This is a genomic window from Pseudovibrio sp. Ad46 (assembly GCF_001623065.1).
In the GTDB taxonomy this organism is placed as follows: domain Bacteria; phylum Pseudomonadota; class Alphaproteobacteria; order Rhizobiales; family Stappiaceae; genus Pseudovibrio.
In genome coordinates, this window is sequence record NZ_LMCG01000072.1 from 1 (window position 1) to 181,379 (window position 181,379).

Annotated in this window: 176 protein-coding genes and 1 tRNA gene; 65 read left to right on the forward strand and 112 right to left on the reverse strand. The window is 50.4% G+C overall.

What is annotated here, in order from left to right:
* Window positions 1–137 precede the first annotated feature (137 nt).
* Window positions 138–752, reverse strand: a complete 615-nt coding sequence (locus tag PsAD46_RS19630) for an NAD(P)H-dependent oxidoreductase (RefSeq protein WP_063289162.1) — start codon at window positions 750–752, stop codon at window positions 138–140.
* A gap of 101 nt (window positions 753–853) precedes the next feature.
* On the opposite strand from PsAD46_RS19630, the gene PsAD46_RS19635 reads away from it, so the two are divergent.
* Window positions 854–1,441: a TetR/AcrR family transcriptional regulator gene (locus PsAD46_RS19635; protein ID WP_057464415.1), complete on the forward strand. Its 588-nt coding sequence runs from the start codon at window positions 854–856 to the stop codon at window positions 1,439–1,441.
* Window positions 1,442–1,447: 6 nt separating this feature from the next.
* Here PsAD46_RS19635 and PsAD46_RS19640 read toward each other — a convergent pair whose 3' ends face one another.
* Window positions 1,448–2,251, reverse strand: a complete 804-nt coding sequence (locus tag PsAD46_RS19640) for an HD domain-containing protein (RefSeq protein ID WP_063307674.1) — start codon at window positions 2,249–2,251, stop codon at window positions 1,448–1,450.
* A gap of 87 nt (window positions 2,252–2,338) precedes the next feature.
* Here PsAD46_RS19640 and PsAD46_RS19645 point away from each other — a divergent pair, with 87 nt between their 5' ends.
* Window positions 2,339–2,953 carry a TetR/AcrR family transcriptional regulator gene (locus PsAD46_RS19645; RefSeq protein WP_084404485.1) on the forward strand — a complete coding sequence of 205 codons (615 nt, stop codon included), beginning with the start codon at window positions 2,339–2,341 and terminating at the stop codon, window positions 2,951–2,953.
* 100 nt (window positions 2,954–3,053) lie between these two features.
* Here PsAD46_RS19645 and PsAD46_RS19650 read toward each other — a convergent pair whose 3' ends face one another.
* On the reverse strand, window positions 3,054–4,082 hold the full coding sequence (locus PsAD46_RS19650; protein WP_063307675.1) for a hypothetical protein: 1,029 nt from the start codon (window positions 4,080–4,082) through the stop codon (window positions 3,054–3,056).
* 154 nt (window positions 4,083–4,236) lie between these two features.
* Here PsAD46_RS19650 and PsAD46_RS19655 point away from each other — a divergent pair, with 154 nt between their 5' ends.
* Window positions 4,237–5,295, forward strand: coding sequence for a serine protease (locus tag PsAD46_RS19655; protein ID WP_208981934.1), 1,059 nt, complete (start codon window positions 4,237–4,239; stop codon window positions 5,293–5,295).
* 30 nt (window positions 5,296–5,325) lie between these two features.
* Here the strand turns inward: PsAD46_RS19655 and PsAD46_RS19660 are convergent, their stop codons facing one another.
* The 9 genes from PsAD46_RS19660 to PsAD46_RS19700 form a co-directional block, all read right to left on the reverse strand.
* Complete coding sequence (locus PsAD46_RS19660; RefSeq protein ID WP_063307676.1) at window positions 5,326–6,129, reverse strand: hypothetical protein; 804 nt, start codon at window positions 6,127–6,129, stop codon at window positions 5,326–5,328.
* A gap of 134 nt (window positions 6,130–6,263) precedes the next feature.
* Complete coding sequence (locus tag PsAD46_RS19665) at window positions 6,264–7,061, reverse strand: amino acid ABC transporter ATP-binding protein (RefSeq protein ID WP_063297469.1); 798 nt, start codon at window positions 7,059–7,061, stop codon at window positions 6,264–6,266.
* Window positions 7,062–7,100: 39 nt separating this feature from the next.
* The gene (locus PsAD46_RS19670) at window positions 7,101–8,219 is read right to left on the reverse strand and encodes an amino acid ABC transporter permease (RefSeq protein ID WP_063289167.1); all 1,119 of its coding nucleotides are present in this window, start codon (window positions 8,217–8,219) and stop codon (window positions 7,101–7,103) included.
* 1 nt (window position 8,220) lies between these two features.
* Window positions 8,221–9,423, reverse strand: coding sequence for an ABC transporter permease subunit (locus tag PsAD46_RS19675; protein WP_063298988.1), 1,203 nt, complete (start codon window positions 9,421–9,423; stop codon window positions 8,221–8,223).
* An 84-nt stretch (window positions 9,424–9,507) separates the two neighbouring features.
* Window positions 9,508–10,530, reverse strand: coding sequence for an amino acid ABC transporter substrate-binding protein (locus PsAD46_RS19680; protein ID WP_063292369.1), 1,023 nt, complete (start codon window positions 10,528–10,530; stop codon window positions 9,508–9,510).
* A 579-nt stretch (window positions 10,531–11,109) separates the two neighbouring features.
* The gene (locus PsAD46_RS19685; protein ID WP_063292368.1) at window positions 11,110–11,427 is read right to left on the reverse strand and encodes a lipid-A-disaccharide synthase N-terminal domain-containing protein; all 318 of its coding nucleotides are present in this window, start codon (window positions 11,425–11,427) and stop codon (window positions 11,110–11,112) included.
* Window positions 11,427–12,203, reverse strand: a complete 777-nt coding sequence (locus PsAD46_RS19690; protein WP_084404487.1) for a glycosyltransferase family 2 protein — start codon at window positions 12,201–12,203, stop codon at window positions 11,427–11,429. The genes PsAD46_RS19685 and PsAD46_RS19690 overlap by 1 nt, the downstream gene beginning before the upstream one ends.
* Before the next feature lie 53 nt (window positions 12,204–12,256).
* Entirely contained in the window at window positions 12,257–13,321 is a 1,065-nt protein-coding gene (locus tag PsAD46_RS19695) for a phosphatase PAP2 family protein (protein WP_063292367.1), read from the reverse strand.
* A complete protein-coding gene (locus tag PsAD46_RS19700) occupies window positions 13,321–15,063 on the reverse strand; it encodes a glycosyltransferase family 39 protein (protein ID WP_208981935.1) in 1,743 nt (580 codons plus the stop codon). Before PsAD46_RS19700 ends, PsAD46_RS19695 begins: the two co-directional genes overlap by 1 nt.
* A 579-nt stretch (window positions 15,064–15,642) precedes the next feature.
* On the opposite strand from PsAD46_RS19700, the gene PsAD46_RS19705 reads away from it, so the two are divergent.
* A complete protein-coding gene (locus PsAD46_RS19705) occupies window positions 15,643–16,194 on the forward strand; it encodes a CAP domain-containing protein (RefSeq protein ID WP_208981936.1) in 552 nt (183 codons plus the stop codon).
* Window positions 16,195–16,413: 219 nt separating this feature from the next.
* A complete protein-coding gene (locus PsAD46_RS19710) occupies window positions 16,414–18,462 on the forward strand; it encodes a M3 family metallopeptidase (protein WP_063307677.1) in 2,049 nt (682 codons plus the stop codon).
* A gap of 80 nt (window positions 18,463–18,542) precedes the next feature.
* Here PsAD46_RS19710 and PsAD46_RS19715 read toward each other — a convergent pair whose 3' ends face one another.
* Both PsAD46_RS19715 and PsAD46_RS19720 read right to left on the reverse strand, forming a co-directional pair.
* Window positions 18,543–18,962, reverse strand: coding sequence for a DUF423 domain-containing protein (locus PsAD46_RS19715; RefSeq protein ID WP_057464405.1), 420 nt, complete (start codon window positions 18,960–18,962; stop codon window positions 18,543–18,545).
* Between the two features lie 241 nt (window positions 18,963–19,203).
* A complete protein-coding gene (locus PsAD46_RS19720; RefSeq protein ID WP_084404488.1) occupies window positions 19,204–20,355 on the reverse strand; it encodes a choloylglycine hydrolase family protein in 1,152 nt (383 codons plus the stop codon).
* Between the two features lie 149 nt (window positions 20,356–20,504).
* Between PsAD46_RS19720 and PsAD46_RS19725 the strand changes: the two genes are divergently transcribed.
* Entirely contained in the window at window positions 20,505–20,969 is a 465-nt protein-coding gene (locus PsAD46_RS19725) for a GNAT family N-acetyltransferase (RefSeq protein ID WP_063305387.1), read from the forward strand.
* On the opposite strand, the gene PsAD46_RS19730 is transcribed toward PsAD46_RS19725, so the two are convergent.
* The 7 genes from PsAD46_RS19730 to PsAD46_RS19760 all read right to left on the reverse strand — a co-directional run bounded on the left by PsAD46_RS19730 (window position 20,961) and on the right by PsAD46_RS19760 (window position 28,245).
* A complete protein-coding gene (locus tag PsAD46_RS19730; protein WP_063307679.1) occupies window positions 20,961–21,404 on the reverse strand; it encodes a GNAT family N-acetyltransferase in 444 nt (147 codons plus the stop codon). The genes PsAD46_RS19725 and PsAD46_RS19730 overlap by 9 nt on opposite strands.
* Before the next feature lie 153 nt (window positions 21,405–21,557).
* Complete coding sequence (locus PsAD46_RS19735; protein WP_063305389.1) at window positions 21,558–22,070, reverse strand: hypothetical protein; 513 nt, start codon at window positions 22,068–22,070, stop codon at window positions 21,558–21,560.
* On the reverse strand, window positions 22,060–23,892 hold the full coding sequence (gene recJ, locus PsAD46_RS19740; protein ID WP_063307680.1) for a single-stranded-DNA-specific exonuclease RecJ: 1,833 nt from the start codon (window positions 23,890–23,892) through the stop codon (window positions 22,060–22,062). Before recJ ends, PsAD46_RS19735 begins: the two co-directional genes overlap by 11 nt.
* A 96-nt stretch (window positions 23,893–23,988) precedes the next feature.
* Complete coding sequence (glpX, locus tag PsAD46_RS19745) at window positions 23,989–24,984, reverse strand: class II fructose-bisphosphatase (protein ID WP_063289178.1); 996 nt, start codon at window positions 24,982–24,984, stop codon at window positions 23,989–23,991.
* A 46-nt stretch (window positions 24,985–25,030) separates the two neighbouring features.
* Complete coding sequence (locus PsAD46_RS19750) at window positions 25,031–26,356, reverse strand: homoserine dehydrogenase (protein WP_057464399.1); 1,326 nt, start codon at window positions 26,354–26,356, stop codon at window positions 25,031–25,033.
* A gap of 31 nt (window positions 26,357–26,387) precedes the next feature.
* The gene (locus tag PsAD46_RS19755; protein ID WP_063307681.1) at window positions 26,388–27,599 is read right to left on the reverse strand and encodes an LL-diaminopimelate aminotransferase; all 1,212 of its coding nucleotides are present in this window, start codon (window positions 27,597–27,599) and stop codon (window positions 26,388–26,390) included.
* A 316-nt stretch (window positions 27,600–27,915) separates the two neighbouring features.
* Window positions 27,916–28,245, reverse strand: coding sequence for a hypothetical protein (locus PsAD46_RS19760; protein WP_208981937.1), 330 nt, complete (start codon window positions 28,243–28,245; stop codon window positions 27,916–27,918).
* Window positions 28,246–28,784: 539 nt separating this feature from the next.
* On the opposite strand from PsAD46_RS19760, the gene phaC reads away from it, so the two are divergent.
* Complete coding sequence (gene phaC, locus PsAD46_RS19765) at window positions 28,785–30,593, forward strand: class I poly(R)-hydroxyalkanoic acid synthase (protein WP_057464397.1); 1,809 nt, start codon at window positions 28,785–28,787, stop codon at window positions 30,591–30,593.
* A 63-nt stretch (window positions 30,594–30,656) separates the two neighbouring features.
* Complete coding sequence (locus PsAD46_RS19770) at window positions 30,657–31,250, forward strand: DUF6653 family protein (protein ID WP_208981938.1); 594 nt, start codon at window positions 30,657–30,659, stop codon at window positions 31,248–31,250.
* Window positions 31,251–31,253: 3 nt separating this feature from the next.
* Here the strand turns inward: PsAD46_RS19770 and PsAD46_RS19775 are convergent, their stop codons facing one another.
* The 4 genes from PsAD46_RS19775 to PsAD46_RS19790 form a co-directional block, all read right to left on the reverse strand.
* Window positions 31,254–32,132: an FkbM family methyltransferase gene (locus tag PsAD46_RS19775; protein ID WP_208981939.1), complete on the reverse strand. Its 879-nt coding sequence runs from the start codon at window positions 32,130–32,132 to the stop codon at window positions 31,254–31,256.
* Window positions 32,133–32,308: 176 nt separating this feature from the next.
* Window positions 32,309–32,785 carry a 30S ribosomal protein S9 gene (rpsI, locus tag PsAD46_RS19780; RefSeq protein WP_057464395.1) on the reverse strand — a complete coding sequence of 159 codons (477 nt, stop codon included), beginning with the start codon at window positions 32,783–32,785 and terminating at the stop codon, window positions 32,309–32,311.
* A gap of 2 nt (window positions 32,786–32,787) precedes the next feature.
* Window positions 32,788–33,252, reverse strand: a complete 465-nt coding sequence (rplM, locus tag PsAD46_RS19785) for a 50S ribosomal protein L13 (protein ID WP_057464394.1) — start codon at window positions 33,250–33,252, stop codon at window positions 32,788–32,790.
* Window positions 33,253–33,483: 231 nt separating this feature from the next.
* Complete coding sequence (locus tag PsAD46_RS19790) at window positions 33,484–33,960, reverse strand: hypothetical protein (protein WP_208981018.1); 477 nt, start codon at window positions 33,958–33,960, stop codon at window positions 33,484–33,486.
* Window positions 33,961–34,259: 299 nt separating this feature from the next.
* Here PsAD46_RS19790 and PsAD46_RS19795 point away from each other — a divergent pair, with 299 nt between their 5' ends.
* Window positions 34,260–35,486 carry a hypothetical protein gene (locus PsAD46_RS19795; RefSeq protein ID WP_063307683.1) on the forward strand — a complete coding sequence of 409 codons (1,227 nt, stop codon included), beginning with the start codon at window positions 34,260–34,262 and terminating at the stop codon, window positions 35,484–35,486.
* Between the two features lie 17 nt (window positions 35,487–35,503).
* Entirely contained in the window at window positions 35,504–36,379 is an 876-nt protein-coding gene (locus PsAD46_RS19800; RefSeq protein ID WP_153040793.1) for a leucine-rich repeat domain-containing protein, read from the forward strand.
* A gap of 85 nt (window positions 36,380–36,464) precedes the next feature.
* On the opposite strand, the gene PsAD46_RS28190 is transcribed toward PsAD46_RS19800, so the two are convergent.
* Complete coding sequence (locus PsAD46_RS28190) at window positions 36,465–36,719, reverse strand: hypothetical protein (RefSeq protein ID WP_063292357.1); 255 nt, start codon at window positions 36,717–36,719, stop codon at window positions 36,465–36,467.
* A gap of 5 nt (window positions 36,720–36,724) precedes the next feature.
* Window positions 36,725–37,183: a PaaI family thioesterase gene (locus PsAD46_RS19810; protein WP_063307684.1), complete on the reverse strand. Its 459-nt coding sequence runs from the start codon at window positions 37,181–37,183 to the stop codon at window positions 36,725–36,727.
* 187 nt (window positions 37,184–37,370) lie between these two features.
* Between PsAD46_RS19810 and PsAD46_RS19815 the strand changes: the two genes are divergently transcribed.
* The 4 genes from PsAD46_RS19815 to PsAD46_RS19830 all read left to right on the forward strand — a co-directional run bounded on the left by PsAD46_RS19815 (window position 37,371) and on the right by PsAD46_RS19830 (window position 40,730).
* On the forward strand, window positions 37,371–38,201 hold the full coding sequence (locus tag PsAD46_RS19815; protein WP_063307685.1) for an enoyl-CoA hydratase: 831 nt from the start codon (window positions 37,371–37,373) through the stop codon (window positions 38,199–38,201).
* 100 nt (window positions 38,202–38,301) lie between these two features.
* The gene (locus PsAD46_RS19820) at window positions 38,302–38,679 is read left to right on the forward strand and encodes a DUF3052 family protein (RefSeq protein WP_343229278.1); all 378 of its coding nucleotides are present in this window, start codon (window positions 38,302–38,304) and stop codon (window positions 38,677–38,679) included.
* A 7-nt stretch (window positions 38,680–38,686) separates the two neighbouring features.
* A complete protein-coding gene (locus tag PsAD46_RS19825) occupies window positions 38,687–39,127 on the forward strand; it encodes a CoA-binding protein (RefSeq protein WP_063292353.1) in 441 nt (146 codons plus the stop codon).
* 319 nt (window positions 39,128–39,446) lie between these two features.
* Entirely contained in the window at window positions 39,447–40,730 is a 1,284-nt protein-coding gene (locus tag PsAD46_RS19830) for an O-acetylhomoserine aminocarboxypropyltransferase (RefSeq protein ID WP_063292352.1), read from the forward strand.
* Window positions 40,731–40,863: 133 nt separating this feature from the next.
* On the opposite strand, the gene PsAD46_RS19835 is transcribed toward PsAD46_RS19830, so the two are convergent.
* Window positions 40,864–41,949, reverse strand: a complete 1,086-nt coding sequence (locus PsAD46_RS19835; RefSeq protein WP_063292351.1) for a COX15/CtaA family protein — start codon at window positions 41,947–41,949, stop codon at window positions 40,864–40,866.
* Window positions 41,950–42,239: 290 nt separating this feature from the next.
* Here PsAD46_RS19835 and PsAD46_RS19840 point away from each other — a divergent pair, with 290 nt between their 5' ends.
* Window positions 42,240–42,443, forward strand: a complete 204-nt coding sequence (locus tag PsAD46_RS19840; RefSeq protein WP_057464452.1) for a DUF2842 domain-containing protein — start codon at window positions 42,240–42,242, stop codon at window positions 42,441–42,443.
* Between the two features lie 29 nt (window positions 42,444–42,472).
* Here PsAD46_RS19840 and PsAD46_RS19845 read toward each other — a convergent pair whose 3' ends face one another.
* Window positions 42,473–43,552: a polysaccharide deacetylase family protein gene (locus PsAD46_RS19845; RefSeq protein ID WP_208981941.1), complete on the reverse strand. Its 1,080-nt coding sequence runs from the start codon at window positions 43,550–43,552 to the stop codon at window positions 42,473–42,475.
* Between the two features lie 155 nt (window positions 43,553–43,707).
* Between PsAD46_RS19845 and PsAD46_RS19850 the strand changes: the two genes are divergently transcribed.
* Window positions 43,708–44,925 carry a GNAT family N-acetyltransferase gene (locus tag PsAD46_RS19850; RefSeq protein ID WP_063292349.1) on the forward strand — a complete coding sequence of 406 codons (1,218 nt, stop codon included), beginning with the start codon at window positions 43,708–43,710 and terminating at the stop codon, window positions 44,923–44,925.
* Window positions 44,926–44,952: 27 nt separating this feature from the next.
* Here PsAD46_RS19850 and PsAD46_RS19855 read toward each other — a convergent pair whose 3' ends face one another.
* The gene (locus tag PsAD46_RS19855) at window positions 44,953–47,322 is read right to left on the reverse strand and encodes a GumC family protein (protein ID WP_063307686.1); all 2,370 of its coding nucleotides are present in this window, start codon (window positions 47,320–47,322) and stop codon (window positions 44,953–44,955) included.
* A 220-nt stretch (window positions 47,323–47,542) separates the two neighbouring features.
* On the opposite strand from PsAD46_RS19855, the gene PsAD46_RS19860 reads away from it, so the two are divergent.
* The 5 genes from PsAD46_RS19860 (at window position 47,543) to PsAD46_RS19880 (ending at window position 52,547) form a co-directional block, all read left to right on the forward strand.
* Entirely contained in the window at window positions 47,543–48,100 is a 558-nt protein-coding gene (locus tag PsAD46_RS19860; protein WP_063292347.1) for a polysaccharide biosynthesis/export family protein, read from the forward strand.
* Window positions 48,101–48,282: 182 nt separating this feature from the next.
* A complete protein-coding gene (locus PsAD46_RS19865) occupies window positions 48,283–49,497 on the forward strand; it encodes a glycosyltransferase (RefSeq protein WP_063307687.1) in 1,215 nt (404 codons plus the stop codon).
* Window positions 49,498–49,509: 12 nt separating this feature from the next.
* Window positions 49,510–51,069 carry an undecaprenyl-phosphate glucose phosphotransferase gene (locus tag PsAD46_RS19870; RefSeq protein WP_063292345.1) on the forward strand — a complete coding sequence of 520 codons (1,560 nt, stop codon included), beginning with the start codon at window positions 49,510–49,512 and terminating at the stop codon, window positions 51,067–51,069.
* Entirely contained in the window at window positions 51,066–52,334 is a 1,269-nt protein-coding gene (locus PsAD46_RS19875) for an O-antigen ligase family protein (protein ID WP_208981942.1), read from the forward strand. Before PsAD46_RS19870 ends, PsAD46_RS19875 begins: the two co-directional genes overlap by 4 nt.
* A 136-nt stretch (window positions 52,335–52,470) precedes the next feature.
* A tRNA-Pro gene (locus PsAD46_RS19880) sits at window positions 52,471–52,547 on the forward strand.
* A 574-nt stretch (window positions 52,548–53,121) separates the two neighbouring features.
* Here PsAD46_RS19880 and PsAD46_RS19885 read toward each other — a convergent pair.
* Window positions 53,122–53,922 carry a DNA adenine methylase gene (locus PsAD46_RS19885; protein WP_063307688.1) on the reverse strand — a complete coding sequence of 267 codons (801 nt, stop codon included), beginning with the start codon at window positions 53,920–53,922 and terminating at the stop codon, window positions 53,122–53,124.
* A gap of 563 nt (window positions 53,923–54,485) precedes the next feature.
* On the opposite strand from PsAD46_RS19885, the gene PsAD46_RS19890 reads away from it, so the two are divergent.
* Window positions 54,486–55,166: a hypothetical protein gene (locus PsAD46_RS19890; RefSeq protein ID WP_063307689.1), complete on the forward strand. Its 681-nt coding sequence runs from the start codon at window positions 54,486–54,488 to the stop codon at window positions 55,164–55,166.
* 242 nt (window positions 55,167–55,408) lie between these two features.
* Here PsAD46_RS19890 and PsAD46_RS19895 read toward each other — a convergent pair whose 3' ends face one another.
* The 3 genes from PsAD46_RS19895 to PsAD46_RS19905 are packed head-to-tail and all read right to left on the reverse strand — an operon-like array spanning window position 55,409 to window position 58,853.
* Window positions 55,409–57,253, reverse strand: a complete 1,845-nt coding sequence (locus tag PsAD46_RS19895) for an AAA family ATPase (protein WP_063307690.1) — start codon at window positions 57,251–57,253, stop codon at window positions 55,409–55,411.
* Entirely contained in the window at window positions 57,250–57,753 is a 504-nt protein-coding gene (locus PsAD46_RS19900) for an ABC-three component system middle component 2 (protein ID WP_063307691.1), read from the reverse strand. The genes PsAD46_RS19895 and PsAD46_RS19900 overlap by 4 nt, the downstream gene beginning before the upstream one ends.
* Window positions 57,750–58,853 carry an ABC-three component system protein gene (locus PsAD46_RS19905; RefSeq protein WP_063307745.1) on the reverse strand — a complete coding sequence of 368 codons (1,104 nt, stop codon included), beginning with the start codon at window positions 58,851–58,853 and terminating at the stop codon, window positions 57,750–57,752. Before PsAD46_RS19905 ends, PsAD46_RS19900 begins: the two co-directional genes overlap by 4 nt.
* Window positions 58,854–59,643: 790 nt before the next feature.
* On the opposite strand from PsAD46_RS19905, the gene PsAD46_RS19910 reads away from it, so the two are divergent.
* A complete protein-coding gene (locus tag PsAD46_RS19910) occupies window positions 59,644–60,510 on the forward strand; it encodes a hypothetical protein (RefSeq protein ID WP_063307692.1) in 867 nt (288 codons plus the stop codon).
* Between the two features lie 76 nt (window positions 60,511–60,586).
* Here the strand turns inward: PsAD46_RS19910 and PsAD46_RS19915 are convergent, their stop codons facing one another.
* The 26 genes from PsAD46_RS19915 to PsAD46_RS20030 all read right to left on the reverse strand — a co-directional run bounded on the left by PsAD46_RS19915 (window position 60,587) and on the right by PsAD46_RS20030 (window position 80,879).
* Entirely contained in the window at window positions 60,587–60,799 is a 213-nt protein-coding gene (locus PsAD46_RS19915) for a hypothetical protein (RefSeq protein ID WP_063307693.1), read from the reverse strand.
* Between the two features lie 69 nt (window positions 60,800–60,868).
* Window positions 60,869–61,501, reverse strand: coding sequence for a TIGR02594 family protein (locus tag PsAD46_RS19920; protein ID WP_063307694.1), 633 nt, complete (start codon window positions 61,499–61,501; stop codon window positions 60,869–60,871).
* A 76-nt stretch (window positions 61,502–61,577) separates the two neighbouring features.
* Window positions 61,578–62,936 carry a hypothetical protein gene (locus PsAD46_RS19925; RefSeq protein WP_063307695.1) on the reverse strand — a complete coding sequence of 453 codons (1,359 nt, stop codon included), beginning with the start codon at window positions 62,934–62,936 and terminating at the stop codon, window positions 61,578–61,580.
* A 26-nt stretch (window positions 62,937–62,962) separates the two neighbouring features.
* Window positions 62,963–64,771, reverse strand: coding sequence for a hypothetical protein (locus tag PsAD46_RS19930; protein ID WP_063307696.1), 1,809 nt, complete (start codon window positions 64,769–64,771; stop codon window positions 62,963–62,965).
* The gene (locus PsAD46_RS19935) at window positions 64,771–65,175 is read right to left on the reverse strand and encodes a hypothetical protein (RefSeq protein ID WP_063307697.1); all 405 of its coding nucleotides are present in this window, start codon (window positions 65,173–65,175) and stop codon (window positions 64,771–64,773) included. The genes PsAD46_RS19930 and PsAD46_RS19935 overlap by 1 nt, the downstream gene beginning before the upstream one ends.
* Window positions 65,160–65,744, reverse strand: a complete 585-nt coding sequence (locus PsAD46_RS19940) for a hypothetical protein (protein WP_063307698.1) — start codon at window positions 65,742–65,744, stop codon at window positions 65,160–65,162. The genes PsAD46_RS19935 and PsAD46_RS19940 overlap by 16 nt, the downstream gene beginning before the upstream one ends.
* Window positions 65,741–66,454, reverse strand: a complete 714-nt coding sequence (locus PsAD46_RS19945) for a hypothetical protein (protein ID WP_063307699.1) — start codon at window positions 66,452–66,454, stop codon at window positions 65,741–65,743. The genes PsAD46_RS19940 and PsAD46_RS19945 overlap by 4 nt, the downstream gene beginning before the upstream one ends.
* Window positions 66,447–68,708: a phage tail length tape measure family protein gene (locus tag PsAD46_RS19950; RefSeq protein WP_063307700.1), complete on the reverse strand. Its 2,262-nt coding sequence runs from the start codon at window positions 68,706–68,708 to the stop codon at window positions 66,447–66,449. The genes PsAD46_RS19945 and PsAD46_RS19950 overlap by 8 nt, the downstream gene beginning before the upstream one ends.
* The gene (locus PsAD46_RS28195; protein WP_193758354.1) at window positions 68,701–68,868 is read right to left on the reverse strand and encodes a hypothetical protein; all 168 of its coding nucleotides are present in this window, start codon (window positions 68,866–68,868) and stop codon (window positions 68,701–68,703) included. The genes PsAD46_RS19950 and PsAD46_RS28195 overlap by 8 nt, the downstream gene beginning before the upstream one ends.
* Before the next feature lie 32 nt (window positions 68,869–68,900).
* Window positions 68,901–69,239, reverse strand: a complete 339-nt coding sequence (locus PsAD46_RS19955) for a hypothetical protein (RefSeq protein ID WP_153040794.1) — start codon at window positions 69,237–69,239, stop codon at window positions 68,901–68,903.
* Window positions 69,236–69,673 carry a phage tail tube protein gene (locus tag PsAD46_RS19960; protein ID WP_063307702.1) on the reverse strand — a complete coding sequence of 146 codons (438 nt, stop codon included), beginning with the start codon at window positions 69,671–69,673 and terminating at the stop codon, window positions 69,236–69,238. The genes PsAD46_RS19955 and PsAD46_RS19960 overlap by 4 nt, the downstream gene beginning before the upstream one ends.
* A 2-nt stretch (window positions 69,674–69,675) precedes the next feature.
* Window positions 69,676–70,080: a DUF3168 domain-containing protein gene (locus PsAD46_RS19965; protein ID WP_084404491.1), complete on the reverse strand. Its 405-nt coding sequence runs from the start codon at window positions 70,078–70,080 to the stop codon at window positions 69,676–69,678.
* Entirely contained in the window at window positions 70,077–70,505 is a 429-nt protein-coding gene (locus PsAD46_RS19970) for an HK97 gp10 family phage protein (protein WP_063307704.1), read from the reverse strand. The genes PsAD46_RS19965 and PsAD46_RS19970 overlap by 4 nt, the downstream gene beginning before the upstream one ends.
* Entirely contained in the window at window positions 70,505–70,837 is a 333-nt protein-coding gene (locus PsAD46_RS19975; protein ID WP_063307705.1) for a phage head closure protein, read from the reverse strand. Before PsAD46_RS19975 ends, PsAD46_RS19970 begins: the two co-directional genes overlap by 1 nt.
* Window positions 70,838–70,858: 21 nt before the next feature.
* Window positions 70,859–71,476, reverse strand: a complete 618-nt coding sequence (locus PsAD46_RS19980) for a hypothetical protein (protein WP_063307706.1) — start codon at window positions 71,474–71,476, stop codon at window positions 70,859–70,861.
* 11 nt (window positions 71,477–71,487) lie between these two features.
* Window positions 71,488–71,688, reverse strand: coding sequence for a hypothetical protein (locus PsAD46_RS19985; RefSeq protein ID WP_153040795.1), 201 nt, complete (start codon window positions 71,686–71,688; stop codon window positions 71,488–71,490).
* Window positions 71,689–71,752: 64 nt separating this feature from the next.
* Window positions 71,753–73,015 (reverse strand): phage major capsid protein, encoded by a 1,263-nt coding sequence (locus PsAD46_RS19990; RefSeq protein WP_063307708.1) that lies wholly within the window; start codon window positions 73,013–73,015, stop codon window positions 71,753–71,755.
* A 64-nt stretch (window positions 73,016–73,079) separates the two neighbouring features.
* Window positions 73,080–73,679 (reverse strand): HK97 family phage prohead protease, encoded by a 600-nt coding sequence (locus tag PsAD46_RS19995; protein WP_063307709.1) that lies wholly within the window; start codon window positions 73,677–73,679, stop codon window positions 73,080–73,082.
* Entirely contained in the window at window positions 73,669–74,931 is a 1,263-nt protein-coding gene (locus PsAD46_RS20000; protein ID WP_063307710.1) for a phage portal protein, read from the reverse strand. The genes PsAD46_RS19995 and PsAD46_RS20000 overlap by 11 nt, the downstream gene beginning before the upstream one ends.
* Window positions 74,928–76,733, reverse strand: a complete 1,806-nt coding sequence (locus tag PsAD46_RS20005; protein ID WP_063307711.1) for a terminase large subunit — start codon at window positions 76,731–76,733, stop codon at window positions 74,928–74,930. The genes PsAD46_RS20000 and PsAD46_RS20005 overlap by 4 nt, the downstream gene beginning before the upstream one ends.
* The gene (locus PsAD46_RS20010) at window positions 76,733–77,206 is read right to left on the reverse strand and encodes a P27 family phage terminase small subunit (protein WP_063307712.1); all 474 of its coding nucleotides are present in this window, start codon (window positions 77,204–77,206) and stop codon (window positions 76,733–76,735) included. Before PsAD46_RS20010 ends, PsAD46_RS20005 begins: the two co-directional genes overlap by 1 nt.
* Window positions 77,207–77,326: 120 nt before the next feature.
* Window positions 77,327–77,701, reverse strand: coding sequence for a hypothetical protein (locus tag PsAD46_RS27745; protein WP_084404494.1), 375 nt, complete (start codon window positions 77,699–77,701; stop codon window positions 77,327–77,329).
* Window positions 77,702–77,913: 212 nt separating this feature from the next.
* Window positions 77,914–78,516 carry a transcription termination/antitermination NusG family protein gene (locus PsAD46_RS20015; RefSeq protein ID WP_063307713.1) on the reverse strand — a complete coding sequence of 201 codons (603 nt, stop codon included), beginning with the start codon at window positions 78,514–78,516 and terminating at the stop codon, window positions 77,914–77,916.
* Window positions 78,513–79,838: a helix-turn-helix domain-containing protein gene (locus PsAD46_RS20020; protein ID WP_084404495.1), complete on the reverse strand. Its 1,326-nt coding sequence runs from the start codon at window positions 79,836–79,838 to the stop codon at window positions 78,513–78,515. Before PsAD46_RS20020 ends, PsAD46_RS20015 begins: the two co-directional genes overlap by 4 nt.
* A complete protein-coding gene (locus tag PsAD46_RS20025; protein WP_063307715.1) occupies window positions 79,835–80,137 on the reverse strand; it encodes a helix-turn-helix domain-containing protein in 303 nt (100 codons plus the stop codon). The genes PsAD46_RS20020 and PsAD46_RS20025 overlap by 4 nt, the downstream gene beginning before the upstream one ends.
* On the reverse strand, window positions 80,130–80,879 hold the full coding sequence (locus tag PsAD46_RS20030) for a class I SAM-dependent methyltransferase (RefSeq protein WP_063307716.1): 750 nt from the start codon (window positions 80,877–80,879) through the stop codon (window positions 80,130–80,132). Before PsAD46_RS20030 ends, PsAD46_RS20025 begins: the two co-directional genes overlap by 8 nt.
* A 153-nt stretch (window positions 80,880–81,032) precedes the next feature.
* Between PsAD46_RS20030 and PsAD46_RS20035 the strand changes: the two genes are divergently transcribed.
* The 3 genes from PsAD46_RS20035 to PsAD46_RS20050 all read left to right on the forward strand — a co-directional run bounded on the left by PsAD46_RS20035 (window position 81,033) and on the right by PsAD46_RS20050 (window position 82,574).
* Complete coding sequence (locus PsAD46_RS20035) at window positions 81,033–81,290, forward strand: hypothetical protein (RefSeq protein ID WP_063307717.1); 258 nt, start codon at window positions 81,033–81,035, stop codon at window positions 81,288–81,290.
* Between the two features lie 511 nt (window positions 81,291–81,801).
* Window positions 81,802–82,245: a helix-turn-helix transcriptional regulator gene (locus PsAD46_RS20045; RefSeq protein ID WP_153040930.1), complete on the forward strand. Its 444-nt coding sequence runs from the start codon at window positions 81,802–81,804 to the stop codon at window positions 82,243–82,245.
* 74 nt (window positions 82,246–82,319) lie between these two features.
* Window positions 82,320–82,574: a hypothetical protein gene (locus PsAD46_RS20050; RefSeq protein WP_057464815.1), complete on the forward strand. Its 255-nt coding sequence runs from the start codon at window positions 82,320–82,322 to the stop codon at window positions 82,572–82,574.
* 450 nt (window positions 82,575–83,024) lie between these two features.
* Here the strand turns inward: PsAD46_RS20050 and PsAD46_RS20060 are convergent, their stop codons facing one another.
* On the reverse strand, window positions 83,025–83,705 hold the full coding sequence (locus PsAD46_RS20060; RefSeq protein ID WP_063307719.1) for a GNAT family N-acetyltransferase: 681 nt from the start codon (window positions 83,703–83,705) through the stop codon (window positions 83,025–83,027).
* Window positions 83,706–84,160: 455 nt separating this feature from the next.
* On the opposite strand from PsAD46_RS20060, the gene PsAD46_RS28440 reads away from it, so the two are divergent.
* The 7 genes from PsAD46_RS28440 to PsAD46_RS20095 all read left to right on the forward strand — a co-directional run bounded on the left by PsAD46_RS28440 (window position 84,161) and on the right by PsAD46_RS20095 (window position 87,491).
* Window positions 84,161–84,388 (forward strand): hypothetical protein, encoded by a 228-nt coding sequence (locus PsAD46_RS28440; protein WP_208981011.1) that lies wholly within the window; start codon window positions 84,161–84,163, stop codon window positions 84,386–84,388.
* 58 nt (window positions 84,389–84,446) lie between these two features.
* Complete coding sequence (locus tag PsAD46_RS20070; protein ID WP_063302068.1) at window positions 84,447–84,740, forward strand: hypothetical protein; 294 nt, start codon at window positions 84,447–84,449, stop codon at window positions 84,738–84,740.
* Between the two features lie 51 nt (window positions 84,741–84,791).
* Window positions 84,792–85,013, forward strand: coding sequence for a hypothetical protein (locus PsAD46_RS20075; RefSeq protein ID WP_063307720.1), 222 nt, complete (start codon window positions 84,792–84,794; stop codon window positions 85,011–85,013).
* Between the two features lie 119 nt (window positions 85,014–85,132).
* Window positions 85,133–85,453 (forward strand): hypothetical protein, encoded by a 321-nt coding sequence (locus PsAD46_RS20080; RefSeq protein WP_063307721.1) that lies wholly within the window; start codon window positions 85,133–85,135, stop codon window positions 85,451–85,453.
* A 109-nt stretch (window positions 85,454–85,562) separates the two neighbouring features.
* On the forward strand, window positions 85,563–85,988 hold the full coding sequence (locus tag PsAD46_RS20085; RefSeq protein ID WP_063307722.1) for a hypothetical protein: 426 nt from the start codon (window positions 85,563–85,565) through the stop codon (window positions 85,986–85,988).
* Window positions 85,988–86,191: a hypothetical protein gene (locus PsAD46_RS20090; protein ID WP_063291625.1), complete on the forward strand. Its 204-nt coding sequence runs from the start codon at window positions 85,988–85,990 to the stop codon at window positions 86,189–86,191. Before PsAD46_RS20085 ends, PsAD46_RS20090 begins: the two co-directional genes overlap by 1 nt.
* 271 nt (window positions 86,192–86,462) lie before the next feature.
* Complete coding sequence (locus tag PsAD46_RS20095) at window positions 86,463–87,491, forward strand: site-specific integrase (protein ID WP_063307723.1); 1,029 nt, start codon at window positions 86,463–86,465, stop codon at window positions 87,489–87,491.
* Between the two features lie 252 nt (window positions 87,492–87,743).
* Here the strand turns inward: PsAD46_RS20095 and PsAD46_RS20100 are convergent, their stop codons facing one another.
* The 5 genes from PsAD46_RS20100 to PsAD46_RS20120 form a co-directional block, all read right to left on the reverse strand.
* On the reverse strand, window positions 87,744–89,150 hold the full coding sequence (locus PsAD46_RS20100; RefSeq protein ID WP_063291632.1) for an amidohydrolase: 1,407 nt from the start codon (window positions 89,148–89,150) through the stop codon (window positions 87,744–87,746).
* 196 nt (window positions 89,151–89,346) lie between these two features.
* Window positions 89,347–90,123: a glycoside hydrolase family 108 protein gene (locus PsAD46_RS20105; RefSeq protein ID WP_063291623.1), complete on the reverse strand. Its 777-nt coding sequence runs from the start codon at window positions 90,121–90,123 to the stop codon at window positions 89,347–89,349.
* Window positions 90,124–90,215: 92 nt separating this feature from the next.
* Window positions 90,216–90,986, reverse strand: coding sequence for a DUF2793 domain-containing protein (locus tag PsAD46_RS20110; RefSeq protein WP_063291622.1), 771 nt, complete (start codon window positions 90,984–90,986; stop codon window positions 90,216–90,218).
* A gap of 113 nt (window positions 90,987–91,099) precedes the next feature.
* Window positions 91,100–91,405 (reverse strand): hypothetical protein, encoded by a 306-nt coding sequence (locus PsAD46_RS20115; RefSeq protein WP_063289197.1) that lies wholly within the window; start codon window positions 91,403–91,405, stop codon window positions 91,100–91,102.
* 258 nt (window positions 91,406–91,663) lie between these two features.
* Window positions 91,664–94,726: an aminotransferase class III-fold pyridoxal phosphate-dependent enzyme gene (locus tag PsAD46_RS20120; RefSeq protein WP_063307724.1), complete on the reverse strand. Its 3,063-nt coding sequence runs from the start codon at window positions 94,724–94,726 to the stop codon at window positions 91,664–91,666.
* 139 nt (window positions 94,727–94,865) lie between these two features.
* Between PsAD46_RS20120 and PsAD46_RS20125 the strand changes: the two genes are divergently transcribed.
* Window positions 94,866–95,294, forward strand: a complete 429-nt coding sequence (locus tag PsAD46_RS20125) for an Lrp/AsnC family transcriptional regulator (RefSeq protein WP_063305406.1) — start codon at window positions 94,866–94,868, stop codon at window positions 95,292–95,294.
* A gap of 102 nt (window positions 95,295–95,396) precedes the next feature.
* Here PsAD46_RS20125 and PsAD46_RS20130 read toward each other — a convergent pair whose 3' ends face one another.
* From PsAD46_RS20130 to PsAD46_RS20155, 6 genes are all read right to left on the reverse strand, one after another.
* On the reverse strand, window positions 95,397–96,110 hold the full coding sequence (locus PsAD46_RS20130; RefSeq protein WP_063305407.1) for a MerR family transcriptional regulator: 714 nt from the start codon (window positions 96,108–96,110) through the stop codon (window positions 95,397–95,399).
* A gap of 41 nt (window positions 96,111–96,151) precedes the next feature.
* Window positions 96,152–96,463: an integration host factor subunit alpha gene (locus PsAD46_RS20135; RefSeq protein ID WP_057464306.1), complete on the reverse strand. Its 312-nt coding sequence runs from the start codon at window positions 96,461–96,463 to the stop codon at window positions 96,152–96,154.
* A gap of 135 nt (window positions 96,464–96,598) precedes the next feature.
* Window positions 96,599–97,576 carry a beta-ketoacyl-ACP synthase III gene (locus PsAD46_RS20140; RefSeq protein ID WP_063305408.1) on the reverse strand — a complete coding sequence of 326 codons (978 nt, stop codon included), beginning with the start codon at window positions 97,574–97,576 and terminating at the stop codon, window positions 96,599–96,601.
* Window positions 97,577–97,586: 10 nt separating this feature from the next.
* The gene (gene plsX / locus PsAD46_RS20145) at window positions 97,587–98,636 is read right to left on the reverse strand and encodes a phosphate acyltransferase PlsX (protein WP_063307725.1); all 1,050 of its coding nucleotides are present in this window, start codon (window positions 98,634–98,636) and stop codon (window positions 97,587–97,589) included.
* Window positions 98,637–98,802: 166 nt separating this feature from the next.
* On the reverse strand, window positions 98,803–99,375 hold the full coding sequence (locus PsAD46_RS20150) for a DUF177 domain-containing protein (protein WP_063307726.1): 573 nt from the start codon (window positions 99,373–99,375) through the stop codon (window positions 98,803–98,805).
* The gene (locus tag PsAD46_RS20155) at window positions 99,368–99,928 is read right to left on the reverse strand and encodes a ubiquinol-cytochrome C chaperone family protein (RefSeq protein WP_208860422.1); all 561 of its coding nucleotides are present in this window, start codon (window positions 99,926–99,928) and stop codon (window positions 99,368–99,370) included. The genes PsAD46_RS20150 and PsAD46_RS20155 overlap by 8 nt, the downstream gene beginning before the upstream one ends.
* 127 nt (window positions 99,929–100,055) lie before the next feature.
* On the opposite strand from PsAD46_RS20155, the gene PsAD46_RS20160 reads away from it, so the two are divergent.
* The 4 genes from PsAD46_RS20160 to PsAD46_RS20175 all read left to right on the forward strand — a co-directional run bounded on the left by PsAD46_RS20160 (window position 100,056) and on the right by PsAD46_RS20175 (window position 103,876).
* Window positions 100,056–100,493 (forward strand): outer membrane protein assembly factor BamE, encoded by a 438-nt coding sequence (locus PsAD46_RS20160; protein ID WP_057464446.1) that lies wholly within the window; start codon window positions 100,056–100,058, stop codon window positions 100,491–100,493.
* 359 nt (window positions 100,494–100,852) lie between these two features.
* The gene (locus PsAD46_RS20165) at window positions 100,853–101,761 is read left to right on the forward strand and encodes a DUF417 family protein (RefSeq protein WP_063289202.1); all 909 of its coding nucleotides are present in this window, start codon (window positions 100,853–100,855) and stop codon (window positions 101,759–101,761) included.
* A 150-nt stretch (window positions 101,762–101,911) separates the two neighbouring features.
* Window positions 101,912–102,331, forward strand: a complete 420-nt coding sequence (locus PsAD46_RS20170; protein WP_063291617.1) for a thioesterase family protein — start codon at window positions 101,912–101,914, stop codon at window positions 102,329–102,331.
* Between the two features lie 267 nt (window positions 102,332–102,598).
* Window positions 102,599–103,876 carry a carbohydrate porin gene (locus PsAD46_RS20175; protein WP_208981943.1) on the forward strand — a complete coding sequence of 426 codons (1,278 nt, stop codon included), beginning with the start codon at window positions 102,599–102,601 and terminating at the stop codon, window positions 103,874–103,876.
* Window positions 103,877–103,958: 82 nt separating this feature from the next.
* Here PsAD46_RS20175 and PsAD46_RS20180 read toward each other — a convergent pair whose 3' ends face one another.
* The 16 genes from PsAD46_RS20180 to PsAD46_RS20255 form a co-directional block, all read right to left on the reverse strand.
* Window positions 103,959–106,088 carry a sodium-translocating pyrophosphatase gene (locus PsAD46_RS20180; RefSeq protein WP_063291616.1) on the reverse strand — a complete coding sequence of 710 codons (2,130 nt, stop codon included), beginning with the start codon at window positions 106,086–106,088 and terminating at the stop codon, window positions 103,959–103,961.
* Between the two features lie 180 nt (window positions 106,089–106,268).
* The gene (locus PsAD46_RS20185) at window positions 106,269–107,486 is read right to left on the reverse strand and encodes an MFS transporter (protein WP_063307727.1); all 1,218 of its coding nucleotides are present in this window, start codon (window positions 107,484–107,486) and stop codon (window positions 106,269–106,271) included.
* Between the two features lie 409 nt (window positions 107,487–107,895).
* A complete protein-coding gene (gene thiL, locus PsAD46_RS20190; protein ID WP_063307728.1) occupies window positions 107,896–108,915 on the reverse strand; it encodes a thiamine-phosphate kinase in 1,020 nt (339 codons plus the stop codon).
* A gap of 3 nt (window positions 108,916–108,918) precedes the next feature.
* On the reverse strand, window positions 108,919–109,410 hold the full coding sequence (gene nusB, locus PsAD46_RS20195) for a transcription antitermination factor NusB (protein WP_057464298.1): 492 nt from the start codon (window positions 109,408–109,410) through the stop codon (window positions 108,919–108,921).
* A gap of 8 nt (window positions 109,411–109,418) precedes the next feature.
* Window positions 109,419–109,868: a 6,7-dimethyl-8-ribityllumazine synthase gene (gene ribH / locus PsAD46_RS20200; protein ID WP_057464297.1), complete on the reverse strand. Its 450-nt coding sequence runs from the start codon at window positions 109,866–109,868 to the stop codon at window positions 109,419–109,421.
* Window positions 109,869–110,024: 156 nt separating this feature from the next.
* Window positions 110,025–110,648, reverse strand: coding sequence for a riboflavin synthase (locus PsAD46_RS20205; RefSeq protein WP_063289206.1), 624 nt, complete (start codon window positions 110,646–110,648; stop codon window positions 110,025–110,027).
* The gene (ribD, locus tag PsAD46_RS20210; protein ID WP_063289381.1) at window positions 110,649–111,794 is read right to left on the reverse strand and encodes a bifunctional diaminohydroxyphosphoribosylaminopyrimidine deaminase/5-amino-6-(5-phosphoribosylamino)uracil reductase RibD; all 1,146 of its coding nucleotides are present in this window, start codon (window positions 111,792–111,794) and stop codon (window positions 110,649–110,651) included.
* Between the two features lie 94 nt (window positions 111,795–111,888).
* A complete protein-coding gene (gene nrdR / locus PsAD46_RS20215; protein WP_057464295.1) occupies window positions 111,889–112,374 on the reverse strand; it encodes a transcriptional regulator NrdR in 486 nt (161 codons plus the stop codon).
* 68 nt (window positions 112,375–112,442) lie between these two features.
* Window positions 112,443–113,756 carry a serine hydroxymethyltransferase gene (glyA, locus tag PsAD46_RS20220; protein WP_057464294.1) on the reverse strand — a complete coding sequence of 438 codons (1,314 nt, stop codon included), beginning with the start codon at window positions 113,754–113,756 and terminating at the stop codon, window positions 112,443–112,445.
* Between the two features lie 183 nt (window positions 113,757–113,939).
* Window positions 113,940–114,125: a serine hydroxymethyltransferase gene (locus PsAD46_RS20225; protein ID WP_063307729.1), complete on the reverse strand. Its 186-nt coding sequence runs from the start codon at window positions 114,123–114,125 to the stop codon at window positions 113,940–113,942.
* Window positions 114,126–114,284: 159 nt separating this feature from the next.
* Window positions 114,285–115,631, reverse strand: a complete 1,347-nt coding sequence (locus PsAD46_RS20230; protein ID WP_063307730.1) for a L,D-transpeptidase family protein — start codon at window positions 115,629–115,631, stop codon at window positions 114,285–114,287.
* 504 nt (window positions 115,632–116,135) lie between these two features.
* Complete coding sequence (locus PsAD46_RS20235) at window positions 116,136–116,648, reverse strand: winged helix DNA-binding protein (RefSeq protein WP_057464291.1); 513 nt, start codon at window positions 116,646–116,648, stop codon at window positions 116,136–116,138.
* Between the two features lie 155 nt (window positions 116,649–116,803).
* On the reverse strand, window positions 116,804–117,706 hold the full coding sequence (mmsB, locus tag PsAD46_RS20240; protein WP_063307747.1) for a 3-hydroxyisobutyrate dehydrogenase: 903 nt from the start codon (window positions 117,704–117,706) through the stop codon (window positions 116,804–116,806).
* A gap of 157 nt (window positions 117,707–117,863) precedes the next feature.
* Window positions 117,864–118,274, reverse strand: a complete 411-nt coding sequence (locus tag PsAD46_RS20245) for a DUF6163 family protein (protein ID WP_063307731.1) — start codon at window positions 118,272–118,274, stop codon at window positions 117,864–117,866.
* A gap of 58 nt (window positions 118,275–118,332) precedes the next feature.
* Window positions 118,333–119,382 carry an enoyl-CoA hydratase/isomerase family protein gene (locus tag PsAD46_RS20250; RefSeq protein WP_244273231.1) on the reverse strand — a complete coding sequence of 350 codons (1,050 nt, stop codon included), beginning with the start codon at window positions 119,380–119,382 and terminating at the stop codon, window positions 118,333–118,335.
* Window positions 119,383–119,543: 161 nt separating this feature from the next.
* Window positions 119,544–120,683, reverse strand: coding sequence for an isobutyryl-CoA dehydrogenase (locus PsAD46_RS20255; RefSeq protein WP_063307732.1), 1,140 nt, complete (start codon window positions 120,681–120,683; stop codon window positions 119,544–119,546).
* 467 nt (window positions 120,684–121,150) lie between these two features.
* Between PsAD46_RS20255 and hemB the strand changes: the two genes are divergently transcribed.
* The 5 genes from hemB to PsAD46_RS20280 all read left to right on the forward strand — a co-directional run bounded on the left by hemB (window position 121,151) and on the right by PsAD46_RS20280 (window position 126,866).
* The gene (gene hemB, locus PsAD46_RS20260) at window positions 121,151–122,179 is read left to right on the forward strand and encodes a porphobilinogen synthase (protein WP_063307733.1); all 1,029 of its coding nucleotides are present in this window, start codon (window positions 121,151–121,153) and stop codon (window positions 122,177–122,179) included.
* A 34-nt stretch (window positions 122,180–122,213) separates the two neighbouring features.
* Window positions 122,214–123,455 carry a threonine ammonia-lyase gene (locus PsAD46_RS20265; RefSeq protein WP_063307734.1) on the forward strand — a complete coding sequence of 414 codons (1,242 nt, stop codon included), beginning with the start codon at window positions 122,214–122,216 and terminating at the stop codon, window positions 123,453–123,455.
* Between the two features lie 200 nt (window positions 123,456–123,655).
* A complete protein-coding gene (locus PsAD46_RS20270; protein WP_057464442.1) occupies window positions 123,656–124,165 on the forward strand; it encodes an RDD family protein in 510 nt (169 codons plus the stop codon).
* A gap of 83 nt (window positions 124,166–124,248) precedes the next feature.
* Window positions 124,249–126,081: an SLC13 family permease gene (locus PsAD46_RS20275; protein ID WP_057464287.1), complete on the forward strand. Its 1,833-nt coding sequence runs from the start codon at window positions 124,249–124,251 to the stop codon at window positions 126,079–126,081.
* Between the two features lie 38 nt (window positions 126,082–126,119).
* Window positions 126,120–126,866 carry an arginyltransferase gene (locus tag PsAD46_RS20280; RefSeq protein WP_063289211.1) on the forward strand — a complete coding sequence of 249 codons (747 nt, stop codon included), beginning with the start codon at window positions 126,120–126,122 and terminating at the stop codon, window positions 126,864–126,866.
* A 10-nt stretch (window positions 126,867–126,876) separates the two neighbouring features.
* Here PsAD46_RS20280 and PsAD46_RS20285 read toward each other — a convergent pair whose 3' ends face one another.
* Both PsAD46_RS20285 and PsAD46_RS20290 read right to left on the reverse strand, forming a co-directional pair.
* The gene (locus PsAD46_RS20285) at window positions 126,877–127,554 is read right to left on the reverse strand and encodes a uracil-DNA glycosylase (protein WP_208981946.1); all 678 of its coding nucleotides are present in this window, start codon (window positions 127,552–127,554) and stop codon (window positions 126,877–126,879) included.
* On the reverse strand, window positions 127,541–128,125 hold the full coding sequence (locus PsAD46_RS20290; RefSeq protein ID WP_057464284.1) for an NYN domain-containing protein: 585 nt from the start codon (window positions 128,123–128,125) through the stop codon (window positions 127,541–127,543). The genes PsAD46_RS20285 and PsAD46_RS20290 overlap by 14 nt, the downstream gene beginning before the upstream one ends.
* An 823-nt stretch (window positions 128,126–128,948) precedes the next feature.
* Between PsAD46_RS20290 and rpoZ the strand changes: the two genes are divergently transcribed.
* The 9 genes from rpoZ to recO all read left to right on the forward strand — a co-directional run bounded on the left by rpoZ (window position 128,949) and on the right by recO (window position 137,006).
* On the forward strand, window positions 128,949–129,344 hold the full coding sequence (rpoZ, locus tag PsAD46_RS20295; protein WP_057464283.1) for a DNA-directed RNA polymerase subunit omega: 396 nt from the start codon (window positions 128,949–128,951) through the stop codon (window positions 129,342–129,344).
* A gap of 95 nt (window positions 129,345–129,439) precedes the next feature.
* Window positions 129,440–131,677 carry a bifunctional (p)ppGpp synthetase/guanosine-3',5'-bis(diphosphate) 3'-pyrophosphohydrolase gene (locus PsAD46_RS20300; RefSeq protein ID WP_063291607.1) on the forward strand — a complete coding sequence of 746 codons (2,238 nt, stop codon included), beginning with the start codon at window positions 129,440–129,442 and terminating at the stop codon, window positions 131,675–131,677.
* 24 nt (window positions 131,678–131,701) lie between these two features.
* Window positions 131,702–132,295 carry a hypothetical protein gene (locus PsAD46_RS20305; RefSeq protein WP_057464282.1) on the forward strand — a complete coding sequence of 198 codons (594 nt, stop codon included), beginning with the start codon at window positions 131,702–131,704 and terminating at the stop codon, window positions 132,293–132,295.
* A 25-nt stretch (window positions 132,296–132,320) separates the two neighbouring features.
* Window positions 132,321–132,905 carry a DUF2062 domain-containing protein gene (locus PsAD46_RS20310; protein ID WP_057464281.1) on the forward strand — a complete coding sequence of 195 codons (585 nt, stop codon included), beginning with the start codon at window positions 132,321–132,323 and terminating at the stop codon, window positions 132,903–132,905.
* Between the two features lie 152 nt (window positions 132,906–133,057).
* Window positions 133,058–133,477 (forward strand): holo-ACP synthase, encoded by a 420-nt coding sequence (acpS, locus tag PsAD46_RS20315; RefSeq protein ID WP_063307735.1) that lies wholly within the window; start codon window positions 133,058–133,060, stop codon window positions 133,475–133,477.
* 139 nt (window positions 133,478–133,616) lie between these two features.
* Window positions 133,617–134,372 carry a signal peptidase I gene (gene lepB, locus PsAD46_RS20320; protein ID WP_063291606.1) on the forward strand — a complete coding sequence of 252 codons (756 nt, stop codon included), beginning with the start codon at window positions 133,617–133,619 and terminating at the stop codon, window positions 134,370–134,372.
* 140 nt (window positions 134,373–134,512) lie between these two features.
* On the forward strand, window positions 134,513–135,220 hold the full coding sequence (rnc, locus tag PsAD46_RS20325; RefSeq protein WP_057464278.1) for a ribonuclease III: 708 nt from the start codon (window positions 134,513–134,515) through the stop codon (window positions 135,218–135,220).
* A 46-nt stretch (window positions 135,221–135,266) separates the two neighbouring features.
* Complete coding sequence (gene era, locus PsAD46_RS20330) at window positions 135,267–136,187, forward strand: GTPase Era (RefSeq protein WP_063289384.1); 921 nt, start codon at window positions 135,267–135,269, stop codon at window positions 136,185–136,187.
* Between the two features lie 63 nt (window positions 136,188–136,250).
* Complete coding sequence (gene recO, locus PsAD46_RS20335; RefSeq protein ID WP_063291605.1) at window positions 136,251–137,006, forward strand: DNA repair protein RecO; 756 nt, start codon at window positions 136,251–136,253, stop codon at window positions 137,004–137,006.
* A 21-nt stretch (window positions 137,007–137,027) separates the two neighbouring features.
* Here the strand turns inward: recO and PsAD46_RS20340 are convergent, their stop codons facing one another.
* On the reverse strand, window positions 137,028–137,342 hold the full coding sequence (locus tag PsAD46_RS20340) for a hypothetical protein (protein ID WP_208981947.1): 315 nt from the start codon (window positions 137,340–137,342) through the stop codon (window positions 137,028–137,030).
* 372 nt (window positions 137,343–137,714) lie between these two features.
* On the opposite strand from PsAD46_RS20340, the gene parC reads away from it, so the two are divergent.
* Entirely contained in the window at window positions 137,715–139,964 is a 2,250-nt protein-coding gene (gene parC / locus PsAD46_RS20345; RefSeq protein WP_057464275.1) for a DNA topoisomerase IV subunit A, read from the forward strand.
* A 49-nt stretch (window positions 139,965–140,013) separates the two neighbouring features.
* Window positions 140,014–140,658, forward strand: a complete 645-nt coding sequence (locus PsAD46_RS20350) for a hypothetical protein (RefSeq protein WP_153040797.1) — start codon at window positions 140,014–140,016, stop codon at window positions 140,656–140,658.
* 80 nt (window positions 140,659–140,738) lie between these two features.
* On the opposite strand, the gene yjjX is transcribed toward PsAD46_RS20350, so the two are convergent.
* The 3 genes from yjjX to dapA all read right to left on the reverse strand — a co-directional run bounded on the left by yjjX (window position 140,739) and on the right by dapA (window position 142,812).
* Window positions 140,739–141,272, reverse strand: coding sequence for an inosine/xanthosine triphosphatase (gene yjjX / locus PsAD46_RS20355; RefSeq protein WP_063291603.1), 534 nt, complete (start codon window positions 141,270–141,272; stop codon window positions 140,739–140,741).
* Between the two features lie 117 nt (window positions 141,273–141,389).
* Window positions 141,390–141,866, reverse strand: a complete 477-nt coding sequence (gene smpB, locus PsAD46_RS20360; protein ID WP_057464271.1) for an SsrA-binding protein SmpB — start codon at window positions 141,864–141,866, stop codon at window positions 141,390–141,392.
* Window positions 141,867–141,933: 67 nt separating this feature from the next.
* On the reverse strand, window positions 141,934–142,812 hold the full coding sequence (dapA, locus tag PsAD46_RS20365; RefSeq protein ID WP_057464270.1) for a 4-hydroxy-tetrahydrodipicolinate synthase: 879 nt from the start codon (window positions 142,810–142,812) through the stop codon (window positions 141,934–141,936).
* Between the two features lie 312 nt (window positions 142,813–143,124).
* Between dapA and PsAD46_RS20370 the strand changes: the two genes are divergently transcribed.
* Both PsAD46_RS20370 and PsAD46_RS20375 read left to right on the forward strand, forming a co-directional pair.
* A complete protein-coding gene (locus PsAD46_RS20370; RefSeq protein ID WP_063291602.1) occupies window positions 143,125–145,422 on the forward strand; it encodes a transglycosylase SLT domain-containing protein in 2,298 nt (765 codons plus the stop codon).
* A 298-nt stretch (window positions 145,423–145,720) separates the two neighbouring features.
* A complete protein-coding gene (locus PsAD46_RS20375; RefSeq protein ID WP_063291601.1) occupies window positions 145,721–146,626 on the forward strand; it encodes an alpha/beta hydrolase in 906 nt (301 codons plus the stop codon).
* Window positions 146,627–146,693: 67 nt separating this feature from the next.
* On the opposite strand, the gene PsAD46_RS20380 is transcribed toward PsAD46_RS20375, so the two are convergent.
* The 14 genes from PsAD46_RS20380 to PsAD46_RS20445 form a co-directional block, all read right to left on the reverse strand.
* Complete coding sequence (locus tag PsAD46_RS20380; protein WP_063307736.1) at window positions 146,694–147,926, reverse strand: porin; 1,233 nt, start codon at window positions 147,924–147,926, stop codon at window positions 146,694–146,696.
* A gap of 486 nt (window positions 147,927–148,412) precedes the next feature.
* Entirely contained in the window at window positions 148,413–149,486 is a 1,074-nt protein-coding gene (locus PsAD46_RS20385; RefSeq protein ID WP_063291599.1) for a porin, read from the reverse strand.
* Window positions 149,487–150,255: 769 nt separating this feature from the next.
* Entirely contained in the window at window positions 150,256–151,308 is a 1,053-nt protein-coding gene (locus tag PsAD46_RS20390) for a porin (RefSeq protein WP_063291598.1), read from the reverse strand.
* Between the two features lie 610 nt (window positions 151,309–151,918).
* Window positions 151,919–153,082, reverse strand: a complete 1,164-nt coding sequence (locus PsAD46_RS20395) for a porin (RefSeq protein ID WP_063291597.1) — start codon at window positions 153,080–153,082, stop codon at window positions 151,919–151,921.
* 762 nt (window positions 153,083–153,844) lie between these two features.
* Window positions 153,845–155,209 carry a phosphonate ABC transporter, permease protein PhnE gene (gene phnE, locus PsAD46_RS20400; protein ID WP_063291628.1) on the reverse strand — a complete coding sequence of 455 codons (1,365 nt, stop codon included), beginning with the start codon at window positions 155,207–155,209 and terminating at the stop codon, window positions 153,845–153,847.
* A gap of 11 nt (window positions 155,210–155,220) precedes the next feature.
* Window positions 155,221–156,096 carry a phosphonate ABC transporter, permease protein PhnE gene (phnE, locus tag PsAD46_RS20405; RefSeq protein ID WP_063291627.1) on the reverse strand — a complete coding sequence of 292 codons (876 nt, stop codon included), beginning with the start codon at window positions 156,094–156,096 and terminating at the stop codon, window positions 155,221–155,223.
* 95 nt (window positions 156,097–156,191) lie between these two features.
* Window positions 156,192–157,118, reverse strand: a complete 927-nt coding sequence (phnD, locus tag PsAD46_RS20410) for a phosphonate ABC transporter substrate-binding protein (RefSeq protein ID WP_063289228.1) — start codon at window positions 157,116–157,118, stop codon at window positions 156,192–156,194.
* A 40-nt stretch (window positions 157,119–157,158) separates the two neighbouring features.
* Complete coding sequence (gene phnC, locus PsAD46_RS20415; RefSeq protein WP_063291596.1) at window positions 157,159–158,004, reverse strand: phosphonate ABC transporter ATP-binding protein; 846 nt, start codon at window positions 158,002–158,004, stop codon at window positions 157,159–157,161.
* 398 nt (window positions 158,005–158,402) lie between these two features.
* On the reverse strand, window positions 158,403–161,189 hold the full coding sequence (locus PsAD46_RS20420; RefSeq protein ID WP_063291595.1) for a bifunctional aconitate hydratase 2/2-methylisocitrate dehydratase: 2,787 nt from the start codon (window positions 161,187–161,189) through the stop codon (window positions 158,403–158,405).
* A gap of 475 nt (window positions 161,190–161,664) precedes the next feature.
* Window positions 161,665–162,057, reverse strand: a complete 393-nt coding sequence (locus PsAD46_RS20425) for a DUF302 domain-containing protein (RefSeq protein WP_063291594.1) — start codon at window positions 162,055–162,057, stop codon at window positions 161,665–161,667.
* A gap of 434 nt (window positions 162,058–162,491) precedes the next feature.
* Window positions 162,492–163,382 (reverse strand): maltose ABC transporter permease MalG, encoded by an 891-nt coding sequence (gene malG / locus PsAD46_RS20430; protein ID WP_063291593.1) that lies wholly within the window; start codon window positions 163,380–163,382, stop codon window positions 162,492–162,494.
* The gene (gene malF, locus PsAD46_RS20435) at window positions 163,379–164,935 is read right to left on the reverse strand and encodes a maltose ABC transporter permease MalF (protein ID WP_063307737.1); all 1,557 of its coding nucleotides are present in this window, start codon (window positions 164,933–164,935) and stop codon (window positions 163,379–163,381) included. The genes malG and malF overlap by 4 nt, the downstream gene beginning before the upstream one ends.
* Before the next feature lie 69 nt (window positions 164,936–165,004).
* A complete protein-coding gene (gene malE / locus PsAD46_RS20440; protein ID WP_063307738.1) occupies window positions 165,005–166,174 on the reverse strand; it encodes a maltose/maltodextrin ABC transporter substrate-binding protein MalE in 1,170 nt (389 codons plus the stop codon).
* A gap of 34 nt (window positions 166,175–166,208) precedes the next feature.
* Entirely contained in the window at window positions 166,209–167,837 is a 1,629-nt protein-coding gene (locus PsAD46_RS20445) for an alpha-glucosidase (protein ID WP_063291590.1), read from the reverse strand.
* 193 nt (window positions 167,838–168,030) lie between these two features.
* Between PsAD46_RS20445 and PsAD46_RS20450 the strand changes: the two genes are divergently transcribed.
* The 9 genes from PsAD46_RS20450 to dmpI all read left to right on the forward strand — a co-directional run bounded on the left by PsAD46_RS20450 (window position 168,031) and on the right by dmpI (window position 176,558).
* Complete coding sequence (locus PsAD46_RS20450; RefSeq protein WP_063291589.1) at window positions 168,031–169,086, forward strand: substrate-binding domain-containing protein; 1,056 nt, start codon at window positions 168,031–168,033, stop codon at window positions 169,084–169,086.
* On the forward strand, window positions 169,068–170,123 hold the full coding sequence (locus tag PsAD46_RS20455) for an ABC transporter ATP-binding protein (protein WP_063291588.1): 1,056 nt from the start codon (window positions 169,068–169,070) through the stop codon (window positions 170,121–170,123). The genes PsAD46_RS20450 and PsAD46_RS20455 overlap by 19 nt, the downstream gene beginning before the upstream one ends.
* 114 nt (window positions 170,124–170,237) lie before the next feature.
* Window positions 170,238–171,419 (forward strand): carbohydrate porin, encoded by a 1,182-nt coding sequence (locus PsAD46_RS20460; protein WP_063291587.1) that lies wholly within the window; start codon window positions 170,238–170,240, stop codon window positions 171,417–171,419.
* A 463-nt stretch (window positions 171,420–171,882) separates the two neighbouring features.
* Entirely contained in the window at window positions 171,883–172,410 is a 528-nt protein-coding gene (locus PsAD46_RS20465; RefSeq protein ID WP_063291586.1) for a nuclear transport factor 2 family protein, read from the forward strand.
* Between the two features lie 79 nt (window positions 172,411–172,489).
* The gene (locus PsAD46_RS20470) at window positions 172,490–173,539 is read left to right on the forward strand and encodes a radical SAM protein (RefSeq protein ID WP_063291585.1); all 1,050 of its coding nucleotides are present in this window, start codon (window positions 172,490–172,492) and stop codon (window positions 173,537–173,539) included.
* Window positions 173,536–173,823 (forward strand): PqqD family protein, encoded by a 288-nt coding sequence (locus PsAD46_RS20475; RefSeq protein ID WP_063291584.1) that lies wholly within the window; start codon window positions 173,536–173,538, stop codon window positions 173,821–173,823. Before PsAD46_RS20470 ends, PsAD46_RS20475 begins: the two co-directional genes overlap by 4 nt.
* 4 nt (window positions 173,824–173,827) lie before the next feature.
* Window positions 173,828–175,279, forward strand: a complete 1,452-nt coding sequence (locus PsAD46_RS20480; RefSeq protein WP_063291583.1) for a radical SAM protein — start codon at window positions 173,828–173,830, stop codon at window positions 175,277–175,279.
* A 9-nt stretch (window positions 175,280–175,288) separates the two neighbouring features.
* Window positions 175,289–176,284, forward strand: coding sequence for a radical SAM protein (locus PsAD46_RS20485; RefSeq protein ID WP_063307739.1), 996 nt, complete (start codon window positions 175,289–175,291; stop codon window positions 176,282–176,284).
* Between the two features lie 43 nt (window positions 176,285–176,327).
* Complete coding sequence (gene dmpI, locus PsAD46_RS20490; RefSeq protein WP_063307740.1) at window positions 176,328–176,558, forward strand: 4-oxalocrotonate tautomerase DmpI; 231 nt, start codon at window positions 176,328–176,330, stop codon at window positions 176,556–176,558.
* 360 nt (window positions 176,559–176,918) lie between these two features.
* Here the strand turns inward: dmpI and PsAD46_RS20495 are convergent, their stop codons facing one another.
* The 4 genes from PsAD46_RS20495 to PsAD46_RS27755 all read right to left on the reverse strand — a co-directional run bounded on the left by PsAD46_RS20495 (window position 176,919) and on the right by PsAD46_RS27755 (window position 181,265).
* On the reverse strand, window positions 176,919–177,722 hold the full coding sequence (locus PsAD46_RS20495; protein ID WP_063307741.1) for an SDR family NAD(P)-dependent oxidoreductase: 804 nt from the start codon (window positions 177,720–177,722) through the stop codon (window positions 176,919–176,921).
* A 21-nt stretch (window positions 177,723–177,743) separates the two neighbouring features.
* Complete coding sequence (locus PsAD46_RS20500) at window positions 177,744–178,568, reverse strand: SDR family oxidoreductase (RefSeq protein WP_063291579.1); 825 nt, start codon at window positions 178,566–178,568, stop codon at window positions 177,744–177,746.
* 108 nt (window positions 178,569–178,676) lie between these two features.
* Window positions 178,677–180,857 (reverse strand): molybdopterin cofactor-binding domain-containing protein, encoded by a 2,181-nt coding sequence (locus tag PsAD46_RS20505; RefSeq protein ID WP_063307742.1) that lies wholly within the window; start codon window positions 180,855–180,857, stop codon window positions 178,677–178,679.
* A gap of 3 nt (window positions 180,858–180,860) precedes the next feature.
* Complete coding sequence (locus PsAD46_RS27755; protein WP_084404498.1) at window positions 180,861–181,265, reverse strand: (2Fe-2S)-binding protein; 405 nt, start codon at window positions 181,263–181,265, stop codon at window positions 180,861–180,863.
* Window positions 181,266–181,379 lie beyond the last annotated feature (114 nt).

Below are 181,379 nucleotides of genomic sequence, written 5' to 3' on the forward strand. Positions count from 1 at the left end.
AGTGTGTATAAGAGACGGCTCATGGACTGAATGGGGCTCAAGCTCAAAGACCGAAGTCATCAGCGAACCGGCCTGAGTTAAACCAGATTCACATTCGCAACAAAGCCCTGCAAGTCATTGACCTGCAGGGCTTTTCTTTAGGCTACAGCCAACACGTCCTGCACTGCAAGCGCATCTTGTTTGCCAAGTTCAGCGGTTTCCGCAATCCATGCAGCGCGCTCGTCCTCACCCGCCAGATAAGTTGGCGAGAACATCTTGAAGCTGTGCTCCTCAAACCCAATGAAGTCCAGAATCTGACGTCCCATCACCTTGTCATGCGCACACTCATAAAGCTCTTCATAGTAATGCGCGGCTGTATCACTGGTGATGATCACACGGGCGCTGCGACCTTTTAACAGTTTGGCAGGCAGCTCTTCCCCTTCCACAATCTGGAAGGCAACACCCGGCAGAAGGGCCCGGTCCAGCAGCCCCTTCATAGGCCCCGGCATACCGCCCCACCACAGCGGATAAATTGGCGTCCAATGACTGCACCATTTCAGGTTCTCCTGAAAAGCAGCCACATCCGGTTCCAACGCCTGATCTCCTTTGAAATCACCTGAGAACAGCGCACTCTCAAAGCTCATAGTGCTCAGGTTCATCACACGAACCTCCGCCCCCGATTGACGTGCAGCTTCGGCATATGTTTCAGCCAGCGCATGCCCAAGACGGTCCTCTCCGAGATGACCGCTAAACACAAAAATTCTGTTTGTCATGGAAACTCCATTTATTTGACTGCGGTCAATTTATTTTCAAAATATGACTGGAGTCAATTTATTTTTTTGACCATAGTCATATTATTCAGATTGAGGGAACCATGCTTCAGGGCAAACAAAAACGAGCACAGGAAACCCGCCAGCGCATTTTGGTGGCGGCAACGAGCCTGTTCAATGAAGGCAATTTCAATGCGGTCAGCACAGAGAGCATTGCCGAGCAAGCCAACGTTTCCAAAGGCACGCTCTTCGCTCACTTCGGCGACAAGCTGGGACTGTTTGCTGAGATCGGCCTGAAGGAGCTGAAAGCCTGCGTGGATAGTCTTCACAAGGCAGCAGAAAGCAGCCCCCTCAACGGGCGGGATGTATTGAATCAATCTCTCATGGGAATCCTGGAATACTTTGAAAAACAACCAGAATTCCTGCGCATCTTCATCGACGTTGCTGGTTGGGAAAAAGGCACCAGAGCAGAAAACTTCATAAATGTCGCGATCAGCATTGATGCGCTCTTTCAAGCAAGTGTTGAGAAGGGGCAGCAGGACAAATCTATTCGAGCAATTGATCCAAAACTCGGTGCAGTCTCCGTCCGCGCTTTCATGATCCACGTCGCAATTGGCCGTGTCTGCGGCGAATACAAAGACACGCAACAGCAGCACACCGAAGTTCAAAAGCTGCTCTCACTGGTGCTTTAGGCGGCGCTATACTCCATAGATATCAAACGCAGTCTTCGGCGCTTTGCCACCTGTCAGCTTGGTCAACACATAAGGCCGCGTGCCTTTCAGGTGGCGTGCCGTTTCAAACTCCAACGCTTCAATCACACCCTCTCGCGGGTGCTTGTGCATGATTTCATCCACGCTGGACTTGGCAAGACGGCGATGCCCTGCCCCAAACAGATCACACATTGCCCCTCGGTTCACCAGATACGCCTCACCCCCATGCGCCCGCGCTGACACATAGGCATTCAGATGCAGCGCAATCGCGTCGCCCACCCTATGCACCGTATCAGCATCATGCCCACAACTGGAGAGATGATTGCACGCCACCTCCGCCCCGGAGATAGCAAAGCAGCACTCATGCACATGGGTCTCACGATTGTTGATCAGCCCACTGTCGTGCAAAATGGCCGCTGAGAACAAGAGCTCCCGATCAAACGGCACACCTGCATACTCCCCCAGCAGCACGCCAAACAGATAGGTCCGCCAGCTGTGATGCAGCAATCTCGCATCATGCGTCTCAACAGCAAAATCAAGGCTATCGCGCACCAATCCCGTCTCAACAGGCAGCAGTGCTTCCAGCTCAGAAGAAACCGGCGCTAACAAGCCCAACCGGTCTTTCACGCTGTCACCCAGCTCAACCAACTGCGTGCGCACCAGATTGCCAACCAGTGTAAGATGTTCCAGAGGCGTCAACCGCCCCTTGCTGTACGCCCCGTCGTGATGCCCCCAATTCAGGCTACCCATCACGCGCTCAGAGGCTCTGCAATCCTTTGCTGTCACAGACATAACTCGCTCTTCCAAAAACAAAAATAATTATGTACCGTATCGCATCAATATTTAGAGCTCAATATTTTTATGCGAAGCAGTACACAAATGAGTCCATCACGCCCACGCGGACGCCCGCGCCTTTTTGACAAAGACGAAGCGCTGACCACAATTCAGCGGATTTTCTGGAAAAACGGCTACTCAGCAACCAGTCTGGATCAGATCTCCGCAGAGACCAAAATCAACCGCCCAAGCCTTTACGCCACCTTCGGCTCAAAGAAGGACATCTACATCAAGTGCCTGGAGCACTTTGCCGAAATGATGGGCAAACGCACCGAAGCGGCCATCCTGTCCGAGACAGAGATCTCACGCGGGCTGGAAAAAGTTTTCATGCAGGCCATGGAGATCTACCGGCCCAAAGCAAAGAGTGACGGTGGCCCGATGGGCTGCTTCGTCACCTGCACAGCCCCATCCGAAGCAGGTGCAGATGAAGAGATCAAAGAAGTCCTGAAAATGGTCCTCGACCGGATCGACCAGACCATGTGCGAAACCGTTGAGGCGGCGATCAAAGACCGGAAAGTCCAGCCAAAACAAACCGCTGAAATCACCGGCCACCTACTGGGCTGCCTGCTGAACGGCCTCTCCCTTCGCGCCCGATCCGGCACCTCGCGAGACGAACTGGAACTCACGGCAAAGGCAGGCATCGAGCAAATTCTTGCATGACATCTGCATGCAATCAAAGCAAATCACGCCGCACATCAGCAAACAAAGAGAGCACCGGTCTTCTATACCGATGCTCTCACTTCAACTCACCCAAACCAATTCAGGTCATGGCACCTTGCGCCACAAGGGCCTGATCAATAGCAGCCTTGAACCGGCTCGCCACCTTCGCAAATCCATCAGACGTGCCATGGATCTCATCCACCCAGTCCGTCAGGTTTGGCATGGCCCCTCGGCAGTCAACCACGATAACATTGGCATCGCTCGCCGCCAGACCATCAAGCATAGCATAGAGCTCATCCAACATTGCGCTGATGATCTTACGGCCAAGCACACTTGGAATATTGCGATCAGACAGTGGTTCACCCAGCCACTCATCATTAGCGGCGTGCAGCGGATTGCGTGTATCCCCCTCCCATTTGTATGGGAACACATAATCGTAGCCATGCACGAAGACGGGCATTTCCTGCAGTTCGGCAACACCACGAATGTCGCTGATCACCCGCTCATAAGCCCCCTTGAGGAAAGCAAGCTTCTCATCAAACACCACACGATCGATGTGCCCCTCCACATCAGTGATATCGCCGTTAAAGTCCTTCAGAACGTCAAAGAGCACTGCAACGCCCGTATCCGGATCTTCGCCAATGACATCATTTCCGGCAGCAGAGAACAGGAACCCGGACACCTGATCTTTGTAATCACGCAGCGCAGAGAGATACTCACGCCGCCGTGCCCGGTTCGCGCCATACACCATGTTCTGCGCCGTATCCCCGGCAGCGTCTAGCGAGTAAATGTTGAAGTGTGCGCTGAGATGATCAATGACGTCATCAATCAGGATTGGAAACTGGAACCAGCTGTCTCCCTCAGAAATCAGCATTGGCCGCTCCGGATGATCCCTGAGCGCATCCTTGAACCGCCAGTACCGGCGGATGCGAGAGGCCCAGTTGCCGATCTGAAGAGCATTCTCAAACTCCTGATCAGCCTCAGTCATCTGCACCATCTCAGACTTTATCCTGAACTGTATGTCAAACGCACCGGAGTGCTCAACCACATCACAGTATTTCAGAAGTTGTTCCTCCGGGACACTTGGATCTCGAGCAATTTTCAAAAACTCATCATATGTAATTTTCATAGTATTCCCCCTCCTAGATTTACAGATAAACTTTACACAAGAGGTGATATTATGGTTAAGCTTGCCATATGCAAATAACAATTTAAAGGTACTTTTTATGGCCCTCAAATTACATAACTTAAACAATGTATTACTTGAAAAAGCGAATCATAGATTGCAAAGCCGTCTGGGGGATTTAAACAAGACACGCAGTGCAATTCTTGCAGGCACACAAGCGGAGATAGATAGCCGGGAACGCTTGAATCTCTATCAGAAACGGCAGGCCACGCTCGCCTTGTCAGAAGGCTGTGCCATCTCTGCACAGCCCTCAATCTTTGAGGATGACGTGCAGGATCTCTCAAGACTGGGCAAGGAAGCTTTGATCGGCACGCGCAACGACCTCCTCCCAATCGAGTTCTTTGAATACGGCCTATATGCCGCGCGCTCAGTTGGCAGAATTGAGCATGTTGAAGGACTTAGGTTCGGCACCGGCTTTCTCGTCGGGCACGGTCTCATCATGACGAACCATCATGTTTTGCCCAATGAGCACGAAGCACGCCAGCACTTCTTTGAGCTGGGAGCAGAAGCAAACCGCATTGGCAAGCAAACGCCTTCAAAAATCTGCTCCATTGAACCAGACCGTTTTTTCTGGGCCAACGAAGAACTGGACATCGCCATCGCGGCCGTCGTGGACGAAGATCCAAACTTCATTCCACTGGACCATTATGGCTGGCACGCCCTCATCCGCCAGCAAGGCAAAATCAAGAAGGGAGATCCGATTAATATCATTCAGCATCCCCTTGGACGCAACAAAGCCGTGGTCGTCCATAACAACCACCTTCTGCATATTGAAAATGGAACTGATGCACACATGTTTTGCTGGTACTCCGGCGATACGCAAAAGGGAAGCTCAGGCTCCCCCGTCTTTAACAGCCGTTGGGAGGTTGTCGCCGTACACCATATGGCAATCCCGCAAACCAACACAGAAGGTGACATTCTGGGCAAGAACGGCCAGCCCATCAGCCGGGCAACCGCACGCAGACACCCGGACCAGATCGCCTACGCCGCAAACGAGGGCATCCGCACCTCTCGTATCGTAGATGCACTGGAAACCGCTCAGTTCACCAAAGCCCACCACGCCGACATCCGCGACTTCCTCTTAAAATCATGGAGCAGCCCCGGCGCCCAACGCAGAGGCCTGCGCGCCGCCGTAAGAAGCGCACAGGCCTTGTAACTCTGCAATATCATCTTGCAGCACACCACGTTAAGCTCCCAACCGTATCCAGATGCCTGGAAACTCGTAGGAGTTCGGACCGATCTGTGTCGCTGGCTTTGCGGAAGGGCTGGTCTGCGGTTTGAAGTTACCGGTGGTCGCAATTTCAAGAACATCACCTGTCGCCGGATCATAAATCATGGCCTTATCCGTATCCGTCAGATGACGCGTACCAGCAACCCAATGCATCGTATTGGTGCCCGCATACTGCACCAGAATAAGGTTTACTTGATTGGTCTGGAACGGAATATTGGTCACGGTGGACAGGCTCACAGTCTTGCCGAGCTTGTTCTGAATCAAGTCTTCCTCACGATTGAAGAGATAACCACCAGCCGCATTCAGAACTTTGAAGTTATTGAACAAGCCTTTGCCGAATGCAGTGTAATAAATAATATTCTTTGCCAGACCCGGGGCAAGAGTTTTCGCAACAGCAACCATACCCGAAGGGCTGTTCTCCAAATCAACCGTCCCATCATTTTCTTTATAAAGTGCAGTTGGATTTGGTGAGGCTGTAAGATCAAGTTCCAGATTTCCTGAAACTTTATAAGTCTGTGTCGTCACCACCTCAGCAATCTGCAAGCGATGATAAATCAAGTGACTCAGCCGCCATAAATTGATGCGCCCAGGATCGGTTGTGACATCATAGCCTTTGGTAAGATCAGCCGCATTGAGCGTATTTACGTCCGTCGCCTTAGGCATAAAGCCAAGTTGCGCAAGAGCCGCATTCACACAGTAAGCACCACAGGATTTCGGGGAGTGCTGGACGATACCAGCATAAAGATCAAAGTCTGCCATTTTGTTTTCCTTGTTGAGAGCAATGCTCTGCAAGGAAAGACGTGGCGAGGGGCAAACTGTGAAAACGGCAGACAGTAGACAAGAAAAAAGCCCCGCTGAAACAGCGAGGCTTTGAATTGAGAACTCTATCCAGATCAGTGATTGAGGATCTGGGAGAGGAACAGCTGAGTACGTTCATGCTGCGGATTGGTGAAGAATGGCTCTGGCTCATTCTGCTCAACAATCTGCCCCTGATCCATAAAGATCACGCGGTTTGCCACTTTACGGGCAAAGCCCATTTCGTGGGTCACACAAAGCATGGTCATACCCTCTTCCGCCAGACCGATCATCACGTCCAGAACTTCCTTGATCATCTCAGGGTCAAGTGCGGATGTCGGCTCATCAAACAGCATAACCTTCGGGTTCATGCACAGCGAACGGGCAATTGCCACACGCTGCTGCTGACCACCGGAAAGCTGACCTGGGTACTTGTTGGCCTGCTCAGGGATCTTCACGCGCTCAAGGTAATGCATCGCAACTTCTTCAGCCTGCTTCTTAGGCATCTTGCGAACCCAGATTGGAGCCAGCGTACAGTTCTCCAAAATGGTCAGATGCGGAAAAAGGTTGAAGTGCTGGAAGCACATACCGACTTCACGGCGGATCTCATCAATCTTCTTGAGATCAGAAGTCAGCTCAATACCGTCGACAACGATACGGCCCTTCTGATGCTCTTCAAGACGGTTGATACAGCGGATCATAGTGGACTTTCCAGAACCCGATGGACCACAGATCACGATACGCTCGCCGCGCATAACCTTCAGGTTAATGTCGCGCAGAACATGAAAGTCACCATACCATTTATTCATGCCGTTGATTTCGATAGCCACATCGGTATCCGAAATCTGCATTTTTGAGCGGTCCGCCTGAACATCAGCGAGATTTGCGTCACTCATTTTTATTTCTCCGAGTTTCTCTTGGCTTGCGCCAGGCGACTAGCGATGGCCGGTATGCAGTTTGCGTTCCAAATACATCGAATATCGGGACATTGCAAAGCAGAAGATAAAGAACATGAACGCGATAAACGCATAAAGTTCCACAAAAATACCATTCCAACGTTGGTCAGCGAGCGTTGGCGCAACCAATCCGAGAGGATCCATAAGGCCAATAATCAAAACCAGTGTGGTGTCTTTGAACAAGCCAATGAAGGTGTTCACGATACCTGGGATGGAAATTTTGAGCGCTTGCGGCAGAATAATCAGACGCATGCTCTGCCAATAACTCAGCCCCAATGCATCCGCTGCTTCATACTGCCCTTTTGGCAATGCAGCCAAACCACCGCGAATGACCTCTGCCATATAAGCACTGGCAAAGAAGGTCACCATGATGACAACACGCAGCACGATGTCGAAGTTCACGCCCTTTGGCAGGAAGTAGTTGAGCAGAACGTGCGCAACAAACAGCAAGGTGATCAACGGCACACCGCGAATGAACTCGATGAAGATAATCGCCAGAGACTTCACAATAGGCAGATTGGAACTGCGAGACAGCGCAAGAACGATACCGATCGGAAGCGAGAACGAAATACCGGAGACACCGATAATCATGGTCAGCAGCAAACCGCCCAGCTTGGTGGAGGAAACCGGCTCAAGACCAAAACCACCCCAAATCAGCCAGAACGCCACAAATGGGTATGCCATAGAAGCCATCAACGCTGTACTACGCTTTGGCATACCATCCCAAAGGGCGGGTACAAGAGCTAGGAACAGCAGCACGAAAGCCAAAATCGGACGCCAGTACAGCTCAGTTGGGTAAAAACCAAACAGGAACTGATGATAACGCTCACGAATAACGGCCCAACAAGCACCATTTTCTGTCAGTGCCCGGCATTCATCCAGAGAGTTCGCATTCCAGACTGAATCCACAAACGCCCAATTGACCACACCCGGCACGGTTGAATACACCACAAAAATTGAGAGCAGCGTCAAAATAGTGTTGAGCGGCGACGAGAACAGGTTTTCACGGATCCAGCCGACAGCACCAGTTGTACCCTGGGGAGGTGGCAGCTGAGGCTTTTCAGAGGTCGAGACAAAGGCGAAATTATTTTCACTCATGTTAGCGCCCCTTCAGCTTTACGGATTCATTGTAAAAATTCATGACTGCTGAAATAGATAGTGAAATCAGCAGATATGTTGCCATCAGAAGCAACATGCACTCCATCTCACGGCCTGTCTGGTTCAGTGTAATACCGCCCAGTGTGCCGGCCAGATCCGAATACCCTACTGCAATCGCCAGAGATGAATTTTTGGTGATGTTCAGGTAATTGGAGATCATTGGCGGAATAATGATGCGCAAAGACTGCGGCAGAACCACAAGGTTCATGGTCCGTTTTGGACGAAGGCCAAGAGCATAAGCAGCTTCTGTCTGTCCCTTACTGATCGCCATGATACCAGCACGAACAATCTCCGCAACAAACGCAGCAGAGTAGATGGAAAGCGCAAACCACAGAGCAACTAGCGGAGCACCAACTTTGACACCACCGTTCAGGTTAAAGCGTCCGGCAACAGGGTAATCAAGGCCAATCGGCATACCAGAAGCGAAGTAAGCCAAAACGGCTGGTACAATCAAAATACCAAGCGTGATGTAGCCTACAGGCAGGATCTGACCAGTCGCTTCCTGACGCTGACGCGCCCAACGACGGAATACAAAAATGCCACCGATGGAAGCGAGCAAAACTGCAACAACAATCTGGTAGCCACCATCGAAGGTCAGTCCAGGAACATAGAAACCACGGTTTGTTGCATAAACCGCCCCTTCAATAACTGGTGCTTTAACAGCCTGCTTGGGAGTTGGAAACACATGAATGAAGACAGCGTACCATGCCAGAATCTGCAGCAGCAGCGGTACGTTACGAACACCTTCAATGTATACCGCCATCAAGCGGGAGACGACCCAGTTATTGGAGAGACGCAGAACACCGACGAAAACGCCAATGATTGTCGCAGTCAAACACGCTAGAAAGGAAACTAGCAGCGTGTTGAGCACACCCACAAGGGCTGCTTTCCAGTGCGCCGAAGCAGCACTATATTCCACTAGAGCTGGGATAATAGGATATCCCGATGGCTCAGATAGGAATCCAAAATTGAAATCTTTGCCAAGTGCTTCGAGGTTCTCGACAGCATTGCTGATGAGCATCATCACAACTGACAGGGTAACAACAAGCGCGATAATCTGGATCGAATAAGATCTGTATCGGGCATCTCGCCACAGTTGCGACAACTGGAAGCTATTATCGGCTGGTACGGTTGAAGCGCTCATAAGTAGCCCGCCTTATTTATTATGCTTAGAAAAAAGGGCGCTGTTATCCTGCAACAGCGCCCCTTTTGTCAGATCAAGGTCAGATCAACGGAACGGAGGTGCGTACTGCAGACCACCTTCGGTCCATGTCGCATTCAAACCACGAGCCAGATTAACTTTGGTCTGTGTGCCCAGGTGACGCTCGAACATTTCGCCGTAGTTACCAACGGATTTGATAGCTACGAGAGCGAAGTCGTTACCCAGACCAAGGGATGCACCCATTTCACCGGAAGCACCAAGCAGACGCTTAACTTCTGGATCTTTGGTGTTAGCGGCCATGTCGTCTGCATTTGCAGCGGTGATGCCTTTTTCTTCCGCAATCTTCATTGCATTCAGAACCCAACGGCCAATGTCTGCCCACTGATCGTCGCCATGACGGACGAGCGGACCCAGAGGCTCTTTGGAGATGATTTCAGGAAGAACGATATGATCGTCTGCGTTCTCGAATGTTGCACGGGAAGCAGCCAGACCGGAAGCATCAGTCGTGTACACGTCACAAGCGTCTGCAAGGTAGTTTGCACGACCTTCAGTGTTTGTCTCAATGGACAGCGGCTCGTAAGACATGCCTTCAGCTGAGAAGTAGTCAGACAGGTTCAGCTCTGTTGTTGTACCAGTCTGGATACAAACAGTTGCACCGTCCAGCTCTTTAGCAGAAGCAACACCAAGAGACTTCTTCACCATGAAGCCCTGACCATCGTAGTAGCTCACACCAAGGAAGGTGAACTTCAGGTCTGCATCACGGGAGAACGTCCAGGTGGTGTTACGGGACAGGATGTCCACTTCACCGGAAGCCAGCGCAGTAAAGCGGGTCTTACCAGTGGTTGGTGAGAAATCAACTGCATCCGGATCACCAAGAACAGCAGCAGCTACTGCACGGCAATAGTCAACGTCAAAGCCCTGCCATTTGCCGTTTTCGTCGGTGTAAGAAAAGCCTGCAAGACCAGTGGAAACCGCGCAGCGCAGCTTACCGCGCTCTTTCACGTCTTCGAGAGTGCCGGCAGATGCTGCAGACAGAGCAGTCGCTGCGAACGCTGCACCCAGCGCAACTGGAAGGATCATTTTTTTCATAGAATTGGAGCCTCTTTTTCTTGTCCAATTTTAAAATTCATCACCGGAAGTAGCAGGCTGTTCTCCTCCTCTAAGAAAAACACCCAGGACAGACATGTCAGCGCATGTCCTTAAAGCCCCCCTATTGGCTTCAACCACTCCTCGCTAAGCATTCGATGATATTTCTCTAAAAACGTCAAGAGGTTTTTATTAATAAGTTAGTCTACGAGGTGCTATTCATCAACGATTGCAAAGTTTCTATGCAATTTATATCTCAGCTGCACGCGCTTTAACCATTAATCAAAATTGCAAAATATAGTTCTTTATACACCAGCAAACAAATTAATCCAAACAATACTGAAATAGAGAGGAAATATTACTTAGACTACAAGCGCAATGAAAAAACTAACCTTAAAAACTGACCGCAAAATCTGAGCAATTTTCTTCAAAAGTACGTATTTCACACTAACCTTTACAATCCCACTGCACAAATAATACGCAATTTTACGAAAATCCCACAAGGAAGTCTATCTTCCCTATGGGCAAATAGCGTTCAGCTATACTCGTGTATTCAGATTGCATTTATTGCGGATAAATCGCCTAGAAATTCGGGTCCTTGCGTTTTTCCTTGTAGATAAGCCATAGATTTCGGAAATAAATGATCAATCCGAGGCCCTGTCCCGCAATAAAAACCGGATCCTTCTTGACGATAGCGTAAGTCAAAAGGAGCGATCCACCCCCTATTGAGAAGAACCAAAAAGCCACCGGGACAATCGATCGCCCCACCCGCTCAGAGGCAATCCATTGGATCATAAAGCGCATCATGAACATGAATTGCGCGACAAATCCCCAAAGAACCCAAAAATCCCATTGAGCGACGAAAACATCATAAAACCAGTCATACAAACCCGAGAACATCAATGGTCCTCCTTAGCAGGAGACACATCCGAATCTGTCACCATCACCACTTCAGGAATGACTTTTCGGCGTCGGCGCAACCACCACACACCAAACAGATCAAGAACTCCGACAAGCGCCCGGTCAAAGATCCCATATTTCGAGACACCGTGCTCACGCTCACGGTCAACCACATCCACGTGGACCACCTCATATCCTTCGCGGATCACAAGCGCCGGCAAAAACCGATGCCAGCTGTCAAAATACGGCAGCTTTAAAAACACATCACGCCGTAACAATTTGAGCCCGCATCCACTATCCCGCGTATTGTCTTTCAGGATTGCACCACGCAACTTGTTAGCCGCTTTGGAAGCGTAACGTTTGAAGAGGCTGGCTTTTCGCCCCAGTCTTTGCCCGGCAGCAAGACCAACACGCACACCACCCTTCTCCATCGCCTCAAGCATTTCACGATAATAGATCGGATTATTCTGCCCATCGCCATCGATCGTGGCAACATACGTGCCCCGCGCATGCAACAACCCTGTACGCACAGAACAACTCTGCCCTCCAGACCGTTTATGATGGATCAGCCGCAAAAAACCGTGCTCCAACGCATAGCGGCGCAAAACCTCAAGACTATCATCAGTAGAGCCATCATCAACCACAATGGCTTCAAACCTGTAGTCCTTCAAAGCTTCCGCAATTTCATCCAGCAATGGAGGAAGATTATCTCTCTCATTCTTGGCGGGGATAACGACGCTAACGTCAATCTCATTCACACCAGCATTCTTGGTCATTCCAGTTACCCCTACCCTGAGACGGAACTCCGCTCAGGCTAAGGACAACGACCTCAATCAGCCCGGAGTGTCTCCGATTGTTTTTGTACGGGAGAAAAACTGTCAGATCGCGCTGCTCGCCAGGACCTCAAACATAAAGCCGCAGAGATACTGCTCATGATCGGTTGCACACCGCCTTTATCATCAAATGAAAACCCGATCCGCCGACGAGCCATCCAACGAGCACAGCAATAAGAAAATGCTCCACCTATGATAATGCCAGCGACAACATCACTGGGATAATGAGCTCCCACAATCACTCTGCTGGCAGCAATCCAAAGCCCCACAACCGCAAGCAGCCACCGAAGTCTGGGAGCAATCAATGCCAAAGCAACGATCAGAGCACCAGCCGTTGTCGAATGCCCGCTTGGAAGGCTCGAAAGCTTTGCCTCCCACGCGAAGAAGTCGAAATACATTGGCCCCATTTCATCAAAAAGGGTTGGTCGGGCACGCCCGATATTCCATTTCAGAGCAATGGCCAGCAGCCCACTAACAGCGACAACAAAGAACAGATAACTCCCGTATATCGTCAGATACGACACTGCCATCTTTCTACGAAACGGGAGGCGCTGCCAGCCGCCAAAAATCATTGCTAGAATCCATAGTCCCGTTGGGAACAGGATCCAGTCAGACTTGCCGACATCTGTAATGACCTCGAAAATATCATGATAGGCAACGGGCAGTTTCCGAGCCCAAATCGGGCTACTGTGGTCCAGAAAGACCATCGCCAGACCGCACAGCCCAATCAATAAGGCCGCAATATTTTGTGGCTTCAAAAGTGGAGGAAGAGCAGCAGCCGCAACAGAGCTCCGTGCTTTCCGGTTTTTCAAAATTGCAGAGGTTTGCCCAACATGCCGTCTCGCATTATTGCCAGCAACACGTAAGGTCTCAATCAGACGCTCACCAATTGATGGAGTGGAACTTTCTTCCCGCGGAGCATCTTCCTTGTAGCTTTGCTTATAAGACGCAGCACTGTCGGCATCTCGTTTGAAGGGTTGCGCTTCGCGTGATTTATCTTTTGTTTGATCCACGTCCTGAACTGGACGCTCTAAGGTATCGATGGAGCCGTCATCAATCATCACGTCGCCCCACCCGCAGAAAAAATGTGTATCAGCAATGCTTTACCGCCATTGATATTCAGGCCAGATACAGTTGATACGTCCGAAGTCTTCATCCCCAACCGAAGAGCTTCCGCATCAAACCGATCCAGCTGCCGTCCTTCCACCAGCACGACTCTGCAGGTCCCCTTAGGCACTCCGACTTTCTGGCTTCCATCCGCCAAAAAACGCGCCGCAGCTTCTGCGCCAAGTAATTTTGTTTGCGTGCCCTGCAAAAATACGAAGCTGGGCTCATAAAAACCTACTGTTGCAACGTCTTTCCGCTCACATCCCGGGAGCTGCTCAACAACTTCCACGAGACGGCTGGAAATCCAGATGATCGACAATGCCGGACCAGAAAATGCCCAGAAACCGACAAACATCAGCAAAGCGGAAGACCCCACCGTCGGCAATGCTCCAACAAGCTCCCCGCCAATCAGTTTACGAGTGGCTGATAACGCGGCAATGACAGCCAACCCACACAGCACAACACCGGGAGGAGACGGCCACAGATCAAGCAGCAAAGGCCCAACAAAAACAGCAATCAAAATGCCCAGCGGCACCAGCAAGAATAAAAACGCCGAGGCATATCGCCAATAAACGCCGGCCTGTTTTGCTCTGCCAGTCGTCAACACACCTGCCGCCAACAGCGCCAATACTGGCATCATCGGCAGTGTGTAGTGAGGCAGCTTCGTTGAAACCAATTCAAATATGACCCACGACGGGATCAGCCAACACAACAAGAATCTATAACAATATTTATTCAATTCTTGCCCAATTCCCTTAAAAACTACAAGGAGAAAAGAGGGGATTGGCCAGAAAATAACGAAACTGATTAACAGGTGCGTGAGTGGTGGAGCACCGTGAGCCTCTCGCCCGGTTCCCACTTTCCCCCAAAGGTCACTGCCCAGCGCATCCCGGAAGAACACACCCTTTGTTTCAATGTAAATGGCAATAAGCCATGGGGAGACCAATGCAAGAAACAGCAGAAAACCGGCGATTGGAGCGAGTCCTCTCAACCACGAGATTCGTCTTTCCCAAAGAACCAACGACAGGATGGTTAGGCCGCATACCATAAGAATGATCGGCCCCTTGATAAGGGTGCCCAGCGCCAACCCAACCCAAAAGAGCACGGCAGAAGCCCAAAGCGCTTTGCTTTGTTGCGCTATCCATACTCGAGCCAAAGCCCCTTGAGACAACATCACACATGCCAGAAGCGCTGCATCCGTTTTAGCCAAATGTGCTTCAACATTTAAAATGAGAGCTAATGTAACAAGCAGCGCACTTAAAAAGGCCTCCTGCTCCCGGAAAAATGCTCGCCCAGTCCAGTACGTCAGCAACACAGCTGCAATTGCGCCAATCACAGAAGGGAGACGATAAACCCAAATGGGCGCATGCTCTCCATATCCTAACAGTTTGGCAGCACCCACTTGTGCCCAGTAAATTCCGATAGGTTTTTTGTTTCGTGCCAGCTCTTGATAGTGAATGGAAACGTAGTTGCCTGTCTCCATCATCTGTTTGGAAGCCTGAGCAAATCTCGGTTCATCACGATCAAGCGGGGGAACGGACATCAACCCCGGCAGGTACAAGCACAGACACAAAAGCAAAAGAATGATCGGGGCCAGCCAGTCGCGCGCCACCAGACGAAGCCAAATAGCCTGCTGATCAGACCTCTCAACCTCATCCTCACTCAGAGACATTGCAAGATTCATTTGCGCAGACATAACCGCCTTGAGGCCCTCCACACTCCCAAAAAAAACATGGTCTGAGAGACTGCCGCTCCCTGAGAACAATACGCAGCCGATCATCTGGAACACATTCCCCAAAACTCCCCACTCAAATGCACGGTGGGCCTAAATCCATAAGCAACACCCTCCCCTGGAAAGCTGAAGAGCACCTGAGTTGCCCCTTCCAATTGTGTCTTCAGCATTTGACAGTCTGTGAGGTTTCTAAAACTCATGGCTTGTCTTCACTCTTCTTTGAGATCACCTGAAAATCCGAAGGACAGAAGTATGAGGGAAATGTATTTTTGTCAACTTTATTGACAATAATTACTTTTAAAATATATAATTCAATACGTTATAATAAAGCAACCAACTCTATATCGATCTATACTGGTATTCACATGACTGCTCGCTGCTCCGCACGACCAGCAATCGAAGCGCCAAAGCCGCTCCTTTTAAGGACAATCAAAATAAAGAAACAGCTTGGGAATTACGTGGATTACTCGCGAGCAGTACAGTTTCGGCCAAATTTCATGCCTAAGATGAAATGAACTAATCGGGCATTTCGGGATTACACACGTGCGTTTGAAATTAAGGGCAACTGCTGCCTTGCTGCTGGCAGGAACACTTGCTGGCTGCGCTGGCTTGGGGATGGAGACTTCAAAAGTTGAGTTGTCTCAGATTGCGATCAACAAAAACGAAGCATTGCGCCAGACCAATGCATGGCGGGCGAAGCATTCCCTGCCGCCGATCAAACTGGACCCGCACCTCAGCGAAGTCTCGCAAGATATGGCCGATCACATCGCCCGCCTGGATTCGCTCAAAACCAGACGCCATTCTTCTTCCAGTCTCATCAGTCGCACCCAGACCGACGATTATAAATCCTTTGCAGGCGCAGAAAACCTGGGCGCAGGTTACGCGAACATTTCAGCTGCAATGACAGGTTGGAAAACCTCTCCCGATCACAACAAAAACCTGCTCAACAAAAACGTCACCCATATGGGCATAGCGCGCACAAACCGAGCAGACGGCACCTACCGGAATTTCTGGGTCATGACACTTGCTGCCCCTCAAAAACCAGTGACAGCAACAGGTTTCACAACTGTCTCGCTGCCCTTCCCAGTCCAGTAACTTCCCTTGCGTCGAGAATTGATTAGGGGAATTTTCAACCCGCTTCCTTTACGCAGTTGCAATTAACACCCATATTCACATCTCCAGCGCGCATTCCCATGAAGAGGCATTGCCTCCTTGAGGGAATACGCGTCCACAATTTCATTTAAAGCAGTCTGGCTCTCCTCCTAAATGACCCGAGTCCAGCCTATGTTTTGAATTTCATCGGAGATATTTAATATGAGCGAGACCACAAAGGTTCTTCTGCAAGACTGGAAAACCCCGTTTGGACTTCCCCCGTTCGCACAGATCAAGCCGGAAGACTTTGAGGGCGCATTTGAAGAGGCCTTTAAGGCAGGCGAAGACAACATCAATCGCATTGCTCAAAATTCTGAAGAACCAACTTTTAAAAACACCATCGCAGCATTGGAGCTGGCCGAAGACGCTCTGGAGCAGGTCGCAAGCGTATTCTTCAACCTTTCCTCTGCAGATACCAATGAAACCCTCCAGCAAGTTGAGCGCAATGTTTCGCCAAAACTGGCGGCCTACAGCACCAAAAAATACCTGAACCCTGCCCTCTTCAAGCGTATTGAAACGCTGATGGCAAAGAAGGACACTTTGAACCTGACATCTGAACAGGACCGTGTGTTGGAACGCTATTACGCCATTTTCCATCGCGCTGGTGCTGGTCTGGACTCCAGTGGCAAAACCCGTATCGCGGAAATCAACGAGCGTCTTGCAACTCTGGGCACCAGCTTTGCGCAGAACGTTCTGGCTGATGAGGCCTCCTACAAACTCGTTTTGGAAAACGAAAGCGATCTGGAAGGCTTGCCGGAGTTCCTTGTAAAAGCCGCAAGTGCAGCAGCTGAGGAACGTGGTGAACCGGGCAAATACGCCATTACCCTCTCCCGCTCCTCCATTGAACCGTTCCTGCAGTTCTCCAAACGTCGCGACCTGCGCGAAGAAGCCTTCAATGCCTGGGCAAGCCGTGGTGACAATCCGGGAGAAACCAACAACTCAGTAATCGTGCGCGAGACAGTGCAGCTCCGCAATGAGAAAGCCAAACTCCTCGGCTTCGAAAACTTTGCGGCATTCAAGCTGGATGATGTCATGGCAAAAAACACGAGTGCCGTGGATGATCTGCTCTCCAATGTCTGGGGACCAGCCAAGGCACGTGCACTGGAAGAAGCCGCTGACCTGCAAGACATGGCCCAATCTGAGGGCGACAATATTGAGATCGCTCCGTGGGATTGGCGTTATTATTCAGAGAAGGTCCGCAGCGCTAAGCATGATCTGGATGAAGCTGAGATCAAGCCGTATTTCCAGCTGGATCAGATGATCGAAGCGGCCTTTTACACCGCAACCCGTTTGTTTGGCCTCACCTTCAAAGAGCTCAAGGGTCAAGACGTCTACCATCCGGATGTGCGTGTCTTTGAGGTCTTTGACAAAAACGGTGACCATCTCGGCATCTTCATCGGCGACTACTTCGCCCGCGCTTCAAAGCGCTCCGGTGCATGGATGAGCGCCTTCCGCTCACAGCAGAAGCTGAAGGGTGATGTTCGCCCAATCATCGTCAATGTGATGAACTTCTCAAAAGCACCAGAGGGTGAGCCAACCCTGTTGACCTTTGATGATGCCCGCACCCTGTTCCACGAATTTGGTCACGGCCTCCATGGCCTCATGTCCAACGTGACACACCCACTTGTTTCCGGCACCAGCGTGGCACGGGACTTTGTGGAGCTACCATCCCAGCTCTTTGAACATTGGCTGGATCAACCGGAAATCTTGAAAAAGTATGCCCGCCACTACCAGAACGGTGAAGTCATTCCGGAAGAGCTTCTGGAACGTCTGCTAGCAGCCGCCAACTTTAACCAAGGCTTTGCAACGGTTGAGTATCTCGCAACTGCTCTGGTCGATATGGCAATCCATAAAGAAGATAAGCTCGACGATCTCGATCCGGCTCAGATGGAAAAGAAGATCCTCAACGGTATCGGAATGCCGAAAGAGATCATCATGCGTCACCGCATTCCGCACCTCCTGCACGCCTTTGCAGGAGACGGATATTCTGCGGGTTACTACAGCTATCTCTGGTCAGAAGTGATGGATGCTGACGCATTTGAAGCTTTTGAAGAAACTGACGATGCATTTGACGCTGACACAGCAGCCAAACTGGAAAAGTTCATTTACGCAGCGGGCGGATCTCAGGATCCGGCAAAAGCCTATATGGATTTCCGCGGTAAACTGCCATCCATTGAGCCGCTTCTTAAAGGTCGCGGGCTGGTCAACTAAACATCAGACACCCAAGACAGATAGCAAAAAGGGCGGACCATGCAGTTCGCCCTTTATCATGAGAACTTAAAGGAAGAAGGCTAGCCTCTCATCATCCGGTTGAGACCACTTAAGAATACAAACAGCCAGCCCAGGATCATCAGCATGCCACCCGTCGGGGCAGCAAAGTCAAAGAGCTTCTCACCAACGAACAATCGTTGAGCCAGATCACCACAGAACAAACCAACACCGGCAAACAGCAACAGCATGGCAAATGCAATGCCTTTGGAGCCCGTAATCCCGTGTGCAACGCCCAGTCCGACAAAAGCGGCGGCATGCATCATCGTGATTTGAGAGATAATACCCAGATACTGGTTATCGACCGCGTGCGAACTGGCCGCCGAAGTCAAAATGGCAATAACACCGCAAAACCCGCCAAGCGCCAATCCAAGACCAAGGCCCTGACCAAGTCTGATCCGTGGCTGGTCAACAGGCACCGCTTCACTTGCACTATCCGGCATGGCTGCTCCTTAAATCCCTATTCCAAATAACATACTGCGTGAAACACAGACACGCATCAACTGCATATAGGATAGCCAGCAAAAATTACAAAACCCTCAGCAACACACCACCATGATTGATAGCTGATAAGAACATGCACTCCGCTGCAGTCCCTCAACACCTGGACCTGCGACAAACAATAGGCTCTCTCCTCGACCAGAGAGAAGGCTGCAAAGATTGACTCTTTACAGCCTGCATCACTTATTTCGCAGCATCCGCTAGATTGCTAAACGGGTCAGCCACCAGCGGCTTCAAGATTGTTAGCGTAGACCCATCCGGGTCAAAGTCCTTGAAGCTCACAGAGTTGAAGTTCATCGCATTGAGCTTCCGTACATAATAAACAGCACCATTCAGATCTGCCATAACAGACCATTGCGTGTAGTCTGGGTTGTCATCTTGCTGAGAGCTCGCAGACTGGGCCGCATCCGGCGCTTCCGGTTGGGCAAAGCCTTTCGGAATGTCGAAGTTGTTCAGAATATGCCCAGCGACATTGAGGTTCTCTTTTGCAGTTTCATGTTCCTCAGCTGTCGTCACAAACGCCGTCACGCGCACAAAACGCGATGGCGGCGTTACATCTCCCGGCACGCCCAGCATACCTGATCCTTGCCCCAGTGGTTGCAACTCACCTTCTGGAAACTTCTTTCCAGCCGAGTTTATAGGCGTCAGGTTCACGTAATTGCGCAGATTGGTTAAGTGCCAATCAAACTGTGGCGAGTTGGTCATCACACCAAGCTCATTATCGTAGATCTTCAAGCCATCATCGACGGGCTCGATCACAATGGATTTTCCGGAACGATCATGAATAGTGAAATGCAGCGGAGGCACTTCGCCAAGCGGAGCAAAATCAACATCGACCAGCTTGATCGACTTAACGGCTTCTTTCACCTCTTCAACTGTCTCAAACTGCGATAGGACCCAAACGAGAAAATCAATCGGTGCAACTTCATCATCTGCGCCACTCGCCTTCACGTCAGAATACTCTGCAAAGCCAGGGAAGTAGAGAGCACCAGCTGCAAGACCAGCTTCATTTACACCATCAACAATCGCGGTCTCATGCTTCATTGCATTCATACCGATCACAGCAAACTTACTTTTCCACTTTGCCCCTTCCCATTGTGTATCCCCGTTAAGCTCTCCAGAACTCGTGAGCTCATAATTGCGCGGGATAAGAGAAACAGTGGACTCTGTTTCAAAGCCAAACTCCATAGTCCTCCCATACACACGTCCGTCATCTTTGGCCGTGACAACAAAGCTCGTGCAAGCAGATGCACCAGCAATTGGTGATATCAAGAGGGTGGTCGAGCATAATCCAGTCAGCACAACGCGCTGCATTTTTGAAAATAGTGATGGCATGCTAAGCTCCTTTTAGCTTTTTGCATGCGTATCGTTTCTGGAGATCTCCAAGAAATGCATAACGTTTGCATTCGATTACTCCGAAGCTTAGTAAGTGCTTTATGCTGTTGTTTTAATTAGAAATATTTAGAGTTCAGTTGGAGAAATCGATGCACAAAGCTCTGAGCATTTCAAACTTGGTTGATGTCCCTCACTTCCTTGAGCCAGCTGCAAAAGGCATGTGGCTGGAGTGGTGGGAAGAAGAAGGTCATCCGATTGAAGATGTTTATGTGGAACTGCGCACGAGCCTCAGCGAGGAAACCATTCCAACAACATTGATCGCCCACGACCAGACCGGGTTCCTTGGTATGGTCATGCTGGTGCGCTCAGATATGAGCAAACGCCCGCAATACACGCCATGGCTGGCGTCCCTATGGGTCGCTCCCGAGCATCAGGGAAAAGGTATCGGCTCCCGGCTGACGAAGGAGTTGGAGACACTCGCCTCGAACGAGGGCACACCGCACCTCTATCTCTTCGCAAAACTCAGCCTGCGCGGGTTTTATGAAGGTTTGGGCTGGCTGTGCATTGAAGACGATGTGAATGGAGTAGATATTTTCCGCAAGCAATTAAGCTGAAACAGCAGGCCGCTTCATCAGCACCTTATGCAGTCCAGGCCCATAGCCATCCGTCTCAACAGACTCAGCGACAAACCCCATTCTCTCATAGAAGGGACGTGTATGCTGCGAGGTATCTATGTAAACTGCCTGATCCGGATAGTCTTCGGCAATACACGCAAGCCGGAATTGCACGAGCGTTCTGCCAATTCCCTGACTGTGTAGTTCACGGCGCACCATTCCCCAAGTCAGCCCAACCCCTTTAGCGTTCAGGCAATACCCGCCAGCAGCAACAATCAGCCCATCTCGCTCAACGACAAAGTACGGATCATCAAGCCTTTCCAGGTCCTGGCTGTATTCTTCCAGCTCAGTCTCCATGAAATACTTGGGAACGTTTCCCTTAAAGATCTCAAGGCATGCATCGTAATCACCTGTTTGATACCTGCGAAAGTTCATCACACAGTCCTTGGTGGTCTTGGTTCTAAAACATATCGCATGACAGGCAGTTTTCGCCCTTCAGGAAGAAGTGGACGTGATCCAGTCTCTCTTCACTCAGAAAACTCTTTGGCATCAGGTCTCAAGCAAATCATTGCAGGTTTCGCCTGCAAACTAACAGCAGTAATCTACGATTAGGTAGTAGTTCGGATTGATCCATTTTAGCTCGGTGCGCACATCGTCGCTTTTTAATCTCGCTGTATGATACGCAGACTGAATAGCTGCCTCATCTCCATTTTCAGAGAAAAGCAGCTGTAGGTCCGTGCTGCTGGAGTAAAGTCCGGTATTACCCCAACTCACAGTTTCAACTGTCCCATATCCCTTAGTCCCAGAAAAGTCAGGAGGGTCAAGAGCAAGCCTTACATTGCTCATTAAAACAAACATGACGGGCGAAAATACTGGCTGCAGCATGAATGCAGCAACTATCAAAGGACCAACCCAAAACCGGCATGTCTTAAAGCCGAAGTATAAAACGGTGGGGATCGCAACCGCGAGCAGACCCGGCAACGAGTATCCGTAATTAACTCTGTACCCTATCAGCGAAACCACGAATGCAAGTGCAAACAAGCATCCGCTATACCTCAAAAGCCATGGTTTCCAACTTTGAACTCCAAGCTTAAGCTCCATATTGTCCTCTGGTTGGGTCTGCCACATCAATAATGCGTAAGGACGGTTTCGCCTGCCCCTGCCACGTATCAACACTCAAACTACCAGCAATATGGAGGGGTTTGCCACGTGCTTGTAAGAGCGCCTTTCCATGAGGTTGGTCTTCCGCTTTAAAAGCAATCGCCTTCAGGTTTGTTCCCTCATTACCGCCAAGTGTCACACTCACATGCCCTTGCCCAACCACCTTTGAAAACTTGATCGGCACAGATGGCAAGGCAAAAACAGGTTCTGCGTGCGAGGCCCCATAAGGCCCTGCCTGTTCCAGTATATCCAGCAGGCTCAGATTCGCGCCGGCAGGTGTCAGCACACCATCAATGGTGAGTTCATGATCAGCAGAGGCCTGCTCCACATCTTCACTCAGTTGCTCTGTCAGGAAAGCCTCAAACTCAGGCACTTTTTCTTTTTCAATGGTAAGCCCTGCCGCCATTGCATGCCCTCCGCCTTTGACCAGCAAACCCGCCTCAACAGCTGCACGAACCGCAGAGCCCAGATCAACACCAATGATCGAACGACCTGAGCCAGTACCCAAACCCTTTTCATTAAACGCCATAGCAAAAGCAGGCCGGCGGTAACGCTCCTTCAACCGCGAGGCGATCAATCCAACGACACCCGGATGCCAGCCGTCTGCTCCTGTCAAAAGCACGGCAGGAGGAACAGTGACCTCCATTTTCTGGAACGCCTGCCCCTCGCCTTCTTCCAGCATCACAGCTTCCATGGCCTGACGTTCCTGGTTGAGCCGTTCCAGCGTCGCTGCAATACGCTCCCCCTCCGCCCGATCATCAGAGGAAAGCAGTTTCATGCCAAGAGCTGAATCGCCAATTCGCCCGCCCGCATTGATGCGCGGCCCAAGCATGTAGCCCAGATGGTACGGGGTCGGCTTCCCGCTTAAGCGCGAGATGTCTGCAAGGCACGACAGCCCGACATTCTCACGCCGCGCCATCACTTTAAGCCCCTGCACCACATAGGCGCGATTCAACCCCTTAAGCGGTACCACATCACAAATCGTTCCAAGTGCAACAAGATCTAGTAAATCCATAAGGCGCGGCTCTGCACGCTGAGCAAACGCTCCCCGGCGACGCAACTCACGGTTCAGCCCCACAAGAAACAGGAAGGTGACGCCCACAGCGGCCAGATGACCTTGTCCAGACAAGTCATCCTGCCGGTTGGCATTCACCAGCGCATGAACCTCCGGAAAGCTCTCATCCACCTGATGGTGATCCAGAACCACCACTTCCAGTCCGATCCGCTTGGCTTCCTCAAAGGCTTCAAACGACGTGGAACCACAGTCTACTGTGACTAGCAACCGTGCCCCACCTGCATGAAGCTGGTTGATCGCCGTTGGATTTGGCCCATAACCATCAATGATGCGATCCGGGATATAAACATCCGGCTCCGCTCCAAGCTGCATCAGGTAGCGTTTGAGCAAAGCAGAGGACGTCGCCCCGTCAACATCGTAGTCACCAAAGATCGCAATCTTAACGCCCGCTTGCAACGCATCTGCAACGCGCGCACAGGCTTTATCCATATCCACCAGTTTGGAAGGATCCGGCATCAGATCTTTAAGGGAAGGATTTAAGAACCCGGAAGCCTCTTCCAACGCCACATTGCGCCCGGCAAGCACACGGCCAACCACTTCAGGCAGGTCGGTTCTCTGAGCAATGGCCAGTGCTTGTGAGAGCCCCTGATCATCAAGCCGTTCACGCCACATACGTGCGCTCAAAGACTTTTTGACACCAAGAACGACACGCCGCTCGGCACTGGATGCATCCAACGTCATAACCATAGAAAGAAACTGCCCGGATTCTCGTATAAAAGCAAAAGGGGCGAGTGCTCAACACACCCGCCCACTCTATTTATCTAGCTTGAAGGAAGCGCTAAATCAATCCAGATGGAATTTTTCCAACTGGGTATGCTTCGCTTCAATGAAACGAACAGTACCGGTCGTGGAGCGCATCACAACAGTGTGGGTCGTGATGTTATCACGGCCCAGCTTCACACCCTTCAGGAAGTTACCAGTTGTCACACCGGTCGCAGCAAACAGAACGTCTCCGCCAGCCATTTCTTCCATGGTGTATTTGCGATTGATATCGTCAATACCCATGCGGCCTGCGCGTTCAACCTGCTCTTCACGAGTGATCACCAGACGGCCCTGCATCTGACCACCAATACAGCGCAGAGCTGCAGCAGCCAAAACGCCCTCAGGTGCACCACCAATACCAACATAAAGATCGATACCGGTCTCTTCAGGATCCGTGGTGTAAATGATGCCAGCGACATCACCATCACCAATCAGGAAGATGGAAGCACCCGTAGCGCGGATGTCGTCAATCAGCTTGGCGTGACGTGGACGGTCCAGCACACAGACGGTTACGTCTTTCACTTCACAGCCCTTTGCTTTCGCAACAGCTGCAAGGTTTTCCTGAATTGGGCGATCCAGATCGATGGTACCCTCAGGATACCCCGGACCAATCGCAATCTTATCCATGTAGCTGTCAGGTGCGTTCAGCAAGCCGCCTTCTGGTGCCAGCGCGATAACAGCAATGGAGTTTGGCATGTTCTTCGCACAGATCGTGGTACCTTCCAGCGGATCAAGTGCGATATCAACCTTTGGCCCGTCTTTGGTGCCAACCTTTTCGCCAATGTAGAGCATTGGCGCTTCATCACGTTCCCCTTCACCAATCACGACAGTACCGTCGATTGGCAGCTGGTTCAGTTCGCGGCGCATTGCGTCCACAGCAGCCTGGTCAGCTGCCTTTTCATCGCCCCGCCCACGAAGACGTGCTGCAGATACAGCAGCACGTTCCGTAACGCGTGCAAGTTCCAGTGTCAGAATACGGTCAAGAACGTCAGTTGCGTCCTGATGACTATCCGCCATTTAAACCTCTCGGGTGTCCTGTTTTCACGTTAAACGTGAGGAAGTATTATTTCAGGTTCTCAATTCGTAACATCTGAGGCTTACCAGAAGTTACTTTTTCAGCAGCAATCGCATCCAGAGCTTCGCGCACAGCCAGTTCAGTGGTCTCATGCGTGATAAGGATAACACTTCGCGGTGCTGCAGGATCGCTTACACCATCCTTATCATTTCTGGAATGCGGTCCACGTTGGACAATAGACTCAAGTGAGATCCCTTTGTCCGCCATACAGCGCGCAATTGTGGCAAAAGTACCGGCTACGTCCAACACAGCCAGACGAATATAGTAACCACCTTCATGCGCTCGCATACGCGCTGGAACATAATCTGCAAGTGTTGTCGCAGACTGACTAAACACCGGCAGAGAAACATCACGTGCAATATCGACAAGATCGGAGATCACAGAGGATGCTGTTGCATCACCGCCAGCACCCGGACCAACCAGCACCACTTCACCAACCGCATCACCATCAACAGCAACGGCATTCAGAACACCATCAATGCGAGCGATTGCAGAGGATTTCGGCACCATAGTCGGGTGCACACGCTGCTCGATCCCTGTATCAGTACGCTGAGCAACACCCAGCAGTTTGATCCGGTAACCCAGCTCATCCGCAGCGCGAATATCAGCCGTCGTAATGGAAGTGATCCCTTCCACATAGATCGCATCAGCATTCACTTCACAGCCAAACGCAAGGCTGGTGAGTAGAGCAAGCTTGTGCGCGGTATCAAAACCTTCAATGTCAAAGGTCGGATCAGCCTCCGCATAACCAAGACGCTGCGCATCAGCAAGACACTCAGCAAACGACAAGCCTTCCTGCTCCATCCGCGTGAGGATGTAGTTACAAGTGCCGTTCATGATGCCGTAAACGCGGGACACATCATTGCCCGCAAGGCTCTCACGCATGGTCTTGATGATTGGAATACCACCAGCAGCAGCGGCCTCATAGTTGAGGCTCACATCTTTGGCTTCTGCAAGGTGTGAGAACGCAACCGCGTGCTTCGCCAGGAGCGCTTTGTTAGCTGTGACGACGTGTTTTCCAGTCTCTAACGCAGTGCGAACACTCACCTCAGCCGGACCATCTTCACCACCAATCAGCTCCACAAAAACATCAATCCCGTCGAACTTGGCAAGTTCAACGGGATCTTCAAACCAGGTCAATCCATCCAGATTAACACCACGATCTTTAGAGCGGCTGCGAGCACTCACAGCCACTACTTTGATAGGTCGGCCACATCGATTGGCAAGAACATTCGCCTTGGCCTCGAGGATACGCACCAACGAAGCACCGACGGTTCCTAGACCAGCAACGCCAACTTTCAAAATATCAGTCATAAATACCCAGTATCTTTAGGTGGGCGGGCGCCTAAGCGCCCGATTTGCTCAATTCCTCAGAATTGCTGCCCGCGTCTTCAAAAAACTTCCGAATGCCACGTGCGGCCTGCCTGATACGCTGTTCGTTTTCAACCAGACCGATACGTACAAAACCTTCACCGTGTTCACCAAAGCCGATTCCCGGAGCAACCGCCACATCTGCCTTTTCAATAAGCAGCTTGGAGAACTCCAAAGACCCTAAATGTTTGAACTGGTCTGGAATTGGAGCCCAGGCAAACATAGATGCTTCCGGAGCGGGAATATCCCAACCGGCGCGTCCAAAAGAGTCGATCAACACATCACGGCGCTTCTTATAGATCTCGCGTGTTTCACGAATGCAATCATCTGATCCGTTCAGCGCAGACGCAGCTGCCACCTGAATTGGAGTGAACGCACCATAATCCAGATAGGACTTCACGCGAGCAAGAGCCGCAATCAGACGTTCATTACCAACTGCAAAGCCCATACGCCACCCCGGCATGGAGAAGGTTTTGGACAAAGAGGTAAACTCAACAGCAATATCCGTTGCCCCCTCTACCTGCAGGATGCTCGGAGGAGGAACATCACCAAAGTAGATTTCGGAGTACGCCAGATCAGAAAGCACATAGATTTCGTGCTTACGCGCAAAGGCAACCACATCGCGATAGAAATCCAGATCAGCAACACTTGCTGTCGGGTTCGCTGGGAAGCACAGAATAATTGCAATTGGCTTCGGAATAGAATGGACCACAGCCCGCTCCAGAGCCTCAAACAGCTCAGGACCCGGAGTTGCCGGGATAGACCGCAGCGAACCACCTGCCATCAGGAAGCCAAATGCATGAATTGGATAGGATGGATTAGGGACAAGCACCACATCGCCCGGCGCGGTAATCGCCTGAGCCATGTTGGCAAACCCTTCCTTAGACCCTAGAGTCGCAACAACTTGCGTATCTGGGTTTAGCTTTACACCAAAGCGACGCTCATAATAGCCAGCCTGTGCCTTACGCAATCCCGGGATCCCTTTGGATGCGGAATAGCGATGTGTGCGCGGGTTCTGAACAGTCTCCACCAGCTTATCGACAATATGTTGCGGAGTAGGCAAATCAGGGTTGCCCATACCCATGTCGATAATATCGGCGCCTGCCGCTCGCGCTTTGGCTTTCAGACGATTGACCTGTTCAAAGACATAGGGCGGGAGCCGGCGTGTCTTGTGAAAGTCGTCCATGACGCGAGCCTCACTTTCTTCAGTTTAGCGTTTCAAGCTATATTTTGATTTCTGTTCAAACTTGGTCCCGAGTCATTTCAGCCAAGTTTCCACGGCCTTTTAGCAGGTGCGAACATTTTTCGCATCATTCATGAGGGATAAAACCGACATTTTTTTAAAGTTTTCAAAGAAGATGTGAAACTTTAAATCCAAAGAAAAAGCCGCAGAATTCTGCGGCTAACAACGGGATCTACAATTTCGACTTGAGAAATTAGACAGCTTTCACACAAAATGCACAACTAAAGGTGCATTCGCCACATGAAAATGCGGCGAAAGATTATTGCGCCTGCACATCCTGAGATTGCTCAGCCTGCTCACCAGCAATCGTTTTCAGCTGTTCGGTACTGGACTCAAAGCTCTCACCAAGACCTGCCCTGCGCTTACTCTCAGAGGAGATTGCAAGCAGATTGGCTTCAGAAGCCGCACGCTGTTCTGGGGAAAGCAAATCGCTGGAAACTTCTGGCGGCAGTTCAGCCACACCAGTCTGCTTTGCGCCGTTGCCTTTTTCGATGGCCTCGTAAACCGTCAAAGATTCGCCAAATGCACAACCGCCAACAAAACCTGCCAGCACAACTGCACAGCAAACTCGTTGAAACTTAAGCAACATCTGGAACCTCGCGTTTTATCTGATGACGACACAAAAGCAGCGCACATAACTTTATTAAAAATGCACTTAGCAGTTGCGTCATCCGTAGTCCACATATATTACCCTGTTAACAACACATAGTTTATTACTCTAGGGCAACTGTCATTTACTGAACACAGAACACGATATACTCAAACCATAGCCGATAAATATTAAGAAGAAATACTATTATAATTCGGAGTATTCCGAGTTTTCCTCAAGAGTTGAACTCATCCATAAAACTTAAGAATAACCCAAAACTTCTCACAGTTCCGCAAGAGCACTTTACTTGCTAAATACCTACTAAGAATCCACCTAAGGACTAAGACAATCAGCATGGATTTTCACGTGCCTGTCAAAATTCTTAGGGATATACTCATTATGCCGTTTTTGTAGGCTAAGACACCGCCCCATTACGCATGAGTGTATGTGGTATATTTTTGAGCACGATCACGCACACCAAATACTATTGGGTCTGGCGAGTATTAATCAGACACCAGATACGAGGACTGAGCAGGCAAATGACCGGTGAAGACACCAATCCAATGTTGCAGTACATCCTCAATAATCCTGAGGAGTTTGCCAAGAACCTCTCCGAGATCGCCGAAAATGGCGGCAAGGCTCTGGCAGCCTATCTGGAGCCTCGCGAAAAAGGCGAAGCAGCATCCGGTGGCACCGAAGAACTCAACGCAGTGGTAAAGACACTCGCTGAGGTCGGCAATTATTGGATGAAAGACCCTTCCCGCGCCATAGAAGCTCAAACAAAGCTCTGGTCTGGATATATGAACATCTGGAACTCCACGCTCCAGCGCATGGCTGGAGAGGAAAGAGAACCAATCGTTGTCCCCACCAACACCGACAAGCGCTTTAAAGATAGCCAGTGGGACGACAACAACTTCTTCGACTTCATCAAGCAGATGTACTTGCAAACGAGCAACTGGGCTGAAGAACTTGCAGAAGGCGCCGATGAACTGGATGATCACACACGCCATAAGGCGGGCTTTTACATAAAGCAAATCTCCAATGCCATGTCTCCGTCCAACTTCATCCTCACCAACCCGGAGCTGCTGCGCGAGACCATGTCGTCCAACGCCGGCAATCTGGTGAAGGGCATGAAGTTGCTCGCGGAAGACATCAAGGCCGGTCACGGAGACCTACGCATCCGCCAGACAGACCCGGATAAGTTTGAAGTTGGCGTGAACGTTGCAGTCACACCCGGCAAGATCGTAGAACAGAACGATGTTTGCCAGCTGATTCAATACACACCAACGACAGAAACAGTTCTCAAACGTCCGCTCCTTATTGTTCCGCCTTGGATCAACAAGTACTACATTCTTGATCTTAACAAGGAAAAGTCGTTCATCAGATGGGCCGTGGATCAAGGCCACACTGTCTTTGTAGTCTCGTGGATCAATCCGGATGAGACACAGGCTCAAAAAAGCTTTGAACACTACATGCGCGACGGCATTCTCAACTCTCTGGAGCGCATTCGCAAAACCACCCAGCAGACGACCGTCAACGCCATTGGCTACTGCGTCGGCGGCACTTTGCTGGCTGCTACCCTCGCCTATCTTGCCAAAATCGGAGAGCAAGATCGCATTGCATCTGCGACCTTCCTGACCACTCAGGTGGATTTCACCTTTGCAGGCGACCTGAAGGTGTTTGTGGACGAGGAGCAGATCGAAATTCTTGAACATCGCATGGGCGAGAAAGGGTATCTGGACGGCTCCAAAATGGCGACGGCCTTTAACATGCTGCGCTCCAATGACTTGATTTGGCCTTATGTCGTCAACAATTACCTGCGCGGTAAAGATCCATTCCCGTTTGACCTGCTCTATTGGAATGCGGATAGCACGCGCATGCCTGCTGCCAACCACTCCTACTACCTGCGCAACTGCTACCAGAAAAACGCACTTGCGAAAGGCGAAATGGAACTGGCCGGGCAAAACCTCGACTTGAGCGATGTCCAGATCCCGATCTATAATCTGGCAACAAAAGAAGACCACATTGCACCTGCAAAATCCGTATTCAAAGGCTGCGGATGTTTTGGAGGTCCCGTGGAGTACGTTTTGAGTGGCTCTGGCCATATCGCTGGTGTCGTCAACCCACCATCCAAAGAGAAATACCAATACTGGACAGGAAGTAAGCCGGAGGGTGCTTTGGAAAACTGGATGCAAGATGCATCTGAAACCCCTGGGTCATGGTGGCCACACTGGCAAAAATGGATTACATCTCAGGATGATAATCAGGTAAAAGCACGCAAACCGGGCGCACGCCGCACAAAAATTTTGGAAGACGCACCAGGCAGTTATGTTAAGGTGCGCATATAAAGAGAACACGCAGTGAGTCTGCTCGACGCCACGCTTGTTCTCACGAAATAAATGGAGGACAACGTGGCAGGAGATCCTAAGCTATCACAAATGCAACCGCGGAAGATCGGCGGCTGGGATCCTCGACATGTTCGGCACCTGAACACACAAAGCGCTGCCCTCACGCGCATGAACAAGCCTGAAAACCTCTTGGCAAGAATCCTTGTGCTTCCTGCCTTGCTTGCACCTCTGTGGTATCAACCAGCGCTCGGCTGGTTCTGGGCATTAGCCCTTTCACTTGCAGCTGTTGCATGGGTTTGGGTCATTCCACCCTTTGGCAAAAAAGCAATTGGCGCAAAAACTTGGCTGCAAAAAGCGATGTTGGGTGAGAGAATGTGGCTGAACCGGATGTTTGTTCCAGTTCCAGCCCCTTATCATCAAAAAGCACTCGCTCTTCTTGTCATCGGGCTAATCGCAGTAGGCACAGCGATCTGGGCAGCAACCACCAACAATCTTCCACTTATGCTTACGGGTGGCATCCTCGCCTACCTCGCAAAGCTCGCCTCACTGTTTGTGATGGTGAAGGTCTTCGAGCATATGAAAAACGCCCATCCGCTCTACAAGAGCTGGCGAAACATTCCAGTCAACGACAACAGCCTGAAAGCAAAAGCGAGCTGAGTCTTAGTCGGCCAACAAGGGCGCACCATAACCGTCTTGCTTTGCAGAAACAGACGACGCACGCCCCTGCCCTGAAACAAACCAGTAATCTGCTCCGGAGAGTTCCGGCTGGGTGACCACATATCCCTGCAACTTCATAAAGGCGACTAAGGCATCTTGCTGCTTTGAGTTATGATTGTGCTCAACGCATAGGAAGTCAAACGTCCTGCGCGAAAAATCTATTCCCTTGAGAACCTCCAGCTCAGTACCTTCCGTATCAATAGATATAAAGGGAATGTGATCAGGCACATTGTGCTGAACCAGAATATCCTCAGTCCGAGCAATAGGAACTTCAATCTCGCGCCCGGGCTTAGTTCCTTGGCCTACAACGGAGAGCATCCCAGAGTACTCCGAAGTATCAGCACAAAAGAAGCGAAGTGCTCCCCCTCCCGAACTCCAAGCCGCTCTCTTATCCAAATCAGCGTCACGCCTTGAGCAAATCTGCTCCCAGCAATCTGGATTGGGTTCCACAAGCAAACCAGACCAACCCAATGCCCTCTCAAAAAGGAAGCTATTAGAAAGGTGCGTTCCATCTCCAACGCCTATTTCTACAAAAAAACCTTTTTGCTTCTCGTAGAATGGAAACTGTTTGAGGAAATGCAGCTCCTGAAAGCGCTGAGCACGGCAATAGTAAAAGTACTTCTCACTCAACCGCGCAAACTGCTCATCACCCAAGCCAACTCGCAAAAACTCTTCCAATCGCCTCATATTGGAAAAGCCCTTATGCTCTTTCAGATAAAGCACTCTCGAAGCACTCAGGTTCTTCTTATCCAACCTCAAAGCAAGACGAGCCAGCGTCCCACTTCGTTTATGCGGGGCAAGCCCCATTAGGAATGCCGACAAGAACTTTTGCGACCACCGGATCAATGCACATCCCCACCACAGTTTCGCACAAACGTGGCAGGTAAACCCCAGCGCAACAACTCTGCAATTTCACCCACGGCAAGACAGAGAGCCCAAACACAAAAAGGGCCGCCAAATGGCAGCCCTTTCCGTAAAACTGTTTCCAGTATCGCGTATTAGCGCTTGGAGAACTGGAAGGAACGACGAGCTTTACGCTTACCGTACTTCTTACGTTCAACAACACGGCTATCACGAGTAAGGAAGCCTTCTTTCTTCAGAACCGGACGCAATGCTGGCTCGTAGAAAGTAAGTGCTTTAGAGATACCGTGACGAACAGCACCAGCCTGGCCGGAAAGACCACCACCAGCAACAGTTACGTTGATGTCGTACTGGCCATCACGCTCAGTGAGCATGATTGGCTGACGCAGGATCAGCTGAAGTACTGGACGAGCGAAATACTCAGCGTACTCTTTGCCGTTTACAACGATTTTACCGGTGCCTGGCTTGATCCATACACGAGCGATAGCGTCTTTACGCTTACCGGTTGCATATGCACGACCTTGTGCGTCGAGCTTCTGTACATGTACAGGAGCTTCGTTCTCGGTAGGGGCGATTGCGCCGCCCAGTTCCTCAAGGGACTGTAGCTCAGACATAATTAACCCCTCTTCGCATTTTTAGGATTCATGGCTTTAACGTCTACCACTTCTGGAGACTGGCCATCATGCGGATGTTCTGCAGCAGCATAAACACGCAGGTTACGCAGCTGTGTACGGGAAAGAGGTCCGCCTGGCATCATACGCTGGATAGCCTTTTCCAGAACGCGCTCTGGGAAACGACCTTCGATCAGCTGACGTGCAGTGCGCTCTTTGATACCGCCAGGGTAACCAGTGTGCCAGTAGTACTTCTTGCTCTGGTATTTTTTACCAGTCAGTACAACTTTGTCTGCATTGATAACGATTACGTTGTCGCCATCGTCGATATGTGGTGTGTAGGTCGGCTTGTGCTTGCCGCGCAGACGGTTTGCGATGAATGCTGCCAGACGGCCAACAACAACGCCTTCTGCGTCGATCAAGATCCACTTCTTGTCGACCTCAGCCACTTTAGTGGAATGAGTCTTCATAAGATCTACCGTAGTTTTGACGGTTAAAATTCTTGGGAGAAATTCGTTCAGGCCCGAAAGAGCAGCTAAACGTGATAGCTCCGTGTAGGAACGGGTAGATACGCGAGCTTGAGCACAACGTCAAGAACAAAAAAACACACACTCAAGCAAATTACTCAATAAAATCAAATAGATATAAAATAGGTATTATAATACCACACTTTTTCCGCATGAATCTGAGGTTTTTGCACCTCAGGAAACACCGGCAGCACGTGCAGCAGTCAAAATAAGGTCATCCACCTGCAATTCATAGAAGACCCAGTTGGCGCTGTAACAGCTGACGTAATAGCCAAGACCAGCAAGTGCCACACGATATTCGCGCAAATTAATAGGCGTAAAATGAACCGGATAGAAAAACCGCCAACGACTGCGGGTCAGGCGTGTCGTCAACGTGGCATTTGCCAGCAGAAGATTGAAGAACACCAGGCTCACGAAGACGATTGGATCACCAATAAAGGCCGTATCCAGATAGAACATCGTCTCGCGGAATTCAGCAAAGACCCGAGGCTCACTGACCACATAAAGATCAAAGAATGCAGGAACAGCCAGAATCAAAAGGATATTCAGGGCTAGAAAGCCAATATAGCCGATCGTGGCCAATAGAGTTCCGAAACGGAGTGGCACCAACAGGAAATCAAAAATGAAACCGAAAAACGCACGATAGAACACAAGCCTGCTCCCCCACATGCCGTCTTCTCAGGTCTCCCATCCATCAAAAACGGCCTTTGGCTTTAGTCCCTGAATTTTAAGTGGCTTTTTGCTTTTGGATCAACAGACAATTCAACTTTCAGACAAATTTAATTCAAAAATTTCAATAAGCTGAGGGTTTTAGGCACTTCAACGCAGTGTCGTCTTGTAGAGCACATGCCTCATACATTGGATAACATGGGATGAACACATTTCCGTGCGGAAATCATCGAATCGTTTGTTCAATCCAAAGTTGCTTTTCTCAGGTATCAAATTTTCAAATGCACCTCCCCTTTTTCTTTCTAATTCCGTCCCTGTTCATAAAATCTGCCCTTGCAGAAAATCCACCGGTCCAGATCATCATAGACGTCAGCACCACCACACCTATGAGCGGAACTGCAACAGTCACATTTCCAGTTCCACAAGGCCTCAGGTTACTGAAGCCTCGCACCATTCGAGGGGATGCAGAAACGCCACCAATTCAGTTCTTCTGCGACGGAGTTCACAAGACATCCATTACCTATGGAAAGCAATTATCATGTCGTGAGCTGCAATGGAATGTCACCTTCCAGAATGTGCAAACCGCCCCTCACGCCATTGCAAACCAGCAAAACCTTTACTCTCCCTCTGGATGGTGGAGCTTGACGGAGTGGGATGACATTCCTCGTTTCGAAGGTGTCTCAGCAACAGAGATCTGCGGCAAAGTCCATAACAAGACGCAGGCGGTCAAATGCAGCGCCCTGCCCGCCCAAAACGAACCACCTCTGATCCTCACATGGGGCAAGTCCACCAAAACACTGAAAACCGGGCAAACAACACTCACGCCATTCAAAGACGATCCGACTTCAGCCTTGAAAGCAGAGAACCTGCCCGCTCTTCAACAACAACTTGCGTATCTGAAAGCGTTGCTTGCACCCGAGGAGCGCACACCAAACAATATCGATCTCGTGTGGATCGCAATTGACAAGAAACTGGGGCAAATAGCTGGAGCTGCTGGCAAACAAGCGTTCCTTGCCAATTTTGCAGTAACCGATGGCGCAGCCACAGACGACAGCATCGCCAAACTTCATTGGGTCTCCAGCCACGAACTCTTTCACTTGCTGGCAACCCAATCTTACCCACTCTGGATTTCTGAAAGCCTTGCTCAATATTACGGCTACAAATCACTGGAGAAAGCAGGTTTACAAACAGAAACTCCGATGGAGCAATGGCAAAACTTTCAAGAGCGCTACCCTCACGCAGCAGCAGGCCTTTATGAAGCCCACACCAAAGTAACGCGCGACAATAACCCCAGCTACTACCCTCTCTTCTATATGAAAGGTGCTGCATTCTGGCAGGCAGTTGATCAGAAATTGCAGAAGGCAGGTACATCACTCGATAAGGTTCTACCTCAAATAGAAGCCTCAGCAGCAGATAATGCGGCATTATCGTCAAAGACAATCGGCCTCCTGAAAACTAAGCTTTCGGAGCAAGTCGTTTCAACTCTACAACAGCAGTACCTCCACTAAGCGCATTGCAGGTTCCCATGATCACACAGGATTCATTTCAGTATCAGCAGCTCAAAAGCATCAGGCACCGTCAAGATGGAACCCCATGCGCAGTCCAGTCCGGCGGCAAGCTGACGGATGTCGCGCTCACAAAGTGCGAGTTGAACCGTTTCCCATCAGAGTTGTTGCATCATAGTTCCTTAAGAAGCCTCTATCTGGGACAGAACCCAATCAGCGAAATACCGCAGGCCCTATCCGACCTTCAGGCGCTGAAGGAACTCTACATCTACGGATGTAAGCTAACACAGCTGCCCGGCAGCCTCTGTGACTTGCCAAATCTGGAGATCCTGGACCTCAGCCATCAAGCATTGAAGTGTCTTCCGGAAAAGTTAGGAGCTTTAAAGAAACTGCGTGTGCTCTATGCAAGCAACACAGTCATGACGCAACTACCGGAGAGCATTGGTGATCTGTCTGAACTGGAGTATCTCGGCTGCACCGACAACACCATTACCCATCTCCCAGAAAGTTTCGGGAACCTGCAAAATCTGAAGGAGCTAAGGCTCTACGGCAATGGTTTGCGCGCATTACCCTTGCACTTTTCCAACCTCTCATCCTTACGAGAAGCTTATTTGCGCGACAACGCCCTCACAAAACTTCCTGAAAACATGGATGAATTGCATCAGCTCGAAGTGCTGGACCTTCGCAACAATCAAGTATCCCAGCTCCCAGAAGAAATTGGAGATCTTCCCAATCTCTATCAGTTGGACCTCAGGGCAAATCCACTGGAAGAACTGCCCGCCAGCATGAGTAACCTGAAGAACTTGCGCAAGCTGGATCTGCGCTGGACACGCCTGACCAAAGAACCGGAGTGGTTTGAAATCCTGCGCGCACAAGGCACGCTGATTTACCTCTAACCCGAAAAGCGCCCCTGAAAAACAGTGGTAGCGATCCACGCCCTACATCTTACCATAGGGAATGCATCGCTATCTCTTACTCACCCTATCGCTTTTGTTGCTTTGGACCTGGAATGTCCAAGCTCAGGAAAGCAAGTTCCGCAAACGTCCTCGCAGTCTGTTTAAACAGCCGGACTGTTATTGCACCAACCGTGGCCTGCGGATTGAGCTGGGTGATTTTTCCTGCCTGTATGTAGACGGCACCGCCTATCTGGCCCAATGCCAAATGGCACTCAACAACCCCATGTGGCACAAAATTGAGGATGGATGCCCAACCACGCAGTTGGACAACAAACAGCACGCATCCTATCCCTTGAACGACGCCGGCGGGATGGAGTAAGTTGCGGTGGCATGAGCAATCAGATCATCGCTCCCTTCACGTGTAATTTCGCATTCCATAACAACAAGGCGCTTGCCGCCCTTCAGGATGCGACACGTGGCGATCATCTCACCAGCTTCAGCTTTGCGTAGGAAGTTGATATTGATGTTGGTGGTCACAGCAAGCGCATGCAGCCCCATATTGCCCAGCAGAACCACATAGGCTGCATAGTCAACCAGAGCCATCAACGAAGGACCGGAAACAGTACCACCAGGACGCAAATGCACGTCCCCGGCCTTGAGCCTGACAATTGCTTTTCCCGGTAGAATTTCATCGATGAAATATGCACGACCTAATGCGTGCATCTGCGGAAATGCCTTGTCCAGAAATTCCGTCAGTTCTGCCGGACTAAACTTAACAGCAGGCGCCGCCACCTCACTGGTCATGAAGTCCCTCCTCCTCATGCAAGCCGACATACTGATATATGGCTCCATGATTTACCAGCTGAACAAAAGTTCTAAACCGTTGCGCTAGGCTCAAGTTTTGTTCACTCTGTGATTTAACACTTAATCATGGCCCGATAGCCTGCTAAAGGCATCTTAACGACTATTTTCAGCACTATGGAGAACCATCATGTCTGACGCAGACACCACCAAAGATCAAAACGAAGCAGAATGCCCGATGCTTGGCAAACTGCTGCACAATGGTGTTCAGCGTATCGTCATGCAGCGCCCTGAGCGTATGAATGCTCTGTCCATGGCCATGATGAAAGAGCTCTGCACCGCGCTGGATGAAGCCGCAGCAAACCCGGAAGTGCGTGTTGTTTTGCTTGGGGCTGAAGGCAAAGTCTTTTGCGCAGGCCACGACCTGAAAGAACTAACCGCTGCACGCGCGCAAGCAGATGGCGGCAAAGTTTTCTATCAGCAGACATTCGATCAATGCGCTGAGCTCATGCAGAAGATCGTGAACCTGCCAAAGCCAGTCATCGGCGTTGTAACTGGCGTTGCAACAGCAGCAGGCTGCCAGTTGGTCGCTTCCTGTGATTTGGCACTGGCACTGGATACAGCCACCTTCTGCACCCCAGGCGTTAACATCGGCCTCTTCTGCTCCACCCCAATGGTAGCCTTGACCCGCAACATTGGCCGCAAACAGGCCATGGAAATGCTATTGACCGGTGAAAGTATCGACGCTTCCACCGCAAAAGAATACGGCTTGATCAACCGAGTGGTGCAAGCAGACTATCTGGAAGCCGTAGTTCAGAAATACGCTGAAGTGATTGCGTCCAAGTCCGCCCTCACAGTCAAAACCGGCAAGGAAGCCTTCTACAAGCAGGCCGATATGCCATTGGCAGAAGCGTATGCTTACACCTCACAAGTCATGGCAGAAAACATGCTCGCCAACGATGCGGAAGAAGGCATCAACGCTTTCCTTCAAAAGCGTACGCCTGATTGGAAAGACAGCTGATCAAGATGTAAGGTGCAGCGCAATGACAGCCGGGTATTCAAAAAGACCACTAGCTCAAAAGCTAGGCCTGAAACCCGGCATGCGCTGCTGGTGGCACAACATGCCACAAACCGTCTTCGATGAAATTGCAGCAGGAGTTGACGATCTGGTCCTCCTGCCTACTCTGGAAAACGGCGTAAACACTGCCCATATTTTTGTAACGGGTCAAAGCGAACTAGCAGATCTGCTGAGTAAACTGCGCAGGACACTGAATGCAGACGGTATGATTTGGGTGTCATGGCCCAAGAAGGCATCTAATGTCCCCTCACAAGTGACAGAAGGTACAATTAGAGAAGTTTGCTTGCCTATGGGGTTGGTCGATATCAAGGTTTGTGCGATTGACGCAGTCTGGTCCGGCCTCAAGCTTGTTATTCGCAAGGAGCTGCGTGCAGAGCACAGACGAATGCAGCTGGCAGCCAAGGAAATTGCAGAAAGTTGATAAGAATATGAATCACGATCATTATGCAGACAGCTACATCCAAGGCATTTTGGAAGGCACCAAGACAATCGCATTGGTTGGAGCTAGCAACAAGCCAGAACGCGCCAGCTTCCGCGTTTTGAACTACCTGCTGGAAGAAGGGTATACCGTTTATCCGATCAATCCCGGTCAGGCCGGAACCGAGATCGCAGGCGCAAAAGTCTATGCTTCCCTGACTGACCTTCCAGAACCTGTCGACATGGTAGATGTCTTCCGCAATTCAGAAGCGGCTGGCGGTGTCATTGATGAGGTAATCGCTCTGCCAACGCTCCCCAAAGCAATCTGGCTTCAGCTGGGTGTGAGAAACGACGAGGCAGCAGCGCGAGCTGAAGACAAGGGAATCAAAGTGGTAATGGACCGCTGCCCTAAGATCGAAATTCCACGTCTGGCATCAGTTGCAGCCAGCTAAACACTCCGATAAGGCGCTCTCGATGCCGCGAAAATTGAGAGCGCATCCGATAAGTTAGAACGATTTTCCAATCTCGCCAAGCAGAAGCGAACAGAATTTCAAACATCAAATAGTCGGCAAGTTGCTTGAGCTTTCTGCAAGAGTGAAGAGCGCTCATCTTTTCATCTGAGCTTGCCAACCTCCGGTTGCCCCCTCATAGTTCCTAGCGGGAAATTATATAAATTTCAGCAGAGAATGACGCGCCTGTTCCAAGGGTTTGCAAACCATACACCTTGCGCAGAACCGTTCCATCCTGCAAGCGCATTGAAAGGACTGCCTTATGAGCGATCACACCCCAGGCTTTGATACCCTTGCAATCCACGCAGGCGCGAAACCAGACCCAACCACAGGCGCGCGCGCAACACCAATCTACCAAACCACATCTTTCGTGTTTGAGGATGTAGACCACGCTGCGTCCTTGTTTGGCCTGCAAGCATTTGGCAACATCTATACTCGCATCACAAACCCAACCACCGCTGTTCTTGAAGAGCGCGTGGCAACATTGGAAGGCGGCACTGCAGCTCTGGCCGTGGCATCCGGCCACGCCGCACAGCTTCTGGCCTTCCACGCCCTCATGACACCTGGCTGTAACATCGTCGCTTCCAAGCGCATGTATGGCGGCACCATCAACCAGCTCAACCATTCTTTCAAAAGCTTCGGTTGGGATGTAAAATGGGCAGAAGGTCTGGACGCACAAAGCTTCGCAGACCAGATCGACGAAAACACCCGTGCCGTCTTCATCGAAAGTGTCGCCAATCCAGGCGGCGTTATCATGGATATCGAGGGCATCTCAGCAGTGGCCAAAGATGCTGGCGCGCCTCTTATCGTCGACAATACGATGGCAACCCCATACCTCTGCCAGCCAATCAAACACGGCGCAGACATCGTGTTGCATTCCCTGACCAAGTTCATGGGTGGACATGGCAACTCCATGGGCGGTGCCATTGTTGATGCCGGTACATTCGATTGGGCAGCATCTGGCAAGTATCCAATGCTGACCGAACCTCGCCCAGAATACAACGACATGCGCCTGTTTGAGACCTTCGGCAACATCGCCTTTGCGATCTGCTGTCGGGTACTGGGCCTACGAGATCTCGGCCCTGCTATCTCACCGCAAAATGCCTTCATGCTCATCACAGGCATCGAGACACTTGCGCTGCGCATGCAGAAACACTCTGACAATGCCTTGAAGGTCGCTGAGTTCCTCCAAAGCCATCCAGCTGTCAGCTGGGTTTCTTATGCAGGCCTCGCCAATGACCCATTCCATCAGGCACATCAGAAGTACTGCCCGAAAGGCGCAGGCGCAGTCTTCACCTTCGGCCTGAAAGGTGGCTATGAGTCGGGCGTTGAACTGGTAAAAGGTCTGGAGTTATTCTCTCACCTTGCTAATATTGGCGACACCCGCTCGCTCGTCATCCATCCAGCGTCTACCACACACCGCCAGCTGTCTGATGCTCAAAAAACTGCTGCTGGAGCAGGCCCGGATGTTGTTCGTGTTTCCATTGGCATTGAAGATGTTGCTGATATCATCGCAGATCTGAAACAAGCCCTCGAAAAGGCATAATACCTTTATATTTCAATGCGGTATGATTGGAAAATGAATCAATCTGCCAGCAATGATCGCTCAACAAAAAAAGGCGCCCACAAGGCGCCTTTTTCGATTCCACATCAACCACTTAGTCAGACAAACTGAATCATCATCTCAACGCAGCTTCTTTTTCGCGGCGAAGCAGACAAACCTGCTCGACAGCAAGTGCCAGAACAATAAGCGCCATCGCCTGATGCGCCAATGCGCGATCCATCGGCACCATGCCAAGCAGCGTCACAACACCAAGGAATACCTGAACAACAATCGCCACCATCAACCAGCTGGCATTGCTTTTCAGCACGCTCTCTCTGTTGCCGCGCATCAGATAAAAACCCTGCACAAACACAGCAATCACCAGCGCATAAGCGATCATGCGGTGCTGGAACTGCACCATCATCACATTCTCGAAAAAGTTGATCCACCAAGGAGACATGACAAACAAACCTGATGGAATAATCTGCCCATCCATCAGCGGCCAGGTGTTAAAGGTCAGCCCAGCATTGAGGCCTGCGACCAGTGCTCCGAGGAACAGCTGAAAGAGCACCAAGCCAACAATGGCATATGCACCAAACAAACCATCACCAAACACATTCCAGCCTTCACGCTCAAGCTCTGGGCGGCGCTTCAACACAGCTGCTAGATAATACAGGTAAGCAAACAGAATACAGGCCACACTCAAGTGCACAGCAAGACGGTACTGGCTCACATCTACGCGGTTCACAAGGCCAGACGCAACCATCCACCAGCCAATCGCCCCCTGCAATCCACCAAGCAAGAACGCAACCACAAGCCGCGGCTTAAGCCATGAGCTCACCTGTCCACGAGCCCAAAACCACACAAGCGGGATGAAGAAGAAGAGCCCAATCACCCGGCCCAGCAAGCGGTGTCCCCACTCCCACCAGAAGATGGACTTAAACTCGCCAAGCGTCATACCCTCATTGAGCAGCTTGTACTGCGGGATCTGTTTGTATTTCTCAAACTCCTCCGCCCATTCAGCTGCACTCAGTGGTGGAATGGCGCCATGTATTGGCTTCCATTCAGTAATGGAAAGGCCGGATTCGGTCAGGCGGGTCGCCCCGCCCACAACAACCATAGCCAAAATCAGGAAGCAGATAAACAGCAACCACACGCGAATTTGCCTGCGGTTGGAAAGGTCTTGAGCAGAAAGATCTGAACTGTAGAACGGAGTAGACATGACACCTATTCGAAGAACTTGTTTGCCCCTATATATGTCAGATCAGCAGCCAAATCAGGAAAAATACGCAGATCCTCACAGCAGTCTAGACAAATTACCTAGATTTTTCAGGTGAAAGTCAGTCATGCAATAGCACTGCTGTGTCATAGACTTAGAGAACACGAAAGCGGGTCTGCACAATCTAAATTGCAAATTATCAGCAAGATCCTCTTGAAAAATATATGCATTTTGAACTATGGCTTGCGCGGAAAAGAAAGGCCCTACGCAAAGAGGCTTTCAAGGAGAACTCTATGGTTTCGCCATTTCGCCGTTTCATCGGCATGGTATTTTTAGTGACTTTTGTTCTTGTCTATATCTTCCTGGCAATGGTCATTGGCGATATAACAATGGCGGGCAAGCATTGGTCTATTAAGCTTATCTTTTTTGCAATTGCTGGTTTGATCTGGGTAGTTCCGGCGGGATTGATTATCAGCTGGACCTATAAAAAGCGCTAGGACCTAAAGGTTCAAGCCCTGATCAAAGCTCACGCTCTTCTCAAAAAAGACCGGACGCGCTTCACCGCGTAGTAAGCCGCAAATGCGGCTCCGGTCAAATACACATCAACCATTCTTTGCTGTTGATGTAATCCATTCAATGAGACACGCGGCAAATGATAGCGTCGCTTGAGATTTTCCGTAGTCAAGGTTCCCGGTTGCGTCGTCACAGCCGCCGCAAAACTCAGTTCCTCTGCAACACTTTCACAACGTTTATCAACCGCTTCTGCAAAACCATAAGGATACGCCAAAACCGTCGGCGTCTTGCCTAACTGCGCAGTCATCTCCTCCAGCCCTGCCTGAATATGCTGTCGGATGTCCTCTCGGGTAGAAAGCCGCGCCAACATCGGATGAGTGTCCGTATGTGCGCCCAGGCTGACCAGTGGATCCTGAGAGAATGCACGCAACTCTTCAAAAGACAGAATCAGCTCTCGGCAAAGCACTCGCCAATCCAATCCATAACGCTCTGCAGCCTCCCGAATAACTGCCCGCTGTTTAGCCTCTGGCACCTCGCTGATAAGCATGCAGCGCGCTGATACAAACGATGCCTCTTTATGCTTTAAAGAGGTGCAATCATAATCAAACTGTTTGTCTTCATATCGGAATGAGATGTGGTCATTCTCAGCGATGAGCTGTTCTATGATAATCCACCACAGCTCAGAGTTATGCTTGCTGTACTCGCTGCTGATAAAAACGGTGAAAGGAACATCGAGTTCCTTTAGCACGGGATAAGCCACATCCCGGTTATCTTTATAACCATCATCAAAAGTCAAAACCGCAAACTTCTGAGAGCATTGCCTTTTGCTTTGAAGCCGTTCCAAAGCATCATCCAGTGAAATAAACTCGTATCCCGCCTGCCGAACCTGAATAACGGTTTTACGCAAAAATTCGGGTGTAACTTCAAGCAGTTTATTAGGCTGAAAGGACCCAGTTGCTTCAGGCAGAACACGATGAAGCGTAAAAATAATGCCATCACCAGCGGTCATGTTCCTGAATAATCTGGCAGGCCCACGGCTACTTAAAAAGTAGCTGGCGTAATCAATAAATAAATGCTTGAAGGACTTCCGCACGGAGACCCCCTAGTTCCAAACCGAATATCTCTCAAATTGTAACTGGGAATTATTTACGATTAATTTCAATTTGGGTTGCTCTACCTAGTTAGATTTGAGATTCATTAAGAGCTTGGAACTAATAATTCCTTGTATTTTATTTAGGGCATTTTTCAATGGCACTTTCACAATCCACGTCAAACAGCGAGCGCTCTAACCGTGCTGATTGTAATAACACGCTGGATTTGAATAAGCTTTCTTTTCAGATCATCTCAGATGAAGACTTGTCAAAACTGCGAAGTGATTGGCTCGTTCTGGAAGCTTCAGGCGATGGAAGTGCCTATCACGCCTATGAATGGTGTAAAAGCTGGGTGGAGCATGTTGCCCACTCAGAAAGAGCCACCACACTGATTGTTGCCGGATACATCGGCGCAAAACTCCACGTCCTACTACCTCTCGCTCTCCATCAGTGCCACCTTGCAAAAACCGCCCGATGGCTCGGGGAGGAAATCTTCAACCAGAACACGGGCTATTGGTCTCAAGAGCTATTACAAGCTCCGCAGGCACATTTTCTCCGCCCTCGTCTGGTCGCAACCCTCAAAGCATGGGGCGTTGATCTCATCCACCTTGGCAACATGGCAAGGCGTGTGGGCACCTACGACAACCCGTTAATCTGTTTGGATGACACCACGAGCACCAATGCAATCTATCCGTTTGAGCTAACAAGCCCTGCGGAAGAATTCGTCAAAGCAAAACGCTCTAAAGGTGCCCGCAAAAAGCACCGCAGTAAACTTAGCAAACTTCAGTCACTGGGAACGCTCAGCTTCAAGGCTGAAGTCACAAAAGAAGGCGCAGCCGCAGCCGTTGATGCCATGATTAGGCAGCGAGAACTCCGTCAGGCTGAGACAGGTATTCCAACCGCCTTCGCTCTTCCCAACTACCAGTGTTTCGTGCGTGAGGCCTTCACAAACCTTTCGCAAGACGACAGCCCATCAAAACCGGTGATTTACAGCCTGAAGCTTGATGATGAGATCATCAGCACATGCCTCAGTCTTATGTCTGGAAAACGAGTATATTGCTACTGCACCTCCATCATTAATGGCGAACTGATGCGACATAGTCCGGGCGAGTTGCTCATGCAGCACGTCATTGAGGACATGTGCAATGAAGGCATGGAGATTTTTGACTTTGGATTGGGCGAAGAACGTTTCAAGCTGGCATGGGCTGAACCAGAACACTTAAAGGACTGGATCGAGCCACTCACTTTCAAAGGAAAGCTCGTCGCAGCTCTCGAAAACGTCATACTCAGCTCTAAGCGCAAACTCAGAAACAACGAGCGTTTTTGGCAGCTTTACAGGCGTGTCCGTGGAATTTTCGCTCGCATACAGCACTAAGCTCACTCAAAACATTTTGAACAGCTTTTATGCTGCCATATCAACCTGTAGCCAAGCCGCAGCTTCATTGCTGACCACTCGCTCCACCTCAACGGGTGCCTTGGTGTGCTTTTCAAGAATGGTCAGAGCTTTTTCCAGCTCAGGGCCAGCTGGTGACCCGTCAGTTGCAATAATTACGCGATCCGCTTCAGAAAGCATCTGCGCGCAAATCAAGCTCGGTTCGATAAGCCCGAGATCAGCCACGATTACGTCATACGTCAGATCCAGGGCTTCCATAATGAGATTATAGCGCCCGCCATAAACCACTTCATCACGAATAGGCATGACACCTGATTGTATCACATGCGCACGGGAAACAGGGTCGCGGTGGATCACGTTCGTAAAGGCCGCCTCGCCTTCCAACAACTCGGCAAAACCCGGCTTCAGCGGATCATCAGAACCCTCTTCAGCCTGAGGCACATCCCCAACTTCTTCAAGCGGCGTTTCTTTGAGGATGGACTGAGCCCCTTCACCGCCTTCAGACCGCACCTCGACGACCACAGGCATAATACCGCGCTCGGCAATCTTGCGCGTACAGCTTAGGGCAACGCGTGAAGACAGGCTTTCATCCTCCACGCTCAGCACAACCACACGGCCAACTTTTGCTAGCTGATTAGCGTTATCAGCCTTGACTTCTTTTAGAGTGATTGACGAAACCTCAGCACTTGCTTCTTCTTCCTCAAACTCCTCGTCAAACTCTTCTTCTTCGCGTGCTTCGTCATGCTCTTCTTCAAAAGCTTCATCCTCAGCAAGTTCAGTCATTTCCTCTTGAGGCTCTTCCTCCTCTGAGGTTTTTTGCTCCTCATCAGACTTATCTTCCTCTTCAACAAAGGAAGGCTTCAGCTCGACAGGAGGAGCGACAACAGCATGGCTGCGGGTCGTTGCATCCACCACGCTTTCAAGCGCATTAGAGGTTGCTGTACCAGTCGCTTCTTTCGGATTAGCGGCAGGTGCTGTTGGCGTAGAAAATGTTTCTCGGCGCAAAACTTCACCAGCAATCAAAGCACGTGCAATCACCCAGAGGCAGCCGAGGAAGAACGCGGCAAAACCAGCAATCGCAGCAAGCGCAGAAGGCTTCCGGCCAGACGGCTCACTTGGCACAGACGCACGCGAAATCACACGGGAGTCAGCATTCAACACACCAACACCCTGCAGCACTTCTGCTTCACGCAAGCTCACAAGTAACTGGTTCAGCTGCTCTTCTTTGGAGCGTGCTTCTCGCTGCAACTCCTGCAAATGAACCTGATCAGCGCCCGAACGGGCAGCTTCTACCTTCAACGCATTCACCTGCTCATTGAGAGCGACATAACGGTCCTGAGCAATCTTGGCATCATTCTCAAGACCAATAACAATTTTCTCCGCCTCAGCGCGGATCTGACGATCGTACCCACGCAACTGGGAACGCAGTGCTTTGATCTGCGGGTGATTTGGCAAGAGCGTAGTTGAAAGCTCCGCAATACGATTTTCCAGCGCCAACTGACGCTCGCGCAAGCGTTGGATTAGAGAAGAAGCCAGAACCTGCGTCGCAGTTTCCAAAGACCCACCATCCTCCAGCAAGGATCGGATCTGTCGCGCCTGAGCTTCAGCCTGCGACTTTGCCACGATGGCGGAAGAAACCTGAGAGTTGAGCTCGGCCAGCTGCTGTTGGTTTAGCGTCCTGTTTTCGGACCCAAGCAACAGGTCTGCTCCCGCACGAAACTCCGCAACGGTCTTTTTCGCAGCCTCAACTTCGTTTTCGAGGCGCGCAACCTGCGGCGCAAGCGCATCAGCCGTGTTATTGGTCACCGCGCGCTTCGCATTATCCTGCAGCATGCGATATTCGTTGATCACCGTGTTAGCAACACGCGCTGCAAGCTCAGGATCTTTGCTTGTAAAACGCACTGCGATAACGCGGGATCCGTCGACCTGATACACATCCAGATTGCTCGTGAATTTGTTCAGCAGCCGCTCTGCTTCACTCATCTGACCAGATGTCGGCTCAAGCCCAACACGGGTCATCAATTGATCGACAAGGCCCGGTTTGCTTATGGCCGCAAAAACACTGTTGTTCGCAAGATCAAGTGTTTGCACAACATGGCGCGCCAAATCGCGTGACTGCAGCAACTGTACTTGGCTAGCAATGCCTTCTTTATCCAGCAGAGAACGTTCCTGCTCGCTGTTACGGATTTGGCCTGGCAGGATAATTTTGGCTGTATCAATGAGGACTTTGGATTCGCTTGTGTATTTGGCAGTTTGCTTGCTGGCCAGGTAAAAAGTGCCGAAGGCGATCAGCGCTGCAAAAGGGATCACCCAAAGGAGCCCCTTAAACACTTTTTTGAACAGCACGCCCATATCAAGAAAGACATCTTCTTGCGGCACAGCCCACTTCCCCACTCAATACAAAGCCCGAAACAATTTTCAATCACAAGAATGCATAGACAGGGTAACCAAGTTATTAAGCACCTTAATCAAATGCTGGAAAGAAACGACAAAGCGCCCAACAATTCTTGCAAAATTAACTAGAGGATAATTACAATATTTATACTCTGTTAACCTTGAGCGCCGAAACATACTCCCAATGAATTTAAAGGATTTCGTAATGCGCCCGCGCCTACTAGCAGTTATTGCTGGCTTAACTCTGTTAACGAGTTGTTCATCATATAAAAAGCCAGAGCCTGCTTTTCATGAGGAACTGGTCCAGCCATACACTCTTGCTGCAAGCGACGAAGTCCGTATTATTGTTTTTGGACAGGCTGATCTGTCCAATACCTACAAGATTGATCAGGGCGGCAGCCTCGCCTTCCCACTAATCGGTCAGATCAACGCAACTGGCAAAACTCCAAAACAACTCGCAAGCATAATCCGCACCCGTCTGAAAAACGGTTTCATCCGCGATCCAGATGTATCTGTGGAAGTTGCCGTCTACCGACCAATTTTCATCATGGGTGAAGTCAGAAACGCGGGCCAATACGCATACCTGCCGGGCATGACCGTGCAAAATGCCGTCGCCACCGCTGGAGGCTTCACTGCAAGAGCCCGCCAACAGGATGTTGATCTAACGCGTCAGATCGGTGGCGAAATTGCCAGCGGACCGGCACCAATCACAGCGCCTGTGCGCCCTGGGGACACGCTCTATGTGCATGAAAGGCTCTTTTAAATTAAGAGCATGCACTCTACATGCCTTTGCGTTTTATTAGTCTAAAACCCACGATTAAGAATTAATTAACCCTGTCGATTAACAGGTCAAACAGTATTTTAAGCTAGCAATAAACTCAGTTGCGCGGCGGTCTGTGCTGGGGAGCATCAGACAATGCATGCGCGGTGGGGAGTTTGCTGCGGATGTCTACGGACAAGCTGAAAATCGTTCATTGCATACGTGCGCCTTTAGGTGGCGCGTTTCGTCATCTTATAGATCTTGCCGAAGAGCAGATCGAGATGGGCCATGAGCTTGGCATTGTCTGTGCCTCCAACGCTATACCTCCCTCATCAATGAAACAATTAGAAGCCTTAAAGACTAGTCTTTCCCTTGGCTTACTCACAGTTCCCATGGCGCGTTCGCTCGCTCCCAAAGACCTTTTCAGCTTCTACAAACTCACAAAACACCTTACCCCTTTAAAGCCGGATGTCTTGCACGGTCATGGCGCGAAAGGTGGCGTCTGGGCACGCACCATAGGGTCTGCACTGAGGCTGAGGGGAATCAATACCCAGCGCGTTTACAGCCCTCACGGCGGCAGCTTGCACTACGATTTCTCAACCACATCAGGCAAAGTTTACATCACGCTTGAAAAGCTCTTGAGACCACTCACCGACTCACTCGTGTTTACCAGTGCGTTTGAGCAAGCAGCTTATCAACAAAAGATCGGCTTGAGCGGTAATCCTCCACACCACAAAATCGTACATAACGGTTTGCGGCAAGCAGAGTTCCAACGCAGCACAACTCATGAGAATGCAGCCGACCTACTCTTCGTCGGAGAACTTCGTCTTTTGAAAGGCGTCGACCTGCTCATCAATGCTCTGGATGACTTGCACAAAAACTCCAGTACCAAGCCAACCCTTGCAATTGTAGGAGATGGTCCAGATCGTGCTCTGTTTGAGCAAATGGTTCGAGATAAAAATCTGCAAGCCTACGTTACCTTCCATGGGTTCTTGCCACTCAGTCAAGCTCTTCCACTCGGCAAAACAGCAGTCATCCCCTCACGAGCAGAAGCTCTGCCGTATATCGTGTTGGAACTCCTTGCTGCACAAAAACCGCTGATCACAACCCGCGTTGGCGGCATACCTGAGATTTATGCAGAGCATCACAAGACACTTGTTCAGCCCGATGATCAACAAGCGCTGACAAAAGCAGTCCGTTGGGTGCTCTCTCACCCTGACGAGCAAATCCAGCTGAGCCAGAAACTACAGAACCATTTGAAAATGAATTTTACTCTGCCGCAAATGGCGCAGAGCATCACCCAACTTTATCACCCTGTTCAAAGTGCAAAAGATGAACTGGCAGACGCCTCACAGCAGTCTCAACAGTCCACGCTGCACTCACAAAACAAACTCACTTAGGCGCACGGCACAATGGTCAAGCATCGCTTCAATGTAATTGAGAGTGGCCCGTCACCTGATGACCAATCCGGGACGAACGGTCAGCAGATTTCTTCGACAAAAAATGAAGATACCACAACAAGCAACCTGTCCAAGGATGCTCTGGAGGTGGCTGCAACCCTGCGCACCAACACCATCTCTAAAACGGTTTTCGATGGTTTCATGCGCTGTTCGGATGCAGCCCTGATCGTTCTGACAGGTATTGTCGCCTATCTGAGCGGAGCCTCCCTTGATATCCCGCCTCTCTGGCAAATCTTCGCACTGTTCGAAGCATCCCTGATTGGCGTCATGCTGTTTCAAATGGCTGATCTGTATCAGGCCAACGCCCTGCAAAAAGTCGTGGCTCAGGCCATGCGTCTCATCACAGCATGGGCACTGGTATTTGCGGCTTTGATCACGTCTCTGCTACTTATCCTGCCATCTACGGAAATTCCGCAGGCCTTCCTGCTGAAGTGGTTTGTGAGCGGGGCTGTGGTCCTCACAATCTTCCGAATGGTCATGCGTGGCTTTATCGTGCGCTGGACTCGCATGGGTCGCTTGAGCCGCAGAGCAGTCCTCGTCGGAGGTGGGCAAAGTGCTGCTGATCTCATCGCAGAACTTGAGCGCCAACCAAACAATGACATTGAGATTTGCGGGATTTTTGATGATCGTTCAAATGATCGTTCCCCGCCAAGCGTCGCTGGCTACCAAAAGCTTGGCAACGTTTCTGATCTGGTAGAGTTCGCCCGCATCGCACAAATCGACATGTTGCTGGTGACGATCCCGATCCGCGCCGAAAAACGCATCATTCAGCTGCTGGAAAAGCTCTGGGTTCTCCCGGTCGATATCCGCCTCTCAGCGCATGCAGACAAACTCCGCTTCCGCCAAAGGGCCTCGTCTTTCGTTGGCGCAGTGCCGTTTGTCGATGTTCTTGAAAAACCGATCGCGGATTGGGACACAATCGCAAAGCGCGCCTTCGATATCTTCTTCGCAAGCATTTCGTTGATTGCCCTCTCTCCGGTCATGCTGGTCACAGCATTGCTGATCAAACTGGACAGCCCCGGCCCGGTCATCTTTCGACAGAAGCGCTACGGCTTTAACAACGAGTTGATTGACGTCTTCAAGTTCCGCTCCATGTACCACAACATGACAGACGCCAACGCCTCAAAACTGGTGACCAAAGGCGATCCACGCGTTACCAAAATTGGCCGCATCATCCGCAAGACCTCCATTGACGAGTTGCCTCAGCTGATGAACGTACTGATGGGACAGCTCTCTCTCGTCGGCCCTCGCCCGCACGCTCTCTCCGCAAAAGCTGAAGATCGCCTCTACGAGAATGTGGTGGATGGCTATTTCGCACGCCACAAGGTCAAACCAGGTGTCACTGGTTGGGCGCAAATCAAAGGTTGGCGCGGCGAAACGGATACCGAAGACAAGATCCAGAAGCGTGTCGAATGCGACATCTACTACATTGAAAACTGGTCCGTTTTCTTTGATCTCTATATCTTGATTAAAACACCGTTCTGCCTTCTGGAAACGGAAAACGCATATTGACCGATTTATCGCGCCCACACGATGCAATCAGAAATGCACGCCCCTTTTGGTACGTGCCTCTGACAATCGGCACAGAAACAATAGCCAGAGCGCTGTTGTTCCTGACCGCATCTGTGAGCGCACTCGTTATCATCGAACCAGCTCCCTATGACCTTCTAATCGCCCTCTTGTTGGTGGGTTGGTCCTTCTTTGGGCTGGAATTGCGTAAGGACATTCTGCCTCTTCTGATTTTGCTGTGTTTTTACATAGCAGGCGGAATTCTTGCCTTACCCGCAGCCGCAGACACCAAAGAAGCCGTCACTTTCTACGCCGTAACGATCTTCCTGGCGTTTTCATCCTTCTTGTATGCAGCAACCCTGTCTGCAAAAATTGAACGGATAGACATTCTTGAGAAGGGCTATTTGCTGGCAGCTCTGTTTGCCACCCTGCTTGCCATTGCAGGTTACTTCAACGCCTTCCCCGGCGCTTATGACCAGTTCACCCTGTATGGCCGCGCAAAAGGCACCTTCAAGGATCCAAACGTCTACGGCCCATTTCTGCTCTTGCCAACGCTGCTAATAACCTACGACATTCTAACCAAACCTTTGCGAGAGAACATCTTCAAGTCAGGCGCCCTGCTCATCCTCTTGCTGGGAGCGTTCCTCTCTTTCTCCCGAGCAGCATGGGGCATGACACTGGGTGGCGCACTCATGGTGTTTCTCCTCGTCTTCATCAACGAGCAGCGCTCACTCCCACGCATAAAGCTGCTCGGTATCCTTGGTCTTGCAGGTATCGGCCTCATCATTGCGCTGTTTGCAATTCTTTCAATTGAATCGATATCGGAGATGTTCACGCTTCGCGCCAAGCTCGTGCAGGATTATGACGGCGCACGTTTAGGACGTTTTGGACGCTGGGGGGAAGGCTTCACACTTGTCACAGAACGCCCGTTTGGTCTTGGTGTCGGCGGCTTTAACTCCATATTCCCAGAGGATGAGCACAACGCCTACCTCAAAGCCTTTACAACCTACGGGTGGCTTGGTGGCCTGTCCTATATAACGCTTGTTTTTTGGACATTGATCAAAGCTTTGCCGCTGGTTTTCAAGCCACGGCCTTGGCAGAAATACATCATCTGCACCTACGTCGCGTTCCTGCTACACGCTTGTGTTAGCTTCATTATCGACACAGATCATTGGCGCCACTACTTTCTGCTACTCGGCATTCTGTGGGCCATCATCGCAGCGGAATCCGGCATCTCACGCTACAGGCGTTTTCCACCAGCACAATAAGCTCAGTTTCATTTGATCCTTGATCGGACAACCTGAATTAGGTAGGAAAGTTGTGTGGTAAGCTGTTAAGGCAGCTCCACAAATAGGAATACTTGCATATGCGGCACCGCACCCAGGCGCAAGGTTCCTCACGGTTCGGGTAGTAGCGCAGCCTGGTAGCGCACTTCACTGGGGGTGAAGGGGTCGTCGGTTCAAATCCGGCCTACCCGACCATTTTTTTCAATAGGTTACGATATAAAAGTAAAGTAGCGCCTTGGTACGTTTGTACCGAAGAACTGCTGTAGTTCTGCTATTTGAATGCCTCAAACCGCATATTGCTCCACAGCCCAAAATCTTATTATAACAAAACATATTTGCCTCTGGGATGAGTGTTCGGTTCCATACAAACACCTGCCCCGAATCCCCGTTTCAGCGAGGAGAACGGAAAGTGACGGACAATCCAGTCACATTGAAAGACCTAGAAGAGCTCAAGGCTCCAGTACGCGCTCACTGCAATAGCTGTGCTAAAGCCGCGTATGTGGCCACCGAAGGAATGCCAGAAAACACGATCGTAATTCACATTGCACGACGATTGCGCTGTTCGCGTTGTGGATCAACGGACATTGTGAGCCGGCCTTGCTATGAACACATGATGCCTCCCTTCGAGTAACTTGCCGCAGAACAAAAAATTGATAAATCACTTCTACCGCTTGCTTCAACAGGACACACTGCCCAGCCTCATTTGAAAAGAACTCGACGCCGCATTCGATGATGCGAGCGCCATTTGTTCTCATATTGGGTTGTGGCGTCAGTTTGAGATAATCAGCTCAGAAACTTGTTTTCCCGCACCTTTCGCAATGGAATAGTTCAGGCTAACAATATCCTGCTTAAAGCCATCAAAGGTCTGTCGCGTTTCGTCCCTATCATTCAGCGAGAGAATGAAACGACCAGTGATCTTGGAAAGCCGTTCTGCCATCTCGGCAAAGTCGGAGCGTTCAAATACCCCCTTGCCGTAATCTGTCTCAGCACCCCAGTAAGGTGGGTCCAAATAGAACAGTGTCTGTTCTCCATCATAACGCTCTATACAAGCACGCCAATCCAGATTCTCTATGGTTACTGCAGACAGCCTGACGGCAACTTTCTCTATGTTGTTCAGCACGCGCTTCACGTTAAAGCGGGACGGACGTTCTACCGCAATGCCGAAAGACTGACCTACTGACTTACCACCAAATGCGAGCCGTTGGAGGTAGTAGAAGCGAACAGCTCTTTGAATGTCAGTCAGATGATCCAATCCACTGCCTTTGAGGGATTCAAATTCTTCACGTGAGGCAAACATGTATTCCAAGCTTCGCAAGAACTCAGCTTTGTGTGAACGCAAAACACGAAAGAACGTGACAATCTCACTATTGATGTCGTTGATCACTTCATATTTGGTGACAGAGCTTCTCTTGAAAAACACCCCACCCATTCCACAGAACACATCCACATAACTCTGGTGAGACGTTTGATTGATCTTACTGACAATTCGGGCAGCAAGCTGGCTTTTGCCGCCAAGATAGGGTGCCACCGGTTCAGCATTGACCGGAGCGACTTCTCCAAACAAGTTCATCTTGAAGTTTACTCTTAAGATATGGCAAGATTTCCCAACCATACAATTAACACTGTATGGTTTGATGGGAATGAGCCTTTCAGCTTTCTTAAAGCTCTCACGGACTGATTTGACAATGCCCGTAGATTGACGTGTTCACGCACGTCATTCTTCCCACCATAGCTCTGGTGGGCATCGAAAAAGGAGGGATCGTGGGAAATAGTAACTCGTGACCACTAGCGGATCTGAAAAAATAGTCCGACGCATACTAGCAAGAGTGAGGCTTCAACTTAAGATTGCTAACAATTAATCTGAACTCACCTCACTTTAAGGTCATTCACGCAGTTCCATCAAAGGGGCACCGATCTAAATGTCCGCGCCCGAGAGGCAAGATCAGCTTTAGACTGCCATATAGTTCTATAACCCGATAAGATCTTATTCATCGCTTGACGGACAGTCAGCAGATCAGGCTTATTACAACCATTACCTGTAGCTTACTTGATAAGGGGTGGAGCTACATAAGAGCAACGTTTATTTCCTCAATCAAACCGACCTATCTCAATCCGACAAAGGAGGCAACAAGTTTGGAAGATAATGAAAATTCTCTCCCGCGCCTTGTACATAACGTTGATCCTGCACGCGTTATCCTAAAATCTATTCGTGATGGGGTTATGCCAGCCGCCGTCAAGGCGAAGCACCCTGACATCGATGTTGATCATATTTATAAATCGCTTCAAGCTCGTGGCCTCATTGATCATATTGAAATCATTCTGAATTCACCTGGCAAGGGGAGCGAATACTATTTAACAGATAAAGGTCAAAGGTGGCTGCAAACATACGATTATTGGGAACGAGTTAAATTCAAACTCTCGAAGTGGCAGTTGTTAGGGGGGATTATCTTTGGCATTTCGATAAATTTCGTATCAAATTTGATTTGGCCTCTATTGCCCTTTGACTTTGGGCAACGAATAAAAGACGATCAAGGAGATGTAGAAACGTATGATCTGACAGCTCCTCTAGACCATAACATGGCCGTCGAGAACATGATAAAAGAGACACCTTCGGTGGTCGTTGATCTAGAAGGTGCGAAAGGTAGCTTTGAGAGCTTTTCTCAGGGGTTATATGAGGGTATGGGATTGTTTGGATTTGCCTTCCCGTTTATCACCACAGCAATCTTAGTTTGGGTCTTCACAGTTCTGTTCACTCCAATAGCTCTGAGCAAAATTCGTTCAAAAAGCAAAGCGCAAGCCCAAACGGACAACTAAGTGAAGGATGTGGGTATTGCGGAGTTAAGTGAGAGACCTAAAATCTTAGCTCCCTCACTTCGAGACAACAATTGTCCTTGTCGCCCTCTAAGTCGAGGAGGTCCATTTTTTGTAGCTTAAAGATGTCTCGCTTGTTTGGAGATAGTCTTTCAGACTTTAAAGAAATAAAAATATATCTTATTGCGCAATAATCATATCACGGTCTTTGCTGATTCCAGACAGATCACAATACGTCCTTCTTCTTAAATGGGAAAAAAGCCATATCGACCCAGTTCTTTATTCTTGGTGAATTGGATTACATTTCCATATTCATGGATATTACTAGGAACTGATTTCTTATTCTCCAACACTATCGTTTGCATGCGGGACCAGTCTTCAAGACTATCGAAGAAGTTCTTGTTCAGATCGGTATGGGAGATTTCATCCACTTCGTCCGGTTCCTCATATGCAATTAACGGAGAATCTAGGACGACAAAACCGGTATGTGGTAGCTTTTTGTTCTGTAGACAAAGAGAGAGACCTAATGTAACAGCCGAATGAGTGATGGACCGATGCCCTTTACCATTGCTTCGGCGATGCTTGCCATTAATTACGATGTCATTTGTATCACTCGAAAAATGCACATTTTGGGAATTGGGCAACTTCCAGTCATCTAAAAATTCACCAACATCTCGAGCCAAATCAAATAGTGAGGTTTCCGGAATTTTGTTTTCGGTAGTTTCTTGTTCTAGAGCTTGCACCTCAGAGTTTTCGTTTAATTTGACTTCCAGTTTTTTCAACGAGTCGAAGAGTTCAATCGCCCGTGATACTTCGGACTTCTTTGCAATAAGTAGAGAGTAATCAGCTCTGGATGTAGTCAAATCAGGTTGCAAATCTTGCAACTGAAGGGTCCAGGTATCCAAACGTTCTCGCTGTTTGGTGACACTATCAATGAGCTGATGTTCTTCCAATGAAAGCTGACTGAGAGTGCTTACTAACTCTCCTTGCAATAATGCAACTTTTGCTTTTTCAGCTTTGGCTGCAATAGTGACTTCATTGATGTCCCCTTCACACAGATGATCACTACTATGGTTGTCCGGAGAAGCACCACATAATGGGCAGAGTTCGTCAGGCAGGGCAGCTATCAGATTGCCTGACTCTATGATTCCATCCAGGCGCGATATATCTGAAACATAGTGTTTGAGCAGCAAGTTGAAACGGCTAATCATAGTTCCTACTTCAACCAACCGCTCAGATTTTTCTCTAAATATACGCTGCTCATCGTTCTTTCGCGAGAGAACTTCATGATAATTACTTTGGTGGATTGTTAACGATGAGTTGGCATCCTCAATTGACACCTCAAGCTTTGAAAGCTGGGAAGCGAGTTCGTCGATGGAGGTCTCTTCACTTGCAACCTCCAAGATTTTCTTACGCATTCCATCCACAATTTCATCTAGCACGCTTGCTTTTGCACTTCGCGAAATTCGTGCTTCTTCAATTACTTTTTCTTCGACTAGTGAGCTGTCATCAACTCCAGTTAAAAGAAATCTTAGCCGGGATAGCTCAAAAGTTTTTTCTGTATATTGCCCTGAGAAAAAGGGGGAAATTTCCGATTGAATGTCACTTTCATTTACAAAAAATAGAGGTAAAAGTGTGCGAAGCGTTAAGTTTTTTTTCGTGTTCTTTGCGTTTTTCTTTAGCTCTTTGCCAAAGAGACCAATCTTTTTGAGTAGGAAATTCGAGATGCTGTCGTTCTTTTTCGTGGGTTTTTTTGCTTTCAGAATTTCATGGTTGAGGTTCTCTGCAGCTACTAAGTGAAGCCCCTCATAAAGCTTATAATCCCCACCTCTTATCGAGCGTGTTAAAGTAATTTCAGAATTATCTGAAAACCTTATCCCTAATGAAATATCAGAATATCCTACGTGTTCAGGAAGTTCTTTCGGAGCACTCTCTCTACCCAACATGAAATCAATCGCATCAAGAATTGATGATTTCCCCGTGTTGGATGGGCCATAAATAATGTTTAGGCCGTCTGTGAAAGTGACTGCCGCAGGTTGCTTGCGAGGCCCGCTGAAACAAAGGTGTCTAAGAGTGAAAGTATTTGTCATCGGTTGCCAGCGATCTTTATTTGCTCAAATTGAAATTCAGTTGACCATTGGTCGAATGCTTTGTTGAAGACAGTAGAAAAAGCGTCTTGGTCAACGGTAACGTGGTGGGCTATAACCCAACTTGCTCTTTTCTTTAGATCTTCCATGTAAGGTGCTTGCAGGCTGTCCAATATCACTTTTGCAAGTTCAGTAGCTGAATAGCAAAACCCTGATTGCGTAAGATGCATCTTGACCAGACCTTTTGATTCCATAAGAACTAAACCGCGTTCGACTAATTCACGCCGAATAACTAGCTCACCACTTCTGTTTGGCATCTCTGGGTGGAGGCTCGGAGGCGCGGCTTCGAAATCACCAGTATGAACAACGAGATAATCAAATGCAGACAATTGCTGTAAATCCAATGAGATAGACAAATCGACGACCAAGAGACAAAGAGATCTGACGCCCGTTTCAAAGGAGCTGTTAAAAGTATAAATCCGGTTTGTAGCTTTCTTGATCACTTTTTCCTCCAAACCAATTTATCGTTATTTGCTAATTGATGACAGATCCCCCGCAGCCTTTTTGGTGTAGTAACTCCAGCTAACCCATTTGCAGAAACGTTAAGCGTACTGGCTGTTTTTGTCACTTCTTTCACCCTATCAAACGCGTTGTTGTGATCATCTTCTTCAACATCTTTGACGCCGTGAAAAACTTCATCTTGGAGAGACTCGAAAGTTCCATTGGGCACTGTGTCTCTTGCAAAACTTACAAGTGCTTCAGCATCATAAAAAGTTTGTCTAGATCGAGAAAAATGGCCTTGGAACTTTGGATGACTTACAAGTTCCTCATGGGTTTCTATCGTCACTCCACAATCACTGTATGCTTCTAACAGCTGTTCTACGTAGCGACTCTCTTTTTTGGCGGGTGTAATTGGTGCTAGCTCATTTTCTGGAGCACCAGTTAATCCGCCACCAAATCTTGCCGTAAAATATGGAGTTTTGCGATGTTCCTCAATAACTTCAAGGCTGGGCTTGTATTGGAATATATTGAAATCAAAGGCTTCAACGTATAATTTAAAGCTTCCTTCCAGTTTGATTTGTTGCGATTTAGTAATTTTCGTTGAACAGTTCTTGTCCCACTCTGAGATCATTCTTTTTTTTAGGCTTTCGGAATTCAAGAGAAGTCTTTTTAAAGACTCCCCGCAGTCTTTGGGGGCAAAAAAAAAGTAGTTTTCAGGAACAGATATCCGTTTTTCAAATGAGTGCCAGATAATTTTCGCGGCTTCTAGCAAAGCAGTTGCGGGAGCTAGAGGGACCTTATAGTGCTTGCATTGGAAGTTATCCCACAATCCCGAGAAGCCCTTGTTGGACTTGAATGCAGCGACATCTATACCATAGTCGTTTGCGCCACCAAGCCTTACAACGAGGGAGTATTGGGACTTTTGGAAGTGCGCCCACTCTCGAATAAACTCTTCCCACTGATCGTGATTGAACAACAGAATTAACTGCTGAGGCAAAAACGGCGACTTAGCATTGATGGTATCAGATGACACAGGAAGTGTGGTTGCCGAAGGTACTTCCTGATCCAGTAGCTCTGCTGGGCTTAAGGCAAAATTGTCCACGGCGTACCAATATCTCATTAAAATCAATTTATGGTTGTATCTCAGCATGAATTGCATTTCGAAGCAATTACTACAACTGCGACATTCATGTGCTTTCAGTCTACGAGAAGCCTTTTAATCCGTATATGGCTGTAGTCAGCCTGCGCTCATCGTTGTCGATCAAGTTGAAAGTGTTGCAAAAATATACAAATGGAAGCGAGAAGGTCGTGATGATCACTTCATAGTTCTTATTTTAGCAAGATATTAAAGCAGTCTTTCCGGGCCATTTGCACCACTTTTAGTGGACATCGGTTAGCAGTTGAAGAAATGGGAGCGACAACCTTCTACCCGTTGCGATTTTTTTCGAGCAAGATCGACTTTCGGTAGAGAGTTCTCTCTGACGAGTAGCTCTCGGTGACGGCTCGAACGTCCGGCAAGGGCAAAATTGAGTATTTTTGGATCACTCATGGAGCTACTGTAGAAGCCTTCGGGCGTATCTACCTCAACCGCAAATGGCCCGCATCCTCAGTAATCGCTCGTCGATTACACTATTTTCTCTATGTTATCTTCCAGATGAAAAGCATAATTGCTCTGCCCGGTTCATTATTTCCATCACCGTCGCCCGTACGATTGACATTCCCAATTAGTCAAGAGATTGTGGGAGCAACTTTGTTCAGAAAGCAAGTGAAACAAAGCTCTGATCTTGGTGAGGCTCTGTTTTAACTGCTAGTCACTTTGGTTAACGCCCATATAATAAGCAGGTTTCATTCTTTCCACTCTCAGTTATATCTAATGACAGCAAGGATTACGAATGCCTATTGATCTTTCCGATTGGCTCATTACGACAATTAGCAGCACCGCAGTAATCACTACTGCGGGCTACGTGTTTAAGGATACTCTGGCTAAGTTCTTTGCTAATTCCGTAGAGCATCGGTTCGACAAAAAAATAGAATCTGTAAAATCTGAGTTGAGAACAAGTGAAGCTGAGATTGGTCAGGTAAGATCTTTCATAGCAGAACAAAGGCGTGAGAGAGATACCATAAACCACGCCAAGCGTATCGATGCTGCAGAGAATGCTCTAAAACTTTGTAATGCCTTCCAAAAAATGTCTATGGCTGTTGAGTTCATAAAGATCATCAATGTTGAAGAAATTTCAAAAGACAAGGGTGATCCGAAAATTCCTGCTTTATTCCAGCCCATTGAGCGAAGTCTAAAAATTGACGAGTGCTTTGAGGAAATCGGCAAGTTAGATCAGACTCTATTGAAGTTATATTTGGATGATCACACACTCAAAAATTACGATGCTTACACTAGCATCATTCTTAGAGCAGTCCTGTTCATTAAGCTGTTTGCAAACGCTGTAGGTGGATCTGAACTCATGAAAGAAGGGCTACTGCGGCAGAAAATCGAAGAGCTGGTGCCAACAAGCAATGAGGGGTTTGAGAAATGGGGTGAAGACTACGCGTATTATTGGATGCAATACTTCTATGACGAGGTTCTAAAAGGTCTTAGGGCAACCGTGAATGGAGTAGGAAGAGATCAAACCGATCTCAAAGCCGCCACTCAAGTAGGGGTTGATGCTATCAGAGCACAGTCAGAGATTGCGCGTTTACGAGCTGAAGCTAAAATGCCGGAAATTTTCTTGAAGACAGGCAAGCAACCAGAACTGCCTGTCTAATGAAGTTAGCTTCCCCGCTGCTGGCCCCCTCGAACGCCAGCTCTTGGCCCACATAAACGAGCCCTGAACTACCTGATCAATCAGCACAGGACCTGCCGCGTTCATAGTCTCGCAATTGCTTTCGTTTCATGCGGTTGTCCAGAACCCTATTCCAAGCCATAAAAAATGCAGCAACCACGGTCAGGATAATGAGCAGCGCCTGAAAGAACGGCTCTAGGAAGTTGACCCAGTTTTGGGCCATCCAAGCTGCTAGAAAAGTCAATGCTGTGCCTGTCTCTGATTTCTGCATCTTAGCCTCATTCAAGGATATGGATCTGTTGACGAGTAAACTGTAATCACAACTCCAAACTGGAAAGCCTTAAGCTTCGTTGATCGAGACAGCACCTTCACGCTGCGCCAACACTCGCTCACCCTGCACTGGATGGCTTTCCGGCCACCGGATATCCAAGAGCCGGCGCTTTGAGACTTTCGTGATTGTGACTGCGTTGGACTGGTTCCCACCCAGCACGTGATAGTGACCTGCACTCTCAGAAACGTAGAAGCCGACATGCCCTTTCCAACCGCGTGGACTTCCACGCCAGAACACGAGGATAGAGCCAGGTACCGGATCATCTAACCGCCTGCCGTATTTCGCCCATTGGCGAGATCCTAAAGGGTTGGTGGGCTGGGGATCAGATACAAGGCTCATGCAATGGGCGACAAACAGACCGCACCATGGGGTTTCATCGCTCTGGTAGGAGATACCTAATTTGCTCGCCCAGCCCATGATCCTTGGATTGTGCGTTGGTCCTGAGATCTCCTTGGTTCCCAGCAGTCGACGCGCCTCAACCAGCCATGGTGGCTCATCACTTTTGACTGCCTTGATTTTCGAGTTCAGCCAAGCCTGATAGGCGGCTTCAGAAAGTCTGCCCCAATCTCCATCGGGTTTGCCGGGATTGAACCCGAGGTCCTGCAGCATTTCCTGAGATTCAAAGTCTGGTATCCGTCCCATGATCACCTCACAAAAAAGGCTCCCTATGGGAGCCGTAGCTGCGCATATCGCGCTGTTTCAGAAAGAGATTTTTTGATTAGTTGGCGACGCGATAAACAATCACATCAAACCCACCAGACAGACCGCTTATGCTTCCCGCGCTGTTCAACCTCAAACCGTTGAGCGAAAAACTCGCCTTGGATTTAGCGTTCATCCCAACAATGTTGATGTAACTCAGATTACCTTGGGTGGTTCTTTGACCAACCACCTGAACGACATAACTTGTATCTGGCTGAGGTGTTCCGAAGGTGTAGGTTGCTCCAGAGCGAGAAAGATTAAAGGACGCATCGTCCCCGATGTTGGAGTACAGCGCCACGACCTGAGGCTTGCTTACAAGCGTATTCAATTTCGCAGAGTTTAGTTTGGGATCTGTGACAGCCTTGCTCTTTAGCTTGCCTGTACTCACTGAGCTATCAGTCAAGTCATTCATGCCAACTTTTGATGAAGTTGCAAGCGCTCCCAGACCCAGATTGGATCGGGCTGCTGATTTACTCGAGACATCTCCGAGGTTATTTGCTTTATTGAGAAAGTCGCTTGTGTCCGGCGTTGCCAAGATCCAATCACTGTCATCCTCTGAATAAACCTTCATCTTCTTCTCGACAGAGTGAAAGCAAAGCATACCATCTTTGAGTGGACCACCTTGATTGTCGGTAGATGGATTCACATTGAACGAACCAAGATAGAGCTTATTGAACCGCTGGAACGCTAACTCGGAAGCCTGCTCGACTGCGGCCTCAAGGTTGCTCAATGCCTCCTCAGCAGCTTGCTTTGCTGTTTGAGCCTGATTACGAGCAGCGATTGCAGCTTGCTTTGCTGCCAGCACCACCGCCTCGACATTCGCCGGATTGAGAAGCACATATCCATCCTGCCCCGGAAACACCGCGATCATTGCCGGATATCCAGCTTGCAGATCATCTTCACTCAGCTCATAACCAAGGCCGTTGCGAACTGACTTTTCGACGCCCTCAACCGTGATTGTTACAGCGCCAGTATTATTGTGTGCAGGCACAAAGAACGCCAACTCAACCGCTGACAAACTGACGCCCAAACGAAGCTCAGCGGTAATCGCGTTACCAGTCCCCCCGATATTGATCAGTCTCGTGATACTGTCAGCAAGGTCGCGCACATAGTTCCAGGTACCACCCAGCCATTGATAATATCCGCTCTTGTTTTGATCTGGATCTGCACCAACCATGGCAGGGGTGTAATCTTCTTTGTTGGTGATCGCATCCAGCTCAGCCTTGGTTTTCACTAGAACTGCACCAATCATAGCGGCAATCTCAAGTTGCCCCATATAGGCTATAATCTGATCTTTATCTGGCTCATACGGATCAGTACTATCAAGCCCCAGCGTGTCATGGCCGCGCCAAACCAATTCCTTAATCAGGAAGTTCATAGCCAACTCCAAGTGTTGAAAAGAGATTAAGTAGAGGCCTGAAGCACAACCGGATTGGACCAGCTGCTATTTTGCCCAAAGACCGAACGGGTTCGCATACGGAACCGATATTCCACACCAGCAGTCAAACTTTCTGTCTCGATGGCTTCTTCACCATCGTTTGCCTGGGCGTACTTGGCAGCGCCGCCGCTGGTTTTCATGTACTCAAGCTCGTAGGTGAGAGCCTCGGAGTTACGCGAAAAGCTCGCCTCAGCAATCAAGCTCTGCCCCTGCTGTTCAAATGCAATCGTGAAGCTGGTGACAATCGGCAATGCAGAGGAACCAATGCGCTGAGGAGGATCACCCTTTTCGCCCTCCTCCTCAGGTTCAAAATCGTAAAGGCTCTTGGGAACAACGATTGCCTCAAACTGGTGGGTAAAATTGTTGAGATCCAAAATCGGAGTTCCAATAAGTTCCAGATAGGCATCCACCAGATGAGGCGGTTCTGTGATCTTGATAAAGCGTCGAAACGGCAGGTTCTCAGATGCAAAGTAGTCGCACACAATCCGCACACGCGGAGCCGTCGCACGAATGTATTTTAGCTTCTGTTTGCGCCGCATATGGTTGTGGCTTTGGATACATTCGTTATCAACGGTTCGCGACCTGGGGTCATTCTCATCCACGTATGGATCACCCCAGATGACCGCATCATCCTCGGTATAATTCAGCTCTGGATTGGTCCAAAGGCCCCGAACAGATTTCACATTCGAGTTTGGATTCCGGTTTGACAGGAAGGCCACTTCCTTGATGTCTGCTGTTTTCAAGTGAATGTCAGGCTCTACCCACTCCCCGGCATGCACCGCCACCTTGCCTTGCGGGTCAACATAAAGCAGCAGTTCACCCGCTTCATCAATCAACCTTGCAATCTCAGTTGGATCATTGTTCTCCCGGCCACTGAGGCCACCATGATATCGAGGCTCTTGATCCCCTTGGAAGTTGGTGACCTGCTCATCAGCAACAGCAGCAGCATTAGCCCAACTCTCAAGATTAATCCGCTCAGGTTTCAAAGCTCCTCCATAGGGAGATAGCAAGAGATCAAGACGGTGAAGCGCAAGGTTCCTGCTAAAGGCAACCTCATCAGTTCGAGGGTCTAAAACGCGTTTAGCCCGAACCAAAGATGTCACAGTCGGATATCCATGCGGATACACCGTTCTATGATGTTGAGCGCTGACGCTCTTACAAATCACAAGTGTGCTGGCGATGTTGTCGCCGCGATGGTCATCACTCCAGATGTCACTAAACTTCGTGACCAGCTCGGAATACGGCTCACCAACCGGAGTGCCCAACCGCTCTTTGATAATGACCTTAGCCTTACCACTGAGGCGGTAATACTTAGATGCATCCTCATCATTGCTCAGCGATTTTATGACGTTGCCATCTTCATCAATCTCAACCGCTGCATCACTCAGGTAGTGTTCAACAAACCCATCTATCTCATGAGAAGCGTGCGCGATGATCATGTAAGCAGTCCCGTCACGCTCCTCCAGAAACATCATGTCTCCAGCCTTGCGCACCAACCCATAAGCAAACGACCGAGACGGTACGCTTTGCCGTTGATTGACTTTGCCATCTGCAACACTTGGCAAGGGAGCAGCATTACTCTGCCGACGCTGAGTGCCTGCCAACTCCTTGACGGCATATCCAACACCAGCAGACAAGCCGGCTCCGATAATCCCAACACCAACAGAGGACACCGCAGCACCCGCAAGAATAGCTTGCGTCGCAACGGATGCACCAAGTATGGCCGCTCCGTTCGACAATACGAACGCAACACCCAATGCAACAGCATGAGGCATCAAACACTCCAGATTTTCAGAGCTGGTGCGTGAATGGTTTCAAAACCATCCCGCCAATGAACTTGCCAGTTGAGCCCGTCCCAGATCGCTCCCCACTGCCGGAGCGGGTTATGCAAACTGCCGACAACCCCGATGTCACCGATCTTCCTAGAGCGCGTTTCCAGCAGGCCCGCGATTGCAACACAACCCTCGACCAAACCCAAAGCCCCGCCAGATGTTGTGAGAAGTTCGTTCAACTCTTCAGTGGTTGAGTAGGTGCCGCGCAGAAACTGAGCACCATCGGGATAGCCGTTGAAGCACGCCCAATCGGCAAGGACCAAGCAACAGTCAGCCTTGCCGGGATCGAAGCGCATGTCACGTCGATCTGACAGCCAACCTTGCAGGCTATTCAGGCACGTGGCCATGTGATGGTTTGCTCGTTCATGAGGGTCACTCGTTCACATGACAGATCTGGAAGAAGGTCAGGATTGAGTTTAAGCGACAGCGCTTTTTGATCTGAATCCGACAGCACAGCATTGCGCCGCGATTTGCGGGCATGGAACACATTCGCAACAACCACGATCACTTCATGCTTGATGTGAGGTTGAGCCTGATCACCCGTCGCTGCTTTGTGAAAATTCAGATCAATGATTTCGCCTGTGAACTTGACGATTGGATCTCCAACAGGCTGAAAGTACTGATCACAGGATTGCAATAAAATCTGCACTTCAGACCCGATGACATCATCTTCCTGAGTTTCTTCATAAGCCAGGTCGGCAATGTCCTGAGGAACGCCAGACAGGCCAACCTCCATAACCACGGCCTCACCAGAAAAGGAATATTGCAGCGTGCTTAAAGCTGATTCCGGGAGTTCCCCAGCAGCTCGCCAGTGATCACCATTTGCATCAATGTAAGGGCAAGATCCAAACCAGAAGCGAGAGGTTCCTTTTGGGAAATCCATCTTCATCAGGATCATCACTTTGCGGGCATTCATTCGGCTGCGACCTTATCCCAGTAATCGATTGCCTCGACAAAGTTCAGCGTCTTGTTTGTGATCGGTGACACTCCGTGGACGATGTCCATCTCATTGTCAGAGGCAAGATGCATCAGGCACGTTGGCTCTTTCACTGTGAGAATAGAACCTGCCGGAATTTTAGCTCGCGTCGCAGGAAAGATTGGGACTTGAACCACGTTCCCCTCTTTTGCGATTACCGGACCCGTTTGGTAAAGCGCATGAAAGTAACTGTACTTGATGCCCGTCAGGCTCAACCCTTCACGCAAAGCGCGAAGCTTCACAACAGTTGCACCGATCTGCGCGTCTTCTTCCATTTGAACCAAAGGTGGCTCACTGGAATACTTCGTGCCATCGGAAAACGTGGACCCATCAGAGTGGGTTGCCAGAGCACTTTGTGTCTTTGCGAGCTGCTGTAGCCGTGATCCCGTGCAGTAAGCCGGAGCAATCACCAAGCCAGTTCGCCCCTGCAATGCAACTTGGATTGCATTCCAAGCTTCCTCATGGTCCATGTCATTTGACTTCACCATGATATTTGGAAACACAGCCCGCCAGAAACCTAAGTCGGTTTGCGTTACAAGATCGCGGCCACCCAGCGTAGCACCACCCTGTCTTGTGAAAGGCCGCTGGTGAAAGGCTGGTTTACCCCGCATCGCAAACAGCTTGAATGGCCAATGAATAAAGTTAGCCAAGCCAGCCTCCCCCCTTGTTTTGCTCGTAAGCATTCAGGTCATTGACCACGTTCCCACGGGACTGAGCAGTGGCTGCTTTGATGATGCCAGGTTTAGCTTGATCGACGATTTGCACAGCAACAGGACCAGCAACGCCGGCCACTCTGACATCAAACTCAGAACTGCCCTCAACCACCAACCGGATCTCAGAAGGAGCATTGCGGTTTGCTGGTGCAGGAATTGCAGCAGGTTTCGGGATCATGGGAACAGGACCACCGACGAAGCCGCCTCTTGCAAAGCCTTTGGCGCTTTTATGCAGCGCATCAAGATTAGCAACGCCAAGCTTCCTAGTCGCCTCTTTAGAGAACACATACTCATCACCGTGCACGATACCTTTAGGAGTGTACTTGCCCCCCGGCCCCGTCCAACCACCCTTATCAAATCCAAGGAATGAAGTTGCTATGGATGCAAGGCTAGAGACCAGACCACCACCAGCAGAACCGGAACCACTACCGCCAAACATCGAGCCAAGCGGGCCAGTTCCAAACAACGAAGCCTGCATCGTCGCATCGAGCATGGATTGAATGAAGCTATCCAGCGCATCGTTGCCAGTTTCAATCTGACTGGTGATAGCAGAAAACTGATCTTGGACATGCTGCCCCATGAATGAAGCGGCTTCCATTGCCATCTCATTGTTCTTTGTCCAATTATCGTTAGCAACAACGAGCTGTTCAATCTTTTCCTTCTGCTCTTCAGTTGCAGCACTTCCAGCTTTGAGCAGCGCATTTTGCACCCGACGCTGAGTTGCATTCATGCCCATCTGCTCGCGCTCTATCTCAAGCGCTTTGATAACTTCCTTGACTTTGTCCGACTGTTTCTTGGCAGCACTGGCAACTTTGGTTCGCGCCTTGCTTTCTGTCTGCATAGCAAAGGCACGTTTTGTAATATCAACAATGCGCTTGCCTTCATCACTGTCAGCAGTCACCCCGGCACTGCTCAGGTTCGTGTCGATTACCCGTTGCAGTGGTGTTTTCTTGGCGGTCTCAAGTATCTTCTGCTGGGCAGCAATCACGCTTTCAATGCGCTCAGTCGCCGCCAACTCCTGAACCTTCAAACTCTTGGAGTAAGCTCCGTAAGCATCGACGCTATCTTGGTCGATCTTTCTCAAAATCTCTTGGCGCTTTGCGAGCAGCTCGTTGAGTAGCTTCTCCTCACCTTCCGCTGCATTCACCCACGGCGCAGTATGTGGATTGCTGTTGTACGCACCAATCACTTCACGAGTACGCGCAATCTGGTTATTGACGGTTTCAAGCTGTCCCTTTGGAGTAGCTTTCTGATTGACCTCATCAACCGCCCCGGCAATGCCTCGGATTGCATCCGTCAAACCAGTGGCGCTTGCAATCTGCTGGCCCCAACGCTCAAGCAAGATCTGAGTGGATTCCGCAAGACCATCGTAAGCCCCAGCCAACCCACCGCCAGCAGCTGCACCAGCGCCGCCGACTTGCTTTTCCACCGCATCAAGGATTGCGTTTTGTGCCTTCGCGACCTGCCCCGTGGCCATGAAATTTTTGATCATATCTTTCTGAGTTTGAGTGAACGATACGCCAACGCGGCGAAGCGCAGACAAGCCAGTCACCGGATCTTCCAGAGCCTTACCCAACTGCACCGCAGAGCTTGAGAGAGTTCCAAAGCCAACAGCCGCCAGATCCTGACTAAGCTTGATCGTGCGATCAAAGGTTGTTCCTGCAACAGATCGAAATGTTAAGAGCTGAGCAATTGCATCACGAACACCAGTTGTACTGGCAAGCGTATCAAGTCCGACACCTTGAGCAAGCTGCTCTAGCTGCTTGGATGTACGACCGGCAGAAAAGCCCGTCGCTTTGAGCACCGCGTCAGTACGCTTCTGCTGCACTTCAAACGCCTCAAAGGCTTTGACAGCTTTAACAGAAACACCAGCGAATGCAGCCATTGCGACACCAGCCGCAACCAGTGCTGGATTGACGCTGCCCAAAGCACCACCGACCGCTCCGAGACGACCGGAGACACCACCAAGCGGACCCTCAAGGATAGCAACAGAACGACCTGCTTGAGAGAAGGTATTACGCATCTTTCCAGCAGCAGTGCCAGACTGACCGATAGACTTGTTAAACCTCTTGATCTGATTATCGTTGAACGCTTTCTTTTGAGCACGCTCAACTTTTTTCATCTGCCGCTCTACGTCGGTCACGCGAGCTTCGTAAGTTGTGATTAGCTTCTGCTCAACCTTGCTAGCCATATCGATTTACCAACTCTCTCAGCTCGACGTGATCATCTTCGGTGATGTCACTCTCATCAGGCCCAAGCCCATTCGCTTTGTTGTATCCATCCATTGCCGCATACAGCTCACTGATGGACGCCTTCCAGAAAACCTCTGGCGTCCATCCGAGCACAGGCATCCACTGCATCCACTCACGCAGCGGAAAGCGCGTTAGTGATCGCTCTCCGCTGCGTTGCCCTTTCCCGCCGCATCTGCTTCATCAGCCTCAGGAACAAGAGCCTCAACAATTTTTCCGGCAAGATCAGAAAAACCCAGAATGCCAGCCGTTTTTTTTAACGCCGCGTCCGCGTCACCTTCAACGGTCATGGCTTCAAAGCAGGATTTGATGACGCGGATCTTTCCGCTCTGAAGACCAGCCATGATTTCAGAGATGGAGAGATCAAGTTCAGCATCAATCTGATCGAGCGCTTGCATGTTCGCGCACAAAATCACATCACTGCCGTTGAAGGTGCAAGCCACTTCACCTCGCGATTTGTTGGGTTTTCTCATGTGAGCACATCCAATTCAAAGGTGATGTCACCAGTCATGGTTAGCTCAAGAGAGAACTCCAACTCACCTTGCATCGGACCGCTCACATCAACTTTGTTGAAGACCACCGTCCCGGTAAAAGTACCCCACAAAGGAACGATAATTTTTGCGTTGGCATACGCCTGCCCAATAGCGTGTTGTACAACTCGTTGATACGTCTCAGAACTGGTAGCCACACCATTGCCACTGAGGGAAATTGTTCGGATACCGTAAGCACCTGAGTAGTTAAGAGGGGCACTTGGATTATCACAATTTGGCCGCGTGGTATCGACCACTTCGTTGTTAATCGAAAGGCTCTTATCTTTAACCCCACACACGCTTTCAAACGTTTCAGGGTCACCGCCATTACCAAGCTGAATCAACATCAGCTTGCCTTGGGATTCTGCACCAGCCATGCTTAGCTCTCCAGTTTTCGGATAGTAAATTGAACCGCCATCACGCCATGGCGTGTGACCCCGTCAGGATCTTCTAGCGATTGGGTATGCTCTACCAACGAGAAGCAGGTTGAAGGCCCATTGATATCAACGCCCACATCATGCAATCGCTGATAAATCTCAGCCATGATTGTCTTCAGTTCTGTTTGCCCAGGTGAGCGTGACCAGATGTGAAGCGTGATGACATGCTCACCACCAAGTGCACCATGCGCATCATCTGGAACATCGCTGACTTCACCAATCTCAATCAACGGATAGTCAGAACCATCTTTGCGTTTGTGGTCATGAACACCTCGAACCCCTTCAATGACTGGAGTGGTTAGAGTGCGATATAGCCAGTCCTGCAACGCAACGGCGAACTCCATCATTTTTTGAAAGCTCTCTTATAGGCTCGATTGAGCGCAGTGCTCATACGCCGTTGATGACGACGCTTGAGCAGTCTGCGAACTGGATTGATGAATGGCTGCGCGGCAGTTTTCACAGTTCCATACTCAATGAGGAACCAGCGCCATAAGCCGTAAACACCCCACGCGCTCGAAGTCGCATATGACTTGGAAGTCTTGCCGCCCTTTTGTGTGAAGGTTGCGATGCCATCATCGACCTCACGATATTCAAGGGACTCTGCGAGATCACCATGATCTCTAGTGACAAGGCCCTTGGCAAGATCAACGAACTCTTTGCTACTCTTTTTGTTGGCCTTTTTCATTTCGTCGTCGATAGCTGGGATCATTTGGCGAGCTTGAGCTAGATGCTTCTCAATAGCTCGCGTATCAATCTTGATGCCGTCAGCCATCAGACCGCGACCCCGCGCTCAACAACCAGCTCCAAGCGCCGCTTACGCCGATCTGGATCGATGATTGAGCGGATGTTGTAGATCTCACTATCGATCACAGCGATATCTTTTTCGCTCAGGCTGGCTGCTTGAGAGCAATAACGGACATGCAAAACCCCAGAGGCAAGAGCACTAATCATACCAGCCGCCACCCGCTCCCGACCTTTGGACATCTGAAGCTCACAGCAGGTCTCAAACAAATCACCCCACTTATCTTCAGCACCGCCCCTACCATCAGGCACAGGAGTATTACGCCTAAAGATCACGGTGTCTCTGAGCTTGCCTGCCCGCATATCAAATTATCCTTGAAGAGATTAACCGCTTACCCAGCCAACATGGTTCTTGTCGATCAAGCGTTGAGCGCTCAAAGGCAGCTCACTGGCAATAGTGCCCACCACAACAGGTTCACGGTGCTCGTACCAGTTCCCAACCATCAAATGAGCGGCATGAATGATATCGCTGGGAACGTCAGCAGATGAACCATATCCAACAGTGAACGTGATGCTCAATGCCTCTGGGTGGTCCGACATAGACGGCCATGCAAAGCCAGTTCCCGGAAACACTTTGGTTTCACTTGACCTGCGAAGCAGCCAGAGCTTGGCGGGATCAATTGAGTGTTCATTGCCATCAGTATCGAAGTAAGAAGCGCTCTCGATTTTCTGGACCGGACCACAAGGCAGCTTCAGTTTTTGATTGCCGCAAGGTGGCCGCGACCACGCGCAGCGCCAGACTTGCCTGACCAGCGCCTGACCAAGGCAACCGGACGGACCATCGAGAAATTCTGTAGCCGTCCCAATCAAGCGCTGCAGAATATCGTCATCATCCGAGTGCTTCACGCAGACCTGTCGCTTTACGTCTTGCAAAGAGAGCAGCGCCTCAACTGGTCCGCTCACTCGCTCGTAATATCCGCGATCATCAAAATGAGTTGTCATCTGATAGCCCGTTACTTAGATGCATCAGCCTTGGCAGTAGCTTTGCGAGCACGCGTACGACGCGCTGCCTTGCGAGGCTTAGCCTGTGCAATCTTTACAGCCTGACCAGCCGCGATCATTCGATTACCTTCCTTGATCGGCACATCAACGATCTCACCAGCTTGCTGGGAAAGAGTTGGACCAGATCGAGAAATCAAAAGCTTAACTTGCATGACGTTCTCCAATTCAAAAAAGTCGGACGGCATCACCGCCCGACTGTTTCAACACCCAGGTTGATTAACCCGGCATCGCCAGATGCTTGATTGCACGCTCATCGCCCAAGCCGCCGTCAAAGCGAATAAGACCTGCAATGCCAACATTCGGCCAGAACCGCTCTTTCATCACACCAAGGATTGGACTACCGACCTTGCGCACGTAGTACTTGGAGAAGTCGCCGAAGATCATCGGCTTAGCATTAGCTTCGATACTCTGCATCTCTTCGTTGACAGAGTAAGGGAAGCTAACAGCGCCAATCTTCAATCGACCAGAACCATCTGGAGCTTCAGTGAGAAGATAGTTCCCGTCACCATCTTTCAGTTTTCTAACTGCCAGCAACGTCGTGTCGTTAAGCATAAAACGCGCTTTAGGAGATCGGCGATACGCAGGCTTCACCGAATGGACAAGGTCAAGGATTTCATCGGAGGTAACTGCGAGGTTGGATGCACTCTGTTTACCCAATGGAGATGCTGGCACAATACCGCGCACGCCGCCGCCGCCCGGACCTAAAGTGAGATGCCTGTTTGCAATGACACCAAGACGCTCACCGAGCAGCGTCTTGATCAGGGTTTCCATCGCAAGAATGCTGTCCTGAGCCAGTTCCAGTGAAAACTTAACAAATGGCGTGTTGAACGCATGCGCATTCAACGTGAAGCGACCGAACTCGATATCGCCGCTGCCATCGTCTTTCGGCTCGCCACCTTCTGTATGGGCATCACCTGACTTGTCGGTGTCATCAAGCGTTGGCATCGGAATCGGATTGCCGCCAGTGGTGGCAATAACAGTGCAGATGTCCTCATCGTACATAGGTCCGAAGTCTGCCATTGCTTGGATCAGAGAAGATTGCAGCTCTTCAGGAACGGTGTAGCCACCAGCGGCACCAGTGGCCGTGGATTGCGCACGGAACTCACCAGAAGCACCCAGCTTCAGTACTTCGCGCACTTCTTGCGGCAACGCAGAAAGATCACCAGCACAGCGGATCATCTCACCGAACGCGCTGCGATAAGTCACCGGCTCATTTTCATCAACGCCGCGACCTTCATCGCCGTCACCACGAGGGCGACGCTCATCACCAGCGTTGGCAGAACGCTCAGCTTTTTCGAGCTTTTCTTCGCGCTCAGCTTGCTTTTCCAGCTTTGCGTGATCAGCCATCATAGTATCGAATTCACCTTCGATCTCGGCTGCACGTTCTTCTGTTGTATCGTCTTTAATTTCATCAAGTTTTGCACGAGCGTTCGTGGCAATGCGCGCCATCTTCTCGCGCAGCTCTCTAAGCTTGCTCATTTCATAGCTCCAGTTTTTTGAAGAAAGCGCCGACTAGACGCGAGAGAAAGCAAATGGGCGCAGCCTATTTGCTGTTTGCCTGTTCCATTTGAACAAGGCCCAACTGCATCCGCCGCTTACTCACAGAAACAGCGGATGATTTTCGTTGCGGGGAAAGGTTCTCACGATGGGTCTGCAAACTACGCAGGCCAATTTCTGTTCCCTCATAAGCGGGGTTAGTAACAACCGAGACATCATAGAGTGCGGCCTTCACAACATCACGCATCGGAGGATCGACCGTTTCGTCCCATGTCTCTTTGACAGCGGAAAAAGCGAACGACATCTTATCCAGATCACCGCGCTGCATCTTGGGAATGAGCGCCTGCACATCGGGATCATTTGGATCAAGCTCAGTCTCTATCTTCAAGCCGTGATCATCTTCAGACAGCTTCAAGGTGCCTGAGCGTGTCCGAGCGAGAGGCAACCCATGATGATTGACCAGAAAGACAACATCGTCTTTACCGATTGCATCCGAGAAAGCCCCCGGCAAAATTCGCTCTCTGAAGAATCCGCAAATATCCGTTTCTTGATTGAAGACCGCCGCATATCCAGTTACGCGGATGCCCTCGCCATCGTCACCTTCACGGACTTCAACGGCTTGCCCCATGCGAGTTTCATGCTTCATCGTCGCCCTCTTTCTTAGGCGCAGCACCAGCCTTCGGCGCTGGCAGATTGAGTTGATAGTTGATTGGGAATGTTCCGCCTTGAATGAAGAGATGGTTGCCTTCTGGAGCATCACTCAAGTTCTCACGCCGACGCGCCTCATTTGGCATCAGCACGCCGTGCGTGATGCCTGTCGCATAGCCTTCCATGCGGGTCTTGAAGTCACCGCGCAGCAGGCCATCCATATTGAACTCAACAAACTGGTTACGGTTTGAGCGGCCAAAGAGCTTTAGGTTTAGCTCTTGCTCAAGCTGGTTCACCCATCGACGGATGGTGTGTTTCGTCAGGTGCAAGTCCTGCTGTTCAACGTTATTGAATTTTGCGCCTGTGAGATCCTGAAGGAATGCGGGTGGTAACTGATAAATGCGAGCGGCTTCCTCAATCCCAAATCTCTTGGTCTCAATAAGTTGGCTCTTATCTGGATCAGAACCGACCGTCTTGATATCCATCCCTGACGGCAAAGTGAAAGCATTCCGGTTCTTTGCAAGCACATCTTTGATTGCACTTTCAAACTCATCAGCTGCACGCTTGAGCGCTTCCTTATTTTGAAAGTTACCAGTCACCACATAAGGCGGCACACCACCATTATTGAAGTAGTTGCTGGCATAACTATTGGCATCAATCATCAAGCCAATAGCTTGCGCACAAGCAGCAAGCGGACCACGATGCTTGAGCGAGTTGTCCTGCATCATGAATGCCAGGTCGATAATCTCACGTGCTTCATAGACCAGCGTCCGATTGCCATCGCGATACTCATAGAAGGTGCGACCATTCCGGCGAACGATTGTCACCTTTGAAGGATCAAGCGGCCATAAATTGATGATCTGATCGCGCTGATTGCGTTCAATAAAAGTAAAGCCCCGACCACCAGTCAGCACATTCATGAAGAAATGATAGCGCCAAGCAAACGAGGTCATCTCATCATTGACGGCAAAACCAAGAATGTCTGCGATGCCACCTCTTACCCGTTTACGATCATCCCCTGTTCGGTCATAAACATGCAGCGGCAAACTCGCCAAGGTGGATGCAATGAAGTTCACCGCACACCAAATCGCTGGGATACTCAAAGCCGCATCAATGGTAACAACCGTTCCACCCTTTGAAGTGTAATTGGCCATCCCGAAGGACTGCAGAAAATTCTCAGCAGTTGGCGACACACTAGGATCTTCGAGTGTGCTGCGCTTTTCAGCCCGCTTGATCGTTGGGATTTTCATGAAGCCACCAATTTGAAGTTAGGATCATTGTCCCATGGCGTCGGAGCTGGTCCGCTGTCGAAGCGTTCGCGGCACGTAGCAACACCAATCGACATCGCTTGAGAAACCATTCCATCGATACGGCCCGTTGCTTTCTGCTTGTCGAACATCCGGTGTCCGGTTCGGTTCTCAGCATAAGCAACGTTTGCCGCGCAGTTCGTCATCATGGGATTGGAAGCAACTCGTATGCGACCATCAAACACCGCATCCTCGAACTTGTTTATGGAATCGGGCATCCACAAATAGACTTCCTGAGCGCCCTCAGGTTGTTCTTTGTCTTTATCAAGTATCCGCTTTGCAAAGCCTTGAGGATGCACTGTCATCGGCAGGTCTGCGCCGATTGCATCTAAGTGATCTTGCAGGTTTTCTAGCCCGTATTGATCACAACCAATTTCAACAGGATCAGCTTTGGTGCAGATCTCAGAAAGCGCATCCGCAACCCACGCATAGGAAATTCGTTTTCCTTTAACTGCTTCAATGTAACCAGCCTCAACCCACTGATCGTATGGTGTTTGATCTTGCGCAGCTCGCTCAAGAAGCGTCTCTTCTGGCGTCCAGAACCAAGTGATTGATGCAAACTCTTCCTTGTCTGGCGTATCATCAAGAACCCAGGTCAGCGTGAACGATGTGAAGTCGCGAACTTTTGAGAGATCCAATCCGCCGTAACAAGGATAGCCCGCCTCAATCAGGCTCTCCATTGTCAACTCAGCATCGAGACACTTACGCCATATCTCGTGTTTAAATGCTGCGTTGTCCGCCTCAGTCCAGATACAAAAGTGAAGTCGTGCAATACCGTTCTTTTTCCCCGGCATCATCTTGGCTTGGTTGACTTGAAGTTGGAGGTAGTCCTCAGTCAGGATCGTGCCAAGCAATGGGTTTGCTTTGATCCAGCAAGATGGATCATCCAACCAGTTGTCGCCTTCATCCAGACCGCAGACAAAAGAGAACGTTGTGTCATCCTCTGCCAGACCAGACGCCACCCGGATTGCGTGAGTTCTTTCCTCGTAGCAAATACCATTACGATTAACTCCGGCATTGGTTGCCATGAGCAACAACGGCTGCTTACGAAACTTAAACCCACGCTCCAGCATGTCGATAGTGTCGCGGTTCTTGTGCTCGTGAACCTCATCACAAAGCGCAACGCTAGGGCGCGGCCCTGACTTTCCATCATCCGAGGAAATAGGTTTGAACTCTCGTTTACCACCATCTTTGGCGCGGTAGATCATCGCGTAGACAGGATCGATTCCCAGCTGCTTAATCCGGGCATTCAAGCTTGGCGATTGATCGACCATCGCAACAGCATCTTTGAAAAGAACTTGCGCCTGATCTTTCTTTGAAGCCGCAGCGTAGACCTCTGCTCGCGGTTCCCTTTCCCTAACAAGTCCGACCAGACCAACGCCCGCCAGCATTGGTGACTTGCCGTTTCCTTTGCCTTCTTCATCGTACATGCGCCGAAACCGACGCATTCCGGTTTCTTTGTTCTTCCAGCCAAACAGCGAACCAACACGAAACTGTTGCGATGGATGAAGGTGGAACCGCTTGTTTTCGAAGTCACCACCATTGAGCCGCAAACGCTTAGGGAAAAAATTGATAACCTTCAGAGCTTCTTCGCGATCGAAGCAGAAGCCGCGCTCGCCAGCTTCATCCAGATCGCGCAAATGGCGCTCACAGGTGTGACGTATGTGAGGGCCTGCAATCACGCGGCCTGCAATTACGTCCTCAGCCCATGCGGTAACTGGATCAATTTCGGGATTGGTTCGCATCAAGCAAAGTCGTCTTCATCAAGATCCAGTTGGCCCTGAGCTGGGTTGGCTCTAAGCCCGCGCTCTGCTGCAGGAGTTAATCCGAAGTCACGTGCTACCGTGAGGAACTGCCGAAAGGTCTCATTGAGCTGAGCAACCTCAGGCCGGTTCTTGATTTGCTCCCCATTGCGTGTCTCAGAGATATAGGTTTCCCCAACGCCGGGAGTGTTCAGGTACTTGCGCAAGGTTTCATGTCTGGCAAGTGCCTCACACATGAGAACGAAGCTCTCCAAGTTATGATAACTCAGTCGAGCCACAAGCGGGTTGCACACATGAGGTGCAATGCGTTCATAAACTTTACTGCCACCCTTGGTCAGGTGGTCTGGCTTCATATCAGCGGCGAGCTGCTTGCCACGTTCGCGCAGAGCATCTGGGTTGTTGGTGCCCGTGAGTGGAACAACGTTTTCATTGCTGTTGGGTGTTCTGCCCTTCACCTGTCAGCTCCTTTAAGCCCTTGCCCCTAGTGGCTTTTTGTCTCCAATTCCCACTTTTTGTGCGAAAACCCTCCCCCTCCGGTCCTCAACTTTCGCGGTGGGAGAAATCGACCCCACCCCCTACCTGTTCGCCGGGTGGTTGGGATCGACTGGCCATCCGCTTTCATCGACCTGGGAGCTGTAACCGCGCTGCTCTTCGCGCTGCTTCACGATGTCATGATGATCAGGACAGAGGGTTTGAACGTCGCCAAAGTAGAAGAGGTATTCGTCGCCACGGTGTGGCTGTATGTGGTCGCAGACTAGGAACCGCCGCCGCTTGTGTGGTTGAGGAGAGCCATCCAGTTTCTTGCTCCCGTCATTGAGGATGCCAACTTTCAGGCACATCACACAGAGAGGACTCTCTGCCAGATGATCAGCCCGTCGCCGCCTCCATCGCGCAGTCTTGTACCACTTGCGATAGGCTTGAGCCTCTTGTGAGCGTCCGTAATCTGCCAACGTGACCCAAACAGAAAAAAGGCCCGCCTCATCAGCGAACCAGTTAAACGCACCGCATGCGTGTCAAAATTCCATAGAAACTCTTCGCGCCAACTCCGCCATTTGGCGTCTTGTGTTGACTGGGTCTCGCGTTCGGGTCGCTCTGTTTGTGTAGCGGGTTCTAGCCGCTCAGGCCCCGAAGATCCACGTGATCGTCCTGCCGCGCATCATGATTAACGCAACGCCACTTTGTCAATAGGCACTGTTGCCTTTGTCGCTCTACCGAACGCCTCAACCTCAACTCGAACCGCCCTGCCATTCTTTTTGAGATCACGAACCACACCGTTCAATTTGGCCCCGGTACCAGCCACGAGCATAACCTCATCTCCAATGCTAAAGAGCTGCCCCTTAACAAGCTTTCCTCCAACTTCGGCCTCGCAGGATGTTTCGACAATTCGGAGCATCTCACGCACAGGCACACGATGAGGAGCGCCCTCAAATGTGGCTGATAGAATTTTTTCCACACCGTCGCATTTGCGAACCAAATCACAGTTCTGACCTGCATAAGCATTCAGGCCGACGAACAAGTACCGAGGGAACATTGATCTGCTAACCACAACCCTGTTCTTTGTCTGCCTGTGCTTCCGACACTCAGTCATCATCGGCTGAAAGACCGTCACACCTGTTGCGTTGATACCTTCAAAGGCCCGATCCTCACAGTCTGGATTGGTTCGGATAACAACCCACTCAAGAGAGCTGTTCTTGATCAGCGAACGCATGAACTGGTAACCACGCTCTAGCGCTCGGTTTTCATCATCTGGGGCAGTCATCGTCATTCAGCAGCCTCCTGAGTTGCTGTTGTGGTATTGATAATTTGGCCGTGCACAGCCTCAAAGTTTTCAAGAGCCCTCTTCACCGCCCCAAGCAAAGCCTCAGGTTTATTATCATCGATGAGCCCCACATCGGTCCCGACGAGCTTCGGCATGTAGACCCACTCAGGCAAATCGCGATCAACACCAAACCAAGGCCAGCCGCGCTCCTCATGCAGCTTCTCCCAAGCCTTCCAGAGTTCAGAGCCGACTTTCACCTGAGAGAACTCATCCGCAAGGGGAACCAGCTCATTGGCAACCGTCACACCCTTCGAGCTTGTCTGCGCCCGGTGCTGCATGGCGTTGACCCGAGGCCATCCATATTGTGCCCTGCGTTGTCGCTTCTCTCGCTCAGCCGCCTCCCCGTCTCCCTTCAAAAGCCCAGCAAGAAAAGCCGAAGGTTTCGGAAAGTTGCCGTAGTGAGGCTGGAGCAAATCAGCAAAGCGGTAGACACCCCAGAGCTTGCCGAATGGTTTGGCGGGCTCTGCCGTACCACTGCCAGTCGCTTTCGATGGAAGCTTCTCCCAGCGTTTTTCCTTGAGATAGACGGCAAACGCACACATTTTGGTTCGACCAATTTGCTTGCAGTGCAGCTCGTAAGCACTTGCCTTCGAAGATGCTTGCAACCGCTCATCCTCGGTCAGATCAAACCAAGCCTTCTCAGCGGAGTCGGCACTATCCGATGCAAACGTCGACCAACTTGCGTGAGCCTTTTTCAGCCTTCGAACCCACGTTTCATGAGAGACTTTGCCCTTATTGTCATTTTTTACATTCTCGCTCTCACGCGCGCTCTCTCTCATATGGATTGGTATTGGATTGTTAAGTGGGTTGTTCTTATCTTGGTCCACCTCATGGACCACCTTAGGTCCACCACGTGCACCACCTTCGTCCACCTCGTGCACCACCTTTTCTAAGGGAGGTAGTCCACCACATGCACCACCTTCTTCTTCACTCTCAGCAGTATTAACAATACGCTCAGTTAAGCTTGGTGCGTCCAATTTCCTCTCTGGCCATCGAGCGACATAGTCTTTTCGCTTCCATCTTTGCCCTTTAAAACCATGCTGAGAAATTGAGACCCAACCCGCATCTCTAGCCACTTCAAGGTGCTTCATGATTGCGTTTTTGCTCAGGCTGCTATGCTCAATCAACTGATCGATTGACGGGTAACAGCTCTCGCCCATTTCGTTCATGAAGAGCGCCAGAGTATGGAGCACATGCTTGGTTGTCGGTGAGAGTCCTGACCTGCTAAACGCTTGCCTCCAACTCCAAGCCCTACGACCATCACTCATGCCGCACCTCCTACATCAGGAAGCTTGAGCGAGTACTCATTTCGCTTGATTCTTGCACCATTGGCCTCATCGCGTTTAACGCAGATCCAACCAGCGCCCTCCGCCGATTTCAGGTGCTTAATCACCGAGGGTTTGCTCAAACCAGTTCGCTCCGCCAGAGTTCCAATTGAAGCGGTAATCCCCTCACCAGAACGATCTGCAAAAAGGCTTAGTGCAAACAGCATGAGCCGAGTATTCGCCGCCAAATCGCTCTGCGAAACCTCGTATAGCCACTCTTGAACATTCTGAAAATCACGCACTACAAACCTCCATTGCCCCAGAGAGAGAAAACAAAGGGCCAGGTTGATCCTCAGGCTCGGGATCACTAGCCAAATCAAGGTCACTTAGTTTGGAGAAACGCCCCTTCGAGCCGGGAGGCACCCATATGAGCTGGGTGGGGCTTGCCTCCTGATCTGTACGGAAGATGATCCAGCAATAAGCCGTAGCTGTGCCACCATCTGGAACATAGCGCCCTTTGTGGATGGCAACCCGTTCAGCAAAAACCGCTACGATTGCAGGCGGATGAACCATAAACAACGTTGCAACACGTTCGATGGTTTCCAGCCACCTCAATGGAACAAGCACAGCAACGCCTCGCTTGGGCTTATGGGCTAATGCACGTTCCACGAACTGCTGAGCCAACATGCCAAAGGGCGGATTGGTGATAATCCAGTCAAAGGTTCCGGGAGGGAATTGCCACTCTGGGAGCACTGTCAGGAAGTCCCAAAACTCCCCATGTGCATCGCCAAACCCGCGATTGAACAGATCGGATGCCCAAACCAGATCAAAGTATTCTCGGAGCGGGATCGCCATATGCCCGCCGCCACAAGCACACTCCCACACCTTTAACGGCCCCCAACCCGCCTCGCCCACTCGCTTGAGGTGCAAAAGCAAATCGCACAGAGCACGCGTTGCCCATGGTGGCGTAGGGAAATAGTCGCCAAACTTCTCAGGCTCCACCCGAGACGCCATAACCGCTCGCGAGTTCTTAGCGGCGCTCATGCAGCAACCCTCCCGAGGGATTCCGCAGATCGACGCTTCGGCGAATGCGTGTTGCAATCGGTATCGCAAAAATATGCAGAGAGCCTTGCCGGATGCGCCAACATAGCAAAGCTCTCTGCGCACACTGGCCAACTTTGGAAAGGAACAGCCAGCATGAGTAATGATCAGCGGAAAGAGCTAGATGAGTTGCAAGCAAAATACGACTTGCTTTGTATCTTAATCTTGGGAGTTTACGGTCGGTTAGGCCAAGAGGATCAGGTACACGTACAAAACCAATGGTCAAATGAAGGCATAGCTTGGCAAAATAACTGGACCGCCAATGCAGGCGAATACTTCGTGACCACAACTTATAACAGTATAGAGAAGCAATTAAGCGATGTGTCCATATCAGCGGCTCGGCATGCAATCTAGAGAAAGCTGATCTTTGCTCTCCCCAGGCTTCAAGATTAGTCATGCAGCGGCTACATGCAGCGTAATGTGCAAAAGTTACACGATATCCATCAATTTTGAACACTTCGCCACCTCCCCCAAAAAAATGCGATGCGTGACAAAGTTAGCTGTATTGAGGGGTTCATCTCTCAATGCAGCTAACTCCTGCCAATCAACTCTTGTCAGCAGGGAGTTTTTTATTCTCAGAGACTTGCTGTTGCTCCAACATGAAAAGCTGATAAGACCTTTCAAGAACGGCAGTTTTCTCAGAGAAACCATCCCGTTCAACGCGAGAGATGCAACTTTGAGAGCACCCAAGCGCACGCGCCATCTCCAACTGAGTAAGCTTAGCTTTCATTCGAATTTCGGTAGGCTCTAGCATCGCTACAAAATCCCGTGGGTATAATATTTACTCGACACGTGTATTTTCAATGCCAGATGCATAGTCCAAAGTCAACACCCAATGCATAAAGCCGATTGGCACTGTGGAGCCATGGAACCACACGAAAGACTTAGAACAGCCCGCTTCAATGCAGGCTTTAAAACAGCTACAGCAGCCGCCAAGTCTCTTGGCGTCAACGTTAGCACCTACTCAAGCCACGAGAACGGCTCTAGGGCATTCGGTCATGAAGAGGCTGCTCACTATGCCCGCCGCTTCAAAACATCTCCCCAGTTCCTTTTGTATGGAGAAGGCCGATCACCCGATGATGCAAAACCAGACGCTGATGACCTAACACACAGCCTGCTGGGTGAAATGGCGAACAATTCTGATAGACCGCAAACGGATAAGCTTGACTTAGAGTTATTCTTAAAGTCTTTTGAAGAAGGAATAAGACTTGAAGAGCAAATTCTTGATGGCAGGGGTAGCATTAGAGATTTATCTATTATAGTTGAAAATATTTATAACGCTGCAAAGAAGAAAAAGACTGATAAGTGATATTTTTTAACTGAAGGATACTGTCCTAAAGTTTCGCTACGCGCTCTAACCATAAGTACCTAAAGAGAGACCATATGGACAACGAAAGCGCACTATCACTGATCTGGCATCGTCCAACCTTCTCACACAAGGAGGAAGTTTTGGACCTTATTAAGACCGCCGAAAAGTACGACCTAATCACACCACTTAAGATGATGTGTGTTAATCTTTACGATTGCCCCTACATCGATTTACTAAGCGAAAAGCAGCAAAAAGAAGTAATCAACGCCTTTCGCCCCGCGCTGGTTCTGGCGTACACACAACAGAAACAGGAGCAGGAAGTTGCTTGAGTACACCAAGAGGCGCCCCGCTACTGCACTCATACTCGAAGAGTTGAGCACAACGGGTGCACAGCTTTTGCACATCTGGAATAAATCCAATGGGCACCTCTCACCCGAGTTCATCGATTACGCACGCAAAGTACTGCTCATGGCGCCACCTGCCACCCCCAGCGACAGCCCTGACATTCTAATGATAGGCAACGACAGCTTCGCACGTCACGTGTTCGGGGCGGACTGGGCTCAACACCCAACCAGAGCCAGAAAGGCGATGTCACTGACATATCGACAATTGGTGGCAAGCAGTTATTGGAATGCGCACCAGTCAAACAAGCCAATTTTTGACCTGATCGGCGCAAACCTTTCCGACAATAACTATCGCGAGTATTGCAGACTAATCCTGCCCGTACATTCACGAGCAGGAATTTCACAGCTTGTAGTTTTCACGAAAGAGCTACCTGATCAATCATCTCGCGCAATATCACTAATCAACTGATTCAGAGCGTATGAAGGGTTTGCACAAAACGCCAACCCCTTTGGAAAGTCTCGAGACGGCACCTCAAAGCGAATGCCATCTGACTGTCCTACCAACCATCCCCAGCGCGCTCCATTTCCATTCAAGAAATCAGTGGGACGCATCCAGCAATAAATCCAATCAAGTCGCCAAAGATCAAAAGCCATAATCTGCGCGAACTCCATCAATCTGCGCGCGTAACCCCGTTTCCTGAGATCTGGCCTTATCCAAAGATCGCCCAGGTATCCAACCTGCCCCGAAATACGCTTCGCGATCTCAGGCTGAACATTCGTCACCTGTACAGGATTGCCATCAACATCAACATATCGCAATCGCCAATAAGTAGCCAAGAAGTCCGACAACGCCAACCCTTGCAGCGGCTCTAGCCTAATTGCCGCAAACCCACATAAATGCCTCTCACCAACTAACCTCAGCCCTAGCCATGCAACATTCTCTTTACTCTGTGCGTTGAGAGAATATGCAAAATGCGGTGTAAGCCCGCCCTTAGCCTCGGGCAAAGCTTCTTCAGCAGCGGCAAACGATTCCCCCTGAACAATCTCAAAGCCATTTTTCTCAAACTCAGAAATCAGCTTAGCAGCTGCCTGATAGAGCACTAAACGCGCCACCATATCGGTACCTCCAAATCCCCAAAGAGCAATTGGATGCAGATATCCACATAAAACCTAACGAAATTACCCCTTAAATCTAACAATCAACATAGTTTGACTCGTGTCCTAAATTCATTTTTCGGACACTGAGCATAATATTTATGCCATACGCATTGACAATCGCGTATACTCAGAGCATATTTTTTACACTGACTGTGTGGATTTGAATATCATGACCGAATTTGAAGCAATTAAGCTTCTTCGTGAACATCGAAGAAAACTGTCTCGACTTCCAGCTGGCTCATTAGTCCGTTTTCGAAGGAGCCCGCCTGAAGACTTAGGCCGATGCAACATCGGTATTGTGCAACGAGATGCAGCCCTTAGTGCTGTGGTCGTTCTCTACATCGATAGCGACAACCAACCTCAGCAAGCAGTAGCAGCAGTTTCAGATTTATTTATCGCAGAGGGTGAACGAGATGACATCTCAGATTGATGACAAAAAGGTGCGGGACACACGCGACGATCTACAACCGGGAATCGACAACCTGACCAGCCAGATCAAAAGCGCCGCGGTGTCTGACACAGATAAAGCAACTCTCGCTTTGCGTGCAGGGAAGGCAATCGTCTCAAACGTTGCAGAAGAGATCTTGGTGAACCAGTTCGCCGAGACACTCTCAAAGGAAGATGAAGACACCACCGCCTAACACAAAATAGAGAGAGAGGGCCCTGCTCTGTCTCTCTATCTCCAAAAGGAGTATTTCGATGCATAGCGCCACAATCATTCAATTCCCTGCGACTAAACAGAGCCCAGCTCAAGCACCCTCCAAAACCGTACAGCAAGTGGGCGAAGAAGCGCTCACCCAGACAAAGGACGCTCATAGAGACCTCTGCACGTTCCTCTCTGACTTGAGCTTCATGGTCAAAGAGACCCCGCAGGATCGCCGCGCGATCAGCGCTCGCATCCTCGCCATGCACGAAACACTCACCAACGCCGATATCGCGCTGGTGAAGATGCTTCAGCAAATGGAAACCGCAATTCCAGCAGGTACTCTTTAGGGCCTCCAACACCTCACCTCTTCGCTCCCCTCAATCACGAGGAACAGTCCCATGAATAGCATTGATAATGACGTATTTAGTGATCGCTGCAACGTGCCCCTGTTCCTCTTGAATGAGGCGGCAAAGCTTACTGTTCTCGTACTGCTTGGCTACACGCTGCTGTGCCTCGCTCCTGCCCTCGATCAATCAGTGATCGACGCAAAACAAAGCATCCCTTCTGACTTCATCAGCTCCCAGCTTTCCTCATTCGATGCTGACAAGCCACTCAAGTAAGGACGCGCCATGCCTATACCGATCATCTTCACCGTGAACTACTTTCGCATGTGGCAGCTTTACTTTTTCGGCTCAGCGCCTGTGCTCTACGGACCAGCCCTATCGCAGGAGAACGAGCAATGAAGTGCCCAACTTGCGTTGGAACCGGACGCGATGACTATTTCCACCTTGCTCTAAGTGAGTGTGAACGCTGCGACGGAACAGGCTCACTCCCAATTGAAGACCTAAATCCGTCTGCCTTGAAATCGGCAACACGAGCCTACTGGTCTACCTTGCCCGTGAGCGAGCATCAGACCTCTGATGTTCTCACGCCAGGCAATCAAATCAATCTGGCTTGGCATGCTGCAAAAATCATTTTCGCATACCAGAGACACAACAAGCCTCTAACCGAGGAAGAGAGCAAGCTGGCTACATTCCAGCACGTCACCCACGCCCATTAGCATTGCCGAGGTTACTCCTCCCAAGCGCGAAAGCGTCGCCTCGGCAGTGGCGGCTCAGGAAAGGCGCACCTGAGCCGCTTCCCCTTCTCTCACGACTGGAAGCACCGCAATGACAATAGACCTGACTCCATACGGTCTCTCCAAGAGAGAGCAGCAAAAGATCATAAAGCGCGAGAGGATCAATCGAGCGCGTGGGAACTGGGGGCCATGGCAGATCAAAGAGTTTTCCAAGGGGACCGTTGGGCACGGATGGGCGGCAGAGTTCACCAGAGCGCACAAGAATGATGTGTTTAGCGTTCTGGACCGCACACTATCCAACGGCATCCGCCACCTTGCAATCACATGCCTCTCTGAAGTCCGCCCATCATGGCCCGAAATGCAACGCATTAAAGATGAGCTTGCCGGACCAACTGCCACCGCCGTTGAGGTCTACCCTCCGAAGGCAGAAATCATTGACGATGCCGACATGTATCACCTTTGGGTCGTGACCACCTCTCTCCCTTTTTCTCTCTTCGATAATCGTAGGAGCGAGTGATGCAGCTGGAGCCGGGCATGACCCCTATCCACATCGGCATCAAGCTCACAACCAAGCCTGAGGCCTTGGCAGAGATCCTGACTGCTGTTGCTGTAAATGCTCCTCCAGAGCTTGTAGAGCAGGTCAAAGAACACATGCCAGAAGCCCTCCATGACCACACATCCAACTTTCTTGAAAAACTACTGATCGCAATAACCATCTAAACCCACCAACCGCATGTTTTTACTCAGGTCGCTAGCGACTGATTTGAAGGATGATAGAAATGCTGAATAGTCAGAGAGTTAACACTGCTTCTTCTACGTCAACACCAAAGAGGATTATTGAGATGGAAGGTAGGACAATGCTAACCCCTAAAGAGGTCGCCAAGCGCTGGGGCTTGTCAGATCAAGCCATTCGTAACATGATCAATCGAGGAGAACTTCACGGCACGCGATTTGGCACAGCGTACCGCATCCCGGTTTCGGAGGTAGAGCAATGGGAGCAGAGTATAAGCTCACTAGCCACAGAGGAAAGTGGGTCGTCGAGTTCAAAGACCCAAACACAGGCAAGCGCAGAAGAATTTCGACGGGCGCGACTGAGTACCATCTAGCTGAGCGCATACTCCCCAACATCATAAAAGCCGCAGAGGGTTACACAAAACACTCTGTGGCTGATTTGTATAAACTCTGCCAACAAGACAAGAAAGCTCAAGGGAAGAGAGCCCACGAAACAATGGGCCACTATTGGAAGGCTCTCGCTCCACATTTTGGGAACAAAGCCCCAGAAGACATCACGGTACAGCATTGCAGGGATTATGCGGTATTTCGAGCGAAGCAGGGAAGAAAGCAGTCCACGTTTGTTAGTGAACTGAAATATCTACGCCTCGCGCTCAGATGGGCGGTTAAACATAAGTACCTTGATGAGGCACCATTTATCGAAGTTCCCAGTGACCCGCCTCCACGAGATAGGCATCTCACAAAAGCTGAGTTCTCAAAGCTCGTAGCCGCTGCCAACAGCCCACATATCCGTCTCGCGATAATACTGCTCCTCACCACTGCCGCTCGCGTAGAGGCAATATTACAATTGACCTGGGATCGAGTTGATTTCGACAGACGAAAAATCATCTTGAAAGATCCTCTGGCGAGTATGATGCAAAAGGGCCGTGCCGTTGTGCCTATCAACGATCTATTGTACGCCGAACTCAAATCAGCTCAGATCAATAGATCCTGCGATCACGTTATAGAGTGGCGTGGCGAGTCTCTCACGAGCATCAAACGAGGGTTCAAGCGTGCAGTGGAACGGGCGAACCTGAACGATGTTTCCCCCCATGTTTTACGGCATACTGCAGCAGTTTGGATGATCGAGGCAGGTGTACCAATGGACGAAGTAAGTCAGTTTTTGGGGCACGAGAGTATCAACATTACTCGCAAGGTCTACGCTCGCTTTAGCCCAGAGTATTTGGCCAGCGCTGCAGCCGCGCTGGACGTTGGTACACTCGTACCAAGCCCAGACTGGCCCTATTAGATTCATTGGCTTTATAGAATTAGTAAAGTGGTGCCAATTGTTAAACATCAATGAGTTGAGGTAGATGCCCGTGACTGGGGGTGAAGGGGTCGTCGGTTCAAATCCGGCCTACCCGACCATTTTTCTCACAAAACCAATATTTTTGCGGGTTGGGTCAACCTAACCTGCCGCACCGGATAATGTGCAGTTGCTTGCACAAAAAAAGGGGACTGACCAAGCCAGTCCCCTCGTAAATGTAATTCTCAATAAGACCTATTGAACAACTTCACCTTTATCGATGACTGTTTTGCGGACAACCTCAGCAAATTCCTGCGCTTCCTTTCGGATTTGATCTTCATCCACGGTCAGCACGTCACGCTTGTCCATCAGGATACGGCCATCAACAATCGAGGTGCTGACATTGGTGGCGTAAGCAGAATAGACCAGCGCAGAGTATGGGTTAAAGATTGGCACCATGTTGGGCGCTTTGGTGTCGATGATGATCACATCAGCCAGTTTCCCAACTTCCAATGATCCGATCTTATCCTCCATATGCAGCGCACGAGCAGCACCAATGGTTGCCATTTCAACCACTTTGACCGGAGGCATCGCAGCCCGGTCTTTGTTGGCCAGTTTGTGAACCTTCGCCACCTGCCCCAACTCATCAATGATGGAAAGCGTGTTGCCAGACATCGGGCCATCTGTTCCAAGTCCGATACGAAGCCCCTGATCGAACATCTTCAAGGCAGGTGCAACACCCTTCGCTGATTTGATGTTGGCACTCATATTGTGAGAGACACCAACATCATGATCCTTCAAGATCTGGATATCATCATCATTTGCTGTGATGGCATGCGCTGCCACCCAATGTTTTGACAATGCTCCGATTTCCGCCATGTAACCGATTGGCGTTTTGCCGGGCATCCGCTTTTCAATCTTCTCACTTTCACGAGAAGATTCAGACAGATGGATCAGGACCGGAACATCCTTCTCTTGCGCCAGTTCATTTACCTTCACGAGCACTTCAGTTGTGTTTGTATACGGCGCATGAGGTGCAAATGCTGGTGTGATCCGCGGATGGTCTTTATATTCCTCAATGAAGTTCAAAGCATAGTTGATGCCCTCTTCTGCATTTTTAGCATCCGCCACCGGAAACTTGATCACAGTCTCACCAAGCACAGCGCGCATACCGATCTGGTCGACCGTCTTCGCAACTTCATCCTCAAAGTAATACATATCAGCATAGGTGGTGACGCCACCCTTCAGCATCTCCACATTACCAAGGTTTGCACCAATACGAACCATATCACGCGAGACGAGCGCCCCTTCCAACGGGAAGATATACCGATGCAGGCGATCAGGAACATCATCAGCCAGTGAGCGGAACACAGTCATAGAAACGTGGGTGTGCGCATTGATCATGCCGGGCATAACAATATCGCCATCCGCATCGATGGTTTTGTCGGCACTATAGTCAGCACTGTCAGACCCATCAGACACCGCAACAATCTTGTTGCCCTTGATTGCCACAAGCCCACGGTCATAAACGGTTTTTTGTGCATCCATGGTCAGAACGTGCGCGTTGGTGATCAGCAGATCAACCACCTCACCCGCATGCGCATGTGCATGTGTAAGAGCCGTAAAACCAAGAAGAAGAGAAATGAAGCTAAGTTTTTTCATGGAACCTGCAATGCCTTTCCAGCAGTTCAGAATTTGGATGCCCGGTTGTAATGGGAGAACCTGCAAGCACACTAAAACGTCCTTAGCAGAACGTCATTGGTAGTTCCCATTACAGATTGCCCGATGCTCCAAAATCGCTGGGGAGCTTTACGGCACCGCTGCGTAAGCTCCCTTCCAGTCGCAGTGCCGCTCAAATCTATGCCATTCGCTCTTTCTGGATCATCAGATAGCCACCAATGCCTGCTGCAACAACAAGCGCAAAAGCAAACGCCCACTGCAACGGCCCGGAACCAGCAAGCATGCCGGATATGCCGGAAATCAGAACCCCGGCCTTACTCACGCCCTCTGGCGTCAACCAGGTGCTCATTGCAGAGGTTTCTTCGCCCCGCGCTTTGGCAGCCCCATCCGGCACAACGCCATCACGGACACGCAATGTTTGAACCGCTGACGCTGGCGATTTGATCAACTCAAGTGACCGTTGCTGAACATCCCTCACCCGGCGCATCCATCCATTTTTGTTGTAGGGCCAGTTCTTAAGCCGCTTCATGAAACGCAAGCGCTCAGCAGAAAGTGTACCCACCAGATCACGGAGATTGTGCGTCTTGAGTGCCCCAAGCGTTTCAACACCAGCCAGACCATCAGCAGCAACGCCCAGAATACTCTGAAGCGTCTTGACCGCCCGCGCAGGTCCTGAGTTCACGGCGAAATCAAAAAGCGCATAGTCCAAGCCCGAAGGCATTTTGTCTCCCTTCACAGCATCCCAATACTGTGCCCGAAAGATATCGACAGCCTCAGCCTGCTCCATAGACCGCACCTCCTGAACGCTGACAGTTTCCCCCCGCCATGCACTCAAGGTCTTCTGTGTGATGCCAAAGTTTGTAGGACCACCCGGATCAGCCTTCCGGCTTCGATGGGTAAACCCTCCTTCACTCTCAAGCAAGTCCGAAACGATCAGTTGAAAGGTATCTTGCATCTCTCACTCTCCTAATAAAAAACGGGAGCCAAAGCCCCCGTGCAAACACAAAAAAGACCGCAGATGCGGCCTATGAAATTCAAAGATATCGCTCAGGTCTGCGGCACCACTGGCAGGAAGAAATGTAAGGACAATCGAACCTTGCCTCCGGTAAAGCTGCCAGTATTCGCAGTAATCCGGACTGGCGTGTCCGCATAATACGCAGTTGGTCCAATCACGCCTGCATTATTAGAACCAACGGCAATCCCCAAAGAGCCTCCAAACTTGCCAGCCTCACCAGCAGTTCCGCAATCGTAGGAGCTTGCACCCGTGACAGCCTCAACCACGCGGGTGGACACACAAAACACGATTGCACGGGAGGGAATAACCAAAGAGCTTTCAGTAAAACCGCCAGAAACGGTGATCAGCTCATCTGCGGTCACAAACTGGCTCTGCGCACCATGAGCGCTCTCGCTCAGCACAGTCTTTTCCTGCTGAAAGGCCGCACCGCCGGTAACGTCATCAACGCCCAGTCCAGCGACAGAAGAATACCCAATCCATTTACCATCTGAGTAAACCTGCATCGCGCCAAGGCTTTGCACCCAGGCCGCCCAACCTTCAACTGGAGCTAAAAATCGCCAGATATCACCATCAAAGGCCGCGATCTTACTCTCCTGTCCTGCAAAAGCACCTGTCGCAGCTGCAGGAACGATATAACGCTCCCCTTCTGCGGGGCCTGCAGGTGGTGCACTCACACTGTTGGAAACAACGCAAAGCTGCACAACCAGATCAACAAGTGCCAAAGCCTCGTTGTGCGTGACATGCTTTTGCGCTTGAGCAGCTGCCAGAAATGGCAGTTTAAGATGCGATGTCGTCTCACTCATCATGATCCCCATAGATCGCCTAGCCTACGCAAAAGCGTACCATCCAGCGCAACAAGGGGGATAAGTTGAGATCAGAGCCGCAGGCAGATCAGCCCGCAGCAGCAATCAAAAGCTTAGGCAACGTGGCGACCAGTACCATCACCAGCCAGAGACCAGATACGCGTGCGGTTGCGAGCCATTTTCTCGTCAACGGCAAATGAAAGCTCAGCACCATGCAAACCAACAAGACGATGCAGCAGGATCGCAATCTCCGCGGCATCAGCAGCGACATCACGTGAACTCTCGCCGCTTTCGACAGCCAGTTGCAGAGCGGCAAGCTCTTCTTTTGCCCGCGCAATCAACGCATTCAGGTCAGCCACTTGCCCAAAGGTTCGCTCACCCCAGGCCGTAATGCTTGCACTGCTTTCAATGGTTACCATGTTCGCCCACCTTCAAACTCTGGGGCCTGTTCTTTAAAGGATGGCAAGCCAACCTGTTCTAAAACAAACCCAAAACAACAAGCCGGAGCGCTCAGGACGTTGCGATCAAGAGCGACGCCTCCGGATTTTGAACATGAATTGAACTCACCCTTACCTTCATCCCGTTAGCCCTCAGGACAAAGAAAAAGCGGAGACAACTTCCTGTCCCCGCCTATTCTTCAGGTAAAAAAGGCCAGACTTTGGCCCTTTTTTGATAGTTTACATGGTTTCCAGAGCTGAAACAGACTCATTCATGGCCTGATCAAGGACATCCAGCAGGTAATCCGCATTTTCCTTAGAAAAAATCATCGGTGGCCGCATCTTCAACACATTGTCATAAGGCCCCTCGGTTCCCATCAGAATACCAAGGTCTTTTGCGCGGTTGGCAATACGTTTCGCCATATCTGTTGCAGGCTCTTTGGTACGCCGGTCTTTCACCAGCTCGATACCAAGGAATAGTCCCATCCCGCGCACATCGCCAACAAACTCATACTTTTCCATCATCTTTCGGAAGCCCGAAAGGATGTAATCACCAACAACACGCGCATTCTCACGCAATCCATCCCGCTCAATCACGTTCAGCACAGAAAGCCCGACAGCACAGGAGACCGGATTACCGCCAAAGGTGTTGAAGTATTCCATGCCATTGTTAAAGCTGGCAGCAACCTCGCGAGTGGTCACAAGCGCGGCCATAGGATGACCACTGCCAATCGGCTTGCCCATAGTAACCACATCCGGCGTCACACCTTGTGTTTCAAAAGCCCACCAATGCGATCCGACACGGCCAAACCCAACCTGCACTTCATCAGCAACGCACAGGCCACCCTCCGCACGGATCAGCTTGTAGACCTCCTCCAGATAGCCATCTGGCATGAACACCTGACCAGCCACACTTGGAATTGATTCAGCAATGAAGAATGCTGGGGCACGGCCTTGTTTTTTCATCAAGTCCAGCTGCTCAGCAACATTTTGCACATAACGTGCAGCGATCTCCTCAGGTGCCCAGTCAGCCGGAGCACGATAGGCGTCCGGAATAGCTGCCTCAAACACATGATCAGGCCGTCCTTTACCACCGTTGCGCTTGTATTTGTAAGGGCTCAGCGCAATCAGCTCAGGTGTTGTGCCATGATAAGCCCAATCCAGAACAACTGCATCACGACGCCCGGTATGCGCCTCTGCCATGCGAAGCATCAGGCTGTTCGCCTCACTGCCCGTACACACAAACGAAGCAACCGCCAGATCATCCGGCAGTGTCGCTGTCAGACGCTCAGAGTACTCAACGATGTTGTCGTGCAAATACCGTGTATTGGTGTTGAGCAAACCCGCCTGATGAGACAAGGCCTCAACCACATCTGGATGTGCATGACCCAGATGGCAGACATTGTTAAAACAGTCCAGATAAGCCCGCCCGCGATGGTCGATAAGGTAAGCCCCCTCGCCACGCACAAACTTGATCGGTTCGCTGTATGAGATGGAAAGGTTCGGCAGCAGATTTTGACGGCGCGATGAAACGATATCGCAGACTGATCGTCCAGCACTGCCCAGTGTTTCTTGCGGGAGCCCGGCAAAATCGATAGCGGACGGGAACAAATCTGCCCACACATCAAGATACTTCTCTTCACCAACACCAAGGATTTCTTCGGCACTCAAAGAAACATCTGCACATAGCTGTAGGTGAAGATGGGGAGCCCAGCCACCATTTTCATCTTCTGCACCCAGATACCCAACTGTCTCACCGGCCTTGATCACATCACCCACGCTCAATCGGCTCGCCGCCTCATGCGCCATGTGTCCCCAAAGGCTCACAAACGGCTGACCGCAATCCGTTTCATGATCCAGCGCAATCATGCAGCCATAGCCAAGTGGATCCGTCTCAATTACCACAGACCGCACTTTTCCATCCATAGGCGCACAAACACGGGTTCCTGACGGCAGGAACAAATCAAACCCCAGATGGTTCCGGCGACGCTCTCCCTCAATGAAACGACTCTCAAAGAAGTCGGAGGAATAAACACTGCGGCTTTCACCCCATGGCCCAATGCCAAGTTCAACGCCATGCGCCTCGCAGTACTCTTCCCACCATTCCTGTGCAGCTTCTGGCTGACGGTCACGAGACGTCACAGTCATCTCATTCTCAGGATCAGCATAAGGTACCAGCGCCTTGGACATGAGCTTGGGATGGCGCGCAAACAACGGGGCAAATGAGTTCCGGTTTTTTGCACAAAACGCTGCCACCTTCCGAGCACCCGGCACAGCATCAAAACCACAGGCCTTGCGCAGGATTGCAGTCGCAAACGATGGTTTCATGCCATAAAGTTTGTAAAGCAGGTTCCAGGCTGGTGCTTCACTGACAGCAAGGTATGGATTGTCGTCAGTCTCATCTTTCCGCAGAGCGGACAAACTCACGCTTGTCACCAACCGCATCGCAATCAGATCAAAGAGAAGATCAACCTCCCCTTCTTCCAACGGATACTCAGCATGGTAGGCAGCAGCCAGATCAGCAGCAGCTCCAATCGGATCAGCCAGCTCCATAATCGTATAGGCCGCTGCAATCGCAACTTCCGCAATCACAGGCGTATGCAGGCTGTCACCAAAATCAATAAGACCACAAACGCGGGAATGATCTTCTGGATCAACCAGCACATTCCAGTCATTGGCATCATTGTGAATGACAGCAGCTCTCAAGCCGGCAAGCTGCGGAGCAACAATCCGGTCAAACCGATCAAGGAAGTACTCAACCACGCGCCGCTGATCAGGATCACCAATGGCACTCAGACGCGCGCGCGCATCGCCAGCCGCACGTAAATCCCATTCAAAGCTGCGCAAAGCACCGGGATGCACGAAACCACGCAGCGCCTTATCCATCTTGCCAAGCAACGTTCCCAAACTGGCAACAACACCATCTTCACGCTGAGTTTCAGCCAACGGCACCCCGGGAACCCAGGAAACCACCCGCATGGCATGAGATGCTCCACCCGGTCCGGCGACACTCTGCGTGGCTCCACCATCTTTTGTCAGGCGCAGGCGCGGCATAGGCAAATCCGGAGAGGACACAGCAAGATGTTGCAGCATGGCTGTCTGAAAACCTGTCTCAGCGTCGGGCTCACTGGCATTGACGAGCTTGACCGTCCAGCGCGTGCCATCCTCAGCATCAAGGCGATGGTTCTGGTCGCGCTCGCTTTCCAATGGAGACAAGTCACCTTTCAGGTTCCAGTGCTCCAGCAGAAGGGCTGCAATGGTATCGCGGTCAAAATTAGGGGCGGGATGGCTAATATCAGTCATAAGTCTCTCCGGTTGCCCGGAATATAACGCACACTGATATTTCAGAACACCGACTTTATGTCAGTTGCACCGCCACTATGTCGCGATTAATAAGTATTTTACCGGCACTCATCCTGATAGCCCGCGCAGAGGAATCTCAATGCTCGATGCCACCGACCGCGAGATTATCGCGATCCTTTCCAAAGAAGCCCGTATCCCGATCAAAACACTGGCAGCCCGCATAAACCTGTCTCGCAGTGCCACCAGCGAACGCATCACACGGCTGGAGAACAACGGCACAATTCGCGGCTACAGGGCAGACATCGGCGGCCTCGATCCCACGCACATCTCCGCCTTCCTGTTCATCCGCCTATCACGCACGCCAATGCGTGAAATCCTCGACATACTGGCGGCGTTTCCAGAGATTAAACGTGTGAGTTCGGTAAGTGGAGAGCTCGACCTTGTGGTCGAAGTCGTTGCCTCCTCAATGGAGATGCTCAACAACGTCAGAGACGCCATCGCATCCACTGACGGTGTGAAGGACCTGACAACCACTGTCATTTTGCGGGATGAGTTTCAACGCACCTGAAACAGCAAAGGGCGCCGACTGCAACAAAGCAGTGACTGACGCCCTTAAACCAACGCTCAGGTTAGCATTTCACCAACCCAAGACCCTATCAATTTTTGTAGATTATCGCGCCTGATCCAGCATACGCTTACACTCCAACAACTCAAAGAGCGTGGACTGCAGCCGATCAACATTGTCCTTGGAAAGTCCAGCAGAACCAGCTGCCTCTTCCTTTTCAGAGCCCATCAAACGATCCATGAAGCCAAACGCTCCATGTCCACCTTTGCCATGCTGATCCGGCTCGTCATCCGGCAATAGACCGGACGGCAATGGCATCTGCGGCTCAGGCTCGCTCTCAAGCGGAAGAACCGCCTGTTCTTCTACAGACCGTTCAGCAACCCAGTCTTCCTGCGGCTCATACATCTCATCTGGAGACGATATGATAGCCTGCGCGACCGCAGCTTCCGCTGCACTCCGCACTGAACCCTCAGAAACTTGGGATGGATCAGGAGCTACGCCGACAGGCGTATTGGCGCTGGACGAGGTTGGGATGACAACGCCACCACCCTCTTTCCAAACGTCCATAACGACACGCACGCCTTGCTCTCGCAAAATACGTTGCACGCCTTTAATCGTATAGCCTTCCCCATAGAGCAAATGGCGGATACCGCGCAAAAGCTCAAGGTCGTCAGGTCTGTAGTAGCGCCGTCCACCGCCTCTTTTCAGAGGCCTGATCTGGGTAAATCGTGTTTCCCAGAACCGCAGAACGTGCTGCGGCAGATCCAGTTCACTCGCTACTTCACTAATTGTTCGGAACGCGTCGGCGCTCTTCTCCACGATGCAGACCCTCTAAACCTTACTATTATCGGGGCAGCAAATTAGCTGGCGCCCTCAACCAGTGCATCATTAATGCGCTGTTTAAGAACATTGCTTGGCTTGAATACCATAACCCGGCGTGGAGAGATCGGAACTTCCTCACCTGTTTTTGGGTTACGGCCAATGCGTTCACCTTTCGAGCGAACAACAAAAGAGCCAAAGCTAGACAATTTGACAGACTCGCCGCCTTCCAGGCTGGCAGAAATTTCTGCAAGTACCTGCTCAACGAGTTCGGCAGATTCAGTCCGAGATAGGCCGACTTTCTGGTAAACCGCTTCACATAAATCAGCGCGGGTTACAGTGTGACTACCCATTCCACCCTCCTCCGGTAAAGCCATGATCCGTAAGAATAAAGCTTGCTTTCAACAAGTTACGGTATGGCCAACCGGCGTCAGGGTCAACAGCTCATTTGCTAAGAAATGCAACCCTCTGGGGTTTTTTGCCGCTTTTTACCACTTAAGGAGTACTGAACCCCAGGTAAAGCCGCCGCCCATTGCTTCCAGCATGATCAGATCTCCCTTTTTGACCTTGCCAGCTTTAACAATGCTGTCCAGAGCCAAAGGAATCGATGCAGCCGAAGTGTTGCCGTGCTCGGAAACTGTTTTCACTACCTTTTCAGGAGCGATGCCAAGTTTCTTTGCAGAGGCATCAATGATGCGTTGGTTCGCCTGGTGCGGAACAAACCAGTCCAGGTCTTCCGCAGTTGTGCCAGTGGCATCAAAGGCAGCTTCAATCACATCAGTGACCATGCCAACCGCGTGCTTGAACACTTCTTTGCCCTGCATGCGCAGATGACCTGCAGTCCCAGTGGTGGAAGGACCACCATCCACGTAAAGCTTTTCCTTATGACGGCCATCAGAACGCAAATGACAGGTCAACACACCGCTGGTCTCAGCAGAAGCCTCACCTTCCTGCGCTTCCATGACAACAGCGCCAGCGCCATCGCCAAACAGAACACAGGTCGTACGGTCTTCCCAATCCAGAATGCGGGAGAATGTTTCAGCGCCAATTACAAGCGCACGCTTAGCCAGACCACCGCGCAGGTATGCGTCGGCAGTGGTAACTGCATAAACAAAACCAGAGCAAACAGCCTGAACGTCGAACGCAAAACCGTGGTTGATACCAAGTTCTGCCTGCACAGCAACAGCCGTTGCCGGGAACGTATTGTCAGGTGTTGAGGTTGCCAGAATGATCAGATCAATGTCCTGCGCATCAACACCGGCATTTTCCAGCGCAGCCTTGGCAGCATTCACTGCAAGGTGAGACGTAAACTCACCTTCTGCCGCTATATGACGGTTCTTGATCCCGGTACGCTGAACGATCCACTCATCAGAAGTGTCAACAATCTCGGTAAGCTGCTGGTTAGTAAGTGCTTTTTCAGGCAGATAGCTGCCACAGCCCAAAAATACAGAGCGAAGTGCCTTCACTTTAAACCCTTCAGTTTTCTTCAGCCTCTGAGAAACGACCACGATGGTAGTTTGCCAGATCCTCGGAGATCTTTTTAATCAATTCATTCTTGGCCATATCATAGGCAAGTTCAATGGCAGCACCAAAGCCTTCAGCGTCTGTTCCGCCATGGCTTTTGATAACAATCCCATTAAGCCCAAGAAAGACCCCGCCATTGACTTTACGCGGATCCATTTTCGCCCGAAGCCGCTCGAAAGCACCTCGTGCAAAAAAGTAACCGATTTTCGCCATGAGCGTACGTTTCATAGCAGCCCGTAGGTAGCCAGCAAACTGTTTTGCGGTTCCCTCGGCTGTTTTGAGTGCAATATTGCCGGCAAACCCTTCGGTCACAACAACATCAACGGTGCCTTTACCAATGTCATCACCCTCGACAAAGCCGGAGTAAACAAGGTTTGGAGGAGACAGTTCGCGCAGCATTTTGCCTGCTGTACGCACTTCCTCAACACCCTTCACCTCTTCAACACCAATATTAAGGAGACCAACAGTCGGCTGCTTAACACCATGAACAGAACGACACATAGCGCCGCCCAAAATAGCAAAGTCGATCAGCTGCTGTGCATCCGCGCCGATCGTAGCACCCACGTCAAGCACAATGGATTCACCGCGAAGTGTCGGCCACATTGCCGCAATCGCAGGACGCTCAATACCAGACATGGTGCGCAGGCAAAACTTGGACATCGCCATCAGCGCGCCCGTATTGCCTGCGGAAACAGCAACATCTGCTTCAGAATTTTTAACCGCAGCGATCGCATTCCACATGGAAGATTTACCGCGGCCCTTGCGCAAGGCCTGACTCGGTTTTTCGTCCATGCCAATCGACACATCGGTATGATGAACAACGGATGCCTGCTTCAGACGAGGGTATTCCTCGAGCATTGGCTCGATGACTTTATTGTCACCGAAAAGTAGGAATTCGATATTCGGGCAGCGTTGCAGCACCTGATCAGCACCAGGCAGCACCACCTCAACACCGTAATCCCCCCCCATAGCATCAAGAGAAATACGTATTTTTTCAGACATTTCCAATTTCTTGCCTTGTCCCAACAAAGTCTGCCCTTGTATCGGCAGACCTCGGAATAGTTAAGAGCATTTTCCCTAAGTTCAGTGGAAATGCGCGTCGCGAAGATACTCGATTATAAACGTCTCGCAACACCCACCTCTAAAAAACCTTTGCAGCAATCTAAGATTATTTTTTGCCTTTAAGGGCTTCTAGTGCAGCAAACGGAGAAGGCTTCTGCTCTTCATCCTGTTTCAGTTCTTCCTCCGGGTCCGGAGCATATTTGTCATCCATTTCAACCCCTTTAGCCCGAGGAAATGGATCCAGACCCAACGCAAAGTGTTCACAAACAACAGCTCCGAAGTCCACCTGGGGGCCTTCGAAATAATCCGGCGGATCACTCTCATCAATATCCAGATCTACTTCCAAGGTATCATCATCACTTCGACGACGCCCCCGGGAATCTTGATCCGGCAAAAATGTACGATCGAACTCTTCGTCCACGATGCACTCAACTGGCTCAAGCGTAACAACACATTGTTGAATAGCTTTGGCGCGGATGTGACCGCGCACCGCCAGTCCGTCACGGCGCCACGGACGCACTTCAAGGTCGGCTTCGAACTCAGGCAGCTCTATCAAATCATAGGCCTTGGCGATCTGCGCCCGCTCGCTCTCGTTGAGAACAAGCTTTACTTGTTTGGTTTTCTTACCAAGACGCACCGCATCAAAAAAATAGGCCCACGGGTATTCAGTTTCAGCCATCGCTGGCGCTTTCCCTTATAAGTTCGGTTTTTGGAGCCACAAATTTGACGTCGCCCGCAAGAATTTCATGGGTTGGAAGGGCAGCAAGACCTTCCACCGCCTCATGCATGTAATGAACCAGCGCTCTTATCGCAACAGCTTCACCGCCCTCGCCATAAATGTTTCTTACAAAGGCCTCAAATAGAGCGGAATTGTCCTTGTTTTCCAGAGCCTGCATATAGCTGGCTGTGCGTCCGTAAAACGATTCGACCATAATTCGAACCCGTTTACGCACACCTTCATCGCCAATACCGATCTCTCGCATGCTCTGGTCCATATCCTGAAAAAAATAATCGAATACAGCCTGTGCAAATTTCCGGGACGCCTTATCTTCGCCTCCTAACCGGTGAAAGACACAAAAAGCGTGCAAAACAATCATCTCGAAGCGACCTTCGCTCGTATCAGGTATACCATAGTGCTGATAAAACACTGGTAGTCGTGCCTGCGCGACGATCCGCTCGTAAGTTGTTCTGACGGATGTGTCTTTACGTCGACGGAAAAAACCGAAGATCATGGCACCTCTCTTGCGCTTGTCGAGTTACTTGTGTGACTGCCACGAGGATGGCATAAGCACAAGTCTGAATCTAAACCGCTTGCTTGCTGCATTTTGCTGCAATTTGCAAGCCAACAGGATGTTTGGAATGATTGCATTCGCACGCCGTACTGTGTTCCTCGCTTTTTTGAGCCTGCCACTTGCCGGCTGCTTCACCCAGACACTGACACATGGCCAGGTTGTTTCACCTGATTCAATTCAAGATGTTCAAGTCGGTTCCAGCCGTGAGCAGGTAGAACTTCTCCTTGGTAGCCCGTCCACCACATCTAATCTGGACGGTGAAGCTTACTATTATATCTCGCAAAAGAGCGAAACAGTGGCATTCTGGTCTCCGTCAATCGTCGACCAACGTGTTGTCGCTGTTTACTTTGATAAAGATGGTTATGTGAAGTCCGTTGCTGATTACGGCATTGAAGACGGAAAAGTCTTTGATTACCTCGGCAGAAAAACACGCACCGGCGGTGCTGATTATGGTCTCCTGACGCAGATCCTGCGTGGAGCTGCAAATCCATCAATCGGTCTCTAAGACCCGCCCATCACGAGTTTAAAAAACGGCGCCTGTTTTTCAGGCGCCGTTTTTTTTTGCGTTCAAAGCCAACAGGCCAGGCTGCTCTATCCCATTCATATCGCGAATGCTGCCAAATCCTAAGCTTCATGCTTAAAATCACGCCGGTGTTATTGGAGGTTTGCTACATGTGATCCTGTATTGAGGAGTTATACGCATTCTGGCCGTCTTCTTCCGTGGTTTCTTCAAGGCATTAGAGCGCGTTCCTTTTGATTGGAAACAATCAAACGACAAGAATTCGCTCCACCAAGGATGTTAGATCGCGATGCGTGAATGCAAATAAACGCGACGTGCTCTAACGACAAACGCGAAGTAAAATCATGACGCACTCCTCTACTGCCCTCAAAAAAATTACAGATCTGCGCCCCTCAGATCACGCTCTTTTTATCTATCTCACACTCGTCACAGCAACCTACCTGATCTGGGTTGGCCTGCTAAAGCTGACAGGTCCGGAACATCAGCAAATCGAGTTCTGGCTCGGCAACAGCCCCATATTCAGTGGAGTGGTTCAAGCACTCGGCGTGCCTCTCACCGGCGTTCTGATGGCTCTTTTTGAAGTCCCGGCAGGCATTCTGGTTCTGCTTGGCCTGAAAGATCGCCGCCTTGGCATTCTTGGCTGCCTGATGGCCATGCTGATCTTCGCCCTGAACTTCCTTTACCTGTTCACAAACCCTGTGTGGATGGATGCTCTCGGAGGTTTCCCGATTATAGGCTCCGGCCAAAACCTCCTGAAGTACCTCTCCATGTTTGCAATCCCGGCGTACATCCTCGGGCATCACATGCACACAGCTGGCAAGGAGCAGACCGCAGGCTCTCTCAAAAAGCTGGCCGTGTTCGCAAGCTTCGCTGGTATCGCACTGGTCATGGGCTGGATCGGCGCCATGAAGTTTTATGAGTTTGAGGCACAAGGCATTGTCCGCCTGATGCAGTCCAACATCCTCTTCAGCTGGACCTATCAGATCTGGGATGTTCAGGGCGCTTCCAACTTCATCGGTATCGTTGAGTGGGTCTTCCTGCTGCTGCTGCTCTGCCTGCCATTCAATCGCTTCCTCGGCGGTCTAGGTGTCCTCGGCATCGCTGCTACAGCACTCGGCACCCTCACCTTCATGTTCTCCGTACCGGGCTGGGATGCGGATTCATTCTTCCCTCTCCTCAACCGTACAGGCATCTTCGTGCTGAAAGACCAGTTCCTGCTCGCAGCAGCCATCATCCTTTGGCGCAATTACTAAGCAGCGCATAGACAGCAATGATAGGAAAGCCGGTGTTCCATAAGGAGCACCGGCTTTTTCACGTTCACCTGAAGGTATCCGACAGTCGTAATGACCTGCAGCACTCTTCCCAATAGGCTGGTCAGGATTGCGATTGTATTGGAAACAAAGATGTTTGAGACATATCGCGGGATTGTTTACCCGCAGCAGGAAGATCACATGGGCCATATGAATGTGGCCTGGTACACCTCCAAATTTGATGAAGCGACATGGCACATGCTCGCCCACATTGGCATCACCCCAGCCTATATCCGCGAGAGCAACAAAGGCATGGCTGCACTGGAGATCACATATAAGTATCTGGCGGAGGTCTCCGCAGGCGACCTACTTGTCGTACGCTCTGAAATTAAAGAAATGCGCGACAAGACCATCCTCTTCAAACACACCATGTTTGACTCAATCACCAACACACCCGTTGCCACCATGCAGGCCGTCGGTGTCCATATGGATCGCGAAGCCCGAAAGTCCTTCCCTTTCCCCGCGCATGCAAGAGAACGCTATGAGGCCCTGCTGCCAGAGCCAGCAGCCTGATCAGGTACCTCAAAATTACTTAGCAGGTTTCAGATAGGAGCCGCCGCAAGAACAACAGACTATAGTAATCCTGTAAGTGAATCTGAGTAGGACATGCAGCATTGCTGCATACCAGATTGATGCGGGCAAATTCTTGATTGAGTGCGGGCGTTTTTCGCAAAAGGATGGGTTCCATCAAAGTGTTGGAGCATGCGGCGTAAACAAGAGTGCACGCTGCATAATCCTGAGTTTCTCTGTTTGCCTGAGTCAGTCTAGGGGAACCAGCTTTTGCGAGCGCTTAAGGTACCTGCGATAAAAAAACGCATATCGCCAGTTCTACAGTTTCTAGCGGTTGTCGGCATAGCGCTGACAGCCAGCACGGAACTTCGCGCGCAAGTGGGCAACTGGCCATTAGCCTGGGCGCAATGGCACAACGAAACCCGCGATTGGGGCGGTATTCGCACCAACCTTTCTGACGAGGGTCTTGATCTAGGTGTGCTCTACACCCAGGACGTTGCCGCAAACCCCGTTGGCGGCCTGAACCAGAGCGCAACTTATGGCGCGCGGCTGGAAGGCATGGCCATGCTGGACTTTGAGAAGATCTTCGGCATCAAAGGCAGCAGCCTGCACTACATCATGTATCAAGGTCTGGGACAGGGCCTGTCACAGGAGGTCATTGGCAACGACTTTGGCGTCACCCAGATTTTCTCAAGCGACATCCTCGCCATCGCCAACTTCAGTCTGGAGCAAAACCTGCTCAATGATCAGCTGTACCTCTCCGCCGGTCGCCTCGCTGTAGGCGACATCTTCGCAAGAGACGATACCTTCGCGTACTATCTCAACGGCGCCCTCAACAGCACCCCTGGTCAGCTGCTCATCAACCAGCCCACTTTCACCACCTACCCCTTCAACATATGGGGTCTGGCAGGCAACTATACCTTCCCCGGCAATCAATACGTCAGCCTCGGCGTCTATGACGCGTCCGTGGATGATCTGAACAACGCCGAAAACGGCTTCAATTTCCGCTTTGCGCCCAAAGGCAGCGTGCTGATGGTTGGCCAAGTTGGCGTTAATCCGGGAAAAGACGACACAAGCAAGTATCTCCCCGGCCACTATCAGCTGGGCGCCTTCTACAACACTGGCAGAGTAGATGTTCTGGGCACCACCACGCAAACCCGTGAAGGCAACTGGGGCGCCTATGCCATCGCACGGCAAATGATCTATCAGGAAAAGGACCTGCAAGGTCTGAGCCTCTGGGGCCTTGTTACAATCGCGCCACAACAAGCCATCAACACCCAACCTCTCGGCATCAGCGGCGGCTTGTTCTACCAAGGCCTGATCCCCAACAGAGACAATGATGTTACTGCCGGAGCCTTCATTCTTGGTTATTTCAGTGATCACCTGCCCGGTCAGTCTTATGAGCTCGTATTCGAAGCCACCCATCGCTACCAGTTCGCCGATTGGTCCTATCTCTCACTGGACTTTCAATACGTGGTCAATCCCGCCGGAAACGACGACATCCCGGACGCCTGGGTCTTTGGCACCGAGTTCTCAGTGAAATTCTGACCTCTGCCCAGACATCAGAACAGCAAAAAGCCCGGCCATCTCCCAGACCGGGCTTTTTAGTTTCAAATCAGATCAGAGCAAACTAGTGCGCCAGCACTGCCAGAAGCAGAAGAGCCACGATGTTTGTGATCTTGATCATTGGGTTCACAGCTGGACCAGCAGTGTCCTTGTAAGGATCACCAACAGTATCACCTGTAACCGCAGCTTTATGAGCTTCAGAGCCCTTACCGCCGTAATGACCGTCTTCGATGTACTTCTTGGCGTTATCCCACGCACCGCCACCAGCGGTCATGGATAGCGCAACAAACAGCCCTGTCACAATAACACCAAGCAGCATAGCGCCCAGGGATGCGAAGGCATTTGCTTTGCCAGCAATCGCTTCAATCAGGAAGTAAATGACGATTGGAGACAGCACAGGTAGCATGCTCGGAATGATCATTTCCTTGATTGCAGCCTTGGTCAGCATATCAACAGCACGGCCATAATCAGGGCGAACTTCACCCTTCATGATGCCTGGCTGTTCTTTAAACTGACGCCGAACTTCTTCAACCACAGCACCCGCTGCGCGGCCAACCGCTGTCATGGCCATACCACCAAACAGGAATGGGAGCAGACCACCAAAGAACAGGCCAACAACCACATATGGGTTAGACAGTGAGAAATCGATAGACGCCTCTGTCATCCCCTTGAAGTAAGGGAACTGCTCAGAATTTGCCACGAAGAACTTCAGATCTTCCGTGTAAGCCGTAAACAGCACCAGAGCACCAAGACCGGCAGACCCAATCGCGTAGCCCTTGGTCACAGCCTTTGTGGTGTTGCCAACAGCATCCAGCGCATCAGTCGTGTCGCGCACTTCCGCAGGCAGGTCTGCCATTTCAGCAATACCACCGGCGTTGTCCGTGACTGGACCAAACGCATCAAGCGCCACAACCATACCAGCCAGCGCCAGCATCGTTGTCACTGCAATGGCAATACCGAACAGACCAGCAAGCTGATACGTGACGATAATACCGGCAATGATCACCAATGCAGGAAGCGCGGTGGATTCCATGGAAACCGCAAGACCCTGAATAACGTTGGTACCGTGACCCGTTTCAGAGGCACGGGCAATCGCCTGTACAGGACGGAAGTTGGTACCGGTGTAGTATTCAGTGATCCAGATAATCAGACCTGTCACCACAAGACCGGAAACACCGCAGAAGAACAGATCCAGCGGCGTAAAGCTAACGCCATTGCTCTGCGTCAACACTGTATCCATACCGCCGAAGACCCAGTAGGTCAGCGGATATAGGATGATCAGTGAAACAATTGCAGTCGCGATGAAGCCCTTATAGAGCGCACCCATAATGGAGTTGGACGCACCAAGGCGCACGAAGAACGTACCGATGATGGATGCCACAGAGCAAACACCACAGATCAGCATCGGATACAGCATTGCAGACTGCAAATCAGCTGTACCTGCAAAGTAGATCGCTGCAAGAACCATCGTCGCAACAAGCGTCACGGCGTAGGTCTCAAACAAGTCAGCAGCCATACCTGCACAGTCGCCAACGTTGTCGCCAACGTTATCTGCGATTGTTGCCGGGTTACGTGGATCATCCTCAGGAATGCCAGCCTCAACTTTACCAACAAGGTCACCACCAACATCAGCACCTTTTGTAAAGATGCCGCCGCCAAGACGGGCGAAGATGGAAATCAAAGAAGCACCAAACCCAAGAGCTACAAGCGCATCAATCACAGTACGTGATGTTGGATCAATGCCCATAGGTCCGGTGAGGATCAGATAGTAAACGGCAACGCCTAAAAGAGCGAGACCGGCAACGAACATCCCGGTAATGGCGCCGGAACGGAATGCAATAGAGAGCCCTGCCCCAAGGCTCTGGCTTGCAGCTTGTGCAGTGCGAACGTTTGCCCGTACGGAGACGAGCATTCCAATAAATCCTGCGGCGCCGGAAAGAACGGCACCGATAACAAATCCAATAGCTACGGTGATAGACAGCAAGTAAGCGACGATGGCGAAGATAACCACGCCAACAATTGCAACACTGGTGTACTGACGAGTGAGGTATGCTTGCGCACCCTCTTGAATGGCACCAGCGATTTCCTGCATTTTCGCAGACCCGGTGTCAGCAGCCATCACGCTGCGAATTGCCCAGATGCCGTAAACGACAGAGAGCAAACCGCACGCGATGGTAACGATAAGTTCAGTCATATTTCCTCCCCTAAGGGTACCCTGCTACTTATGTGTGTGTTCGTAGCAAAATCCGCACTGCAATTGTGTAAATTAACGAACACAGTGACGGTATATACCTGTCACTATCCGTCAAGTTGCTTTTGCGTGGTAGTGGAAGGAAACACGTATGTTGAAAGGAGAGAAACTACTTGGAATTATTCAAACTTTAACTTCCCGTTTTTCAGTAAACATCAGTGAGACAACAAGAAATAGACATAAGATAACGAACGGGAACACCATTAGGTTGACAGTTTCCCAACCAAACACGTTTAACAATTTCCCTGAGGAAAACGAGGCAGTTGCGACTAAACCAAAGACGAAGAAGTCATTTACGGACTGGACTCTGTTTTGTTCTTCTGGTCGGTAAGTTTGTGTCAGCAATGCAGACGCTCCGACGAAAGAAAAGTTCCAGCCAAGACCAAGTAAAATCAGGGAACTCCAGAAAATCCAACGCTCTAGTCCCGTAAGGCCAACCAGCGCGCACACCGCATAAAGCAAGAATCCGGTGCCAATTACAGCTCCATGACCGAATCGGTTGATCAAACTACCCGTAATAAAACTAGGTGCAAACATGGCAATCACGTGCCACTGGATGCCAAGAGCTGCATCTGAGTTCGTCAACCCGCAAGCAACCATGGCGAGCGGAGCAGACGTCATGATCAGATTCATGATCGCGTAACTGATCATTCCACAACCAACAGCCACAAAGAACTTTTGTTGCTTCAAAATCTCTAAAAGCGGACGTCCACGTTCATGCTTTTCCAACTTCGGTGGCAAAGGTATTTCCAAAAACGCCACAAAAAACAAACCGATAAGCATCAAAACCGCTTGCGCAAGGTAGGTTCCGACAAAAAGGAAGGGCTCAAACATGCCCTGTGTCAGAATAACGGTCTGCGGACCAACCACACCAGCAAGAATACCACCGGTCAAAACCCAGGAAATGGCCTTAGGTTTGAAAGCAGGGCTGGCCGTATCAGCAGCAGCAAAACGCGCCTGCTGGGTAAAGGCCATAACAAAACCACTGCCGAGTGTGGAAACGCAAAGCAGCGTAAAACTGCCAAGGTAGGCAGCGTAGGCAGCAACCAAGGCAAACAGCACACCAAACAGCAGCGCACCAACAAGCCCTGCCCGGCGTCCAAAACTGCGCATGATCATGCCAGCAGGCAACGTCCCGATGGCTGTTCCAAGCACAAAAGCAGTAACAGGCAGTGTTGCCAGAGACTTGTCGTCAACCAACAAAACTGAAGCAAGAATAGATGTGGTTGCAAAAATGATAGGAGGAACACCACCAGCAAACGACTGGGCAAGCGCCAAAAGCAGCGCATTGCGCTTTGCCAATCCGTCATCAATCAACGGAGCCGCCAGAGTATTTGCCATAATGTAAACTTTCAAAGAAATCAGGAAGGAACCGACAGCCTAATCAATTCCACGTAATGAGCAACCACAGAGCTCACCAGATCATCTGTAACTTCGGGAGATATACGCACAACTCGATGAGAATACGTCATGCAAGGCAGCTATTGTCGATTATAACGGCAAACCCAACACAATGCGTCTTGCAATCCCTGCAACGAACATCAGGCCCCACCACAAAAGCAGTGATTTTCCAATGTGGTAGGAAATCAAACGACTTCTGGTCCGTCTTTGGCGTTTTAACGTCGTTGCAGCGGGAACTTTCCGCAACTTAACAACCAAGTAAAGCAATGAAATAACGAATGTTATAAAATAGATAGCCGACTCCATCTGAGTACCCTAGCAAAAATAAGGCTCAGGTCGAGACCACTAATCAAAAATGCTTGAACCCGTCAGCCCCGTGAAGTGCATAGGTCTCGCCATTCAGGCTCAAAGCAATCTCTTTCTTGGAAACATCAGCAGCACCCAGCACGCCAATCTGAACACAGCGCAAACCAGCTTCCTGAAGTGCCACTTCAAAAGCCTCTGCATTCTCAGGCATCACGGCAGCAAGAATCTCGTAGTCATCCCCTCCCGTAATCGCTGTTTCAAGGAAGGCAGCATCCTTTGCAATCATTGCAGATGCAGCGTCAGACAGAGGAACAGTCTCCAGCTTCACGGATGCCTGTACTTGCGACGTCCGGCACATGTGGCCTAGATCAGCAACCAACCCGTCAGACACATCCATCGCCGCAACAGCATAATCACGAAGCGCTTGAGCAGCACCAACACGAGGCTGCGGCAGCAAATAACGGTTTAGAAGGAAATCACGCTGCTCAGCAGAAAGCTCAAGCTTATCTGCGAGTGCTTCATCCAACCGCAGCTGCAAGCCAAGTGCAGCATCACCAATGGTGCCAGTCACATAGAGCAATGCACCAGCAACAGCCTCATTGCGCCGAACCACCTGCCCCGTTGGAACCTGACCAAACGCGGTGATGGAAAGCAGCGGGCCTTGCGGGCAGGAAATCGTATCACCGCCAAGAAGGTCAATCTGGAACTGATCCTGAACCAGCTTCAAACCGCGGCAAAACTCGGCAACCCACTCTTCACTGATGTCTTTGGAAAGACCAAGGCCCAGCAGATATCCCTTAGGCTCAGCACCTTTTGCCGCCAGATCTGAAAGGTTTACACCAAGCGCTTTTTGCGCGACTTCAAAGGGAGGGTCGTTTTCAAAAAAATGAACCCCTGCCATCAGCATGTCTTTGGTTACAACCAAATCACATCCGGTGTCAGGGGCAAATACAGCAGCATCATCTTGCAGATGCACAGCACCCGCGCTGGTGGCGAGCGGCGCAAAATAGCGCTCAATAAGCGAGAACTCTCCCGGTCTGGAACTGGCAGCTCTCTCGCTCATTTTTTAGTCTTCGAATTCAGACTGACGCAGCTCGCGAGCCAGACGGTTCATAATACCGTTGACCAGACGTGCCTCATCTCCATCATAGAAGGACTTCGTCACATCAATGTATTCATTGATGATAACGCGGGCCGGAACGTCTTTTTTACGCAAAAACTCAGCACAGCCAACACGAAGGATCGCACGCAAAGTGGTGTCGATACGCTTCAGTGGCCAATCTTCAGAAAGCGCTGTGTGAATGCGAGGGTCAATACGCAACTGATCCTCAAACACCGCCTGCACCAGATCACGGAACCATGCCGGATCCGCATCACGGTACTGGTCGCCATCCACTTCCTGACCAAGCCGGTAAGCTTCATACTCATTCAGCACATCATTCAAACGCGCACCAGTGATTTCCATCTGATACACAGCCTGAACAGCAGCCAATCGAGCAACCCCGCGCTTATTCGCGGGTTTCACTTCGGCGTTTTTCTTGTTGTTTTCCGTTGTCATCCTAAACCTTACACACCGAACCGGTCGCGCACGTCAATCATAGCAAGACAAGCTTCAGCAGCACCGCCGCCCTTGTTCTTTTTAGAAACGCTTGCGCGCGCCCATGCCTGATCATCATTCTCAACTGTCTGGATGCCGTTACCAACTGCAACGTTTGCATCCACAGAAAGATCCATGATCGCACGAGCCGACTCGTTAGAAACGATGTCGTAATGGGTTGTTTCACCGCGAATTACAACACCGAGCAATACAAAACCGTCATAATCTGCGTCGCCATTTTCCATTGCGGTTAACGCCATGGAAAGCGCAGCAGGAATTTCGAGCACACCTGGCACAGCCAGTCGAGAGATTTTCGCTCCTTCACGGTCCAGCACATCTGAAGCACCTTCATAAAGGGCATCAGCCAGATCTTCGTAAAACCGTGCTTCAATAACAAGAATGTGCGGAACGGCGCTCATTTAATTTCTCCTAATGCCAACCTCATCTTTTCGCTGAGAAATCAGCAAAGATGGGTTAAGGCCACGGGTACGGACAGTACCCACGTATGTGCGCTCAGGAACCACGCCCCAAGCGAAATGTCCAGTTATTTCCTGCGGAAGATTTTGGCTATAAGGCTATTTTGCAATTTCTGCAAGGCTTGGAAACTCAGCAAGACGCGCAACGTACCGTGCCATCATGTCAACTTCCAAGTTTACCTCATCCCCCTGCGCTCTGTCGGACCATGTGGTCACCTCCAGAGTGTGTGGAATAAGGAAGACAGAAAACGTATTTCCTTCAGCCTCGTTCACCGTCAAAGAGGTGCCATCCAGCCCCACGGATCCCTTCTTCGGGATGAACCTCGCGAACTCTGGCGCACACTCAAATTTCAGATAAACGCTCTCAGGGTGTTCGGTCCGCTCAACAATGGTCGCCTTGCCATCCACATGCCCCAGAACCAGGTGACCACCCAGCTCAGCGCCCATGGAAAGGGAACGCTCCAGATTGACCCGCTTGCCCACACTCCACTCAGCAACAGTTGTCAGCGCCAGCGTTTCGGCAGCCGATTCAACCGTAAACCAGTTCTGCTCGCCATCACGACCTTTCGCGACAACAGTGTGGCAAACGCCGGAACAGGCAATAGATGCACCAATATCGATCCCGTCAGGATCGTAAACAGTACCAATTTTCGTCCGCTGACCTGCAGCAATCTGCTCCAGTTCAAGGATTGTTCCAACGTCACTAACGATGCCCGTAAACACCTAGAACCTCTCTTTTGGCGTATACCGCCACAACAGATCTTCGCCCACAGGACGCAGCATCTGCTTGTTATAACCGTCTCGCAAACTCTCCAGCCCTTCAAATCCAAAAGGCTGGATACCATCGGACCCAATCAGGTTGGCTCCCTGGAAAATCAATAGCTCATCCACCAGATCTTGCTGAAGCAGGCCGTGCGCAAGCTCCGCACCGCCCTCAACCATAATCTGGGAGAGACCATGCATGTAAAGCGCATCCAGTGCCTTATCAAGACATACCTTGCCATTTCTGAGGCAGTCATTGACGATAACTGTCACGCCTTCCCGCTCAAGCGCACTGACGCGATGATCCGGCGCATGTTCACCAATCACCACCCACAGGGAATTGATCTCTGCGTTTTGCACCAGTTTGGAGGAAAGCGGAATCCGGGCCTGACTATCAAACACCACCGGCTGCGGTGAGCGATGCGCCATGCCAGGCAGGCGCACAGAGAGCTCAGGATCGTCCTCTAAAACCGTGCCGATGCCCACAACAATGGCATCCATCTGCGCCCGCATCGCATGCACCAGCTGCCGCGACAACGGACTGGAGATCGCCACCTGTCCGGCTCCGCGCTTGCCGATATAACCATCTTTTGACACAGCCATCTTAAGCTGAACAAAAGGACGCTCATTAAGGATACGGGAGATATGACCGCGAACGGCCTGTCGGCAGTCCTTCTCTAAAATACCGATTAGAACGTCAACACCGCCCTCTTCAAGGATCTTTTTACCGCGACCAGCCACAGCAGGGTTGGGATCAGCGGTGCCATAAACAACACGCGCCACGCCAGCTGCCACAAGCGCCCGCGCACATGGACCAGTCCGGCCATAATGCGCACAAGGCTCAAGGGTCACGTAAGCTGTTGCGCCTTGAGCATGTTCACCGGCATCTTTGATGGCCAGCACTTCAGCGTGGGAGCCACCGGGAGGCAGAGTTGCACCCTGCCCCACAATCACAGGCCCATCACCAAAATCTTTTGTCAGGATTGCTCCAACAGGAGGGTTGGGCCACGTCCGGCCCTTTGCACGAATGCCATAGCTGATCGCCGCCGCCATAAAGCGTTCGTGCTCAACTCGTTCCTTTGCATCTAATGCTTTGTAACCAGACAAAGCCATCCCCCTGCCAGCACTACAGCGTATTCCCTAAAAGAAAAGCCCGATCCTCGGAGAAATTACGCAACACAACACTGCAAAAAGCCAGAGATTACGTCCGTGGCGGCATCATCAGCGGATCAACATCCGCATCGGAAAGCTCATCCAGCAGAGCCTCGAAGTCTTTGGCCTCGCGGAAATTCTTATAAACAGAAGCGAACCGCACATAAGCCACATCGTCAAGGGTTTTCAGCCCTTCCATGACCAAATGGCCAATATCTTCCGCCACAACGTCACTTTCACCAGAGCTTTCCAACTGCCGGACAAGTCCGCTCACCATACGCTCTATACGCTCAGGCTCAACAGGACGCTTGCGGGTTGCGATCAGAACAGAGCGCATCAGCTTTTCGCGATCAAAAGGAACTCGGCGTCCGTTACGCTTGATTACGGTCAGCTCGCGCAGCTGAACACGCTCAAAGGTGGTAAAACGACCACCACAAGTCTGGCAGACCCTGCGCCGACGGATAGCTGTATTATCCTCGGTCGGGCGCGAATCCTTCACCTGGGTGTCATCACCCCCGCAATATGGACAACGCATCTCGCCTGCCTCCTTACTTAAACACTAAAGAACCGCCGAAGGGTGTCCGGCGGTTCTTCTCGTTTAAATTAGTTTTTGTAGATTGGGAACCGGGCAGTAAGGGCCAGTACCTTCTCTTTGACCCGTGCTTCCACAGCTTCGTTGTCGTCAACGGAATTTGCTTTGCGCAGACCTTCCAGAACCTCGGTAATCAGCTTACCGATTTCACGGAATTCTTCCTTACCAAACCCGCGGGAAGTCCCAGCAGGTGTACCAAGGCGGATACCGGAGGTGATGGTCGGTTTCTGAGGATCAAGCGGAACACCGTTCTTGTTACAGGTGATGTTCGCACGGCCCAGAGAAATCTCTGCGTTTTTGCCGGTCAGTTCCATTGGACGCAAGTCAACCAGCATCAGGTGTGTGTCCGTACCGCCAGAAACGATATCCAGACCACCTTCAACCAGTGTCGCAGCCAGAACCTGTGCGTTTTCGACGACGTCTTTCGCGTAGGTCTTGAACTCAGGACGCAGCGCTTCACCGAAGGCTACAGCCTTACCAGCGATCACATGCATCAAAGGACCACCCTGCAGACCTGGGAAGATCGCGGAGTTGATCTTTTTCGCAATGTCAGCGTCGTTGGTCACAACCAGACCACCACGAGGACCGCGCAGGGTCTTATGGGTGGTGGATGTTGCAACATGCGCATGCGGGAACGGGCTTGGATGCTGACCACCTGCAACAAGACCTGCAAAGTGCGCCATGTCGACCCAAAGGTAAGCGCCTACTTCGTCAGCGATTGCGCGGAACGCAGCAAAATCGATCTCACGGGAGTAAGCAGAACCACCAGCAATGATGATCTTTGGCTGGTGTTCTTTAGCAAGCTCACGCACCTCATCCATGTTGATGTGGCCAGTTTCAGTGTTCAGACCGTACTGAACAGCGTTGAACCACTTGCCGGACAAGTTCGGGCGAGCGCCGTGTGTCAGGTGACCACCTGCATCAAGGCTCATACCGAGCAGAGTGTCGCCTGGTTTCGCCAAAGCAAGCAAAACAGACTGGTTGGCCTGAGAGCCGGAATTCGCCTGCACGTTAGCAAAATCACAGCCGAACAGCTCTTTTACGCGGTCGATTGCAAGACGCTCAACGATATCGACGTATTCACAACCACCGTAGTAACGGCGACCAGGATAACCCTCGGCGTATTTGTTGGTCAGGACGGAACCCTGCGCCTCAAGCACAGCGCGAGATACAATATTTTCCGAAGCGATAAGCTCAATCTCGTTCTGCTGACGAGTAAGTTCTTTATTGATTGCCTCGAGAAGCTCTGGGTCACCAGAAGCCAGGCTACCTGTAAAAAACTCTGGGTAGAGCGGCGTCGTAATTGGATTATCCGATACGGACATAGGTGGACCTCATGACAAGGTTGGAGCAACAAACTGACGAAACGTCCCAATATCGTTTCGCATTCCCATCCCGACAAGTTGTAGCTTCGGGTCCTAGCCCATTAACATATAGGGGGTAACGAACCAAGCGTTGTTCATAGGAATTGCGCAATACTATTGCTGCCATCACCCAAAATTTATGAATTACGCATCTTGAGGTTGTAATTTGCGTTCCAGCTTACGAAGTGCCAGCTGCTTCAGATGCGACTCGCTCGCATTACGAGGCCCCACAACAAACACCTCAACACCGCTCTGAGCACAAATTGCTGTCATGCGAACTGCATTTCCAACCAAACGTGTCTCAAAATAGACCTGCCCCAACTTAGACATATGGCCCCTCGCCTTGTTTCTCTCAGATTCGTAAGTTGTCTGCCGTTTTAGCAGGTAAAACGGTGCAGCACAGACATGCCCGCCGCCACATCCCCAAAAGAAAAGGGCCGCTCTGCATCTGACAGAGACGACCCTTCAAACTTGAAACTCTTGCAAACCTTACTGAGCAGAGGCCTGCGCCATCGGATCAGCACTCGCGGCGTAAAGCCCATCCTTGTCGTAGATGTCATCCCGGAAGTGAACCATACCATCGCTCAGCGCCCACGCAGTCACGTAGGACATGTGGAGTGGAATACGGCTCTTCATCTTCACATCCGTACGCTCACCTGAATTGATGGCTGCATCCACGCGGCTGCGGGTCCAGTCTGGTGTTGTCGACCCAAGCAACCATGTCACCAGCTCACGCACGTTCTGCACACGCACACAGCCGGAGGAATGGAAGCGATAGCCTTCACCGAACAAAGACTGCTCTGGCGTATCGTGCAGATACACTTGATGAGTGTTGTTGAAGTTGATCCGGATGCTGCCCATGGAGTTGCCCTCACCCGGGTCCTGCGTAAAGCGATACTGGGTCGCTTCATCCGTATTCCAGTCAATCTCCTGCCACTGCTTTTCTTTGCCATACCAGTCATAGATATGGATGTTGTTCTTCGCCAGATACTGTGGATCCTTCTGCATCTTCGGAATCAGGTCTTTCCGGATAATGCTGACAGGAACAGTCCAGTACGGATTGAAGTTCACTTCATAAATCGCAGAGCTGAGGATCGGAGACTGGCGATCCTGCTTGCCAACAACAGCGGTGTGGCGGGAGCGAACACGGCCATTCTCAACAACTTCAATACGAGCTGCCGGAATATTCACGTTCACATACGTATCTGTCACATTTTCAGCCAAAGCAGAAACGCGCTCCAGATTGGTCCGCAACTGCTGCAAACGCACCTCAACAGGCACATTCATTGCAATCACGGTCGCCCGCCCTACAACACCATCCGGTGTCAGGCCATGGCGCAACTGAAAGCGGCGAACAGCTGAAACAACATAACTGTCAAAAACCTCAGAGACACCCGCATGCTGCGCCATGTCGCCTGAAACAATCAGGCGCTGTCGCAAAGCTGCAATTGCCGGTGCGCGCATACCAATGCGCAAAACTTTCTTGGTGGAGACCTCAGGCCAACCTCCATTGAGAGCGATACGCTCATAATCGAGAATCGCATCAATCATGTACTGGCTGGTCTGCTTGGAGATAATCGGAGCCACAAAATCAATCTGCTCCAGAGAAGAAACGCCCTCATCAAAGGTGTCTTCCCATTCCGTGCCCTGACCAACGATAGGCTGTGTAGGAGCAACCGGCGCCGGCTGACTGACAGCTTGCTGAATGCTGCCATTATAGGAAAGCAGGTCTGGAACCTTCACCTGCGCCTGTGCAGACATCATACCTGCAGAAAGGCCCGTACTCACAACGAGAGCCAGAGCAAACTTGCTGCGGTTTAAAAGAGGTGCCAACACGAATAGTTTCTCCTAGCAATCAGTCATTCTGTAAGATTCCATGTAACTTGGTAAACAGAGACTTAACATGGCAAATCTACATGGCATTATCTTAGCAAACTCGCAAGACTTCAGCCAAAAATCGGGGAGGAACATCTGTTGGTGAATTAAAGAAAGTGATCGATCCCCTGAACAAATCAGAGTTGACTGCTTCTAAATTTACAATGCCAACAGCACTTTTTCAGCCCGAAAAGTGAGAGCGTGTATTCCCCACTCAATGTGACCGTTTAATGGCTAATTACTCCAAGTGGGAAAAAGGTGGTTACACAGCGAGCGTTGGTTTGCACCTAGTGCAAGAAAGCAACAATCAGCCCAACTTACTCACAGATGCCTTATCTTGAGCTGGCGCACCACCCGCAGCAATCCCGCGCAAGCGTTGCCGCAAGCCGGCCCTCATAACACGCAAAAACACCGCCCCCGGTGCATGGAAGCGGTGTTTTTTGAAAGCCCTGATATCGCCGAAAATTAAAGACGATAGAGGATTTGATCTGTCCAGAAGCGTTCCAGACGACGCAGGGACCGGTTCAGCTCTTCAAAGTTCTCGGTTGAGAGCTCACCAACCTGCTCAACAGAAAGAATATGACGACTGTAAAGGTCATCAACAATCTGAGCAATCTCGCGCCCTTTTTCCGTCAGGCTCACCCGCACAGAGCGGCGATCCATCTGGGAACGTTCGTGATTGATGTATCCGGTTTCAACGAGTTTCTTCAGATTATAAGAAACGTTGGAACCAAGATAATAACCGCGAGTACGAAGCTCGCCTGCAGTCAGCTCGGCGTCGCCAATGTTGAAAAGAAGCAGCGCCTGAACGCTGTTCACATCGGAACGACCCATCCGGTCAAACTCATCTTTAATGACGTCAAGAAGACGACGATGCAGACGCTCGATGAGCGTCAGTGCCTCGAGGTATGCAGGCTTCAGCCCTACCGTTTCTTCTTCTTGCGCCAAGACCTCAACGGCCCTGTTTGTATTGATCATCTGGTTGCGCCTCATGTCCATATTTTTCGTGCGTTCGTATTTTTATCAGCACTTGAAGCAAATTTACGCGACCGCTTCTAAGAACCGCTTAAGAGACACGATGAATTATTTCTTAATCACTAGCAAGCGTGTAGACCTTTCCGTTAACCCTCTGTTTACCCTGACTTCCGAAGCAAGTGGATGATGCCGGAGAAGTCGACGTTTTCCCCGCCATTGTTACAGTATTCCTCATAGAGCCGAGCCGCCTTTTCACCCATTGGTGTGTTAGCTCCGCTCGAATCTGCTGCCTCTTCCGCCAGTAGCAAGTCTTTCAGCATCATTGGCGCTGCAAAGCCGGGCTTATATTCATTGTTGGCTGGCGACGTCGGAACCGGTCCGGGAATCGGGCAGTAGGAGGTCAAAGACCAACACTGACCGGAGGACTTGGAGGAGATGTCGTAAAGCTTCTGTGGGTCCAGACCCAACTTTTCAGCCAAAACAAACGCCTCGCAGGTACCAATCATCGAAATACCAAGCAACATGTTGTTACAGATCTTTGCTGCCTGCCCAGCGCCAGCATCACCGGCATGAACAATCGAGGCTCCCATAATATCCAGGAGCGGCTTAGCCCGTTCAAATGCAGAATCAGGCCCACCAACCATAATGGTCAATGTGCCGTTCGCAGCACCCACAATACCTCCGGAAACCGGAGCATCGACCATGCCCATGCCAGCTTCGCTTGCTGCTTTTGCAACATCACGACTGCTGTCCACATCAATAGTCGAGCTATCGATAAACAGCGTGCCCTTTGGTGCATGCGCAAGAATTCCATCTTCGCCCGTATACACGGCACGAACATGCTTCCCTGCTGGCAGCATGGTAACAACAGCCTGAACGTCGCGAACCGCTTCAACTGCTGACGAAGCAACTTGCCCGCCCGCAGCCTGAAACGCAGTACGCGCCTCTTCAGAAAGATCTACACCGACGACTTCATGTCCGGCTTTGACAAGATTTGCAGCCATAGGGCCGCCCATATTGCCAAGACCAATAAAAGCAACGCGAAGAACAGTTTCTCCCATTGCATCCTCCCGAAAATCGCCGTCCGTCAGGATTTTGAACATTTAGAACTTGCCCCAAGCTGATCACTTAGGGTTCGCTCAGATCAATTTGACGTGAACGGCAGTTTGCAAAACAGTAAATTTCAATGAGTTACAGACCAAACTGAACTTTGGTCGATCAGGCCCGTTCCTCTCGCTCTGCAAGGTAAAGCAGAACGAGATAAAGGGCGATTGCACTGATGTAGAATACGACCTCAGTCGGACTACGACCAAAGACCATAGGAAACACGGAATACATCACCACCTGCGCCAGTGAGCGGAACAGCCACATCACTGTTCCCCAGCTGGAAAGCAGCCACAGACCAATGGCAGTCACCAGATCGAGAATAGCGAAAAAGATAATGGTAGATTGCACTTGTACGCTGACACTCTCAAACGGAGCACCATCAATCAGGCGCACACCAAGTATTGCGCCCCAGTAGCTCAGGCCCGCAAACAGCATGAAGACGGCGAGCAGCCTGACATACGCATGCAGCAAAAACTGAAAGGAGGGAACCCTCTTCATCAGCTCTACAAAAACGCCAGGCATATCTAAAGCTCCACCTTACAAATCTGCCCCAATCAAAGGCAGTAAGCCCCTTGCCCCGTTAAAATACGAGGTCCCCCCCCTTCGGTGACATAAAATGGGCCTCAACATCAACTGTTTTTATTTCATCGAGGCTTGAATGCTGCCATTTAGGGGCGTGATCCTTATCGATAATCACAGCTCGTACACCCTCATAGAAATCCTTGCCCAGCAGAATCTGCGAAACAATCCGATGCTCCATGACCATACACTCGGCCATGGAAAGCCCCGCACCGCGCCGCACCTGCTGAAAAGCAACTTCCATGCTGAGCGGTGACCGCTTGCCAATCGTTTCCAGAGCAGCAACCGCAAAGTCATCATGCTCGGAGCCCAGCAACTTGCGCAGACGGTCCACAACTTCCAGCGTGCTCTCAGCGCCAAAGCACTCATCCACCACATCCGCTTTGGCATGTAGCGGCGCAGGCCCCGGATCAAACGCATAACGCGCCAGCACAGGCTCTACGTCCTGCGCCTCACACAGCGCCTCTGCCAACGCAGCCATATCCTCAGACTTCACCGCATGGGTTAAAATGCCGGTCCAGTAGCAATCCGCTTGCCTCAACCGCTCTCCGGTCATCGCGCAGTACATGCCCGTATTCTGAGGCATCTTCGGCAGGAAGTGACTGCCGCCAACATCCGGGAAGAAACCAATCGCCGTCTCAGGCATGGCAAACATCGTCTTCTCACTGCCCACACGATACGCACCATGAACCGAGATGCCGACACCGCCGCCCATCACAATACCATCAAGCAGCGCAATCAAAGGCTTAGCGTAACTTTCCATGTAAGTGTTGAGGCGATACTCATCCGCAAAGAACGGTAGGCTCACATCAATTTTCTCAGGCCCGTTTTCGGCAACCTGACGAATATCTCCACCTGCGCAAAAGGCCTTTTCACTGTTGCTCTTAATGAGAACATGATGAACCGCATCATCAATCAGCCAGCGCTCCAGCTGCCGGTGCATCGCAACGCACATCTCATGTGTCAGCGCATTCAGCGCCTTGGGGCGATTGAGAATGATAAGACCGGCATGGCCCTTCTCTTCAAAAAGAACATCAGTAGTTTCGGACAAGACTTCCCCCGCATATTCCTGTTGCACAGCGTACCTATTCATTTTGCTAAATTTGCTCAGCGTATCTCTGAAAAGTGGCTACCGATTTTCGGATAAAGAAACGCAACATAATAGCCAAAGCAGTTCCCTCCAAGCATCTTAAGAAGAACTGCTTCAGCAACTCAAGCTTTCATCAGCTCACGCGCCACGATGACGCGCATAATCTCGTTGGTTCCTTCCAGTATCTGGTGAACCCGCAAGTCGCGCAAATGACGCTCCAGCGGATAATCCTTCAGATACCCGTAACCACCATGGATCTGCAGCGCTTCATTGACCACCTTGAAGCCCGTATCCGTCGCAAGCCGCTTGGCCATCGCCGCCATCTTGGTCGCCTGAGGGTCTTTCCGGTCCAGCAGAAACGCCGCCTTATGCAGCAGCAAACGCGCCGCTTCAAGTTCCGTCGCCATATCCGCAATCTTGAACTGCAGTGCCTGAAACTGAGCCAGCGAACGCCCAAACTGCTTGCGCTCATCCATATATTGCAAAGCCCGGTCCAGACAGAACTGCGCCCCGCCAAGCGAACAGGCCCCAATGTTCAGGCGTCCCCCATCAAGCCCGGCCATGGCAATAGAAAAGCCCTGCCCTTCTGCGCCAACCAGGTTCTCAACCGGAACACGGCAGTCTTCAAAGATCACCTGCGCCGTCGGCTGGCTGCACCAACCAAGTTTATGCTCGTTGGCCCCAAAGGACAGACCCGGCGCATCCTTCTCAACAACGATGCACGATATCCCCTTCGGCCCGTCCTCCCCCGTGCGCACCATACACACGTAAACATCAGAGACACCGCCGCCAGAGATGAAGGATTTTGAACCGTTGATCACATAATGATCACCATCCCGCACCGCCTTCGTGCGCAGCGACGCCGCATCTGATCCAGCCCCCGGCTCGGTCAGACAATAACTCGCCACCTTCTCCATGCTGCAAAGACCAGGGAGAAACTTCTGCCGAACCTCATCAGACCCAAACCGGTCCAGCATACCAGCAGCCATATTATGGATAGACAAAAACGCAGAGGTGGAAACACATCCCTTGGAGAGCTCTTCAAAGATCAATGCCCCATCAAGACGTCCCAGCTGCGAGCCGCCCACATCTTCACGCACATACAGCCCGCCCAGACCCAGCGCCGCTGCCTTGCGAAGCACATCCAGCGGGAAATGAGATTTCGCATCCCACTCTGCTGCAAAAGGCGCCATCTCCTCCTGCGCAAATCCGGCTGCCATATCCACAAAGGCACGTTGATCTTCGTTCAGTTCAAATTCCATGGAATCCGTCCTCCCGGCAAGCAGCCTCCCACAACCACCAGCCACAATATTAATGTAATTGCGTCAATCGGTAGACCCACACCAAAACTGCGTCAATTCTCGGAAAGACCAAGATAAGACCAATTGCTCAGTCAAAACAGCGCCCCGTACACAGCAACGTTCCAAAAACGCAAAGCTTTCAAACCAACGCAACAAATCGCGCAAAGCTATAATCCGCGAGTGATTCCCCGCTTGTTCCCCTCGCACTTCCAATCAACTGAGAGGATAAGTCTGTCGTCCACCGTTTAATTGCTCTGAAAGCGAAAACCTTCCCGCGATTCTAAAGAACCTCTGGAACACAAAAAGAATTTGAGTTTCATCAAGCAAACTCCCCGTGCTATCTGACATCAAATGCCCTAGTAGTTTTGAGTAAACCGACGCTCTCAGAGCTAAAGACGCCACACAACAAGTCATTCAGGTGAGTTACCATGCCGTTTGCCAATGAATCGCATTCTTCCGTAGACATGAACCAGATTTTGAACGGCCGCCGAATGCGTCGCAATCGTCACAGCGATTGGTCCCGTCGTTTGATCCGCGAAAACACAATCACCACGGACGACCTGATCTGGCCAATCTTCCTGATTGATGGCGAGAAGAAAACCGAACCAGTCACCTCCATGCCAGGCGTTGAGCGCTATTCTGTCGATATGGCAGTGCGCGCCGCTGAGCAGGCTGCGGAACTTGGCATTCCGGTTATGGCACTGTTTCCAAACACCGACCCTGATTTGCGCGACGAAATGGGCACCGAAGCGCTGAACGGCAGCAACCTGACCTGCCGCGCGCTGCAAGCCATCAAAGCAGAAGGTTTCCCCGTTGGCCTGATGACAGACGTTGCGCTGGACCCTTACACCTCTCACGGCCACGATGGCCTGATGGCGGGTGACAAGATCATCAATGATGAGACCGTAGATCAGCTGTGCCGTCAGGCCCTTATTCAGGCAGAAGCTGGCTCTGATATCATTGCACCTTCTGACATGATGGATGGCCGTATCGGTGCAATCCGCTATGCGCTGGACAATAATAACTTCGAAAACCTGCAGATCATGGCCTACTCCGCAAAGTATGCCTCTGCCTTCTATGGCCCGTTCCGCGACGCTGTTGGCTCCAACTCTAACCTGAAGGGCGACAAACGCACCTATCAGATGGACCCGGCCAACACGGACGAAGCGCTGAAAGAAGCTGAGCTGGATCTGGATGAAGGTGCAGACATGATCATGGTGAAGCCGGGAATGCCTTACCTTGATATTCTCCGCCGCATCAAAGACGCCTTCCTTGCACCAACCTACGCCTATCAGGTCTCCGGCGAATACGCCATGATCTGCGCAGCAGCGCAAAACGGCTGGATGGACAAAGACAAAGCCATGCTGGAAAGCCTGATGGCGTTTAAACGCGCTGGCGCAGATGGTGTCTTAACCTACTTTGCACCTGAACTTGCGAAAAAGCTAAACGGCAAATAAAGCCCGTAAAACAAGACACCTGCGAGAACAAAACATGCCAAAGGTGGCCTCACCTCTTCTCACCCTTTCAAAGATTGAAGAGGCTGCAAACAACATCAAAGGCGCGGTGATATCAACACCGCTCCTGCCAGCCGCTCAACTGGATGCCATCACTGGCGCCACTGTTTTCGTCAAATACGAAAACATGCAGGCCACCAATGCCTTCAAAGAGCGCGGCGCCCTGAACAAGCTGCTTCACCTGACAGATGAAGAGAAAAGCCGCGGCGTAATCGCCATGTCCGCTGGCAATCACGCACAAGCTGTGGCTCTTCATGCACAACGTCTTGGCATCCCGGCACTCATCGTCATGCCTAACGGCACGCCCTACGTAAAGGTGGAGGCAACCAAAGCCTTTGGCGCCAAAGTCGTTCTTGCTGGTGAAACCGTAGACGATGCCAAGAACGAAGCTGACCGCCTTTCTGAAAAACACGGCTACATCTGGGTGCATCCGTTTGATGATCTGGAAGTCATCGCAGGCCAAGGCACAATCGCCCTTGAAATGCTAAAGGCCCAGCCAGATCTGGACACGCTGATCGTACCAATCGGCGGTGGTGGAATGATCTCCGGCATCGCAGTCGCAGCCAAAGCGATCAAGCCGGATATCGAGATCATCGGTGTTGAAAGCGAGCTCTACCCGTCCATGTATGCTGCCCTGCGCAACCAACCTATGGAATGCGGCGGCAACTCTCTGGCAGAGGGTATCGCGGTCAAAGTGCCCGGCACGTATACCCAGCAGCTGGTCAAGCAATATGTCGACGATATTCTGCTCGTCAGCGAAAGCCAGATAGAGGAAGCCATCAACATCTTCCTCACCCGCCTGAAAACGGTGGCCGAAGGGGCTGGCGCTGCAGGGCTTGCAGCCATCTGCGCTCATCCAAAACGATTTAAAGGCAAAAAGGTTGGACTTGTCCTCTGCGGAGGCAACATCAATCCCCGCCTGCTAGCATCCATCGCACTTCGCCAGCTGGTGCGCCTAGGCAACATCATACACATTCGCTGCAACATCCCGGACCGTCCGGGCATCCTCGGCGAGATCTCAACAACGATCGGTCAGTTGGGCGGCAACATTCTGGAAGTGTCTCATCATCGCCTCTTCCTTGACGTTTCCGTAAAAGGCGCGACGCTGGACGTGGCCATTGAGACCCGTGACAACCAGCATGCGAAGGAAATTATCGCCGCACTGGAAGCCGGAGATATTCACGTCTCCCATCTATCTTCCGGCGAGATGCGATTCTAGGGCTATTCCCACTCGCAAACTGCAATTGAGATCAGCACCTGCGCCGAACACCACGTTCGCGCAGATGTCTGAGTGGCAGCCCGCGCAAAATTATCCTCTCTTTGCCAGATTCTACAAAAATAGTTTGCTACCCCCGCTTGAAACTTGAAAATAGCACACCCAATTCTACTGAGAGACGCTGGGGAATGCCCCCGGCACAGTTGAACCTGACAGAGGCAAAAATGAGCCAAGAAGTGAGCGCGCACCCGAACATCTATTATGATCCCTATCTTAATCCTCAGCTGTTTGACGGCGTGCGGAAAAAACGGATCTTTGCGTGCATCATCGATATTATCGCGATCACCGTTCTTTCCGGCATCGCTTACTTTGTCGTCGGCTTCCTCGGCATCCTGACACTCGGCCTTGCATGGCTGTTATTCCCAGCAATCTGGCCACTTGTTGCCCTAGCCTACACTGCGTTTTCACTGGGTGGGTTTAACTCGGCAACACCAGGTATGCGTGCGTTTGGCTTGGAAATGCGCCTTAGCAACGGCGGACGTCCATATCCGCTCTATGCAGCAATCCACGTCCTGCTCTTTTATTTCTCAGTAACAATACTCAGCCCTTTTGTCCTCATAGTCTCATTGTTTAGTGACCAAAAGCGCCTGCTCCATGATATCGTGCTTGGTGCCGTTATTATGAATTCCCCGGTGGATAGTCTGCATCGATAACAAACCAATGATGCAACGTGCAGTGACGAACCTGCCTGGACCCTCTAATAACGTGTGAAAGTGTAGCACGAGCGGGGACGCGCATGGAGAACCTGAACATACCGATGATCCTGACCTTTGCGATCATCGGATTCACGATTATCCTTTATGCGCTCGAACGCATCGCCATCGAAATCGTAGCACTGGGCTCTATTGTTGCCCTCATGCTGCTGTTCATGGTTTTCCCCCAGACATTGAATGGAACGCCAATCAGGCCGGAGGATTTTCTCTCCGGCTTTTCCAATCAAGCGCTGATCACAGTGATCTGCTTGCTGATTGTCGGCCAAGGCCTCTTCCAGACAGACGCCCTCGACAAGCCCGCTCAGGCAATCCTGCGCATATCAAAACAGCGCCGCTGGCTGGCAACCGGGCCCCTTCTTCTCACCGTGGGCATCGTCAGCGCATTTTTGAACAACACACCCGTTGTTGTCATCACGCTGCCAATTTTGACCACCGTCGCAGCTGCGCATAACACCTCTTCCTCTCGTTTTCTCATGCCCCTCTCGTTCATTACGATCCTGGGCGGCATGACAACGATGATCGGCTCCTCCACCAACCTGCTCGTAGCCAATGTCGCCAACGCAACCGGTGAAGTCCGTATCAATTTCTTCACCTTCACCGCATTTGGCTCCATTCTCGCAGCCGTCGGTGCTGTTTATGTTTTGGTGATTTTGCCGCGTCTGCTCAAACCTCGCCAGACCATGGCAGAGGAGTTCACCGGCAAGGATGGTCGCCAGTTTATCGCACAGATTCCAATAGTTTACGGCCATCCTCTGGTGGGAGAAAAGGCTGTCGCAGGCATGTTCCCAGCGCTTAAGGAAATGACGGTTCGCCTGATCCAGCGCGGCGAACGCCCGCTCCTGCCGCCCTTTGAAGACGTTCAGCTGCAGCCCGGCGATACAGTAATTGTTGCCGCAACTCGTGACACCCTCACCCGCGCTATTAGCCAACGCCACCCACTCCTTCCGGCAGATGCAAACGAGAGCCCGACCAGCGAAGCAGAACACGCCTCTCCATCCGGCACGCTCACTCTTGCAGAAGCAGTTATTGCGCCCGGCTCCCGCCTGATTGGCCGCACGCTCTCCATGACAAGTTTCCACGCCGACACCGGCTGTGTTGTCACCGGATTACAGCGTCGCAGCCGCATGCCACGCATGCCAATGACCGATATCCGTATGGAATCTGGGGACGTTTTGCTGATTGCCGGTAACCGGGAAGAGATTAACCGCCTGCGCGGAAACCGCGATGTTCTGCTCATGGACTGGTCAGCAACCGAACTGCCACAACGACAATATGCCCGTCGCGCATTGGCAATCTTCGTCGCCATGATCACCTTAGCAGTGTCTGGTGTCGTGCCAATTGTGGTGGCATCAATCGCAGCAACCCTCGCCATGATCATGTGCGGTTGCCTCAACATCCGCCAGACACTCCGCACGATCGACAGCCGAATATTCATGCTGATCGGCGCCTCCATTGCCGCCTCCCTCGCTCTGGAAGCGACGGGGGGTGATAATGCCATTGCACAGACATTGCTCAACATTGCTGACGGCAGATCTCCAGCCTTTGTCCTCTCGCTTCTCTTTGCCGTTGTTGCGGTTTTAACCAACTTACTAAGCAACAACGCTACAGCGGTGCTCTTCACGCCCATCGCAATCGAGATGGCTCACAGGACAGGCGTGCCCGTAGAACCCTTCATCGTCTGCCTGATTTTTGCAGCAAACTGTTCATTTGCAACACCAATCGGCTATCAGACAAACCTCATCGTAATGGGCCCAGGTCACTACCGTTTCTCAGATTTTCTCTTCGCCGGCACACCTCTTGCCATAATCATATGGTTGACCTTCTCAATTGTCGCTCCTTACTATTATAATCTGTAAGGCGAAAAGAGGATAAATAAGAGAAAGGGACACTCTAGGTGACACGGCAAGCCTATGATAACCCGCAGTTTTATCTGACTGCCCCTACGGATTGCCCCTACCTGCCAGATCGTAAAGAACGTAAAGTCTTCACGCATCTTGTCGGGCCCAATGCTCCTGCGCTCAATGACGTCCTCACACAAGGCGGCTTCCGTCGCTCGCAAAACATCGCCTATCGTCCAGCCTGCGAAGACTGCCGCGCCTGCGTTTCAATCCGCGTCTGCGCACAAGAGTTTCAATGGACGAAGTCTTTGAAGCGTGTCTGGAAAGACAATCAGGATCTGATAGGAACAGAACTTCCACCCGGCCCATCAACAGAGCAATACGATCTGTTCCATGAATACTTAAGTGCCCGCCACACCAACGGCGGCATGACAGAGATGTCCCCAACCGACTATTCCATGATGGTGGAAGATACACACGTAGAGACAGCCCTCATTGAATACCGGCGCAGAGGCCCAAACTCCTTCATATCCGGCGAAGGCGAAGGACCGCTGATTGGTGTCGCGCTAACAGATCGCCTTTGCGATGGCCTGTCCATGGTCTACTCGTTCTTCGACCATAACGAGACCACCAGAAGCCTCGGCACCTATATGATTCTGGAACACATTGCCCGTGCACAGCACCTTGGTCTGCCCTACGTATACTTGGGATACTGGGTTCAGGGGTCTCCAAAGATGACTTACAAAGAACGCTTCAAGCCACAAGAGCACCTTGGTGCACAAGGCTGGGAAAAGCAGAAATGATATCCCCCTCTCAAATCTGAAGAGATTTCAGATAGTCCTGAACGCGCAGGAATACCGACGTAAACTCTTCAGCAGTAATACGCCGCGTGTTTACGTTGTACTGCGAACAATGGAAGCTGGAAAACATTCTGAGAGAAGGCGTAAGCTGAATTTCACAAGCATGCGCAAAAGGGTAGTCACGAAGCCTCAGCTCAAAGGCTTTGAGCAGCTCTTCATGTGCCGTCCGCCCCACAGCCACAACAACCCTCGTCGTATCACTAACCAACAGAGAATCCAGAAAGAATTCGCGACACATCCGGATCTCAGCAGGCTTCGGCGCATTCTTCGGCGGCATGCACTTCACCACATTGGTAATGCGCACATCAATCGGCTCGATCCCGAGCTCAGGCTCCGCCTCATTCTTGTAAGCAGCAAAACCACTCGCCGTCAGCGCACCATTCAGCATCTCACCTGAAAAATCACCAAAGAATGGAATACCCGTACGGTTCCCCCCTTTGTGCCCAGGCGCCAACCCAACAACAATAAGAGAGGCATCAACTGGACCAAAATCCAGCACCGGCGCATTGTGCCAGTCAGGATGAAGCGCGCGCAACTCCTCCCTATACGCAACAAGCCGGGAACAGAGTGCACACTCTCTCCCCGGCTCCTGCAAACTTTCGATACCGTGACGAACCTTAGTAGTCGTCATCTCCGATCTCATCATCCTCTTCTTCAACACGAGGTGGACGTTCACTTGGGTCACGTCCAACACGCTGCATCAGCGTAGACAATTCAATGAAGTGATCAGCCTGACGGCGCAGGTCATCAGCAATCATTGGAGGTTGCGTCTGAAGTGTAGAAACAACAGAAACTTTACGGCCACGACGCTGCAGCGCCTCAACCAGAGAACGGAAGTCACCATCACCAGAGAACAGTACAATATGGTCAACATGGTCAATAAGCTGCATGGCGTCTACAGCCAGCTCGATGTCCATATTGCCCTTAATTTTGCGACGTCCTGCAGAATCCACGAATTCCTTTACAGGTTTGGTAACAACTTTATAGCCATTGTAGTCCAGCCAATCGATCAGAGGTCGAATGGAGGAATACTCCTGCTCTTCCACCAACGCTGTGTAATAGTAAGCGCGTAGCAGGTAGCCCTTTGATTGGAATTCTTTCAAGAGACGCTTGTAATCGATATCGAAGCCAATAGCTTTCGCTGTCGAATAAAGGTTCGCTCCATCAATGAATAAAGCAATCTTTTCGCGGGGATCAAACATATTATTTTTAGCCTTTCCGCTGCACAGACGCGTAAGTCAGTAACTTGTTATAAGCAATCACTTTCTGGGCATGCCTGTTTGCTGTCGTGACATGCCTAGAATGTATGCCATTCTAATTGACCCGGTTGCACTCTACGTTAAATCGAATACGCATTCGTTACGGACAAACATAAAACCTTGCCCCTCAGCATATATATTGCATTGGCCTAGTTAATATTGGACCAATGCGGTTCGATTCACCGGCCAGAAACTAAAACAAGATGAATGAAATTTACAGATGTCATCTTGCATAAATTAACAGGAACCCACTAAATATTCCCAGTTTATATTATAGATCCAAGTTAGCTTAGAAACAAACCACCGGATATAGATACTAAAGGTTCCAATAGAAACAAGGTTTCCTTGTTTTTTCGGATCTAGTGCATCCCAAGAAAATCTAGGTCCCCAAATGGGTTAATCTCTTATGTTATTTTTTTTCATCTATTCCAATTCCAGTGTACAATTCACATCTTGAATAGCATTCAGGAGTTGCAGATTTGAAAATTCATTCCCCCAGAAGAAGCTGTAATAAAAAACTAATCCGACGCAGCACTGCACACTAAAACATCTCTTCACAATAGTATTTAAACTAAAATCATGCGCGATAGACCTAAAGCCCCAATTTTTCTATGGCCTAATCTTAAGCAGCTGAAAGATGGAAAAACGCTCCCCACATAATAAGATGTAAAGGAGTTGCACAAAAAATGCAGAAACGGCTCTTGCCTTGCAACAAGAAGCATTCTATGAGTGGCCTCTGAATTCCCAGATATTATGGAGTGATCGAATGGCACGTGTGACCGTCGAAGATTGCGTCGACAAGGTTGAAAACCGGTTCGAGCTGGTTCTACTTGCCAGCCATCGCGCCCGGATGATTTCAAGTGGTTCTCCACTGACAATCGACCGCGACAATGATAAAAATCCGGTCTGCGCACTTCGCGAGATTGCTGAAGAAACTGTGAGCCCTGAAGATCTTAAAGAAGATCTCATTCACTCACTACAGAAGTTCGTTGAAGTTGATGAACCAGAAGCTGAAACAGCTCCAATGGTTCCAAGTGACCCACAGCAGCTTCAGATTAATGCCGTTGATGATTCAGAAGTAGAATTTGACAGTATTACTGAAGAAGACCTGCTTAAGGGGCTTGAAGGCTTGGTACCGCCGGAACGTTCCGACGACTACTAATCGCCCTTTGCAAGATGTCGGCGTCGGCCGGGCCGGCGCCTCGCATTTTCAGGTCCGGCCCTAGCTTATTTTTAAAGTGAAGCGGCCGCCCGAAAATGATGCGTCAATACGAACTTGTTGAGAAAGTAACCAGCTATAATCCCAATGCGGATGAAGCACTGCTCAACAAGGCATATGTTTATGCCATGCAAAAGCATGGTACCCAGACCCGCGCCTCTGGGGATCCTTATATTTCCCACCCTCTTGAAGTTGCTGCAATCCTCACGGATCTGAAGCTTGACGACGCAACCATTGCTGTCGCTCTTCTTCACGACACCATTGAGGACACCGATGCCACGCGTGCCGAGATTGATCGCATGTTTGGCGAAGAGATCGGCAAGCTCGTAGAGGGGCTTACTAAGATCCAGCGCCTGGATCTGGTTTCCAGAAAAGCAAAACAGGCCGAGAACTTCCGCAAGCTCCTGCTTGCGATTGCTGATGATGTCCGCGTCCTCCTCGTGAAGCTGGCTGATCGCCTGCACAACATGCGCACACTTCACCACATGCGCGAAGACAAACGCCTCCGCATAGCTGAAGAAACCATGGAAATCTATGCGCCTCTTGCTGGCCGCATGGGTATGCAGGACATTCGCGATGAGCTGGAAGACATCTCTTTCGAGACACTCTATCCCGATGCCCGCGATACCATTCGTGAACGCCTGGCAACTCTGCACGGCAAGAACGAAAGCCTGATCACGGACATTGAAGAGGACCTGACGCAGCGCCTCGCCGAACAAGGCATCACAGCCAAGATCAGTGGACGCGAAAAGCGCGCCTACTCCATCTTTCGTAAGATGGAAGAAAAGTCTCTCGGCTTCGAACAGCTCTCCGATATCTACGGCTTTCGCGCAATCGTGCCAACACCAGAAGACTGCTACCGTGTACTGGGCGTAATCCATACGGCTTGGCCATGTGTACCGGGCCGCTTCAAAGATTACATCTCGACGCCAAAGCAGAACGACTATCGCTCCATACACACAACCGTGGTTGGACCGAAGCGTCAGCGTGTAGAGCTGCAGATCCGCACCCAAGCCATGCACCGCATCGCTGAAAACGGCATCGCAGCACACGCGCTCTACAAAGACGGCGTCACCGGTGGCCGCAACATTCAGTCCATGACGGCTGAATCCCGCGCCTATGGCTGGCTGCGCGGCACCATTGACCTGCTAGCGCAAGGGGAATCCCCGGAAGAATTTCTCGAGCACACCAAGCTTGAACTCTTCCACGACCAGGTCTTCTGCTTCACACCAAAAGGCCGCTTGATCGCACTGCCACGCGGAGCAACCCCAATCGATTTCGCCTACGCCGTTCACACGGATATCGGCAACACCTGCGTGGGCTGTAAAATCAACGGACGCATCTCTTCGCTGGTCACTGAACTGACCAACGGCGATGAAGTTGACGTCGTCCGCTCACAAGCACAGACCCCTCCTCCGGCCTGGGAAAACATTGCTGTCACAGGCAAGGCACGCTCTGCAATTCGCAAGGCAACCAAAGCTTCCGCACGCCAGCAATATGGCGGACTTGGCAAGCACATCCTTGAACGTGCCTTCTCCCATGCAGGTAAGGACTTCGACGAAGCAGCTCTTGAAGCACACATCAAGAAGTTCACCATGGAAACCACGCTCGACTTGCTCGTCGCCGTGGGTCGCGGAGATGTACAAGCAAGCGCAATTTTGGAAGTTGCATATCCAGACTACGCACCAGCACAAACAGCTGACCGCAACCCAAGTGCACCACCCGCAGCAGGCTCAGCCTCAGAGGGCTGGTTCGATCTGGACAAAGGCAGCTCGGTCAAGTTCAAGATTCCGGAAGGATCTCAGGAGAGTTCCAAGAACGGCTCTCTGCCGATCCGCACCAGCGTCTCCGGCTCACTCCCTGTGCGCTTTGCCCCAAGTGGCGGCGCAGTACCAGGAGACCGCATCGTCGGCATCCTGACACCCGGCGTTGGTATCACCATCTACCCGATCCAGTCACCGGATCTGAAGGAATTCGACGATCAGCCTGAGCGTTGGCTCGACGTGCGCTGGGACATCGACCCCAATGCACCGGAGCGTTTCCCGGCACAGATCAGCGTATTCGCGGTCAACGAACCCGGCTCACTGGCAGCAATCACCAAGGTCATCGGCGATCACCGCGGTAACATTGATAATATCAAAATGATCCGCAAAGCCTCCGATTTTCACGAGATGCTAATTGATCTTGAGGTATGGGATTTGAAGCACCTGAATCTGATCCTGAACCAGCTGCGTGCCAAACCCAACGTTTCAGAAGCGCAAAGGGTGAACGGCTAGCTGCTGAAAACAAGAGGAAAACCCATGGGGCCCAATGCAGTCCTGGACGTTTTCAGAGAAACAAAAGCCCTGAAGGAAGGTCACTTCATCCTTCCTTCAGGCTGGCACGGCTCAGCTTACCTGCAACGACAAAAGCTGCTGGAATACCCGGATAAGGTTGAAACCCTCGCCTCCGAACTGGTGAAAAAAATTGCCGCTCACCAACTCCTCAACTTCTCCCATTTCGTTGCCCCCAGCTTAGGTGGCTTGATCGTCGCACTGCAAACTGCAAGAATCATGCAGAAGAGTGCCCTCTGGCTTCGCCGCGAAGGCGGCTACCTCACCACCGGACCGGCAACCATCCCTCCAAAGTCAAATGTATTTATAGTTCAGGATGTTGTAGGAACAGGTCACCTATGCCTTTCCACAATTGAAGCGCTGCAGTCACTGAGCATTAACACCGTAGGTATTGGTTGTTTTATCGACAGGAGTCTTGACGATACGGACTTAGGAGTACCGCTAATATCTCTTGCTCCTTTAAAACGACCGGTGTATGCAGCCGAGAATGTACCAAAAGAACTCGCTGAGATACCGGCTATAGAAACAACCCCAATCGAGCCGTTTAACTGGCGCGATTGAAAATAAGCAAAGTACTTGAACCGAAATGATTTTTAAACGGCGGGATAAACCAACAAGAATAGAACGTATCCGCGTGGCTGTTTGGCCGCGTCACAGTTGGTCTCGCTCTTTCAGGTACTTAACAAAACGGGTTCTCCGCCTTTCAGCCAGCCCAAGAAAGATTGCAGCAGGCTTTGCCGCAGGCGCCGCTGCTTCTTTCACGCCATTCCTCGGTTTTCATTTTATTCTCAGCTTTGTCTTGGCCTATATTCTGCGCGGCAACATGCTTGCCGCGGCATTAGGCACAGCCGTAGGCAATCCACTCACCTTCCCGTTTATCTGGGCCAGCACCTACAAGGTCGGTCTCTATATTATGGATCTGGAAGACAAGCCCCTTCCGGATTTAGGTGGCAAGCTGGATCATTCCATGCTGTCTCAATCGCTGGATTCAATCTGGCCAATCTTAAAACCTATGTTGATTGGCTCAATCCCGCTCGGTCTGGCCGCTGGTGTCTTTTTCTATTTTATTGTTCTGGGCTCGGTTTCTACTTACCAGAAAGCCAGAGCACATCGTTTTCGCTTAAAAAGAAAGCTGGCAAAAAAAAGCAAAAATGTCGCTCAGGAAAAATAAACGGGATCGCCGGACCGGCACTCCAACACTGAGCGGACCAGCAGGAAACACGAGTTGTTTCCTTGAAAAGATTTGCACCACAACAACTTATTCAGAAGGCTTGTGAGTTTCGCGCTCACGCGCCAATATATCCGTCACACAACGAGGCAGAGATGATTATTGGCATTGGCAGTGACCTGAGCGACATTCGAAGAATAGAGAAAACACTCTCCCGTTTTCCTGATCGCTTTACAAAACGCGTCTTCACAGATGTTGAGCGGGCAAAAGCAGAAAGTCGTGCCAACAAGGCTGCAACCTATGCGAAACGTTTTGCCGCCAAAGAAGCCTGTTCCAAGGCCTTGGGCACAGGTCTTTCAAAGGGCGTTGCCTGGAAAGAGATGGGTGTCGTAAACCTGCCGAGCGGCAAACCGACCCTGCAACTGTCCGGCGGCGCGAAAGAAAGACTGGATAAACTTGTGCCAAAAGGCTTTGTGCCACGAATTGACCTTACAATTACGGATGATTACCCGCTGGCACAGGCATTTGTCGTTATTTCGGCATGGCCAGAGGACTGGCCGGGTCTAGAGCCGTGAAAACGTAAATGAACTGGATTGCAGAAGTGGCCTTGAACCGCTAAGAGATCCACCTATGTGAATATTATTGTCAGGAGACTGACTCGCACTAATTAAGTGATGGGCATCGGGCCAAGCGAGTATTCTCTTACCACGAAGGATGAACATGAGCCAATCCAAAGAAAAGGAGCAGGAAGGCGGCGTATATGAGACCATTAAGGTCATCGCTCAAGCTCTGCTACTCGCTCTGGTTGTTAGAACATTTCTTTTTCAGCCATTTTTTATTCCTTCGGGCTCCATGAAAGATACTTTGCTGATTGGCGACTACCTGTTTGTCTCTAAGTACAGCTATGGCTACTCAAAGTACTCCTTCCCATTTGGACTGGCACCATTTGACGGACGTGTCTGGAGTTCCCCTCCAGAGCGCGGCGACATTGCCGTTTTCAAACTGCCAAAAGACAATTCCACCGATTATATTAAGCGTGTGGTTGGCTTGCCTGGCGATGAAATTCAGATGATCAATGGCATTTTGCACATCAATGGCAATGCTGTTGAGCGCAAGCGCATTGACGATTACATCGAAAAAGACGCTTATGGGAACATTCACAAGATCCCGCGTTATATCGAAACACTGCCAAATGGCATAAGCTACCAGACCCTTGATATCACGACCAATGGCTCTCTGGACAACACACCCGTCTATCACGTACCAGCAGATCGCTATTTCATGATGGGCGACAACCGGGATAATTCGCAGGACAGCCGCGTTCTTTCCGAAGTGGGCTACGTCCCATTCGAGAACTTTATCGGACGCGCTGAAATCATCTTCTTCTCCATTGAAGACGACCAGCCTGCATGGATGTTCTGGAAATGGCCTTGGACCGTTCGCTGGGATCGCCTTGGCGACGTACTCTAAAGCGTAGCGCCTGCAACGGCCTCCGGTTTACGGAAAAAACTACGCCCAACCACACTTGAAGCAGTTTGAGTGATACAGTTAGTGACACAAACTGCTTCAGAAAGTCTGCAAAGCAGTCTTTGAAGGAATTAGCCGGAATTATGAGCAGAAGAAAAAGACCGGTATCAGACGCAGCTCTGGAAGAGCGCATCGGCTACAAGTTCACGAACAAGGAACTCCTTGTTCGTGCTTTGACACATGCCAGTGCCCTTCCGGTTGCAAAGGCTTCCCTGCAGAGCTACCAGCGCCTTGAGTTTTTGGGCGATCGAGTGCTCGGCCTTGCAATTGCGACGATGCTGGAAGAAAATTTCCCTAAAGCAGATGAAGGGGAACTTGCTCGGCGCCTGAACCAACTTGTAAAGCGCGAGACATGCGCTGAAGTTTCCAAGGTCATCGACATTGGCCAGCATATGCGCGTCGGCGAAGCTGAAGCACATACTGGTGGACGATCTAAAACAGCAATTCTTGCAGACATGTGCGAGAGCCTGATTGCAGCAATTTACCTTGATAGCGGATTTGACGAAGCCGAGAGCTTCATCAAACGCTATTTTGCTGTAAGAATGGTATCTTACACAGGTCCATTGCGAGATGCCAAAACAACTCTTCAGGAGTGGGCACAGTCCAAAGGACGCCCTACTCCGTTATACGAAACAGTCTCTCGCAGCGGCCCAGACCATGCCCCGATCTTCAAGATCCGCGTGAATGTGGAAGGCGTTGGTCCCGGCGAAGCCGTCGGAAGCTCAAAGCGCATTGCAGAACAGTCCGCTGCCGAGAACATCCTGCGCCGCGAAGGCGTGTGGAGCGAATAGGTCTTAAATGAACGACGAAAACAACAACAATGACCTGCCAGAGGGTATGAACTTCAACCTCGGCAAACTCAACGAAAACACACGCGCTGGCTTTGTCGCGTTGATTGGTGCGCCAAATGCGGGCAAGTCGACGCTGCTGAACCAGTTGGTTGGCACGAAGGTTTCAATCGTCACCCACAAGGTGCAGACAACACGCGCAATCGTTCGCGGTGTTGCGATTGAAGACGACAGCCAGGTTATCTTCGTTGACACACCGGGCATCTTCCGCCCGAAACGCCGTCTTGACCGTGCCATGGTCGACACTGCATGGGGCGGCGCGAAAGACGCTGATGTCGTTGCCGTTCTCATTGACGCCAAGAAAGGCATCAATGAATCTGTAGAGCGTATTTTGAACGAATTGGAGCACATCAAACTCCCGAAAGTTCTGATCCTCAACAAGATCGACATCACCAAGCGCGACCAGCTTCTGGCACTTGCGGCAAAAGCCAACGAGTACACTAAGTTTGATCAGACCTTCATGGTCTCTGCTATCAATGGTTCCGGTACAAAGGACATCCTGAAGTACTTCTCTGATCAGATGCCAAAAGGCCCATGGCTTTATCCGGAAGACCAGGCCTCTGACATCCCACTGCGTATGTTGGCCGCTGAGATCACCCGCGAGAAACTTTACCTGCGCCTTCATGAAGAGCTGCCTTACATCTCCACTGTCGAGACCGATAAGTGGGAAGATAAGAAAGATGGCTCCATCCGTATCGAGCAGACAATCTTCGTTGAACGCGACAGTCAAAAGTCAATTGTGCTGGGCAAGAACGGTCAGACCATCAAAGCGATCTCAAAAGCTGCACGTGAAGAGCTCACAGAAGCCTTTGAGACCACAATCCATCTCTTTGTGTTTGTGAAAGTGCGTGAAAACTGGTCCGATGATCCAGAACGCTATCGCAACATGGGATTGGACTTCCCACACTAGCGTATCCCCGAAAAGCGGATCCGGTTTTCGGACAAGGATACGCTGCGCTTAATGAGCACAATTATGCAGTGGCAGGCAGAAGGCATCGTCATTGGAACGCGCAAGCAGGGTGAGAACAACATCCTGCTTGAAGTTCTGACACCGGACAAAGGCCGCTGCCTGGGCTTGGTGCGCGGCGGCAGATCACGTCGCCAGCAACCTGCCCTGCAACTGGGCAATCATCTCAATCTCACTTGGCGCGCGAGGCTGGATGAACATCTGGGCTTTTTCACAGTTGAGCCCCTGCAATTACGCGCCGCCCACCTCATGCAAACTGCGAGAGCCATTCACGGCCTGCAAAGCCTGTGTGCGCAAGTCCGCCTTCTTCCCGAGCGCGATCCACATCCCAACCTGTTTCACGCGCTGGACGTCATTCTCGATCATCTGGAAGACCCTCGAATTGGTGCAGCCCTCGTGCTCCGCTTTGAGCTGGAACTGCTCAATGAGCTCGGCTTCGGTCTGGACCTCTCAGAATGCGCAGCCACTGGCGTCACTGACGAGTTGATCTGGGTTTCACCTAAATCAGGCCGAGCGGTTTGCAAAACAGCCGGACAACCTTACGCTACCAAGCTCCTCACACTGCCAGAGTTCCTTAAAGCGCCCGAGTCACGGCTCTCCCAAAACATTCAAATCTCGAAGGGGGATATGGAAGCAGGGTTCTCACTCACCGGCTATTTCCTGTTCAAATACATCTATGAGCCGCGCAGCATTGCATGGCCTCCTGCGCGAGACAATTATGTAACCGCGCTCAAAAAAGACTTCGCAGACCTGCCCGACTGAAACGAAGCCACACCAAGCCTATCAATCAGATTGCGGCCCATTCCCACCCGGCAAAACAATCACCGGACCAGTACTATCTCCTCCCAGCGGGATGTAACGTTTCTTGGGCGGCGGCACATAAGGGTGCTGATCCTCTGGTGGAGGCTGATACCAGCTGCGAAGCACACCGGGCGCTTCAATGACCGTGCCCTGCCCTGTGCCTTCCAAAGATGGCGCTTGCTGATCAGATGCACCCTGAGCTGTTCTCCCATGATCCGCAGCATGGCTACAAGCCGTGATTGCCACGACTCCAAACACCGCCATAAGACCTTTCAACGCCAAGCTTTGCTTCCTCACTATAACCTCCAGTCATTCAACATGTTATCTCCCAAACAGCGACAACATCCTGCCATGTGCACGCTCTAGGATAGCCGAGCAAAAATCAGGTCGGCTTAAACCACCGCTGCAAATCTGAGTAATAATCGAAACCACCTGTTGCCTCTGCTAGTTGCGGTCGATTGGCGAGAATTCGCTCCATCAAAAATGATCGAGCATGATGCGTGAATGCCAATGAACGTGACGTGCTCTAAGTAATCACCGCAGTGAGTCGCAAAACGCATGCCCACTACACAGGATTAAACCTTGAAAAAGCGCTGTTTTCTGAGGATTTCATAGGTAGAACGGTGCGTTAGCATGGACAGAACAAGCCAAGAACGATAACCAAGTGTCATGGGACAGGAAGTGATCGGCCATGATGGCCCGGAAACAATCAATCTTAAAGATGCACTGGAAGAGCGCTACCTCAGCTACGCTCTGACAACCATCATGCATCGCGCACTGCCAGATGTACGCGATGGCCTGAAGCCGGTGCACCGACGGATTTTGTATGGCATGCGCCTTTTAAAGCTCGATCCAAATCAGGGCTTTAAAAAGTGCGCGCGTGTTGTCGGTGACGTCATGGGTAAATATCACCCGCACGGTGACGCCGCCATCTACGACGCCCTTGTCCGTCTCGCACAGGATTTCTCCGTTCGCTACCCGATGGTGGATGGTCAAGGCAACTTCGGTAACATCGACGGCGATAGCGCTGCTGCGATGCGTTACACAGAAGCCCGCATGACCGACGTGGCCACCCGCATTCTGGATGGCCTCAACGAGAACGCTGTCGACTTCCGTGAAACTTACGACGGTCTGGATTCCGAACCAGTCGTTCTTCCCGGCAGCTTCCCGAACCTTCTGGCAAACGGCTCCACAGGCATCGCAGTGGGCATGGCAACATCCATACCCCCGCACAATGCCTATGAACTCTGCAACGCCTGCCAGCTTCTGATTTCCAAACCGGATGCGGAAATCGAAGAGCTTCTTGAGCACATCAAGGGCCCGGATTTCCCAACCGGCGGCACCATTGTCAACGATCAGGGCTCCATAGTGGAAGCCTACAAGACTGGCCGCGGCAGCTTCCGAACACGTGCGAAATGGCACAAAGAGGAAGGACAACGCGGCACCTACAACATCGTTGTTACAGAGATTCCATACGTCGTTCAGAAGTCCCGTCTGATCGAGAAAATCGCAGAACTCCTCATGGCACGCAAACTGCCATTGCTGGATGATGTTCGCGATGAGTCCGCTGAAGACGTGCGCGTGGTTCTGGTGCCACGCAACAAAAACGTTGACCCTGAACTCCTCATGGCCTCCCTGTTCAAGCTGACGGATCTGGAAAACAGATTCTCGCTGAACATGAACGTTCTGTCCAAAGGCGTTGTGCCAAAGGTCATGAACCTGAAGGAAGTCCTGCAGGAGTGGCTCGAGCACCAGAAAGAGGTCCTGGTCCGACGCTCCAATCACAGGCTTGACCAGATCAACCACCGTCTGGAAGTTCTGGAAGGCTACCTCATTGCCTACCTGAACATTGATGAAGTCATCCGCATCATCCGCGAAGAAGATGATGCCAAGGCGTCTCTCATTCGCGCGTTTGAGCTGACAGACGTTCAGGCAGAAGCCATCTTGAACATGCGCCTGCGCTCCTTGCGCAAGCTCGAAGAGTTCGAGATCAGGAAAGAACACGACAAACTCTCTAAAGAAAAATCAGGTCTGGAAGCTCTCCTCGCCTCCGACAAGAAACAGTGGAACCGCGTTTCCAAGCAAGTCGGCGAGATCGGCAAGGCCTATGGCCCTGAGACAGAAATCGGCAAGCGCAGAACAGACTTCAGCACCGCAACGGACCACGATCTGGAAGAGATCCACCAAGCCATGATTGAGAAAGAACCGATCACGGTTGTTATCTCAGAAAAAGGCTGGATCAGAACGCTTAAGGGCCATGTACAGGACGTGAGCACTCTCACCTTCAAGCAAGGCGATCAGCTACACCTGTCTATCCATGCAGAAACCACCAGCAAGATCCTGATCTTCACCAGCGGTGGTAAATTCTATACCCTCGGCGCAGATAAGCTGCCGGGCGGCCGCGGCCACGGTGAACCAATCCGCCTGATGCTGGATATGGATGAGACGCAAGAAATCATCAGCGCCTTCGTACATGACCCTGAGCGCAAACTCCTCATGTGCACCGATGGAGCATATGGTTTTGTAGTTCAGGAAAAGGATGTGATCGCCAACACCCGCAAAGGGAAACAGGTACTCAACGTGACAGCCCCGGCAAAGGCTGTCCTGTGCGTGCCGGCTATGGGAGACTATGTCGCGGTCATTGGCCACAACAGAAAACTCCTCACCTTCCCGCTTGCGCAAATCGCAGTCATGACGCGCGGTCGAGGTGTGCGCCTGCAGCGCTACAGAGATGGCGGCATCTCCGATATCAAAACCTTCAGCTCAGAAGAAGGCCTGACATGGACAGATGCATCTGGTCGCACCTTCAAGCGCACTCTGGAAGAAATGCAAGACTGGCGCGGCGACCGCGGTCAAGCCGGACGCCTACCACCAAACGGCTTCCCGAGAACCAACAAATTCGATGGAAGTTCAACATAAGAGGGCTGCGAAGCAATGCGCAAAGCCCTCTCAGCAGATGGAGAGGACTTTGCGAAATCCTGTGATTGTTATTGCCAGTCTGCTTCTTATTAGTGCCTGTGCTGAGACGCCTGAAAAGCCAAAATCAGAGGCCGTAATCGCGCCAGCGACAAAAAAGGCAGAACCAAGTTCCCAGGGTAATCGTTCAGAATTGTCCTTGCACCCCGACTTTAAAGAGTGGATGGCCAGTGGCCCCGGCTGCATCACAATTTCCAATACCTCCACAACTATCCCGCCTGGAAAGCTTATGAGTGGGGTTCTTTCCTGCCTTAATGAAGGGGAGGAAAAACACGCCGCTGAGCTAATGGCCTTTGCAATCACAAGAGCCCGCTTCGATGCAACACGTATCAGCCAGAAAGCTGATCTGCATCATGATCCAAGAGGCCTTACTTCTGCCCACTACTTAGAGCTGCCGCTTGCCATGTACTATGGTGAAGAAAAATACAAAGCCACCAAACTGAGCATGAAAAAAGTATGGGACGAGCATGGAACTGAGATGTGCCAAGCAATAGTCGCAGCAGGTCCCCCCACTTATGAACCAAACTACATTATGGGATACAACTCCAAAGATGCAGCGACAGTTAAACGAAAAGACCGCAACGCCACCGCCAGATGGGAAACCTACCTAAAACAATGGGATCGCTGCAAGGTGTAACCCAAACACCCTCTCAAAGTCATACAAGCGAACTTGAATCAGATTATGAAGCTCCAGATTCAAACTCTCAGCAACACCTGCTAAGCATCTCTAAATGCTGGAGATCTGAACGGCAGCAGCGCACAAAAGAGAGTATCTACATAGGTCGAAGTCCGCGTTAGACGACCACCGGTCAGCAACCCAACTGCACCAGCCTTTTGCTTGATGTTATCAGTGCCATAAATCTCATCAATAGCGTGCCCAAGCTCCATTCCTGAGCGCACCAACTGCATGACTTTCTCTGGTAGCGGCAGCAGCATGGAACGGCTGGCAGAAATCTGCCCTTCGCGCGAAATCACCACCATCCACGCAAACGTGTAGGCAATTCCGTGCAACTCACAGATACCGCCTTCCAGCCCCACACCAAAGTCCGCATCAGCTTGCGCTTCCAAAGCGTTCTCAGCACGCACCACAGCACCTTGACGCGTTTCCTCATCACTCATTGGCTGATCAGAAACACCAGAAGGAACACTTGCAGAAACCAGCTCAATGTCATCAGCCGGAAACTGAGCCCTGAACGCCTCAAGCGTCGCATTCACCTTGACCGGATTTTGAGAGGCAACAACGACTTTCATTCAAAACTCCTGATCAAACAACGTGTCTCTGGCTAGCCTTTTAAAGGCGCAATCGATTTTCAGGTTAAGATAAGCGTAAGGCAAAAAGCTGGAGCATCACCAGCGATGTGAGATGCTCTAGCCGTTCTTAAGCAAGCGTTGCTTTTCGCGGTTCCAGTCGCGTGTTTTTTCGGTCTGGCGCTTATCGTGAGCTTTTTTACCACGGCCCAAAGCGACTTCCATCTTTGCCCGCCCATCTTCATTAAAGTAGATCTTCAGGGGCACGATGGTCTTGCCTTCTTTTTGAACGGCAGCAAACAGCTTGTTCAACTCGCGGCGATGCATCAGCAGTTTTCGAGGACGGCGAGGTTCATGGTTAAAGCGGTTACCCTGCGTATATTCAGGGATGTAGACGTTGTAGACCATCATCTCCCCCCGATATTCAGCAGCATAGCTTTCAGCAATATTGCTTTTGCCTTGGCGAAGAGACTTTACTTCAGTGCCCCTCAGCTCAATACCAGCCTCAAACACATCTTCAATTTCGTAGTTAAAACGGGCCTTCCGGTTATCCGCAACAACCTTGCGCCCGGGAACGCCACCTTTTTTGGCAGCCATTTCTTTTCCTTATTTCATTCAATAAATGTCTCCGCGCACACTCATATTAGGTGCGCGGAGCAATAGTTTAATTGATCAGGCCTGCATGAACCATAGCCTTACGAATGCTTTCCTGAGTTTCTTCACTTACTGTGACCAAAGGCAGGCGCAACTCGTTTTCCATTTTGCCAAGCAGAGACAAAGCATACTTTGGCCCAGCTGGATTTGGCTCAATGAACAGGGCCTGGTGCAGCGGTGCAAGACGATCCTGAATGGAAAGCGCAGTTACAAAGTCGCCTGCAAGGCAAGCTTCCTGAAACTGAGAACACAGCGCAGGCGCAATGTTTGCTGTCACAGAAATACAGCCCTGACCACCATGAGCATTAAAGCCAAGTGCAGTGATATCTTCACCAGAAAGCTGAATGAAGTCATGACCACATAAATGGCGTTGCTCAGAAGCGCGCGCAAGGTTTGCCGTCGCATCTTTTACACCGACAATGTTGTCCACTTCATGAAACAGATCAGCCATCGTCTGGCTTTCCATATCAATGATGGAACGGCCCGGAATGTTGTAGATGTAGATCGGAAGATCTACAGAAGCAGCAATCGCCTTAAAGTGGCCCTTCAAACCAGCCTGATTAGGCTTGTTGTAATATGGCGTAACGGACAAAATCGCATCTGCCCCCACTTCCTGAGCGTGCTGCGCAAATTCGATTGCTTCAACCGGATTGTTGGAGCCAGCACCTGCCATAACAGGGACGCGGCCAGCAGAAACCTCAACTGCCATCTGCACGACACGCTTGTGCTCAGCAAAGGAAAGAGTTGGGCTTTCTCCGGTTGTTCCCACAGGCACAAGCCCGTGGGAGCCCTGTTTTATCTGCCAATCCACGAATTCCTGGAAGGCCTTCTCATCCACTTTGCCATCCTTGAAAGGTGTGACAAGTGCTGGAATTGATCCTCTAAACATCTCAGGTTCCTCGTTGGATTACATATATACAGAGCAAAATTTGCCAGTGCCCTCAAAGGGGTGGCATACAATAATGTGATCTAGCCTATCTCGGCAACATCACCAAGACCTTCTCTTATAAGATTCGGGAATTTTTTTGTGCTCATATTTAGGCCAGTTTCGACTGTAAGTATTATGGTCCCCTGAGTGAAACATTAAACAGATATTTACCCTGTTTGTGGCAAGCAGAATGAGGGACTTTTTGGGAATTAAACCGTCCGGTGCGTTTTTGCCGGATAAACAACACTCAGGTGAGACGGGCCGACGAGTACTATGCGTATCCGTGAGTTTCTTCTAGTATCGACACGTGTGAGTGCATTTGCCATTGCCACGACTGTTTCCGCATCGGCATTTTCCGCTGTATCCTCTTTAAATCACAGCGTTATTCCGGCTCCAAACCCTGCAAAGGTTGTGCGCACTATCGCCTTGAGCACGCAGCATGCTGCTGTTCAAAGCAGATCGCTTGCCGCCACGCCACGCTCCAAACCACCAGTGATTGGCAGGGGCAGCACAGGCGGAACACAGAACTCTCAGCTGTCCAGCTATGCACCCGCAGCACCTGTCAGCAATGGGCGAACTGCAATTTCGACCCGCCCTTCCAGCCCGCAAAATGCACTCGAAGCAACTGCTGCGCTGACAAGTTCTTATCCACAGGGATTGAGCACAGCTCAAGCAACAGGATCGGTTGAACCACTTAAAACCGTTCTCCAGCACGTTAAATCCGGACGGCTGAACGAAGCGCTGCGCGCTCGAAATGCTTTGCCAGATAACCTCGATCGTCGCGTCGCGGATTGGTTCATTATGCTTCGGGGCGGCCCAAAGACACCGGTCACCCATATCGCCCAGTTTGCAGCCAGCGCACCACACTGGCCAACAGCAAAAGTCGTACGTGCTCGTGGAGAAGCCGCCCTCGCCGCATCCAACCTGACACCCGCTCAGATCATTGTAGCATTCGGTTCCACCGTCCCGGAAACAAAGGACGGCAAACTTGTCCTTGCCAAAGCGCACTTAGCCAAAGGCAACAAGACAGAAGCTGCCAAACTCATTCGCCCACTCTGGCAAAAAACCGTCTTCGAAGCTCCCGAAGAAGCAGCAATTCGCTCTGCTTTTGGCAGTCTCCTACGACAAAAAGATCATCGTCTCAGAGCAGAAATGCTCCTGTATCGTGACAGAGCACGCGCAGCAGAACGCCTGCTTTCCGAACTGTCAAAAGACGAACAAACATACATCAAAGCCCGCATAGCGAGCATCCGTAAAAACGGCAATGCGCTCAGCAAGCTAAAGAGCGTTCCACGCTCTATGAAATCTGACAGCAATTACCAGTTCGCGCTCATCCAGCACTATCGCTTACAAGGGGATTACGACACCGCAGCAAAGCTGATGGAAGCAGCTCCAACTGATCCGGCCGCCTTGCTCAATGGTGACAGCTGGTGGAAGCAACGCCGTGACATTTCCCGCGAGATGATAGAGGCTGGCAAGCCGCGCCTCGCCTACAATATAGCAGCCCACCACGCAGCGGAATCTCCGGGCATGATCGTCGAGGCCGAGTTCCATGCCGGCTGGTTTGCCCTGCGCTATGTGGGTGACCCGCGCCTGGCTGAGCCCCATTTCAAACGTATTGCCAAACTCGGAAAAACAGCACAAACGCTGTCCCGCGCCTACTATTGGCTGGGCCGCACCCGCGAAGCTTTGAAAGATACAGACGGCGCCGTTGACTACTATAAACAGGCAGGCGCTTTCCAAACAGCATATTATGGACAACTGGCACTCGCCAAGCTCGGCATCAACCAAATGCCACTGGCATCCCTTCCGGATGTGACAACAGCAGACCGAACCGCCTTCAACCAGAACGAGCTTGTACAAGCAATAAAGCGAATGGATGAAGCCGGACTGCACAATGATACACTGTTGTTTTATACGCACCTGGCCCGGACACTGCCAACAAACGGTCAAATCAGACTTCTGACTGAGCTGGCAGAATCTCGCGGCGTCTATCAATGGGCGACAATGGTTGGTCGTCTGGCGCAGGCAGAACGTGTCGAAGCGGCACCGCTCGCTTACCCGACCAACGCAATTCCGCGCAAAACACGCATCACAAAAGGTGTAGAAAAACCAGTCGTTTACGCGATTGCTCGACAAGAGAGCTCATTTAACCCAAAAGCGCGCAGCAGCGCAGGTGCATTGGGATTACTCCAACTCATGCCGGGGACAGCTCGCGACACGGCTCGCAATCTGGGGGTCTCCTACAAGAAGTCCCGCCTGACATCTGACCCAGCCTACAACGCCACACTCGGCGCAGCCTTTTTGGGAGAGCTGGTGGACGAGTTCGGTGGCTCCTACATCCTCACCTTCGCCGCGTACAACGCTGGTGAAAACAAAGTGAAGGAGTGGATTGAGCGCTTTGGTGACCCGCGAGATCCAAAAATAGATCCAATAGATTGGGTTGAATCAATCCCTTACGGGGAAACGAGGAACTACGTGCAGCGCATCACGGAAAACCTTCAGGTCTACCGGTATAAGCTGGAAAACAAGCCTCTCACGATCACACAGGATCTCACGCGCGGCTACTAATCCCACTGCAAAACAGTTCAAAACAGCCAAAGCCCGGCGATTTTGCTGGGCTTTTTTTGCCAGCAACAGAACATAAACCCTCTGGGCACCCTTGCATCTCACCCTCCAACTTTGACAAGACACGTGCATAAACCTGCCCTATGGTGAGGATAACTGATCCAGCGATTCATCAGGCAGTTTTCACAGTAGCAAACACACGCACTGAGAAAACCTGTCTAGCAGCGCCCTTCAGAAGCCGGAATTTAAACCGGACCGCATTGTAATCGCTGAAAACACCGAAGCATTTCGGGAGGAACTTATGCTTCAAGCCCCAGATTACATTGATGTCGACCTTCAAAACGTTGCGGGCGCAACCCGTTTCACTTGGAAAGCCAGCGATGGACTAACCTTATCTGCACACATCTGGGACCCGGATATTCCCCGCAACCCAACAGTCATTTGCCTTTCTGGCCTGACGAGAAACACAAGAGATTTCTATCACCTAGCAAACTTTTTAAGAGAAAATGGTCACCGCGTCATCGCAATGGATTACCGTGGCCGTGGCCTGTCAGATCACTCTGAGGATTTTGAGACCTACAGTCTTGATCAGGAAGCTGACGATATTGACAGAGGCATCAAAGCTCTCGGACTTGAAAAATTTGCACTCATCGGCACATCCCGAGGCGGCCTCCACTCTTTCTCCATGGCCCAACGCCACCCAGAGCGCCTGCTGTCAGTCATTATCAACGACATAGGCCCAGTCATCGAACCACCAGCCCTCGACGACATCATCGCCTCAGTCGGCACCGTCATGTCCCAACCAAATATGAAAGCCGCAGCAGAGCGCCTCGCTTCCATCCATGCAACAGCGTTCACAGCCATGTCAGAAACGGATTGGATAACATTCGCCAATCAATTATACGCTCCCAATTCCGACGGCGTATCATTACGCTATGACAAGCACTTAGGCGATACACTCCGTGGAGACAAGAAAGCAGCACCTGAAGACGATCTCTGGCAATCTTTTAGCGCGCTAAAACCGTTTCCTCACCTCTTACTCCATGGACAAAACTCACGTCTTCTCACAACAGAGACTGTCAAGAAAATGCAGCAGTTACACGAGAAAATGGAACTTTCCGTCATCCCCAACCAAGGACATGCGCCTCTACTCTGGGACCAGCCCACCCAAAGGGGCATCCTCAATTTTATAAGACAGCACGTTTAGCGAATGCAAAAAAGGAGGAGTTGGCTCATCAGACCCAACTCCCAAGTTCTTCAAAAAACTTAATGTCTTAGAAGGTTCTCTGAACTCTGAAGAGCGCACTAGCCTCATCAAAGTCTTTTTCATCCTCCGGCGATGTTCGTGCATAGCCAAGGTCAACACCCATTTCCATTCCGCTGACAGGTGACCAGACCAGATCCCAATCCAAAGCAAACCGATCGAAGTCAGGAAGCGCAGCGCCAGTTGGTGTGTCAACAACCGCGTAACTCGCATCAAAGTCTGTCCGCACTTCAGGCGTCACATAGTGCGTAAGTCCACCTGAAAACGATAGGGCCTCGGTCTTTCTGGTATCGCCGTTGATGTAGTAAGCGTCAAAAACTTCATCGTCATCAATACCCACATAGGAAACTGCACCGTTTCCATACTGGAACTGCAGAGCCATAGCATCCTGACTACCCATCTGAGGGAGGTTAATAATCGCCCCTGCCCCCAACGCCCATCCAACTTCACCAGGCACATAAGCTGCGTCTGGTCTGATGTTCGTCACAGCCGCCGCGAGCTTCGCACTGCCCCAGTCACCATCCATCCGGAAGGCCGCTACAGCATCAGGCGCCTTGTTCCCAGCCTTTCCGTTTTCGCTCGCAACACCCGTAAACACGCCATGCGCACGGTAAACAGGATCCTCAATAGAAACGGTAACGGAAACACCACCATCAAACACTTCCGTGTAAGCTGCGGCCCAGGAGTTGGTGTCCGACCAATCGCGATGCACAGAGCCAAAGGTAGCGCCCGTAAAGAAGTCAAACAGAGAACCAGTGCGCCCAATCGTAAAGCCACCAAACTGAATATAAGCTTTGTTCAGATCCATTTCCGGAGAGTCACCATATCGTTCAGTGTCTGAATCCACTGTCGCTCTAAGCTCAGAAAAAGTGCGAACAAACCCAAACTCGGTCTCTGATCGCGCATCCATGCGGATGTAGGAGCGAGCACGAAAGCGCATCGAGTTCAAATCACGCCCTTTAGGATCATCATCAACCACGCCGCCCCAGTTACTCGGCTTTTTGGGAAAGCGTCGATACTGCGCATCGGTACGTACCCGACCACTCAAGCGCAGGCACGTCTGCGTACCAGGGATAAAGAAAAACCCCTCACCATACGCATCACAAACCTGCACATAGTCTAAGGGTTCCACCAGATTGAGCGGCTCAGGCTCAGCCTCAAAAACAGGTTTAGGCAAGTCTGTAGCCTGTGCTGTAACTCCGAATGACAGCAAGACCGGCAGGAATATCAGCTTCTTCGTCATAGTATTGAACCTCCATCCGTCACTCGGAGTAGCCCAATGCCCACAAATGCAGTGATCAAAATCAGCTGCAATGACTACCCCTGTGCAACTAGACAATTACGCCAAGGTTCAATTTTCGCAATTACTATGGATTGGGCAGGATTATCTCACCCAATCGAAACGGGCAGGAAGTTCAACTGAGCAAAATTTCACAGCTTGGGAGGTCACCATGGCGTAATACTCATTGAAAACTTAAGTATCGCGCACAAATGGGAAAGCCCGGCGGGTTGGAACCGCCGGGCCTGAGAGACTGATTGAAAGATCAGGATATATGAACTTCAACCAGATATAGATTAGAAGGTTTTGAGCTAAACCAAAACTCATAAAATCTTGAAGTAGTACCTTCCTATACCGCCTACACATGCAAGTCTGTGGCAAGTATCACATCAAGGCTTTATGAAAGTAGTCCCGGCGACACCGCCGCCGAGACTCTCAATCTAAGAAATCTTAGAAGGAGTACTGTACGCGAGTGGAGATTTTTGCTTCTTCACCATCGTCTGAATCACGAGCTACGCCACCGTCAAGCACGAACTTCAGGCCAGCTACAGGTGAGTAAACCACAGAACCGTTTACAGTTGTCTTGCTGAAGTCCTCATCGTCTTGATCAAGAGCAGAGTAGGATACATCAAGAGCAGCTGTCACTTTGTCGGACAGGCCAGCTTCGAGACCAGCAACCAGATTGTAACCAGTTACACCATCTGCATCGCTAGCACCTGTTTTGTGAGTACCACCGATGTAAGAAGAAGCAGAGTCAGCATAAGCAGCACCGAAGCCAACTTTGACACTGTCAGATACGCTTGCTTCAACCTGGCCAGCAACAGCGAAACCGTAGTCATCATTTGAGTAAGCATGTGCCGCTGCAAATACAGATGCAGAGAACATGCCTTGCGTCATGGACAAACCAGCTTCAAAGTTAGCGTCTTTGGTTGCACCGCCGTATGCGTCAGAATCCAAGATGCCGAAAGAAGCAGTGATGCCATTACCAAGATCGGCTGTTGCAGAAATCTGCAGTACATCTTCACCGCCCGCTACTGGACCAACTGTTCCGATTTCAGAGTAACCGCCAAATGGATCGAATACACCTCCGGAACGACCAATGAGAACAGAAACGTTATCAAAGCCTAGCTGAAGGTATGCATTACCCAGACCAACAACGCCTTGGTCACCGTCATCATTCTTGTCATCGTTCCAAGTTGCAGTCAGTTCAGTGTAGGTTTTGATCGATGCGAACTCAGTGTCTGTCATAGACTCCAAGTAAATATAACCACGAGCATACGCGTCGTAAGCATTAGCAGCTGTAGAGTAATCTTTAGTCAGGTCATGAGTGGTGAAATTGGTGCGAATGCGACCATGTACACGGATGCAAGTGTCCTGACCTGGCAGCTGGAAGTAACCAGCACCGAATGCGTCACATGCCTGCACGTAGTTTACTGGCTCAGCAACTACTGGAAGGTCAGCAGCCATTGCTGGAGTTGCTGTTGCAGCAGCTGCTGCTGCGATAGCGATTTTCTTGAAGTTCATCACAAGCTTCCCATAGATTATGGATTTTAAACATTATTTAAAACAGATCATCAAACCGCAATTCAGGTGCGAACACCGTCATCAAACGTGTCTGAACTGTCCCCATGAACCCTCCGCTACAATTCAAGTGCCTACTTGAAGAGAAAGCCCCCTGAAGGTTCGTGAGGAGAAATTACAATGTTAGGAGTTTTAGGCAAGCCCAATCAGTTTTAATATTTGCCTATTTCTACTTGTCACTTTTAACGTGTGTGTTTTTTACAACAGGAGATTCAGGTAAGTCCAGCTAGTTCATCATGCTCAAACATTTTCAGCCAGTCTCTTAATGCAAGCGGGGCGACACCAAAATCCCTCAAGATACACCGAAAAACCATTGTATTTCAATTAGATACAAATAGAAAAGGATGCAAGTATCAATAAGCAACCAGTAAAAAGAAGACTCCTTGAGATTTTAGCACTTAGAAGCATCTGTATGTGAATAAACACCCTGTAGAAATAGGCAAACTCAAGAGTGTTCTATCTCCAAAATAAGATGTAGCAGAATCATGCAATGCAAATAAAATATTTAAAATCTCAAAAAAAAGGACAGGCATAGCACACGTTCCTGCAATTGCATTCAAAGCGTCGCCGAACCCATAACAACCAACAGTAGAGCCCTGCTGCGCGCGCCTTGAACTCCGACAGATCAAAATCAACAAAAACCCCGGCAGCTTAAGCTACCGGGGTCATCTGAAACTAGATAGCGATTACGCTACCAAATTTCCACACCAGATTAGAACGTGTACTGTACACGTGCACCGATCTGGGAAGTTTCTTTGTCGTCTTTTGCAATATCAGATTCTACATCTGCATAACCTGCTGCAACAGCGAAGGTCAGACCGGAAACTGGGCTATATGCCAAAGAACCGTTGATCGCTGCAGTGCTCTCATCTGCTTTGTTATCCAGATCCTGGTAGGAAACGTCCAGAGCAGCAGTCAGCTTTTCAGAAAGAGGAACTTCGATACCACCGGAAAGTGCGTAACCAGTTTCCTCAGCGTCAGCAGCGATGTACTTACCAGCTTCGTCTGCGTACTGTGCCTGGAAGGTGAACTCAGCACCCTCTGACAGCATATCCAGGTTAATCGCAAGAGTTGCACCAGCAGCGTAACCGTAACCTTCATGAGAAGCCTGGTCATGAGCAGCTGCGGCTACTTTAAAAGAACCCCAACCCTGAGAGATCTTCAATGCACCAACAACGTCTGCGCCGCTATCTTCACCGCCACGGTAAGTAGCGTCTTCAGCAGAGATAGTTGCAGTCACGCCGTTACCGAGGTCAGCAGTGAAAGAAGCCTGAAGCGTAGACTGATCAGAGTAGGCGTTGCCGACAGGACCAATCCAAGTGTAACCTGTGAATCCGTCAAATGCAGATGATTCACGACCAAACAGGAAAGAACCGTAGTCCATGCCGAGCTGTACGTAAACATCACCAGCTTCGATTTCTTCGTCAGTAGTATCGTCAGACCATTTCGCTGTCAGCTCTGTATAGGTCTTAATTGTACCAATTTCAGAGTTGGTCATGGATGTGAAGTATAGATAGCCTTTAGAGTAAGCCTCGTATTCATCACCTTCATCGTCAGAGATGTTACCAGATACAACCTGTGCACGAATACGACCGCCGAGCTTGATGCAAGTGTCTTTGCCTGGCAGCTTGAAGAAGCCTGCGCCAAATGCATCACATGCCTGTACGTAGTCAACTGGTTCAGCTGCTACTGGCAGATCTGCTGCCTGAGATGAAGTTGCAACGGCAGCAGCTGCTGCAGCGAGTGCAAGAGTTTTAACGTTCATAATCCTGACCTTCCAATGTCTCTCAATAGAAAGAAGAAACTGGCGTGACCTGTTTGGAGCAGCTCACATTTCCTCTTTTCCCTGCGACACGAGAACCAGAGAGGCTCGCCATAATTTGGCAAAGCATTCAATCGGCTCGACCGCGTCGATGGACATATTGATGCCCGACGAGATGGAAGATCGCAATATCAACCTAGTAGTTTGAAAGGGGAGAAACATCACCACGCTAAAGTAGTGTGTTTTTTTTGACACACCAGCTTGTGTGGATACCCGATACACTCAACTCAGACACCACAGATCATAGCCGTTCTAACTTCCTCTAAACCATTGAATAATATTATATAAATAACATCACAGCACTTCTAGATTGGTACATTTAACTGCTAGACAAACGTAATTCCCCTGAACGCGCGCAAAAAATTACGCACTGGGGATTAAAATGCCAACTAAAATTTAATATGCAAATTCAAAATAGAAATAGGCAAGAGTACCCACATGCACATGGCCTCAAACAGAGGAACCCGGTGGTTTTGGACACCACCGGGAATGAGAGTCATTGGAAAATCAGGATTATTGAAAGTCCAATGAAGGTCTAAGGCTTAAGTCAGCCTTAGAAAGAACGCTGTACGCGGAAGTTCAAGACAGCAGCGTCTTCCTTTGAAGAACGATCTTCGTCTTTCTGCTTCCAGCCAGCACCAGCAGAGAACAGCAGACCAGAAACAGGACGGTATTCCATAGTTCCGGCAACAACAACTTCGTTAAAGTCAGCCATGATTGTTTCTTCGCCGGACTCTACGTCCAAGTAAGAAGCTTCAACACCGGAAGACAACTCGCTTGTCCAGTTGTGCATGTAACCACCAGCAACAGACCAAGCTTTGTTGGTTTCAATATCACCATCAGTGTTAAGGACTGCGTCTGCAATATCGCCTTCAGCTCCAACATAAGCCATAGCACCGTCTGCATAAGCAGCCTGGAAGTTGATCACGTCGCCAGGAGCAATCATGTCAAGATTGAAACCAACAGCACCGGCAACAGCGTATCCAACTTCAGAGGAGTCACGACCAACTGATGTATCAACCTTGGTTACAGCACCAGAAAGACCAGCATAGCCCCAACCCTGATTCAACAGAACCTTCGCAACAAAGGAAGGAAGAGTGTTACCTGCTTTATTCAGATCATCAGCACCAACGTCTACGCCCTGCTCACGATCAGAATTGTCTTCAATAGAAGCAGCAATCGTCAGGCCATTACCCAATGCGTGGGTATAGGACGCCTGCCATACAGTGTCATCAGCCAGGTGACGATCAAACAGGTTGGAAGCCAGTTCGCCAGTCCAAAGATCGAATGCAGAAGTTGCAAGACCGAAAGTGAAGCCACCAATCTGAACATAACCCTTGTCCAGTTTAACACCTGCAGAATCACGTGAGTCGGAATTAGAAGTGTACTGGAAATCCATGTATGTACGGATCAGACCCAGCTCAGACTGTGTACGGGTATCAATACGCAAGTTCGCACGGGAACGGAAGTTGTGGTTGTTGTCTTCTCTGCTGTAATCTTCATCGTCCAGCAGGTCTGTAAAGCGTGCTTCAACACGAACACGGCCGCCGATTTTGATTGCAGTTTCAGTGCCTGGCAGTACGAAGAAACCTGCACCGTATGCATCGTTGATGCGAACGTAATCTACTGGTGCGATGTCAGCTGGAAGATCAGCAGCCTGAACGGAAGTTGCAGCGGCAGCAGCAGCTGCTGCGATTGCGATAGCCTTGAAATTCATAATTCTAACTTTCTTTAAAACCAGAGCAGCTCGACCACATGTCGATCCCTGACCACTCTGGCTCCCCACTTGCGCATTCTGATCAAAGCAATGTTTGAAACATCACTTTACTCAGCGGGCACCGGTAAGTGCGCCCCGCGCTGTTCACAACATCAATATTTGTGATCTTTGGCTTTTAATCAATAATTCAAATGAAGTTTGAAAGTCATCGAAATACGATGTGGCACAAATAACACAGGGAATTCAGGGAAGGTAAGCCAAACTAAGAACGGCAACACGTACTAGAAACAAACTATTTCAAAGCAAAAGTGAAGATTAAACCCATAAATTATTGTTATATTCAGAGTTGCTGGAGAGGTGTTGAGACGGGACCGGCATAACTTAAGAAAAACAAACAAAAATCATCACTTTTTCAGTCAAAAACCTATTATCTCAAAACCTTTTCCTTCCAAGTCAGCTGCAACTGACTGCAAGCATACATCAACAACAACAACAAATAATAATACATCAATAATTTTGATATTAAATACATAGACTCCACACAACCCATAAAAACATATGTAAATCAATAAGTTAACTAAACTCACATAGACCCACTGCGATTTATCGGCCTAAAACGCATTAACTTTTGCAGTCTATACGATGTGGACAAATCCACCTCAGCGAGCATTTTTCACGCAAAGGACAACTGACTGCCTACCAAAAACAAAGAGGGCAGCCACTTGAGTGACCGCCCTCCTCCATAAAACTGAGTGTTTTGTCCTAGGCTTGGCCTTCAATGAGTTTGCGACGTAACCATCCTGAGAGTTGATCCATCATCATCACCACCACAATGATCAGAAAGATCAGGTAGAGAGTGTTCTCCCAATCCTGTCTGGTTCGCATAGTCTCTATAAGCTTTAGGCCTATTCCCCCTGCTCCCAATGCCCCAATCACAGTGGCACTGCGTGTATTGCTCTCCAGATAATAAAGCATCTGAGATATAAAGAGAGGTAGGATTTGCGGAAACAGCCCGAACCGGTATTTCTGAACCGGAGAAGCTCCCGTTGCTTGCACGCCTTCCGCCTGTTTCTTATCTGCATTCTCAATCGCCTCAGAGAACAGCTTGCCGAAAGTACCCGTATCGGTAAAGAAGATCGCAAAAATCCCGGAGAGCGGCCCAAGCCCGAACGCCCGTATAAAGATGAGCGACCAGATAAGCATATCGACCCCGCGTAGGAAATCGAAGAACCGGCGCACGCCTGTTCGCGCCAACCTCACCGGATTAACATTCGCAGCAGCAGCAAACGCAAGCGGCAATGCTAGAATACCCGCAATCAAGGTACCGACCACGGCCATGATGAGAGTTTGCAGCAATGCGAAATAAACCTCCCCATGCTGCCACTCGCTGTTCATCCAAAACTCATTGAACATAAAGCGCAGGTTGGAAACATCAGGATCCAGTCTTTCCGAAGAGAACGCCAGCGACATCAGCTGACCAGCACTCAGTCCGTTCAGCTTGCTGTCAAAGTCAAACCAGAAGTTCTCCCACCCAACGAAATAGCGATGCACCTCAACTTTGCTCTTTGTCAGCCAGATACGTGTATATAAAGAGGGCCGCGCATTAACCTGGGTTTTCGAGACCTTGAGCCAGTCAGCTTCAGCTCCACCAATAAACTGCGGAACCCCATCTCCAACCTTGAATGTAAAAGGCTCACCAAACTCTGGATGAGTGTAAGTCACCACATCATCTGCAAAGTGAAGCACCCCATCTTCACCGAGCAGAATGGAGGATTGCCCACGTGATTGCTCAATCCAATCTGGCTGCTCTTTATATATAGCCCGTCTGTTGCCCTCCAGACTGACAACAAATCCCTGATCAGCCTTCTTGAACTGATACTTTGCATGCACCTTGTGGGCATAAGCATCCAGTGCAAACAGTTGAGCCATGTCCCCACGAGCCTTCTCCATCACGCCCGGAACATCAAACGCGAAAAAGCAGAGAGCCAAATAAACAACAACCAACAGCGACAGCACCGGCCCAAGCAAGCGCTTTTTCAAATCCAGCCCGAGAACACCGGGATACTGCTCGTCCAACCGTTGCTCTTCATGATGCGACGTCCCACGCAAGGCACTAATATCTGTCATAGAACGCTCCATCAAACTTGCCCCGTCTGACCAATAAGTTTTTGTCGCATCCAGCCGCTGAGGTAATCGATGGACGTGATTGAAAGAACCAGCATGAAAATGATGACAAGAATGTCAGCTCCATAGTTCCAATCGACAACCATCTTCAACTCAGCACCAAGACCACCAGCCCCGACAAACCCAAGGATCGCAGAGGCCCGTACGTTCACTTCCAACCGAAGCAGCGTGTAAGACAAAAAATTCGGAAGCACCTGAGGCAGAATGCCAAAGCGAATTTGCTCTAACCAGTTGCCACCTACACTGCGAATGCCTTCAGCAGCCTTCAGGTCACAGTTCTCATTCACCTCAGAAAACTGTTTGGCGAGTGCACCAATTGTATGCGTTGTCACCGCAATCACAGCTGCAACCGGACTTGGCCCAAAAATCAGAACCAGCAACAGCGCAATCACAATCTCTGGAAACGCGCGAAAAATATCCATCACCCGGCGCATCGCTGCAACGGCAAGCCGATTGCTCATCAAGTTACGGCTCGCAACAAAACTCAGCGCCCCGCCCAGAAAAAATGCCAGAAGAGTTGAGACCAAAGCGATGTTGACGGTCTCGATTAGGTACGGAAGATATTGAAGAACAAGTGCGAAGAGCCCAATCAGCCCTTCCTCATAAGCACCAATGAACAACTCAGCCGGATAATCAAAGAATTTACCCAAGCCTGTCCAAAAGCCACCAGAATTTGCTTGGTCCGCAACAAACAAGCCACCGAAGATGCTCAGGACACAAAGGCCGAGCAGAGAAAGAGTATATAGCGTTCGGCGCCGGGCAACACGCTCATAGGCCTGAGAAATCTCGGCCAGACGGGAAGCTTCGGCAAGCGCCAGATGAGCGGCCACTTCAACATCCTCCAAACAGGGAAATGATGAGAGCCACCACGGCCCCCATAAAGAAAGGGCGCAGTCAGATCCGCGCCCCTTTATTACTCTGAGAATTAGTTAGCTTTTTTTGCTTCAATCTTACGGCGACGCGCTTCAACAATGGTCTTGTAGAAGTCGTGGTTCACTTCCACGAAGTCAGCGTACTCACCACCCTGTGCGGAGTAGAAGCACTCGGTGTTATCAGTCACCATGGACTTCAACGAGGCAACAACCTTCTGCTTTACGTCAGATGGAAGCGACTTACGTACAACAAGCGGACCATTAGGGATCAGCGGAGACTGCCAGACCTGAACCAGATCAGACATATCAACCATGCCTTTATCTACCATCTTACGCAGATTACCAGAGGTGTAGCCCTCTTCCCATTCGCCAACGCCAGATGCCCAGGTGACGCCACCGTCAACATCGCCATTCAAAACAGCAAGAACGTTCTGCTCGTGTCCACCAGAGAACTGCGTAGAGGCAAAGTACTCTTTCAGGTTCAGGCCCATATCGTCAAACGCAACAGAAGGAACCAGATAACCGGAGGTGGAGTTAGGGTCAGCAAAGCCCATGCGCTTGCCCTTCATGTCTTCCAGCGTTTCAATGCCAGAATCCGCACGAGCAACCAAAACAGAATAATAGCCTGTTGCGCCATCTGTCTGCTTGGTGGTCAGCACTGGCTCAACAGCATCAGGAGCTGACAGATAAACAGCGGAGTAACCGGAAGCGCCAAGCTCGGCATAATCCAGGTTACCACCCTTCAGGCCTTCAATAGTGCCAGCATAATCAGCAGCTGGGAAAAGCTTAACCGGAACACCCAGCAGCTTTTCAAAGCGATCAACCAGACATTGATTGGAACGAAGGCGGTCCGCTTCGTTTTCACCACCAAGAATACCAATGCGGAATTCAGTGATTTTCTCTTCAGCCAGAGCCATAGGCGCAGCAAGAAGGGTCGTGCTAACAGCAAGAGCTGCAGCAACTTTACCAATGATTTTCATCAGAGCACTCCAATATCAGAATAAAAATCTAAAACCGCTGCTATTCAGCAGCAGAGACGACAGGCGAAGCATCACCTTTCGCCAGTTCCAGGGCAGCGATTTTTGCACCTTCGCTACCAAGAGAAGTTGAGGTCATCCCCTCCTCAAAACTGTCGTCAGCACCGTAGATCTCACGGGCCACTGCGGTCGATAGCTCATCCGGTTTCCCATCAAAAACAATCTCACCATCGCGCATACCAATCACGCGGTCGCAGTAGTTTCGAGCAGTATCAAGAGTATGGAGATTACAAATAACTGTCAGGCCATCTTCCGTGTTGATCGCCTTAAGAGCGTCCATCACCACCTGCGCATTCATCGGATCCAGCGAAGCAATCGGCTCATCGGCCAAAAGCATTTTCGGTTCCTGCATAAGAGCACGAGCAATCGCAACACGCTGTTGCTGACCACCAGAAAGATTTTCGGCCCTTTTCAAAGCCGTTTCAGCAATACCAAGTCTTTCAAGTTTCAACAGAGCCTGAACCCGCTCTTCACGAGTGAACAGCTTGAGCATGCTTGAAACTGTTCCGTGTGCATTCAAACGCCCCAACATAACGTTGGTTAAAACATCAAGGCGAGGAACCAGGTTGAACTGCTGAAAGATCATCGCGCAATCACGCTGCCAGCGGCGCTTATACGTCCCCTGTAAAGCAAGCACATCAACACCATCAACAAGGACACGCCCATCGGTTGCCGGGGTAAGTCTGTTGATCATCCGCAGCAACGTGGATTTACCCGCACCAGAACGACCAATAATGCCGATCATCTGAGGCTTCTCAACAATGAAACTCGCCCCTTTGACAGCAACATGCGCGCCAAATTCTTTTCTAACGCTTTCAAACTGGATCAAGAGTCCAACCCCGGTACCTGTTAAAATTTAACGTACTAGGCACACGCGATTGTTACAGCGAAATGACGCTCACTCACAAAGCAACCCCGTCAAAAAACCGTCACACCCCACCTCCCCCACATAGCTGGCAAAACGAGCATTACATTACGTTTCTATGACAGAAGGAAAAACCAACCGGCTTTCAAACCAAGGTATCGAAACTCTGCTTTTCAGGGAATCAAAAACCGTCGATTGAACGCTAAGCACTCTGAATGCTCAGTAGGGCTGAGCACCTAACTTCTGAAAGCATCGACATTAAAAAAGCAAATGGGCGGTACTGTTAGGTACCGCCCATTCGAATATAAATTAGTGCTGTTTGCCAGCTGCTAGGTCTAAGGCCGCTATCCTGCGATTAGACCCTAGAAGTGAACTGACTTCGCAGCAGCAGGTTTCTGGAGTGGTGGGGCGAACTTAGTGAGGTCGATGCCTTCCACTGCTGCCTTGTACTCATCCATGTTTGGAGTTCTGCCGAGGATTGCGGAAAGAACAACAACCGGAGTGGACGCCAGCAGGGATTCACCCTTTTTCTCAGAGGAATCTTCTACCACACGGCCCTGGAACAGGCGGGTAGAGGTTGCCAGAACGGTATCCCCCTTAGCAGCCTTCTCCTGGTTACCCATGCAAAGGTTACAGCCAGGACGCTCCAGGTACATAATGTTTTCGTATTCGGTACGTGCTGTTGCTTTTGGCAGTGCATCATCGAATTCGAAACCGGAGTACTTCTGCAAAATTTCCCAGTCACCTTCTGCCTTCAGCTCATCAATAATGTTGTAGGTTGGCGCTGCAACAACAAGCGGAGCATTGAACTCGACCTTACCGCCGTCTTTCTCAAGGTTCTTGAGCATCTGAGCAACAATCTTCATGTCGCCTTTGTGCACCATGCAGGAACCAACGAAGCCCAGATCAACCTTCTTGTCACCACCGTAGTAGGAAACAGGACGGATGGTGTCGTGGGTGTAACGCTTGGAAACGTCATCATTGTTCACGTCAGGATCAGCTATCATTGGTTCATCAATCTGATCCAGATCGACAACAACTTCAGCAAAGTACTTCGCGTTGTCATCAGGTGTCAGCGCAGCTTTCTCGCCAGACTTGATTTCTGCAATGCGCTTGTCTGCTTTATCGATCAGGCCTTGAAGAACTTTGGCATCATTTTCCATACCTTTGTCGATCATAATCTGAATGCGGCTCTTCGCAATCTCAAGTGATTGAACCAGAGTGTCATCCTGAGAGATACAGATGGAAGCTTTTGCCTTCATCTCAGCAGTCCAGTCAGTGAACGTGAACGCCTGGTCAGCAAGCAAAGTTCCGATGTGAACCTCAATAATGCGGCCCTGGAACACGTTATCGCCAAACTGCTTCAGCATCTGAGACTGTGTTGCATGCACCACATCGCGGAAATCCATGTGGTTTTTCATGGTGCCTTTGAAAGTCACCTTCACAGATTCAGGGATCGGCATGGTGGCTTCACCAGTTGCCAGTGCCAGCGCCACGGTGCCAGAATCTGCACCAAACGCAACACCCTTAGACATACGGGTGTGGCTGTCGCCACCGATAATGATCGCCCAGTCGTCAATGGTGATGTCGTTCAGCACCTTATGGATCACGTCTGTCATGGCGTGGTAGACGCCTTTTGGATCGCGCGCGGTGATCAGGCCAAACTTGTTCATGAACTTCATGAGTTTTGGAATGTTAGCCTGCGCTTTCAAATCCCAAACAGATGCAGTGTGACAACCGGACTGGTAAGCACCATCAACAGTTGGAGAAATGACGGTTGCCGCCATGGACTCCAGTTCCTGTGAGGTCATCAGACCAGTGGTGTCCTGAGAACCAACGATATTCACTTTCACACGAACGTCAGAACCAGCATGCAGAGTTGCACCCGGAGTTGCGCCAACAGCATTGCGGTTGAAGATCTTCTCAACAGCAGTCAGGCCCTGACCTTCATGAGAGATCTCTTTGGCCGGAGCAAAAGCGGACTTCAGTTCAATGCCAAGTGTTTCAGATGCAAAAGTCTGCAGCTTTTTACCAAACACAACAGCATAGGAGCCGCCAGCTTTCATAAACTCAACTTTTTGAGGTGTGAACGCGGAAGAAACATCAACCAGCTCTTTATCACCGTCATAAAGCTTCTTGGTTTTAGTGTTGATGGTGAGCACCTTACCAGTCTCAACTGAGTAGGTCTGCTCAAGAACAGGATCACCATTTCCATCCAGAACGGTGTTGCCATCAGCGTCCTGTTTCTTAACCCAGTTTTTCAGGTCAAGCCCGATACCACCGGTCACGCCAACAGTGGTCAGGAAGATTGGAGAAATGCCGTTGGTGCCAGCAACAATCGGCGCAATGTTCACGAAAGGAACATATGGGCTTGCCTGTTTACCAGCCCACAGCGCAACGTTGTTTACGCCAGACATACGGGAGGAGCCAACGCCCATGGTGCCTTTTTCAGCAATCAGCATCACGCGCGCATCAGGATTTGCTTTCTGCAGTTCCTGAATTTCCGCCTGCGCTTCAGGTGAGATCATGCACTTGCCGTGCAGTTCACGGTCAGAACGGGAGTGTGCCTGATTGCCAGGAGAAAGAAGGTCGGTTGAGATATCGCCTTCACCTGCGATGAAGGTCACGACTTTGATTTCTTCGTCTACGTCAGGAAGCTTTGTGAAGAACTCAGCCTTTGCGTAGCTTTCCAGAATGTCTTTTGCAATCGCATTACCTGCTGCAAAAGCTGCCTTCAAACGCTCGGTGTCTGCCTCATACAGGAACACCTGGGTTTTAAGGACATCGGCAGCCTGTTGCGCAACAGACGCGTCATCGCTAAGCGCCAGGTCAAGAAGAACCTCAACAGAAGGGCCACCCTTCATGTGAGACAGCAGTTCAAAAGCGAAGGACTGAGAAATTTCCTCAACAACAGAGTCGCCAAGAATGATCTCTTTCAAAAACTTCGCCTTTTCGCCAGCTGCGCTGGTTGTGCCTGGCAAGGTGTTGTAGATAAAGAATTTAAGGGAACCGTCTCTGTGTTCGTTCTTGAGATCTTTAATCTGCGAAATGATCTCATTCACAAGTGCGCCATCTTCAATCGGCTTGGGGTTCAAACCCTCGGCTTTTCGAGTGTCAATCTCATTCAAGTAGTCAGTGTACAAGCTCATGATTATTCCGACGCATTTGTGTTAGACGATTTATGTTTGGTGTATCCTGAACTCTATGTCAAAACCATCTCTGGCAAACCGGTCCAAGTTTGTTGTATGCGGTCGTATACCAAATGACATTGGCATGCAAGATGTTTCCAGCAGTTGCAGAGCTCCAACCCCACCCGCATCACTAACAAGCTTATCTATCCACGCAGCCCCAGAACAATAAATTCTGCGAGAGGCTCATTCTGGCAGGCTTTGCCGCCACCCTACTCTTCATCGCCCTAGCCCTTGAACAGACAGTAATTGAGGCAAAACACAGCATCCCTGCGGACTTCATCACCGCACAATTTGCCGCGCTCAAAACCGGGTAAGGAGGCTAAAATGGACCTCGCCCCACGCCGCAAAAAAGCACCACCCATATTTAAAAAAGCCCAGAGCCCTTTTAAAGACCCTGAGCAGACTGAAATTCTTGATCTGGTATCGAATTCGACTACTTGGCAGCCTTGGAGGTCAGCTTCGCCAAAACACCGCGCATTTTTTCGATTACCGGAGACTTATCGACATTATCCAGATCCTTCATTGTTTCTTTCGGATCTTCATAAGCCAACCAGACCTGCCCCTCAGAATCCTCATAGACCTGCACTTTAAGTGGCAGATACAGGCCTGCCCGTGGGTCGATCTCCATCGCAGGTGTACCAAGTACCGGATTACCGAAAATCAGCAACTGGTTCGCCGGAATGGACATGCCAACTTTTTCAGCTCCCGCAGCATGGTCAACACGAGCAAATATTGTTGCACCTGCTTTCCTGGCAGTAGCCTCCAGAGCATCCATAGTCTCTTGCACTGCTTTATTGGTATCGACCTTGATAATATCTTGAGCCATGACGGGATACAAACTCCCAAGTATTAGCGCTGAAGCCAGAAACAAACTACGCAAATCACTATCCTTCTTGTGAAATTAATCCGGCTTCGAGGAACATATAGCCAAATACGCCAGAAGCCCGACTTAGATAACCAAGCCCTTCCCCTACCGGAGTTTGATTATTTAACTATGGAAATATTCTAGCTACATATAAATTATTTTCACATGATCGTGTCTGATAGACTGATGGGTGTGGGATGGAGCGTGCTGCAACTGCGGACTGAAGGTTAGCCGAGTAACAGTGTGATCGAAGCTTACAGCTTCTGCGCATTTGGCATGGCACATATGACCAAGAGCAGACATTCAACGACCATCATACTCTCAGTATCTCACTTTGCTAGTCAACCACTGCTTGCCTCACCGAGGTCAACGTTTTGCTTTGAAGGCAGCATCACCTATCCTTTGACCGCGCCATCACCTAGGCCTGCGACGAGGTATTTTTGGGCTATCATGAAGACGACAGTGATTGGGAGGCCTGATAAGATGGCGGCGGCGGCGAAGTCTCCCCAGAGGTATTTGAACTCATTAAGATAAAGGCGTGATCCCACAGCGAGTGTCAGGTTCTCTTCAGAGCGCAGCAGAATAGATGCCAAGGGGTAGTCGTTGATTATGCCAATGAACGACAGGACAAAGACGACAGCGATGATTGGGACTGCCAATGGCAGGAAGATGAAGCGGAAGGTTTGCCAGGGGGTAGCGCCGTCAACCTGCGCTGCCTTGTCCATGGCTGGGTCCAGATTATCGAAGTAACCCTTAATGGTCCAAACATGTAGTGTAATCCCTGACAGATAAACCAAACCCAACGACCAATGACTATCGATACCGAGCACGGGCGATACTTCTCCGAGGCCATCAAAGATTGCGAAGAGAGCTACCAATGCCAGTGTGGTTGGAAACATCTGAATGATCAGCATGGAATCCAGCATTACCCCCGCACCTCTAAACCGAATGCGGCTGAAAGCGTAAGCTGAAATCGTAGAAAGAGTGACTACGCCGATAGATGCGACTAACCCGATTTTGATTGAGTTCCACATCCATAGTAAAACTGGAAATGCAGGCTCAACCACTTTTCCATCTGTTCGCGTGTAATCCAACCCCAGCGCTAGTGCCCAGTGTTCCAGCGTCAAGCTTTCTGGAATGATCGAACCTGTTGTGAAGTTCCCTTCACGAAAGCTAATTGATATGACCATTAAGAAGGGAAAGAGGATAAGAGCCAGAAAACTCAAAAGAAATGCATGAGCAAAGACTTTCTGCAACTGAAGTCTTCTTGGGTGCTCTACGATCATGACGCTGCCCTCTTAGCTGCTTGGCGACGCATGGCAACGAAGTTGGCGTAGGCCAATGCGGCAACAATAACAAAGATGATAAGTGTAATTGCCCCTGCTAAGCCGTATTCCTGACCGGCATTTTGGAAAGCGATGCGGTAGGTAAACGATCCAAGAATGTCCGTCTGACCTGCAGGAATGATCGTGCCCGGAATGTCTGGCAGTCCGCGTGTCAGGAGAAGAACAAGCACGATATTGTTAAAGTTAAAGGCAAAGCTTGCGACTAAAAGCGGAAGGAAAGGCGGGAGAATTTGCGGGAATGTAATTTTGCGGAAAATTAGAAGGGCACTTGCTCCTTCAAGTGTTGCAGCCTTTTTGTGATCTTCTGGTACAGACTGCAAAAAGCCCATCGAGAGCAGCATCATATAAGGATAGCCAAGCCAGACATTCACGATCACGAGCATTGTTCTCGCCATGCCTCCATCTGTCATCCAACTTGGGCGGATACCAAAGAGCCCATTCAGGATCATGTTGATCTCACCAAAGTTTTGGTTGAACAGACCACGGAAAATCAGGATCGAAATGAAGGCTGGAACTGCATAGGGAAGTATTAAAAGAATGCGGTAAACTGCTTTGCCGCGAAGGTGGGGCCATTGCAAAGTAACGGCCAGCGCCAAGCCTAAAATAAACGTCAAACCCACTGAAAGCAGTGCGAACAGGCAGGTCCAGAGAAAGATAGAGAACATGGGGGCACGAATGCCCTCAGACTGAAAGATCCGCTTAAAGTTGGCAAGCCCGATATAAACTCGCCAGCCTGGAGAGACATGCTCCCCAGTCATCTCATTGGTGTAAAATCCAGTTTCAGAGTTTGGGAATAGTCGTGAGCCATCTAAATTTGAGATGAGCACTCCTTCAGGCGTCTCACGGAACTCCGGCATCTGGGCAGCGAACTTTCTTAGACCTGAGTTTTTGAGAATGACACCGTCTGGCAGTTGAACAGAAATCTCTCCAAGAGCTTTGCGGAGCTTGATAGTATCACGCATGCTCAATTTTTCGGTACTCGGTATGGGAGCCGTTTCTGCTATTATGGTGTGCTGCGTTACATTTTTCTCGAAGGGTTCACTCAGGTAGCCGTTTTCTTTACCGGTAATGTAAAGTCGGTAGGTATCGCCTTGCTGCCATACACTAAAACCACGTGAGGTTTCTTGATCGACTATTTTCTTGGCAAGGTGGATTTCACGGACCCGTTCATGGCTGAGCAAGTTGAACGAACTGAAGTTCGTGAACCCGAGGTAAACTGTGTATCCAACCGGAAAGGCGATAAAGATTAGCACCGCAGCAATTCCTGGAAGAATGAAACGATGCGCATAAAGCCGCTTGGTTGAGAACACTATCCCAAAACATACAGCAACAACCAAAACGAGAAGGCCGACGACTGGCTGGTTTCCAAGAAACAAAAGGAATGCCGAATAGAACAACGTTGTGAAAACAGCGATCAATAAACCAACAGTCAAAAGACGTTGAAATTTGAAGCCTGATATTTGGCCTGTGTTTTCGGAGCTAAGAGAGGTCATCAGAGGCAACTTTCTTTGCAGTCAAGCAATGTCGCACCGGAAGGATATCCTGGTGCGACACAGTCTTGCTTATTCTCCAAGAATGCGGGAAGCAGCGTCTTCAAGAGCTTCCTCTGGAGTTTGTTTGCCTGTTGTGATGTTACCAAGCGCCGGTGCCATAGCCGCCCAAAATGCACCCATTTCAGGGTTTGACGGCATCGGGACGCCGGTTGAAGCATTCTTCAAAGTGGCTGAGATTTTGTCGCTGTGCAATGCTTCACTCGCTGAGATATCCGCGAGAGCACCAAGAGCGCGGTTCTTGTTCCACTCAGCAAGGCCTTCGTCAGTCAGCATGTAGTTTTCAATAAACTCACTTGCCAGGTCAGCATTTGGAGAAGCGCTATTGAGAGCTACCGAATAGACGCCAATGAATGGAGGTGAAATCTTTCCGCTGACTTGCGGAATAGGTGCGACACCGATGTTCAAACCTGCTTCTTCATAAGCTTTCCAGCTCCACGGTCCATTGATGACCATTGCAACTTCGCCACGGGCCATGGCAGCATCCATCACACCGTAATCAACCCCATCCGGCATGATGCCATCAGTAAAGAGCTTCGCCAGTACTTCAGCGCCTGCAATCGCGCCCTGATTGTTCACACCTGTCTCTTTACCGTTATAAACCCCATCAACTTTTCTAAAGGAGTAGCCTCCATTTGCCATCAGCATTGGCATCGTGAAGTAGGTATTGGTGTAATCCCAGAGGATAGGTTTTACACCATCAGGCAGTTCCAAATGTGCAAACTCGGAAAAGTCTTTTGGAGGCTCAGAAATCAGGTCTTTATTGTAGACTAGGCCTATCGCTTCAATCGCAATCGGATATCCCCACACCTTACCGTTAAAGCTCACCGCATCCCACGCGGTTGGAAGAACACCTGCTTTAAACTCCGATGTTGGTTCAACTGGTTGCAGTAGACCACTGGCAGCCCATTCACCAAATCGATCATGGGCCCACATCACCAGATCTGGCCCATCACCAGTTGAAGCTGCCCGTTGGAACTTGTCTGGCAACTCGGGGTCAACCAGCTCTACCTTTGTAGGAACTCCCAATTCCTCGGTAAATCTGGCCACAACTGCCTCCAACTGCTTTATATCCTTGTCAGCTCCGATCCAGATAAGCAGTTCGCCTTCAACAGCTGCCATGGCAGCCGAAGATGTTGTGGCAAGCATAGCTGCAACAAGTGTAGTTCTTAGTATTTTCATAGCGTCCTCCCAATTAGAAACGCATTGTCATGCCTTATGAAATCAGCTCGAGTCCTTCCAACTGATCGGAAATCAGGTAAGCAAATCCGTTTGGATTAAGGGTCAGTGTTTGATTGAGCAGGATGGCGCTGGATGGCCCGGATAAGCTCGCTGAGCCCTCTATTCTCAATTCTCTTGCGGTCTCGGACAGATTAAAGACACAAGTCAGCTTTTGATCCTTGCTCATTCTGTGAAAGGCCAAAATTGGTTCCGGCAGATCAAGAAACGCGGTAGAACCTGTCAAAAGCGCGTCGTTGTTTTTTCTAAATGCAATGGTGCTGCGATAGGAATGTAAGACGCTGTCATTGGAAGCCTCTTCAGCGTCAACAGCTCCTACAAGCTGAGGATCCTTCACGGGCAGCCAGGGTTTCGCGGAGGAGAACCCGCCATGTTGCTTATTGGCCTCCCAGACCATCGGCGTACGGCAACCATCGCGACCTTTTACTGCTGGCCAAAAGCGAATGGCCTGTGCATCTGTCAGCTCATCGTAGTTAAGTGCAGTATCCTGTTGCCCGAGTTCTTCGCCCTGATAAATACCGATGGAGCCCTCAAAGGACATGAGCATCGCAATGGTCTGCTTTGCCAGCTCTTTACTCGAGCTAGCCTTCTCTTCCCAGCGAGTAACATGGCGCGGAACATCGTGGTTGGAAAAGCTCCAGCATGCTGTTCCATCTGGCGCAGCCGACCGATAAGACTTAAGAGCATTTTTGAAGTGTGAGGCGGTATAGTTGGATGATAGCAACTCGAAGGAGTAACAAAGGTGCAAACGATCTGGCCCTTTGGTGTATTCAGCCATCAAGTTAGTTGCTGCATCACCGCCGTCGCCGATTTCTCCGACCATCATGCGCCCCTCAAACTCATCAGTGAGGGTGCGCAGCTTTTTCAAAAAGTCGATGTTCTCAGGGCGATTTTTTGAGAAAATGTGCTCTTGCCTACCATAAACATCAGGCAGGTTATCGCGATCTGCACGGATGCTCGCAGGATTACTCCGCAATTGCTGATCATGAAAATAGTAGTTGACTGTATCAAGTCGGAACCCATCAACGCCGCGCTCCAGCCAAAACCGTAAAACGTGGAGCAATGCTTCCTGCACTTCCTCGTTATGCAGATTCAGATCTGGTTGATCTGCAAGAAAGTTATGCAGGTAGTACTGCTTTCTGCGTGGTTCCCACTCCCATGCTGAACCTCCAAACACAGACAACCAATTGTTTGGCGGCATTCCATCTGGTTGAGCATCTGCCCAGACATACCAGTCGGCTTTTGAGTTCGTCCGGCTAGCTCTGCTTTCTTCAAACCATGGGTGTTTACTGGAACTGTGAGATAGAACCTGATCAATAATAACTTTCAGTCCCAGCCCATGACTGCGGGCCACAAAGTCATCAAAGTCTTGCAGTGTTCCAAACAGCGGGTCGATGTCGTAATAGTCGCTGACGTCATAACCCATATCCGCCATAGGGGAAGTGAAGATTGGACTAAGCCAGACAGCATCAACACCAAGCGATGCGATGTGATCTAACCGAGAAGTAATCCCCTTCAGATCGCCAATGCCATCCCCATTTGTATCCTGAAAAGAGCGTGGATACACTTGATAGATAATGGCATTCCGCCACCAATTCTCGTTCATGACTACTCCGCGTTGCATGCGTGTTAGCTGTTCACAGCATCAAAACCTAGCATATTTAAATACTATGCAAACGTTTTGAGTCAAGGAGGTAGGTAGTTTGCCTGCACATAAGCTGAGGCATTTTGTTCTCTCCTCATTTTCTATTTTACAAATGCAAGATTCAGTTTAAAACGTTTTGAAAAGGATTCGAGACATGGCAACGATCAAAGACATTGCAAAAGAACTGGGAATATCGCCTGCGACCGTCTCTCGCGCTTTAAACGGCTTCCCAGAGGTGCGCGCCGAAACGCGAAAGCTGGTTCAGGAAACCGCAGCTACTCTTGGTTACAAGCCAAACCAGATAGCTCAAAAACTAGTCTCAGGGCGCTCTGGCATGGTTGGGATGATATTATCTCTCGGACCAGCACAAACATCAGCGGCCGGATTTTACGAGATCATGGCAGGGCTATCCGATCATCTGGCCGATCGTGATGTCGATCTTGTTTTTCATGCAGCGACGGCGACTGATCCTGTAGCGCCTTACCGTAGGTTCGTTTCAAAGAACACACTCGATGGGTTTATCCTGAATGCTCCGGAGGAGAACGACCCGCGCATCGCATTTTTGGAAGAGCAAAAAATCCCATTTGTCGTTCATGGGGCAACTTCAGGTGCTTCCTACGCTTTCTTTGACATCGACAACAAATCTGTTGCCGTTGATGGGACTAATCTCTTAGCAGACTTGGGGCATCGGCGGATTGCATTTCTGAATGGGCCACAGAACCATGCTTATGCAAAAGCTCGTGCAGAAGGCTATTTGGAAGTAATGGAACAAAGGGGCATAACGCCACCGGAGTTTGCCTTACAATATGGCAGCGGCGACGAAAACTATGGCTACGCCGCAAGCCTGGCCTTGCTGACGGAGCGAAGTGACCCACGCCCAACTGCTATTTTATGTGCGACAACACCGATTGCAGTTGGAGTGTATCGAGCGGCAAAAGACATAGGCCTGTCAATCCCGCAGGATGTCTCTGTTCTTGCTCACGATGATGCCATCCCACAGTTTCGCTCAATCAACTTCAATCCAACATTGTCGGTAACACGGGCTCCATTTCGTGATGCATGCGGTCCTCTTGCGCGCATTCTCTGCGATCTTTTGGATGGAACGCCAATCAAAGACCTTCAAGTTAGACAAAGAGCAGAACTGATCGTTCGGGATTCAACCAAGATGTTGCAAGAGTCTGAGAGGATACCATGGCAACCAAAGCACTAAACATCAAAAACTTGAATAAGTCCTTTGGTGAAACCCATGTGCTGAAAGATGTAAGCGTCTCTATCAATAAGGGGGATTTTCTTGTCCTTGTCGGGCCGTCAGGCTGCGGAAAATCCACCCTGTTAAATTGTATTGCAGGTCTGGAAGAGATTTCTTCTGGTACCTTAGAAATTTCTGGCCGAGATGTTGTTGCATTGCCTCCGCGAGAGCGTGATATCGCAATGGTCTTTCAAAGCTATGCGCTTTACCCAACCATGAGTATTCGAGAGAATATCGAGTTTGGGATGAAGATCCGTTCAGTTCCAAAAGAAGAAATTAATACTCAGGTCCTGCGCGTCGCTTCTTTGCTTCAAATAGAACACCTTCTAGACCGTCGTCCTGGGCAGCTCTCCGGCGGGCAACGTCAACGTGTTGCGATGGGTCGTGCTTTGGTACGGGAGCCAGTACTCTTTTTGTTTGATGAGCCGCTGTCCAATTTAGATTCAAAACTAAGAATGGAGATGCGTGCGGAAATCAAGCAAATGCACGCAAAGACTGGCACAACAATTGTTTATGTCACTCATGATCAGATTGAGGCCATGACGATGGCAACCAAGATCGTCGTGATGAAGGATGGAGTAATTCAACAGGTCGGGACACCTGATGAGATCTATCGGCATCCAGTCAACACGTTTGTTGCAGACTTCATGGGTGCACCACCAATGAACCTGATCGATGTAAAGGTTGATGGCAACTCAATTCACTTTCCAGATGATCAAGTTGTTGAGGGAGTACATATTCCATTGGAGGTACAAAAAAATGGGAGAGCAAAAATTGGAATACGACCTGAAGTTTTCTCACTTGGCCAACAGCTAACTGTGAAACCTCGCATTGTTGAGCATACGGGTGCAGATCTTTTCCTGACCTTCGATATGGCAAATGAAGTTGTCACAGCTCGCTTGCCTTGGTCAACGATCGCGCAGGATGAAATCGGACTGAGTATCGACCTTAATCAGCTCAGGTTCTTCTCTACGGTCGACGGGACAGCAATCAACTAATTTAAAACAATAAAACAAGGAGTTACCAACCTGCGCGGTGCGCGGGACGGGAGAGGTGCGTCTGCATCACAAAAAAAAGCGTTTTAAACAACGCTGGAATAACTGGAGGAAGTAATGAAAAATGCTCTGTTGGGGACTGTAGCTGCGCTCTCAGTTCTAGCCGCCACCGCTTCGCATGCGGAATTTGCATACAATCAAACCGGCTATTTGCGTATCGGAGTTGGTCAAACTGAAGGTGACAAATTCACTGCAATGCAACTAAACGGGGCTTGGAATAAGTACCGTCTTGGAAACGAGTCTGATTTTTATGGTGAGTATGGCGTAGGTGGTAAATACACCTTCGAAAATGGGAGTGCATTGGTTGGTGGTGTCCGCGCGCATGTCGCCGGTGACAACAACGACTTGATCGTTGATGGTGAGTTCGACGCCAACGTTGCAACTCGTGAGTTCTGGTTGGGATACAAAGGCCTTGGTGAAGGCGCTCTCAGTGACAGTACAGTCTGGGTTGGTCGCCGCTTCTATAAGCGGAAAGACATTCACATCACCGACAACTACTATGAAAATTACTCCAACTGGGACGGTTTTGGCGGTGGTCTGGAAGACGTAAGTCTCGGCTCCGGAAAGCTTTCCGTTGCTGCTTTTACAAATGGAGATCGCAATACCCATACTCTGGATGCTCGATTTGAAGGCATTCATCTTGGAGAAGATCTGGTAGGTGAAATCGGTGCGGCTTATTCCATGACGACTGGCGATGCAACCGGTGATGATGGCGCAGCGCTTCGTCTACATTTGCAAAAGAACAACATTTTTGGCGGCTACATGAAGGCCAGTCTGATGCACGGCTTCAACGCTGCCTCTGGTTTTTCTGCAGATGGTTGGAGTGATGCGGAAGATCGCTCAATTACGCGGGCGCAGATCCATGGTCTCGCATCCATTACCGACGAAATTGAACTCTTCTACACTGCTTGGCACCAACTCGATCGCAACAATGGGGACAACACGAACTGGTCTTCAATCGGCATTCGCCCGCAGTACAACATCAATGAAGACTTCAACCTTCAACTTGAGTTGGGATTGGACCACGTTCAAACCGAAGATGAGAGCCGCACTCTTGGTAAAACCACCTTTGCGGCGGCATACACCTTCGGTGAATCTGGTTTCTGGGCCCGCCCACAGCTACGCGCATTTGTAACATATGGCGCATGGAGCAAACCAGGCGCTGTAGGTAACACGGAAATCTTTGACGACAAGAAATCTGGTACAACCTACGGTCTTCAATTTGAAACTTGGTTCTGATGCATTGGGGCCTTAGAGGCCCCAATTACCTCTGTGACATGGCCTATAGTCTATCAGCTCCAGCGTATACCTCTGTGTCTCCACAAAACTAAGGAGTTTAGCGTTAAGTGACCATACCTGCCGCTCGATCTGACTAAGCAAACTCACCCGTCAGAGCAAGGCACAACTTCAAGTCGATCTCATTCAATTTATGCTGAAGAAAGTATATTTTCTCAGCAGAGCATATTCAAATTACACACTTATGTGCCCGTGACTAATTCGCCCTCTTGGTAAGTACTACATAAACATAGTTATTATTAATAATTCCATATTAGTGCAAAATTTATTGATGAATGACAGGCATCGAATGTGAAATTCGTGAGGAACGGGTTGATTTACGTCAAGTTATTCAAATTAATATAGTGCTTTATTTTCGTGGCAACTTCCCTTTATTAGCAAAAAAGTGAAAGAGAGGAATATAGTCATGGATATACGTGATCTCAATAAAACTAGCTTGACGCCTTTAAGTAACATGAGTGTTATTGAAAAGTACTTTGCCGCAGTGAAGGAAATGGATGCTCATGCAGTGAAGGGTGAAAAGTTTAATACTGACACCATTATGGAGCTGTGGCACTCAGGCGGAACGCTTTCCATTCACGGCAAAGAGTCGATCGGCGAAAAAAGCTATACGAAACATGATGAAATTGCAGGGTTCTACCAAAACCGCGCCAAGGGCGTGGATGGCATGTTGGCAACCAACTTGTCTAAGGTAAATGTAGCCAACGCCAAGAATGATGAGCACATCGTTGTAAGTGGCCTGCGCTACATCATCAACAAAAAGGGAGAAGGCCTTCAGGCGCCCTTTACCCATAACTTCCGCCTCCAGGATGGCCGTATCAGCTCCCTCGACATTCATGTGGGAACGCCAGGTAAAACTGAAGTAGCTCCTGTCGGTGCACTATCAATCGACGATCTTGGATCTCTCTCTGCCATGGCGTGGATGGTTGCCTAATCTGCCAAACCTATCTTTAAAAATTGGTTGAGGACAACGGCGTTTCGGCGCCGTTGCACCCCATAATTGAGGTGTCGCGATGAAGCTATCTTCCCCTCTTTATGTTGTTTGGGAAACAACACTGGATTGCAATGCCCGCTGCGTGCATTGCTATTCCGATGCTTTGTTTGGCAGAGGGCCGGACTACTGGCCTCTTGAGGATGCACTGGAGTTGATTGATCAGCTTGCAGAGGCCGGTGTCTTCATTCTTGCGCTTTCTGGTGGTGAGGTGCTGTTACGTTCGGATTGGGAGCAACTGATAGACCATGCTACCTCCCTAGGTATGCGGGTCACGTTTGCGACCAATGGAATATTGGTAACTCCGGAGGTCGCAAGACGACTGAAGGAGCTCGGGGTTTCTAATGTGAGCGTCAGTTTGGATGGTGCGACAGCCGAAACTCATGATGCAATCCGCGGGCTGTCGGGTATTTTTGACAAGGCCTGTGCAGCAGCACAATACCTGACTGAGGCTGGTGTGCGGGTAACCATAAATTACACCCCAATGAAACCCAACTTGGGCGAGGCTCAGGATATGATTGCGCTGGCGCATCGCCTTGGCGCGGAAAAAATCAACCTCACGGAGTATGTTTATACCACACGGGGTGGTGTTGACCTGATGCCCTCTCCTCAAGAGCTTGGTACGCTTTTGGAGGCTTGGATCAAGGCTGGTGAGACGTGGAAAGGTAAGCTGGAAATCGACTGGCACGATTGCCGGGTTGGCTTGCTGCTCCCAGAAGCTGAAGAAGACCCCTACAAGGGGTGTGGGGCTGGATATACTCACTGCCGCATAACCGTAGACCGAGATGTAACCCCTTGCGTTGTTCTGCCTGTTGCTGTTGGTAACCTCAAAGAACAGAGCTTTGCGGAAATCTGGCGCAGCGCGCCCGAGCTTCACAAGATCCGCTCCCGGGATAACATCAGCTCAGGCAACTGTTCTGTGTGTGAGCACAAGGCGAAATGTGGAGGGTGCCGCGCAGCCAGTTATGCTTGGTACGGTGATGTTTATGCTGGCGACCCAACCTGTTGGATCAAACCCGATATGCCAGAGTTCGGCTCCGGTACCAGTTGTAAAAGGGAGGCAAGAGGTTGAGCGAGCATTTTACAACAGTGCGCCACACCGAGGGCGTGCGCTGCCGAACCGAGGAGGAAGGCAACTTTCTGCTCTATCACCCCAAAACCGACCAGCTTCACATTGTCACCAGCAGCGGTAAGGCAATCTTTGATCAGTGTGATGGCAAGGAAATCGATGAAGTTGTTCATCTGGGCGGTAAACTGCTCTTGCAGGAAAGCGATATGGAGGAAGAAGTGCTGAGAGGCTCAGTCCTTTCCTTTTTACAAGAGCTGAACAAGCGTAATCTCATTGAGTTCGGGTGAGGCTATGGGGCAGCGTGATCGGGTTTTATTTATCCAGCCGCCAACCTCCTTTAATCAAACCTCGCCGTGTCTTGATGATAAGCAATTTGGGCTTGGCTTGCTGGCCAATGCCGCATGGTTGGAAGCGCACGAGTTCGAGGTGCGTGGCCTGCACGTGCCCTTAGCGCTGCATTATGGGTTTGAGGAGGAGGACGTGAAAGCATTCATCCTCAAAGAAGACCCAATAGTTATCGCTATTGGTCTCAACTGGGTTCATTTCAGCTCTGGCGCACTTGAGGTAGCCCGTCTTGTAAAGGCTTTGCTGCCTCATGTCCTGGTCTATATTGGCGGACAACACGCCACGATGTTTGCTGAAGACATTGCCAGTGCCAATGCACCTTATGTGGATGGGGTCATCAAGGGTGAGGCCGAACATGCGCTGCTTTCTATTTGCCAGCAGGTCGCTCGATCTGGAAGGGTCACTGAAGACGTGCCGGGACTGGTGACAAGCACAGGAGATAGCGGGCCACCACTGGTGCTGGAAGAAATGGACGATTTTCCGGTTTATCGCTACTCCGTGCTCAAACCCCGCTCACTTCGACCGGACGCGGGTGCAATCTCTACCACACGCGGCGCATGTCCATTCAAATGCGCTTGGTGTGTGGAACCCGTCATTGGCCGCCTTCAGGGTCGGCGTAAGCTGATGTTTCATTCCGCAAGACGTATCGTAGACCAGATTGCAGCGCTGATGAGCGAAGGCATTACGCGCTTTACCATTCAAGACAATTTTTTTGTAGGCGGGAATGTCAAACTCATTGAGCTGAGTGAGGAATTAGTCCGGCGCGATATTCGCCCCGCTCACCTCAATATCTTTGCCCATCCGGAAAGCTATGGATATGAGGGCTATGCTGCCCTTGCTGCATGTTGTGAACTGGCCAGCGTGGATTTTGGCGTCGAAACCGGATCTTACGACGTGGCGCGGATCAACAACCGCCATCTCGACCGCGAAGAAGTGGTGCTCAGTATTTCCGAGGCGGTGCAGGCGAATGTCGAGCCGTTTACATGGTGGATGGCTGGCCTTCCCGGTGAGGATGAAGCTGCGCTATGCGATACAGAGCAGCTGATCCTTGAAACCATGAAGGTCGGCGGCATTCCGCGCTGGGTAAGCCCGATGATCCTGTTTCCGCACACGCCTATTCATGAAGATCCCGCCCGCTTTGGCGTAGAGCCACGCTTTAGGGACTTTGAGGATTATTCGAAGTTCTCTCAGGCGACGCTGACAGAGGCTGTTTTATTTTCAGACACCATCACTCACAAAAGCACCGGCTCCAGTTATGAAGATATTTGCAATGCCTCGCAGCGGCTACGCAAGTTTATCGCTCAAAATCTGCATCTTGTTGAAGAGTTTTATGAAACCAGCGGCATGCAACCGGATTTGAAGTCTGTTGAAAGCCGTATCCTGCAATCCTTTTTCTGAGAGGTGGTCATGTTCAGACCCTCCTATCCTTTGCACGTGGTTTTCATTTTAAGCAACCATTGCAACCTGTCCTGCATTCACTGTTCCTCCAATGCGGACAAAGCGGGCGATAAGGGCTATTCCACCAGCCGCGCAAAAGAGATTTTGCAGCAAATGAATGATGTTGGCGTTGTGGATGTTGCATTTTCCGGCGGAGAACCACTGCTGCGCCGGGACCTACCAGAACTGGTGACGTATGCCCGCAGCCTGAACATGACTGTAGGCACAAGTACCAACGGATATCCTTTGACGGAAAAAGCGGCCGAAAAATTGAAACAAGCCGATCTCTCAAGGTTACAGGTGAGCATTGACGGCACCCAAGAGGTACATAATGTCATCCGTGGACCCGGCTCTTTTCAAAAGGCGTTAGAGGCGGTTGAAATCTCGCTGGAGGTAGGGTTGAAAACCCACGTCTGCTTCACGGCCATGCGCCGCAACGCGCATCTATTGCCGGATATGCTAGAGCTTTGTGCGCAACTCGGGGTTGATGGGTTCAACCTCTCCCAGTTCATACCCACCGGACGCGGTGCATTGAGCGACGGGTTGGAACCTGATACAGCGCGCGCCTTATTGCAGACATGGTTGGTAGCCAAGGCCGATTACCCCGATATGTATCTGTCCGCTCATTCCTCAGGGTTGGCTTCACTCGCACCCGGTACTGATACGTGCCGGGGAGGTTGTCAGGCTGGGATCAGCATTGCATGCGTCACCGCTGAGGGTGATGTGACACCTTGCGTTATGTTCCCGTTGTCATTGGGAAACCTGAAGGATGCCCCCTTTGGCGAGATCTGGTCAAACTCCCCTCACATCAAGGCACTGCACCAACGCGATGTTAAGGGTGGATGCGCCTCTTGCTCTTTCAAATGGCAATGCGGCGGGTGCAGAGCCGCCGCCTGGGCGGTGGACCAAGATATGATGGCAGAGGACCCTTACTGCTGGCTCATACATGATAGACTGAGCGCCTGAGCTTCTTAATAAAATCAAACTCACGACAGAAAAGGAAAATGCCATGCCACACATCGTTGTTTATTCACCGCGCCTTCCCAGAGAGAAAAAGGTTGCTTGTGTCGCCGCACTGACAAAAGCTTTTGAAGAAAGTACTGGGCTGGACGCCAACCTCCTGACCATCCATATCGAAGAGCATTCCTACGACAACATCGGGGTCGGCGGTAAACTGCTGGCAGATGCCTATCCGGAGATTGCCGAGCGTGAAAAACAGTTCCAGGAAACGGATCAGTAGCTTGATAATCCACCTTGAGGGTAAGGGAAGCTAAGGGCGTATGAAAATAACATAAAGCGCTTTACAAGGAATATGGGTGCCCAAAAGTAAAAAACTGGATTGTTTGGATATAGTCACGCTCTCATGGTCAGTTCCTGCGTAGTCTGACCAATTGCGGACATTCACCCTATTCCATAACAGCTACACTTGGGGCTATCTTGCCACTTAAAGTTACATCTCCTCCGGAATGGAGTTGATAAGGCGCAAGCGCATCTATAGCCAGGAGTTACCATTCAAAAGACTAGGCTTAGAATACCGCTCACACTTCAAAACGCCGGACTTGAATACTTCATCCATTGCCCGACGTTTTAGGTTATCAGTTTAGTTACCATCCAGCGAACGCATGATCATGCTTGGCACATGTGCAATACCACTAAAGCCACCATCAATGTCTAATGAGGTTCCTGTGATGTAAGAGGCTTGATCGCTACACAAAAAAAGTACGGCCTGCGCGATCTCTTCTGCTTTACCTAGACGTTCCATTGGATGGAAGTTAGCCATAAACTCCAGCATTTCTGTATTATTATGACCCGCCTCAAGGATAGGTGTGTCAACTGTTCCAGGGCAGATCGCGTTAACGCGAATGTTGTGAGGGATTAGATCAGCAGCAGCACCTTTCATAAAGCCAAGTTCTCCATGTTTGGTTGCTGCATAGGTAGCTTTAGTTGCCGCACCACGGTGCCCCATTGCTGAAGATGCTATCACAATCGAACCACCACCTGTTTTACTCATGGCTGCTGCTGTATACTTTGCACCCAAAAAAACACCGGTCAGATTGACTGCGACTGCATTGTTCCAGTCTTCTAGTGTTGCATCAAGCAATGAAGTAGTCGGAGAAATGCCTGCATTTAGATAAACTGCATTGATCTTGCCAAATTTTTCCATTGCGATGTTAACAGATCGGCTGTTATCTGCTTCACTTGCGACGTTCATTTGGATTGGAATAGCACATCCACCAAGGTCAAATATTTTCTCTGCAACCTTTTCGGCTCCTTCTAGGTCTAGGTCAGCACAGATGACAGAAGCACCCTCATTTGCAAATGCCATAGCCGTTGCCTGTCCCAGACCAGATGCTGCTCCTGTAATGTACGCTACTTTGTTTTCATAACGTCTGCTCGAAGTCATGGTTTGCTCCTTTTCTTGCTCTTATGACATGGAGAAGAGTTCAGATATCTGCTGTGAAAATGCCGTATGAGAAAGGGTATCTTTTTGAGTTTGCAGGCTCTCGGCATCTTTACCAACCACATTTCGAGTTGGTACGTTTTCTGTCGCACACTCAAAAATCTTTTCTGCTACATCTTGTGGATGTTGCTCTGGCACCAATAATGCTTTGCGAACACTTGCCATTTTTTCAAATACTATTTGAGCGTATTTCTGCAGATCATCATCACCATTTTGGGATGGGTTTTGAGTAGCTGCGCCAAAGTTGGTAGCAAATGCTCCAGGAGCCACAGACATCACACGAATATTCAAACCACTTAGTTCGTGAGCTAAAGCTTCAGTAAATCCTTCAATAGCGAACTTTGTCGATGAGTAGACCGACGTCGTAGGACCTCCAATAAGCCCTGCTAGGGATGTTACATTGATGATGGTTCCGGCCCGGTTTTTACGCATATGCGGCAATACTTCTCGGGTGGTGTTCATTAAACCGAACACATTGGTGGCATACATTGCCTGGATGTCATCATCAGCAAACTGCTCAAACAATGCATGACCACCATATCCGGCATTATTCACAAGCACATCTATCGACCCGAAACGGGAAATCCCTTTTGCAACAGAGGTAGTGATACTGTCTTGCTTGGTGACATCTAATTGGAAGACAACTGTATTTTCCAGTTTATCGAGCTCAGTTTCTAACTCTGGCTTCCTCATTGTTGCAATCACATTCCAACCTTCAGATTGGAACTTCTTTGCAGTTAATCGGCCAAATCCAGATGAGGCGCCGGTAATCATTATAGTTTTTGTCATTGCATCTTCATTTCTTGATAGCTGAAGAACCAGTTTGTTGTCGTTCCTCAGCGATGATTGATCAAATCCCACTCTCTATTGGTACAGAGCGTTCAAAAGGTGCCGCACTTAAGCGAACACGATCCCATTTGCCGTGAGAGGAAGCCTAGTCGCCCGCTGGCCCGTAGCGTTAAAAATTGCATTAGCCAAAGCAGGGGCAGCAGGAGGTGTACCTGGCTCGCCGATACCTGTGGGAGGTTCTTCTGATGGAGCAATGTGGATTTCAATGTTCCCAATGTCACCAATGCGCAGAGGTTCATAATCGGGGAAGTTGTTCTGCTCAACTTCTCCATTCTTCAAAGTGACTTGGTTGCGCATGGCTGCGCCAATGCCATATCCTATCGCTCCTTCCATTTGAGCAACGATGATATCTGGGTTTACTGCCAACCCACAATCGACTGCTGCAACCACACGTTCGATCTTGATTTGACCATTGTCTGTAGATACTTCAACAATCTCAGCCACAAAGGTTCCAAACGATTTATGGGCAGCAACTCCTCTCCCCCAACCTTTAGGAAGAGGTTTCTCCCAGTCAGCTTGCTTGGCGGCGAGTTTTATCACGTTTGCCAAGCGTTGCTGATCTAGGTTGGAGGTGTCCGTTAGGAGTGAAAGTCTGTAAGCTAGCGGATCTTGACCGGCTGTTTGCGCCATAACATCCACGATAATTTCGAGGGCGTGAGCCGTATAAGAGTGCGCAACAGAGCGCCATGCACCTGTTTTAAGCGAGCTATTCCAGTAACTTAGGCCAATCACGGGTTTGGGGAACGCATAGGTGGTTTCTGCAAGTCCATAAAACGTACTTGCATCAATCCCACGTTCATTGACCATATATTTCTCAAAAGGAGATCCAATGAAGTTTGACTGAGTTGTCAATCGAAGATCCCAGGTATTTAAATCACCTGTATCATTGAAACCAAGTCTAACTGAGGTAGCTGCAATTGGGCGATAATCTGCGCCACTCAAGTCATCTTCGCGCGACCACACCACCTTAACAGGCGTCTGTCCGTCAAGTGCTATAAAAGCTAATACGGCCTCTACATGATAGTCTGCAGTAAGCGCTCCACGTCTTCCAAAAGAACCGCCAGCATAAACCGTACTAATCTCAATCTTTTCCTGGTCCAACTTTAGTGCTTTTGAGACAGCCATCTGCACTAATGAAGGTGATTGACAACCTTCATGAATACGAAGCCCACCGTTTGAGGTTGGCTCAATTGTGACGTTCAACGGCTCCATTGGTGCTTGAGCAAGGTATGGAGCAAAGAATTGCAGATCAACTATCTTGGATGCGTTACCTAGATCTGTAGAGGCATCTGATGTTGTATAATCCTCAAAGACCTGATGCTGAGGAATTTGCAGCATCTTGCGATGGAGAGCCTCGATTTCAGTGCTTGATCTTTGCTCCGCATTAGTAAAATCCCAAGTTGCTTGAATTTTTTGTCGGGCAGAAAATGCATCCCAGGTGGTTTGAGCATAAACGACAACACCTGAGCCATCTAAAAGTGGCTGAGCAGTTACGAAGCCAGCCATACCTTCAACATCAGAGGCATCAAAATCTTTTAACTTTCCACCTGCCTTGGGGCTTCGCAATACTGCAGCATAAAGCATTCCAGGTAACCGCACATCCATTCCAAATATTGCAGTTCCATCAACTTTTGTACTGCTATCCTTTCTTGCAACTTCTGGATTGCCAATATACCGAAATTCTTTGCGAGCTTTGAGCTTGGGAGGAGAGTGTGGATCAAGTTTTAAAGCGTCAGAGATGAATTCACCAAAATGACCCTGCTGATCGTTAGTTGATAATAAGCCATTTTGAACCTGAATATCTGCCTCCGAACAATTCCATCGACTGGCAGCTGACCGAACTAGGAGCTGTCTGACGGTTGCTGCCGCGTCTCTATACTGCAGAAATGAGTTGGACATTGATGTTGAGCCACCGGTTAGTTGCAAGCGGTGTACGGTGTGTCCATAAATGGTGGCATCAGCGGGAGCAAACTCAGCTTTGATTGCTTCCAAAGATACATCAAGCTCTTCTGCAACAAGCGTTGTAAGGCCAGTTACTGTACCTTGACCACATTCAAAATGCTTGACGACGACAGTGATATTCCCGTCAACTGAAACTTGAATAAAGGGGGTGAAGGCTTCAGTGCGCTTAGCTGCAACTGCAAAGCCTCCAGAAATGTCAAATCCAGCAACTAACATTAATGTTGCTGTACCTTTCAGAAACGAACGACGGGAGCTCTTTACAGTCATTGTTCAGTCTCCCAACTTAGAAGAAGCTAACTGAATTCCTTGCTGAATACGCGGATATGTAGCGCATCGGCAAACATTGCCACTCATGTAAGTCATTGTCTCCTCGTGAGTGGGGGATGGAGTTTCAGTCAGTAGCCCAATCGCGGACATAATTTGACCAGACTGGCAGTAACCACACTGCACCACATCCAGTTCTCGCCAGGCGGATTGGACTGCTTGCGCGACCTCTCCATGCACACCTTCAATCGTTGTGACCGTGCTACCTTCAACGTCTTCGATCAGTGTTTGACAGGATCTGACAGGTTGGCCATCAACATGAACTGTGCATGCGCCACATGAAGCAACCCCACACCCAAACTTTGTACCGGTAAGATTGAGGTGGTCCCGCAGAACCCTGTCCGTCGTCAAAGATAGTTGGACAAAATTGGCTTTCGATTAGTGGAGTGTCTGGCCCAATTGCGTGTTGATGTTAAGCGGCTTGTGCGTGGTAGCGCAAGCGTCGGTTTTGAATAGTTCTGCGTT

Coding starts and splice junctions, on each gene's coding strand:
- PsAD46_RS19630 (WP_063289162.1), bottom strand. CDS start 752: ATGACAAACAGAATTTTTGTGTTTAGCGGTCATCTCGGAGAGGACCGT.
- PsAD46_RS19635 (WP_057464415.1), top strand. CDS start 854: ATGCTTCAGGGCAAACAAAAACGAGCACAGGAAACCCGCCAGCGCATT.
- PsAD46_RS19640 (WP_063307674.1), bottom strand. CDS start 2,251: ATGTCTGTGACAGCAAAGGATTGCAGAGCCTCTGAGCGCGTGATGGGT.
- PsAD46_RS19645 (WP_084404485.1), top strand. CDS start 2,339: ATGAGTCCATCACGCCCACGCGGACGCCCGCGCCTTTTTGACAAAGAC.
- PsAD46_RS19650 (WP_063307675.1), bottom strand. CDS start 4,082: ATGAAAATTACATATGATGAGTTTTTGAAAATTGCTCGAGATCCAAGT.
- PsAD46_RS19660 (WP_063307676.1), bottom strand. CDS start 6,129: ATGGCAGACTTTGATCTTTATGCTGGTATCGTCCAGCACTCCCCGAAA.
- PsAD46_RS19665 (WP_063297469.1), bottom strand. CDS start 7,061: ATGAGTGACGCAAATCTCGCTGATGTTCAGGCGGACCGCTCAAAAATG.
- PsAD46_RS19670 (WP_063289167.1), bottom strand. CDS start 8,219: ATGAGTGAAAATAATTTCGCCTTTGTCTCGACCTCTGAAAAGCCTCAG.
- PsAD46_RS19675 (WP_063298988.1), bottom strand. CDS start 9,423: ATGAGCGCTTCAACCGTACCAGCCGATAATAGCTTCCAGTTGTCGCAA.
- PsAD46_RS19680 (WP_063292369.1), bottom strand. CDS start 10,530: ATGAAAAAAATGATCCTTCCAGTTGCGCTGGGTGCAGCGTTCGCAGCG.
- PsAD46_RS19685 (WP_063292368.1), bottom strand. CDS start 11,427: ATGTTCTCGGGTTTGTATGACTGGTTTTATGATGTTTTCGTCGCTCAA.
- PsAD46_RS19690 (WP_084404487.1), bottom strand. CDS start 12,203: ATGACCAAGAATGCTGGTGTGAATGAGATTGACGTTAGCGTCGTTATC.
- PsAD46_RS19695 (WP_063292367.1), bottom strand. CDS start 13,321: ATGATTGATGACGGCTCCATCGATACCTTAGAGCGTCCAGTTCAGGAC.
- PsAD46_RS19700 (WP_208981935.1), bottom strand. CDS start 15,063: ATGTCTGCGCAAATGAATCTTGCAATGTCTCTGAGTGAGGATGAGGTT.
- PsAD46_RS19710 (WP_063307677.1), top strand. CDS start 16,414: ATGAGCGAGACCACAAAGGTTCTTCTGCAAGACTGGAAAACCCCGTTT.
- PsAD46_RS19715 (WP_057464405.1), bottom strand. CDS start 18,962: ATGCCGGATAGTGCAAGTGAAGCGGTGCCTGTTGACCAGCCACGGATC.
- PsAD46_RS19720 (WP_084404488.1), bottom strand. CDS start 20,355: ATGCCATCACTATTTTCAAAAATGCAGCGCGTTGTGCTGACTGGATTA.
- PsAD46_RS19725 (WP_063305387.1), top strand. CDS start 20,505: ATGCACAAAGCTCTGAGCATTTCAAACTTGGTTGATGTCCCTCACTTC.
- PsAD46_RS19730 (WP_063307679.1), bottom strand. CDS start 21,404: ATGAACTTTCGCAGGTATCAAACAGGTGATTACGATGCATGCCTTGAG.
- PsAD46_RS19735 (WP_063305389.1), bottom strand. CDS start 22,070: ATGGAGCTTAAGCTTGGAGTTCAAAGTTGGAAACCATGGCTTTTGAGG.
- recJ (WP_063307680.1), bottom strand. CDS start 23,892: ATGGTTATGACGTTGGATGCATCCAGTGCCGAGCGGCGTGTCGTTCTT.
- glpX (WP_063289178.1), bottom strand. CDS start 24,984: ATGGCGGATAGTCATCAGGACGCAACTGACGTTCTTGACCGTATTCTG.
- PsAD46_RS19750 (WP_057464399.1), bottom strand. CDS start 26,356: ATGACTGATATTTTGAAAGTTGGCGTTGCTGGTCTAGGAACCGTCGGT.
- PsAD46_RS19755 (WP_063307681.1), bottom strand. CDS start 27,599: ATGGACGACTTTCACAAGACACGCCGGCTCCCGCCCTATGTCTTTGAA.
- PsAD46_RS19760 (WP_208981937.1), bottom strand. CDS start 28,245: ATGTTGCTTAAGTTTCAACGAGTTTGCTGTGCAGTTGTGCTGGCAGGT.
- phaC (WP_057464397.1), top strand. CDS start 28,785: ATGACCGGTGAAGACACCAATCCAATGTTGCAGTACATCCTCAATAAT.
- rpsI (WP_057464395.1), bottom strand. CDS start 32,785: ATGTCTGAGCTACAGTCCCTTGAGGAACTGGGCGGCGCAATCGCCCCT.
- rplM (WP_057464394.1), bottom strand. CDS start 33,252: ATGAAGACTCATTCCACTAAAGTGGCTGAGGTCGACAAGAAGTGGATC.
- PsAD46_RS19795 (WP_063307683.1), top strand. CDS start 34,260: ATGCACCTCCCCTTTTTCTTTCTAATTCCGTCCCTGTTCATAAAATCT.
- PsAD46_RS19800 (WP_153040793.1), top strand. CDS start 35,504: ATGATCACACAGGATTCATTTCAGTATCAGCAGCTCAAAAGCATCAGG.
- PsAD46_RS19810 (WP_063307684.1), bottom strand. CDS start 37,183: ATGACCAGTGAGGTGGCGGCGCCTGCTGTTAAGTTTAGTCCGGCAGAA.
- PsAD46_RS19815 (WP_063307685.1), top strand. CDS start 37,371: ATGTCTGACGCAGACACCACCAAAGATCAAAACGAAGCAGAATGCCCG.
- PsAD46_RS19820 (WP_343229278.1), top strand. CDS start 38,302: ATGCCACAAACCGTCTTCGATGAAATTGCAGCAGGAGTTGACGATCTG.
- PsAD46_RS19825 (WP_063292353.1), top strand. CDS start 38,687: ATGAATCACGATCATTATGCAGACAGCTACATCCAAGGCATTTTGGAA.
- PsAD46_RS19830 (WP_063292352.1), top strand. CDS start 39,447: ATGAGCGATCACACCCCAGGCTTTGATACCCTTGCAATCCACGCAGGC.
- PsAD46_RS19835 (WP_063292351.1), bottom strand. CDS start 41,949: ATGTCTACTCCGTTCTACAGTTCAGATCTTTCTGCTCAAGACCTTTCC.
- PsAD46_RS19840 (WP_057464452.1), top strand. CDS start 42,240: ATGGTTTCGCCATTTCGCCGTTTCATCGGCATGGTATTTTTAGTGACT.
- PsAD46_RS19850 (WP_063292349.1), top strand. CDS start 43,708: ATGGCACTTTCACAATCCACGTCAAACAGCGAGCGCTCTAACCGTGCT.
- PsAD46_RS19860 (WP_063292347.1), top strand. CDS start 47,543: ATGCGCCCGCGCCTACTAGCAGTTATTGCTGGCTTAACTCTGTTAACG.
- PsAD46_RS19865 (WP_063307687.1), top strand. CDS start 48,283: ATGTCTACGGACAAGCTGAAAATCGTTCATTGCATACGTGCGCCTTTA.
- PsAD46_RS19870 (WP_063292345.1), top strand. CDS start 49,510: ATGGTCAAGCATCGCTTCAATGTAATTGAGAGTGGCCCGTCACCTGAT.
- PsAD46_RS19885 (WP_063307688.1), bottom strand. CDS start 53,922: ATGAACTTGTTTGGAGAAGTCGCTCCGGTCAATGCTGAACCGGTGGCA.
- PsAD46_RS19895 (WP_063307690.1), bottom strand. CDS start 57,253: ATGACAAATACTTTCACTCTTAGACACCTTTGTTTCAGCGGGCCTCGC.
- PsAD46_RS19910 (WP_063307692.1), top strand. CDS start 59,644: ATGCCTATTGATCTTTCCGATTGGCTCATTACGACAATTAGCAGCACC.
- PsAD46_RS19915 (WP_063307693.1), bottom strand. CDS start 60,799: ATGCAGAAATCAGAGACAGGCACAGCATTGACTTTTCTAGCAGCTTGG.
- PsAD46_RS19920 (WP_063307694.1), bottom strand. CDS start 61,501: ATGGGACGGATACCAGACTTTGAATCTCAGGAAATGCTGCAGGACCTC.
- PsAD46_RS19925 (WP_063307695.1), bottom strand. CDS start 62,936: ATGAACTTCCTGATTAAGGAATTGGTTTGGCGCGGCCATGACACGCTG.
- PsAD46_RS19930 (WP_063307696.1), bottom strand. CDS start 64,771: ATGCCTCATGCTGTTGCATTGGGTGTTGCGTTCGTATTGTCGAACGGA.
- PsAD46_RS19935 (WP_063307697.1), bottom strand. CDS start 65,175: ATGGCCACGTGCCTGAATAGCCTGCAAGGTTGGCTGTCAGATCGACGT.
- PsAD46_RS19940 (WP_063307698.1), bottom strand. CDS start 65,744: ATGAATGCCCGCAAAGTGATGATCCTGATGAAGATGGATTTCCCAAAA.
- PsAD46_RS19950 (WP_063307700.1), bottom strand. CDS start 68,708: ATGGCTAGCAAGGTTGAGCAGAAGCTAATCACAACTTACGAAGCTCGC.
- PsAD46_RS28195 (WP_193758354.1), bottom strand. CDS start 68,868: ATGCCTGTGCTCGGATGGACGCCAGAGGTTTTCTGGAAGGCGTCCATC.
- PsAD46_RS19955 (WP_153040794.1), bottom strand. CDS start 69,239: ATGAGAAAACCCAACAAATCGCGAGGTGAAGTGGCTTGCACCTTCAAC.
- PsAD46_RS19960 (WP_063307702.1), bottom strand. CDS start 69,673: ATGGCTGGTGCAGAATCCCAAGGCAAGCTGATGTTGATTCAGCTTGGT.
- PsAD46_RS19965 (WP_084404491.1), bottom strand. CDS start 70,080: ATGATGGAGTTCGCCGTTGCGTTGCAGGACTGGCTATATCGCACTCTA.
- PsAD46_RS19970 (WP_063307704.1), bottom strand. CDS start 70,505: ATGGCTGACGGCATCAAGATTGATACGCGAGCTATTGAGAAGCATCTA.
- PsAD46_RS19975 (WP_063307705.1), bottom strand. CDS start 70,837: ATGCGGGCAGGCAAGCTCAGAGACACCGTGATCTTTAGGCGTAATACT.
- PsAD46_RS19980 (WP_063307706.1), bottom strand. CDS start 71,476: ATGACAACTCATTTTGATGATCGCGGATATTACGAGCGAGTGAGCGGA.
- PsAD46_RS19985 (WP_153040795.1), bottom strand. CDS start 71,688: ATGCAAGTTAAGCTTTTGATTTCTCGATCTGGTCCAACTCTTTCCCAG.
- PsAD46_RS19990 (WP_063307708.1), bottom strand. CDS start 73,015: ATGAGCAAGCTTAGAGAGCTGCGCGAGAAGATGGCGCGCATTGCCACG.
- PsAD46_RS19995 (WP_063307709.1), bottom strand. CDS start 73,679: ATGAAGCATGAAACTCGCATGGGGCAAGCCGTTGAAGTCCGTGAAGGT.
- PsAD46_RS20000 (WP_063307710.1), bottom strand. CDS start 74,931: ATGAAAATCCCAACGATCAAGCGGGCTGAAAAGCGCAGCACACTCGAA.
- PsAD46_RS20005 (WP_063307711.1), bottom strand. CDS start 76,733: ATGCGAACCAATCCCGAAATTGATCCAGTTACCGCATGGGCTGAGGAC.
- PsAD46_RS20015 (WP_063307713.1), bottom strand. CDS start 78,516: ATGACGATGACTGCCCCAGATGATGAAAACCGAGCGCTAGAGCGTGGT.
- PsAD46_RS20020 (WP_084404495.1), bottom strand. CDS start 79,838: ATGAGTGATGGTCGTAGGGCTTGGAGTTGGAGGCAAGCGTTTAGCAGG.
- PsAD46_RS20030 (WP_063307716.1), bottom strand. CDS start 80,879: ATGAGCGCCGCTAAGAACTCGCGAGCGGTTATGGCGTCTCGGGTGGAG.
- PsAD46_RS20035 (WP_063307717.1), top strand. CDS start 81,033: ATGAGTAATGATCAGCGGAAAGAGCTAGATGAGTTGCAAGCAAAATAC.
- PsAD46_RS20045 (WP_153040930.1), top strand. CDS start 81,802: ATGGAACCACACGAAAGACTTAGAACAGCCCGCTTCAATGCAGGCTTT.
- PsAD46_RS20050 (WP_057464815.1), top strand. CDS start 82,320: ATGGACAACGAAAGCGCACTATCACTGATCTGGCATCGTCCAACCTTC.
- PsAD46_RS20060 (WP_063307719.1), bottom strand. CDS start 83,705: ATGGTGGCGCGTTTAGTGCTCTATCAGGCAGCTGCTAAGCTGATTTCT.
- PsAD46_RS28440 (WP_208981011.1), top strand. CDS start 84,161: ATGACATCTCAGATTGATGACAAAAAGGTGCGGGACACACGCGACGAT.
- PsAD46_RS20070 (WP_063302068.1), top strand. CDS start 84,447: ATGCATAGCGCCACAATCATTCAATTCCCTGCGACTAAACAGAGCCCA.
- PsAD46_RS20075 (WP_063307720.1), top strand. CDS start 84,792: ATGAATAGCATTGATAATGACGTATTTAGTGATCGCTGCAACGTGCCC.
- PsAD46_RS20080 (WP_063307721.1), top strand. CDS start 85,133: ATGAAGTGCCCAACTTGCGTTGGAACCGGACGCGATGACTATTTCCAC.
- PsAD46_RS20085 (WP_063307722.1), top strand. CDS start 85,563: ATGACAATAGACCTGACTCCATACGGTCTCTCCAAGAGAGAGCAGCAA.
- PsAD46_RS20090 (WP_063291625.1), top strand. CDS start 85,988: ATGCAGCTGGAGCCGGGCATGACCCCTATCCACATCGGCATCAAGCTC.
- PsAD46_RS20095 (WP_063307723.1), top strand. CDS start 86,463: ATGGGAGCAGAGTATAAGCTCACTAGCCACAGAGGAAAGTGGGTCGTC.
- PsAD46_RS20100 (WP_063291632.1), bottom strand. CDS start 89,150: ATGAAAAAACTTAGCTTCATTTCTCTTCTTCTTGGTTTTACGGCTCTT.
- PsAD46_RS20105 (WP_063291623.1), bottom strand. CDS start 90,123: ATGCAAGATACCTTTCAACTGATCGTTTCGGACTTGCTTGAGAGTGAA.
- PsAD46_RS20110 (WP_063291622.1), bottom strand. CDS start 90,986: ATGAGTGAGACGACATCGCATCTTAAACTGCCATTTCTGGCAGCTGCT.
- PsAD46_RS20115 (WP_063289197.1), bottom strand. CDS start 91,405: ATGGTAACCATTGAAAGCAGTGCAAGCATTACGGCCTGGGGTGAGCGA.
- PsAD46_RS20120 (WP_063307724.1), bottom strand. CDS start 94,726: ATGACTGATATTAGCCATCCCGCCCCTAATTTTGACCGCGATACCATT.
- PsAD46_RS20125 (WP_063305406.1), top strand. CDS start 94,866: ATGCTCGATGCCACCGACCGCGAGATTATCGCGATCCTTTCCAAAGAA.
- PsAD46_RS20135 (WP_057464306.1), bottom strand. CDS start 96,463: ATGGGTAGTCACACTGTAACCCGCGCTGATTTATGTGAAGCGGTTTAC.
- plsX (WP_063307725.1), bottom strand. CDS start 98,636: ATGTCTGAAAAAATACGTATTTCTCTTGATGCTATGGGGGGGGATTAC.
- PsAD46_RS20150 (WP_063307726.1), bottom strand. CDS start 99,375: ATGGCTGAAACTGAATACCCGTGGGCCTATTTTTTTGATGCGGTGCGT.
- PsAD46_RS20155 (WP_208860422.1), bottom strand. CDS start 99,928: ATGATCTTCGGTTTTTTCCGTCGACGTAAAGACACATCCGTCAGAACA.
- PsAD46_RS20160 (WP_057464446.1), top strand. CDS start 100,056: ATGATTGCATTCGCACGCCGTACTGTGTTCCTCGCTTTTTTGAGCCTG.
- PsAD46_RS20165 (WP_063289202.1), top strand. CDS start 100,853: ATGACGCACTCCTCTACTGCCCTCAAAAAAATTACAGATCTGCGCCCC.
- PsAD46_RS20170 (WP_063291617.1), top strand. CDS start 101,912: ATGTTTGAGACATATCGCGGGATTGTTTACCCGCAGCAGGAAGATCAC.
- PsAD46_RS20180 (WP_063291616.1), bottom strand. CDS start 106,088: ATGACTGAACTTATCGTTACCATCGCGTGCGGTTTGCTCTCTGTCGTT.
- PsAD46_RS20185 (WP_063307727.1), bottom strand. CDS start 107,486: ATGGCAAATACTCTGGCGGCTCCGTTGATTGATGACGGATTGGCAAAG.
- thiL (WP_063307728.1), bottom strand. CDS start 108,915: ATGAGCGAGAGAGCTGCCAGTTCCAGACCGGGAGAGTTCTCGCTTATT.
- nusB (WP_057464298.1), bottom strand. CDS start 109,410: ATGACAACGGAAAACAACAAGAAAAACGCCGAAGTGAAACCCGCGAAT.
- ribH (WP_057464297.1), bottom strand. CDS start 109,868: ATGAGCGCCGTTCCGCACATTCTTGTTATTGAAGCACGGTTTTACGAA.
- nrdR (WP_057464295.1), bottom strand. CDS start 112,374: ATGCGTTGTCCATATTGCGGGGGTGATGACACCCAGGTGAAGGATTCG.
- glyA (WP_057464294.1), bottom strand. CDS start 113,756: ATGTCCGTATCGGATAATCCAATTACGACGCCGCTCTACCCAGAGTTT.
- PsAD46_RS20225 (WP_063307729.1), bottom strand. CDS start 114,125: ATGTCTAAGTTGGGGCAGGTCTATTTTGAGACACGTTTGGTTGGAAAT.
- PsAD46_RS20235 (WP_057464291.1), bottom strand. CDS start 116,648: ATGATCAATACAAACAGGGCCGTTGAGGTCTTGGCGCAAGAAGAAGAA.
- mmsB (WP_063307747.1), bottom strand. CDS start 117,706: ATGGGAGAAACTGTTCTTCGCGTTGCTTTTATTGGTCTTGGCAATATG.
- PsAD46_RS20245 (WP_063307731.1), bottom strand. CDS start 118,274: ATGCCTGGCGTTTTTGTAGAGCTGATGAAGAGGGTTCCCTCCTTTCAG.
- PsAD46_RS20255 (WP_063307732.1), bottom strand. CDS start 120,683: ATGGAATTTGAACTGAACGAAGATCAACGTGCCTTTGTGGATATGGCA.
- hemB (WP_063307733.1), top strand. CDS start 121,151: ATGCCGTTTGCCAATGAATCGCATTCTTCCGTAGACATGAACCAGATT.
- PsAD46_RS20265 (WP_063307734.1), top strand. CDS start 122,214: ATGCCAAAGGTGGCCTCACCTCTTCTCACCCTTTCAAAGATTGAAGAG.
- PsAD46_RS20275 (WP_057464287.1), top strand. CDS start 124,249: ATGGAGAACCTGAACATACCGATGATCCTGACCTTTGCGATCATCGGA.
- PsAD46_RS20285 (WP_208981946.1), bottom strand. CDS start 127,554: ATGACGACTACTAAGGTTCGTCACGGTATCGAAAGTTTGCAGGAGCCG.
- PsAD46_RS20290 (WP_057464284.1), bottom strand. CDS start 128,125: ATGTTTGATCCCCGCGAAAAGATTGCTTTATTCATTGATGGAGCGAAC.
- rpoZ (WP_057464283.1), top strand. CDS start 128,949: ATGGCACGTGTGACCGTCGAAGATTGCGTCGACAAGGTTGAAAACCGG.
- PsAD46_RS20300 (WP_063291607.1), top strand. CDS start 129,440: ATGATGCGTCAATACGAACTTGTTGAGAAAGTAACCAGCTATAATCCC.
- PsAD46_RS20305 (WP_057464282.1), top strand. CDS start 131,702: ATGGGGCCCAATGCAGTCCTGGACGTTTTCAGAGAAACAAAAGCCCTG.
- PsAD46_RS20310 (WP_057464281.1), top strand. CDS start 132,321: ATGATTTTTAAACGGCGGGATAAACCAACAAGAATAGAACGTATCCGC.
- acpS (WP_063307735.1), top strand. CDS start 133,058: ATGATTATTGGCATTGGCAGTGACCTGAGCGACATTCGAAGAATAGAG.
- lepB (WP_063291606.1), top strand. CDS start 133,617: ATGAACATGAGCCAATCCAAAGAAAAGGAGCAGGAAGGCGGCGTATAT.
- rnc (WP_057464278.1), top strand. CDS start 134,513: ATGAGCAGAAGAAAAAGACCGGTATCAGACGCAGCTCTGGAAGAGCGC.
- era (WP_063289384.1), top strand. CDS start 135,267: ATGAACTTCAACCTCGGCAAACTCAACGAAAACACACGCGCTGGCTTT.
- recO (WP_063291605.1), top strand. CDS start 136,251: ATGCAGTGGCAGGCAGAAGGCATCGTCATTGGAACGCGCAAGCAGGGT.
- parC (WP_057464275.1), top strand. CDS start 137,715: ATGGGACAGGAAGTGATCGGCCATGATGGCCCGGAAACAATCAATCTT.
- yjjX (WP_063291603.1), bottom strand. CDS start 141,272: ATGAAAGTCGTTGTTGCCTCTCAAAATCCGGTCAAGGTGAATGCGACG.
- smpB (WP_057464271.1), bottom strand. CDS start 141,866: ATGGCTGCCAAAAAAGGTGGCGTTCCCGGGCGCAAGGTTGTTGCGGAT.
- dapA (WP_057464270.1), bottom strand. CDS start 142,812: ATGTTTAGAGGATCAATTCCAGCACTTGTCACACCTTTCAAGGATGGC.
- PsAD46_RS20370 (WP_063291602.1), top strand. CDS start 143,125: ATGCGTATCCGTGAGTTTCTTCTAGTATCGACACGTGTGAGTGCATTT.
- PsAD46_RS20375 (WP_063291601.1), top strand. CDS start 145,721: ATGCTTCAAGCCCCAGATTACATTGATGTCGACCTTCAAAACGTTGCG.
- PsAD46_RS20380 (WP_063307736.1), bottom strand. CDS start 147,926: ATGACGAAGAAGCTGATATTCCTGCCGGTCTTGCTGTCATTCGGAGTT.
- PsAD46_RS20385 (WP_063291599.1), bottom strand. CDS start 149,486: ATGAACTTCAAGAAAATCGCTATCGCAGCAGCAGCTGCTGCAACAGCA.
- PsAD46_RS20390 (WP_063291598.1), bottom strand. CDS start 151,308: ATGAACGTTAAAACTCTTGCACTCGCTGCAGCAGCTGCTGCCGTTGCA.
- PsAD46_RS20395 (WP_063291597.1), bottom strand. CDS start 153,082: ATGAATTTCAAGGCTATCGCAATCGCAGCAGCTGCTGCTGCCGCTGCA.
- phnE (WP_063291628.1), bottom strand. CDS start 155,209: ATGACAGATATTAGTGCCTTGCGTGGGACGTCGCATCATGAAGAGCAA.
- phnD (WP_063289228.1), bottom strand. CDS start 157,118: ATGAAAATCATTGGTAAAGTTGCTGCAGCTCTTGCTGTTAGCACGACC.
- PsAD46_RS20420 (WP_063291595.1), bottom strand. CDS start 161,189: ATGAGCTTGTACACTGACTACTTGAATGAGATTGACACTCGAAAAGCC.
- PsAD46_RS20425 (WP_063291594.1), bottom strand. CDS start 162,057: ATGGCTCAAGATATTATCAAGGTCGATACCAATAAAGCAGTGCAAGAG.
- malG (WP_063291593.1), bottom strand. CDS start 163,382: ATGATCGTAGAGCACCCAAGAAGACTTCAGTTGCAGAAAGTCTTTGCT.
- malF (WP_063307737.1), bottom strand. CDS start 164,935: ATGACCTCTCTTAGCTCCGAAAACACAGGCCAAATATCAGGCTTCAAA.
- malE (WP_063307738.1), bottom strand. CDS start 166,174: ATGAAAATACTAAGAACTACACTTGTTGCAGCTATGCTTGCCACAACA.
- PsAD46_RS20445 (WP_063291590.1), bottom strand. CDS start 167,837: ATGAACGAGAATTGGTGGCGGAATGCCATTATCTATCAAGTGTATCCA.
- PsAD46_RS20450 (WP_063291589.1), top strand. CDS start 168,031: ATGGCAACGATCAAAGACATTGCAAAAGAACTGGGAATATCGCCTGCG.
- PsAD46_RS20455 (WP_063291588.1), top strand. CDS start 169,068: ATGGCAACCAAAGCACTAAACATCAAAAACTTGAATAAGTCCTTTGGT.
- PsAD46_RS20460 (WP_063291587.1), top strand. CDS start 170,238: ATGAAAAATGCTCTGTTGGGGACTGTAGCTGCGCTCTCAGTTCTAGCC.
- PsAD46_RS20465 (WP_063291586.1), top strand. CDS start 171,883: ATGGATATACGTGATCTCAATAAAACTAGCTTGACGCCTTTAAGTAAC.
- PsAD46_RS20470 (WP_063291585.1), top strand. CDS start 172,490: ATGAAGCTATCTTCCCCTCTTTATGTTGTTTGGGAAACAACACTGGAT.
- PsAD46_RS20480 (WP_063291583.1), top strand. CDS start 173,828: ATGGGGCAGCGTGATCGGGTTTTATTTATCCAGCCGCCAACCTCCTTT.
- PsAD46_RS20485 (WP_063307739.1), top strand. CDS start 175,289: ATGTTCAGACCCTCCTATCCTTTGCACGTGGTTTTCATTTTAAGCAAC.
- dmpI (WP_063307740.1), top strand. CDS start 176,328: ATGCCACACATCGTTGTTTATTCACCGCGCCTTCCCAGAGAGAAAAAG.
- PsAD46_RS20495 (WP_063307741.1), bottom strand. CDS start 177,722: ATGACTTCGAGCAGACGTTATGAAAACAAAGTAGCGTACATTACAGGA.
- PsAD46_RS20500 (WP_063291579.1), bottom strand. CDS start 178,568: ATGACAAAAACTATAATGATTACCGGCGCCTCATCTGGATTTGGCCGA.
- PsAD46_RS20505 (WP_063307742.1), bottom strand. CDS start 180,857: ATGACTGTAAAGAGCTCCCGTCGTTCGTTTCTGAAAGGTACAGCAACA.